Origin of the sequence: Flavobacterium ginsenosidimutans (genome assembly GCF_037478105.1) — a bacterium.
GTDB lineage: Bacteria > Bacteroidota > Bacteroidia > Flavobacteriales > Flavobacteriaceae > Flavobacterium > Flavobacterium ginsenosidimutans.
In genome coordinates this window covers 5363004-5532155 of record NZ_CP147988.1, presented here as the reverse complement: position 1 = coordinate 5532155, position 169152 = coordinate 5363004, and the positions used below count along the sequence as shown (strand labels likewise).

140 protein-coding genes and 3 tRNA genes (1 of these 143 cut by a window edge) are annotated in these 169152 nt (G+C 33.1%); 73 read left to right on the top strand and 70 right to left on the bottom strand.

Annotation, left to right across the window (positions count from 1 at the left end; translation table 11 throughout):
* Window positions 1–187: 187 nt before the first annotated feature.
* A complete protein-coding gene (locus V6624_RS23680; protein ID WP_111289216.1) occupies window positions 188–592 on the top strand; it encodes an acyl-CoA thioesterase in 405 nt (134 codons plus the stop codon).
* Between the two features lie 31 nt (window positions 593–623).
* On the opposite strand, the gene V6624_RS23675 is transcribed toward V6624_RS23680, so the two are convergent.
* From V6624_RS23675 to ribD, 3 genes are all read right to left on the bottom strand, one after another.
* On the bottom strand, window positions 624–1256 hold the full coding sequence (locus V6624_RS23675; protein WP_111289280.1) for an IMPACT family protein: 633 nt from the start codon (window positions 1254–1256) through the stop codon (window positions 624–626).
* 129 nt (window positions 1257–1385) lie between these two features.
* Window positions 1386–1988: an HAD family hydrolase gene (locus tag V6624_RS23670; protein WP_111289214.1), complete on the bottom strand. Its 603-nt coding sequence runs from the start codon at window positions 1986–1988 to the stop codon at window positions 1386–1388.
* Window positions 1981–3027, bottom strand: a complete 1047-nt coding sequence (gene ribD, locus V6624_RS23665; protein ID WP_111289212.1) for a bifunctional diaminohydroxyphosphoribosylaminopyrimidine deaminase/5-amino-6-(5-phosphoribosylamino)uracil reductase RibD — start codon at window positions 3025–3027, stop codon at window positions 1981–1983. Before ribD ends, V6624_RS23670 begins: the two co-directional genes overlap by 8 nt.
* 131 nt (window positions 3028–3158) lie before the next feature.
* On the opposite strand from ribD, the gene V6624_RS23660 reads away from it, so the two are divergent.
* Together V6624_RS23660 and prmC are read left to right on the top strand one after the other, a co-directional pair.
* Window positions 3159–3644 carry a GNAT family N-acetyltransferase gene (locus tag V6624_RS23660; RefSeq protein ID WP_111289210.1) on the top strand — a complete coding sequence of 162 codons (486 nt, stop codon included), beginning with the start codon at window positions 3159–3161 and terminating at the stop codon, window positions 3642–3644.
* An 85-nt stretch (window positions 3645–3729) separates the two neighbouring features.
* Window positions 3730–4584, top strand: coding sequence for a peptide chain release factor N(5)-glutamine methyltransferase (prmC, locus tag V6624_RS23655; protein ID WP_111289278.1), 855 nt, complete (start codon window positions 3730–3732; stop codon window positions 4582–4584).
* A 56-nt stretch (window positions 4585–4640) separates the two neighbouring features.
* Here the strand turns inward: prmC and V6624_RS23650 are convergent, their stop codons facing one another.
* The gene (locus V6624_RS23650; RefSeq protein WP_162614996.1) at window positions 4641–5885 is read right to left on the bottom strand and encodes an ABC transporter permease; all 1245 of its coding nucleotides are present in this window, start codon (window positions 5883–5885) and stop codon (window positions 4641–4643) included.
* 236 nt (window positions 5886–6121) lie between these two features.
* On the opposite strand from V6624_RS23650, the gene hisS reads away from it, so the two are divergent.
* From hisS to V6624_RS23590, 12 genes are all read left to right on the top strand, one after another.
* The gene (gene hisS / locus V6624_RS23645) at window positions 6122–7549 is read left to right on the top strand and encodes a histidine--tRNA ligase (RefSeq protein WP_111289206.1); all 1428 of its coding nucleotides are present in this window, start codon (window positions 6122–6124) and stop codon (window positions 7547–7549) included.
* Between the two features lie 241 nt (window positions 7550–7790).
* A tRNA-Trp gene (locus V6624_RS23640) sits at window positions 7791–7861 on the top strand.
* Between the two features lie 461 nt (window positions 7862–8322).
* Window positions 8323–8901: a nucleotide exchange factor GrpE gene (locus tag V6624_RS23635; RefSeq protein ID WP_338840448.1), complete on the top strand. Its 579-nt coding sequence runs from the start codon at window positions 8323–8325 to the stop codon at window positions 8899–8901.
* 69 nt (window positions 8902–8970) lie between these two features.
* Complete coding sequence (dnaJ, locus tag V6624_RS23630; RefSeq protein WP_111289203.1) at window positions 8971–10080, top strand: molecular chaperone DnaJ; 1110 nt, start codon at window positions 8971–8973, stop codon at window positions 10078–10080.
* Window positions 10081–10241: 161 nt separating this feature from the next.
* A complete protein-coding gene (locus V6624_RS23625) occupies window positions 10242–11171 on the top strand; it encodes an ABC transporter ATP-binding protein (protein WP_111289201.1) in 930 nt (309 codons plus the stop codon).
* Window positions 11172–11253: 82 nt separating this feature from the next.
* Complete coding sequence (locus tag V6624_RS23620; protein WP_338840447.1) at window positions 11254–12570, top strand: ABC transporter permease; 1317 nt, start codon at window positions 11254–11256, stop codon at window positions 12568–12570.
* A gap of 98 nt (window positions 12571–12668) precedes the next feature.
* Window positions 12669–13832: a sigma-54-dependent transcriptional regulator gene (locus V6624_RS23615; protein WP_111289197.1), complete on the top strand. Its 1164-nt coding sequence runs from the start codon at window positions 12669–12671 to the stop codon at window positions 13830–13832.
* 147 nt (window positions 13833–13979) lie between these two features.
* Window positions 13980–14642: a DEAD/DEAH box helicase gene (locus V6624_RS23610; protein WP_111289195.1), complete on the top strand. Its 663-nt coding sequence runs from the start codon at window positions 13980–13982 to the stop codon at window positions 14640–14642.
* A gap of 143 nt (window positions 14643–14785) precedes the next feature.
* The gene (locus V6624_RS23605) at window positions 14786–15598 is read left to right on the top strand and encodes an alpha/beta hydrolase (RefSeq protein ID WP_111289193.1); all 813 of its coding nucleotides are present in this window, start codon (window positions 14786–14788) and stop codon (window positions 15596–15598) included.
* Between the two features lie 124 nt (window positions 15599–15722).
* Entirely contained in the window at window positions 15723–15941 is a 219-nt protein-coding gene (locus V6624_RS23600; protein ID WP_091133675.1) for a putative signal transducing protein, read from the top strand.
* 75 nt (window positions 15942–16016) lie between these two features.
* On the top strand, window positions 16017–16820 hold the full coding sequence (locus tag V6624_RS23595; protein ID WP_338840443.1) for a Cof-type HAD-IIB family hydrolase: 804 nt from the start codon (window positions 16017–16019) through the stop codon (window positions 16818–16820).
* A 5-nt stretch (window positions 16821–16825) separates the two neighbouring features.
* Window positions 16826–17356, top strand: coding sequence for a GNAT family N-acetyltransferase (locus V6624_RS23590; RefSeq protein WP_111289189.1), 531 nt, complete (start codon window positions 16826–16828; stop codon window positions 17354–17356).
* A gap of 69 nt (window positions 17357–17425) precedes the next feature.
* On the opposite strand, the gene V6624_RS23585 is transcribed toward V6624_RS23590, so the two are convergent.
* A complete protein-coding gene (locus tag V6624_RS23585) occupies window positions 17426–17947 on the bottom strand; it encodes a hypothetical protein (RefSeq protein ID WP_111289276.1) in 522 nt (173 codons plus the stop codon).
* A gap of 487 nt (window positions 17948–18434) precedes the next feature.
* Between V6624_RS23585 and mtaB the strand changes: the two genes are divergently transcribed.
* Window positions 18435–19769: a tRNA (N(6)-L-threonylcarbamoyladenosine(37)-C(2))-methylthiotransferase MtaB gene (mtaB, locus tag V6624_RS23580; RefSeq protein WP_338840442.1), complete on the top strand. Its 1335-nt coding sequence runs from the start codon at window positions 18435–18437 to the stop codon at window positions 19767–19769.
* Window positions 19770–19941: 172 nt separating this feature from the next.
* Here mtaB and V6624_RS23575 read toward each other — a convergent pair whose 3' ends face one another.
* The 9 genes from V6624_RS23575 to V6624_RS23535 form a co-directional block, all read right to left on the bottom strand.
* Window positions 19942–20448 (bottom strand): hypothetical protein, encoded by a 507-nt coding sequence (locus V6624_RS23575; protein WP_263522048.1) that lies wholly within the window; start codon window positions 20446–20448, stop codon window positions 19942–19944.
* Between the two features lie 136 nt (window positions 20449–20584).
* Window positions 20585–21301 (bottom strand): 3-ketoacyl-ACP reductase, encoded by a 717-nt coding sequence (locus tag V6624_RS23570; protein WP_111289183.1) that lies wholly within the window; start codon window positions 21299–21301, stop codon window positions 20585–20587.
* Between the two features lie 114 nt (window positions 21302–21415).
* A complete protein-coding gene (locus V6624_RS23565) occupies window positions 21416–22003 on the bottom strand; it encodes an LURP-one-related/scramblase family protein (RefSeq protein WP_111289181.1) in 588 nt (195 codons plus the stop codon).
* A 53-nt stretch (window positions 22004–22056) separates the two neighbouring features.
* A complete protein-coding gene (locus V6624_RS23560; protein ID WP_338840440.1) occupies window positions 22057–24222 on the bottom strand; it encodes a vWA domain-containing protein in 2166 nt (721 codons plus the stop codon).
* Window positions 24223–24293: 71 nt separating this feature from the next.
* Window positions 24294–25265, bottom strand: a complete 972-nt coding sequence (locus tag V6624_RS23555; protein WP_338840439.1) for a hypothetical protein — start codon at window positions 25263–25265, stop codon at window positions 24294–24296.
* Between the two features lie 2 nt (window positions 25266–25267).
* Window positions 25268–25768, bottom strand: a complete 501-nt coding sequence (locus V6624_RS23550) for an RNA polymerase sigma factor (RefSeq protein WP_111289274.1) — start codon at window positions 25766–25768, stop codon at window positions 25268–25270.
* 291 nt (window positions 25769–26059) lie between these two features.
* Window positions 26060–26557 (bottom strand): DUF4304 domain-containing protein, encoded by a 498-nt coding sequence (locus V6624_RS23545; protein ID WP_338840437.1) that lies wholly within the window; start codon window positions 26555–26557, stop codon window positions 26060–26062.
* Between the two features lie 7 nt (window positions 26558–26564).
* The gene (locus tag V6624_RS23540; RefSeq protein ID WP_338840435.1) at window positions 26565–27401 is read right to left on the bottom strand and encodes a DUF6929 family protein; all 837 of its coding nucleotides are present in this window, start codon (window positions 27399–27401) and stop codon (window positions 26565–26567) included.
* Window positions 27402–27623: 222 nt separating this feature from the next.
* Window positions 27624–28142 (bottom strand): hypothetical protein, encoded by a 519-nt coding sequence (locus V6624_RS23535; protein WP_111289173.1) that lies wholly within the window; start codon window positions 28140–28142, stop codon window positions 27624–27626.
* Between the two features lie 190 nt (window positions 28143–28332).
* Between V6624_RS23535 and V6624_RS23530 the strand changes: the two genes are divergently transcribed.
* From V6624_RS23530 to V6624_RS23520, 3 genes are all read left to right on the top strand, one after another.
* Entirely contained in the window at window positions 28333–29718 is a 1386-nt protein-coding gene (locus V6624_RS23530; RefSeq protein ID WP_338840434.1) for an MATE family efflux transporter, read from the top strand.
* Window positions 29719–29824: 106 nt separating this feature from the next.
* Window positions 29825–30052 carry a hypothetical protein gene (locus V6624_RS23525; RefSeq protein WP_008468034.1) on the top strand — a complete coding sequence of 76 codons (228 nt, stop codon included), beginning with the start codon at window positions 29825–29827 and terminating at the stop codon, window positions 30050–30052.
* A gap of 37 nt (window positions 30053–30089) precedes the next feature.
* Entirely contained in the window at window positions 30090–32027 is a 1938-nt protein-coding gene (locus V6624_RS23520; RefSeq protein WP_338840432.1) for an LTA synthase family protein, read from the top strand.
* A 282-nt stretch (window positions 32028–32309) separates the two neighbouring features.
* Here V6624_RS23520 and meaB read toward each other — a convergent pair whose 3' ends face one another.
* The 3 genes from meaB to V6624_RS23505 all read right to left on the bottom strand — a co-directional run bounded on the left by meaB (window position 32310) and on the right by V6624_RS23505 (window position 34786).
* Window positions 32310–33431 (bottom strand): methylmalonyl Co-A mutase-associated GTPase MeaB, encoded by a 1122-nt coding sequence (gene meaB, locus V6624_RS23515; protein ID WP_338840431.1) that lies wholly within the window; start codon window positions 33429–33431, stop codon window positions 32310–32312.
* Window positions 33432–33679: 248 nt separating this feature from the next.
* On the bottom strand, window positions 33680–34321 hold the full coding sequence (locus tag V6624_RS23510; protein WP_338840430.1) for an NAD(P)-dependent oxidoreductase: 642 nt from the start codon (window positions 34319–34321) through the stop codon (window positions 33680–33682).
* 57 nt (window positions 34322–34378) lie between these two features.
* On the bottom strand, window positions 34379–34786 hold the full coding sequence (locus V6624_RS23505; RefSeq protein ID WP_111289163.1) for an RrF2 family transcriptional regulator: 408 nt from the start codon (window positions 34784–34786) through the stop codon (window positions 34379–34381).
* A gap of 310 nt (window positions 34787–35096) precedes the next feature.
* Between V6624_RS23505 and V6624_RS23500 the strand changes: the two genes are divergently transcribed.
* Window positions 35097–36008, top strand: coding sequence for an AEC family transporter (locus V6624_RS23500; protein WP_338840429.1), 912 nt, complete (start codon window positions 35097–35099; stop codon window positions 36006–36008).
* A gap of 112 nt (window positions 36009–36120) precedes the next feature.
* The gene (locus tag V6624_RS23495) at window positions 36121–36759 is read left to right on the top strand and encodes a peroxiredoxin (RefSeq protein ID WP_008468040.1); all 639 of its coding nucleotides are present in this window, start codon (window positions 36121–36123) and stop codon (window positions 36757–36759) included.
* Between the two features lie 169 nt (window positions 36760–36928).
* Here V6624_RS23495 and V6624_RS23490 read toward each other — a convergent pair whose 3' ends face one another.
* The 3 genes from V6624_RS23490 to V6624_RS23480 form a co-directional block, all read right to left on the bottom strand.
* Window positions 36929–39166 carry a cation:proton antiporter gene (locus tag V6624_RS23490; RefSeq protein ID WP_338840428.1) on the bottom strand — a complete coding sequence of 746 codons (2238 nt, stop codon included), beginning with the start codon at window positions 39164–39166 and terminating at the stop codon, window positions 36929–36931.
* Window positions 39167–39382: 216 nt separating this feature from the next.
* On the bottom strand, window positions 39383–40729 hold the full coding sequence (purB, locus tag V6624_RS23485; RefSeq protein WP_338840427.1) for an adenylosuccinate lyase: 1347 nt from the start codon (window positions 40727–40729) through the stop codon (window positions 39383–39385).
* 79 nt (window positions 40730–40808) lie between these two features.
* The gene (locus tag V6624_RS23480; RefSeq protein ID WP_338840426.1) at window positions 40809–41498 is read right to left on the bottom strand and encodes an NAD-dependent deacylase; all 690 of its coding nucleotides are present in this window, start codon (window positions 41496–41498) and stop codon (window positions 40809–40811) included.
* A gap of 167 nt (window positions 41499–41665) precedes the next feature.
* On the opposite strand from V6624_RS23480, the gene cysC reads away from it, so the two are divergent.
* From cysC to V6624_RS23460, 4 genes are read left to right on the top strand one after another with little or no spacing between them, the layout of a single operon-like run.
* Window positions 41666–42193, top strand: a complete 528-nt coding sequence (gene cysC / locus V6624_RS23475; RefSeq protein WP_338840425.1) for an adenylyl-sulfate kinase — start codon at window positions 41666–41668, stop codon at window positions 42191–42193.
* A gap of 5 nt (window positions 42194–42198) precedes the next feature.
* Window positions 42199–42888, top strand: coding sequence for an aspartyl/asparaginyl beta-hydroxylase domain-containing protein (locus V6624_RS23470; RefSeq protein WP_338840424.1), 690 nt, complete (start codon window positions 42199–42201; stop codon window positions 42886–42888).
* Window position 42889: 1 nt separating this feature from the next.
* Window positions 42890–43858, top strand: a complete 969-nt coding sequence (locus tag V6624_RS23465; protein WP_111289149.1) for a sulfotransferase family protein — start codon at window positions 42890–42892, stop codon at window positions 43856–43858.
* Window positions 43859–43918: 60 nt separating this feature from the next.
* Entirely contained in the window at window positions 43919–44581 is a 663-nt protein-coding gene (locus V6624_RS23460; RefSeq protein ID WP_338840423.1) for an RNA methyltransferase, read from the top strand.
* A 170-nt stretch (window positions 44582–44751) separates the two neighbouring features.
* Here V6624_RS23460 and secA read toward each other — a convergent pair whose 3' ends face one another.
* From secA to V6624_RS23440, 4 genes are all read right to left on the bottom strand, one after another.
* Window positions 44752–48093, bottom strand: a complete 3342-nt coding sequence (secA, locus tag V6624_RS23455) for a preprotein translocase subunit SecA (protein ID WP_338840422.1) — start codon at window positions 48091–48093, stop codon at window positions 44752–44754.
* A gap of 88 nt (window positions 48094–48181) precedes the next feature.
* Window positions 48182–48403 (bottom strand): DUF2795 domain-containing protein, encoded by a 222-nt coding sequence (locus V6624_RS23450; protein WP_007138072.1) that lies wholly within the window; start codon window positions 48401–48403, stop codon window positions 48182–48184.
* 216 nt (window positions 48404–48619) lie between these two features.
* Complete coding sequence (locus V6624_RS23445; RefSeq protein ID WP_306156180.1) at window positions 48620–49189, bottom strand: cob(I)yrinic acid a,c-diamide adenosyltransferase; 570 nt, start codon at window positions 49187–49189, stop codon at window positions 48620–48622.
* Between the two features lie 147 nt (window positions 49190–49336).
* Window positions 49337–50023: an ABC transporter ATP-binding protein gene (locus V6624_RS23440; RefSeq protein ID WP_338840421.1), complete on the bottom strand. Its 687-nt coding sequence runs from the start codon at window positions 50021–50023 to the stop codon at window positions 49337–49339.
* A gap of 298 nt (window positions 50024–50321) precedes the next feature.
* Here V6624_RS23440 and V6624_RS23435 point away from each other — a divergent pair, with 298 nt between their 5' ends.
* Window positions 50322–50981, top strand: coding sequence for a DUF6565 domain-containing protein (locus tag V6624_RS23435; protein ID WP_338840420.1), 660 nt, complete (start codon window positions 50322–50324; stop codon window positions 50979–50981).
* Between the two features lie 66 nt (window positions 50982–51047).
* On the opposite strand, the gene V6624_RS23430 is transcribed toward V6624_RS23435, so the two are convergent.
* From V6624_RS23430 to V6624_RS23375, 12 genes are all read right to left on the bottom strand, one after another.
* Window positions 51048–51449, bottom strand: a complete 402-nt coding sequence (locus V6624_RS23430; RefSeq protein WP_338840419.1) for an XRE family transcriptional regulator — start codon at window positions 51447–51449, stop codon at window positions 51048–51050.
* Window positions 51450–51543: 94 nt separating this feature from the next.
* Window positions 51544–52335: a class I SAM-dependent methyltransferase gene (locus V6624_RS23425; RefSeq protein ID WP_338840418.1), complete on the bottom strand. Its 792-nt coding sequence runs from the start codon at window positions 52333–52335 to the stop codon at window positions 51544–51546.
* A 9-nt stretch (window positions 52336–52344) separates the two neighbouring features.
* Complete coding sequence (locus V6624_RS23420; protein WP_111289135.1) at window positions 52345–52815, bottom strand: FKBP-type peptidyl-prolyl cis-trans isomerase; 471 nt, start codon at window positions 52813–52815, stop codon at window positions 52345–52347.
* A gap of 108 nt (window positions 52816–52923) precedes the next feature.
* Window positions 52924–53289 (bottom strand): four helix bundle protein, encoded by a 366-nt coding sequence (locus V6624_RS23415; RefSeq protein WP_111289133.1) that lies wholly within the window; start codon window positions 53287–53289, stop codon window positions 52924–52926.
* A gap of 94 nt (window positions 53290–53383) precedes the next feature.
* A complete protein-coding gene (locus V6624_RS23410) occupies window positions 53384–55246 on the bottom strand; it encodes an ABC-F family ATP-binding cassette domain-containing protein (RefSeq protein ID WP_111289131.1) in 1863 nt (620 codons plus the stop codon).
* Window positions 55247–55541: 295 nt separating this feature from the next.
* Complete coding sequence (locus V6624_RS23405) at window positions 55542–58355, bottom strand: M16 family metallopeptidase (protein ID WP_111289129.1); 2814 nt, start codon at window positions 58353–58355, stop codon at window positions 55542–55544.
* 11 nt (window positions 58356–58366) lie between these two features.
* Complete coding sequence (locus tag V6624_RS23400) at window positions 58367–60628, bottom strand: Gldg family protein (protein WP_338840417.1); 2262 nt, start codon at window positions 60626–60628, stop codon at window positions 58367–58369.
* Between the two features lie 14 nt (window positions 60629–60642).
* The gene (locus tag V6624_RS23395; protein WP_111289125.1) at window positions 60643–61593 is read right to left on the bottom strand and encodes an ABC transporter ATP-binding protein; all 951 of its coding nucleotides are present in this window, start codon (window positions 61591–61593) and stop codon (window positions 60643–60645) included.
* A gap of 61 nt (window positions 61594–61654) precedes the next feature.
* On the bottom strand, window positions 61655–63022 hold the full coding sequence (locus V6624_RS23390) for a RagB/SusD family nutrient uptake outer membrane protein (protein WP_338840416.1): 1368 nt from the start codon (window positions 63020–63022) through the stop codon (window positions 61655–61657).
* Window positions 63023–63034: 12 nt separating this feature from the next.
* Window positions 63035–66334: a TonB-dependent receptor gene (locus V6624_RS23385; protein ID WP_338840415.1), complete on the bottom strand. Its 3300-nt coding sequence runs from the start codon at window positions 66332–66334 to the stop codon at window positions 63035–63037.
* A 264-nt stretch (window positions 66335–66598) separates the two neighbouring features.
* On the bottom strand, window positions 66599–67639 hold the full coding sequence (locus V6624_RS23380; protein ID WP_338840414.1) for a FecR family protein: 1041 nt from the start codon (window positions 67637–67639) through the stop codon (window positions 66599–66601).
* A 220-nt stretch (window positions 67640–67859) separates the two neighbouring features.
* The gene (locus V6624_RS23375; RefSeq protein WP_111289117.1) at window positions 67860–68447 is read right to left on the bottom strand and encodes an RNA polymerase sigma factor; all 588 of its coding nucleotides are present in this window, start codon (window positions 68445–68447) and stop codon (window positions 67860–67862) included.
* A gap of 341 nt (window positions 68448–68788) precedes the next feature.
* Between V6624_RS23375 and V6624_RS23370 the strand changes: the two genes are divergently transcribed.
* Window positions 68789–70252, top strand: coding sequence for a M28 family peptidase (locus tag V6624_RS23370; protein WP_338840412.1), 1464 nt, complete (start codon window positions 68789–68791; stop codon window positions 70250–70252).
* 171 nt (window positions 70253–70423) lie between these two features.
* Here the strand turns inward: V6624_RS23370 and V6624_RS23365 are convergent, their stop codons facing one another.
* Window positions 70424–71389: a T9SS C-terminal target domain-containing protein gene (locus V6624_RS23365; protein ID WP_338840411.1), complete on the bottom strand. Its 966-nt coding sequence runs from the start codon at window positions 71387–71389 to the stop codon at window positions 70424–70426.
* Window positions 71390–71515: 126 nt separating this feature from the next.
* On the opposite strand from V6624_RS23365, the gene V6624_RS23360 reads away from it, so the two are divergent.
* On the top strand, window positions 71516–72934 hold the full coding sequence (locus V6624_RS23360) for an undecaprenyl-phosphate glucose phosphotransferase (RefSeq protein WP_338840410.1): 1419 nt from the start codon (window positions 71516–71518) through the stop codon (window positions 72932–72934).
* Window positions 72935–72937: 3 nt separating this feature from the next.
* On the opposite strand, the gene V6624_RS23355 is transcribed toward V6624_RS23360, so the two are convergent.
* Window positions 72938–73675, bottom strand: coding sequence for a tyrosine-protein phosphatase (locus V6624_RS23355; protein WP_338840409.1), 738 nt, complete (start codon window positions 73673–73675; stop codon window positions 72938–72940).
* 112 nt (window positions 73676–73787) lie between these two features.
* Here V6624_RS23355 and V6624_RS23350 point away from each other — a divergent pair, with 112 nt between their 5' ends.
* The gene (locus V6624_RS23350) at window positions 73788–74978 is read left to right on the top strand and encodes a DUF5009 domain-containing protein (RefSeq protein ID WP_338840408.1); all 1191 of its coding nucleotides are present in this window, start codon (window positions 73788–73790) and stop codon (window positions 74976–74978) included.
* A gap of 121 nt (window positions 74979–75099) precedes the next feature.
* On the opposite strand, the gene V6624_RS23345 is transcribed toward V6624_RS23350, so the two are convergent.
* Entirely contained in the window at window positions 75100–75342 is a 243-nt protein-coding gene (locus V6624_RS23345; RefSeq protein WP_162614994.1) for a hypothetical protein, read from the bottom strand.
* An 89-nt stretch (window positions 75343–75431) separates the two neighbouring features.
* On the opposite strand from V6624_RS23345, the gene V6624_RS23340 reads away from it, so the two are divergent.
* The 13 genes from V6624_RS23340 to V6624_RS23280 all read left to right on the top strand — a co-directional run bounded on the left by V6624_RS23340 (window position 75432) and on the right by V6624_RS23280 (window position 85429).
* Window positions 75432–76613 carry a BamA/TamA family outer membrane protein gene (locus V6624_RS23340; RefSeq protein WP_338840407.1) on the top strand — a complete coding sequence of 394 codons (1182 nt, stop codon included), beginning with the start codon at window positions 75432–75434 and terminating at the stop codon, window positions 76611–76613.
* A 30-nt stretch (window positions 76614–76643) separates the two neighbouring features.
* Window positions 76644–77807 (top strand): glycosyltransferase family 2 protein, encoded by a 1164-nt coding sequence (locus V6624_RS23335; protein WP_338840406.1) that lies wholly within the window; start codon window positions 76644–76646, stop codon window positions 77805–77807.
* 84 nt (window positions 77808–77891) lie between these two features.
* A complete protein-coding gene (locus tag V6624_RS23330; RefSeq protein WP_338840405.1) occupies window positions 77892–79265 on the top strand; it encodes a dihydrolipoamide acetyltransferase family protein in 1374 nt (457 codons plus the stop codon).
* A gap of 219 nt (window positions 79266–79484) precedes the next feature.
* On the top strand, window positions 79485–80255 hold the full coding sequence (locus V6624_RS23325) for a 3'-5' exonuclease (protein WP_338840404.1): 771 nt from the start codon (window positions 79485–79487) through the stop codon (window positions 80253–80255).
* Between the two features lie 90 nt (window positions 80256–80345).
* Window positions 80346–80957: a fumarylacetoacetate hydrolase family protein gene (locus V6624_RS23320; RefSeq protein ID WP_111289096.1), complete on the top strand. Its 612-nt coding sequence runs from the start codon at window positions 80346–80348 to the stop codon at window positions 80955–80957.
* Complete coding sequence (locus tag V6624_RS23315; protein ID WP_008468078.1) at window positions 80957–81301, top strand: Hpt domain-containing protein; 345 nt, start codon at window positions 80957–80959, stop codon at window positions 81299–81301. Before V6624_RS23320 ends, V6624_RS23315 begins: the two co-directional genes overlap by 1 nt.
* A gap of 179 nt (window positions 81302–81480) precedes the next feature.
* A complete protein-coding gene (locus V6624_RS23310; protein WP_338840403.1) occupies window positions 81481–82734 on the top strand; it encodes a CinA family nicotinamide mononucleotide deamidase-related protein in 1254 nt (417 codons plus the stop codon).
* Between the two features lie 71 nt (window positions 82735–82805).
* Entirely contained in the window at window positions 82806–83042 is a 237-nt protein-coding gene (rpmB, locus tag V6624_RS23305; protein WP_008468080.1) for a 50S ribosomal protein L28, read from the top strand.
* Window positions 83043–83069: 27 nt separating this feature from the next.
* Entirely contained in the window at window positions 83070–83252 is a 183-nt protein-coding gene (gene rpmG, locus V6624_RS23300; RefSeq protein WP_011963553.1) for a 50S ribosomal protein L33, read from the top strand.
* Between the two features lie 77 nt (window positions 83253–83329).
* Window positions 83330–83482: a DUF4295 domain-containing protein gene (locus V6624_RS23295; protein ID WP_070261881.1), complete on the top strand. Its 153-nt coding sequence runs from the start codon at window positions 83330–83332 to the stop codon at window positions 83480–83482.
* A 188-nt stretch (window positions 83483–83670) separates the two neighbouring features.
* Entirely contained in the window at window positions 83671–84624 is a 954-nt protein-coding gene (gene ftsY / locus V6624_RS23290; protein ID WP_338840398.1) for a signal recognition particle-docking protein FtsY, read from the top strand.
* 6 nt (window positions 84625–84630) lie between these two features.
* On the top strand, window positions 84631–84795 hold the full coding sequence (locus V6624_RS23285; RefSeq protein ID WP_204251693.1) for a hypothetical protein: 165 nt from the start codon (window positions 84631–84633) through the stop codon (window positions 84793–84795).
* A 37-nt stretch (window positions 84796–84832) separates the two neighbouring features.
* On the top strand, window positions 84833–85429 hold the full coding sequence (locus V6624_RS23280; RefSeq protein ID WP_111289090.1) for a Zn-dependent protease: 597 nt from the start codon (window positions 84833–84835) through the stop codon (window positions 85427–85429).
* Window positions 85430–85439: 10 nt separating this feature from the next.
* On the opposite strand, the gene V6624_RS23275 is transcribed toward V6624_RS23280, so the two are convergent.
* Together V6624_RS23275 and V6624_RS23270 are read right to left on the bottom strand one after the other, a co-directional pair.
* Window positions 85440–86510: a serine hydrolase domain-containing protein gene (locus V6624_RS23275; RefSeq protein ID WP_111289088.1), complete on the bottom strand. Its 1071-nt coding sequence runs from the start codon at window positions 86508–86510 to the stop codon at window positions 85440–85442.
* Window positions 86511–86594: 84 nt separating this feature from the next.
* Complete coding sequence (locus tag V6624_RS23270) at window positions 86595–87125, bottom strand: hypothetical protein (protein WP_111289086.1); 531 nt, start codon at window positions 87123–87125, stop codon at window positions 86595–86597.
* A gap of 300 nt (window positions 87126–87425) precedes the next feature.
* On the opposite strand from V6624_RS23270, the gene V6624_RS23265 reads away from it, so the two are divergent.
* The 3 genes from V6624_RS23265 to V6624_RS23255 all read left to right on the top strand — a co-directional run bounded on the left by V6624_RS23265 (window position 87426) and on the right by V6624_RS23255 (window position 89003).
* Complete coding sequence (locus tag V6624_RS23265; protein WP_111289084.1) at window positions 87426–87866, top strand: lipocalin family protein; 441 nt, start codon at window positions 87426–87428, stop codon at window positions 87864–87866.
* A complete protein-coding gene (locus V6624_RS23260; RefSeq protein ID WP_111289082.1) occupies window positions 87847–88143 on the top strand; it encodes a DUF721 domain-containing protein in 297 nt (98 codons plus the stop codon). Before V6624_RS23265 ends, V6624_RS23260 begins: the two co-directional genes overlap by 20 nt.
* 140 nt (window positions 88144–88283) lie before the next feature.
* Window positions 88284–89003, top strand: a complete 720-nt coding sequence (locus V6624_RS23255) for a hypothetical protein (RefSeq protein ID WP_111289080.1) — start codon at window positions 88284–88286, stop codon at window positions 89001–89003.
* Window positions 89004–89092: 89 nt separating this feature from the next.
* Here the strand turns inward: V6624_RS23255 and V6624_RS23250 are convergent, their stop codons facing one another.
* The 3 genes from V6624_RS23250 to bshC form a co-directional block, all read right to left on the bottom strand.
* Complete coding sequence (locus tag V6624_RS23250; protein ID WP_012026941.1) at window positions 89093–89512, bottom strand: nucleoside-diphosphate kinase; 420 nt, start codon at window positions 89510–89512, stop codon at window positions 89093–89095.
* Between the two features lie 218 nt (window positions 89513–89730).
* The gene (locus tag V6624_RS23245) at window positions 89731–91002 is read right to left on the bottom strand and encodes an acyltransferase family protein (RefSeq protein ID WP_111289078.1); all 1272 of its coding nucleotides are present in this window, start codon (window positions 91000–91002) and stop codon (window positions 89731–89733) included.
* A 126-nt stretch (window positions 91003–91128) separates the two neighbouring features.
* Window positions 91129–92718 carry a bacillithiol biosynthesis cysteine-adding enzyme BshC gene (gene bshC, locus V6624_RS23240; RefSeq protein WP_111289076.1) on the bottom strand — a complete coding sequence of 530 codons (1590 nt, stop codon included), beginning with the start codon at window positions 92716–92718 and terminating at the stop codon, window positions 91129–91131.
* Window positions 92719–92990: 272 nt separating this feature from the next.
* On the opposite strand from bshC, the gene V6624_RS23235 reads away from it, so the two are divergent.
* The 3 genes from V6624_RS23235 to V6624_RS23225 all read left to right on the top strand — a co-directional run bounded on the left by V6624_RS23235 (window position 92991) and on the right by V6624_RS23225 (window position 95288).
* On the top strand, window positions 92991–94268 hold the full coding sequence (locus V6624_RS23235; protein WP_111289074.1) for an MFS transporter: 1278 nt from the start codon (window positions 92991–92993) through the stop codon (window positions 94266–94268).
* A gap of 102 nt (window positions 94269–94370) precedes the next feature.
* On the top strand, window positions 94371–94625 hold the full coding sequence (locus tag V6624_RS23230) for an autorepressor SdpR family transcription factor (protein WP_111289072.1): 255 nt from the start codon (window positions 94371–94373) through the stop codon (window positions 94623–94625).
* A gap of 3 nt (window positions 94626–94628) precedes the next feature.
* On the top strand, window positions 94629–95288 hold the full coding sequence (locus V6624_RS23225) for an SdpI family protein (protein WP_111289070.1): 660 nt from the start codon (window positions 94629–94631) through the stop codon (window positions 95286–95288).
* 120 nt (window positions 95289–95408) lie between these two features.
* On the opposite strand, the gene V6624_RS23220 is transcribed toward V6624_RS23225, so the two are convergent.
* A complete protein-coding gene (locus tag V6624_RS23220; protein WP_338840393.1) occupies window positions 95409–102638 on the bottom strand; it encodes a T9SS type B sorting domain-containing protein in 7230 nt (2409 codons plus the stop codon).
* 190 nt (window positions 102639–102828) lie between these two features.
* On the opposite strand from V6624_RS23220, the gene V6624_RS23215 reads away from it, so the two are divergent.
* A complete protein-coding gene (locus tag V6624_RS23215) occupies window positions 102829–105012 on the top strand; it encodes a B12-binding domain-containing radical SAM protein (RefSeq protein ID WP_338840392.1) in 2184 nt (727 codons plus the stop codon).
* Here the strand turns inward: V6624_RS23215 and V6624_RS23210 are convergent.
* From V6624_RS23210 to V6624_RS23200, 3 genes are all read right to left on the bottom strand, one after another.
* Window positions 105009–105773, bottom strand: a complete 765-nt coding sequence (locus V6624_RS23210; protein WP_111289064.1) for an MBL fold metallo-hydrolase — start codon at window positions 105771–105773, stop codon at window positions 105009–105011. The two genes, V6624_RS23215 and V6624_RS23210, sit on opposite strands and share 4 nt — an antisense overlap.
* A gap of 84 nt (window positions 105774–105857) precedes the next feature.
* Window positions 105858–106544 carry a response regulator transcription factor gene (locus V6624_RS23205; protein ID WP_111289062.1) on the bottom strand — a complete coding sequence of 229 codons (687 nt, stop codon included), beginning with the start codon at window positions 106542–106544 and terminating at the stop codon, window positions 105858–105860.
* Window positions 106541–107806, bottom strand: coding sequence for a sensor histidine kinase (locus V6624_RS23200; protein ID WP_111289060.1), 1266 nt, complete (start codon window positions 107804–107806; stop codon window positions 106541–106543). The genes V6624_RS23205 and V6624_RS23200 overlap by 4 nt, the downstream gene beginning before the upstream one ends.
* A 164-nt stretch (window positions 107807–107970) precedes the next feature.
* On the opposite strand from V6624_RS23200, the gene V6624_RS23195 reads away from it, so the two are divergent.
* Together V6624_RS23195 and V6624_RS23190 are read left to right on the top strand one after the other, a co-directional pair.
* Window positions 107971–108387: a DUF1573 domain-containing protein gene (locus tag V6624_RS23195; RefSeq protein WP_111289058.1), complete on the top strand. Its 417-nt coding sequence runs from the start codon at window positions 107971–107973 to the stop codon at window positions 108385–108387.
* 167 nt (window positions 108388–108554) lie between these two features.
* Entirely contained in the window at window positions 108555–110135 is a 1581-nt protein-coding gene (locus tag V6624_RS23190; RefSeq protein ID WP_111289056.1) for a L,D-transpeptidase family protein, read from the top strand.
* A 183-nt stretch (window positions 110136–110318) separates the two neighbouring features.
* Here the strand turns inward: V6624_RS23190 and V6624_RS23185 are convergent, their stop codons facing one another.
* Window positions 110319–110828, bottom strand: a complete 510-nt coding sequence (locus V6624_RS23185) for a C40 family peptidase (RefSeq protein WP_111289054.1) — start codon at window positions 110826–110828, stop codon at window positions 110319–110321.
* Window positions 110829–111044: 216 nt separating this feature from the next.
* Here V6624_RS23185 and V6624_RS23180 point away from each other — a divergent pair, with 216 nt between their 5' ends.
* The 4 genes from V6624_RS23180 (at window position 111045) to mgrA (ending at window position 117342) form a co-directional block, all read left to right on the top strand.
* On the top strand, window positions 111045–112145 hold the full coding sequence (locus V6624_RS23180) for an SGNH/GDSL hydrolase family protein (protein WP_111289052.1): 1101 nt from the start codon (window positions 111045–111047) through the stop codon (window positions 112143–112145).
* The gene (locus tag V6624_RS23175; protein ID WP_111289050.1) at window positions 112135–113520 is read left to right on the top strand and encodes a sialate O-acetylesterase; all 1386 of its coding nucleotides are present in this window, start codon (window positions 112135–112137) and stop codon (window positions 113518–113520) included. Before V6624_RS23180 ends, V6624_RS23175 begins: the two co-directional genes overlap by 11 nt.
* 368 nt (window positions 113521–113888) lie before the next feature.
* A complete protein-coding gene (bglX, locus tag V6624_RS23170) occupies window positions 113889–116186 on the top strand; it encodes a beta-glucosidase BglX (protein WP_338840388.1) in 2298 nt (765 codons plus the stop codon).
* Window positions 116187–116385: 199 nt separating this feature from the next.
* The gene (mgrA, locus tag V6624_RS23165) at window positions 116386–117342 is read left to right on the top strand and encodes an L-glyceraldehyde 3-phosphate reductase (protein ID WP_111289046.1); all 957 of its coding nucleotides are present in this window, start codon (window positions 116386–116388) and stop codon (window positions 117340–117342) included.
* 53 nt (window positions 117343–117395) lie between these two features.
* On the opposite strand, the gene V6624_RS23160 is transcribed toward mgrA, so the two are convergent.
* The 8 genes from V6624_RS23160 to V6624_RS23125 all read right to left on the bottom strand — a co-directional run bounded on the left by V6624_RS23160 (window position 117396) and on the right by V6624_RS23125 (window position 127657).
* Window positions 117396–119375 (bottom strand): glycoside hydrolase family 97 protein, encoded by a 1980-nt coding sequence (locus V6624_RS23160; RefSeq protein WP_338840385.1) that lies wholly within the window; start codon window positions 119373–119375, stop codon window positions 117396–117398.
* Window positions 119376–119520: 145 nt separating this feature from the next.
* Entirely contained in the window at window positions 119521–120807 is a 1287-nt protein-coding gene (locus tag V6624_RS23155; protein WP_338840383.1) for a glycoside hydrolase 5 family protein, read from the bottom strand.
* A gap of 59 nt (window positions 120808–120866) precedes the next feature.
* The gene (locus V6624_RS23150; protein ID WP_338840382.1) at window positions 120867–122096 is read right to left on the bottom strand and encodes a glycosyl hydrolase; all 1230 of its coding nucleotides are present in this window, start codon (window positions 122094–122096) and stop codon (window positions 120867–120869) included.
* A 6-nt stretch (window positions 122097–122102) separates the two neighbouring features.
* The gene (locus V6624_RS23145) at window positions 122103–122651 is read right to left on the bottom strand and encodes a carbohydrate binding domain-containing protein (protein ID WP_338840381.1); all 549 of its coding nucleotides are present in this window, start codon (window positions 122649–122651) and stop codon (window positions 122103–122105) included.
* Window positions 122652–122678: 27 nt separating this feature from the next.
* Entirely contained in the window at window positions 122679–123869 is a 1191-nt protein-coding gene (locus V6624_RS23140; RefSeq protein WP_111289036.1) for an AGE family epimerase/isomerase, read from the bottom strand.
* Between the two features lie 6 nt (window positions 123870–123875).
* Window positions 123876–125066, bottom strand: a complete 1191-nt coding sequence (locus tag V6624_RS23135) for a glycosidase (protein ID WP_111289034.1) — start codon at window positions 125064–125066, stop codon at window positions 123876–123878.
* A gap of 26 nt (window positions 125067–125092) precedes the next feature.
* On the bottom strand, window positions 125093–126484 hold the full coding sequence (locus V6624_RS23130) for an MFS transporter (RefSeq protein WP_111289032.1): 1392 nt from the start codon (window positions 126482–126484) through the stop codon (window positions 125093–125095).
* Between the two features lie 36 nt (window positions 126485–126520).
* Entirely contained in the window at window positions 126521–127657 is a 1137-nt protein-coding gene (locus V6624_RS23125; RefSeq protein ID WP_111289030.1) for a glycoside hydrolase family 26 protein, read from the bottom strand.
* 307 nt (window positions 127658–127964) lie between these two features.
* On the opposite strand from V6624_RS23125, the gene V6624_RS23120 reads away from it, so the two are divergent.
* The 8 genes from V6624_RS23120 to V6624_RS23085 all read left to right on the top strand — a co-directional run bounded on the left by V6624_RS23120 (window position 127965) and on the right by V6624_RS23085 (window position 140309).
* Entirely contained in the window at window positions 127965–128843 is an 879-nt protein-coding gene (locus tag V6624_RS23120) for an AraC family transcriptional regulator (RefSeq protein ID WP_111289028.1), read from the top strand.
* A gap of 318 nt (window positions 128844–129161) precedes the next feature.
* Window positions 129162–132329: a SusC/RagA family TonB-linked outer membrane protein gene (locus V6624_RS23115; RefSeq protein ID WP_111289026.1), complete on the top strand. Its 3168-nt coding sequence runs from the start codon at window positions 129162–129164 to the stop codon at window positions 132327–132329.
* An 11-nt stretch (window positions 132330–132340) separates the two neighbouring features.
* Complete coding sequence (locus V6624_RS23110; protein WP_111289024.1) at window positions 132341–133903, top strand: RagB/SusD family nutrient uptake outer membrane protein; 1563 nt, start codon at window positions 132341–132343, stop codon at window positions 133901–133903.
* 20 nt (window positions 133904–133923) lie between these two features.
* Window positions 133924–134991, top strand: coding sequence for an IPT/TIG domain-containing protein (locus V6624_RS23105; RefSeq protein ID WP_111289022.1), 1068 nt, complete (start codon window positions 133924–133926; stop codon window positions 134989–134991).
* 63 nt (window positions 134992–135054) lie between these two features.
* Complete coding sequence (locus tag V6624_RS23100) at window positions 135055–136314, top strand: fasciclin domain-containing protein (protein ID WP_111289020.1); 1260 nt, start codon at window positions 135055–135057, stop codon at window positions 136312–136314.
* A gap of 87 nt (window positions 136315–136401) precedes the next feature.
* Entirely contained in the window at window positions 136402–137634 is a 1233-nt protein-coding gene (locus tag V6624_RS23095) for a glycoside hydrolase family 27 protein (RefSeq protein ID WP_111289018.1), read from the top strand.
* 10 nt (window positions 137635–137644) lie between these two features.
* Window positions 137645–138607, top strand: a complete 963-nt coding sequence (locus V6624_RS23090) for a glycoside hydrolase family 5 protein (protein WP_111289016.1) — start codon at window positions 137645–137647, stop codon at window positions 138605–138607.
* A gap of 610 nt (window positions 138608–139217) precedes the next feature.
* Window positions 139218–140309 (top strand): outer membrane beta-barrel protein, encoded by a 1092-nt coding sequence (locus tag V6624_RS23085; RefSeq protein ID WP_111289014.1) that lies wholly within the window; start codon window positions 139218–139220, stop codon window positions 140307–140309.
* Window positions 140310–140694: 385 nt separating this feature from the next.
* Here V6624_RS23085 and V6624_RS23080 read toward each other — a convergent pair whose 3' ends face one another.
* The 5 genes from V6624_RS23080 to V6624_RS23060 form a co-directional block, all read right to left on the bottom strand.
* Window positions 140695–141600: an N-acetylmuramoyl-L-alanine amidase gene (locus V6624_RS23080; RefSeq protein ID WP_111289012.1), complete on the bottom strand. Its 906-nt coding sequence runs from the start codon at window positions 141598–141600 to the stop codon at window positions 140695–140697.
* Window positions 141601–141627: 27 nt separating this feature from the next.
* A complete protein-coding gene (locus V6624_RS23075; protein WP_111289010.1) occupies window positions 141628–142188 on the bottom strand; it encodes a hypothetical protein in 561 nt (186 codons plus the stop codon).
* A 42-nt stretch (window positions 142189–142230) separates the two neighbouring features.
* Complete coding sequence (gene rimO / locus V6624_RS23070; RefSeq protein ID WP_111289008.1) at window positions 142231–143544, bottom strand: 30S ribosomal protein S12 methylthiotransferase RimO; 1314 nt, start codon at window positions 143542–143544, stop codon at window positions 142231–142233.
* A gap of 207 nt (window positions 143545–143751) precedes the next feature.
* Window positions 143752–145332 (bottom strand): OmpP1/FadL family transporter, encoded by a 1581-nt coding sequence (locus V6624_RS23065; RefSeq protein WP_111289006.1) that lies wholly within the window; start codon window positions 145330–145332, stop codon window positions 143752–143754.
* 42 nt (window positions 145333–145374) lie between these two features.
* A complete protein-coding gene (locus tag V6624_RS23060) occupies window positions 145375–146379 on the bottom strand; it encodes a hypothetical protein (RefSeq protein WP_111289004.1) in 1005 nt (334 codons plus the stop codon).
* Between the two features lie 102 nt (window positions 146380–146481).
* On the opposite strand from V6624_RS23060, the gene proS reads away from it, so the two are divergent.
* The 4 genes from proS to rpsT all read left to right on the top strand — a co-directional run bounded on the left by proS (window position 146482) and on the right by rpsT (window position 148633).
* Window positions 146482–147960 carry a proline--tRNA ligase gene (gene proS, locus V6624_RS23055; protein ID WP_111289002.1) on the top strand — a complete coding sequence of 493 codons (1479 nt, stop codon included), beginning with the start codon at window positions 146482–146484 and terminating at the stop codon, window positions 147958–147960.
* Between the two features lie 78 nt (window positions 147961–148038).
* Window positions 148039–148110 (top strand) — tRNA-Glu (locus V6624_RS23050).
* 45 nt (window positions 148111–148155) lie between these two features.
* A tRNA-Glu gene (locus V6624_RS23045) sits at window positions 148156–148227 on the top strand.
* Window positions 148228–148381: 154 nt separating this feature from the next.
* Entirely contained in the window at window positions 148382–148633 is a 252-nt protein-coding gene (gene rpsT, locus V6624_RS23040; protein WP_012026903.1) for a 30S ribosomal protein S20, read from the top strand.
* 185 nt (window positions 148634–148818) lie between these two features.
* On the opposite strand, the gene V6624_RS23035 is transcribed toward rpsT, so the two are convergent.
* Window positions 148819–149226: a response regulator gene (locus V6624_RS23035; protein WP_111289000.1), complete on the bottom strand. Its 408-nt coding sequence runs from the start codon at window positions 149224–149226 to the stop codon at window positions 148819–148821.
* A 5-nt stretch (window positions 149227–149231) separates the two neighbouring features.
* Entirely contained in the window at window positions 149232–150941 is a 1710-nt protein-coding gene (locus V6624_RS23030; protein WP_111288998.1) for a PAS domain-containing sensor histidine kinase, read from the bottom strand.
* Window positions 150942–151109: 168 nt separating this feature from the next.
* Between V6624_RS23030 and typA the strand changes: the two genes are divergently transcribed.
* Window positions 151110–152906: a translational GTPase TypA gene (gene typA / locus V6624_RS23025; protein WP_111288996.1), complete on the top strand. Its 1797-nt coding sequence runs from the start codon at window positions 151110–151112 to the stop codon at window positions 152904–152906.
* Window positions 152907–153036: 130 nt separating this feature from the next.
* Here the strand turns inward: typA and V6624_RS23020 are convergent, their stop codons facing one another.
* From V6624_RS23020 to V6624_RS23010, 3 genes are all read right to left on the bottom strand, one after another.
* Window positions 153037–155331, bottom strand: a complete 2295-nt coding sequence (locus tag V6624_RS23020) for a T9SS type B sorting domain-containing protein (protein WP_239455710.1) — start codon at window positions 155329–155331, stop codon at window positions 153037–153039.
* Between the two features lie 70 nt (window positions 155332–155401).
* Window positions 155402–156238, bottom strand: coding sequence for an ABC transporter permease (locus V6624_RS23015; RefSeq protein ID WP_111288992.1), 837 nt, complete (start codon window positions 156236–156238; stop codon window positions 155402–155404).
* 3 nt (window positions 156239–156241) lie between these two features.
* Complete coding sequence (locus V6624_RS23010; RefSeq protein WP_111288990.1) at window positions 156242–157153, bottom strand: ABC transporter ATP-binding protein; 912 nt, start codon at window positions 157151–157153, stop codon at window positions 156242–156244.
* A 106-nt stretch (window positions 157154–157259) separates the two neighbouring features.
* On the opposite strand from V6624_RS23010, the gene V6624_RS23005 reads away from it, so the two are divergent.
* A complete protein-coding gene (locus tag V6624_RS23005; protein ID WP_263521905.1) occupies window positions 157260–158312 on the top strand; it encodes a hypothetical protein in 1053 nt (350 codons plus the stop codon).
* 126 nt (window positions 158313–158438) lie between these two features.
* Complete coding sequence (locus tag V6624_RS23000; RefSeq protein ID WP_338840372.1) at window positions 158439–159302, top strand: hypothetical protein; 864 nt, start codon at window positions 158439–158441, stop codon at window positions 159300–159302.
* A gap of 135 nt (window positions 159303–159437) precedes the next feature.
* On the opposite strand, the gene V6624_RS22995 is transcribed toward V6624_RS23000, so the two are convergent.
* Window positions 159438–163169, bottom strand: a complete 3732-nt coding sequence (locus tag V6624_RS22995; RefSeq protein WP_338840371.1) for a metallophosphoesterase — start codon at window positions 163167–163169, stop codon at window positions 159438–159440.
* A gap of 26 nt (window positions 163170–163195) precedes the next feature.
* Here V6624_RS22995 and V6624_RS22990 point away from each other — a divergent pair, with 26 nt between their 5' ends.
* A complete protein-coding gene (locus tag V6624_RS22990; RefSeq protein ID WP_338840370.1) occupies window positions 163196–164383 on the top strand; it encodes a Pycsar system effector family protein in 1188 nt (395 codons plus the stop codon).
* 262 nt (window positions 164384–164645) lie between these two features.
* Here the strand turns inward: V6624_RS22990 and V6624_RS22985 are convergent, their stop codons facing one another.
* On the bottom strand, window positions 164646–167015 hold the full coding sequence (locus V6624_RS22985) for a GAF domain-containing protein (protein WP_338840369.1): 2370 nt from the start codon (window positions 167013–167015) through the stop codon (window positions 164646–164648).
* Window positions 167016–167243: 228 nt separating this feature from the next.
* Between V6624_RS22985 and V6624_RS22980 the strand changes: the two genes are divergently transcribed.
* Window positions 167244–167996: a glucose 1-dehydrogenase gene (locus V6624_RS22980; protein WP_338840368.1), complete on the top strand. Its 753-nt coding sequence runs from the start codon at window positions 167244–167246 to the stop codon at window positions 167994–167996.
* Between the two features lie 71 nt (window positions 167997–168067).
* Complete coding sequence (locus V6624_RS22975; RefSeq protein WP_338840367.1) at window positions 168068–168649, top strand: TetR/AcrR family transcriptional regulator; 582 nt, start codon at window positions 168068–168070, stop codon at window positions 168647–168649.
* Window positions 168650–168734: 85 nt separating this feature from the next.
* On the opposite strand, the gene V6624_RS22970 is transcribed toward V6624_RS22975, so the two are convergent.
* A protein-coding gene (locus tag V6624_RS22970; RefSeq protein WP_111288976.1) for a nucleoid-associated protein crosses the window boundary here: on the bottom strand, window positions 168735–169152 show its end. The gene runs 641 nt beyond the window's last position; 418 of the gene's 1059 nt are visible here — the last part of the coding sequence; its start codon lies off the right edge, out of view; it ends in the stop codon at window positions 168735–168737.

The window sequence follows — 169152 nt, the reverse complement described above, 5'->3', positions numbered from 1 at the left end:
AGATTCAGATAAATTTTTATTATTGTTGTAAAGATTCTCCTAATAAAAGAGGAGCAATTTTATTCCGTATTTCGGGATAACAAATATGTGAACAAATTTCTGTAAAAAAAAATATTTTGGTATCTAATTTTATAAAAAAAAGTTGTAATGCGACTTTTTAAATTCGAATTTTTTTAATATTTTATAAATGAAAAATCATCAGACTCAAGTACGAGTTCGTTACTCAGAAACCGACCAAATGGGAGTCGTTTATCACGGAAATTATGTACCTTATTTTGAAATTGGACGCGTGGAATGGCTTAGAAATAAAGGGGTTTCGTATAAAAGCATGGAAGAAAGCGGTATTGGCCTCCCGATTGTCAACATGAACATAAATTACAAAAAATCGGCGAGATATGATGAACTTTTAACAATTCATACGACTTTTAAAAGTCACTCTTCAGTTAAGATCGAATTTGACTGCGCAATCTACAATGAGGCGAATGAGTTATTAACAACTGCGACGTTTATTTTAGTATTTGTTGCGTTAAAAACGGGTCGTCCAACAGCTCCTCCAGACTATATTTTGGAAATATTTAAATCGCTTGAATAATTGTTAAAATGAGCGAGATTTTGATGTTAATTTATACTAATTTAATATCAATTTCGAACATTAAATCAAAAATGCTGAACACTGTTTCGGCATTTTTTTTTCTCGTTTTTGTCACAATTTTACCAATTGGCAATCCTGAAATTTCATCCATTTCCATTTCTTGAGAAACGATTTCTAATTTCTTTTCTTTGATAACTCGCATTACTTTATTCATGTTTTTGTAATCAAAAGAAATTAAAAATTCGACATCAATTGTCTTTTCAACGATTTCACAAACTTCCAAAGTCTGTTGTGCAGTTGTTCGATATGCAGAAATTAATCCGCCAACGCCTAATTTTACTCCGCCAAAAATACGAACGACTACAACTAAAACGTTAGTTAGCCCAAAAGATTGTATTTGTCCATAAATTGGCGCTCCAGCCGTGTTGCTTGGCTCACCGTCATCGTTGGCGCGATACGAGATTTTATTTCCAACACCAATTTGGTAAGCATAACAATAATGTACCGCGTGAGGATGTTGCTTTTTAAGGTCCTCGATAATAGGTTTTACTTCATCTTCATGATCTATCGGAAATGCATAACCAAAGAATTTACTGCCTTTTTCTTTGAACAGTATTTCTTCAGATGCAGATGCAATAGTTTGATAAGTATCGTTAATTTCCAATTGTAAAGGTTTATATTTTTTTAGCCACAGATTAAAAGAATTAAAAAGGATTTTTCTTTTGCTCACATAATAAATCTGTGAAAATCCTTTAATCTGTGGCTGAATATTTTTTAAAAGAATTAAAATGCTTTATAATAATCCTTTGTCGAATAAATCTACAACATCTTCTTTTCCAACTTGAAGATTCCAAACTTTAATTCCTAAAGCTGAAGCGCTGTCTGTGTTCTCTGTTTTATCATCAACAAATAAAGTGTTTTCAGCAACTAGATTATTTTGATCTAAAACAAATTGATAGATTTTCGGATCAGGCTTTCTCATTCCGATATCAAATGAAAAATAAACTTTTTCAAAACAGTCATAAAAATCTTTGTAGAAAGAAACACCGCTTTTTTCTTCAAATGTATTGATATGGATAGAATCGGTGTTGCTCAATAAAAACAAGCGATATTTTTTTGATAATTCCAGAAGAAACTCTAAACGATAAAAAGGGAAATCTGCTAAAACTGCATTCCAAGCTCTCAAAATATCTTCTTTAGAAGCATTTGGTAATTGTTTTTGAAAACCTCCTATAAAATCTTCTGGTGAAATAGCTCCAACTTCAAAAGAAAGATTTAGTTGGTCAAATTCAGCGTTCCATTCTTTCATTCCAAGTTTTTGCAAACCAGAAATTGTGGCAGGTTTATCTAAATTGATAAAAATATCTCCAAAGTCAAAAATTATCGCATTAATCATGATTTCTAATTTGTATCAGTTCGTCGCTTAATATGTTAGTTTTTGTGCTGTTTTTTCTTGTAATAATTGGAGCTTTTGTTCCATTTAGAAAATTCGTTTTTCCAACAAAAATTCTAGCTTCATCCCAAAGATTTTCATCAATAAAAGATTGGAGCGTTTGTCTTCCGCCTTCAATTATTATAGATTGAATTTGATTTTGATATAAAACATCCAATATCTGAGAAATGATATTTTTGCTAAAATCAATTACTTCAAATTGAGTGTTTTCGTTTGATGGTTTTGAATCTTTAGAAAAAATAAAAGTTTTCACAGAATCATCAAAAATAAAACTGTTTTCATCGATTCTATTATTTTGATCGATAACAACTCGTACGGGATTGTTACCGTTCCAATCTCGAGCATTTAATTTTGGATTATCATCAACAACAGTCTGTGTTCCAACTAAAATAGCCTGTTCTTCAGTTCGCCATTTGTGAACCAATTGTCTTGAATATTGATTCGTAATCCAAATTGGTTTTCTATCTTGATCAATTGCTTTTTCAGGAGCTAAAAATCCGTCTTGACTTTCGGCCCATTTTAAAATGATATAAGGTCTTTTTTTCTGATGAAAAGTAAAAAAACGCTTATTTAGTTCATTGCACTCCTCTTCTAAGACTCCAACTGTAACATTTGCGCCAGCTTCAATTAATTTTAAAATTCCTTTTCCAGCTACTTTTTCATTCGGATCAACCGTTCCGACAACAACATTCGGAATTTCATTTGCAATAATCAAATCGCAACAAGGAGGTGTTTTGCCAAAATGGCTGCAAGGTTCTAAACTCACATAGATAGTTGCTTTTTTCAACAGCGATTTATCTTTTACAGAACGAACAGCATTTACTTCTGCATGCGGCTCGCCAGCTTTTTTATGCCAACCTTCGCCAATAATTTGACCATCGTAAACAATTACGCTTCCGACCATTGGGTTCGGATATGTTGTTCCTAGCCCATTTTGTGCCAATTCGATACAGCGTTTTATGTATTTTTCATGTATATTCACAGTGCAAAAGTAGTTAATTTTAAGATTATCACTAACTCGAAAACATTAAGTTGTGAAACAATCCAGATAGTTATAATACTATCAAAAAAGTATATTTACTTTTGTATTTATAATGATTTAGAATAAAAAAAATGGTAAATTGGCTTATAAGAGCAATTAAAAAAGAAGATAATCAAGCAGTTGCAAGTTTGATAAGATCGGTTTTTGATGAAATGGAAATTCCAAAAGTAGGAACAGCATATGAAGATCCTTACTTGGATTTGATGTTTGAAGAATATGCCAAACCCCAATCGGCATATTTTGTTGTTGAAAGTGACGGAGAAATTGTGGGCTGTGCTGGAATTGCGCCTTTAGAAAATGGAGATCCTAAAATATGTGAATTGCAGAAAATGTATTTTCTGCCAAAAACAAGAGGTTTAGGAATTGGATCAAAAATGATGGACAAATGTTTAGAACAAGCAAGATTTTTTGGTTTTGAAAAATGTTATATCGAAACAATGCCTTTTATGCATGCCGCACAAAAGTTGTACAAAAAATCTGGTTTTGAATATTTGGACGCGCCAATGGGAAATACAGGGCATTGTTCTTGCCCTATATGGATGCTGAAAGTTTTGTAATTTTAATGTAACAAATTTAAAACAGCAAGACTTATTGAAAGATGAATGTCAGTTTTTGGCTGATATAAATGCTCAAAAAATAAAAATGAAAATTAAACAATATCGTACTCAGTTTATTAAAGAATTATCTCCTTTTTACGATGCGTACGAAGCAGAGAGCTTTTTTTATTTGATTCTTGAGGATAAACATAAACTTCGCCAGATTGATTTAGCGTTAAATCATGAATTGGTTTTTGATGAGAATGATTTTGTGATATGGGATGAGTTGTTAAAACAGCTTAAAAAAGAAGTTCCGATTCAATATTTACTTGGGAAAACTAATTTTTATGGTTTGGATTTTGAAGTAAATGAAAATGTTTTGATTCCGAGGCCTGAAACAGAAGAATTGGTCGAATGGATTATTAACGAAAATACAAGTCCTGCTAAAAACAAAAAAATAAGAATTCTAGATATTGGTACGGGAACTGGCTGTATTGCTATTTCTCTGGCAAAGAATCTTCCGAACGCAGAAGTTTTTGGAATTGATGTTTCTAAAAAAGCAATTGAAACCGCAAAAAGAAACGCTTTAAAAAATAATGTCGACGTTACTTTTATGTTTCTGAATATTTTGGAAACAGAAGAATTTACGTGTCAGTTTGATATTATAGTTTCAAATCCGCCGTACGTTCGAAATTTAGAAAAAGTAGAAATCAAAAAGAATGTTTTGGATTACGAACCGCATTTAGCGCTTTTTGTAGAAGATACTGATCCATTGATTTTTTATAGAAAAATTGCTTCTCTATCGAAAAACGGACTTCAGAAAAGTGGGAAATTATATTTTGAAATCAATCAATATCTTGGAAAGGAAATGATCGATTTATTAGAAAATATGAATTTCAAAAATGTTGAACTTCGAAAAGATATTTACGATAACGATCGTATGATAAAAGGGAATATTTAAGTTTTTAGTCTCGGTCTCAGTTTTCAGATATATTAACTGAAAACTGCGACTAAAAATTATTCATAACGCAAAGCTTCAATAGGATCTAATTTTGAGGCTTTAATTGCGGGATATAAACCAGAAACTAGCGCAACACAAAAACTTGTTCCAAAAGCGGCAAAAATAGCCATCCACGGAATCACAAAAACAAAACTCATGGCCGTTGCAATGGCAAAACCAAGGAGGATTCCTAAAAGGATTCCAACCAAACCTCCAATTTGTCCGATCAATAAAGTTTCTATAAAAAACTGAAAAGCAACAGTTGATCTTTTTGCTCCCAAAGCTTTACGAACACCAATTTCGCGAGTACGTTCTGTAACCGAAACAACCATAATATTCATTAAGGCGATTGAAGATCCTAAAATTGTGATGACAGATATAGTCCATGCTGCTATTCCTAGATATTGAGTTATGCTTAGAATTCGGTTAATCAAATCATCGCTTCGGCCAATTCCAAAATTATTATCGCGGACAGGACTTAATTTACGAACTCTTCGCATTGTGCTTGTCGCATTGTCTATGGCTTCGTCTAAAACTTCTTTCTTGGAAACCATTACGCTTATCGTATAATTAATGTTTGGTGCCGTAAATAAGGAACGCGCTACTTGAATTGGAATTAAAACGCGCAAATCCTGGCTGTTTCCAAAAGTTGATCCTTTTTCTTTTAAGACACCAATAACTTTAAATCGAGCGCCTCGAATTGAAATTATTTTATCAATAGGGTTTAGGTCTTTTAATAGGCCCTTTTCGAAATCAGAACCTACGATACAAGAATAAGTATTGTTTTCAATATCGAATTGATTGAATGAACGACCTAAAGTAGTTTCTAAACCAGAATTCGAAATAAAATGTTCGTCAACTCCAAGTACTGTAATTTCTGGATCAGTTTTGGTGTCTAAATATTTTACTTCGGCTTTTGAGGTTGCTGTAAAAGAAAGTGAAGTCTCCGTAAAAGGATATTTATATTTATTTTTAAAAGCAACCGCTTCTGGATAAGAAATAATTGGGTTTATGATTTCGCGTTCGTTTCCGCCACGATTTTTAAGGTTATTTTCGTATTGATTAATATTGAAAGTATTAGCTCCCATCGAAGCAAAATTGGTTGAAACGGTATTTTCAAGTGCTGTAACAACAGTCAAAATTCCAACCAAAGCGGTAATACCGATGGCAATAATTAAAACGGTAAGAATAGTACGCAGCAATTGTGTTTTGATAGAACCAAATGCAATTCGGATATTTTCTTTAAATAATTTTAGCATCATGACCAATTTGTCACGAAAATACGTTTTTTGTTACAAGTTTGTTTTCGAAGTGTTATTATTTATTTTAAAAAGTAAGATATTTGCAGACTTAATAAGGCGAAGGTTGGAAAGTTTTAAAGTCGAAAGTCTAAAGAACTGACAATCTAAAAAATCTAGAAATAAATTAACATCATAAGGTTTTTAGATAAAGATTGAAACAATCTAAAATCTAAAATCAACAATCTAAAATAAAAAAGATGGCTTCAAAACCAAGTATACCAAAAGGGACAAGAGATTTTTCACCAGCAGAGGTGTCAAAACGTCAATATATTATTCAGACTATAAAAGCTAATTTCGAGAAATTTGGTTTTCAGCCAATCGAAACGCCTTCGTTTGAAAATTCAGACACCTTAATGGGGAAATATGGAGAAGAAGGAGATCGTCTGATTTTTAAAATTTTAAATTCTGGAAACTTTTTCTACAATAAAAGTAAAATTGAATTGCCAGAATCAATTGAAGAATTACAATTAAATTCTGCTGAGAAAATTACTTTAGAGCAAAGAATTGAATTAAATAAATTCACAGGAAAAATTTCTGAAAAAGCTTTGCGTTACGATTTGACAGTTCCGTTTGCAAGATATGTGGTACAGCACCAAAGCGAAATTGAATTTCCTTTTAAAAGATATCAAATCCAACCAGTTTGGAGAGCTGATAATCCGCAAAAAGGGCGTTTTAGAGAATTTTTTCAATGCGATGCCGACGTTGTTGGTTCAAAATCTTTATGGCAAGAAGTAGAATTAGTTCAATTATACGATACTGTTTTTACAGCTTTAGGTTTGGAAGGCGTAACGATTAAAATTAATAACAGAAAAATTTTATCTGGAATTGCAGAAGTAATTGGCGCTTCAGATAAATTAATTGATTTTACGGTTGCTCTTGATAAATTGGATAAAATTGGAGAAGACGGCGTTAAAAATGAAATGATCGAAAAAGGAATTGCTGAAGATGCTTTAGTAAAAGTACAGCCACTTTTCAGTTTTTCAGGAACTTTTGCAGACAAAATTGCACAGCTTTCAGAATTATTGTCATCTTCTGAGGAAGGAATGAAAGGTGTTGAAGAGCTTAAATTTATATGTGATAATGTTGCTGAATTAGGACTTTCTACTGCGATTTTAGATTTAGATGTGACTTTAGCTCGCGGTTTAAATTATTATACAGGAGCAATTTTTGAAGTTGCAGCTCCAAAAACAGTTGCTATGGGTTCAATCGGAGGTGGCGGAAGATACGACGATTTGACGGGGATTTTTGGTTTAAAAAATATGAGTGGTGTCGGAATATCTTTTGGATTGGATAGAATTTATCTAGTTTTAGAAGAATTACAATTATTTCCAGAAACAGTTGCGGCGACTTCTAAAGCATTGTTTTTGAATTTTGGAGATAAAGAAGCTTTGTATGCTTCTCAGGCAATTCAGAAATTAAGAAAAGAAAATATAAAAGTAGAATTGTATCCTGACAATGTGAAAGTTGGAAAACAATTTCAATATGCAGACAAACGTTTAATTCCGTTTGCAGTATTGGTTGGAGATCAAGAAATCACGTCAAATTCTTATGCGCTTAAAAATTTAGTGACAGGAGAACAAGTTTCTGTTGATTTCGAAGGGTTGAAGAAGGCTTTACAGGCATAATTAAATTTTTATTTCACGCAGATTCTGCAGATTGGAGCAGATCTAACTTGATTAAAAAAAGTAAATCTGCTTTAATCTTTATAAATCTGCGTGAAATATTAAAAATACTTTGCCAAGCTAACTATCTGGGATAAAAGTTTTTGCTTTAGATTCCGCAGATTTAAAGGGTTTTCTTTTAAAATCTCTGCATAAAATAGTTGCTGGAGAAGAAAAAAAACTCTTAATTTGCCGACCTTAAGTTACGGGCGTAGTTCAAGGGTAGAATAGCGGTCTCCAAAACCGTTGATGGGGGTTCGAATCCCTCCGCCCGTGCAATAAAATATTTTTTATCACAAAGTGCAAAGTTCGCAAAGCTATATTTTACAAATGCTTTGCGAACTTTGTCTTTTCTATAAAAGCTTAAGAATGAAAAAAACTTTGCGTTCTTTGCGTTAATTTTTTTTTCGTTATTAAGGTTTTGTCATTAATTCTAAGATGAAGAGAGCATAAAAAAAAGCTTCGTCTCTATAGGCGAAGCTTTTTTTAATATAAGGTAAATTTGAATTAATAATTATTTTGAGGCCGAAGCCAACCCTTAAATTCAATTTTTGGTGTAATAATTTATGTTTTTACGCTATCAAAGATAAAATAAACTATAACGTAATAGTCTTAAAATTGTATTAAATTTTAATGAGTACATTTCGTTTTTTAAAAGTCTCATAATTAATAAAGTGACAATTTGACATTTTAAAAGATTTGGCAGTACTTTTGCAATCTAACAGAAAGAAATAAAAATGAAGTTTAAGAATATTTTTAAAAATAAAAGTAATATGACTACGGAAAATACAGAATTCGATCAGGAATTAGACGATGTAACGTTAGAGAACAATGCCAACGGAGAGCAGTTAATTGTTGAAGAATTAAGTGTTGAGGAGCAATTAGCTAAAGACTTGGCTCACGAAAAAGATAAGTTTTTGAGATTATTTGCTGAATTTGAAAATTACAAAAAAAGAACTTCAAAAGAGCGTCTTGAATTTTTTAAAACGGCAAACCAAGAAGTTTTATTGGCGATGCTTCCAGTTTTAGATGATTTTGACAGAGCTACAGTAGAAATCAACAAATCTGATGATGAAAATTTGAAAAAAGGTGTTGAGTTGATTCATGAAAAATTGAAAAGCACTTTAGTTTCTAAAGGTTTAGAGCAAGTTGAAATTCAAGCAGGAGATGCTTTCAATGCTGATGTTGCTGAAGCAATTACCCAAATTCCAGCTCCGTCTGATAAATTAAAAGGGAAAATTGTTGATGTTATTGAAAAAGGATACAAATTAGGAGACAAAATCATTCGTTTCCCTAAAGTTGTAGTTGGAAACTAAAAAGCAAATAAAAATTCTGGCTCCAATTTTGGATTTTGGAATTTTAGATTTTGGAATTTAAACCTAATTATGAAAAAAGATTTTTACGAAATACTAGGCATTTCAAAAAATGCTGATGCTGCCGAAATAAAAAAAGCTTACAGAAAAAGTGCGCTTAAATATCACCCTGATAAAAACCCAGGCGACAAAGAGGCAGAAGAAAACTTCAAATTGGCGGCAGAAGCTTACGAAGTTTTAAGTGATCCGCAGAAAAAAGCGAAATACGATCAATACGGTCATCAAGCATTTGATGGTTCTGGTGGATTTGGCGGTGGTCATGGCGGTATGAATATGGATGATATTTTTAGCCAGTTTGGTGATATTTTTGGTGGCGGATTTGGCGGTTTCGGAGGCGGAGGCGGAGGCCCTCGCCGTGCTAAAGGAAGCAATCTTCGAATTAAAGTTAAATTGACTTTAGAAGAAATTGCAAATGGAGTTGAGAAAAAAGTAAAAGTAAAACGTAAAGTTCAGGCAAAAGGCGTAACGTATAAAACTTGTACAACTTGTAACGGTCAAGGACAGGTAATGCGTGTAACCAATACCATTTTAGGAAGAATGCAATCTGCGTCAACTTGTCCTACTTGTGGAGGTTCTGGTCAGATTTTAGACAAAAGACCTTCTGAGGCAGATGCTCAAGGAATGGTTCAAGAAGATGAAACAGTATCAATCAAAATTCCTGCGGGAGTTGTTGACGGAATGCAGTTAAAAGTTGCTAACAAAGGTAACGACGCTCCAGGAAATAGTATTCCAGGAGATTTAATTGTAGCGATTGAAGAAGTTGAGCATGAATTCTTGAAGCGTGAAGGTGAAAATATTCATTTCGATTTATATATCAGTTTCCCTGAAGCAGTTTTGGGAGTTTCAAAAGATATTGAAGCAATCAACGGAAAAGTTCGTATTAAATTAGAAGAAGGAATTCAGTCTGGAAAAATCTTAAGATTAAAAGGAAAAGGAATTCCAAGTTTAAATGGTTACGGAAATGGAGATTTATTAGTTCACGTAAACGTTTGGACTCCAAAAACATTAAATAAAGAACAAAAACAATTCTTTGAAAATGCTTTAAATGATGAACATTTTGTTCCGAGTCCAGAGAAATCAGAGAAATCATTCTTTGAAAAAGTAAAAGATATGTTCTCATAATTTGAACTTTTTTAAAAGGCTATAAAATAATAAAAACCCATTCTAGTATAAATTAGAATGGGTTTTTTGCGTATTATGACACAATTTCGCTTCGAATTATTTACTTTTACAGTCGCTGAACCGTAATAGGCAAAGTGACGCAGTAAATCCTTAAAAATAGCATGAGTAACTTACTTGAAGTACATAAAGTCGTAAAAAAATACGGCGATTATGTAGCACTTAACGAAGTTTCATTAAATGTGCCAAAAGGCAGTATATATGGACTTTTAGGTCCGAATGGAGCCGGAAAAACTTCCCTTATCAGAATCATAAACCAAATTACATTGCCAGATAGTGGCGAAGTAATTTTGGATGGAGAAAGATTGCAACCAAAGCATGTGCAAACTATTGGATACCTTCCTGAAGAAAGAGGTTTGTACAGTTCAATGAAAGTAGGAGAGCAATGTTTGTATCTGGCTCAAATGAAAGGACTTTCTAAAGCTGAAGCCAAAAAACAACTAGACTATTGGTTTGACCGATTGGGAATTCAAGGCTGGTGGAACAAGAAAATTCAGGAACTTTCTAAAGGAATGGCACAGAAAATTCAGTTTGTGGTTTGTGTTTTGCATAAACCAAAATTGCTAATTTTAGATGAGCCTTTTTCAGGATTTGACCCTGTAAATGCTAATGTTATTAAAGATGAAATTCTGGCATTAAAAGAACAAGGCTCTACTATTATTTTTTCGACGCATCGAATGGAAAGTGTAGAAGAGCTTTGCGAAAACATTGCTTTAATTCACAAATCAAATAAATTGATCGAAGGAAAAGTTGCAGATGTGAAACGTCAGTTTAGAACCAATAGTTTTGAAGTTGGAATTTTGACCAATAATGTTGAAGGTTTGATGTATGATATCACTCAAAAGTTCACGGTTTCGCCTGCTAATTTTAAATCGCTAAATGATGATTTAAAATTAAATATTCAGATTGGAAATGCAGCGCCAAATGAATTATTACATGTTTTAACGCAACGTGGACAAGTAACACATTTCGTTGAAAAAATCCCGAGTATAAACGATATTTTTATCCAAACGGTAACGGAAAATAAAGTTTAGATTTCAGATTTTATATTTTAGAGTGAAAACTAAAATCGAAATCGGGAATCTAAAATCAACAATCTAAAATCTAAAATTATAAATGAGCATCATCTCGTTGATTATAAAAAGAGAATTTATTGCCAAAGTCCGCAATAAATCTTTTGTTGTCATGACTTTTTTGAGTCCGCTTTTATTTGTGGCGATTGCTGTTTTTATTGGCTATTTAAGTTCGATGAAAGCAGAAACGAAAAGAATTGCAATTCATGACGAAACTGGACTTTTTGCTTCTGATTTTTTAAAAGAAAATAAAAAAGGGGCCGAATTTAAATATCTGAATTTATCTGAAATTGATGTAAAAGCTTTAAAAGATAGCATTACAAAAGAAAATTTCAACGGATTAATTGTTATTCCGAAAACAAAAAATATAAAAGATTTAGAAAGTAAAATTGAATTTATTTCTAATAATAGTCCGAGCATTTCTTTTATTGAAAACACTCAGGATGTCATTGGAAATAAAATTACAAAATTAAATCTGGAAGAAGCAAAACTGGACACTTTGGCGATTCAAAAAGCACAATCAGATGTGAACATTCATTTGGTTAAAGCTTCTGGAGAAGAAAGTCTGAAAGGTCTAAACGAAATAAAAATTGCGATTGGTGGTGCGTTTGGTTACTTGATTATGATGTTTATTATCATTTACGGAAATATGGTAATGCGAAGCGTAATCGAGGAAAAAACAAATAGAATTATCGAAATCATTATTTCATCTGTAAAACCTTTTCAGTTAATGATTGGTAAAATTGTCGGAACTTCATTAGCAGGAATTTTACAATTTATGATTTGGGCAATAATTGGTTTGGGATTAATGTTTGCTGCTTCGGCATTTTTTGGCGTGAACGTTGGACCAACAGCCAGAATTTCACCAGAATTAATGCAAACTGCTCAACATGAACTTTCTGGATCGGCGCAAATGTATATTGCTGAATTATGGAATTTACCAATTACAAGCATCATAATCGGATTTGTGATTTATTTTATTGGAGGATATTTTTTATATAGCTCATTTTACGCAGCAATTGGAGCCGCAGTTGACAATCAAACCGATTCTCAGCAATTTCTGCTTCCAATTTTAATGCCTCTGATTTTGAGCGTTTATATCGGATTTTTTACAGTAGTAAACGATCCGCACGGAAGTGTTGCGGTTATCTTTTCAATGATTCCGTTAACTTCGCCAATTGTAATGTTAATGCGTATTCCGTTTGGCGTGCCGTGGTGGCAAATCGCAATTTCGGTATCATTATTGTTTGCTACATTTTTCCTTGTTGTATGGTTCGCTGCCAAAATTTACCGCGTAGGTATTTTAATGTACGGCAAAAAACCGACTTGGAAAGAATTGTATAAGTGGCTAAAATATTAACTTGAGATTCTAAGATTCTAAGTTTCTGAGATGCTAAGATTTTAGCTAAAAAAAACTCAGAATCTTAGCATCTTAGTATCTTAGTATCTTTAAAAAGAATGAGTAAAATACTAATTGTCGAAGACGAAGCAGCGATCAGAAGAGTTTTGGTGAAAATATTATCAGAAGAAAATGATTCGTATCAGGTTGATGAAGCTGAAGATGGTGTTGCTGGACTTGAAAAAATAAAAAACAACGACTATGATTTGGTTTTGTGCGATATCAAAATGCCAAAAATGGACGGTGTTGAGGTTTTAGAAGAAGTAAAAAAGATAAAACCAGAAATTCCGATGGTAATGATTTCTGGACATGGAGACATGGAAACAGCAATTCAAACCATGCGTTTAGGAGCTTTTGATTATATTTCAAAACCACCAGATTTGAACCGTTTATTGAATACGGTTCGTAATGCTTTGGACAAAAAACAATTAGTAGTTGAAAATAAAATCCTGAAGAAAAAAGTCAGTAAAAACTATGAAATGATTGGTGACAGTGAGTCGATTAATCATATCAAAGTGATGATTGATAAAGTTGCTCCAACAGAAGCAAGAGTTTTGATTACAGGGCCAAACGGAACAGGAAAAGAACTAGTGGCGCATCAATTACATGAAAAAAGCGAGCGTTCTAGTTTTCCGTTAATCGAAGTAAACTGTGCGGCTATTCCAAGCGAATTGATTGAAAGCGAATTGTTCGGACACGTAAAAGGTGCTTTTACATCGGCAGTGAAAGATCGCGCTGGAAAGTTTGAAGCTGCAGACAAAGGAACTATTTTCTTGGATGAAATTGGAGATATGAGTCTTTCGGCGCAAGCCAAAGTTCTAAGAGCGCTTCAAGAAAGTATGATTACGAGAGTCGGTGCTGATAAAGATATTAAAGTTGATGTTCGTGTAGTTGCGGCGACGAATAAAGATTTAAAAACAGAAATCGCTGAAGGCCGTTTCCGTGAAGATTTATACCATCGTTTGGCTGTTATTTTGATTAAAGTTCCGCCATTGAATGAAAGACGTGATGATATTCCTGCTTTGATTTTGCATTTTACAGAAAAAATAGCTTCAGAACAAGGAAATGCAGCTAAGTCATTTTCGGCGCAAGCCATAAAATTATTACAAGAATACGATTGGACAGGAAATATTCGTGAACTTCGAAATGTAGTCGAAAGATTGATTATTTTGGGAGGAAGCGAAATCTCTGAAAGTGATGTAAAAATGTTCGCAAGCAAATAGGTGCTTCGCGCGGTAGGCTATAAGCAGTAAGCTTTAAGCTATGATAACGAAGTTTTTTGCCTATGGCGTATTGCCTAAAGCTTAAAGCTAGAAAAATAAAATAATTTTTGCTTATAGCGTAAAGCTTAAAGCTTAAAGCTTAAAAAAATGAAACTAAAAAAAATAAACGAGAAATTACAAGACGCCCTAATTGAAAACGGTTTTACAGAAGCAAATGCTTTGCAACTGGAGACTTTTTCGACCATAAAAAGTGGTGCTGACTGTGTAATTATTTCGCCAAAAGGAAGTGGAAAAACAACGACAATTGTTATGAATGTGATTCAGCAATTGGAAGGAAAAACGGAAGAATCGCCACGAGCTTTGATTATTGTTGAAGACAAAGAGAAAATGGTTGCAATGGTCGAGCTTTTTGAGAAATTAGGGAAATATACTAATCTTGAAGTTTATGGCGTGCACGATAAAGGCGATATGGATTATGATAAAAACTACGTTTCTACCGGAATTGACATTTTAATTGGAACACCAACAAAATTAAATGATATGTTTAGTACGGCTGGTTACAATGTAAATCGTCTTAAAATGTTTATTTTGGATGATGCAGATCCGATTTTGAAATTACGTCATGATCCAAAAATTACACGTATTTCTAATAGTATTGCCAAAGTGCAACGAATTATTTTTTCTGAAACTCTGACAGAGCGTATTGAAATTTTGGCAGATAAAATCATGCTTGAGCCGTATTTGTTTGATATGGATGAAGAAGGAGAAGAGCTTGATGAGGATGAAGATGATATTGAAGAAGAAGAATAGTTTTATATAAGTTTATAGTCCCGGTTTTCAGTCGCAGTTACTGAAAAGCGGGATTTTTTCGTGAAAGAGTCCCAGTTTTTGGTCGCAGTTTACAGTTGTATTTCTGAAAAACTGCAACCGAGACTGAAAACTAAATTAAAAATATGGAGATTTTAAAAACAGTTAAATTTTTAGGAATAGTGCTTTTGTGCTTTTTTCTTATCCTATATGTTTTGATTGTTTCTTATGTGTACTTTAATCAAATTGGACTGGTTTTTCATGGTTCAAAACTGCCAAAAGATTTTAAGTTTGATTATAAGCAAAAGTTTGAAGAAGTAAATATTCCTTCTTTTGATGGAACTGTTTTGAACGGATTATTGTTTAAGGCTGAAAACTCAAAAGGTCTTGTTTTTTATCTTCATGGAAATGCTGGAACGCTTGAAACTTGGGGGAAAATTGCAAAAATATATACTTCATTAGGTTACGATATTTTCATTTTAGACTATAGGAGTTTTGGAAAAAGTGAAGGTGAAATTGAGAATGAAGAACAATTAAGTAAAGATATTTCTATTGCATATAAGAAAGTAGCTGAGAAATATTCTCAGAATAAAATTATTATTGCAGGATATTCAATAGGTTCTGGTTTTGCGACTAAATTAGCTTTAGAAAATAATCCGAAAGCTTTGATTCTTCAGGCTCCGTATTACAATTTTCTAGAATTGTCCAGTTCTAGAGTGCCATTTTTTCCTGACTTTATGAAGAAGTTTAGTTTAGAAACAAATCTCTATCTTCCAAAAATTAAAAGTCCAATTTATATTTTTCATGGAACTAAAGATCAGTTAATTCCAATTGATAATTCAATTCGATTGAAGAAGTTATTGAAATCAAATGCCTATTTTTATCCGCTGAAAAATCAAGAACATATTGGAGTAAACGAAAATGAAGATTTTCAAGAACAATTAAAAAAAATATTATAAGTCGCAGTCTTAGTTTTCAGTCTCAGTAACTGAAAAACGAGATTTTATAAGTCAAAGTTTTCTGTCGCAGTTTGCAATCTGAAAACTGTGACTGCGACTGAAAACTAATAAAAAATAAAATATCATGGGGTTAATGAAGGTGTTTTCAGGAAGTGAAGTATTAGCGATTGCTTTGCAAGAAAGATTGGAAGAAGCGGGAGTTGAAACAGTTAAAAAAGATAATATTCAATCAGCACGTTTAGGAGGCTTTGGCCAAACAGATTTGGCGGTTGAAGTATTTATACAAGAAACAGATTTTGCAAAAGCAAATCCAGTTATAGAAGAATTTAGAATGAGCCTTTAATAAGTCGCAGTTTGCAGTCTCAGTTTACAGTTAGATACTGAAAACTGAGACTGAGACTGGAAACTAAAAAAAAATATGCAATACAAAATGTTAGTGCTCGACATGGATGATACCTTGTTGACAGACGATCACCGAATTTCAGATTTAAATAAAAAAGTAATATTAGAAGCTCAGGCAAAAGGCGTTTATGTAGTTCTGGCTTCAGGAAGACCAACTTCGGCAATGACTGCTTATGCTAAAGAATTGGAATTAGATAAAAACGATTCGTATATGATTTCGTTTAATGGAGCGATAATCAGTCAAGTAAAAGATGATTTGATTTTGTTTGAACAGAAATTAACCGTTCAGCAGATTCATGCTTTATATGATTATAGCATTAAAATGAATACGCATATTATTACGTATTTGGATGATGAAATAATCAGTGAAACAGATTCTGAGTATATCGAAGTAGAAAAAGAAATTACTGGGATGGCGCATCATAAAGTTGCAAGCTTTAAAGATTATGTAGACAGACCAGCCGTTAAATGTATTTTATTGCAAGATCCGTCGTATTTGAAGCCTTTAGAAGAAGATTTAAAAGAAGCGATGCCATATTTAAGTGTTTCTATGTCTAAACCATTTTTCTTAGAAGCTGCGCAGCAAGGAATAGATAAAGCTGCTAGTTTGAAGTTTTTGGCAGATAAGTTAGGAATTCATCAAAGTGAGATTATCGCTGTTGGAAACGCAGGAAATGACTTGACAATGATAGAATATGCAGGTTTGGGCGTTTGGGTTGATAACGTGACACCTGAATTGCGTGATAAAGCCGATTTAATTGTAGCTTCAAATAATGACGATGGAGTTGCTGAGGTAGTGACACGTTATATTTTAAACTAAAAAATATGAAAAATCCAATTGAAACAGAGCGTTTGCTTTTAAGAGAATTAGAACTTTCTGATGCAGAAGGAATGTTTGAATTGGATTCAAATCCGAATGTGCATTTGTTTGTTGGCAACAGACCCGTAAAACATATTGAAGAAAGTATTGAATATATCAAGTTTGTTCAAAAACAATATAAAGATTTCGGAACAGGAAGATGGGCTGTTGTTTTAAAAGAAACCAATGAGTTTATTGGATGGTCTGGAATAAAGTATATAACAGACGAAATTAACGATCATAAAAACTTTTATGAGTTAGGATACCGTTTTATCGAAAAGCATTGGGGAAAAGGTTATGCTACAGAAGCAGGAAAAGCTTTTATAGATTATGCCTTTAATAAAATGAAAGTTGAAAAATTGTATGCTTATGCTGATGCAGGAAACGAAAATTCAAGAAAAATTCTAGAGAAATTAGGTTTTCGTTTTATAAATTCCTTCAATCATCAAGAAGAATTAGAAGTTTGGTACGAACTTAAAAATCCAAACTCAAACTAAGAAATGTATTCCAAATCTTTACATACTTAAAAGTCAGTAAAGATTTGGAAACAAATCAGAGTTATGCTATTATTTTTTAGCTACAGAAACGAAATATTTATTTCCGTCACCCATTGTTAATTTTACACGCTCATCACAAAGATCGATAGCGAAGTTTGCACTTTCGTAACAGCTGCAAGTTGTGTTTTTGTCTTTAGACATTTCTGTTTTACAGTTGTTGTTTTTAAAGCTTGCCAATTGTGGTGTGTATAAACTAACCAAGTCAGTAGAAGCAGTCACTAAAGAAATAATACTTGCGGAATTATTATTAGTAATTCTGTAAACGATTCTATCCGTATAGTTTACTTCGTTAACAGTTACTTTACGAATGTAAGTATAAGCTGTAGAACCTTCTCCTGGCTCTTTAACTTCAAACTTAAACCCAACTGCACGAATAGCAACATCAAATTGCTGCTGAGAGTTGAAGCTTGCCCAAGTCGTTAATGTACTAATAGTAGGAAATGGATTTGCTGCAGCAGGGGCATTAGTTTGCGCTTGCGAACTAAATAGGGTTAAGAACATCAAGCAGATTGTGGGTAAAAATGCTTTCATAAAGCGTGGTATTTGTATTTTAATTTTGCCTACTCTCTTTGGTTTTCGGCTTTCCCATTTCATTTTGTAACACAAAACAACAACATAACGAGTAGAATTCAAAATTGTTATGCTCGAATTATTATTAAATTAATTAAAACGTATTAAAATTCTCAAATATGAATTTATTTTTGACCTGTTTCATAACAAAAGTAAATGTAAGAAATTTTGAATTTAAAACCGAAAAAAGTGCACTTAATCGGTAAAATTTGCGCTTAATCGATTATTTTGTCATTTTATTCTTATCGAAATGTTAAAAAAATCTGTTTTAATGGTCTCGATTTTTTCAAAAAATAAAATGAAAAAATTTTAAATAAAATGTTCCTAAATTAACATTGGCGCAAATTATTGATTCGAAGTGTCTTAATTGCTTTCTTTTGAGAAATATTGTTTGTAAATTTGCAGCCTTAAATTTTTTGACAACGATTTCATTAATTTAAGACAGATTATGGAAAATAGAAAAAAAGTTGCCTTTTATACGCTGGGTTGTAAACTGAATTTTTCAGAGACTTCTACAATTGCCAGAAATTTTAATGACGAAGGTTTTGACCGTGTCGATTTTGAAGAAATAGCAGATATTTATGTCATTAATACTTGCTCTGTAACAGAAAATGCAGATAAGCAGTTTAAGCAAGTAGTAAGAAAAGCAATGAAGCTGAATGAAAAAGCTTTTGTTGCTGCTGTTGGTTGTTATGCACAATTGAAACCAGAAGAATTAGCTGCGGTTGATGGCGTTGATTTGGTTTTGGGAGCGACAGAAAAATTCAAAATCACGGACTATATTCATGATTTGAGCAAAAACGACATGGGTGAAGTTCACTCCTGCGAAATTGCTGAAGCTGATTTCTATGTTGGAAGTTATTCTATTGGAGATCGTACAAGAGCATTTTTAAAAGTTCAAGACGGCTGCGATTATAAATGTACCTACTGTACAATTCCTTTAGCAAGAGGAATTTCAAGAAGTGATGCTTTAGAAAATGTATTGAAAAACGCCAAAGAAATCTCGGCTCAAAATATCCGTGAAATTGTTTTAACAGGTGTAAATATTGGTGATTACGGAAAAGGGGAGTTTGGAAACAAAAAACACGAACATACTTTTCTGGATTTAGTTCAGGCTTTGGATAAAGTAGAAGGAATCGAACGTTTGAGAATTTCTTCTATCGAACCAAATTTATTGAAAAACGAAACAATTGAATTTGTATCGAAAAGCCGAACTTTTGTACCGCATTTTCATATTCCGTTACAATCAGGAAGCAATGATATTTTGAAATTAATGAAACGCCGTTATTTACGCGAAGTATATGTTGATCGTGTAAATAAAATTCGCGAAGTAATGCCTCATGCATGTATTGGTGTTGACGTAATTGTTGGTTTTCCTGGAGAAACAGATGAGCATTTCTTAGAAACATATCATTTCTTAAATGATTTGGATATTTCGTATTTACACGTTTTTACCTATTCAGAAAGAGATAATACAGAAGCGGTTGATATGGAAGGCGTTGTTCCTTCAAATGTTCGCGCTAAACGCAGTAAAATGCTTCGTGGATTGTCTGTTAAAAAACGTCGTGCTTTTTATGAAAGTCAGTTAGGAACAAACAGAACAGTTCTTTTTGAAGGAGAAAATAAAGAAGGTTATATTCACGGATTTACTGAAAACTACGTAAAAGTAAAAACACCTTGGAATCCTGAATTGGTAAATACTTTGCAAGAAATCAACTTGACAAAAATTGACGAAGACGGAAGTGTTCGTATTGAGTTTTTGAATAAATTGGCGGAAGTTTAAAAAAAATAAACAGACAAAGTATTGTCATTTCGACCGAAGAGAGAAATCACACTAGTTTGTCGACAAAGATTGGAGATTTTCTGTGCGTAATTGCTAGTGCGATTTCTCCCTTCGGTCGAAATGACAAAAAAATCCCTTTTCGTAAAAAAGGGATTTTTTTGTTTTATAAGAATTACTCATTATCCTGAACAACCAATTTTAAAGAGTTAATATAATCTGTATCAAATTCAATAACTCGAATTTTTTCTGGATTAAAACCTAATTCTCCGCCAAACTGACCGCGTGTATCTAAAAAATCAATGGTCAATTCTTCTTCATTCAATTTTATTAATTTTCCTAGATAAGCTGATTTAGATGATTTTTTGGCGATTTGGAAAATTCCGTATTTCTTAGAAACATAATTTATAATTGAAGCTAAATCTTTAATCGGGATAATATCATCAGAATTAATTTTCAAGCCTTTTAAGCGAATTACTTTTTCTGTAAAAGCCAAATCATGATCTCGGTTTACAACTTCAATGTTTTTATTTCTAAGAATAACGAAACCATCCAAAACAAAATCAACAGGATTATTTCGAAGCAAAATCCAATCATCAGAATAATCAATTAAAAATCCGCTGAAGATTTCTTTTTTATCCTGAAATTCAATTTCGACCAATTGTCTTAAATATTGTTCCATCATGTTTTTTTTAAATTCCAATAATTAAATTCCAATTATACTTGGGACCTACATTTTTTTAAAATTCCAATAATTAAATTCCAAATTCCAATCTCAAAGTAATTGGAATTTGGAATTTCAAAAATTTGGATTTTTTTTAAGGATTAGTAGACCAAATACTGCTGTTTTTAATAAAAACTCTTCGGTTTAATTTTAACTGCGCTATAATTAAATCTGCCATATCTTCAGACTGCATTACTTTTTCAGGGTTTCCGTCAGTTAGGTTTAAGTCTTTTGCCATGTCGGTTGCAACCGTACTTGGCGTTAAAGCCGTAACACGAATATTGTGTTTTCTCATTTCCTGCATCAGAGAATCGGTTAAACCTAAAACAGCAAATTTAGATGCGCTGTAAGCACTTGTCAAAGCATTTCCATTTAATCCGGCAGTCGATGAAATATTAATAATATCTCCAGTTTGTCTTTCGATCATATTTGGAATAATAGCACGAGTTGTGAAATATGTTCCCATTAAATTCACTTGAATAATTCTTTCCCAAGCTTCTGGTTCTAATTCTAAGAATTTTCCAAAAGAAGCAATTCCGGCGCTATTGATTAAAATATCGATGTGTTTAAATTCAGCCAAAGCTTTTTCTACAGCTTTATTAATAGAATTTATGTCAGAAACATCTGCTGTTAAAGCCAAAGCTTTCACACCTAAATTGGAAGCTTCGTCAGCTAATTGTTCTACGTCTTTTTGAGTTCTTGAAACCAAAATCAGGTTTACACCTTCTTTAGCCAAAGCAATTGCCACAGCTTTTCCAATTCCTTTTCCTGCGCCTGTAATAAAGGCATTTTTATTTTTTAAGTCGGTCATGATTGTGTTTTTAGAAATGTAGAAAGCATCATTTTAAGTCTTACAAAAATAAGCTTTTGAAAACTAAAATGATGCTTTAAAAAGTATTCTTAATCTAAGTTTAACAGCTTTCGATTATTCTTTCAGAACCATGTCAATACACATTACGGCTCCTAAGATTAACTGTCTCAACGGACTATCAGCTGCAACAGTATCTTCAATTTGAAGTACATAATTGTCTGCACTTGTAAAAAACTCTTTTCCTAAACCTGCCCATTTTTTGCTTACTTGAGCCAATTGTTTGTTTTCGTGAGAGAATTTAAAATCCCAGCCTGTCCATTTTCCTTGAAGTGTTGCAACTGGTTTTTCATTTTTGTCCAAGATGTCAAACTTTCCTCCAATCGAAAAGAATTTTTGTTTGAAAGTCCCAACCAAACGATCTTTTTCGTCCAAAACTTCAACAGTCGATCTAAAGATGGCAACACCTCTTCTTACAGTAATTAACTTTTCGCCTGAAGCAGTTGTAATTTCAACATTAAACGGAGTTGCTCTTTTGTAATCTGTAAAACGGAAAACTTTTGTGAAAAAACCAAGATTGTTTTCTCGGCAGTTCATTATGATTTGGTTGGTTTCTGGATCGTAGATGTCGTAATTGTTTGCGGCTTTGAACATTCCAACGTGTTCTTTTACTAAAAATAGATTTTGGCTTAAAATAGGATTCATACGTGTGTAAAATAAGTTTTAAAAATAAAGCCGCAAATGTAATACAATATTTATTAATTATAGTGTTTAGAAGTTTCAACCAAACGGATAAACTCAGCTTTGTAACCTTCAGCATCGTTTGAATTTCCTTGCTTCGCTAATTTTATAATTTCTTTAGAAGATTTGTCAGCGATTAATTTTGAATCTCTTAATTTCAATCCGAACCAAGCTACGGCAGAACTAAATTTCATATCATCACTCGCTTTTTCTAAACCAACCGATTTATTTTCGATTATCTGAACCATTTCGATACTTTTATCGCCATCAGTTTTTTTGTAACGGAATTTAATTGTTGCCAATTCGTTGCTATAATTATTCGAGCTAGTTTCTGTTTTGGTGTATTTTAAATCATCTGGCTGTTCGGCTAAATAATCACTTTTTACTCCCGTTGGAATAATTTCGTATAAAGCCGTAACGGTATGATTACTTCCTAATTCTCCAGCATCAATAGCATCATTTTTAAAATCTTCTGGACGCAATTTTCTGTTTTCATATCCAATCAAACGATAAGACTGAACTTGCTTCGGATTAAATTCGATTTGGATTTTTACATCTTTCGCGATAGCAAACATTGAACCTTTGAATTCTTTTCCTAAAAATCGATTTGCTTCTTGAATATTATCGATATAAGCGTAATTTCCATTTCCTTTATCGGCCAAGATTTCCATTTTGCTGTCTTTGTAATTTCCCATTCCATAACCTAAACAAGTCAAGAAAACGCCTGTTTTTCTTTTTTCTTCAATTAGTTTTTCCATATCAGAATTAGAAGTACTTCCAACGTTGAAATCTCCATCAGTAGCCAAGATTACTCTGTTGTTTCCGCTTTTAATGAAATTTTCAGCAGCAATTTTATAGGCCAGTTCAATTCCTGCTCCGCCAGCTGTACTTCCTCCGGCTTGCAAATTGTCTAATGCATTAATAATTGTTTTTTTCTCATCGCCAGAAGTTGGAGGTAAAACCATTCCTGCCGCGCCCGCATACACTACAATTGCCACTTTGTCTTTTGGTCTTAATTCATTCACTAAAATTTTTAGAGATTGTTTTAATAAAGGCAGTTTGTTCATGTCGCTCATTGAACCCGAAACATCAATCAAGAAAACAAGGTTTGAAGCTGGTAAATCGTTTGTTGGAATGTTTTTTCCCTGTAAACCAATTTTCAAAATTTTATTATTTGAATTCCAAGGCGAATCGCTCACTTCTGTATTAATAGAAAACGGATGTTCATTTTTGGGCTGCGGATAAGTATATTTAAAGAAATTAACCATTTCTTCAACACGAACGGCGTCTTTTGGAACTTGCTGTCCGTTGTTTAAAAATCGTCTGATATTGGTATAAGAAGCATTATCGACATCTATGGAAAAAGTAGAAAGCGGTGCTGTTTTTGGACTTTCAAAAGCATTTTCGACAAAAGAATCATAATCTTCCTGAGTTGGTTCAGTCGGAATTGGCATAATATTTAATTTTTTATCCAATTCTTTTTCTGAAAGGTTTTTGTAGATTTCATTTTTGGTTGAAATTACTACAACGCCATTAGATGCTTTATTGCCATAAATTGAAGTTGCAGCTTGATCTTTTAAAACCGAAACATTATCAATATCATTCGGATTAATTTTTGACATTTGATTGGCTTTCATCATAACTCCGTCAACAATATACATTGGTTCGTTTTTAGGAGAAATTGATGCAGTACCGCGAATTGCAATGGTAGGGCTTGGACTTGCAGCATATCCAATATTATTTTGAACTTGAACTCCTGCAACTTTTCCTTGAAGCGCCTGCTTAGCTTCTTTTTTTTCTTTTCTTCTTTCAGCTCGAGCATAACTTCGATCTTCATATTCAACGTCGCTTGTTCCGTACCCCACAACTACAACTTCTTGTAATTCAGCATGACTACTTTTTAGTACAACATTGATAATATTTGACGATTGTACATAAAAGGTTTGTGTATCCAAACCGACGTAGCTAAAAACAAGAGCATCTCCTTTTTGAGCGTGAATAGAATATTTTCCATCAAAATCAGTTTGGGAATACTTTTTAGTGCCTTTGATGATTACTTGAACGCCAGGAAGAGGTGTTTGAGATTCATCTGTAACCGTTCCAGTAATTGTTCTTTCTTGTGCCATGGTTACGAAACATATAAGCATAGCAATGGCTGATGAAATAAGTTTTAGACTTTTCATGATAATAAGTTTTAAGAATTAATGTTTTGATTTTGCTTTGTCAAAGCTGCAGACTTTGACAAAGCTTGAGATTATTTTTTCGGAGTAGGTTTTCCGTTTTTTGTAGTTATAATTACAACTCCTTTTTTTCCTCTTTCGCCATATTTTTCGGTGGCTTCAAGGTCTTGTAAAATAGTTATCGTTTTTATTTCTTGACGATCTAAAGGCGCGTATGGACTTGTTGGGTTTTTGCCAAATAAATCATTTTCAGAATAATAAATGCCATCAATGATGTATAAAGGCTCATCTAAAATCATTAGCGAATCAACATTCTCAGGATCTAAATTTGGTATTTCAGCCTGTATCATTTTATCTCTTTTTGCATCATCGCTATGCGCCATGGCATTTCCGTTAAGAACGATCAAAGGAGTGCTTTTCTTAGCTTTTTGAGCAGGTGCAGCAGCGTAAGCAACTTTTGCAGATTGTCTTTCTTTTGTATCAGAATAACTTTTTTCTGCTAGAGCATCTTTTTTAGAAGCAATATAATTGTCAGCTTCTTCATTTTGCTCTTCATCTTTTAAAGGTTCGTTTGCAGAAACTGCAGCTTCAGTAGCAATATTTGTAGCAGGCAGATCCAAAAGAGGTTCTGTGTTTGAAACAGTTGGCTCTTGAATAGCAACTCGTTCTTTATTTTTAGTTTGATTTTCTAAAATTTTAACAGCTTCTTCGTTAGAAACCATTTCAGAATCAGAAGGCGGAGTTATAATTTCATTTGAAGTTGGTTTTTGAGGTTTTTCTTTTACTTTTTCGTCAAAAACTACTTTTGTTGTTTCTGTTGCAATTTCTTTATCTGAATGTAAAAATTGATATCCTAGTGAAATCAGTAATAGAAGAGAAGCAGCGACCGCAATTTTTTTCCATAAGACGATTGTTTTTTTATCTTCTTTTTTGTCCAGTTTTTCTTCAACGCGCGACCAGACTTTTTCCATTGCCGGAAAGTCTTGAAACTCGGCTTTTTGCGAAGCTTCTTTTATTTTATCGAATAATTTATCTTGATTGTCCATGACTATTTTGCTTTTTGATAATACAGTTTATTAACCAGTTCTTTCAGTTTGGTTTTAGCGGCATTCAATTGTGATTTTGAGGTGCCTTCAGAAATCTTCAGCATTTCGGCTATTTCTTTATGAGAGAAACCTTCAATAACAAAAAGGTTAAAAACAGTTTTACAGCCGTCTGGAATGTGGTTTAATAAATTAAGTAAATCTTCTTCTTCCAATGTATTTAGTTCGTCTACAGAAGGCTGAGAAATCAGCTTTACATCGTCTAGATACATATTAAAGTTGGTTGCTTTTCTAATTGTCGCCAAACAATGATTTACAGTTATTCTTCTAGCCCAGGCTTCAAAAGCATAAGCTTCTTTTAACTGATCGAGTTTGGTGAAAATAGTAAAGAATGAATCGGCCAAAGCTTCTTCAATTTCCTCTTCCTTTTTTAAATATCTTTTGCAAAGGCGGTACAACTTTGGCGCCATGTATTCGTACACTTGACGCTGGGCGTCGCGGTGCATTTTTTTACAGTTTGCTATTTGAGTTTCGTTTATCACAATTGTTGTCTTTCTTGTATAGAGAGATAAAAAGGTAAAAAGGTTGGGAGAGGGGTGAAAAAAATATTAAAATATTTTTTTAGGTTCAAAGTTACAAAGTTACAAAGTTTTTATTGTAGAGACGCACTGCAGTGCGTCTAACATCACGTAAATCAATCTGTATCGACAATCTTTGTGTAGACGCACTGCGGTGCGCCTCTGCGTTATGTTTATTCTAAATATTTTTATCGGTTGAGTTTTATTTTTTAAATAGCGTTAAGATATTTTATACATTTCTATAGTTTTTTTTAGAACATCAAACCAAAATTCATACTTGCTATAAAAATCAAGACAATCTTGAATCGAATTTAATTTTTCCAATTCTGATAATATATAATTTTCAAAATCTATATTGAATTCCTCAATAAAATGATTCAAATCGTCTCCAGTTTTTAATAAATAACCACTATGATTTCTAAAAGAATGTTTCTTTCTCTGTTCAGTTAAATACGCATCTTCTCTTAGCATACCTGTCAAATCAGCATAAGTAGGTTTTTTATCCTTGCCTATTATTGCTTTAAGAACTACACCGATATTAAAGCAAAAATTGACTTTTTCTTTAGTATTCCACGAAAAATTCTGTAAGTTAATTATAGTATAAAATTCTCCTTTGTCTTTCCACCATCTTTGACCACTACTTTTGTAGCCAAAAGCCTTTAGAGTTGGTTTTAAATATGTTTTTATAAATTCCAACTGCTTCTCCTTTGCATTCATTCTAAATCTATTTTATAGGTAAACTCAATTTATAAATCTTAGTTTCTAAAACTTCTGTATCATTGTCTTCGCAAAGCAAAAACTCGATTTTATTGTTTTCTTTTTTATAAAGAGTCAAACCTTCAAATTTATTGGTTGAGGTAATTTTTTGAGTAAAATCAATTTTCATGGTTTTTACATCGATTCTGCCGATGAAACTTCCTAGAATTTCTCCATCATCGTAAGTTGATTTTGTGTCTTCTGTGGTTGAAAGAAAGTAGATTTTATCATCGACCAAAACGGCATCGGTAAAACTGGAACGAACGCCTTTTATTTTTGGTAATTTGTAATTGACAGAAATTAGAGCAAATTCTTCTCCGAGATTTTTAGCATGAATGGTAAAAATGGTGTTTTTGTTAGAAATGCCATTTCCTCGATTAAATAAATACCAGTTTTCTCCATCGAAAATAGCGCCTTCTAGATTAAAATCTTCTGGTTTTATTTCTCCGAAATTCTGCATTACAGCATACAAATCGACTAAATTATTCTTTTGTAAAACCGTTTTCGATTTAATATCGAATTCAATCATTTTATTTCGGTTTTCGGTTGAACCAGAACCAAAGACATAAAGTGTGTCGTTATGATGCGTTAGAGATTCAAAATCAGGTTTTAGATTTTTCGGAATATTTTGCGTCGGATTGTCAATTAAAGCATGTTGGTTTAATTGTTTGTTTTCAATATTATATTCGTAAAGAAATCCGCTATTGTCACCAATTACGTAAAGCGAATTATTATTGAAAAATAATCCTGATGCAGAACCGATTCCGATAATTTGAAATAATATTTCTAATGTGAATTTTTCCATGAAGTTTTTTCTTGTAGAATATTGCAATGAATAACGTTCCCGATAATTTATCGGGATTCGTAAAATTAGTATATTTAATAAGACAAAAAATGAAAAAAATATATGACAAGATTTAAAATCTTTTGCGTTCAGTTTTAAACTCGATATAAAATAAAAAACCCGACAGATTCCTGAGACTGTCGGGTTTTTACCAAAAACAAAATAATAAATTAAACCTATTTTTTATAGTTTAAAACCATAAGCAACACGTAGCGCTACTTGATTAGTTCTAAAATCATGATAATCTTCATAACGAACACTTAAGTCGATGTACTTGTTGGCATATCCAATACCTGGAGCCCATAAAAAAGTTGTTTTATCGTAACCATTTGTTACTGCGAAACCAGCACCAAGTTCTCCTAAAACATAAAATTGATCTTTTAAAACAAAAGCTTTAAAACCCGCTTTTGCTGGAATGAATCCAAGATCTTTTATGTCATTTCCAAGATCGTCTTTTCCCATAAATAAATTTGTAAATCCTGTAGTTAAGGTCAAAGATGTTTTTTTGGAAAGATCATATTGTAAACGAACATCTCCCCCAAGAGACCAGTCGTAATCATTGTCGGTTGGCAATCCCCCATTTAAGCCAAAACCTAATCTAAAACCTTGATCGTAATTTGTTGCTTCTGTTTCTTGAGCAAATGTGGTGTTGGCAAATAAAAATGTGAAAGCAGCTAGGCATAACATCTGTAATTTTTTCATGGCTTATATTTTTGAAATTTCTATAACGTAAAATTATATGGAAGGCATTTTGAGTTTGTTATACAATTTTTAAAAATCGTTACATAATATTGAGTTCGTCTTATTTTTGCCTTAAAATTGGTATATATTTTTATTAATTGGATAGAATTCGAAGCTTCTGACTATCTTTGCCGACTAAAATTGAATACAAGTGAATTTAAAGCAGTACACCAAAGAGTTTTCGTATAATTTAAGACTGGCATATCCCGTAATTTTGGGTATGGTCGGACATACTTTAATTGGTATTGTCGATAATATAATGGTTGGTAAAATTGGAAGTACAGAATTGGCGGCAGTTTCACTTGGTAACAGTATGATTTTTATTGCAATGTCTTTGGGAATTGGATTTTCTACAGCCATTACCCCAATTGTTGCTGAAGGAGATGCAGAAAAAAATGACACTAAAATTCGTTCGGCTTTTCATCACGGATTATTTCTTTGTACAATTTTAGGATTGGTGCTTTTTACCGTAATTATGTTTGCGAAACCAATTATGGAATTGTTAAAACAGCCAGAAGATGTTATCGTGCTTGCAAAACCTTATTTAGGCTGGGTTGCTTTTTCATTGATTCCGTTAGTGATGTATCAAGGATATAAACAATTTGCAGACGGAATGTCTTTGACCAAATATTCAATGTATGCGATGGTAATGGCAAACGTTCTTCACGTTGGAATAAACTATGTTTTAATTTACGGAATTTGGTTTTTTCCAAAAATGGGAATTATCGGCGCAGCTTTAGGAACGGTAATTTCAAGAATATTTTTGGTGATGTTCATGCATATCATGCTTTCACGAAGAGATGATTTAAAACGCTTTTTTAAAGGTTTCAGTTTTAATGAAATAAAAAAGGCAACCATAAAAAAGATAATCAGCATCGGATTTCCTTCTGCAATGCAAATGCTTTTTGAAGTGGTTTTGTTTACAGCTTCAATCTGGCTTTGCGGAAACATTGGAAAAACAAGTCAGGCGGCAAATCAAATTGCTTTGAGTTTGGCATCGATGACTTTTATGTTTGCAATGGGATTAAGCGTAACATCGATGGTGCGTGTAAGTAACCAAAGAGGTTTGATGGATTATAAAAAACTGATTGTTGTTGCACGTTCTATTTTCTTACTCGCTATAATTTTAGAAACGATTTTTGCAATTTTCTTTATCATTTTCCATAATTATTTGCCTCATATTTTCTTGAACATGGAAAATACAGGACAGATTTTAGATAACGAAGAGGTAATTGGCATTGCTTCAAAATTGCTTTTAATTGCAGCAGTTTTCCAGATTTCTGACGGAATTCAGGTTGTCGTTTTAGGCGCTTTACGCGGATTGCAGGATGTAAAAGTGCCAATGTACATTACCTTTGTAGCTTATTGGGTTATTGGTTTTCCTATTTCCTATTACTTAGGAGAACACACCGAATTGAAAGCACAAGGAGTTTGGATCGGACTTTTGGCAGGTTTAACCGCGGCGGCAATTTGTTTGTATATTCGTTTTCATTACCTAACAAAGAGATTGATTACCAATTCAGTTTCAAATAACTAAATTTGAATAAAAAATAAACCGAAGATTATAAAGCTAATAGTCAGGAGAAATCCTTTCAATCTTTATAATCGGCGAAAAAAATAACCATTAAAAAAAATAAATAGATATGGAATTACCTAAATTTTTACTTGGAGATAATACCGATTTTCCAGACGATATTTTTATCATTCACCTAGATTATCCAAGATTCATTATTAACCTGAAAGATGATGAGGTTGAGTTTTTAGAAGAGCCAGAAGATCTTGACGAAGCTGAATTGAACGCCGAAATGGAAAGTTTAATTGAAAAAGCAAATGAGTTTTACGACAGAGAAATCAACCGTTACGAAGAGTAATTTGTTTTTCTAATCTCACGTTCTTATACTATTTTTAATGAAAAATTTACGTTTCTTAAAACCTATTTTCAGTTTTATATTAATCGGATTATTGATCACCACTTTAAGCCGAATTTTTTTGTTTTTTCTTTTTAAAGAAAGAGTAGTGCAGACGCCAGATTTCTGGTATATTTTTCCAATCGGTCTTCGAATGGATTTAATATTGCTTTGTTATTTGTCGTTTCTTCCAGCATTGTTAATTACTTTTTTGCCAAATAAAGCGATAAAGTTTACCAATAAATTTCTGGTAATTTATAGTTTTCTATTTCTGTTTTTAATTCTTTTTGTAGAATTAGCTTCGCCAGATTTTGTAAAACAATATGATACACGTCCTAATAAGATTTTCTTAGATTATCTTATTTATCCAAAAGAAGTGGTTGGAATGCTTTTAAAAAGTTATCTGACTTCAATCATTGTTACGTTTCTTATTCTAGGAGTTGTAATTTATTTTGCTTTCAAAAAAGGGAAAAAATTATTCCATACTGCAAATACAGATTATAAATTCAAATTAATGGTATTTCCATTAGTGGCTTTTTTATTGTTTTTTGGAGCGCGTTCAAGTCTGACTTCAAAACGCCCGATAAATGCCAGTAATGCTGTTTTTTCTACAGATCAGTTAACAAATACATTGGGATTAAATTCATTTTATACGGTTGCATTTGCAGCTTATTCAATCAAAAATGAAGGAAATACCAAAATGTATGGTAAAATGGACGAAGCCGAAGCGATTGCTCGTGTAAAAAAATACATGATCGCAGGACCAAATGATTTTACCGATGCTGGAATTCCGTTCTTACACGTACAACAGCCCGATTCTGTTAGGCAAAAGCCTTACAATTTGGTTATTTTTCTACAGGAAAGTTTAGGGGCTGAATATGTTGGAATTTTAGGAGGAAAGCCATTGACTCCAGAATTTGATAAATTATCGAAAGAAGGGACTTTATTCACCAATTTATATTGCACAGGAACCAGAAGCGTTCGCGGAATTGAAGCGGTAGTAACTGGATTTTTACCTTCGCCATCAGAAAGTGTTGTAAAACTTGGAAATTCCCAGCAAGGCTTTTTTACTTTAGCGGAGGCGTTAAAGCAAAAAGGTTATGAGACAAGTTTCATTTATGGCGGAATGGCAAATTTTGACAACATGGCTTCGTTTTTCAACGGAAATGGCTTCAGTGATATTGTCGATCAAGAAGATTTTGATTCTGATGGAAATAAATATGCTTTCAAAGGAACTTGGGGTTATTCTGATGAAGATTTGGTTACCAAAGCCAATCAGTATTTCAAATCAAAAGGAGATAAGCCATTTTTCTCTTTAATGTTTTCGACTTCAAATCACGAACCTTTTGAATATCCAGCAGGAAGAATTAAACCTTACGATAAAAAACCTGCAACGGTAAACAACGCCATGAAATATGCTGATTTCTCAATTGGAAAATTCTTTGAAATGGCGAAAAAAGAAGCTTATTTCAAAAACACAATTTTTATTGTAATTGCAGATCACAATACGAGAACTTATGGTAAAAATTTAGTTCCGATTAATAAATTCCACATTCCAGCATTTATTATGGGACCTGGAGTTCCAAAAGGAGCAGTTTATGACAGACTGGCAAGTCAGATTGATATTCCGCCAACATTATTAAGTTATTTAGGACTTCCATTTGAAACTCCAATGGTAGGTCGAAATTTAAATAAACTAGATCAGAAGGTACAAGGAAGATCGATTATGCAGTTTAATGATATCAATGCGTTTAGAGTTGAAAACCAAGTTGTAATTATGCAGCCAAATTTGAAACCATTGCAATTTGAAATCAAAAACGATACGACTTTGATTCCGGTTAAATTAAATGAAGAATTAGCAAAAGATGCTTTGGCGCATGTAATTACAGCAGGGAATTTGTATAAAGAAAGTAAGTATAAGCTTAGGCCTAAAAAATAGGTTCAAAGGCAACAGTTACAAAGGTTCAAAGGTTTTTTACTTTGAACCTTTTCTTTTTTTAATGGAATTGAAATGCTTTGTTGGTTCTCGACTCTGCTTGAACTGACAAACAGAACAAAAAATCACAGATTTGTCATTTCGACGAAGGAGAAATCTCCGTTGCTATATCTACAAAGATTGATATGCTTTGTGGAGCTACTCGCGAAGATTTCTCCTTCGTCGAAATGACAAGATTGTGTATTGAGATTGTCGAGAAGTTAAAAGGAGCAAAGCGACTTTTTTCTACTTTGAACCTTTGTCACTTTGAGCCTTTGCACCTTTATTAAAATACAATTTTAATAAACTAGAAGCAGCTGCAAAGGATGAAATTTCATTGTTTTGCACTGCTTTTTTGTTTTCTTCCAATAATGAAATAATTTCAGGGCGGTTATAAAAATTCTGTTTCAATTGTTCATTGATCGTTTCCATCATCCAGAAATGGTTTTGTTCATTTCTTTTTTCTTGGAAAAACCCTGTTTCTTTGGTTAGTTCGAAATAATCAGAAATTGTATTCCAGACCTCAGGAATTCCATCTTTTGTTAGCGAACTGCAAGTGGTTACTTTAGGTTGCCAATTTGATTTTTTTGGAGGAAATAAATGTAAAGCACGATTAAACTCTAATTTCGCCTGATTCGCTTTTTTTATATTGTCGCCGTCTGCTTTGTTGATCACGATAGCATCTGCCATTTCCATAATACCACGTTTAATACCTTGAAGTTCGTCGCCTGCGCCAGAAATTTTTAAAAGTAAAAAGAAATCGACCATGCTATGAACCGCAGTTTCGCTTTGACCTACACCAACTGTTTCGATAATGATAGTATCAAAACCTGCGGCTTCACAAAGAATAATTGTTTCTCGGGTTTTTAGAGCCACGCCGCCCAAAGTTTCTCCAGAAGCACTTGGACGAATAAAAGCATTTTCATCTTTCACCAATTCTTCCATTCGGGTTTTATCACCTAGAATACTTCCGTGTGAAAGCGAACTGCTAGGATCAACCGCTAAAACAGCTACTTTTTTTCCTAATTGTGTAAGATGTTTTCCAAAAGCTTCGATAAAAGTACTTTTTCCAACACCAGGAACTCCTGTAATACCAATTCGAATCGATTTATTAGCATGAGTTAAACAACCTTGAACAACTTCGCCAGCTTTTTCAAAATGATCAGGATTTGTACTTTCTATTAAAGTAATAGCACGACTTAAAGAAGTTCTATTTCCTTCTAAAATACCATTAATTAATTCTTGAGAAGTTGGCTGTTGTCTGCGTTTGTTTTTAATTTGATTTATAGCCGAAATATTGGTGATTTCGGGAGATGAAATCCCAGCTTTTTCAGATATACTGCCGGCTTGTTTATTTAAATTTGACAAAACGCATTTTTTAGATATGTAAAAGTACTGAAAACAAAAACAGTTTCAAAAAGTTAGTTTGCCATGAATTACACGAATTTTCACTAATTTGTTATTCTCAAAATGAGTAAAAATAAGTATGCCACGAATTCACGAATTTTCTTTTTAAAATCTTTATCTACTATTATTCGAATTAATTCGAAAAAATAATCTCAGAGATTTTAAAAAGAAAATTCGTGAATTCGTGGCAAAAAAAACTTAGAATCTTTTTAGTAACCTGCAGTAAATCTAACTTGGTGATGTTTTGGAGTTTCTACTTCGTCAGCAATAACAACAGCTAAATCTTCTACAGAAAGAATACTTCTTTGTTCGTCATTGAAAACTGGATTTTCTAATCCTAAACGATATTTTCCAGTTCTTCCAGTTTTAGTTCCAGCGTGCATTTCGAAAGCAGGACTAAAGAATGCCCAGTCTAAATCTTTTTCTTCTTTAATGATATTTAAATAATGTCTTGCAGCGTTTGCACCAGGGAAAATTTCTTTTGGAAAATCTGGAGTGTCAACTGCTTGTAAATCTGGTGCAACATATAAACTTCCTGCACCACCAATAGTGATAAAACGTTTAACCCCCGATTTTTTAACTGCTTCTTGAATCGCTTTAGAACCAGCTAAAAAGTCGTCATAAATGTTTGGGTTTGTCCATCCTGGGTTATAAGCATTAACAACAGCATCATGACCTTTTAAGATTTCTGCCAAAGCATCAACATTAAAAATATCTGCAGCGGCCCAAGTTGCGTTTGCTGTGTCTTTTGGAGTTCTTGCAATAGCAGTGATTTCGTGTTTTCTGTCTGCTAATTCATTTAAAAGTGCTGAGCCAACAAATCCTGTAGCTCCAATAAGTGCAATTTTCATAATATATAAATTTATTTAGTAATAAAAAATGTTACAGTTTTGGTTAAAAAAATAGTTTTAAAATTGATTCGAAAAATCTTCCAATGAAATTCCTTCCAGCTGTAAGCTGACTTTCTGATTCATTTCGCTGTATAAATTTTCCAAATGCTGATTGATGTTTTTCCCAACAGGGCAATCAGGATTCGGTTGATTTTTAGCAAAACCTAAACCAATGGTTTCAAAGGTCATTTCGAATATTTGTTTTAAAGTCAGTTCAGCAGCGTTAACTGCCAATTTTGTACCGCCATTTTTTCCTTCTTTACTTTCTACGATATGATGAGCTTTTAAGTTGGCAATTTCTTTTCGAACCAAAACAGGATTTAAATTTATACTTCCCGCAATAAACTCCGACGACAAATAATCATTGGGGAATTTATGGAGCAAAGTAAGAATGTGAATCGTTATGGCAAATTTACCTGAAATCATACTGTAATAAAATATGTTACAAATTTACATCTTTTTGTAACACAAAATACTAATTTAACTATTTTTTAAGTGATTAGTAATTAGTGAAAAGTTCTTAGTGATTAGTCTTTAGGTTTTAATATGTCGTAATTGTTGCTTTTATATAGTAATTAGTAAAAAAAAGTATTACTTCTAGTTTGAAATGTACAACAAAAGCATTTTAAGCATTAATTTTAGATCCTAAATCATATCACTAAAAATTAAAGATTAATTACTAAGAACTAGTTACTAATCACTAAGGACTGATTACTAAAGGACTAAAAACCAATTAATGAACAACTTCCTTCTAATATTTCTCTTTCTTTCCCTCGGATTAATTTTACAGCGAGTAAAACAATTTCCTACTCATATTTATAAGACGCTCAATAAAATTGTCATTTATTTTTGCCTTCCTGCGATTACATTATATCATATTCCGAAGATAAAATGGAGCAGTGAATTATTGTTTCCAATAGGAGCGGGGTGGATTACTTATATTCTGGCTTTTATCTTTTTTCATTTTTTAGGAAGAAGAAATGGCTGGTCGAACAAATTGATTGGATGTCTGATTTTGACAGCGGGATTAAGTAACAGTTCATTTCTCGGATATCCAATTATTGAAGCTTTGTTTGGAAAGAAAGGTTTAGAAACTGCTGTTTTGGTAGATCAACCGGGAACTTTTGTTGTAGTTTCTACTTTAGGAGTTTTTACGGCAGCTTTTTATTCTAAAGGAAATCCGAATGCTTTAGGGATTTTCAAAAAGATCATTTTGTTTCCGCCATTTCTAATGTTCGTTTTGGCTTGTTTAATGAATGTTTTTGATTACAATTTAAATGAGAATTTTCAATTTGTTTTATTGAAAATTGGAAGTTTGGTTACACCTTTAGCTTTGCTGTCTGTTGGTTTACAATTGACTTTTGATAGAAAAAGCCAACATTGGAAATTTTTACGACTTGGACTTTTTTTCAAATTGCTTTTAATTCCTTTTATAATTTTCGTGCTTTACGTTTTCATTTTTAATCAGCATTCTGAAGCAATAAAAATTACCATAATGGAAACTGCTATGGCTCCTATGATTACAGGCGCAATCTTAGCTTCAACTTACGGATTAAAACCAAAATTAAGCAGTATGATGATTGGTTTCGGAATTCCAATTTCCTTCATTACACTTGCTTTCTGGTATTTTGTTTTGAATTTTATTTAGAAGTAAAATACTAATTATATCGACAAAGTAGAATTTTAACTTTTTTTTACCTTTTGAATGTTTTCTAAATACATTTTTTAATTAATTTTAGATGAACTAAAAATGATAAATTATGTCAACATTAAGATTAGGCGATATAGCTCCAGATTTTCAGGCAGAAACTACGCAAGGACCAATTAATTTTCACGAATGGTTAGGAGATTCGTGGGGTGTTTTATTCTCGCATCCAGCAGATTTTACTCCGGTTTGTACAACTGAATTAGGAACTGTAGCGAACTATGTTCCAGAATTCAAAAAAAGAAATACTAAGGTTATTGCTTTGAGTGTAGACGGCTTAGATTCTCACAAAGAGTGGATTAAAGATATCAACGAAACTCAAAATACAGAAGTAAATTTCCCAATTATTGCTGATGAGGATAAAAAAGTAGCAAATCTTTACGATATGCTTCATCCAAATGCGAGTGACAAATTTACAGTACGTTCTGTTTTTGTTATCGGACCAGATAAAAAAATAAAATTGACTTTAACATATCCAGCTTCGACAGGAAGAAATTTCGATGAATTACTTCGTGTAATTGACAGTTTGCAATTAACAGCAAATTACAGCGTTGCAACTCCTGCAAACTGGAAAGATGGAGAAGATGTAGTAATTGCACCAGCAATTCCAGACAGCGACATTCCAGCTAAATTCCCAAAAGGACATACGCCTATCAAACCTTATTTACGTTTGACACCGCAACCGAATAAATAATATTCTGAGTTTCTAAGTTTCTGAGATGCTAAGATTCTTAGTTTTTCAAAATAATTAATATAAAAAGCGCTAAGATTTCATAATAAAATCTTAGCGCTTTATTTTTTACGAAAGTTTAAAAAGAGGCAGATAAAAACTTAGAATCTTAGCATCTCAGAAACTTAGGAACTTATTTCACTGCCAACAAAGCATTCATCCTTTTTTTATCTCCTACAACCCAGAGAATATCATTTTTCTCTAATATTAAGCTAGATTCGGGATTTAAGATACGATTTCCGTTCCGCTCGATGCCAACCACCATTCCGTCGGTTTTGGCTCTAAATTGTCCGATGCTTTTTTGAATAAATTCGTCTTGAGAAACTTCCATTTGGCGTAATACAATATCAGTTTCTTCTACTTTTACAGGTGATTCTGTTTCGTTTTGAGTTAAGAATTTTGTGAATTCTGTAATTTGAGCATCGGTTCCAATTACACAAATTTCATCGCCAGGAAACAAACGTTCAGTTTTGGTCGGAATTGGAATCGTTACTTCTCCACGTTTGATGTAAGCGATATTAATTCCTAATTGCTCACGAATTCTGAGTTCCTGTAAAGTCTGACCAACTAAATTTGATTCTTTTTTAATTTCGAAAAAAGACATGTGTCCGTCCCACGGCATTAAATTGGCATATCTTCTGTCGATCTTTTTGTTTTCGCGATCGTTGAGGTTTTTTAGAAAGTGATTTTCAATTTTATGATATTGCTCGTTTAATTTTTTAGGGAAAATCTGGTAAGCTCCTATTGCAATAATAAGCGCGACGAAAGCAACTAAAGGAGAGAAGAAAATATTCAATAAGAATCCGACAAAGAATAAACCAAGACTCATTCTAATCAGGATTAGCATTAATAATGCTCCACGATATTTACGTTCTTCCCACAGTATTTCAACTTCTTCGACTTTTACACGACGTAATGAAAGCGCCCATAAAAAAGGTGCAATAACAACTAAAGTTAGTAAAGCGGCTAAAGTATTTCCAAATCTAGTGTCTGCAACTAAGGGAGCAACAAATTTAGAAGACAATAAAATAATTGCCGTGATAATTATGGTATGAAGAATAATTTGTGTGATTGAAGAGCGAAGCACAATCTGCCAAGTGCTTACCGATTTAATTGCTTGTGCGTTGACACTATAACGGTTTATATTTTTAACCCATCTTTTAGGCATTTTGGATTCTAAAAAGAAAGCAAAACGTTCTGAATATTTAATTAAAAATGGAGTTGTAAAAGTGGTAATTGCAGATACAGCAACGATAATTGGATATAAGAAATCACTGGTAACTTTTAAGGTCATCCCAAGTGTTGCAATAATAAATGAGAACTCTCCAATTTGTGCCAAACTCATTCCAGTTTGAACCGATTGTTTTAAAGGCTGACCAGAAATCAAAGCTCCAATCGAAGAACTGAATGCTTTTCCGAATATGGTCAATAGTGTAATTATAGCCACTGGAAGTGCATAATTAACCAAAGTTACTGGATTAATTAACATTCCTACTGATACGAAGAAAACAGCGCCAAAAAAATCTTTTACAGGTTGAATTAAATGTTCAATTTTTTCTGCCATTGTGGTTTCAGCAATAATAGATCCCATGATAAAGGCACCTAAAGCAGGAGAGAAACCAACATTTGCAGCAAAAATTACCATCATTAGACATAATGCTAATGAGATTATCAGCAGCATCTCGTCAGTTAATAGATGTTTTGCTTTTTTGAAAATAGTTGGAATAATAAAGATTCCGCCCAAAAACCAGATAATTAAAAAGAAAATTAGTTTTAAGACAGATTGCAGTAATTCTGTACCAGAAACTTGATCGCTTACTGCAATAGTTGACAGTAAAACAAGCATTAAAATAGCAACAATATCTTCAACAATTAAAGCACCAAAAACAATTCCAACGAACTTTTTTCCTTTAACTCCTAATTCATCAAAAGCCCTGATAATAATAGTTGTGGATGAAATTGAAAGTGTTGCTCCCAAGAAAATACTGTCCATTTTTCCCCAGCCCATCCATTGTCCAACGGCATAACCAATTACAGTCATAAACAAAATCTGGGTTATAGCGGTGACAGATGAAGTCCCTCCAACCTTCATTAATTTTTTAAAACTGAATTCGAGTCCTAAACTAAAAAGTAAAAAAATAACCCCAATTTCTGCCCAAACTTCCACACTTTTCATGTCGGTTATAGATGGGAAAAAATCAAAATGGTTTCCAGCCAAAAATCCTGCAATTAGGTAGCCTAAAACCAGAGGCTGTTTCATTTTTTTAAATATTAGAACGGCAATTCCAGCAGTCATCAGGATTAATCCTAAATCACTAATTAAAGGTTGTAAATGGTGTGTACTTTCAGCAGCGGCGCTTAATGCAATCATAGGTGGTATTTTAGTTTTCGTGGAGCTTGATCCAGCTTTTATTTAAAGTCTTTGTTCAAAATCTGGTTTTTTGTACGAAAAGACTTTTTTAAAATGTAATTCACTGAACTCCAACGAAAATAAAGTTAAGTGAAGCAATCTGGACTACTCCGGGTTAAATAAAAAAAGCTATCTCGATAAAGATAGCTTTTTTTGATAAAATATTTGGAGTTTTTCTTAAATTCCTGTGTAATTGCTAGGAGTTATAGCTAATAATTCTGCTCTAACAGAATCTGAAACTTCTAAAGTTGCAATGAAATTATGAATCGCATTTTTGTCGATTGCTTCGTTGGTTCTTGTTAAACCTTTTAAAGCTTCGTACGGATTTGGATAAGCTTCGCGACGTAAAATAGTCTGAATAGCTTCTGCCACAACTGCCCAGTTTTTCTCTAAATCTTCAGCAAATTTACTTTCGTTTAAAAGTAATTTATTCAAACCTTTAAGAGTAGCTTCAAAAGCGATAATTGTATGTCCGAAAGGAACACCTACATTACGTAAAACAGTACTGTCAGTTAAGTCACGCTGTAATCTTGAAATTGGAAGTTTAGCTGCTAAATGCTCGAAAATAGCATTTGCAATTCCTAAGTTTCCTTCAGAGTTTTCAAAATCAATTGGGTTTACTTTATGTGGCATTGCAGAAGAACCAATTTCTCCAGCTTTGATTTTTTGTTTGAAATAATCCATCGAAACATAAGTCCAAATATCACGATCTAAATCGATGATAATGGTGTTGATTCTTTTTAAAGCATCAAAAAAAGCAGCAAAATGATCATAATGCTCAATTTGAGTTGTTGGAAAAGAATGTTTTAAACCAAGATCTGTTTCAACAAATTTGTTTCCGAATTGTTTCCAGTCAATTTGCGGATACGCTACGTGATGTGCGTTAAAGTTTCCTGTTGCTCCACCAAATTTAGCAGCAAACGGAATATTGAACAACAAACGCATTTGCTCTTCTAAACGCTCCACAAATACCAAAATTTCTTTTCCTAAACGAGTAGGAGAGGCTGGCTGTCCGTGCGTACGAGCAAGCATCGGAATGTCTTTCCATTCTGTGCTTAACTCTTTTAGTTTTGCAATTACAGCAATTAAAGTTGGCATATAAACTTGCTCAAACGCTTCTTTTGTAGAAAGCGGAATTGCAGTATTATTAATATCTTGAGACGTTAATCCGAAGTGAATGAACTCTTTGTATTGAGATAAACCTAATTTTTCAAAAGCATCTTTAATAAAGTATTCAACCGCTTTTACGTCGTGATTGGTTACTTTTTCTGTTTCTTTAATCCAAAGCGCATCTTCTGTTGAGAAATTTTTGTAGATATTTCTCAAGCTTTCAAATAAACTTGAATCAATGCCTTTTAATTGTGGCAATGGAATTTGGCATAATGCAATGAAGTATTCCACTTCAACTAAAACGCGATATTTAATTAAAGCTTCTTCAGAGAAAAAAGGGGCTAAATTTTGAGTTTTATTTCTATATCTTCCGTCAATTGGCGATATAGCATTCAGTTCGTTTAGAGTAGTCATTGTTATGTTGTTTTTTCGAAAGGTGCAAATATAAACAGAATTTAGCGATTACAGCTAATTAAAAAGTGCATTTATGCATTCAAAATGAATTTAATCGCTCTCTTAAATCGGCAACTCCTTCTGATGCAAATTTGGCAATCGTTTCCACTTTGTTTCGAAGATTCGGAATTGCAATTGGCTTTGGATCAATATAAAAAACAGGAGTTGTGCTTGGTGTGTAAGCAATTAGGCCTGCTGCAGGATAAACTTGCAGCGAAGTTCCAATTACAGCAAAATAATCTGCCGTTTCAGTAATGTCAATAGCTTCTTCCAAAGCAGGAACTTCTTCGCCAAACCAAACAATATGCGGGCGCAATTGATGGCCGTTTGTGTCTAAATCTCCCGTAAACAAATCTTCTGTCCAATCTAAAATTAGATTTTTGTTTTGTGTACTTCGAACTTTTAATAATTCACCATGCAAATGCAAAACTTTTGAGCTTCCGGCGCGTTCGTGCAAATCGTCAACATTTTGAGTAATAATATGTACATCAAAATCTTTTTCCAATTCGGCCAAAATAATATGTCCAAGATTTGGTTTTACTTCTTTTAACTGCTGGCGACGTTTGTTATAAAAATCCAAAACTAATTCTTGATTTTTGAACCAGCCCTCTGGCGTTGCAACTTCCATTACATCATGACCTTCCCATAAACCATCGCTGTCGCGAAATGTTTTGATACCGCTTTCGGCACTGATTCCTGCTCCGGTTAAGACTACAAGTTTCTTTTTCATTCTTAATTTTATTAAAAGATAAAAATAGTAATTTCTTTCTTCAAATGTTTAGTAAATAGTCAGGATCAGCTGTTCTTTTTAAAGGAAAATAATGGGTATTTATACTCTTTATCTCTCGTTTTGAATTATTTAATTTTAATGTCACGTTTGATAAAAGTGTTTCTAAAATGATTTTAATTCAATTTACAGGCTTATCTGGTTCGGGAAAAACGACGCTGGCAGAAAATGTCAGGCATCTGTTGCTTCAAAATAATTATGAAGCAGAAATAGTAGATGGTGATGTTTACCGACAAACCATCTGTAAAGATTTAGGGTTTTCTAAAGAAGATCGCTGCGAAAATGTAAGACGTCTTTTTAATGTTGGTCGAAGTCTGATTGAAGAAAACAAGATTGTTCTCATGTCGGTTATAAATCCGTATGAAAATCTTAGGAATGAATTAAGAACTTTTGAATTTGTAAAAACGGTCTTTCTGGATTGCTCCATTCATAATTTGATCGAAAGAGATCCAAAAGGATTGTACAAAAGAGCATTATTGCCTGACAATAATCAAAATAAAATTAGAAATTTTACTGGGATAACAGATGTTTATGAAACTCCAAAAAAAGCAGATTTAGTATTAAAAACAGATTCTGAAACCGTTTCCGTTTCAGCCAATAAACTGTACAATTTTATAATTAGCAATTTAAAATTTTAAGACTTATGAATCCTTCTTCCTGCCAACTTCCAATTTCTTTTTCGATTGAAAAATTAAAAAATGATTTATTGACTTGCGAAACAAATTTGTGGACGCCGCATTTTAATACAAATAAATATGAAGGAAAATGGACAAGTATTTCTTTACGATCTCAATCTGGTTTAGAAACTGATATTCTTTCCTTTCCAGATAAAGAATATAAAAATACGCCTTTACTTGACAGCTGTCCTTATTTTAAAGAAATAATGGATTGGTTTGAATGCGAAAAAGAATCGGTTCGATTGTTAAGACTCGGACCTAATAGCGAGATTAAAGAGCATTTTGATAATGATACTTCTTATGAAGATGGGTTTTTCAGGATTCATATTCCAATTCTAACCAATTCTGAAGTATATTTTTATGTAGATAGGAAACGAATTCCGATGAAAATGGGCGAGTGCTGGTATGCCAATTTTCAGTTACCGCACAGCGTGCAAAACAAAAGTTCGGAACCAAGAATTCATTTAACATTAGATTGTTTAAGAAATGAATGGTCTGACGAATTGTTTTCTAAAATGGGTTTTGATGTGAATTATACACCGAAAAGGCAATATTCAGACGAAATAAAACAGCAGATTATTGAAGAACTTTCTAGAAATCCATCCGAAATTAATACCCAAATAATTGAAGAACTTCAATCGCAAATGAATTTATAAAATGGAAAATGTAAAAGATTTTATTTCAAATTGGATTCCTATTAACTTAGTTGAAAAAGAGAATGAAATCTATTTTGAATGGATTTATTTCTCAGACATACCTTTTTCAGAGCCTTTTTTTGAAGAAACAATTGTGAAATGCAGAAGCCATAGTTATAATTCGAAGCGTTTTAGATTAGTTAGTACAGCAGAAAATATTATTGAATGGTCCAAAGAATTAGATTTTGTTGAATTAAAGGGATTAGTTTTTCATGTGTCAAGATGCGGATCTACCATGTTAAGTCAGTCTCTTGCAACTTCATCTGAAAACATCATGGTTTCTGAAGCTCCTATTATCGATCAGATTTTAAGAAGTGATGCTTTTAATGAAGATACCAAAACAGTTTTGCTGAAATCGGTTTTGAGGTTCTTAGGTCAAAAAAGATTTCCAGATCAAAAGCATTTAATTATAAAATTGGATGCATGGAGTATTTTTAAGGCTTCTTATTTAAGATCGGTTTTTTCTGAAATTCCTTTTGCTTTATTATACCGAAATCCAGGAGAGGTTTTAAGATCGCATCAAAAGATGGCAGGAATGCATATGGTTCCAAATATAATTCCGTCGAGTGTTTTCGGAATTACTTCAAAAGAAATTGAGGAGTTAAGTTTTTACGAGTATCAAGCTTTGGTTTTAGAAAAATATTTTCAAAGTTTTTTGGATTTTTATGAAACAGACCAAAATGTGATAATGCTCAATTATAATGACGGAATGAAAAAGGTTATAGAACGATTTATCACTTTTATTAATGTCTGTTTTTCTGAAAAAGAAATAAATGCAATGCTAGAACGTCTTAAAAAACATTCTAAAAATGAAAGCGCTGTTTTTACGGGAGATTCATACAAAGACGATGTTTTGGCTGTGAATTTGGCTCAATTAAATGTTTTGCATGAAAAGCTTAATGCCAATTTTATTGAAGATTTGGCAGGCTGAAAAATAAGGTGAAGTCTTCTTTCTCTTTTATTTATTATTTTTGCGCCAAACATAAATAAAATGATTGATTTAGATTACCTCGCATTCTTAGAAAATATATTGACTGAAAACAGAAAAGCTAATTTTTTAAAAGTACTAGAAAATAGAACAAAGCATTTTACAGTTGCAGTAGAAGATGTTTATCAAATGCATAATACAAGTGCTGTAATGCGAAGCTGCGAAGTCTTCGGGATTCAGGAATTAAATGTAATTGAACAGCGTTTTGGAAAACGTATTGACAAAGAAATTGCTTTAGGCGCACAAAAATGGGTTGACATTAACCGATTTGATTCGGTTTCAGGATGTCTTTCTGATTTAAAAAGTAAAGGATATCAAATTATTGCAACTACTCCGCACGAAAAAGATTGCATGCTTGAAGATTTCGATATTACAAAACCAAGTGCTTTATTCTTCGGAACAGAAAAAGAAGGATTATCACAAGAAATTATGGACAACGCCGATGGTTTCTTAAAAATACCAATGGTTGGCTTTACTGAAAGTTTAAATATTTCGGTTTCAGCAGCAATCATTATTCAAAGTTTAACGAATAGACTTCGCAGATCTGATATCGATTGGAAATTGACAGAGGAAGAAATTTTAGTTAAACGTTTACTATGGGCGAAAAACTCTATTAAAGATATAAAACGAATTGAAGCGCGTTACTATCAAGATAACCCGATATAAGTCACAGTTTTCGGTCTCAGTCACAGTTTCAGGACTCAGGGAGTAAATTGGAAAATAAAAATAATTTGCTGAAAAATAAAAAACCGACAGTTTCTAACTGTCGGTTTTTTTATGGAATTTATAAGTATCAGCCTGTGAACTATGACTGCGACTGAATACTTAAAAAAATATTAGTTAATCAAAACCCAAGTTCCAGCAGCAATTAAAGCTTCAGCTTTTTTGTACTTCATTGTTTCTGTTTTACCAGTAGCAATTTCTTGAACTACAACATTATCATTTCTGTTGATTTTTGGCATATCTCTAACGATAGTTTCAGTAACTTGACGTTGTTGTGTTTCACCAGCTTCACGGTTGATGCTTTCGCTATTTGGAATTTCGTCTTTGCTTAACTGTAAGTTTTCTTTTTGACGAACTTCTCTTGCTTCGTGAATTTCTGGAGCGTTTTGAGCAGGTAAATCACCTTTAAATAAGAATGAAATAACTTCTTTGTTAACGTTGTCCAACATTCCTCTAAACAAGTTGAAAGCTTCTAATTTGTAAATAAGCAATGGATCTTTTTGCTCGTGAACAGCCAATTGAACAGATTGTTTCAATTCGTCCATTTTGCGTAGGTGTTTTTTCCAAGCTTCATCAACAATAGAAAGTGTAATGTTTTTCTCAAAATCAGCAATTAACTGAGCGCCTTCGCTTTCGTAAGCTTTTTTCAAGTCAGTTACCACATTCAAAGTTTTGATTCCGTCTGTAAAAGGAACTACAATTCTTTCGAAATGATTGTTTGGCTCTTCAAAAACTCCTTTGATAATTGGGAAAGCTTCTCTAGCGCTTCTTTCTGTTTTTTCAGTATAGAAAGCTAAAGCTTCTTTGTATACTTTTCCAGTAACTTCAATATCAGATAATTTTAAGAAATCAGCTTCAGAAATTGGAGATGTGATTCCGAAATAACGAATTAAATCAAATTCATATCCTTTGAAATCATTTGCTACTTTACTGTTGCTTACGATTAATTCGCAAGTATCATAAAGCATGTTTGCAATATCCAGTTTCAAACGCTCACCGAACAATGCGTGACGACGACGTTTGTAAACTACTTCACGTTGAGAGTTCATTACGTCATCATATTCTAATAAACGTTTACGAACACCAAAGTTGTTTTCTTCTACTTTTTTCTGAGCACGTTCGATAGATTTAGTCATCATAGAATGTTGGATAACTTCACCTTCTTTTAATCCCATTCTGTCCATTACTTTCGCAACTCTTTCAGAACCGAATAAACGCATTAAGTTATCTTCAAGAGAAACATAGAACTGAGAACTTCCTGGATCTCCTTGACGACCAGAACGACCACGTAACTGTCTGTCTACACGACGAGAATCATGACGCTCTGTACCAACGATTGCTAAACCTCCCGCAGCTTTAACTTCTGGAGATAATTTAATATCGGTACCACGACCAGCCATGTTTGTTGCAATAGTTACAACTCCAGCTTTACCAGCTTCTTCAACGATTTGCGCCTCTTGCTTGTGCATTTTAGCGTTCAATACGTTGTGTGTGATTCCTCTCATTTTAAGCATACGGCTTAATAATTCTGAAATCTCAACAGAAGTTGTTCCAATCAATACTGGTCTTCCAGCTTTTGATAATTCAGTCACGTCTTCAATAACAGCGTTGAATTTCTCACGTGTTGTTTTGTAGATATAATCTTCTTTGTCAATTCTTGCGATTCCACGGTTAGTTGGAATTTCAACAACATCCAATTTATAAATTTGCCATAACTCTCCAGCTTCTGTAACCGCTGTACCGGTCATACCACCCAATTTGTTGTACATTCTGAAATAATTCTGTAATGTAACTGTAGCAAATGTTTGAGTAGCAGCTTCGATTTTTACGTTTTCTTTTGCTTCAATCGCTTGGTGAAGACCGTCTGAGTAACGACGCCCGTCCATGATACGACCTGTTTGCTCATCGACAATCATAATTTTGTTGTCCATGATAACATACTCTACGTCTTTTTCAAATAAAGCATAAGCTTTTAAAAGCTGAGTAAGAGTATGAATACGCTCGCTTTTTACTCCAAAATCTTGAAATAATCTTTCTTTAGCTTCAGCTTCAGCGTCTTTGTCTAATTTTTGTTTTTCAATTGCAGCGATTTCTGTCCCAATGTCTGGTAAAACGAAGAAATCTGCATCAGTATCTCCAGAAAGGTATTTAATACCGTTGTCTGTCAATTCAACTTGATTGTTTTTTTCTTCAATCACAAAATATAAAGCTTCGTCAACTTTATGCATTTCACGATTGTTATCTTGCATATATTGATTTTCAGTTTTTTGAAGCAATTGTTTAATTCCTTCTTCACTCAAAAATTTAATTAATGCTTTATTTTTAGGTAAACTTCTGTAAGCTCTTAATAATAAGAATCCGCCTTCTTTAGTATTTCCTTCTTTGATTAATTTTTTAGCTTCAGCTAAGAAACCATTTGCTAACTGACGTTGTTGTGCAACTAAGTTTTCAATTTTTGGTTTCAATTCATTAAACTCATGACGATCTCCTTGCGGAACTGGTCCTGAAATAATAAGCGGTGTTCTAGCGTCATCAATTAATACAGAATCGACCTCGTCGACAATAGCATAATTGTGTTTTCTTTGAACTAAATCGCTTGGCGAGTGCGCCATGTTGTCTCTTAAGTAATCGAAACCAAACTCATTGTTAGTTCCGTAAGTGATATCAGCATCATAAGCTTTTTTTCTAGCTTCTGTACTTGGCTGGTGGTTGTCGATACAGTCAACAGATAAACCGTGGAATTCGAATAAAGGAGCTTTCCACGTGCTATCACGTTTTGCCAAGTAGTCATTCACAGTTACTAAGTGAACTCCATTTCCTGTCAAAGCGTTTAAGTAAAGAGGAAGAGTTGCAACTAAAGTTTTACCTTCTCCCGTTTGCATTTCGGCAACTTTACCTTCGTGTAATACCATACCACCAATTAACTGAACATCATAGTGAATCATGTCCCAAGTGATATCTTTTCCTGCGGCATTCCATTGGTTAGCCCAGATCGCTTTTTCACCTTCAATAGTAATATATGGTTTAGCAGCTGAGAATTCGCGGTCTTTTGGAGTTGCAGTAACTTCAATATGTGAGTTTTCTTTAAAACGACGAGCCGTTTCTTTAACTACAGAAAACGCTTCTGGAAGAATTTCCAATAAAGTTTTCTCAGAGATTTCATAAGCTTCTTTTTCAAGAGCATCTATTGCATCATAAAGGTCTTCTCTTTTATCGATGTCTTCGATGTTTTCTACTTCCGCTTTAAGCGAAGCAATTTTAGCATCTTTATCAGCTCTAGCTTCTTTTATTTTATCTTTAAAATAAAGGGTTCTAGCTCTTAATTCGTCGTTTGACAGACTCATTAAAGGAGCTTCGAATGTCTTGATTTTGTTTAAGTAAGGTTGTAAAGCTTTGACATCTTTTTGCGATTTATCGCCCACAAAGACTTTAATAATACTGTTTATGAAACTCATGATTTATCGTATTTCTTTATTATATAATATGTATTTGAACCAAAAAAAAAGTCTCCATAACGAGAGACTTTTTCCTTTGGTTTATTTTTTAATATTCATCCTCATTCCAAAGATAATCTTCGTCTGTTGGATAATCAGGCCAAATTTCTTCCATTGATTCATATATCTCGCCTTCATCTTCGATTGATTGAAGGTTTTCTACTACCTCTAATGGAGCACCTGCTCTAATAGCGTAGTCTATAAGTTCATCTTTGTTAGCAGGCCATGGCGCATCACTTAAATAAGATGCTAATTCTAATGTCCAATACATCTGTTATCTGTTTAGTTTGTGCAAAAATAAATTTTTTACTGAAAAAGACAAGTAAATTTTGATTTATTTTAATAAAATTTAAGAACGTCCTTATTAGTAGTTAGTCTTCAGGCGCAATTTGCAGTGTGAAAACTGATGTTTGCTACTAATTACTACACTTTAAAGTATTCAGTTTTTGTGCGAGTTTGCAGTCTGAAAACTGAAAATCGTAACTGTTTACTTACGTGGAATCCATTTCACTTCCTCCGCTTTTAAGTCTGAGGACAACTTTCGTGCCAAGACAAAAAGGTAGTCAGAAAGTCGGTTTAAGTATGTAATTGCTATTTCTGGAACGTGTTCATTATGACTTAAATGCACTGCTAAACGCTCCGCTCGACGGCAAATACAGCGTGCTATATGACAATGTGACACGGTTGGGTGGCCACCTGGTAAAACAAAATGAGTCATAGGAGGAAGGCTTTCATCCATTTTATCTATTTCGTTTTCGAGTAATTCAATATCTGAGTCGATTATTCCAAGATTTTCTAAGCGGAGTTTTCCGTTTTTCAAAACTTCTTTCTCTTGTGGAGTTGCCAAAATGGCACCAACCGTAAAAAGGCGATCTTGAATTTCGATTAAAATAGTTTTATAATGTGAATCGATTTCTTGATCACGAATTAACCCGATATACGAATTTAATTCATCAACAGTTCCGTAGCTGTCAATTCTTATGTGGTCTTTTGGTACTCGGGTTCCTCCAAAAAGAGCTGTTGTTCCTTTATCGCCTGTTTTGGTATATACTTTCATTTTTTTAAGATGCTAAGGTTCTGAGATGCTAAGATTTTTAAGATTTCTCTTTTTGAGTTAAATTTAAAATCTTTCAAGATATTGAGATTTTCCTTTTGCGATTAAACGATTAACCAAATAAACGGTTAAACTATTTGAAATCTAAAATTATTTAGTTGTGTCGCTTTCGATCAAACCATCTCTTAAACGAATGACCCTATGCGCATAAGCTGCAATATCTTCTTCGTGCGTTACTAGAATTACAGTATTTCCTTGAGCGTGAATATCTCCAAAAAGCTTCATGATTTCTACAGAAGTTTTACTGTCTAAGTTTCCTGTAGGTTCATCGGCCAAAATAATAGACGGTTTGTTGACCAAAGCACGGGCAACAGCAACACGCTGGCGTTGTCCTCCAGAAAGCTGATTCGGCTGGTGATCCATTCTATCGGCAAGATTAACTTGATTTAGAACTTCGGTTGCGCGGGCAATTCTTTCAGATTTTCCATAACCTGCATAAATCATAGGAAGAGCTACATTATCTAAAGCAGTTGTTCTTGGTAAAAGGTTGAAAGTCTGAAAAACGAAACCAATTTCTTTGTTTCTAATTTCGGCTAACTCGTCATCTCGCATTTGGCTGACATCTTTTCCATTTAAAACATAACGACCAGATGTAGGAGTGTCTAAACAGCCTAATAAATTCATCAAAGTAGATTTTCCAGATCCGGAAGGTCCCATTAAAGCAACATATTCGCCTTTTTTTATTTCTAAATCTATTCCTTTTAAAACATAAACGATTTCGTTACCCAGAACAAAATTTCGTCTGATGTCGGTTATTTTAATTAATGGTTCAGCCATTTCTTCTTACAATTTTGGATTTAAAAGTACAAAACACTTTTCAATAAAAATGATAAGTAGTTCAGAATCGGATTTTGTTACAACAGTTCTTTCAGAAACAAGCATTCAAATAATATATTTTTCAAAGTAAAAAATGTTACATCTTTTCGAGGTGATTTTGCATAATTGTCATTATTTATTGTTTTTTATAGTTTTAATATGTTTTTAATTTTTTAAAAGTGATAATAATGTAATTTATTGGCTTAAGTATTTGGTAAATTTGATTATCTATTAATTAAATAATTAAACAATCAAGATTATGAAAAATATAAAAATAGTTACAGGAATTACATTATTAGTATTAGGATTGACATCGTGTAAAGATGAAAAACAAGAAAAGGCTCAAAAAACAGTAGAAAACTATGTAATCTATGTTGACTCAGTTAAAAATGTGGCCGCTGCCGATTTGAAAGATAATTGGACAAGTGTGGAAGCAGAATATGACAGAAGATCTCAAGAAGCTCAAGCGGCTTTAGCGGATATTAAAGATAATGCAGCCGCAACTGAAAAAGTAAATGCAAGTAAAATTAAATACGAAGAATTTAAAAATGAAATAACCGCCCAATTTGCCCCTCCAGCTCCTAGTCCAAAACAGCAATTAAGAGATGCTTTGTTTGGTGCAGGAAAAATTGGTGATGATATGAGTTTTAATTGGGTTAACGCTCAAAATATTCATAGCGTTTATCAGCAGTTTGTTCATACTGTAGAAAATAATAAGGATAAATATTCTAGAGAAGACTGGGATGAAATTAAATTAATGTATGAAGCTCTTGACAGCCGTAAAAATACAGTCGAAAAAGAAGGTTTGTCTGCTGAGGATAACAGAAAGATTGCTGGTTTGAAAATTAAGTTTGCACCAATGTATACTGTAAATAGAATGGGAGCAAAATCTGAAGAAAATAAAGATGCAAAAAAATAAATTTTAAAATTTTGAATTAGAAATGAAAAAGACGATCAGAAATGATCGTCTTTTTTATGTTTTAAATTATTTGCTAATTAGTTTTTCAAGCCTTGCCATCATTTCCTCTTTTTCTTTCAGCATACGCTCATATAACGCAATTTTTTCTTCATGCAATTGAATAATCTTTTCAATTGGATTGTAGTTGTTGATTATTAATCCAGTTGCGTAATCATGGGCATTGAACGTACTTGCAATAATATTTACTGCTTGCTCTTCATCAAAATTTTGAAAAGCTTCGACAGGAATTTTTAAAGAATTTGAAATTTGTTTAAGCAAATTATCTTCAATTATGTCTTTCTGTTCCAGTATGGAAATTTTTTTCTGGTTCCAATCTTCTCCCAAATCATAGGCCAATGCTTCCTGTTTGATGCCAAGCATTTCTCTGAAGCGTTTTACATTTCTTCCCTGATGAATTTTTTGTTCCATAATGAATGTCATTTTCTGAAGTTCCAAAGATAGGTTTATCTGTACTAAAAATCTGAATTTCAAAGATAAAAAAACATCTTATAAAACATCATTTTTATGCTCGAATAATAAAATGCTCTTTCGGTTGTTCTCGTCTAAAGAATACAAATCCCCATTGAAAAGTATCAATCGTAACTTTTACTTGAGGATGATTTTTAATGATTTCCCAAGCTTCTTCCATGTCTTCTGACCAATGAATATCATCGAAAATCCAAACGGAATCATTATCAATTGTTGGCAACAAAAGTTCAAAATAAGCTAAAGTTGCTTTTTTTGAATGATTGCCGTCAAAATAAATTAGGTTGTAATTTGTAGCTTGAATGTTCTCAGAAATTAAAAAAGATTCAAATTCAGAAATTACATTTTCAACATTATTACAATCAAATTCTGCCAAATAATTTTGAGCAACATTTGCAGTATTTGGACAGCCTTCGATTGTAACTACTTTTGCTTTCGTCCCGAGGCTTCGGGATCCTAAAGCCAACGCAGAAGTTGCCAAACCTAGCGATGTTCCAATTTCAAGAATATTTTTTGGCTGAAAATAATTGGTAACTCGAAATAATAATTCTGCTCGTTTTGGCGAAATTCCAGCTGTTTGTGCAATTTTAGAAATCTGTCTTTTATTGGATTTGAAAACTTTAGAACCTGCTCCAAAATCGGTTACTTCAATGAAATTTTTATTCTCTAAAAGTGATTTTCTGTACTTTTTTAGAATTGCATATTCTGGCTTTGCTTTCTTATCATAAAAACATTTTGTCAATAAATTAAAAACAAACGGCGAATGAACGGCGTGTTCGTTTTTAGAATTCCAAAGAAATTTTAGATAAGATTTTATTTGAAAAAGCATCTAGAAATATTAGTTTACTTTAATCAGTTTTACGTCGAAAATAAGTACAGAACCTCCGGGTATTGTCATATAATCATAACTGCCGTAACCTAAGCGTGCAGGTATTAATAGTACTCCAGATCCGCCTTCTTTAAAATAAGGAATACCTTCTGTCCATCCTTTAATTACTTGGTTTAAACCAAATGAAATTCCAGCGTCTTTACTTTGATCAAAAATTTTTCCGCTTGTAAAATAACCTTTATAAGCAACAGTTACATTCGAAGTTGCTGTTGGTTGAGCACCTTCACCTGGTTCATTAATAATGTAATAAAGACCAGAATCGGTTCTTGTTGCAGTTAAATTGTTTTTAGTTAAATAATCTTTAATTTCTTGTTCATTTTGTTCGGTGTAATCTTTTGGCGGTTCAGAATTATCTTTTTCTACACCTGTACAAGAAGCAAATAATGCTAAAGTAAATAATACGGTTAATAATTTTTTCATGTGGTATTTAATTTTTTTAAGGGCGTAAATATATGGAAATTAGTTTTTAGTCGCAGTCGCAGTCGCAGTCACAGTTTTCAGTTTTGTTGGATCGTATATTTTTATTTTCTAATTACATCCAAATTTATTCGGATTGTTAATCATATAATTTATCAGTTTTCCAATTTCAAGACTTTTAATATTTAACTTGTCAAAAGTCTCTTTGCTAATATATTCGCATTTTAATGAAAATTCAAGCCATGTGTTTGTTTCTGAATTTTCAGCATCGCTATCAGTCAATTTGCTAATAAAGTGATTTGTATATCTTCTTTTTCGATAAGATTCTGCAATATTTGCTGCAACACTTCTCGATGATCGTCGTATTTGATCTGTTAGCGAATATCTTTCTTCTTTAGGAAAAGCTTTTGACAATTCGAAAATTTCCATCGCAAGTTCAAATGATTTCTTATATGCCAATAATTCTTTATAATCCATTATCTAATTTTTTTCAAAATTAATAAAATTAAAGAATTTTCTTTCAAAAAAAAAACAAAACTGAAAACTGCGACTGAGACTGAAAACTTAAAATCTATCCTTCAAGTTTTGCAGAAAGCTCAAACCAGCGTTCTTCTTTTGCGTCGATTTTATTGATTATATTTTGAAGTTCGTTTGCTTTTTTCTCAATATCAGCATCAGCAACTTTTCCATCTGAGAATAATTGTTCGATTTTAGCTTTTTCAGCTTCAAGATCTTTAATTTCTCTTTCGATTTTTTGATATTCTTTTTGTTCGTTAAAGCTTAAATTTCCAGTTGGATTATTTTGTTTCCACTCTTTCTTTTCAGCTTTGTTTTCTTCTTTTTGAGCAACATCAGCGCTGTCTTCGTAAGCTCTGAAATCAGAATAGTTTCCAGGGAAATTTTCGATCTCGCCTTGTCCTCTAAAAACAAATAAATAATCGACAATTTTATCCATAAAATAACGGTCGTGCGAAACTACCAATAAACATCCAGGATAATCCAATAGGAAACTTTCCAGAACGTTCAAAGTCACAATATCCAAATCGTTTGTAGGCTCATCGAGAATCAAAAAGTTTGGATTCTGAATTAAAACAGTACACAAGTATAAACGCTTTAATTCTCCACCGCTTAATTTCTCAACATAATCATATTGTTTTTTAGCATCAAAAAGAAAACGCTCCAATAATTGGGAAGCCGAAATAATTTTCCCTTTTGTCAACGGAATATATTCTCCGTACTCTTTTATGATATCAATAACACGCTGACCCGGTTTTGGATTAATTCCAGACTGTGTATAATATCCAATTTTTATAGTATCTCCTTTAACAACGCGTCCGCTGTCTGGCGGAAGTGTTCCTGTCAAAAGATTTAAGAAAGTCGATTTTCCAGTTCCGTTTTTACCGATAATTCCGATTCTTTCTCCACGTTGAAAATCAAAACTGAAATTGTCTAGAATAACACGGTCTTTAAATTTTTTAGAAAGTTTGTGAAGCTCAATGATTTTGCTTCCCATTCTTTCCATATTAATTTCAAGCTCAACTTTATTTTCTTTTCGTCGGCTTTGTGCTTTTTCTTTAATAACGTAAAAGTCGTCTTGACGAGATTTAGACTTGGTTGTTCTCGCTTTTGGCTGGCGGCGCATCCATTCTAATTCTTTTACAAACAAGTTTTTTGCTTTGTCAATACTTGCATTTTCAGAAGTGATTCTTTCTTCTTTTTTCTCTAAATAGTAAGAATAATTTCCTTTGTATTGGTATAGTTTTCCGTTGTCTAATTCGATAATTTCATTGCAAACGCGTTCCAAAAAGAAACGGTCGTGCGTTACCATAAACAGAGTGATATTTTCTTTAGCAAAATAACTTTCAAGCCATTCAATCATTTCAAGATCTAAGTGGTTTGTTGGCTCATCTAGAATCAATAAATCTGGACGATTGATTAGAATTATTGCTAACGAAAGACGTTTTTTCTGTCCCCCAGAAAGATTTTTAACTTTAAGCTTAAAATCTTCTAGTTTTAATTTGAATAAAATCTGTTTGTATTGCGTTTCAAAATCCCAGGCATTATGCTGATCCATTGCATCAAAAGCTTTTTGATAAGCTTCTTCGTCAGAAGGATTTTCTAAAGCTTTTTCATAAGCTTCAATAACTTTAAGCGTTTCATTATCAGAAGCGAAAATACTTTCCTCAATCGTAAGTTCATCTTGAAGATTATTGTCTTGCGAAAGAAACGCCATTCGGATTCCTTTTCTTAAAACAACTTGACCAGTATCTGGTTCTTCCAAACCATTAATAATGCTCATAATGGTTGTTTTTCCAGAACCATTTTTTGCAATAAAAGCGATTTTTTGATCTTTATTAATTCCAAAAGAAATGTTGTCAAAAAGGACTCTTTCGCCAAATGACTTTGATATATTCTCGACTGACAAATAATTCATTCTGTTAAATATTTTGTTTTATAAATATAAGTCTCTAATTAGGAGTCTAATATTTAATTTAATAGCTTTTTGTAAAGCTGCAAAGATATCTTTTTGTTTAAAGAATAAAGAGCGCTTTTAAATTTATCTTCTAAATGTTTTAATAACGCCTATTAGATATGCAAACAAAATCTGTAAAACAGGAGACCAATCTTAAATTTCATTCCAGTTTTTATCAAAATTTCAAATACAAAAAAGGCTGTCTGGCAAAGACAACCTTTAATGACTAATAAAATAAAAAAAATGTATTCTAAAGCTATTGTTTGCCTGATTGCTCAGGGCTCATAATAACTTCTACACTACTGGAACTATCCACAATATGTTTGCTCAACTGCTGAATAGTTTTTTGGTTAATCTTTAATAGTAGATTGCTGTATTCATCATCTGATGAAAATGGAATCTGGTTTAGGCAGTAATTGTATATTGTGGAAGCCCAGAAAGTGTTTGTTTTAAGAGATTCTTCTCTGTTTTTAAGAAGCGCCTTTTTTATATCTTCAAGATCATTTGCATTTGCAGGTTTAGATTTTAAATCATTTATTTCTTTCCAGACAATCTGCATTAATTTTTCTTGTTTATCAGGATTACAGTCAAAAGTAAGCGCAAGGCTGAAGGATGGTTTTGGAATGATTTCCAGATTTCCGCCAACGTTTACGCCGTAGCTTCCGCCTTCTTCTTCTCTAATTGTCTGAAGGAAACGTTTCGAAAGCAATTCGCCAATGATGTATATTCCCATTGCATTTTCTTTACTGTATTCTATTTTTCCTGTAAGATTTAGATAAATTGTGCTTTTTACAACTTCCATCGGACGTTTGAAATGCACAACTGTTTTTCCTTTTTTTGGACCAATATTCTGATCTGCAAAAGTTTCTTTTACGGCAGGATTAGATTTTAAATTACCGATGTATTTCTGAATCAATTCTAGAGCACCATCAGGAATATTACCAACAAAAACAAAAGTAAAATCCGAAGCATTTTTAATTCGGTCTCTGTAAATGTCTTCTGCTTTTTTCAAATCAATGGTTTCTAAAAATTTTTCATCAAAAATAAAAGTCCTCGGATTATGATTAGAATTGGCTAAGGCAATAGAATCTTTAAATGTATTTCCATTATCTTTCTTTATAGTTTCTAAACGATTTTTATACTGTTCTTTTAAGATGTTAAAAATGTTTGGATCAAAACGAGGAGCTTCAAAAGAAAGGTACATCAGTTGCAGCATGGTTTCGAAATCGGCTTTGTTAGAACTTCCTTGAAAACCTTGTGTGTTCTCGCCAATAAACGGAGCAGATTGCGCTACTTTTCCAGTCAGTTTTTCTTTTAAAGCAATATTATCAAAATTGCCTAAACCAGACGATCTTGCAATTGTTGTAGCAATTTCGGCAGAAGCCAAATCTTCGGTTTTAATTAAGGATTTACCACCTTTAGAAAATGCTGTCATCACAACTTGATCTTGCGAGTAGGTTGTTGGCAATACAATTACGTTAGCACCATTTTCTAAAGTATAGCCTTTTGCTGCTATAATTCCTGGTACTTCAAATGTCTTTTTGATTGCAGCAGATTTTAATTCTTTTGCAATTAAAGGTTCATTATTCTCTTTTTTAGTATAAGGTTCTAAAGTCTTGTTTTCGACTTTTTTCATTACCTGAACTACAGCATCTTTATTGGGAAAATTTACTTTATCTTCATCAGAACCCGTTACCAAAACGACTTGATTGGTTGGTTTTTGAATGGTTTTGATATAAGTATTAATTTCTTCTAAAGTAATGCTTTTGATGATGCCAACAATCAATTTGTAATCATCTTCTACAGAAAGAAATGGTTTAGCTTTCAGGAAATAATTCGTCAGTTTATCTGCCCAAGAGTCGTTGTCAACTTTATCTTTATTACTTAAAAAATCATCGTAAGAACTTATAAAAAGTTTTTTAGTTCTGTCCAATTCTGTTTGTGCAATTCCAAAACGTTTTAAGCGTTCGGCTTCAGTGTAAGCGTCTTCAAAGGCTTCTAGTGTTTTTCCTTTTTTGGCTACAGCCGAAATATTAAAAGAAGTATTTAATCTCGAAATCGGCTCAAAATACGTTTTTAGACCTAAAGCCGAACTCTGGTTTTTTAAAATCAATTCTTTGAAACGATTGTTTAGAATGCTGGTGTAAAATGAATTCATCACGTTTTTACGACTCAAAATACTGTCTTTTACCAAAGGCTCATCTAAAACATATTGCAATGTAATATTGGTTGATGAGGCTTCTTTATCAGAGGCAGTTCCGAAATACAATTCATCATGTTTCGGAATTTCAGAATAGGTGCGTGCGGCAGCTTTTTTGGCTAAAGGAATTCCGGAAAAAATAGCTTTTACCTTTTCTTCCATTACTTTTACATCAATGTCTCCCACAATAATTACAGCTTGCAAATCGGGTCTGTACCATTTTTTGTAATAGTTTCTCAATTCAGGATATTTGAAGTTATTGATGATGTTTAAATCACCAATAACGTCTCTTTTACTGTATTTTGAACCTTTATACAAAACCTGATCCGTCTGCATTTTTAAACGGAAACCACTTGTACGGCGAGTTCTCCATTCTTCTCTGATTACACCTCTTTCGGCATCAATTTCTTCATTGGTTAAAGAAAGAGAACCAGACCAATCGTGTAAAACCCAAAGCGTAGAATCGATTAGTTTTTCGTTTGTTACAGGAACAGTACTGATATTGTAAACCGTTTCATCTTGAGCGGTATAAGCATTAATGTCTTTTCCGAAACTTACACCATTTTTCTCTAACATTTTAATGATTCCTTTTCCTTTAAAATGCTCAGTTCCGTTAAACGCCATATGTTCCAGAAAATGCGCCAATCCGTTTTGGCTGCCATCTTCTAAAATAGCGCCGACATTTTGAACGAAATAAAAACTGGCTCTGTCTTTCGGTTCTTCGTTATGCAGAATATAATACGTTAGACCGTTTTTTAATTTTCCGGTCGTAACGTTTTTATCCAGCGGAATTGTGGTTTTAAACTGCGAAAATGCGCCTTGAAAAGACAAGGCCATAATAGCAATAATGATATTTTTTTTAGTATTCATTTTTTTGAATTTTATCTTCTATTTCTTCGAATAAGTATAAAAGCTCCGCTTAGTATGATCAACAATGGAAAGATTCCGATAAACAAGATTTTGTCGATGAAAACTTGATTTGAAGTAATCGTGATTTTTTTGTCGGTTTTTTGAGGACGAGTAGTATCAATTGGGAATTGATAATTGCTGAACCAGCTGAAGATATCAGTTACAAATTGAAAAGTTCCAGATCCGCCACGACTTAATTCGGCATTGCCCATAAAATCAGCATCTCCCGCAACAATTATTTTTTGCGTTTTACCATTAATGTTTCTGGTTAACGCAGCCACCAACGGAATTTCTTTTAAAGAAGGCTGTTTCTTTAAATCTTCTGAAATGGAAGTAATTCCTGTCTGAGATTCCCAAACCAGTTGGTTATTAGTTTTTAAAAGAGGCGTAATTTTAAATCCGGTCTCTTTTGTCGTTGTAATACCGCTGCTTCCTAAAAATGGAATTGGGTTATTGATTTTACTCAATTTGATTACAGTAGAATCAACTTTTTTTTGAAGTTCAGTTACTAAGAAATCAGGAGAATTCGTTTCACTTTCTTGAACTAAAGTTTGTTTTGTAAATCCGATTCCAAGTTTATCTGTAATCGCAGCTAAAGCCGAATTCGTTTCTGGTTCTGCCAAAAGCATTAAGTTTTTTCCCTGATCGATATATTTTGTAATACGGTCAACAGCGCCTTGACTTAGTTGCGTTTTAGGATCTGCAATGATTAGAATATCAGTTTCAGAAGGAACATTCTGTGCATTGATATCAACAGAAGCAACATCAAATCCCTGATTGATTAACGAGTTTCTGAATGTTATTTCGTTAAATCCAGTTTTATAATTTTTATCTCCATTTTTTTCAATACTGCGTTCCATATTTCCAGTTGCAAATACAATTTTTACAGGATTGGAAACTAAGCGTTTTAATGAAGCTGAGATTTCTTTTTCAAATGGTACTTTAAATAAGTCATCAAACATTCTCAAGAAAGTCTTTTTTCCGTTGTATTCAACTGTTCTGACCACTCTGTTTTGTTCAGGTCCTAAATCGATAATTTTTTTGATCTCTGTAGGAGCATATAATTTTTTAAGTTTCATATCCTGCGACTCTACCATTTTTTCGGCAAGCTGTTTGTCGTTTAATCCTGGATTTTGAGCATATAAAGCTTCATTTGTTGAAGTGTCGTAATAATAAATATACTCCATTTCTATTTGAGGCAAAAAGCGGGTATATTTTGCAAAACTCGCTATGTCAGAATTCTGAGAGTAAGGCATTGCCATATAATAATTAATATCCAATAAGTTAACATAAGTCGTTATCTTAACAGGTCCTTCTATCTTATCAACGACATCTAAACTGCTTTTGGTTAATGTATTGTCTTTATTTCGTGTCATATCGTGATAAAAAGTAAGCGGTGCTCTAGAAGTGATATAACCAAGAGATAAGACAGCAGCTATTAATAAAGTATATTTTAAAACTCTTTTCGATACGGTTTGTGCATCTCTTCCTGTCTGAAGTTTATAAATACTCAACACAATAAAAAGACTGCTTACTAAAACAAAGTAAAAGACATCTTTGCTGATAATTAATCCTTCAAGCATTTCGTTGGCACGTCCAGCGATCGAAAGGAAATAGGTAATATCTTTTACAATTTCGACATCCTGCCAAAGTTTTCCAATAAAATTTAGACCTGCCAAAACTACTAAAGTACTAATGGCTGCTACAACCTGATAAGAAGTCAGACAAGACATAAAAAGCCCGATTGCAGCGTAAGTGCAAACTAATAAATACAAACCAATTAGTCCAGATATGGCAAACTTAAGATCTAAATTTTCTATAGAAAAATATGCAATAGCAACCTGCAGGCCTAAAATTGCTATGAACAGAAGGCAGTAAGCAGCAATGGCTAAATATTTACCTAATACAATGTCTTTAATTCTAATTGGTGAAGAAAGCAAAAGCTTAATCGAACCACTGTTAATTTCACGACTCACTAATCCCATTGTTAAAAGTGGCACATATAAGTAGAGATAATTTTGCATTTCGGTATATAAACCGCTGAAGCCTGAAAAAACAATTTGCGATAAATTGTCCATGCTTTGCCCGATTTTTTGAGCTTTTTCGAAACGTTCGATAGTGCCAAAGAATTTCCAGCTTGACTGGATTGAAAATATTACTAAAACAACCCATGCAACAGGCGAGTAAAACATAGTGTTGAGCTCTGTTTTAGCAATTCTATATATTGTTTTCATTTGTTTATTTTTATTTAAGAAAGAATAGCGTTTTTAGATGGGGCTTTTTTAGATAATTGTGCGAAGATTTCATCTAATGAAACTTTTTCAAATTGAATTTCGCGCAGTTTCCAGTTGTTGTAAACGCTTAATGAGATAATTTTTTCTGCAACTTCTTGTGTTCCGCTGAAAGTAATCTGTACTTTTTTGGGAGTTAGGAAAACGGCTTCTGTGATTTCTGGAATTTCTTTAAAGGCCTCAGCAGCTGGCGGATTTTCAAAGCTTGCCGTTAGTTTATCGGCTTCGATATAGTTGTTGAAAGCTTCAAGCGTGTCAGAAAAAACCATATGTCCATTTTCAATCATTCTGATATCCTGGCAGGTTGCCTGAACTTCAGAAAGAATGTGTGACGAAAATATTACGGCTTTATCCAATGCTATTTTCTTAATTAAATTTCGAACTTCCAGAATCTGATTCGGATCCAATCCGTTTGTAGGCTCATCCAGAACTACCAATTTTGGTTCGTGAATAATAGCTTGTGCAATCCCCACACGCTGTCTGTAACCTCCTGATAAATTTTTGATTAATCGGTGGCTGAAATGTGAAATTCCGCATTTTTCTTTTGCCTTTTCTACGGCGTTTCTTAGATTTTCTTTTGGCACTAATCTTAATTGTGCACAGTGAATTAGATATTCATCTACTGTCAAATCCAAGTGAAGAGGTGGCGTCTGCGGTAAAAAGCCAATTAGTTTTTTGGCTTCGACTGGGTTTTCTTTCAGATTAATTCCGTCAATATATATGTTTCCTTTGGTTTGATTTAAAACGCCACAAAGAATATTCATTGTAGTAGATTTTCCAGCTCCGTTAGATCCTAAAAGGCCTAAAATTCTATTTTCTTTTATTTCAAAACTGATATTTTGTATTGCCCAATCCTTACTGTATTGATGCGACAAGTCCTCAACTCTTACAATTGTTGTTGTTTCCATAGTGTTTTTTAAAATCGCAGGAATGAGTTTTACACATTCATTCCTGCGTTACTTTTAATATTTAGTATCCTGAATTTTGGGTTAAGAAGGGATTAGAACGAATAGCAGTTTCTGGGATAGGAAAAAGGCTGTCTGTAGATGACCATATTTTTCCTGTTGTAGCTCCTAGAACTTGATCTATTGTACCGCTTCTTTTAAGATCGAACCATCTGTGGCCAAATTCTCCAAATAATTCGCGTTCTCTTTCTAGCGAAATTAAAGCGGCTAATTGCGTTGGATCGGTTAATGTAGTTGAAGGTAATAATGCTCTGTTGCGAATTACATTTATATCTTGCTGCGCGCCAGTTATATCATTTGATTTTAGTCTCGCTTCAGCTCTTATTAAATAAAGCTCTGCCAATCTAAGAACCGTAGAACGCTCAACTGGACTTGAAACATAAGAGTTTTTATATTTTCTTGGCGCTAAAAATGATGTGCCGTCGCTTGCGGCAACACTTATAGTCCAGTTTGTTTTTCTGGCATCTCCGGTTTCAAACAATGTATTTCCTTTTCTAAGCATGTATGTTCCAGCGGTTGTATAGACTGCTGCACCTTCATAAGTATAAGCAGTTGTAAAATAAGGAATTTGTAGAATTGCCTCATTATTATCGGCAATAAAAGGACTATTTGTAGAAGTTAGATCTGTAATGATTTTATAAGTTGCTGTCTGACCGATTACAGAAGTGGCATAAGCTGAAGCATCACTCCATTTTCCTAAATAAAGATTTACTCTTGCTAGTAATGCCTCTGCAGCCCATTTGGTAGCTCTAATTCTTTGAGAATTATAATTAGAATAATCTACAGGAAGATCAGCTGCAGCAGCAGTCAAATCAAGTACAATTTGATTATAAACTTGGGTTTGGCTTGTACGTGGTGCTAAAGCAGATTGATCAACATTTGTTGTTAGTACCAAAGGAACATCGCCCCAAATGTTTGTCAAATAGAAATAACAGTAAGCTCTTAAAAATTTTGCCTCGGCAATCCAACGTGGAGTTTTGGTTGGCGTTAATGTTTTGCTTGCGCCGATTCCTTCTATAACACTGTTTGCATTATAAATAGTTTTATAAAACTCAGTCCACATGGAGCCAGTAGTTCCATCATTTTCAGGGATCTCATTTGTAGTATAAACGTTTTCCAATTGTGTTTTAAGGATAAGCTCGTCTGAAGTTTCTCCAAAAACATAATGCAATGATCCATAAAAAGTACCGGTAACCATACTTTGGTAGATTCCGTTTACAGCTGCTTCTGCAGTAGGATCGGAAGCATAAATAGTAACAGAAGATAATTCATTGCTTGGAAGATCAACCTCAAGCATTTGGTCGCAGCTCGTTAATCCAAGTAAAAGAAAAAACGAAAATATATAGGTGTATTTTATTGAAGTATTTTTCATGTCTTTTTAGATTTAAAATGTAAACTGTGTTCCTAATGTAATTGTACGTAACGGAGGTAAATTTAAACCTTGGGTTTCTGGGTCAAATCCTTTGTATTTTGTAAAAGTGACTAAGTTTTGTCCCTGAAGAGAAAGACGTATATTTTGTATGAATTTTTGAGTCTCCTGATCTAACGGAATAGTGTATGTTGCACTTACATTTTTTAGTTTGATATAAGATGCGTCAACAATAGTTGCTGTAGATCCAGCATAATTAAAAAAACTAGACTGATAGTTTGCGCTCAATACATTTCCTTGTGCTAAATATTCATTATATTCATCAACTTGATAATTAGCAAGACCATAAGGATATCCTGGCTGTACTGCAATAGATGAAAGTAGACTTCTTCCGTCTTGTTTTACAAACTGGAACAAAAAGTCAAGGGCAAAATTTTTGTATGAAATTGAATTTGAAATTCCACCATAATATTTCGGATAAGCAGCACCGTAGTATTTTCTATCGCCAAGTCCAGTCTGAGCAAATCCAGTTGAGATTTTTCCGTCTCCATTTACATCTTCAAACTGAGCAATACCATTTTCGTTTACTCCTGTAAAATTGTACAAATATCTACCGCTTAAAGCGTTTCCAACTACATAAGTAGAGTAGTAGCTAGATGTTTCTATGCCTGGAAAAGACAATAATTTGTTTGAATTTGTTGAAATATTGAAAGACGTAGTCCAATTCAAATTTTTGTTATGAATATTGGTTGTTGCCAAAGTAAATTCCCATCCTTTATTTTCAACTTCAGCATTTAAATTAGCTTGATAAGAAGTAAATCCAGCCTGCGGACTTAAAGTTGCGCTTACTAACTGATTTCCAGAAAGATTTCTGTAATAAGCCGTAGTGAAAGAGATTCTGTCATTAAGAAAACTTAAATCTATCGCAGCCTCAAATTTCTTTGTAACTTCCCATTGAAAATTTGGATTGGCAATTCTGGTCGCTGCCATAGAAGAATTTCCAATGCCATAAGTTGAAGTCGAATACGTATTTGCGTATCCGTAATCTCCAATAGCGTCGCTACCAACTTCTCCGTAACTTGAACGAAGTTTACCAAAACTTATGATACCATTATCTTTTAGAAAGTTCTCTTCTGAGAAAACCCATGCGCCACCAATCGAACCAAAATTACCATAACGGTTATTAGCTCCAAATCGAGAAGAACCATCTCTTCTAAAGTTGGCGTTAAGAATATACTTATTTTGAATATTATAGTTTACCCTACTGAAAAGAGATGCATATTTATATTCTGATGAACCATTGTAGATTGTTGCTGTTGCTGCAGTTCCTGTAATACCTACAAGGTTGTCAGAGCTGTAACCTGAAGTATTTACATAAGAAGGCATGCGTGACTTTCTATTTTGCCATGAACCACCAACTAAAGCAGTAAGATTACCTTTCCATAAAGGAGTTGTATAATTTAATTGCGGATCAATACTGAAATTGTTAGTATTATTGATTGAAACCGTATAGCTTCTAGATGTATTCAATGAAATATTATTTGCTGTATAATACACATTATTCATTCCCGATGCAGGTAAAAATTGCTCAGAAGTCATTTGTGCTCTTCCGTATCCTAAATCAGTTTTAAAAGATAATCTTTTTGCAATTTCGTATTGAAGGCTAAAACTTGTAATTAAATTATTTCCTTTATCCTCAACTCTTCTGTCTAAAGCTGCCAGCGGATTTACATCACTAAAATAAGTTGGTGACCAGTAGTATGATCCGTCTGCATTATAAATAGTGTGGTTTGGCGCCGTGTTAACAGCATAATTGGTAATATCGTAATAAGGCAGTTTGTTATCATCTGCTGAAAAAATAACTGAAGCTCCTATTTTCAGTTTTTTGTTTAATGTAGAGTGGTTAATATTAAAGTTTGTAGAAAACTTATTATACCCAAAATCTCCTGGCAAAACAGTAGATTCTTTATGATAAGCACTACTCAATAAGAAGTTTGTATTTTCATTTCCTCCTTTTAAACTTCCAGAGAAATTTGTAAAATCGGCAGTTCCGCCAATTAATTTTTCCTGCCAGTTAGTATAGGCATTTTGATCAAAATCTGTTAAAGCAATTCCTGTACTAAAGCTGCTTGGCTGTGCATTAGCATTTGTTAGTGCTGTACGAAGCATGTTTAAATAAGTTGGAGTATCTAAAGTTTTCACCATGTGTGCTACGTCAGAAATCCCAGAGTTGGTATTAACAGTAAAGACTGTTTTTCCTGCTTCTCCTTTTTTTGTAGTAATAAGAACAACCCCATTTGCACCTCTAGATCCGTAGATTGCAGTTGCATCGGCATCTTTTAGAATTTCAATGCTTTGAATATCGTTTGGATTTATAACATTTAATGGACTTGTTGATTTTTGAGCACCTCTAATTACTCGATCAGATTGTACTTGCTCTTTAATATCATCTCCAATGTAAGGGACACCGTCAATTACATATAACGGAAGGTTATCCCCCGCAATAGAGTTTGTTCCACGAATGCTGATATTCATATTACTTCCTGCATATCCAGAAGTTTGTGTCACAAATACACCAGGAGTTCTTCCTTGTAAACTTTGCAGAATATTAGTTATCGGCTGTTTTTCAATATCTTCGGCAGTAATTTTAACCACAGAACCTGTTGAGGTTCTTCTAGTAGTTGTACCATATCCAATAATTACAACCTCGTCGAGTTTTGCTAAGTCAGGCTGCATTTTGATTGTAATTGTAGTTTGGTTTTCAACCGTAACTTCTTGAGTTTTATAACCTAAATAAGATATTCTCAAGACATGTTTTCCTTTAGGCAATTCGATAAAAAATTGTCCGTCAAAATCAGATATTCCTTGTTTGTTACCTCCTACAACAGCAACAGAAACACCAGGAAGAGGCTGTCCATTTTCATCAAGCACTTTACCATTAAGCATAAAATCGACATCTTTTTCATTTTCTGTTTTTTCTGGAGCTTTGGCAACTTCTTTTTTATAGATTACTACATTTTTGTCAACTTGTTTGTAGACCAAATTTGTACCTTGAAATACAGAATTTAAAATTTCACTAACGCTTCTTCGTCCTCGTTGAGTCGTTACTTTTGGAAAGTCTTTTATGATTTGCGGCTGATACGCAAACAATAAACCTGTTCTACTTTCGATGGTTTTAAACAGCGTTTTAATATCTTGATTATGCAGTTCAATATCAACGGATATAGACTCTATATTCTGACCGCTCATTTCTGTTGCGAAGATCATATGAGTGCCGCAGGTCAGTAAAAAAATGTGGAATAGACTGATTCGCATAATCATAATTGTTTTTTTTGACAAGTGAAAAAAAGATGATTTCTTTTCCCTGTCAAACATGGTTGTTTTACAGCGTAATTTCATAAATTTGCTTGTTTTTTAATGGTTACTGGATTAATTGTTAAAAATCTAGGCCATCTGGTGTAGGAGCTAGATGGCTTTTTTAATTTAGTTTTGGTTAATTGTTTTCTGTTTTTAAGGTTAATATTTATTTTCTAAGCTTTCTAAGTAGGAGGTTAGTCAGCTTAATCTCTTTTTTATTTTTTATTCACAGCCTTTTCCGTTCAAAATGACAGTTCCTGCTTTATTGTAATGATATTCAGTTTCAATAACACTGCTTATTACTTTCAAGACATGATCTAAATCTTCTTCGTTTAAGAAACTTGCTGTTATTCGGCAATTCTTAATTTTATCATTCGAGATCAAAATCTGCACTTTGTATTTTTGAGAAATTAATGAAACGGCTTCAGCCATATTAATATCATCCAGAATTAAGTAATTGCTTTTCCATTCGGTTACAATGGCCGCGCTTACGTTATTCTGTTCAAAGTTTAAAGTGCTTTTGTTAACTTTAATTTGCTGATTAGGAGTAATTACGCCGTATATTTTTTCGGTATCACCAACCTGAACTTTTCCGCGAGCAACCGTAACTTCAATGTTGTTAGAAGAATTTTGAGCATTAATATTAAAAGCAGTTCCTAAAACTCTAGTTTGAATTTTGCCAGTATGCACGATAAATGGTTTTTTAGGATTGTGTTTAATGTCAAAAAAAGCTTCACCAGTAAGAGTTACTTCACGAGTTTCGGAGTCAAAAGAATTCTGATCGTATTTTAAAGTACTGTTATCATTTAAAAGAACAGTACTTCCATCAGGAAGATGCACTAATTGTTTTCCGCTAAAATCAATTAAAGTATTTTGTGCCACAACAACTGGTGTCTCTAGCGTAATAGGAAGAGTTGTTTTTTGTTTAAAAAACAACGAATTACCCAAAGCAATCAATATAGTAATGCTGGCTGCCGCAAAAAGAGATTGTAAAATTACTTTTCTTCTTCTCTTCGGATTCAGTTCCACAACTTTAGATTCGCTTTGCGGTTTAGATAAAATGTAATTCAGAATATCGTCACTCTGTTTTTTATCCATTACATCTATAGCGTAATTTCCTTTCAGCATATCATGAATTTTTTCCTTAAGAAAATCATCATGCTCTCCCTGCTGAATTATTTCCATCATTTGCTGCTGTTCCGCATCAGATAGATTATTCTGCAGATAGCCTTCAAATAACTCTTCGAATTTTTTTTGCTGCATTTGTTTCGTTAATTAAATTAGTACTTGTTTGTAAATGATAGATTGGAGTTTTTTTCTTTTTTTTCAGCCCTTCTAATTTCAGGGATAAGAACACGTTTAATATGCTCCTTTTAGATAAAGACCATTTAAAAAAGGGGAGGGAGTAGTCGAAAATGAAAAAAATGTAAAAAAAATGTAAAAAAATACGAATTGAGGCTTTTTTGAAAGAAAAAACTTTAGCCTAGAATTTTAAAAATAGAAGAAGCGACATGAATATATTCATGTAAGGAGAAATTTTAAGACGAATAAATTTTAGAGCCTGAGCCATATGCTTTTTTACAGTCTCGGTAGAAATTCCTAAATCTTCACCAATTTTTTGATGGCTCAATCCGTCCCATTTAGCCATTTTATAGACTTTTTGCTGCTGAGGCGGAAGCTGATCTACAATCTGGTTCAAAATAGTAGTATACTGTTCGTCTTTTATATTGCTATCAGTATCAATAAAACCGGTATCTTTTTGATTGATTTCGGTTATAAGATTAGTTTCTCGAGCAATCTTTTTTATCGAGTTGAATAAATGATTGCGGGAGATTATATAAATGTAATTTTCAAAGCTGTCAATCTCCGACAAATTTTCTTTATTCTGCCAAATTTTCAAGAAAATATCTTGTACAGCTTCTTCAGATAAGATTTTAGACTTAGTAATTCTTAAAGCAGTAGAGTAAACAATATTTTTATATTGATTGTACATATTTGTAAAAGCAAGCTCACTTCCTTGAGATAATTCAAGAAGAAGTTTTTTTTCGTCAATATTTGAATTTTGAGCCATGTTTTTAGTAACAATCAATTTAGCAATATTATTTATTTTTTTTGAAATGAAGATTATTTATCGATAATATGCCTCGAAAAATGTTGTTTTACCATTATATCATTAAAATAATAAATTATCGTAAAAATAAGCAATGCTCTTTTGAATAAGATTCAATAGCGTTTTATTTTGATGTTTGATATATTGTAGGTTAAGTCTTGTTTTTATTGAAAATTGAGCAGAATAGAATTGAAATTTTATCTTTTTTTGAAGTATATTTATAAAAAACATAGATTTGTCTTTTTTTCAGACCCTTCTTTTTTTATCAGAAAATTATTCAATCTTTAATTTGATTTTTAATTATGAAGAAGAAGTTATTTTTATTATTCAGTTTAAGCTGTAATGTGATTTTTTCACAAACGGCAAAAAAACCTTTGGTTAGCGCTATAACTTTAAAGGATCTTAAAACAGATATGTACCAAATGGCTGGTGACCATTTTAATGGGCGCGAAGCAGGTACTTTAGATGAATTAAAAGTTTCCGTTTGGCTGGCAGAAAAAGCAAAAGAAGCCGGAATGTCGCCCGCTGGAGACGATGGAACTTTTTTTCAGTTTTTTGATTTATACAGACATCAGGTTACCAATAATTCCAAATTTAAAATCGGGCAAAAAGAGTTTAAATTATGGAATGAAGTTCTGATTGCTGAAACAACTACAAACAAAGTCGAAGCACCAATATTATTTTTAGGGAAAGTTTCTGCAGAAGAAATCAGAAAGATAGATGTGAAAGGAAAAGCTGTTGTTGTTCTGGCATCAAAAGACGGAATTTCAGATAATATCTCGCTTTTTGAACGACGTTATCCCGGATTTGTGAAACAGAAATATTACGAAGATTTAGCTTATAGAGGTGCGGCCGCTCTTATTATTGTTGCAGATGAATTTGGCGAAAAATGCTGGTCTGAAGTAGAACCGCAAATGAAACGCGGTGTATATGGTATTGAAGGATATCGAGATAAAATGCCGCTTCCGCCTAGAATGCCCGCTTTTTGGGTTCATAACGATCAATTGGAATTTCTTAAAAACACAAAAGAAAATTTATCAGCCGAAGTGATTTCTGAAACCTACAAATATCCATCGGTGAATGTTGTTGGAAAAGTAGAAGGTAAAGATGCTAAATTAAAAAATGAATATGTTCTTTTCAGTGGACATCAGGATCATGATGGCGTAAGGCAAAAATACGGACAAGATTCAATTTATAATGGGGCAGATGATAATGCAAGTACTTGTGTCGCAATGCTTGCAATTGCAAGAGCATTTAAAAAACAGCCAGGAAAAAGATCTGCTTTATTTGTATTTCATGGTTCAGAAGAACGCGGTTTATTAGGGTCTAGTTGGTATGCTGAACATCCGACCGTACCAGAAAAAGATATAATTGCAGTGTTAAACGGAGACATGATTGGCAGAAATGACATTAATCAAGCTGCTCTTTTAGGTTCAAGTGATCCGCATCAAAATTCTTTAGATTTAGTAAATGCAGCTAAAAAAGCTAATGATGAAGGACCAAAATTCGAACTTGATAAGCTTTGGGACAGACCTGAACATCCTGAATTCTTTTATTTTAGATCAGACCATCTGCCTTATGCTAGAAAGAATATACCAGCAGTATTTTTTACAAGTGTTTTGCACAGCCAATATCATACGCCAATGGATGAATCTGAGAATATCGATTTTGCAAAACTGCATAAAATGACGGAATGGATATACCGTACAGGCTGGATTTTAGCAAATGAGTTGCAAAGGCCGAAAGTTATCAATAAAAAACAATAAGCAAATAGTTTTTTTAACCACGCAGAACAGGTGCTCAATTAAAGGAGCACCTTTTTTTGTCAAATATTTAATCGGGAAATCTCAGAAAAAGTGAAATTAGTTTGTATCAATTTGACTTCTGCAAAAGAAGCTTGACTTTTATTTAATGTGCTAAAAAACATTAACTTCAAATTATTTATGGAGATACGATCCAAGTATAGAACTCAAATCAAAATAATGAATTTGCTGTGGAACATTTATTACTGGTTTTCGAACAAGAGATTCATTCGTTAAAAAATAATGTAAACCATCTTTTGTTGTAATTCCTTCGATTTGATGAAAAGGAAGTTTTAAATCGATTCGTCTTTTATTTCCAGATAAAAAATCTTGATCTTTAAAATCATAAAGCAGATATAAAAAAGGTTTTCCAACTTTGGTGTAGCCACACAAAGCAATTAGTTTTTTGTTTTCCAAATAAGTGGCACCAGTGACCAAACCTTTTGTGTCTAATGTAGATTTTAATTTCGCAATCTGAGATCCAGATTCTTTTGAAAGTCTATAAATAGTAGTTTTAGACGTTTTCCATTGTTTGGTAAACAAGTAAATGCTGTCTTTGGAAACAATAAAGGCTTCGCAATCGAAATCGGTTTTATTTGGTTTTGAAGGAGAATAATCGGTTTGATCAGAATAAGTGAATGAAATGGTTTCAATTTTCGGATTTTCCTCTAAAAAAGATTTTTTTTCGATTTTAAGAATTTTCAAATCAGTTCTGTTCCCTGAATAATTATTTCCAAAATCACCAATATAAATATGTGTGCTGTCTTGCGCGATTTCTTCCCAATCATGATTGATAACTTCAGGAAGAACAATTTTCTTTTTAATTTTTCCCAAAGAATCCAATCCGTAAATGGTTGTATCGTGATCGTCATTATGCGTCCAAAGCAAATTTTCGAAAGCAATTAATCCCGAAGTTTCCTTTATAGAATCACTTAAACGAATTGAATATTCTGGCTTTAGATGTAAATTTTTATAGTTACAATTTCCATCATTTTGTTCAGCTGCGGCATTGTAATTTTCAGCTTTCGGATCTGTACACGCCGAAATTTGCGAGTATATCGAAGAAGTAAAGGCAAAAAAGAAGACTATAATTTTTAACATACGTTAAAGGTAAAGTTTTAAATAATTAGAAGAAAATAAGTACCAAAAAATATAATTTAAATGTTATTTTGCATCGATTTTATTTTTGACATTTTTTTGTCTTTTAGGATAAAGTTGAACTCCGTCATGAAAATTTTGCAACAATTATCTCATTACCGAATTTCGCGTTACTTCAAGCTTTTGTTTGTTGTGGTAGATGTTATATTACTGAATTTAGCAACAGTACTTTCTGCATTGGCAAGATTTGGTAGTTTAGATAAATTGTTATCCAAAGAAGAAAGAACGGTTTCTTTGTTAGCCGCTTTAGTGTGGATTGCATTATTACTTCAAAGCGATTCGAATAGAAGCATTCGTATAGAACCTATAGAATCTATTTTATGGAGAACAATTAAAAAGATTTCAATTCACGCAGCTTTAATTTCTGTTTCGGTTGTTTACCTGAAATATGGCGATATATCAAGGCTTAGAATGGTATATTTTTATTTGATCTTTTTTGGTCTGCTAATGTTTACAAGGTTTTTTTCTATGAAACTTCTAAAATATATTCGAAGTAAAGGGTATAATTTTAAGACATTTATAATCGTCGGTGCCAATGAAAGTGGAGAAAGAATTCGTAAAGTACTCGGAAAAGATTTGACTTACGGATATCGATTTTTAGGTTTTTTTGATAAAAAAAATATAGAAACAATCGTTGATCCAGCTCTTATCATCGGACAATTTGATGAGGTAGAAAATTTTGTAATTGATAAGAAAATCGATGAAATGTATGTTGCATTACACATTGAAAACATCGAGATAATTAATGAACTTATTAGGATTTGCGAACAGAATATGGTTCGTATAAAATTTATTCCAGATTTCCAGCTCTACACAAAAGCAAGCAGAGTAGAAGTTACTTTTTATGAAAACACTCCTGTTTTAATGTTTCGTACAGAACCAATGGAGTTCGCTTCGAACAGGGTTATAAAAAAGATTTTTGATGTTTGTTTTTCAAGTCTGGTAATATTGCTGATTTTTCCGTGGCTGTTTCCTATAATCATGATTATTATAAAATTAGAATCGCCTGGCCCAATATTTTTTAAACAAAAACGATCTGGACGAGATAATAGAACTTTTACATGTTTGAAATTTAGAAGTATGCATGTTAATGTTTTAGCACACAATAAACAAGCTGAAAAAGGAGATGCCCGTATCACTAAATTTGGCGCTTTTATTCGTAAAACCAGTATCGACGAATTACCTCAGTTTTTTAATGTTTTTTGGGGTGATATGTCTGTTGTAGGGCCAAGACCGCACATGGTTAAACTTGCTAAAGAATATAGCGATTTGATAAGTAATTATTTAGTACGCCAATATGCGAAACCAGGAATTACAGGTTGGGCGCAGGTAAATGGTTATAGAGGCGAAACTAAGGTTTTAAGCGATATGGAAAATAGAGTAGAATACGATATCTGGTATATCGAAAACTGGAGTTTTCTGCTCGATATGAGAATTATAGCTAAAACCGTTATTAATATTTTTAAAGGAGAAGAAAACGCCTATTAGATTTTAAAATTTAAAAAACTGATTATTCGTTATAACCTCTTTTAAAGGATCTATATTTTTAATTTTTAGTTTGTTATCAAAAGCTTCAATATGCTTTTTATGATGAACATCGGTTCCACAAAAATCATACATTCCTTTCTCTAAAAGTTCATCGGCCATTTTAGTGATTTTAGAACCGTAGTATTCTACAGTAGAAAGTAAATTCAACTGAAAACGACATCCAGCATTTTTTAATTTTTCGTACTCTGAAAATTTATTATGATAGAAAACATATCTTTCAGGATGTGCCAAAACAGGAATATAACCTGCAACTTGTATTTCAAAAATTGTTTTATAAATGTTTAAAGGAGCATTTAAATAAGACATCTCCACTAAAACATAATTGTCTTTTAAGGTAAGCAGCTTTTCTTCTTTAAAGTGATTTTCAAACCAGCTGTCTATAAAATATTCTGCGGCAGCCCGTATTGGGGTTTCAATTTTATTTTCTTTTAATGCATTTTGGGTTTCCTGAAGTTTAGATTGAATAATTTCAGGAGAATTGTTCCAAACATAATGATTGATATGCGGAGTTGTAATAATTTGAGAAATACCTAATTCTTTCAGAGATTTTGCAAGCGCAACTGATTTGGTAATATTTTTAGCTCCGTCATCAATTCCTGGCAGAACGTGAGAATGAATGTCTACAAAACTACCGTCTAATAGCTCTTTTAAAATGGGTTTAGATTTGAAAAATGACAACATGGGGTAAAAAATGTGTGACTCAATTTATTAGAGTACAAAATTAATCTAGAATTTCTAATAAGACATTTTAGAATTATGTTATATTTGATTTTTAGTAAAAAAGTAAAAAATTATGAAAATAAAAGAGAATCTGTTTAATCAGCGGATCATTTCTATAGATGCTTTGCGTGGAATTACCATTTTTGTGATGATTTTTGTAAACGAACTGGCAAGTATTAGTAATGTCCCGCAATGGATGAAACATATGCCAGCTGATGCAGATGCAATGACTTTTGTTGATTTAGTTTTTCCTGCTTTTTTATTCATTGTCGGAATGTCGATTCCGTTTGCTTTTAATGCCAGATTGATAAAAGGCGATAGCCCGAAAACAATCTGGACACACACGCTAAAAAGAGCATTGGCACTTATAATAATTGGTGTTTTTATGGTTAATGCCGAATATGGTTACGATGCTTCAAAAATGATTATTGAGCCAGCATTTTGGGCATTATTGGCTTACGCAATGCCAATTCCAATTTGGAACAAATACCCAAAAGATTTTCCTGTTTGGTTGAAAAATGTATTGCAATATGGCGGAATTTTAGTTCTTATTGCGCTTTACTTTTTATATATTCAAGATACTGGAGAAAGAGGAATGACGCCAAAATGGTGGGGAATTCTAGGTTTGATTGGTTGGGCGTATTTATTTACAGTAATTTACTATTGGCTGGTTTCAGGAAATTTATGGGCAATGATCGGATTTTTAATTTTTTCTGTCGCAATGAATTCTCTTAATTTAACCGAAAACTCTTTTGTTCAAAATACGTCATGGCTTAGTTTTATTGCCGGACATCTTACACATGCTTCTTTAGCTTCAGCTGGAGTAGTAATTTCACTATTGTTTTTCGATAGAAAAATCAGTTCAAAAATTAATTGGCCGGTAATTGGGTTTATTGTTTTGTTTACGCTGACAGCAATTTTACTTCGTCCGTATTTCGGAATTTCAAAAATAAAAGGAACGCCTTCTTGGACCATGTTTTCAGCAGCAATTTGCACAGTTTTGTTCTATTTTCTGTATTGGCTGATGGAAGTTAAAAAACAAACCAAATGGAGCGAATTTTTCATGCCTGCAGCAGCAAATCCGTTATTGATTTATATTTTGCCAGGTGTTATTTATTATTTCTGTAAGCTTATAAATTTTCATATTATTCCAGGATATTTCAGAGTAGGTGTTCCGGGAATTCTGTGGTCCTTAGTATTTTCGATAATTATGCTTTTTGTAATGAAAATTCTAAATAGATATAAAATTCAGATGCAATTATAGTTTTATTGAAACTATTTTTTTAATGCAAAGAATTTTTGAGAGAATGTTTTAACGCAAAGTACGCAAAGATTTTTTCGCAAAGGGAGCAAAGTTTTTTAAGTGCGTTTTACAAAGGGTAAGTTCACAAAGCTTTGTGAGCTTTGTATTTTTTTAAAATATTTATCTCAAATTCTTTGTGCACTTTGCGAAAAAATCTTTGCGTACTTTGCGTTAAAATTATATTTACGAGATCTATTTCTTTTTTTTGATCGCTTACCGAAAAACCAAAGATTACAATCAATGGAAGAAAAATACAAAGGCGAAATATATTTAAGGTTTTCAAAATCAAACAATTTAGTGTTTCAAATATAACTTTTTGATTCATTAGAAATTCTTTTTTATTCACCCAAAATTTTGACTGTTATTCTTAATAAAATTTTAAATTTGTAAGAGACGGTTTTTAAAATATTGTGTGTGAGTGGTTTAAAAATTAAATACTTCTTAGTTTTATTTTTAATAGGATCGTTTTGTCAGGCTCAAAATGATAGCACAGACGTGGGTACGCGAGATATCTTAGATGTTATTCATCGGGTTTTTGACAAACAAGATACTATTCGTCCAGAAAGAAAAAGGAAACTGACTTTTTCTTTGTTGCCAGTTCCTGTTGGAGTTAATTCTAGCACTGGTTTGGTTGTTTCTTTTTTGACTACATTTTATTTAGGCGATCCCGAAACGACCAGAATGTCTCAGATTACTTTTTCACCTTATTTTAGTTTTAGCAAACAATTTGTATTTCCAATTCAATCTTATATTTATTCGAAGGATAATAAATGGAGTCTTATTGGAGATTATCGTTATATGATTTATCCACAACTCACTTATGGCTTGGGAGAACACGATTCTAAAGAAGAAATGTCAACACTCGATTATCAGCAATGGCGTTTTTATCAGTTTATAACGAGGCAAATTGTTGGTAATTATCGACTTGGAGTTGGTTTTCTGTTGGATAATTATAAGAACATTTCGGAAGAATCTTATATAGACGGCGAAACGGATTATTACAAATATATGAATGGAGATTATTCTAACGAAACTTCGTTTGGGTTTGCATTTCAAGGTCTTTACGATTCTAGAGAAAACATTATTAATCCTGAAAAAGGTTTATATGTCGAAGCCGATTTCCGAATTAATACCAGCGGAGTTGAGGGCGATAAATGGCAGTCTTTGTATTTTGATGCCAGAAAATATCATTCTTTTAGCAAAACCAAACATCGGGTTTGGGCCTCTAGAGCTTTTTTTTGGTCAACGTTTGGAGGAAAACCTCATTATTTAGATCTGCCAAGTATAGGCTGGGATCGCGAAGGAAAAACGGGCCGCGGATTTACTAAAAACAGATATAGAAGTAATGCGTTGGCTTATTTTGAAACTGAATATCGAACAGACATTAGCCGAAACGGTTTTTTTGGAGCAGTTTTTTTTACCAATGTTTCTTCAGTCTCAAGAATAGATACTTATCAATTTAGAAAATGGAATCCCGCTGTGGGAACTGGAATCCGCATAAAATGGAATAAAAGAAACGGAAGTAATTTAGCTTTGGATTACGGAATTAGTAAAAACGATTGGTCACTTCGTTTGGGGTTATCAGAAAATTTCTAACTTCGGCCAAAATCTACAGAATCAATATTCATGCAATTATCGGTTGTTATTCTCAATTATAATGTGCGTTACTTTCTAGAACAATGCGTTTTAAGTGTTCAGGAAGCAATTGCATCAATCGATGCTGAAATTATTGTAGTGGATAATAATTCATCAGACGAAAGTGTTTTGATGATGAAAGAAAAATTTCCAGACATAAAATTGATTGAAAACAAAGAGAATTTTGGTTTTCCAAAAGGCAATAATATTGGTGTTCGTCAAGCGAAAGGAAAGTACATCTGTATTTTAAACCCAGATACCGTTGTTGCAGAAGATACTTTTACAAAGATTCTGGCTTTCGCCGAAAGGCAAAACAATCTCGGAATCATTGGCTGTAAACTAATTGACGGAACAGGAGAATTTCTTCCAGAAAGCAAACGCGGTGTTCCAACGCCTTGGGTTTCCTTCACAAAAATTTTCGGATTGTATAAAATCTTTCCTAAAACCAGACTTTTTAATCAATATTATGCGCAGCATTTAAATGAAAATCAAACTGGAAAAGTGGATATTTTAGTTGGCGCTTTTATGTTTTTAGAAAGAAAACTATATGAAGATTTAAATGGTTTTGATGAAGATTGTTTCATGTATGCTGACGATATTGATTTGTCTTATCGCGCGTTGCTGAAAGAAAAGACAAACTATTATTTTCATGAAACAACTGTTTTGCATTATAAAGGAGAAAGCACAATAAAAGACGAAAAATATATGCTTCATTTTCAGGAAGCAATGAATTTCTTTTATCAGAAGCATTTTAAGAAACCATTGTTTTTTAGTTTTTTTATCCAAATCGGAACTTGGTTTTTCTCTTTTGTAAAAATGTTTCAAGGTAAAACTAGAATAAAACCGAATCCAGAATCGTATGTTTTTTATTCTTTAAATGAAGATTTCTCTCAAAAATTAGCTTTAACTTTAAAAAATAAAGTAAGCTTTTTAGAAATCCCGAAAGAAAAAATGGTAAATTCGTGCCTGATTTTTAAGGGAAAAAAGGTCGAAATCATTTTGGATAATCGATACATTTCGTTTAAAAAATGTATCGAAATCATAGAAACTCTTAAAGATAAGAGTATTACTTTTAAAATTTTACCCAAAAATGCCCATTTTATTATTGGAAGCGATTCCAGAAATGATAGAGGGCAAATTGTAAAAATTGAGTAAAAAATTATATTAAGTGTAATTTATGTTTAAAATATTCGTTAATTTCGCAATCTGAAAATCAAAAACATCTTTTAGATTAACAATATGGCAAGATTTGAATTAAAGCTTCCTAAAATGGGAGAAAGTGTCGCTGAAGCAACTATTACAAATTGGTTGAAAGAAGTTGGAGACAAAATTGAGGCTGATGAAGCCGTACTCGAAATTGCAACAGATAAAGTTGACAGCGAAGTGCCTAGCGAAGTATCAGGAATTTTAGTTGAGCAATTGTTTGGTAAAGATGATTTAGTGCAAGTAGGACAGACTATTGCAATTATTGAAACTGAAGGAGGAGATGCTCCAACTGCAGTAGCAAATACTGTAGAGGAAATAGCTGCGCCAGCGGAAGCTGCTGAAATTGAAAAAACAATTGAAGCGGTTAAAGAAACGGTAGCAACTTCTCAGGATTTCTCAGCATCAGATAAATTCTTTTCTCCATTAGTAAAAAATATTGCAAAAGAAGAAGGCGTTTCTTTAAACGAACTTGAAAATATTGCTGGTTCAGGAAAAGATGGACGAGTAACGAAAGAAGATATTCTAAAATATGTAGAAGATCGTAAATCAGGTTCTGTTCAAGCGCCACAAACAGTTGAAGCGGCTCCAAAAGTAGTTGTTGAAACTCCTAAAGTTGAAGCTCCAAAAGCTGAAACTCCAAAAGCTGTTGAACCTGTTGCTCAAAAAAGCCAACAAGCAGTTCCAGTTTCTGTAAACGGGGGCGATGAAATTGTGGAAATGGATAGAATGCGTAAACTGATTTCAGGTTATATGGTAGCTTCAGTTCAAACTTCGGCTCACGTACAATCTTTTATTGAGGTAGACGTAACAAATATTGTAAAATGGAGAGATAAAGTTAAAACGGCTTTCGAAAAAAGAGAAGGTGAGAAATTGACTTTTACTCCAATTATGATGGAAGCTGTTGCAAAAGCTTTGAAAGATTTCCCTGGAATGAATATTTCTGTTGACGGAGATTATATCATTAAAAAGAAAAATATCAATTTAGGAATGGCAGCGGCATTGCCAAACGGAAATTTAATTGTTCCTGTTATTAAAAATGCAGATCAATTGAATTTGGTTGGAATGGCAAAAGCGGTTAACGATTTAGGTAACCGTGCAAAAGCTGGAAAACTAAAACCAGACGATACGCAAGGCGGAACTTATACGGTAACAAATGTTGGTACTTTTGGAAGTGTTTTTGGAACGCCGATTATCAATCAGCCGCAAGTTGGAATTTTAGCACTTGGGGCAATTCGTAAAGTGCCTGCGGTTATCGAAACTCCAGAAGGAGATTTCATTGGAATTCGCCAAAAAATGTTCTTGTCTCACTCTTATGATCATAGAGTTGTTGATGGAGCGCTTGGAGGAAGTTTTGTGAAAAGAGTAGCAGAATATTTAGAAGCTTTTGATGTAGATAGAGATTTCTAAAAATCAATTATAAATAAATTCAAATCCGATAGGTTTTAAACTTGTCGGATTTTTTTTGTTTTGTAAGAAAAGAATTAAGTAGAAATGCGTAGTCTCGTGTAGGACTTATTTTTGAAAAGTTAAAATTAGGATTTGAAAGCATTTTTCGACAAAAAAAATCAGAATAAAGGAAGATATTCGGCTTTAAAAATTACATTTGTAAACTTATAAAAATTAGAAATGGAATTAAAACTTAACAAACCAATTTGCTTTTTTGATCTCGAAACAACGGGAATTGATATCGGTAAAGATAGAATCGTAGAAATTTCAATATTCAAAGTTTTTCCTAACGGAAACAAAGAAAGTAAAACCTGGCTGGTTAATCCAACAATTCCAATTCCTCCACAAACAACTGCAGTTCATGGTATAACTGATGAAAAAGTAGCCAACGAACCAACTTTTGCAGAACTTGCACCGCACATTCATAACATGATTAAAGACAGTGATTTGGGCGGATTTAATTCAGATCGTTTTGATATTCCGCTTCTAGCTGAAGAATTGCTTCGTGCGGGAGTTGATTTTGATATGAAGAACAAAGTTTCTGTAGATGTTCAAACAATTTTTCATAAAATGGAAGAGCGTACTTTAAGTGCGGCTTTGAAGTTTTATTGTGGAAAAAGCTTGGACAACGCCCATTCAGCTGAAGCGGATACAATGGCAACTTATGAAATTTTAAAAGCGCAATTAGATCGTTATCCAGAATTAGAAAATGATATGAAATCATTATCTGAATTTACAACTCGTAAAAAAATCGCCGATTTTGCAGGAATGATTGCTTTTGATCAAGATGGCGAAGAAATTTTTACTTTTGGAAAACATAAAGGTGCAAAAGTGTATAAAGTTCTAGAAACAGAACCAGGATATTTCAGCTGGATTCAAAATGCTGATTTTCCGTTGTACACCAAAAAAGTTTTGACAGCAATTAAATTGAGAAAATTAAATACCAAGTAAGTTTCTAAGATGCTAAGATTCTGAGTTTCTAAGTTTTTTTTTAGTTTCTTAGTAGCTTAGCATCTTAGTATCTTAGCAACTTAAAAAAGAATGAAGATTATCTGTGTCGGCAGGAATTATGCCAATCATATTGAGGAATTAAAAAACGAGCGTCCAAGTGAACCGGTGGTTTTTATGAAACCAGATTCTGCGGTTTTGTTGAAGCAGCATCCGTTTGTAATTCCAGAGTTTTCTGAAGATGTTCATCATGAAGTTGAAATAATCGTAAAGATTAATAAAGTCGGAAAATATATTGAGCCAAAATTTGCTCATAAATATTATGATGAAATTAGTGTCGGAATTGATTTTACGGCTCGCGATTTACAAAGTAAACTAAAAGAAAAAGGACTTCCGTGGGAAAAAGCCAAGGCATTTGACGGTTCGGCGGTTATTGGTGATTTTTTACCAAAAACTGATTTTGTTTCTATGGAAAATCTTAATTTTGAATTAAGAAGCAATTCAGAAACAGTTCAAAAAGGAAACTCAAGTATGATGCTTTGGAAAATTGATGAATTGATTTCTCATGTATCTCAGTTTTTTACATTAAAAATTGGAGATATTATTTTTACAGGAACGCCAGCAGGTGTTGCGGCTGTAAAACCAAATGATGTTTTAGAAGGCTTTTTAGAAGATAAAAAATTATTCAGAATACAAGTAAAATAATGGCTTTAAAATACAACCTTTCGAAAGTATATGCGCTTTCAGATAACGATCCTGAATTTGTAAATCAAATTTTAACTTTATTTGTTACAGAAGTTCCAGAAGATTTAAAACAAATCAAAGAGGGAATTAAGAAAAAGGATCATAAATATGCTTATTCATACGCACATAAAATAAAGCCAACTTTAGATTTAATGGGGCTAAATGTGGCTTTTGAAGAAATCTTGCAAGTTGAAGCGTGGACAAAAGCTGAAGGCAAGAAAAAAGACATTATCGAAACTTTTAAAAGTATTAAAGTACAAGTAAAAGAAGCGATTAAAGAAATTAAAAAAGACTTTGATCTTTAATATAAAATTTGACTTATTCCTTCTATTTAAATAAGGAATAAGTCAAAATCATTTTTAAATTTTGTAAGCGGCTTATAGTTTGTAAAAGCCTTTAATACCTTCCTCCAAGACAAAATTTAAATTTTCTACTTATAAATTTATAGCTTACTTAATGTAAGAAACTAAAATATTTCACTGATATGAAGGCAGCAATTATCACTATTGGAGATGAGATTTTAATTGGTCAAATCGTAGATACAAATTCGGCTTTTATTGCTAAATCATTAGATCGAATTGGGGTTGAGGTAGTAGAAATGCTATCCATCAGCGACGACAAAAAACATATTCTAGATACTTTTGCTCAATTGCAAAACAAGGTAGATGTTGTGATAGTGACAGGCGGATTAGGTCCGACAAAAGACGACGTTACAAAGAAAACATTTTGCGAATACTTTAATGATGAGTTAGTTGTAGATCAAAAAGTTTTAGCGCACGTAACAGAATTGATTGAAGGTTTTTATAAAAGACCAATTTCTCAACTGAATAAAGATCAGGCTTTAGTTCCGTCAACTTGTACAGTATTGCATAATAAAGTTGGAACTGCGCCAGGGATGTGGATGAAAAAAGAGGATACAGTTTTTATTTCGCTTCCAGGAGTTCCTTATGAAATGAAATATTTGGTCGAAGAAGAAATAATTCCAAAAATAGTGCGCGAATACAAACGCCCATATATTATTCATAAAACTATTTTGACTTATGGTCAGGGCGAAAGTTTAGTTGCAGAACGTATTGAACAATGGGAAAATAATCTTCCAGAATTTATAAAACTGGCTTATTTGCCAAATCCAGGAAGAGTTCGTCTGCGTTTGACAGCAAGAGGAACAAATAAAGAAGAATTAGAAGAAGCAATAGAATCTAATGTCCAATCTTTAGATGCTATAATTCATGATATAATTGTAGGTTACGAAGAAAACGAAACAATTGAAACGGTAATAGGAAAACTGCTTTCTAAACAAAATAAAACAATCTCGACAGCAGAAAGTTGTACAGGAGGAAGAATTGCTTCATTGCTGTCATCTGTTCCAGGTTCGTCAAATTATTTTAAAGGAAGTATTGTTTCTTATGCGACAGAAGTAAAAGTAAATGTTTTGGGAGTTTCACAAAATATAATTGATCAATTTTCTGTTGTAAGCGCTGAGGTCGCATCGGCTCTGGCTTTGAGTGTTAAAGATTTGCTTAAAACGGACTATGCGATTGCTACGACAGGCAATGCAGGTCCTTCAAAAGGTGATTCAGATGCTGAAATAGGTGCTGTTTTTATAGCTTTGGCAACACCAAACGGAGTAATTGTTGAAGAATTTAACTTCGGACAACCGCGTGAAAAAGTGATAGATAGGGCATCTGTCAAGAGTTTAGAAATTTTGCAGAAAGAAATTTTAAAAATTGTGCAATAATTTTTTGCTACAATGGTTTATTTTTCTTTTCTTTGCACCCTGATTTTGAATAACGATAAAAGATAAGTATAATGTCAAGAGTTTGTGACCTTACAGGTAAAAGAGCGATGGTAGGAAATAACGTTTCTCACGCTATGAACAAAACTAAGAGAAAGTTTTCTGTAAACTTAGTTAAAAAGCGTTTTTATCTTCCAGAAGAAGATAGATGGATTACTCTTAGAGTAGCAGCATCTACGATAAAAACAATTAATAAAAATGGAATCACTGCAGTTTTGAAAAAAGCGCAGTCAGAAGGATTTATCAAATAATCTTTTCCTAAATAAATATATAGCAAGATGGCAAAGAAAGGTAATAGAATCCAAGTAATTTTAGAATGTACTGAACACAAAGCTTCTGGTGTTGCAGGAACTTCTAGATATATTACAACTAAGAACAAAAAAAATACTCCAGACAGATTAGAGATTAAAAAATTTAATCCAGTTTTGAAAAGAGTAACTGTTCACAAAGAAATTAAGTAATAATTAGAGATTTTTATAAATCTCAAATGGTTTAGCCATTTCGAGTTTTATGAAAAACTTCAAATAACATTTGAATCATGGCAAAGAAAACCGTAGCATCGTTACAAACAGCTTCTAAGAGATTGTCAAAAGCCATCAAAATGGTAAAATCTCCTAAAACTGGTGCATATACATTCGTAGAATCTATTATGGCTCCTGAAGAAGTTGATGAATTCTTGAAAAAGAAATAATTACAATTACATTATATAGAAAAGCTACTTTCATTCGGAAGTAGCTTTTTTATTATCTATATTTGTCTAAAAATTTAAAGAATCGTAACAATTGGTCTTTTTTTGAGAAACAATTACACTTTCTTTAAAGATTTGGATTTCTTGTCTGAAAATCAAGAAATCTAGTAAATCTAAATAATCTACAAAAAATGAGTTTTTTTAAAAAATTATTCTCTACCGAAAAAAAAGAGACTTTAGACAAAGGTCTTGAAAAAACAAAAACTACTTTTTTCTCGAAGTTAAGCAAAGCTGTTGCTGGAAAATCTAAAGTTGATGATGATGTTTTAGATGATTTAGAAGAAGTTCTTGTGGCTTCGGATGTTGGTGTAAATACAACTTTGAAAATTATTTCAAGAATCGAAAAGCGTGTTTCTGAAGATAAATATTTAGGAACAGATGAATTAAATCAGATTCTTCGTGATGAAATTGGTGCTTTGTTATCTGAAACTAATACAGGTGAGGCAACAGAATTTGAAATTCCGAAAGATAAAAAACCTTATGTTTTAATGGTTGTTGGAGTAAATGGAGTAGGTAAAACAACAACGATTGGTAAATTGGCTTATCAATTTAAAAAAGCGGGGTATAATGTTGTTTTAGGTGCTGCAGATACATTCCGTGCTGCTGCGATCGATCAATTGCAAGTTTGGGCAGATCGTGTAAATGTGCCTATTGTAAGACAGCAAATGGGAAGTGATCCTGCTTCTGTAGCTTTTGATACTTTGCAATCTGCAGTTGCTCAAAATGCTGATGTTGTAATTATTGATACAGCGGGTCGTCTTCATAATAAAATCAACTTAATGAACGAATTGACAAAAGTAAAACGTGTAATGCAGAAAGTTGTTGCTGATGCTCCTCACGATGTGCTTTTAGTTTTAGATGGTTCTACAGGTCAAAATGCTTTTGAACAAGCGAAACAATTTACAGCTGCTACAGAGGTTACTTCGTTGGCTGTTACTAAATTGGACGGAACGGCAAAAGGTGGAGTTGTGATTGGAATTTCAGATCAATTTCAAATTCCAGTAAAATATATTGGTGTTGGCGAAGGAATTGAAGATTTACAAGTTTTCAATAAATATGAATTCGTTGACAGTTTCTTTAAATAATTTATAATGAAAAATATATCGGCTATTACATTCTATTTTGCCAGTGTAGTATGTTTTGTTTTTGCAAACTTATTGAAAGATAATAATCTTTCAGTGTATTATGTGTTGCTGGTAGTCGGAATTATTTTGTTCTTTTTAGGAGTTCTTAAAAGAATAAAAACCAATAGATAATCTTCAAAAATATAACAACTTTATCGAATTTGCTTTTATGAAATATGGTGTTTTGATTTTACTATTTGGCTTGTTCTCATGTGTAAATAGGAATAATGAAAATGCGATAAAAGCTCAGAAAGTTATTGTTATTCAACCTTTAGGCAATTTTCAGCAAAAACAAACTCAAAAGGTTTTTGCTGAAATTAAAGCTATTAATCCGAAAGTAGTTTTGATGGAAAATATTGACTTTCCTGAAAAATCTTTTTATAAACCTAGAAACAGGTATCGGGCTGATAGCATTATTAAAAACCTAAAAAATAATATAGGAAAGGATTCTGTAATTGTTGGATTGTCTCATTTTGATATAAGTACAACAAAAAACAGGATAAAAGATTGGGGTATAATGGGTTTGGGTTATAGACCTGGAAAAGCTTGTGTTGTTTCTGATTTTAGATTGTCTCGAAAAAATAAAAACGAACAGTTTTATAAACTGGTTTTGCACGAATTAGGGCATACCGAAGGTCTGCCACATTGTAAAATACAAACTTGTTTAATGCGTGATGCCGAGGGGCGTAATCCTTTTAATCAAGAAAAAAGCTTCTGCAAGGATTGCAAAAGCTTTTTGAAAAGTAAAGGATGGCAATTGATTTAAATTGCTAGTTTTATTGATACAAAGCATTAATTTTCTGCCATAATGTTTTGTCAAAATCTGATAAAGCAAGATTTTCATCATCTGCAGCATCTCCCATTCTTACAATAACCATTTTCTTGCTCGGAACAACATATATTTTTTGGTCATTTTTCCCTAAAGCCATAAACATATCACTCGGTCCAGTTGGAATTACACTTCCTTGAAAAGTTAATTGCGATTGTGGTAAATGATAAGAAGTTTTTCCGTTTAACCACCATAAATATCCATACCCTAAATTGATGTCTTGAGAAGTTGCAGTTGCTTCGTTAAAGAAAGATTCATTTAGAATTGTAGTATTATCCCATTTTCCTTTATTAAGCATTAGTAATCCAAAACGCGCCATACTTCTTGTTGTGCTTGTATAAACGCTATTTACACCAAGTTGAACCCAATTGCCGTCCATTCCAATTTTGTCTCTTAATTTAGTGTTGAAATAATCCTTCCAAGTTTTTCCACTTGCTTTTTCTACAACATCTTGAAGTTTTACATAAACATTATGGTAAGCCCATCTTTTTCCTGCATCGGCTTTGTATATTAAGTCTTCTGGATCGACTTCGTCTGAAGTGTCATCAATTCCAGAAGTCATAGTTAGTAAGTGTTTGCAGGTAATTTGGTTTTCTTGAGCAAGAGTTTCGCTTGTCCAGCCCGTTCCAAGATAATCAGAAACTTTATTGTTAATGTTTAAAAGACCTTCTTGCTGAGCAATTCCTGTCATTGTTGATGTTAATGTTTTTCCTGCACTAGCCCAATACCAGTTTGTTGTTGCGGTGTGTTTGTTAAAATAATTTTCTAAAACAATTCGGCCGTTTACTAAAATGATAAACGATTTTGAATTTTTGAGTTCTAAATAATCTAAAAGTGGTTGTACAGCACTTTGGTTCCATTTTAGGTCAGAAATAGATTTTGTTTCCCAAGTTGTTCCTGTTAATGGAGGAAAATACATTGTTTCTTCTGGATTTGGAACAGGATCAGGTTCAGATGAGTCTTTGCTGCAGGCTGTAAAAAATAGTGCTAACAAGATTGTGAAAATTGATTTGGTCATGTTTTTGGTTTTAGTTTGGGGTTTGACCAAAAATATGCAAAAAAGTTTAATCTGTTAAGGAACTTATTTTTAGATTTATATAGACTATAGAGTAGTTTTTTCTTCGTTTAATTCCCATTTAGTGCCGTCATTATAGACAATGTAATAAACGGTGACCTTAATGATTTTATCTGCATCTGTTGAGAAATCTTCCCAAATTTCTGATTTGGTTTCTCCAGGTTTTATTAAACGAGTTATATTTCCTTTAAAATTTCCTTCACCATAAAAATAATTGCCGCTTGCAGGGTCTTCAAATGCGTTGATGCAAAACCACTTAAGTTTTATAGCTTTAATCATTTTTTTGCTAGAATTCTTGTAAACTATTTTGATATTCTTATGATGAGAATAACTATTGTCTAATAGTGTTGCTTTAATGATCTTTATTGGGAAATCTTCTGAATTTGTGCTTTTTGAGATGTTTTTTTTTGTAGAAAGAGTATCTGTTTTACTAGGTTTGCTCTCGTTTTCTTTTGAATGTTTTTCAGATTTATTGAAAGCTTTTTTTTCTTGTTTTGGCTGATAACATTTTGAAAATAAAAATATAGTGCTAAAAACTAGTAGTAATATTTTTTTCATTTTTTAGTAGAAAAAGGTATTTTAAATTTGATTTTTAAATTAGAGTATTTGGGTGTAAAAATCCTTATCTTTTAAAATAAGCATTACCCATAGAAGTTATTATATAATCAGAATAAGGTATTTTGATGTTTTTTTCATCTTGGTAAATTTGTTTTTTTTAGAATGAAATAATTAATGTAAAGTATTTTTTTGATGATTATAAGGCTATCTTTGTAGTCCGAGAAAAATTTCTGCAAAACAGATAGCAATGCGCTAAAGTTGGCTAACGAAGTAAGTGGCTGCTAAAAAAATATATTATTTATGAGAAACACTTTTATGATTTTGGTTTTGTCGTTCTTATTTGTGAGCTGCAAACAGGAAATTAAACCTGATGATATTACTAAGTTAAATGGCTACTGGGAAATTGAAAAAGTGGTTTTTGATAAAGGTGAAGAGAAAGATTATAAGATGAACGAGACTTTTGATTTTTTTCAAATCAAGAATAATAAAGGTGTTCGAACGAAAGTTATGCCACAGTTTGATGGAACTTTTCTAACAACAGATACTTTTGAAAATGTTTCGGTTCGTTTTGCCGGAGAGCAGGTTTTCTTGGATTATAAAACAAAGTATGCAAAATGGAGTGAAGAAATTATTTCACTTTCAGATGACAAATTAGTGGTTAAGAATCCGCAAAAAATAGAATATCATTATAAAAAAGCTGGACCAGTAAATTTATTAGACGATGGCGAAAAGACTAAATAACGAAAGTACTATTAGTGCTGTATTACAGCAGATTATTCAAGTGAATAAATTGCAGCCAGGAATGGATGAGATTGATGTTCGTGATGCTTGGAAAAATCTTATGGGGAGCGGAGTGAATACTTATACTCGAAATGTTGTTTTGAAAGGAGGTACGCTTTATGTGGAATTAGGTTCTTCTGTTCTACGTGAAGAATTGACTCATGGAAAGTATAAAATAATAAAAATGATCAATGAAGAATTGGGTCGTGAGGTAGTAAAAGAAGTTGTTTTACGCTGATTTTATTAGGCTTTTTTTAATAAGATAAATTTTAAAAATAATTAACACTTCACTTGTGGAGTGTTTTTTTTTACGATACATTTGAGCGTTATTTTTTGTAAGTAACATCCTTTTAATAACCCAAACAAATTAACAAAACAATGAAAAAAATTTTACTTATTTTAACCGTATTATTTACTTTAACTGGTTATTCGCAAAAGAAAAAAGTTGCTGTTGTTTCTTTTTATACAGATAAAACAATAGATCTTTCTGAGCTTGGTTTAAATGGTCTGGCAGCAGTAACAGATTTAGGAAGTAATCCGAACTTTAATTTATTGCCAATTTTGGAGAAATATCATACGGCATTTTTCAATGATTATTCAAAAAAATTCCCATTTGATTTAATTCCAGAAACTGATGTGACTCAAAAACAAGAATATATTGATTACGTTCCTCATTTTGACAAAGAAGGAGAAGCTGGAAAATATATTATCAATTTCCCTGGATACAAATATATTTATGAAGGGATAAATGGTTCTGCAAATGAAGTAGCAACAGCTACTATGTTTAAAGATAATGCTGACGGTGTTTTATTTACTGAAATTCATTTTGCTGTTGTAAAAGGATTTGCTGTTGGTGGTACAGGAACTATCAAGATGAGAGCTTATGCAAGAATTGCTTTGTATGATAAAAACGGAAAAAAAGTATTTGCTTTCAATGAAGGAGCAAACTCTAAGAAAACTGGAACTATTGTAGGAGGAATTCCTGTTTTATCTTTTGAAAAAGTATTGCCAATGTGTGAAAGTGCATTAGACGAGCTTCTAAAAGATTTAGATGGAAGAATCGAGAAAATGGTAAAAAAGACTTCTGATAACCTTTAGTCAATTTTATACTTAAAAGAAAAACCCCGCTTCAATTGAAGCGGGGTTTTTTGTGTTTTATAATTTAAAATTTTAAGTCTAACCTAAAATTAAAATTGCTCTCTTCCTGCAAAGTGGAATGCACTTTCGATAGCAGCGTTTTCGTCGCTGTCAGATCCGTGAACTGCATTTTCTCCGATAGAAGTAGCGTATGCTTTACGAATAGTTCCTTCAGCAGCTTCAGCTGGGTTTGTAGCTCCAATTAAAGTTCTGAAATCTTCTACTGCGTTATCTTTCTCTAAAATAGCAGCAACAATTGGTCCACGAGACATGAATTCAACTAATTCTCCGTAGAAAGGTCTTTCTGCGTGAACTGCGTAAAATGCTTTTGCATCTGCAACAGTTAATTGAGTTAATTTTAATGAAACGATTTTGAAACCACCATTAGTAATCATTGCTAAGATATTCCCGATGTGTCCGTTTGCAACAGCATCTGGTTTAATCATTGTAAAAGTTCTATTTGTTGCCATTTTGTATTTTATTAAATTTTGTGCAAAAGTATACTTTTTTTATGAATTGATTTTAATAAATTCATAATTTAAACACATTAGAATGATGTTTTGACCAATAAAAGCATTTTCTTAAACCATATAGGTGATTGTAGAGATGCGCTGTAGTGCATCTAGCGCAATTTTGATAAAAACAATAAAGACGCACTGCGGTGCGTCTCTACATAATGTGGTGCTTTTTATACTTTAAAAATCAGTTTATTTCTGTAGAAAATCCACAATATAAATGTCCATATTCCAACATAAGTTAATGCACCAGCCAATGAAGCTGTCATCGGATTGCTGAAAAATGGTGCAATTCCAAAACGGTATAGATAATCTAAAAGGTTAATTTGTTCGCCAGCAAGCGATGGATGCTGAAAACGAATCATTACCAAAGCTTGAGGAATAATTTGTGAAGCAAAGAAAACAATCATTGGGTTTACTCCCCAAATAATAAATAGTTTAAAGCCTTTTTTGTATTCCTTAATGTCGATGATGTAATATAGAGCTGTTAAACAAACAGTTGCTAAACCAGTGGTGTATAAAACATAACTGCTTGTCCAAATTGATTTGTTTATTGGAAAAATTAAATCCCAGATTAATCCGAAAAATATAAGTGCAGTTCCAATTCTGCCCATTGTAAATGCTTTTTGAATTTTGCTTATATTAAGTAGTAAAATTTGCCCAATGAATAAACCGATAATTCCATTTACGATTGAAGGTAATGTGCTTAAAATACCTTCTGGATCCCAAGTATTAGTTTCGTGATACATGTGTCCTTTTAAGAAGATGCTGTCAACCCAAGCAGCTAAATTGGTGCCTCTTTCTAAATTAGCTTCTCCAAAACCAGGAACAGGAATTAAAGTCATAACGGCCCAATATCCTAAAAGCAAAATTGCCCCTGTAATAATTTGAGTTTTTCGGGATGTTTTTAGATACAAAAGCGAAACAACAAAATATACTACTGCAATGCGCTGCAAAACTCCAGGAAGACGAACGTCTTGATAATTTTCAAATCCACCGTAAGCTAAAATGAGATAAATGGCTAAAATGCTAAATGCGAAAATGTTTTTTAGACGCGTGCTGAAATTTCCCATCAAAGCATAACCAACTGCAAAAGTAATGACTAATCTTGCTATTAGAAGTGGAATTCCGTCTAATCCAAAAAGCTGAATTTTTCCAAAAAAATTAAAGAAAATCCCCAAACAGAACATTCTTAAAGAACGAATCAGGATTTTGTTGAATGTTGTTTCATCATACGTTTTCTCTGGCATTGCAAGCGGTACGGCAACTCCCATTATAAAAATAAAAAATGGAAATACTAGATCGGTTGGTGTGCAGCCGTTCCAGTGTGCGTGTAAAAGCGGAGGATAAACATTTCCCCAATCACCGGGATTGTTTACAATAGTCATCAATAGAATAGTCAGTCCGCGAAAGACATCAAGCGAAATTAGGCGTTCTCTTACCATTAGGTTAGTTAGTTAGTTAATAGGTTATAAAATATAATTCTATTTGGTTTGAGAGAGCAATAATCTAGGAAATGAGCTGGTTATTTGTTCCTAAATCAGCACTTTTAATTTCTAAAGATAATTATTTTAGATTATTATGATGTCAAAATTATGTTCTAAAGGTTTTAATTTCTGAATTAAAAGCGGAACCAATTGTTCTCCTTTTTCTAAATAAAATTCAGAAAAATTAGCTTGACGTTCTTGAAGACTGTAATTTGGAAACAATTCGCATTGCAAATCTGTAACACGTTGTAACTGATCTTGAAGTTTTCTTTTTTGAGCTTTTAATAAACGTTTTTCTAAATTTTCAAGGCCTTTCTTCTGCTTTACTTCTTGTGCTTTTACCGCACCTGAGAAAGATTTGTCTGTTTTTTCAGCCAATTCAAAAAGATAAGCAAATTGTTTTTCGAGCGCTTCTTTTTGCTCCGCTAAATCAATTGGAAAAGGAGAAAGTTTATGCGTGATTTCATTAATTAAATTCTCTGATTTATTGAATAAATCTTTCCATGATAAATTTAAATTATCAGCTTTTTTAGCCTGTTTTTCGGTTGCCAAAAGAACTGAATTTCGAACTAATAATATCGGGAAAGTAATATTTACAGCCTCAAAAAACGCTTTTAATTCTAACCAATAAGCAATTTCTCCGCCTCCGCCAATGTAGCAAAGATTTGGCAAAATAATTTCCTGATACAGCGGACGCATGATTACGTTTGGGCTGAATTTTTCAGGATTACTTTCTAAAAGTTTTAGAATTTCTTCTTTCGAAAATGAAATTTTAGTGTTGTTAACTAGATATTTATCATTTTCAAAAATAATTCTTTCGCGAAGTTTGTCTTCAATATAAAATAAATTAATCTCACGCGGATTTACTTGAACGGTATAAGCCGCAAGCTCTTCAATTGATTTTTGAACAGCTTTAAATGAAGTCTGATTTTCTAATTCTTCTTTTACGAAAGGAATAAAAGTACGTTTCAAATCCGCATTATCAGCGTCTAGAATAACCAAACCGTAATTTGCGAAAAGCGCATTGGCTAAAAAACGAGTTGCATCGGCTAGATTTTCGTGTTTTAAATAAGCGTCTTCAAAAAGTTTTTTTAGTGTATTTGCGTTTGTACTTGAACCTAATTCTTTCGAATACACTTCAAATAAATCTTCTAAACCTTCAGATGAAAGTCTTCCAACTGGCCCAGTACTTTCAGCATTCCAGCGGATTTTTTTTCCTTTGAAATTAAAATAATTAATTTCTTCAAAATCGTGATCTTCGGTCGCCATCCAATAAACTGGAACAAAATTGTACGAAGGATATTTTGATTTTAATTCCTTAGTTAAATTAATCGTAGAAATAATTTTATATAAAAAATACAATGGTCCGCTAAAAAGATTTAACTGATGTCCGGTTGTAATGGTAAAAGTATTTTCGAGTGCTAAAAGCGAAATATTTTGTTTGGTTAAATCTGAAATTTCAATATTTTGATATTGCTTTTGCAAAGTGTCAACCAATGCAGTTCGGTTGTTATGATCAAAATTAGCTGATTTTTCAGCAATTTGTTTTTCGAAATTTTCTAAGGTTGGAAAATTATTGTACAGCGGTTTTAACTCTGGCTTTTGATCTAAGTAATCTTGCATTAATTTAGAGAAATATCCAGATGATTGAAAGCTGATACAGTCGGTAGGCATAATTTTAAATTTATTTTTGACAGCTGTAAATTTAATGAAAATATACAGTTAAAAACGCTTTTAACGAATGCTTAAGATTTGATTTTTGATTTTTGTTTTAAAGCACCTAAAATCAAGTTTTTAAATTGGAGTAAAACTCGTGTTTTTAAATTGGAAAAAACAGCAAATTTGTTAAAAAACGAATGATGTTCTAAAACTAATTCTTTGAAATATGAATTATTAATGATGAAACTATATTTTTGTAATCAAAAAAAAAGTTATATCTATTTTACATGAAAACTAACGAGAATAAAAAGAACTCTCTAAAACACGTTCTTTTTGGAAGCCTTATTGGTACCACAATCGAATTTTTTGATTTTTATATTTATGCCAATGCAGCGGTGTTGGTTTTTCCGCAATTATTTTTCCCAAGTTCAGATTCTACAATGGCAACATTAGAATCTTTAGCAACTTTCTCTATTGCCTTTTTATCACGCCCTTTAGGTTCTGCTTTTTTTGGACATTATGGCGATAAAATCGGACGTAAGTTTACTCTTGTTGCGGCCTTATTAACTATGGGAATTTCTACAGTAACTATTGGATTTTTACCAAGTTATGAAAGTATTGGCGTTGCTGCGCCATTATTATTAATGCTTTGCCGATTCGGACAAGGTGTTGGGCTAGGAGGTGAGTGGGGAGGAGCTGTTTTATTGGCGATCGAAAATGCACCACCAAATAAACGTGCTTGGTACGGAATGTTTCCGCAATTAGGTGCTCCAATAGGATTATTGCTTTCTGGTGGAACTTTCTTGTTATTGACAGATTCTATGAGTAATGAAGATTTTATGAATTATGGTTGGAGAATTCCTTTTATTGCCAGTGCATTTTTAGTGATAGTCGGGTTTTATATAAGAACTAAAATTACAGAAACGCCTTCGTTTGAAAATGCTAAAAAGCAAGAAGAAGAAGTGAAAGTCCCTTTTTTAGAATTGGTGAAATCATATAAAAACCAATTGATTTTTGGAACATTCGCTGCCATAACAACATTCTTAGTTTTCTATTTAATGACCGTATTTACATTAAGCTGGGCAACTTCAGATTTAGGAATTGTAAAAAGAGACGGATTATTGATTCAATTATTCTCAGTATTGTTTTTTGCATTTTTTATTCCAGTTTCTGCTGTTGTGGCTGATAAAATTGGTCGTCGCAAAATGCTTATCGCTGCAACTGCGGCTATTGCCGTTTTCGGATTCTTCTTTTCTTACTTTTTAAGTTCTGGAAATATAGTTTTGGTTACCATTTTTGCCTGCATCGGAATGTCATTAATGGGTTTTACTTACGGTCCTTTGGGAACTTTTCTATCGGAGTTATTTCCAACAAATGTTCGCTATTCAGGAGCTTCTTTGACTTTTAATATGGCGGGAATTTTGGGCGCAGCTTTTGCGCCAATGATTGCAATTTGGTTAGCTAAGACCTATGATGTGAGTTATGTAGGTTTCTATTTAGTAACCGCGGCAATTATATCTTTAGTTTCATTCTTGGTAATTAGCAAAGACGAGCATAAGTTTTAAGATATAGATTTAAAATATTTCAAAAGCAGTAATGTAAAAAATTACTGCTTTTTTTTGTTTATTTAAAAAGTATTTAGATATTTGTCTAAATATATAAATGCAATGAACGATATTTTTAAAGCATTGAATGATGCAACTAGAAGAGAGATTCTGGATCTTTTAAAGCAGAAGGATTTATCTGCAGGAGAGATTGCAGACGCTTTTAATATTTCTAAACCGAGTATCTCGCATCATTTAGATATTTTAAAACGGGCTGATTTAATTACATCTGAAAAAAACGGGCAATTCATCATTTACTCCATCAATACCACCATAATGGAAGATGTTTTGCAATGGATACTAACCTTTAAACAATAAAAAATGAATTTAGAATTAAAAAAAGAGCTTCCTCTAATTGGAATTGTTTTGATCCCTTTTGTCTATTTGGCAACAATTTGGAATAGTCTTCCAGAAATCGTTCCTATTCATTGGAACTCTAAAGGAGAAATTGATGGATGGGGAAATAAATTTACTTTAATTGTAATGCTTTTGATGCTTCCTGTTCTGACTTATGTAATTCTGTCGACAATTACTAAGATTGATCCGAAGAAAAGAATGTCTTTAATGGGAGGAAAGTTGTATCAGCTCAAATTTGTCATGGTTCTTTTTATGTCTATTTTGGCTTTGTTTATTGTGTACAGCACCAAAAGCCAATCTGTGTCTAGTCCGAGTTTTATATTCGCATTAGCTGGTGCTTTGTTTATGATTTTAGGCAATTATTTTAAAGTGATCCGACCTAATTATTTCATCGGGATAAAAACGCCATGGACTTTAGAAAGTCAAGAAGTTTGGAAAACAACACATCTATTTGCTGGAAAACTTTGGTTTATTGCTGGCTTGATTACTATTTTAGGAAGTTTAATTTTTGAAAGCTCTATTTTCTCTAAAGTATTTTTAATAATTGTTTTTAGTATAGCAATTGCACCTATAGCTTATTCTTATATAAAATATAGAAGCTTGAAAAAGAAAGAAAATCTATAAATCAATTAATTATGATAAAAGTAATAGTTGTTCTGGTAGAATTGATAATACATTATGTTATAAAGTTTTAAAATAAAAAAGGTTCGCATATTATACGCGAACCTTTTTAAATTTTAGCTATTATCGTTTCAAAGAGAAATGACCTCTATATTCTGTTCCGTTTAATCTTGTTACAGTAAACCAATAATCGGATGAGGGTTCGTTATATCCTAGATACGTCCCGTCCCAAGATGTGTTTAGTCTTAATTCTTTAATAAATTTCCCATAACGATCAAATATTCGAATTGACGAATTTGGAGCTAAATAAGCAGAATCTATTGTCCAGGTATCATTAAAACCATCACCATTTGGAGTAAAGAATTTTGGAAATGGAAGTTCATCAACAAAATTAATACAATCTCCAATTGTCGCTTCAAGAATGTTTATTGTAACAGGAATTCTGTCACTTTCGCAACTACTAATTGTTTGTGAAGCGTAGTAAATAATTCCATTTTCTAACGGAGTTGATTCGGTTAAAGTAATAGATGAAGACGCACTGTCATACCATTTAATATTTTGTCCAATTATAGCAATATTGCTAATTTTTGCATTTTTCTGAATACAAAATTGCTGAGGAGAATCAGCACTTGGGATTTGTGTATCTTGTATTTTTACAGTTATGGCAAATCTTTCGCTTTCGCAGTTGTTTAGTGTTTGCGTGACATAATAAATACGGCTTTCCAGTAAAGTTGTTTCAGGCAGAATATTTCCATTTGTGGCTGCATCATACCATTTAAGGTCAGTTCCATTTACATTAAGATTTTCTATAGTTGCAATTTCATCAATACAGAACTGCTTATTGCTGTTTCCTGTTGGTAATGGAGTGTCATAAACGTGAACAAGAATTGGTGTTCTATCGCTTTCGCATCCAATAGTTTGAGAAGCGTAATACGTTTTATTATTTTCAAGTACAGTTGTATTTGGTAAAGCAGCTGCAGAAAAATTAGTGTCAAACCATTTTATATTTTGCCCCGTTATTTGAATGTCATTTAGAGTTTTATTTTCTTTTTTACAAAATGCCTGTTCTTGATTTGCATTTGGCACAGACGGCGTGGTAACAATTGAAACAGTAACTCCAAATCTTGGGCCTTCACAATTATTTATGGTTTGAGAAGCGTAATATGTTTTTCCGTCTACCAGAGCAGTAGTTTCGGTTAACAAAGAACCATTTGTTGATGCATCATACCATTTTATCGAAGTTCCCGTAATTTCAATATTGGCAATTGCCGCATTTTGACCTGTACAAAATTGCTGATTTGCATTTCCAGTTGGAGCTAATGTAACTTGAATATTAATTGTAACTGGAACTCTTTCGCTTTCACATCCGCTTATGGTTTGTGAAGCATAATAAGTTGCGTTGTCTTGAAGTACAGTTGTGCTTGGAACGAGTGTTCCTCCCGTTAAGTTGCTGTACCATTTTATATTTTGCCCCGTAATTTGAATGTCATTTAGTCCCGCATTTTGATTAACGCAGAAAGTCTGAGGGCTAACTAGAGCCGGCTTTGGAGTAAAATTTGTAAAAGGAGTTATGATAACTTTGGTTGCATTTGAGATACAGCCTTTATTATTTTTTATCTTAATAAAATAAGTATCGGGATCAAGATTTGATTTTGTTGCAGTTGTAACCCAGCTAGCACCATTATCAAAACTGTATTCCGATGCAGCATCGGTAATTGTAATGGTACCTTTAAGATTATTGCAATCGGGCTGGATAGGCGTAAATGCAGGATTGCTCGGATAATCTGTTGGAGGATTAATGATGGTAGATAATGGAGCAGACTCACAGCCACTACTATTTTTAACACGAACCATATAGGTTCCAGCTATTAAATTTCCTGAATTTGGATTGGCTGAATAATTTTTACCATTGTCAAAACTATATTGAGCAGCAGTACTTGTAATTAAAATTGAGCCAAATGGATTGCTGCAAGTAGTAGGCTGAGTAACATTTAGAGTTGGGATTGCTGGAGCATCTGGTGCTGCATTGATAGTCGCTTTATACGCAATAGATGGACAGCCATTTGTATATTTTATTCGGATAAAATAACTCCCAGGAGATAAACTGGCAGTATTACTGGTGCTCCAGTTAAGGCCATCATCAAAACTATACAGATTTGCAACTGTAGTAACCATAATGCTTCCGGTAGTCGAATTACAGCCCGTTGGATTTGTAACTGCAACTTGTGGTGCTTCAGGTATTACTGGTGCAGCTTGTATAGTGACAGGCGCAGCAAGAGAAATACACCCAGATTTATTAATCACCAAATTATAGGTTCCTGCAGATAAATTAGATTTTGTATTGGATGTTCCAAATGTAATTCCGTTATCAAAACTATAAAGATCTGCTGCAGTATTAATTGTAATTGATCCCGTAAAATCAGTACAAGTGGGTTGGATTGCTTTAAAAGCAGGAGCTGCAAGCGGTGATAATGGCGATATCGTGACTTGAGCAGCATCTGAAACACAGCCTGCTGAGTTTTTAATTTTTATGAAGTAAGTACCTGGAGATAGATCAGTTTTTGTATTAGAAAAAACGTAGGTTAATCCGTTATCATAACTATAAGTTGCTGCATTTGTCGTAATGGTAATAGAACCTTTTGACGAGCTACAATTTGGCTGAGTTGTAGTAAAACTTGGAGCTGCAATCGTAGTGCCAGAACTCAAGTTGACAACGGTTGTTGATGATTCGCAACTATATGAATTTGTTTTGATTTTAATAATATATGTGCCAGCTCCTACATTTACTTTTGTAGGACTTGTTGTCCAGCTGTTTCCGTCATTGAAACTATAGCTTATCGCTGATGATGTTATGGTAATGCTGCCATCAGTTGCACCACAAGAAGAAGGCTGAGTGACCTTTACAGTCGGCGCGGCAGGAATTGCGGGCGGAGTATTTATATAAGTATAACTGCCAAAAGAGATACACCCTAGAGTGTTTTTTATTAATACATTGTATGAGCCGCCAGCTAAATTTTTCTTTATAGGGTTTGTAGTCCAAGTTGTTCCTCCATCAAAACTATATTGGTCCGCAGTCGAATTTACTATTATAGTTCCGGTAGGAGTGCTACATGTGGGCTGAATAGAGGTAATATTTGGTGAGGGTAGGTAATATTTGTATATGTAAACATATTGTGAATTTGATTTACATCCTGTTGCATTTTTAATAAGTATATTATAAGATGAACTTACAGGATTTAATAAAATTGGATTTGTAGTCCAAGTGGTGCCTCCATCAAAACTATAATTGTCGGCAGGTGTTGTAACGGTAATACTTCCGTCATTTCCACATTCGGGTTGTACTACTTTTATGTTTGGATTGGGCAGATAATAAGGATTAATGTTTATTGATAAACCATTAGATTTACACCCCGCTGCGTTTTTTATCATGATATTGTAATAACCAGAAGTAAGTCCTGAAAGAACTGGGTTAGTTGTCCAAGTATAGCCATTGTCAAAGCTATAAGAAGCGGCAACTGTTGCAATAGTAATACTTCCATTGACACCACATGTGGGTTGAATTAATGTGAAATCGGGATTAGGTAAATAATATTGTTGCAGATAAGTGTATATGCCATAAAGGTTAGATGTGCACCCAGAAGCATTTTTTACTACTAAAGAATAAGAGTTTGGACTAAGATTAGTAAATACAGGATTAGTACTCCAAGTTGCGCCTCCATCGATACTGTACTGTGCTTCAGTTGAAGTAAAGGTTATACTTCCTCCAACTCCACAGGTCGGTTGTGTTGTTTTGAAGGTAGGATTTGGGAGATAAAACTCTTGAAGATATACTGAGTTCGAGTTAGAAACACAACCTTGAGCATTTTTAATCATAGGGTAATAATATCCTGCTGAAAGGTTGGAAAAAACAGGACTTGTTACCCAATTTGCCCCATCAATGCTGTAAAAGCTCGCAGTAGTATTAATTTTAACACTGCCTTTTGTTCCGCATCCTGGTTGAACGATGGTTAAATTGGGTTGTGCCAGCTTCGAGGAGTCCAAATAAATGGAAATGGTATTGGATATGCAATTAGCCTTTTTTATCATTAAATAGTAAAATCCCTGGGGTAAATTATTAAATACCTTATTTGTACTCCAAGTTGCACCATAATCGATACTGTAATAGTCTGCAGTAGTGTTAAATGTAATATTGCCAATATTTCCACAACTTGGATTGGTAACTGAATAATCTGGATCAGGAAGCCTTGCATCGTTAATTGAAACGCTAACATAGTTAGAAACACATCCTAAACTGTTTTTTATTGCAATGTTGTAATATCCATAAGAAGTAAGATTTGATAGTAAAGGAGAAGTTCCCCAAGTATAGCCTCCATCAAAACTATAGAAACTAGCAGTTGTATTTATTTTAATGCTACCCGAGGATGTACAAGTGGGTTGAACAACAGTGTAATCTGGTACATCTATATTTGGATTATTCAAATAAATAGTATTGGGGTAAGAGGTACAGCCAAGACTGTTTTTTATAATTATGCTATAAATACCAGGAGGTAATGATTTAGAATTTAGGGTTGTCCATGTTAAACCATTGTCAAAGCTATAAAAGTCGGATAACGAGTTGATGGTGATTTTTCCGTTTACACCACAAGTTGGCTGATCCGAAGTAATAATTGGCATATCCAAATAAGGCTGATATAAAGAAACATAACTAGCAGAACTGATACATCCTGCACTGTTTTTTATTTTTATTTGATAGGTTCCAAAAGGTAAAATTTTAACATTATTAGTAGTCCAGGTTACCCCATCATCAAAACTATAAGAATCTGCTACTGTAGTAATAGTAATGCTTCCATCTTTTCCGCAAACAGGTTGTTCAGTTGTATACTGAGGATAGGAATCTTTAAAATCATTTAAATAAGCATAGGAATAATAAGAAGTACAACCTAAAGCATTTTTAATTCCTAAAGAATAGCTTCCTGGATCTAAATTGCTGATCTTGTTGTTTGTAACCCATGTAGTCCCTCCATCAAAAGTATAAAAATCCGAAAGAGTATTGATGGTAATACTTCCTTTTGTAGTACAAGCAGGTAATTCGATTGTATAAGTTGGAGTTTCTAGCGTATTACTACTGATGAGTACATTGTTTGCTGATGAAATACAACCTTGTAAATCTTTGGTGCGAATTTTATAATTTGCTGGTAAAAGATTATTAGCAGTAGGATTAGTTACCCAAGTTGTACCATCATCAAAGCTATAATACGCAGCTGGAGTTGTAATGGTAATACTGCCAATATCTCCACAAAATAAAGGATTGGTATAACTGTAATTAGGATACAAAGTGGAAGCCGCTGTAATAGTTACACTTTGAGAGTAGGAAGTACAGCCATTTACGGTCTTTATTTTTACTAAATAGGTTCCAGGATACAAATTGCTCTTTGTATTGCTTGTCTCCCAAGTTGTACCATTATCAAAACTATATTGTGATGCTGGCGAAGTTACTTTTATTGTTCCTGTGGTAGAAAAACAAGAAGGCTGCGTAATCTGCAAAATAGGAGAGACGGCAGTTTGGCTTGGTTCAATAGTAACACTTGCAGTGCTGGCGCATCCATAAGAATCTTTGACCGTAACAGAATAATTTCCTAACGAAGTTACCGTAATACTTTGCGTAGTTGCTCCTGTACTCCATAAATACGAAGCTCCTGAAGAAGAAGTTAATACAGTACTTCCAGAACAAACATTTAGGATACCAGTAATATTTGCTGTGGGATTTTTTACCTCTAAATTGGCAGAAATTATTTTATAGCAAGTTGCATCCTTACTCACTCTAACAAAAATGGAAGCACTTGAACTTGGATAACTTGTAAAATTGGTGATAGCATTCAAGTTGGATTCTGCTTCATTGTAATTTTTGAAATAACTAAAATTTAAACCCGATGTAGAAGGAACTATTAAAGAATTTAATGTAGACAAATTAAAATTTTCAGTTCCGTCACGGTTTGCATCACATTGGGATATTTTCGCAGTTGTTACATTAATAGTACAACTTGATGAACAATTCAAAAAAGAAATATCCCAGCCAGGATTTGCGTCAGGATCTGTGGCAGAATCAAATGTGGTTCCTGAGCATGAGGTTCCAGAAATATCATAATCAACTTGTATACCTACATTGTAATTAGCGTTTGTAATATTTGGAAAATCACTGGTTTTTAATGTAAAACAAAATTTTTTGTTTGTAGTGTCTAAGCTTGAAGTGGTTGATGTACTATAAATGGACACATTATTGCTGTTGTAGACATTTAAAGTGATTTTTTTTACTGATGCAGAAATTCCTCCAGAATTAGGAATAGTATAATTGCCGCAAACTGAAATTGGTAAAGTCGGACAAACTTTATTCAAAGGTTCAAGCTCAATAGAACCTTGCAAGTTTTCGGCAGAATGTAAGATACAAACATCATCAATATACATATATCCGAAATGCCCGCCCAATCCACATCTTGAAGCCATAAATTCAACGGTAAATTCCTCATTATTTGGAATTGATGAAATGTCCAATATTCCTGATTGCCAATTGGTGGTATATAAAGTAACAAAATCAGAAAATTGACTCGGAACCTTGCTGAAAATGCAATTTTTTTCATCTCCTACCAAACAAAATTCACTGACAACTGTGTTATTTTTATCTAAAATTCGTGCTTTTACAAAAGCTTGATTATCAGTGTGACTATTGTCGTACACACTTTGTAATACTGCTTTGTAGTTAAATTTCAGATAATTTTCATTATTTGTTTTAAACCTTTTGCCCTGAACAATAGAGCCATAAGTTGAGGAGTTTTCATAATTAATTTTAAGGGCATATTGATCAAATGCTTTAATGTCTCCTATATAAGGGTCAATCAAATTGGAAGAAACACCAGTTGCCATAATGTCCATGTTATTAGGATTATAGCGATTGATGTACGAATCAGCAGTATTTGTGATTGATCGGCATTGCGTTGGGCCAGGAGGATCACCAATTGTACAAAGAAAATTCTTTAGATAACTGTTCCCGTTTATAGTTTCATATTGCTCAAAACCTCCATTAGTACACATTTCTACACCTTGAAGAGTAGCTGCTGTTTTGGAAGTTAAATTTCCTTCTTTTGAATTTAAAATTACTTTTTTCAAATTCAGCATTTCTGCTTTCATCTTTTCCTCCCTAATTTTCAAAAATTGTTTTTGCTGTTCCAAATTTTGAATTAGATGACCATCTTTATCTTCTAACAATAATTTTTTGGAAGAATTCGGATTAATTTCTTGTGAAAAAACACAAGTATATTTAATAAAAACAATAAATAAGAGTAAAGTTCTAAGCTTCATTTAGGGAAATTTTGTTGACAAATATAGCCAAAATACAATGCCATAAATATGAAAAGAAAATGTTTTTGTAAGTTTAATATCAATAATAAAAATTTAAAATATTTGGAGATCTTAGCCAAATAATTCTGATTTATTTCTTTTGTCGAATAATTCTAAATATACCTTATTTTTGCAAAAAAATAATTCCCTTTTGAAAACGAAACTTTTTGTAATTACGCCTCCATTTACGCAACTGAATACACCGTATCCGGCAACGGCGTATATAAAAGGTTTTCTAAATACAAAAAACATCGAATCGGTTCAGGCTGATTTGGGTATTGATGTGATTTTGGAATTGTTTTCAAAAAAAGGATTGATTGATTTGTTTCAATCCAACAACCAACCAACAAGCGACAACTGTAAAAGAATTTTTGCTCTTCAAGACGAATACATTAAAACCATTGATTCTGTAATTCAGTTTTTGCAGGGAAAAAATCCAACTTTGGCTTTGCAGATTTGTCAGGAAGATTTTCTGCCAGAAGCTTCTCGTTTTGCACAATTAGAAGAACTCGATTGGGCTTTTGGAACAATGGGAACTCAAGACAAAGCAAAACATTTGGCAACTTTATATCTGGAAGATATTTCAGATTTTATTGTAGAATGTGTTGATGAAAATTTTGGTTTTAGCCGATATGCAGAACGTCTAGGAAGAAGTGCCAATTCTTTTGATGAATTGTACGAAGCCTTACAGCAAGAACCAACTTATATCGATTCGATTTTAATTTCGCTATTAAAAGCTAAAATAGAAGCCGTAAAACCAACTTTATTTCTAATTTCTGTTCCTTTTCCAGGGAATTTATATAGTGCGTTTCGTTCCGCACAATGGGTTAAACAAAATCATCCTGAGATTAAAATTTCGATGGGTGGAGGTTTTCCTAATACTGAATTGCGTTCGCTTTCTGATAAACGTGTTTTCGAATTTTTTGATTTCATCACTTTAGATGATGGAGAAGTTCCAATTGAGGAATTAATTTTTCATTTAGAAAATCCAGATTCTGATTCTTTCAAAAGAACATTCTTATTAGAAAATGGTGAAGTCGTTTACAAAAACAATTCTTTAAAACACGATTATAAACAATCTCAAGTTGGAACGCCTGATTATTCAGATCTGCCTTTGGATAAATATATTTCGGTTATCGAAATTGTAAATCCGATGCACAGAATGTGGAGCGACGGAAGATGGAATAAACTCACAATGGCTCACGGCTGTTATTGGGGAAAATGTACTTTTTGTGATATTTCTTTAGATTATATAAAAGTATACGAACCTGTTGCAGCAAGTTTGCTTTGCGACCGAATGGAAGAATTGATCGAAAAAACAGGTCAAAACGGATTTCATTTTGTAGATGAAGCCGCACCGCCAGCTTTAATGCGCGCAGTAGCACTTGAAATTTTAAAAAGAAAACTTGCTGTAACTTGGTGGACCAATATTCGTTTTGAAAAAAGCTTTTCAAAAGATTTATGTCTCTTGCTGAAAGCTTCTGGATGTATTGCCGTTTCAGGCGGTTTAGAAGTCGCTTCAGATCGTTTATTGAAATTAATTGACAAAGGTGTTACGGTTGAACAAGTTGCAAAAGTAACGCGAAATTTTACCGAAGCCGGAATTATGGTTCATGCGTATTTAATGTATGGATATCCAACGCAAACAATCCAAGAAACGGTTGATAGTTTAGAAATGGTTCGTCAGTTATTTGAAGCAGGAGTTTTGCAATCTGGTTTTTGGCATCAATTTGCTTTGACGGCTCATAGTCCAGTTGGATTGTATCCAGAACAATTTGGTGTCACAAAAAAGACGGAAGCAATTGGAACTTTTGCCAATAATGATATTGAATATACCGATTCAACTGGAATCAATCACGATAAATTTAGTTTCGGATTAAAGAAATCGCTCTTCAATTTCATGCACGGAATCTGTTTTGATTACGAATTGCAAGATTGGTTCGATTTTAAAATTCCGAAAACAAAAATCCACCCCGATTTTATTTTTAATGCTTTAGAAGAACAAAATGATTTCAATACAAAACCAAATGCAAAAGTGGTTTGGCTTGGTGGAAAACCTTCGTCAGAAGTCTTCACAAAATCAAAAAAAGGAAGAAGCTGGGAAATGATGTCGTTAACTTTTCACGACAAAAAAGAAAGTTTCGATATACAAACTAGTAAAGAAGAAGGCGAATGGCTAGTTTCCATTTTGTCGAAAATAGCCGTTTCAGGTTCTAAAAATTATACTTTTCAAGAAGTCAAAAATGATTTTGAAACTTCCTTGGAAGATTTTGAATTGTTTTGGTATTCTAAACCAGTAAATACTTTGAGAGAATTTGGATTATTGGTTCTTTAATATTCTAAACATTCTCCATCATTTGGAATAGCGGTTCTGCTTAAAAGGCCATGATCTGAAAGTGCAGTTCTTAACTGTAATCGTGTCGTTGGACAATGGTTTAAAGCTTCCAAATGATTCGCAAGAACTTTTCCTGGAGCAAGTGTCACAAATTTTAAAATGTCATCCATTCGCATTAATAATGGCTGTCCAATATCTAATCTTGCGGTTCCGCAGGCTACAATCGAAATATCTGGTTTAAATTGCGTTAAAACCTTTTCTACATGCTCTGTAAAAATGGTGTCAGAACTTATGTAAATAGATTTTTCGTTTGCTAATTCAATATGAAATCCCATTACATTTCCCATTAATTTGGCAATGAAACCGTAACCGTGAATAGCAGGAATTCCAGTTATTTTCCCATCTAAGAATAATTGTGGTTCCCAATATTCTAGAGTCTGAATTACACTTAATCCTCTTTGAACCAAAGCTTTTTCATCTTTAGAACTACAGATTACCGGAATGCTTTTTCGTCTTAAAAAAACCTCGCCAGCTTTATCAATATGATCTGGATGTAAATGCGTAATTAAACAATGCGTTACGCGACTTAAGATGTCACGACTGTTTTTAGGCAATGCAACCAGCGGGTTTCGTTTCGGTTTATATCTGAAAATAGTAAAAGGCGGAATTGTTTTTCTTTTACCTAACATTGGGTCAACTAAAATGACATGCTTCTCTGTTTCAATTACCAAAGTGGCATTTCGCAAATGATGTAATTTCATATCCAAGAAAATTAGATATTAAAAATACAAAGTTTTTTGAAAAACTGCTTACAGATTTTTCTTTATTTTTAACAGAATTGTGATTTACCCAATAGAAAACCTAAAACCAATTCCATGCAGGTTTTCAATTGAAATTCCTTCTTCATTGGCAAGGATTTTACGAAGACGAGAAATGAAAACATCCAAACTTCTTCCCATAAAGTAGTCGTCAGTTCCCCATAAAGAAGTTAAGATTTGTTCTCTTTTCAAAACAGAATTTTTATGATCTAGAAAAAGTTTCAATAATTCGGCTTCGCGCTGTGTCAATCCGACTTTTTCATCATTATTAAAAAGAATGAAATTTTTGGTATCAAATTGATATTTGCCAACTTCATAAATCGTTTTTGCAACTGGAATGTTTTTTTGCGAACGCTTTAAGAAAATCTCCACTTTCAATAATAATTCTTCAATGCTGAAAGGTTTTACCAAATAATCATCAGCGCCCAGACGCAGGCCTTTAATTCTATCTTCTTTCAATGTTTTAGCTGAAAGAAAAATAATCGGAACTTCAACATCTATTTTTCGAACGGCTTCTGCCAACTGAAAACCATCCATTTTTGGCATCATAATATCAAAAATGCAAATATCAAATTCTTCTTCTTCAAAAAAATTAAGCGCCGATTTTCCGTCAGAACAATGAATAACTTCATAATTATTTTGCTCCAAATTATCTTTGGTTAAAAACGCAAGGGTTTCGTCGTCTTCGGCATATAGTATTTTGAAGTTTTTCATTTTTTATTAGGAATTGATAAAGTTATAGTAACACCTTTTTCTTTATTGTTTTCGGCTTTTATTTTCCAGTTTTGCAAACTGCAGATTTCTTTTACATAATACAAGCCAAGTCCAAATCCGTTAACTTCATTGCTCTTTTCATTTTGAACTCTATAAAACTTATCAAAGATAAAAGATATTTTTTTAGGAGTAATCCCAATTCCGTTATCAATAAATTCTAGTTTTAAACAATTGTTTTCTTCTGTGAATTTAATAGTTATTTCTGGTTTTTCATTACAATATTTCACGGCATTATCCAGTAAATTATAAACTAAATTACCAAAGTGAAAAATATCGGTTTCCAGCAAATATTCTTTTGAAGAAGTTTCAATTTTAATCGAAGCTTCGGGATATTTTAATTTGATGTTTTCAATTGCTTCTTCAATTATGGGCACAATTAAAATACTTTCTTTTTTAAGTTCTAAAGGAGCATAATCGGCTTTTGCAATGTTTAAAATCTTCTCGATGTGGCCGTTTAATTTATTTCCTTGATTGATAATAATATCAGTGTAAGTATAAAGTTTTTTGTCTTCTTTAATTGGTTTTTGTTCAATCAAATATTTCGAAGCGATAAGAATTGAAGCCAGTGGCGTTTTAAATTCGTGTGTCATATTATTAATGAAATCACGCTGTAGTTCTGAATATTTTTTATGCTGTAAAAGTGTAAAAATAGAATAAACGTAAATCAATAAAATCAGAATCAATGCGGTTGAAAGAATAAACCAAAATCGCATTGAACTAAACAAATAAGTAGTTTCATTTGGAAAACGAACCGCGAAATAATAAACTAGATTTTTATGTTTAGGAAAATAAACGGTTTTTTTGCATTCTGCTTTTTTCTTATAAAGTGAAATATAATCACCATAAATCATTTCGTCGCTTTGACAATTGTACATCGCGTATTCGAAATCGGTTGTGATGTTCATTTTTTTGAATTCCGTTTTCAGATAAAATTCTAAAATATCAGGTTCAAATTCGTTATCGACATTTACAATATAGTAGTCGTTTGCAATTTTCTGAACGGGATTTTGAACTGGAAGTTCATGATTAGTTCCTTCGTATAATTTTTTAGCCACTTCCAATAAAGCAATATGAGCTTTCTGGCTAAGCTTTTTTTGTTCAATCGTAAAAGCCTCTTTTGTCCATAACAATTGTGCCACCAAAATACTAATGATGGCTACCAATCCTAAGAGAATGATGCTGTTGAGTTTATTAATTTTCAAGAATAAAGAATTTTGAGAGTGTAATATTAATCAATTTTGGCCTAAAAACAGGCGGTTAACAAGTCATTAACAAACGTTTGAAACCAGTTAACAGCAACATGAATTTGTCTGAATTACCTTTGTAATATCAAAATGAACTACAAACCATTTTAAATATATCAGTTATGAAAATGATCAAAATTTCGATGTTAGCTTTGGCTTTAGGCCTAATGTCTTTTTCGGCAATCGCACCTGTGCAATCTTTAGTTTCAGAAACTTCAATTTCAGAGCCTTCGGCTTCTACAATTGTTTGGAAAGCAGAAACAATTGATGTGGGACAAATCCCGCAAGGAACTCCAAAAGCAATTGTTTACGAATTTAAAAATACAGGAAAAACAGCTGTAGTTATTACAAACGTTCAAGGATCTTGCGGATGTACAGCTACAGATTACACAAAAGAACCAGTTCAGCCAGGTAAATCTGCAAAAGTTACTGCAACTTACAACGCTGCAAACAAAGGTGCTTTTACAAAAACGGTTACTGTAACAACTAGTGCAGAAACAACACCAAAAGTACTTACTTTAAAAGGTACTGTTATTTAAGAAATTTTAATAGGTTGGTTATATGGCGAAAGCTCCAGACATATAAATTGTTTGGAGCTTTTATTTTTTATTAAACATTTAGACTTCAAAAAAATAAGGATTAAGATTTATTGCCGAGTCCTTTGTTTTAATAGAATTTTTTCTACTTTTAATGAAAAATTCTACATATGAAAATTTGGTATTCGCCTATAGTTGCAGTTGTTTTTTTGCTTGTTTTTTCGTGTAATTCGAAAGGAGATAAAAAGGAGGAAAATTCGATAAAGAAAGTCGAAAAAATTCCAGAATTAAAACTTACAATTGACAGCACGCGTATTGCGAAATTTTATGAAAGTTATCCGAAACTGGATAAATTTAAAAATGATGTAACTTCTTTATATCTAAAAAATAAATCAACCCAATTGTGGCAAGATAATAAAGGAGTTGTTGAATTTGGAAATACATTATTCAATCAATACAAAAATTTAGGTCAGGAAGGATTAAAAGCTAATTATCCTTATAAAGAAGAATTAAATTCGGTTTTCGAAAATAATCCAACCAAAAAAATATCTAAAGAAGATACCGATTTACTGCTGTCAAATTTGTATTACTACTATGCAGAAAAAGTATATGCCGGTTTTGATGAGAAAACTAGTATTTCTTTAGAATGGCTTTTACCTCGCAAAAAGTTCAATTACCAAGTGCTTTCTGATTCTATTTTTAAGAAAACAACTATTCTTGATGATAAGAAAAAAAAGATGTTCAGCCAATATTACAAACTTCGTGACGCTCTAAAAGAATATAGAGAAATTGAGAAAAATGGAGGATGGAAAACTATAGAAACGGATGAAGATTATAAAGCTCTAAAAGTTGGCGATTCATCAAATGTTGTTGCTCAGATTAGAGAAAGGCTTTTTGTAACTAAGGATCTTAAGGAAGATAGTAAAAGTGCTGTTTGCGATACAACTTTAATGAAAGCTATTAAAAACTACGAAGTTCGTCACGGCTACACTCCAAAAAATACAATTTTATTAGAACATATTAATGATTTGAATATTCCAGTTTCGGAGCGTATCAAAACGATTATTGCGAATATGGAACGTTGCCGTTGGATTGATCCCGAATTGGAGAAAGGTCAAAAATATATTGAAGTAAATATTCCTGAATTTAGACTGTACATAATTGAAGATGGAAAAATCGCTTTTACATCGGCGGTTGTTGTAGGGAAAGCGATGACAAAAACAGTAATTTTCAGCGGAATGATGAGTAATATTGTTTTTAGTCCGTATTGGAATGTGCCGCCAAGTATTATCAAATCGGAGATTAAACCTGGAATGGCAAAAGATAAAAACTATTTGCAGAAGAAAAATCTAGAATGGAATAACGGCGCAGTTCGTCAGCTTCCAGGGAAAAACAATTCTTTAGGTTTGGTGAAGTTTTTATTTCCTAATTCAAGTAATATTTACTTGCACGATACGCCTTCAAAAAGTTTGTTCGAAAGAGATAGCCGAGCTTTTAGTCATGGTTGTGTACGTGTAGCAAAACCTCGTGAATTAGCGATTGAATTACTAAAAGTTGATCCGCAATGGAATCCTGCCAGAATTGATAAAGCAATGCACGCCGGAAAAGAAAGCTGGTACACTTTAAAGAAAAAAGTTCCAGTTTACATCGGTTATTTTACTGCTTGGGTAGACCGCGAAGGAAATCTAAACTTCTATAAAGATATTTATGGAAGAGATGAAAGTTTGATTAAATTATTGACAGAAGAATAAAAGTTTAAATTCCAATTTTTTAAATTCCAAATTCTAAAAACTGAATCTATTCAACAATTGGTGTAAAAAATAAAAGCCACAGATTAAAGGATTAAAAGGATTATAAAAAATCTGTGTTAATCTTTTTAATCTGTGGCAAAAAGATAAATTCGTGAAAATTTGTGTAATTAGTGGCTAAAAAAACTATTCCGATAAAACATCAACACATTTATAAAAGCGTTTGGTATAGTGTTCTGTATCAAGCGCCGTTATAGTTACTTGTTGCGCTTTTCCTGACGAAGCGTGAATAAACTTCGACTGCATTCCGTTGGCTTCACAAATAATACCCACGTGACCCACAACATTCCTGTTTTTATATCCGTAAAAAACTAAAATATCTCCAACTTTAAATTCTTCTGGTTTTAAAGTTTTACCGATGTTTTTATATCCGCTTGAACTTCGTGGCAATGTTTTTCCAAAATTGTTGAAAACATAACTCACAAAACCTGAACAGTCAAAGCCTTTTTGCGGATTACTGCTGGCATATACATAAGGAACTCCTAAATGTTTTTTAGCAAAAACAATTAAAGAATCACGATTGATCTCAGTTTGATTTTTAGGATTTTGAATAGGAGTTTGTCTTTCATTCTTTTTTAAATTAAAAGATGAAAATAAAATAACGGCTGATAGAAAAATAAAAAAACGTAATCGCATTTTGTTTATAAAAAGTATTGAATTAATAAAGAAAGCTGCAAATTAGGCATTTTAAAAGAATACCATTTGCTTCACTTGTAAGAATTAACGCAAATAAACCCAAAACTGATGTCTTTGTGTGGTGTTTTTTTATTACTTTTTGACATTTTAGTATCTTTTTAGATATTCTCTTTCCAATATATTTGTGAATCGTATTTATATTTTAACAAATAAATTATGTTTCCCAAAAAAATAGCACTTTTAATTTCGTTTTTGCTGATTTCGATTATTTCGAACTCGCAAACGCTAAATTCAAATAAAACTTTCCTATATCAAGGTCGCATAGAAAAATTGCAGAATGATAATGTCATTTTGATTGCAACGGCTTCTTCCGTTTCTTTCAATTTTACTGGAAATGAATGTTCGATTTCACTTCAAAGTGTGGATGCTTACGAACATCATAATTATGTTTCTTTGGTTTTGGATGGAAAATATATTGGAAAAATTAGAATTGAAAAAGGTGCGGTTCAATCTTTTCCTGTAAAGGTTACTTCAAACCAAAAAGAACATCGTTTAGAAATTTATAAAAATACAGAAGCGCATACGGGCGGAGTTTTGTTCGCTGGAACAACGGCAAAGCTGACTTCAATTTTGTTTAAAAAGAAAAAGAAAATCGAGTTTATCGGAGATTCGATTACTTGCGGTGCAGCAAGCGACGGTTCTGACATTCCTTGCGATAAAGGGGAATATTACGATCATCACAATAGTTATTATGCTTACGGTCCAACACTCTCAAGAGAGATTGGTGTTGATTATTTAATGAGTTGCGTTTCTGGAATTGGAATGTACAGAAACTGGAACGACGAACATAAGGACGAAGCGATCATGCCAGATGTTTATCCGAATTTGTATTTAACGAAAGATACTTCAAAACCTAAATATGATTTCGCTTTTCAGCCGGATATTATCAGCATTGCTTTAGGAACAAATGATTTTTCTGGCGGAGATGGTAAAAAAGAACGTTTGCCTTTTAATCCTGAAAAATATATTTCGAATTACATCAATTTTATAAAAATGTTGTACGAACATAATCCGAAAGTGCAGATTGTAATTACCAATAGTCCAATGGTTGGAGGAGAAAGAGGAGTTGTTTTTGAAGATTGCCTAAATAAAGTTAAAAATGCTTTCGCAAATGATAAAACGCACAAACCAATTCAGATTTTCAAATTCAAACCAATGACTCCAAGCGGATGTTCAGGACATCCAGATGTGGCTGAACATAAGGTTTTGGCAGACGAATATGCTCCATTTTTAAAGAAGTTACTAAATGAAAAATAATATCTATAAGTTTGTTTTCTTTTTATTGATTTCCAGTACTATGATGGCAAACGTTTCGCTTCCGAATATTTTTAGTGATAATATGGTTTTACAGCGCAACTCTGAAGTGAAAATTTGGGGTTGGGCAAATCCAAAAGAAGAAATAAAACTGGTTTCTAGTTGGAACAATCAGGAATATAAAACCGTTGCCACTAATCAGGCGAAATGGGAACTGACGATTAAAACTTCAGAAGCTGGTGGACCTTTTACTATTTCGATAAAGGGCTACAATGAAGTCATTTTAAAAAATATTTTGATTGGCGAAGTCTGGCTTTGCTCTGGACAATCGAATATGGAAATGTCGGTAAGCTGGGGAATTGATGACGGAGAAGAAGAAATGAAAAATGCAACGAATCCAAACATTCGTTTTTTTACGGTTCCGAAATTAACCGCTACAAGTCCGCAGAATAATTTACTTGGAAATTGGACCGAATCGACTCCAGAAACCATGAAATATTTTAGCGCCATTGGTTACTTTTTTGCCAAACGCCTTCGCGAAGATTTGAAAAATGTCCCAATCGGATTGATCTCTTCAAATTGGGGAGGAACTCCTGCAGAAATCTGGATGCCAGAAGATGTGGTAAATAACGATCCGCTTTTGTTAGAAAATGCCAAAAAACTAAACGAACAAGAATATGGACCAAGACAGCCAGGACGTGCTTACAATGCCATGATTTACCCGATTGTAGGATTTAAAATTGCAGGAACGCTTTGGTATCAGGGAGAATCAAATGTGGGTTCTTTGGTTTATGATAAAACTCTGGGAGCGTTAATTACTTCTTGGAGAAAAGAATGGAATGATAATTTTCCGTTTTATTATGTTCAGATTGCGCCGTTTAAAACGGGTTCAAATAATTTCTCAAATGTAACGGTTAGAAATTCGCAGAGAAAATTATTGAAAGAAGTTTCAAAAACGGGAATGGTTGTGATTAGCGATATTTCGGATACAATTGATATTCATCCAAAGAATAAAAAATCGGTTGGAATTCGTTTGGCGAATTTAGCTTTGGCTGAAACTTATAAAACCAATTCTAATTTGGTAAATGGTCCATTGTTTAAAGATATTAAGATTGAAAAAAACAAGGTAATTGTTTCTTTCGATTATGCTGATGGACTTTATTTTAAAGACAAAAAATCGAATCAATTTGAAGTTGCTGGTTCCGATGGCATTTTCTATCCAGCCGAAGCTTCAATTAAAAATAACGAAGTGATTTTGACAAGTAAAAAAGTTGTAAATCCAGCAAAAGTGAGGTTTGCATGGGGAAATACAACGCAGTCGGATTTGTTTAATAAAGCGAATTTGCCGGCTTCTTGTTTTACGACTGAAGGATTTTAGATTTTAGATTTTAGAATGTAGATTTTAGATTTTTTGTCAGACTGAGCGAAGTCGAAGCCAAGCAAAGTGAAACACAAAGTTTGTCATCCTGAGGAACGAAGGATCACACTCGGGATTCGACAAAGATTGGCGAAGTTTTGTGTGGAGTTTCTAGTGTGATCCTTCGTTCCTCAGGATGACAAGATAACCGAAAACGCTCTTTTGAAAACGATTTGCGTGAGGGATAGAAGTGGAAAGCCCACAGCCTGACGAAGGAAGTGCGAGGACTTGAAACGGATAGCCCGACCCGAAGGGACACGCCAAAAAAACTTAGAATCTTAGTGTCTCAGAACCTTAGAATCTTAAAGAAAAACTAACTAAACCACACTATGAAAAATAAAAAAATAATATTTATTGGGGTATTTTCCCTGTTTACTGTTGGAAATATGAGTGCACAAAAAAAGCCGTATCTGGATAAAAATAAAACTGTTGAGCAACGCATTGATTTGCTTTTGCCATTGATGACGTTGGAAGAAAAAGTGGGACAGATGAACCAATATAATGGTTTTTGGGATGTTACGGGACCTGCGCCAAAAGGCGGAACTGCCGAATTAAAATACGAACATTTAAGAAAAGGATTAGTTGGTTCGATGCTTACGGTTCGCGGTGTAAAAGAAGTTCGTGCTGTGCAGAAAATTGCGGTTGAAGAAACGAGATTAGGAATTCCGTTAATTATTGGTTTTGACGTAATACATGGTTATAAAACGTTAAGCCCGATTCCGTTAGCAGAAGCAGCGAGTTGGGATTTAGAAGCGATTAAAAAATCGGCTGCGATTGCCGCTGATGAAGCTTCGGCATCAGGGATTAATTGGACTTTTGGACCAAATGTCGATGTGGCAAATGATGCGCGTTGGGGACGTGTGATGGAAGGTGCGGGAGAAGATCCGTATCTAGGAAGTAAAATCGCTTATGCACGTGTGAAAGGTTTTCAAGGAGAAACCATTGCAGATTTGGCCAAAGTAAATACGATTGCAGCTTGTGCGAAACATTTTGCTGCGTATGGTTATGTTGAAGCAGGATTGGAATATAATATTGTGGATATCAGTAATTCGAAATTGTACAATTCGGTTTTACCGCCTTTTGAAGCTACGGTTGAAGCAGGAGTTCGTACGTTTATGAATTCATTTAATACGTTGAATGGTGTTCCTGCAACTGGAAATGCCTTTTTGCAAAGAGATATATTAAAAGGAAAATGGAAGTTTGACGGATTTGTAATTTCTGATTATGCTTCGATTCGCGAAATGATTGCGCACGGTTATGCAAAAGATGAAGCAGATGCAACAGCAAAAGCGGTAATTGCAGGTTCTGATATGGATATGGAATCGTATTTATATGTGGCAAAATTGGTTGATTTGGTAAAATCTGGAAAAGTAAAAGAATCTTTGGTTGATGATGCTGTTCGCAGAATTCTTCGTGTGAAATTTGAATTAGGATTATTTGATGATCCGTACAGATATTGTGATGAAAAACGCGAAAAGGAAGTTGTTGGAAGTAAAGCTAATAACGAAGGTGTTTTGGATATGGCAAAAAAATCTATCGTTTTATTGAAGAATGAAAAGAATTTGCTTCCGCTAAAGAAATCTGGACAGAAAATTGCTTTGATTGGCGCTTTAGCAAATGATAAAAACAGTCCGTTAGGAAGCTGGAGAATTGCGGCTTCTGATGATACTGCAGTTTCTGTTTTAGAAGGAATGCAGCAATACAAAGACAATCAGCTAACTTTTGAAAAAGGAGCAGATTTATTAAAACAAAAAGCAACTTTCTTAACCGAAACTGTTTTCAACACAACTGACAAAAGCGGATTTGAAGCAGCAAAAAAAGCAGCAAAAAATGCCGATGTTGTCGTAATGGTGTTAGGTGAATATGGTTTCCAAAGCGGTGAGGGAAGAAGTAGAACTGATTTGAACTTGCCAGGATTACAGCAAGAATTATTAGAGGAAATTTATAACGTGAATCCGAATGTAGTTTTAGTTTTAAATAACGGACGTCCGTTGAGTATTCCGTGGGCAGCAGAGAATGTTCCTGCAATTGTGGAAGCTTGGCATTTGGGAACTCAGACTGGAAATGCAGTTGCTCAGGTTTTATACGGAGATTATAATCCGAGTGGAAAATTACCAATGTCGTTTCCAAGAAATGTTGGGCAAGTTCCGATTTATTATAACAAATACAGTACAGGAAGACCTACTGACAGTGATAAAAATGTTTTTTGGTCGCATTATATGGATGTGGAGAAAACGCCTCAATTTCCGTTTGGTTTTGGATTAAGCTATACAACTTTCGATTATAAAAATTTGAAATTGAATAAAACGTCTTTTGCAAAAGGAGAAAAAGTTGAGGTAAGCGTTGAGGTTACGAATTCAGGAAATTATGATGGAAAAGAAGTAGTTCAGTTATACATTCATGATGAATTTGCAAGTATTATTCGCCCAATAAAAGAATTGAAAGGATTTGAATTGGTTAATCTTAAAAAAGGAGAAACGAAAACGGTAAACTTTACTTTAACGGATAAAGAACTTGGTTTTTATAATAATGAAGGAACTTATTTAGTAGAACCTGGAACTTTTAAAATTATGGTTGGAGGAAGCTCTGATAAAGGTTTGCAAAGTGGTTTCGAAATTAAAGAGTAAAAGTGATTTGCCACGAAGGCACTAAGACGCTAAGTTTTTTTCGCCACGAATTCACGAATTTTTAAACAATAAATTCGTGAATTCGTGGCGATTTCATTTTTGGATAAAAATCTTTGTGTCTTAGAGTCTTTGTGGCAAAACTTAGTATTTTTTTCTACCTTTAAAATCTATTAAAAACTCCAACTTTTAAATTATAAACATGAAATATAACAGATGCGGCAGAAGCGGATTATTACTGCCTGAGATTTCTTTAGGATTATGGCATAATTTCGGTTCAGTAGATAATTTTGAAAATGCCGAAAGTATCGCTATTGAAGCTTTTGATAAAGGAATTACTCATTTTGATTTAGCGAATAATTATGGGCCTGTTCCAGGTTCTGCTGAAGAAAATTTCGGAAAAATATTATGGCATAATTTTCAAGGAAATCTGCGTGATGAAATCGTAATTTCTACAAAAGCTGGTTATACCATGTGGAAAGGTCCTTATGGAGATTGGGGTTCTAGAAAATATCTGCTTTCGAGTTTAGATCAGAGTTTGAAACGAATGAATGTCGATTATGTAGATATTTTTTATTCACACCGTCCAGATCCAGAAACTCCAATCGAAGAAACCATGATGGCTTTAGATCACGCCGTAAGAAGCGGAAAAGCTTTGTATGTTGGAATCAGTAATTATTCTGCTGAACAGACCCGAGTTGCGGTTGATGTTTTAAAACAATTGGGAACACCTTGTTTGATTCATCAAGCGAAATACTCAATGTTGGAACGCTGGGTAGAAAATGGTTTATTAGATGTTTTAGAAGAAAAAGGAGTAGGTTGTATTGCATTTTCACCTTTGGCACAAGGACTTTTAACAGATAAATATTTAAACGGAATTCCAGAAAACTCAAGAGCACATAATCCAAACGGACATTTGAAAGAAGATGAGGTGACGGAGGAAAGAATTCAGAAATTAATTCAGCTGAATGAAATTGCTCAAAATAGAAATCAATCTTTAGCTCAAATGGCTTTGGCTTGGCTGCAAAAAGACAAACGAATTACGTCTGTTTTAATTGGAGCAAGTTCTGTAAAACAATTGTGTAATAATATTGATTGTTTGCAGAATACAGAGTTTTCTCATGATGAATTAAATGCGATTGAGAGTATTTTATCATAATATCAAACCTAACAGGTTTTTAAAACCTGTTAGGTTTCTACTATCTTTCTTAATTATTTTATAATCATCGCCAATCCGCCTCCGCTAGCCAAACGATATTTTAACTTGGTTGTCGAATCAACAGTAATAATCTCTTTTTTATAATCGGTTGCTGCTTTATCTGCATTTAAACCATCTGAGAAAACTTCTGCTTGGAATTTTTTGCCTTTTTCAAGGAAAGAAAAATCAATTGTAATATCTCTGGAATCCCAGTTTGTTATTGCACCTAAATACCAAGTATTTCCTTTTCTTCTGGCGATTGAAACGTATTTTCCAACTTCACCATCAAGAGCGACAGTTTCATCAAAAACTGTTGGAACTTTAGCTATAAAATCAGTGCTTTCTTGTTCTTTCATAAAAGCTGTTGGACTGTCGGCCATCATTTGTAAAGGCGCTTCAAAAATCGTGTAAAGTGCTAATTGATGGCATCTCGTTCCTTGGCTCATCGGTGTTGAATGACTTGGTTTGAATTCGCTTTTTGTAGCATTTCGCATTGCGCCTGGCGTGTAGTCCATTGGGCCAGCCATCATTCTTATAAACGGAATTGTAGTATCATATAATGGTACATCATCATTTGGTGTCCATTTATTATTTTCTAAACCTTTTACACCTTCAAAATTCAAGATATTTGGATAAGTTCTCTGAATTCCAGTTGGTTTGTACATGCCGTGGAAATCCAAAACTAATTTGTAATTCGCCGCTTTTTGGGCAATATCATAAACCGAATTTACCATTTTAGCATCGTCACGATCTAAGAAATCGACTTTAAAACCTTTGATTCCTAAATTGGCATAATTCTTTAAAATTCCGTCTGTGTTTTTAGTCAAAGCCATCCACGAACTCCATAAAATAATCCCAACATTTCGTTCTTTTCCGTAAGCGATTAAAGCTTCTAAATCGACATTTGGATTGTGTTTCATAATGTCTTCTTCTAAACTCCAGCCTTCGTCCAAAACCACATATTCGACTTTGTTTTTAGAAGCAAAATCAATGTAATATTTATAAGTCTGTGTGTTGATTCCAGCTTTAAAATCGATATTGTAAATATTCCAATCGTTCCACCAATCCCAAGCTACTTTTCCAGGTTTTATCCACGAAATATCTTTTATTTTTGAAGCTTCAGATAATTTTTGAACCATATCATTATTTGCTAAAGCTGCATCGTTTTCAGAAATGACAATTGCTCTCCAAGGAAAAGTTCTAGTTCCTTTGGTTTTAATCAAATAATCAGCTCTTTCTGTAATTAATCGGTTGATATTGTTGAATCCGCCATTGGTTTCCTTTAATGGATATTTTGAAAAACGAGATTCAAAACCTGATTTGTCTTTGTTATTTGTTAAAAATAATCCTGGATAATCCTCTAGATTGGCTTCTAGAAAAACAGCTTTTTTATGATTTTTATAATCAATCAAAAACGGTAAAAAAGCTAAAGTATCTTTTGCAAATTCGCTGATTTTTTTGTTTTCATAATGCGCTTCAAACGAAGAAATGTAGGGATCTTTCGGATTTCTTAAATCTCTTACATACGGCATTAAAGTGTTGTAATCTTTGTCAAAATTTAAAACGACTTCTTCTGATTTTACAGTAATATCTTTTTTCTTTTTTGTGACGAATCGATATGCAGCGCCGTCGTCAAAAACGCGATATTCAATACTAAAATCATTTTTGAAGTTTAATGTCAGCTGATTGTAATGATTTTGAACCGATTTCTTTTTGTAAAGCGGTGTTTCAAACGAATTATTTACAGTTTCTTTTTTTGAATTTAAAACAACAGGATTTTTTCCTAAAATTTGATTTTCATCTAAACTCAAAGACATTTCTGAAGGTGCTAAAATCAAATCTTTTTCATGTGAAATTGACCATGAAATTTTATCATTCACAGAAATTTTAACTTCAATTTTTCCGTCGGGAGATTTCAGAATAAAGTCTTGTTTCTTTTGTGAAAAAGAGATGTTCAGAAATAAAAAACAAAAAAGAATAAATGTATTTTTCATGCTGTGCTTTTTTATCAAATTTCGATTTTGTTATTCTGTAGAGATGCACCGCAGTGCGTCTACGCCCAGTTTACGACTGTTATATTCGTTGCGAATAAGACGCACTGCAGTGCGTCTCTATAGAAAACAGGGATGAATGATTTTTTTATTTCTTCAATTCTAAATTGTATTTTTTTACAATTTCTAATGTCGATTTGTCTCCATTAAAAACAGAATTCAAACCTTGCGGTTCTTGCGGAGGATCAGTAGTAAAAGGTTCGCCAGGATTCCATTTTCCATCAGTGTGAATTGCTTTCCCTTCGCCGCCATAACCCCAGAAATTTGCAGCCTGAAGCGGACCGCCATTTTTATGGCTTTCGACAACTCTTCCAAAAATATAATTGTAAAATTGATCACGATGAATAGAAGATGCCCCAGTATTTAAATTTTCATTTTCTCTAGGAAGTCCGAATTCTTCAATGATAATTGGTCTATTTAAATTATTAGCAACCTTAATGTGATCGTCAATATATTTTCCGGCGTTTTCGATTGTTTTTGGCATTGTTGCTTCGGCATTATCGGCCTTGAACCAATTCCAGTTTTTTGGCCAGATATGCATCGTCAAATAATCAATATTCGGGTTTTGATGTGTTCTTTCGAAAATTTCCATGCTGTCGTTAGAACTATTTTTTCCTTCAGAGCCTGTAGAAACCAAATGGTTTTTGTCTAAACTATCAATTAAATCGACAATATTATTTAGCCATTTTGTGAATTTGGCTTCGTTTTCTACCGTAAAAAGTCTAGGTTCATTTCCAACTTGCCACGCCATAATCGTGTTGTCTTCGTTGTATTTCTTTTTAGAATAAGCGTTTGTTCTGCCAATAATAAACTTCACATGATTATTTAAGGCTTCCATACAAGGTTCGCAACTGTGAAACTGTTCTGTATAAGACATAAATTGTGGCCAAGTATTTGGCGGAATAGCAGGAACTGGAACTGGACCTTTGCCATTCCATTCTAAATATTGAGACATTCCACCAGACCATTCCCAGTTATTAGTCAGATATAAAACCGCATACATATTGCGTTTGCTCATTTCGTTAATTAAGAAATCCAGACCGTCTAATAAATCTTCATCGTATTTTCCTTGTTCATATTGTAATGCAGGACGAACCGTAAAATCGTATTTTCCACCATCGGCACCAACCAAAACACGTAAATTATCGATTCCGTTTTTTTTCATTACATCTAATTCACGCAAAAGTCTTTTACGATCGCCTATTTTTTTAGAAGCCAGCATACTTCCATACCAGTAATTGGTTCCGATATAAGAATAAGGTTTGTCGCCTTTATAAAATTGGTTACCTTTTACGGTAATTCTTTCCTGCGCCTGACAAGCAATTGCTGAAAGAAATAAGGCTAAAGAAAGTGTTTTTAAAAATCTGTTTTTCATAATTTATATTTTAAGCTAAACCCGACAGGTTTTTAAAACCTGTCGGGGTTTGAGCTGTTTTATTTTGGCATTTCATACATTTTCGGCAACGAATTCACTAAAGCTGATTTCGTTTTCAAACTATAAGTTTTAAAATCATTTGCATTTGATACAGAACTATTTGGAACATAATATCCATCAGTATTATTATTCCAAAACATGACATAACTTATCTGAATATCATTTTTGGTCAAAGCGCTATACAATAAAGTCGAAAACCAATCTGTAATGGCGGGAGTTGTGCTTGTAACGCGATAACCTGTTTCGGTTAAAGCTGCGATTTTCACTTTCGCTTTAGCATAATCAGAAAGAATTTTTAGCTTGGAATTTGCTCGATCAGATCCCGTTTGGCCTTGATTGCTAAAATCTCCATAATTATCCATTCCAATAATATCGACGTATTTATCACCTGGATAACGGTTTAAATAACTGGTTTCAGTTGTATAAGAATTATCAGGAGAAAAGGAATATAAAATGTTGTGAACACCTTTTGTGTTTTTTAAATAATCAACCGTAAATTGATACGCTTTTTTATATTCATCAGCAGTACAGAAATCGGCTCCCCACCAAAACCAGCTTCCATCAAATTCATGAAAAGGTCTGAAAATTATCGGAATCAATTCGCCGTTTGAACCTTTTAAATTAGAAACTACACTGGCAACTTTATCTAATTTTTTCTTGTACCATTCGTTGTTTGCTCCGCCTGGAAGAATACTTTTAAAAGCAGTAGATTTCTGTTCGGAAGTCATATCGGCCGTGTAGAAAGAATCTTCATTATAAGGTTCTCTCAAATGCCAACTGAAAGTGTTGATTATTCCTTTCGCGTAAGCGGCTTTAGTATCGGCAATAATTTTTTGTTCTTGCTGATAAAACCAGTTATCTGATTGTTCGTTGTTGCTTTTATCGGTAATAAACATGAAGTCTGAACCTAAAACTGCTGGATCAAAACCTGTATTTTTCTTGATGTCAGAATCTCCGCCAGCATCCTGATAAAAACTATTAAAAGCATCTTGCTGACCAATTGCGGTTTTTGTCTGAGACAATCTTTTTAAATTATAAAACAAAGCAACAGTTTCTTTTGTCGCACTGGCATCAACCATGTAAGAAGCAGCGTTTGAAGTCGTTAAAGGATCGTCTTGTGTTGGAGGATCTACAATAACTTCGTCTGTAGAATCTTGATCTGAAGAACAGCCTGCCAAAAGAAAAACAGTCAAACTCAGATAGATTATTTTAGAAAGATATTTTTTCATTTTAGATTATTTGTTTTGAGAATCTACTTTTGCATATTCTTCTTCTCCAAGCGCTTTTAGATTTACATCGTCAAAAAACACGGTTCCGTTTGTTTGTGCCAAAGCCAGCATGATTCTTATTTTTTTTGCATCAGAAGGAATTTTAACCGCTTTTTTATAATTAGTCCAACTAGTTGTTCCTTTTACTTGCGCAATGGTTTCTGTACTAATTTGTTTTTCATTATCATTTGTAAATTCTAAAATAACGGCAGCAGCTTTGTATTCTTCTTTTTGGCTTTCTACTTGATCTGTTTTGATCCAAACGCTGCATTCAACTGCATAAGTCAATTTCGGAATTAAAACAATTTGATCTAGTGCTCGCCATTCTGCTCCCGTAAACTGATTGATCATGACGCTGTTCTTTCCAGATTTTTTTTCATAAGGTGAAAGCGCAGCAATTTCTTCGCCTCTCCAATTAACCATATCTCTCTCAAAAGCACCATTTTTTACAAGATTCATTTGTGCATTTGTTATCGCAGAAAGCAATAAAAGACTAAAAAGGAAAAGCTGTTTCATGATAATTAGAATTTAAAACATTAAATATTAATCTTGAATTCGGGCAATAAGTTCTAGACAGGCTCGGCCGTTATGATAAGGGCATTTCCAGAATCCGGCTTTGTCTTTTTTCATTATAGAATAATCATCGTAAACGCCCCAAAACCATTCTCCGTTTTGATGATCAATCATGTGTTTTTTTGTGAATTTCCAGATTTTGTAAACAACGTCCAGATATTCGTCTTTTCCAGTTAATTGATAAGCATTGTAAAAACCAATTAAAGCTTCTGCCTGTGGCCACCAGTGTTTTTCGGGAATTAATTCTTTTTTCTTGGGATCATATTCATACCATAATCCTCCATCAGAATCAAGACCCTCAATTGTTACTTCTGCAATCTGTACAGCGTGTTTTTTATAATTGGCAATCAAAGTTTCGTTTCCTGAAATTTCGGCGCATTGCTGCAAAAGCCAAGCTGCTTCGATATCATGTCCGTACGAGATCACATCTGGTTTTTCTTTCCAGTTTTCATCAAAAAACAAGCGCAAATGTCCCGTTTCCGTATTGATGAAATATTTTTCGATCGTTTCTAATAATTCAACAATATCTTGATGCAGCTTTTCGTCTTTCCAGACTTTATATAAATTTACATAACCTTCGATAATATGAAGATGCGTATTCATTGTTTTCTTTTCGTTGGCATCTTTTGCGCTTAAACGCAAATCTTCAATTGGTTGCCAATCTCTGGTAAAAGCTTCAAAATAACCTTTATTTAGCTTGTCATAGCTATGTTCTTGGATTTTTGCATATAAGTTTTTAGCAATTTCTAAAGCTCTTTCTTCTTTTGAAATTGCATAATATTCAGACAATCCATAAATCGCAAAAGCTAAAGCGTAAATCTGGTTTTTGGTGTCTTTTGGAGTTTTATCCTCATTTATACTCCAAAAAAGACCTCCAAACTGTGTGTCATAAAAATAAGCGGCAAGAAATTCGAATGCTCTTTTTGCCAGTTTTTTGTGGTTTTCGTTTTTAGTGGTTTGATAACTGGCAGAGAACGTCCAAAGAATTCGGGCATTAAGAACCGAACCTTTTTCTGCATTGGCAATCAGATGATCGTTAAAATCGATTTGACCAACAAAACCACCATTTTGATCGTCAATAGTACGCTCCGACCAATAGTTTAGAATAGAATCAAGTTCTGCGGTTAATTCCGATTTTAAAAGCTTTCTTTGTAATGACACGATATTTTAAATTGCGTTATTTTTTTCGATTTGATTAATGATTGTTTGCACTGAACCTGCCGAAATAAAAGTATCTGCTGGAGTATTTATTACATAATCGACAAGTTTATCTACAGATGAAACCGCCACGTGCATTCTAGTATCTGAAGAAGCGTAATATACGTAAACCGTTCCGTCTTCGTCTTGGATCCATCCGTTAGAAAATAAAACATTCGAAACGTCTCCAACTCTTTCAATTCCTTCAGGTCCCATAAAATGTCCTGCCGGAACGTGTGTTACTTTTGCAATATCATGTAAATCGGTCATAAACATGTACAAAGTATAGCGTAATCCCGCAGCAGTATTACGAACTCCGTGTGCCAAATGTAACCAGCCTTTTGAAGTTTTAATTGGAGCAGGACCCAAGCCATTTTTCAATTCATAAATGGTATGATATTGTTTCCCAAAAATGATTTTTTCGTCTTTTACAACTGGATTTGTCATGTCGTCAACATAACCTAAACCAATTCCGCCACCTGATCCAACATCAATGAAACCATCTTGCGGACGTGTGTATAATGCGTATTTTCCGTTTACAAATTCTGGGTGTAAAACTACATTTCGCTGTTGTCCTGTATTCGAAATTAAATCAGGAAGTCTTTCCCAGTTTACTAAATCTTTAGAACGAACGATTCCAGCATTGGCTACAGCCGAACTTGTATCACCTTTTGGAGCTTTTGGATCTTTTCTTTCGGTACAGAATATTCCATAAACATAACCGTCTTCGTGATGAATTAAACGCATATCGTACACGTTGGTATCTGGTTCTTCAGTTTGTGGAATCACGCAAGGTTTATCCCAAAATTTGAAGTTATCAATTCCGTTTGGACTTTCGGCGATAGCAAAAAAAGATTTTCTGTCGATTCCTTCCACACGAACAGCCAATAAATATTTTCCATTCCATTTCATTGCTCCAGCGTTGAAAGCTGCATTCACGCCAATTCTTTCTTGTAAAAATGGATTTGCTTTTTCGTTAAAATCAAAACGCCAGTTTAACGGAATGTGCGCTGCAGTTACAACAGGATTTTTGTAACGGTCATAAATTCCGTTTCCAATAATTTCCTGAGGCGTGTTTTTTTGCTCAAGCAGTGTTTTATGTTGTTTTTCTAATGCCGATTTTCTTTCTAGAAAAGTGGCTGAAGATGTTATCGTTGTCATATCAATTGATTTCTGTATCTGTTTTTTTAATGATTTTGGTCTCTCTTTTCGTTTAAATCCTGTTCTATAATTTGTAATTTATCTTCTGATAATGGGTAAAATGCTATAAAAGCTACTGATATTGCCGCGGCAATTGCCGGAAGAATACTCAGCATTAATTGAATTCCGTTTTGAGCTGTTGCAGTCTGTTCAACGTTGGCTTGAAAACCGTAATATCCTAAAAGCCATCCAGCTCCAGCACCACCAATTGTCCATCCGAATTTTTGTGACATCGAAGAAGCAGAGAAAACTAATCCTGTTGCTCTTCGCCCTTGTTTCCATTCTGAATAATCTGCGCTATCTGCGTACATTGACCAGATTAATGGGAAAATGCACCCTGCGCAAATACTGATTAAAACTTGGAAACTCAGGATTAAGAAAATATCTTCTTTTCCGAATAAATAGAAAACCAGACTTAAAATTGCAGCTAATGCCATTGCTCCGAAGAAAGTTTTCTTTTTACCAATTTTATTCGCAATTGGTGTTGCGGCAATAACTCCAATGATGTTTGCTGCTTGTCCCAAAACCAAATAAATTGAAGTTGGTGTCATGTGGAAATCGGTTCCGAAAAGCGAAAAATCGAAGTTTATAGTACTGCTTACATAATATTTGAAATAGTAAACTGCTGCACCGTCACGAATAGAATTAAAAACTAATGCTCCAATTCCTGCTCCAAGTAAAATCCACCAAGGCTTATTTTTTAGAAGATCTTTTAAATCTTCTTTTAGATTATTTTGTTCGTCTGCAATTGGTTTGATTCTTTCTTTTGTGAATAAAAAACAAGCCCAGAAAAAGATGGTTGTAATTAATCCGAAAACGGCAATTGTGGCAAGCCAACCTGTTTTTGAATTTAAATTTCCACCGAAATAATTTACCAAAGGCTCAATTAACCAAAGCGCTAAAAGACTTCCTCCAAAAGCAAAAACCATACGGTAAGAAGAAAGTGTATTTCTTTCTTTTCGATCAGAAGACATAACTCCCAAAAGCGATGCGTAAGGAACGTTGATTAAAGAATAAATCATCATCATCAGTGAATATGTAACATAAGCATAGATGATTTTTCCTTTTTCGTCAAAATCTGGAGTGTAAAAAGTTAAAACTCCAATCACGGCAAAAGGTATCGCTACCCAAAGTAAATAGGGTCTAAATTTCCCCCATTTGCTTTTTGTTCTATCAGCTAGAATTCCAACGATCGGGTCGAAGCAAGAATCCCAGATTCTAGTAATTAAAAACATGGTTCCAACTACAGCAGGCGCCAATCCGAAAACGTCGGTGTAGAAAAATAGCAGATACATGCTGAAAATTTTCCAAAACATAGATGAAGCAGCGTCTCCAAGTCCGTAACCGATTTTTTCTTTTAAACTAATTTTGTCGTGCATTGGTTATTTTTTAAGGTTGTAATTTATTTGGGGCAATTATTTTAATTTTTTCTGAATGTCTTTCTCAAAGATTGTTTGGTCAAGATTGTAAAAATCGATAAAATCTTTTTCGCTTACCTGACCTGAAAATGGAGCATAGTAATGCATTTTTTGTTCTTTTTCTTGCCAGCCGTGATTTCTCCATAAAAGCACATAAGAAATTTTGTAATCTCCAATTGCTTTTAATAAAGTTCCTGTCCACCATTTTGAGTCTGGAACTGCTTCATAACCAGCTTCTGCCAAAGCCATCAATTTATGTTTTTTTAGACTGATTTCATTTAATATTTTAAATTGATTTTGGACTTCGCTAATAAATTTTTGACCATCCGGATCATTACTATTTTGGTAACTGTCAAAACTTAAAATATCAGCGTAATCGTCACCTGGATAGTTGGCTAAAAAATCAGCTTCACTGCCAAAACCACCTGTATTGTAAACATAAATTAAGTTGTGAACACCTTTTTTCTGAAGGTAATCAAAAGTGAATTTCCAAGCTGTTTTAAATTCCTCTGGAGTACAGTTTCCTTTTCCCCACCAGAACCATCCGCCTGTAAGCTCATGAAATGGTCTAAAAAGAATTGGAATATTATTGCCGTTTTTATCCTTTAAAGACAAAAAGAAAGCAGCTGCTTTATCTAACCAAGAAGTGAATTTTTTATGATTTTCTGCTCCAGGCAAAATCGTTTTTAAAGAATTTTTGGTATTATCCCAAGCATTTTTTCCAGTTGCAGGATTATCAAAGTGCCAGCTGATAGTTGAAATTCCGCCTCTTGCATCTGCATCAATAATATATTGTTTCATTTTGGCAAAAGGAACGCCGTCAATATTATTTGGACTGTCATTTTCTAAACCAGCAATATCCCATCCATAAACGGCAGGATAATCTCCAGCAACATCTTTTACATCACTTCGGCCATCTTCATATTTCCATTTTACGCCGTAAGCCAAATCATCCTGATGCCCGAATAAAAATCCTTTTTGAGTTAAAATATTAAGTTCTTTATATAAAGATTTTGTTTCTGTTGTTGCTTTTTTATCTGAAAGTGACAAATTAGTATTACTTGCACTTTTTTGAGATATACAAGAACTGCTTATTATAGTTGCGGTCAAAAGCGTTAAAAAATGTTTTTTCATTGAGAAATTATTAGTTTGTTGTTTAGCTAAAAGCACAATAAACAATGGTTTACAGTTTTAAAAATAAGATTACTATCAGTCCGAAAAATCCTTATGATATTCTTGTTAAAATTATTAAAACTATAAAAAGATCTTTAATTAAAAATGATTAATGTTTATTATTAATCTTCTTTTTAAAGAAATGATAATTAATTTTTTCAAAGATAAACGGATGATTATAGTGTAATTAATATTATTTTATCAATTATATATCATATTATTGCAGTCAAAAAACAAACGTATTGTTTTCCTGAAAATAGTTTTTAAGATGGGTACTGCAAAAAATTTTTATAGAGAAATTGCTCCGCTTGCTGCGGGCGACAGCTTTTTGGTTTTCGATAGAGTAAAAGACAGTTTTGATTTTCCAGTTCATTATCATCCGGAATTTGAGATCAATTTTATTCAAAATGGAAAAGGAGTGAAGAGGGTTGTGGGAGATAATATTGAAGAAATTGATAATGTCGAATTGGTTTTGATTGGCCCGAATTTATATCACGGCTGGGAATTAAATAAATGTACGAGTAAAAAGATACACGAAATAACAATTCAGTTTCATAATGATTTATTTCATGAATCTTTATTGTCAAGACGTATTATGAATCCGATTCGAGATATGTTTAACAGATCTATTCACGGAATTTTATTCTCAAAAAAAACTGCTGAAGAATTGATGCCAAGACTTGTTAGGCTTTCAAAACTAGACGGCATGGATTATTTTTTGGAAATCACTTCTTTATTATATGATTTAGCAAATTCTAGAAATCAGCGCTTACTTTCTACTTATACGGTAGATTATGATACGTTTGATGATTATGATAAAATGAAATTGGTTTATGAATATGTGCAAAAACATTTTGCTGAAAAAATTACATTAGAAGATGTTGCAAATGTGGCGAGTATGTCGATTATTTCTTTTAACCGATTTATTAAAAAACGTACAGGAAAGACTTTTGTCAATTATATAAATGATATTCGAATTGGTTATGCGGCACGCTGGCTGGTTGAAAAAGACATGAGTGTTTCTGAAGTTGCTTTTAAATCTGGTTTTAATAACATAGCAAACTTCAATCGTAGTTTTAAAGCGACAAAAAACTGCACACCGAGCCAATATCGCGAAGAATTTTCTGGTTTGAAGCGCATTTTATAGTGATACTTTTTTATCACTGATAAATATTATTTTTAACGAAAACGTTTGCTTTTTGAGATTTCATTGTTTTTTATTCATTGTTTAGGTTCTTTTTGAGTATTGTCTTTGCGAATAATTTAATTTTTATATGATTTTATTTTCATATATGTTTTTTTAAGCGCTTAAAGTAAAAATATTATCATTAAATGATATAATATTATCGATTTGATAATCCTCTCTGTTATAGATTTGTTAAATAATTTGAAAGTAAAAATTACCCCTGACAATTTACTTTTGGATTATGCAATAAAACAAATTTAAACTAACCAAACATTTATTATGAAAAAACTAATGACTAGCTTCATTCATTGGAAGGCTAACCACAGAGCCGTTCCTTTGATATTATTTTTGTTGCTGAGCAGTAATTTTATTATGGCTCAGGTGAAGGTTTCGGGGACAGTTTCTGATGAGAAAGGACTGTCTATACCAGGAGCAAACATAGTGGTTGCAGGTTCAAAAAAGACTGCTTCTACAGATTTTGATGGAAAATATTCCATTGAAGCACCCGCAAATTCTACTATTTCGGTTTCATTTATTGGCTATGTTGCCCAAACAATCAATGTTAAAAACGGAGGAACAATCAACGTTGTTCTGAAATTGAGTGCTGAAGATTTACGTGAGGTACTAGTTAACGTTGGATATAGAAGTGTGAAGAAAAAAGATTTGATGGGAGCTGTTTCTACAGTTGGCGCCAAAGATATTGCAGATTCTCCACAAGTATCTGTCGATCAATTACTGCAAGGACGTGCCGCGGGGGTTTCGGTTACGAATAACTCTGGTCAGCCTGGAGGTAGTGTCTCTGTAAAAATACGTGGAACGACTTCTATATCTGGAACTAATGAGCCGTTGTATATTGTAGATGGTATTCCAATTTCTGGAGATGCTTCTAATACTAATACAGGAGGTTCTATTGTAACAGGTTATTTAGGCGCAAATACAGGAAACGTAGCATCTAGTCCAATAGCGTTTTTAAATCCAAATGATATCGAAACAATGGATATTTTGAAAGATGCTTCTGCAACTGCAATCTATGGTTCTAGAGCCTCGAATGGAGTTGTAATTATTACTACAAAAAGAGGAAAAAAAGGTACAGGGAAAATTTCTTTTGATTCGTTTTTATCTGTTCAGAATGTAACTCGTTTACTGGATACAATGACTTTGAGCCAATATGCAACACAGCAAAATGCGTTAGCGGCTGTTTATGGTGTAGCGCCGAGAGATGAGTTTGCGGTTCCGTCTGTTTTGGGTAAAGGGACAAACTGGCAAGATGAGATTTATAAGACAGCTGTAATGACGAATCATCAGATTTCATTTTCAGGTGGGAAAGAAGGTATCAATTACTACATTTCTGGTGGTTATGTAAATCAAGAGGGTATTGTTATTGGTTCAGGTTTTAAGAGATATAATTTTAAGACTAATGTAGATGCCAAAATAAAAGATTGGCTAACTGTTGGAGTTTCTATTGGAACAGGGATCACAAATGAAGATATTACAATTAATGGAGCAAGTAATGGTATTATTAGTACTTCTATTTTATCTACTCCAGATGTTGCAGTAAAAGATACAAGTGGAAATTATGCTGGTCCACCAGAGGACGGATCAATCGGAGTTTGGATTAATCCAGTTGCTTCGGCTTTGATGAATACTAACAAATTGATTAAAAAGAATTTCTTAGGAAATTTTTATGCCAGTTTTAGATTAGCAAAAGGTCTTGATTATCGATTTGATTTTGGAGGTTCTACGAATATTGATAGTTTTGAAGCGTTTCAGCCTACATACAAATGGGGTGCGGCGGTTAGAGAAACTAATATGCTGACAGAGAGAGCTAACAATTGGTATGGTCTGAATATTAAAAACGTTTTAACTTATAAAACGGATTTTGGTGATCATCATTTTAATGTCTTGGTTGGTCAAGAAGCTAATGATAGTCATTGGAATGGAAATTCACAATCAGTTTCTGGTTTGTTAAGTAATGATATTCATTCTATTAGTTTAGGAGATCCTGATACTCTTGTAGCTTCAGAATATAAAGGAAGCTCTGCTTTATACTCTTTCTTTGGAACTTTCAATTACGATTACAATAATCGATATGGTTTGCAGGTGACAATGAGAGCTGATGGAAGTTCTAATTTTGGGCCTGGCGAAAAATGGGGTTACTTCCCATCATTTTCAGGTTATTGGAAACTTTCAAACGAAAAGTTTATGGAAGGGACTAAACAGTATATCGATAATATCAAATTTAGAGGAGGTTATGGTGAAACTGGAAACCAAAATGTTGGAGGTGCAGGTTATATGAGTACAGTTCGCGCAATAAAATCGGCACTAGGGAATTTCTTTACTGTTAATAACATTGCAAATCCTGGCTTAACTTGGGAAACTTCTAAGCAAACTAACTTCGGTTTAGATTTTACACTTTTCAATTCAAAACTTCAAGCAACATTTGACGTGTACAGAAAAGAGTCAGAAGGGTTCTTATTTGTTCTGCCATTACCTTATTATGTTACAGGTACAGATGCTTACCAAGGAGGTTTAGGAGCGCCTAATGTAAATTTAGGAAGCTTAAGAAACCAAGGTTTTGAGATGACTTTAGATTACAATAATAAATTTGGAAAAGATTTTACTTGGAATTCAAAAGTGATTTTCTCTACAAATAAAAATAAACTGTTGAGCTTACAAGATAATTTTGATTTGACAAAAGATGTAATGCTTAATGACTACACTACTAAAGCGGTAACTAAAACTGTTGTAGGTCAGCCTGTAGGTCAATTTTACGGATATCAGGCAGTTGGAATTATCAGAACTAATGAACAATTAGCAAATGCACCTATTCCTTACACAGGAAATAAAGCTGTGAAAAGTCAATTAGGAGATGTTGAGTATGTGGATCAAAATAAAGATGGTTTAATTGATGACAAGGATTTAACTTATATAGGTAATCCTGCGCCGAAGTTTACTTATGGTTTCAATAATACTTTTAAATACAAAAATGTTGACTTGGGAGTCTTTTTACAAGGGTCATATGGTAATAAAGTAATGAACTTAACGAGACGTGCTGGTACTAAAAACCAACGTTTGTATGAAAATCAATTGGCAGAAGCTGCAGATTTTTGGACGCCAGATAATGTTGATGCAAAATATCCAAGACCTGACGGTGCAGACGGACATCCAAATATCGCAATCTCTGACCGCTATGTAGAGGACGGATCTTACTTAAGAATTCAACAAGTAACTTTAGGGTATAACTTGCCTTCTGATGTTATTTCAAAAGCGAACATTAGTAAATTAAGATTTTACTTAGGTATCCAAAATCTTTACACATTTACTAAATATACTGGTTATGATCCAGAGGTTGGGTCATATAACCAAGATGCATTATTATCAGGAATTGATTCTGGCCGTTACCCAACCAATCGTAGTTTCACTTTTGGATTGAATTTAGAATTTTAATTACTACTCTTATGAAAAAATATATCAATATAAAGACCTTAGTTTTATTCTTAACACTAGGTTTGGCAACTACTTCTTGCAGCGAAGATTTCTTGGATCGCCCATCTGAAGATAGTTACAGCAGTGACCAGTTTTATAATAGTGACGAACAAGTAGCTAGAACTACCTATGGTATGTATGGCGCGATGTGGGCTCCTTATTATACTAAAAATTTCTATGCTTTGTCTGAGTTATCATCAGGAAACTGTTTAGCATATGCAGATGGACCGGAATTGATTCAGTTTAAATTGACTTCTGATAGTCCGATTTTGCTTGATCCGTGGAGAGCTTGTTTTGCTATTGTAGCACAATCGAATAATTTAATTAATAATATTGAAAGTAATGCTACTGCTAATGTGAGCAGTGCTGTAATTAAAAATACTATTGCAGAGGCACATTTCTTTAGAGCGATCGCTTATTTCTATCTAGTTCGTTTATATGGGCCTGTGCCTATTATTGAGGATAATTTAGCTTTAGCAAAAGATCCTTTAGTGAATACAAATAGAATTGAAGACGTTTATACATTTATTGAAAACGATTTAAAATTCGCGGCAGCAAATTTAAAATCAAAAATTAGATCTAGATCTGCTAGTGGTGATAATATTTTTGTAACTCAAGGTTCTGCTGAAGCATTTTTAGCTAAAGTTTATCTGTATGAGAAAAAATATTCAGATTCTAAGACAATGGCTGAAAAAGTGATTAATTCTGGTGAGTTTGGATTGTTGCCAAATTTTGCAGATTTATTTTTGACAAGCAAAAACAATAACGAAGAATCTATTTATTCTTGGCAATGGTCTGGTGCTATTAATACGTATGGAGGAGGAAATTTCTCGAATATTCAATATGGTTTGGATATTTTAAATGATAATGCTTCATACGGTGCTACTTATGTGCCAAGTAATGATGTTCAGGATGCTTTTGAAATTGGAGACTTAAGAAGAAAAGAGTCTTTTATGATTTACGGAGATTCTTATCCTAATATGAAAGCTGACGGAGAAGTGGGGTTTGTTATGGATAAAGCCAAATACGGAGATGTATTGGCTAATACTGGCGCAGCGGTTAAGAAATATGTTGTGGGTCAAGCGACTAGTGAAACTGGACCAGCTGATTCATGGGGTGGTATGAATAATTGTAACTACATTATGCGTTATGCAGATCTTTTGTTGATTCACGCAGAAGCAATTATGGCAGGAGCTGATGAAACTACAAATGCTGCAGCAAAAGAATCTTATAATAAAGTTAGACTTAGAGCAGGTCTTGGAGCTTTAGGAACAAATGTGCCTTTAACAAAAGCGGCTTTATTTCATGAGCGTAGAGTTGAATTTGCTTTTGAAGGAGAATTTTGGTTTGATTTAGGAAGACTTCCGCGTCAAGAGGCAATCAATATCATTTCTCAGCAAGATAGAGGTTTTGATTCTCAGGGAGTAATGCATTATACACCAACTCCAACTGATTTTACTTACCCAAAACCAGATATCGAAGTTAGAAAAAATCCAAAGTTGAAAGAGGCACCGGTTCCTTACAATTTTAACTAATTTTTTAAAAGTAAATCACTATGAAAAATATAAAAAATAGAATGTTATTGAAGTTGTATTTTTTAGCTTCGATTTCAATTTTGCTGTTCGCTTCTTGTTCAGATGACTCGGGAGATTCTGCTGGCAAGCTTGCGGTAACAGGAATTAGTAGATCTGTTATTGACGATCCTTTGGTTGAAGGAGATAGACAAGTTGATGTTGCTACAGATATTATTAACGCAGGAAATTATTATATCATTAGAGGATCTGGTTTTGCTACGTTAAAATCAATTTCGTTTAATGGAATGGAATCTTATTTTAATCCAACAATGGTAACAGATAATGCAATCGTTGTGTTAGTGGATCAAAAAACGCCATATTACAACGAAATGGACGAAATGAAAATCGTTACTAATATTGGAACTTTGAACTATAAAGTGGCTATCAGACCTCCAAGTCCTAATATTACAGGATTTCCAATTAACCCAAATCCTGGAGACATAATTACGATTACTGGAGAATACTTTTTACATCCTGTGGTAAATTTTGGTGAAACTGCTGTTGAACCGATATCGTCTACATTGACAGAGATTAAAGTGCAGGTGCCGAATAATATTCAATATAAAAGCTTATCGATAACTAACGTATCGGGTACAACTGTTGCAGGTCAGTCTTTAGGTTCTGCGATTTACGACGATGCTTACACTAGTTTAATGAGTTACAATGGACTTTGGAGACCAGCAACTAATCATTATGATATTGCTTATGATAAAGACTCATCGCAAGGTACAAAATGTATCAACTGGACTTCTGGACCAGATTGGGATGGTTTATACATTGGTATTGATAAATCTAAAGTAGATCTTTCTAAATATAAAGCGATCCGCATCAATATTAAAGGGCAGAAAGCAGGTTCGATATCAGCAATTATCAATGGTAATTATGGAGCTACTTATGCACTTAAATTCGGAACAAGCTGGACTTATTTAGAGATTCCGATTTCAAGTGTTGGAAGTCCGACTGAGTTAACAGAAGTGACTTTTCAGGAAACTGGAGGTTTTGGAGGAAACAATTTATTTATCGATGATATTGGATTGGTGTTAAAATAATTGTGACGGATAAGAAAGGTTTATCCCTAATGAGATCCATAATTAAAAACTAAAAGAGAATTTATGAAAAATATATATAATAAAGTAAAACATATTGCTGTATGTGTCTTTTTGGTTGTCGCGGCTTCTTCTTGCGATAATGATATTCCAGATATAGGAGGAGCACAGCAAAATTATAACACAGCATACGGATTGCTTCTGGCAAATAGTAATTTAACTACGTTTGTAAAAGCAATAGAATTAGCTGGCTTAGAATCGACATTAAATACAGCTGACGATTATACCTATTTTGTTCCTAATGATGCGACTTTTTCTACTTACTTGGTAGATAATGGTTATGTAAATGATTTAGGATATCCAGATATTAATTTGGTTCCTGTAGATGATTTAAAGCAACTTGTTTTAAGTCATGTTGTTAAAGGTGTTAAGAAAAGAGTAGGTCAACTTGAAGGCGTTGAAGCTGATTATTTAACAACAGGCGATTATGCTACAATGGCAAATGCAGTAAATCCCGATTTATACTTATTAAGCATCAATGTAACTAATGGTGTTTTAAAAGTAAACGGATCTGATAAAGAAGCGCCAGGACTAGACTATTACGCAACAAATGGTTTTGTAAATGTTTTAAGCAATGTAATTGAGTTAACTCCGCCAGCTCCAGTAATCACGAGCTTATCGCAAGTATTGGCTTCTGCAGGAGATGTTATTACAATTACAGGTCAGAATTTTGTGAAAGTTAAAAGTGTAAAATTCGGATCTACTGAAGCTACATTTACAGCAGTATCTAAAACAGAAATAAAAGCAACTGTTCCAGCTGATTTTGATTCGTATGCTCTTATTGTAGTAGAGACTGAATTTGGAGTATCTGCAGCAAGCAGTATAGGTCTTAAATATTTACTATACGAAGACTCATTGAAAGGATGGGGCTGGGGCTGGGGAGGCGATATCACCTGGGAAAGCACAGAAAATGTAAGCAGAGGAACTCATGCAATTAAAAAAGTTGCTGAGTCTTGGAGTGGACTTTTCATGCATTCTGATTTAGCTCTGAATACTGCCGATTATCAATTTGTTAAAATGTCTATTTTCCCTACTGAGAGTACTAAAATTATGGTGACTATAAATAGTGATACAGGTGATTCTAGTAAAGGTACTACGGTAACTTTAATACCAGGACAGTGGAATAATATTTCAATTCCTATCTCAGATTTGCATCCAGATCTTATACCTGGAGGAAACTTTGACAGTGTATTTATTCAAGAATTTTCTGGAGGCACAATTACTCCATCTAGTATTATTTATATCGATGACCTAGGATTTTTATAAAAAAATAATTTGTTTGAGTTAGTCTGAAAATGTTCCCTTATTGAAAGATTAGGGAACATTTTTTTAAAGTATATTAAATTAAAAAAGATGAAAAAAATAGCTTTATTATTCGCCTTAAGTCTTACTGCTTTTTGTTTTGGTCAAGGAAATACGCATAAACAGCAAGCCGGAAAATTTGAAGGACTTGCAATGACACCACCAATGGGTTGGAATTCATGGAATACTTTCGCAACTAATATTGATGAGAAATTAGTAAAAGAAACGGCAGATATTATGGTTTCTTCTGGTTTGGCAGCTGCAGGTTACAATTATATTGTTTTAGACGATGGCTGGATGACACACGAACGCGATGCAAATGGTGATTTAGTGCCAGATCCTGAAAAATTTCCAAGCGGAATGAAAGCAGTTATCGATTATGTGCACAGTAAAGGCCTAAAATTCGGATTATACAATTGTGCAGGAACAAAAACCTGTGCAGGTTATCCAGGAACACGCGGTTACGAATATCAGGATGCAAGATTTTATGCAAAACTCGGAATAGATTTCTTAAAATATGACTGGTGTAATACAGAAGGAATCACAGCAAAAGAGGCTTATACTACAATGAGTAATGCATTAAAAACAGCAGGAAGACCAATCGTTTTTAGTCTTTGCGAATGGGGAGATAATCAGCCTTGGGAATGGGGAAAACCTGTTGGGAATCTTTGGAGAATTTCGGGAGATATTTATCCTTGTTTTGACTGTGAATTTAAACATCCAGAAAATTGGTCATCTTGGGGATTTATGAAAATTGCTGATATGAGAAAGGATATTCGTAAATATTCAGGACCAGATCATTGGAATGATTTTGACATGATGGAAGTTGGAAACGAGATGAATGATACCGAAGATAAATCGCATTTTGCAATGTGGTGTATGTTGTCATCGCCTTTGTTTACTGGAAATGATTACAGAAAAATGTCTAAAGAGACTCTGGCTATTTTAACTAATAAAGAATTATTGGCTGTAAATCAAGATAAGCTTGGAATTCAAGGCTTTAAATATGCTATCTTAGACGGAGTAGAAGTATGGGTAAAACCACTTTCTGATGGAGCTTGGGCAGTTAGTTTTATAAATAGAACCGAAACTTCGAAAAAGGTCAATTTAGATTGGAAGAAAAACAATATAAAAGATGCTGATTTTGGATATGAAGCAGATTTTAGCAAAACAATCTTTAAAATAAAGGACCTTTGGAAGAATAAAGAAGTTGGAAACACTAAAAAAGCTTTTAGCTCAGAAATCGCTTCTCATGACGTTGTTACCTTAAAATTAATCCCTTAATAAATATGTTATGAAATCAAAGTTTTGGTATGCTACTTTTTTTCTTTTAATGATTGTGAACGTTTCAAAGGCGCAATTTGTAAAACAACATGGTCAGTTAAGTGTTCTAGGAACGCAGCTTGTGGATAAAAATAATAATCCCATCGTGCTCCGCGGACTAAGTTTTGGATGGCATAGCATGTGGCCGAGATTTTATAATGAAAAGGCAGTAAGTTGGTTGAAAAAAGACTTTAATTGTAATGTAGTTCGTGCCGCAATGGGAATCGAACTTGGAGATTACTCCTATATAAATGATCCGCAGTTTTCTAAAGAAAAAATTGAGGCTGTAATCAAAGGGGCTATAAAGTCAGATATTTATGTAATTATAGATTGGCACAGCCATAATATAAATTTAAAAGAAGCTAAAGCCTTTTTTGAGGAGATGTCTAAAAAGTACGCCAAGTATCCCAATATTATATATGAAGTATTAAATGAGCCAGATCACGAAACTTGGTGGGAAGTAAAAAACTACGCAGAAGAAGTTATTAGAGTAATAAGAGAAAACGATCCGAATAATATTATTTTGGTAGGATGTCCGCACTGGGACCAAGATATTGATCTTGCAGCAGAAGATCCTATAAGAGATTATACTAATATAATGTATACCATGCATTTTTATGCGGCGACTCATGGCAAAGAGTTAAGAGATAGAACAGATTTGGCAATCAAAAGTGGATTGCCAGTATTTATTTCAGAATCGGCAGGAATGGAAGCATCAGGTGATGGTCCTCTTAATATAAAAGCCTGGCAAGAATATATAGATTGGATGGAGTCTAAAAAGTTAAGCTGGATTACATGGTCAGTGTCCGATAAAGACGAAACGTGTTCTATTTTAAAAAAATCAGCTAGCTCAGAAGGCAAATGGAAAGATGAAGATTTAAAAGAATCAGGAATTAAGGTTCGTGAATATTTAAGAAAGTATAATAAAGAATAATAGGTGTAGTTAGATCATTTTCTGGAAAGCCCGTTCAAATTAAATGAACGGGCTTTTTTTTGTTTTTATCATGTTTTTGTGTTTAAAAAAATAGTAGGATTTAATGTAAAATTGCTTTTTCTGTAGAGTATTTTTTGTAGGAATTTTTTATTGCGAATGTAGTACTAAGCTTTTGGTTTTTTCATCTTGTTTGTTTTGTGTTTTATTTTTATTTTTTAGTCATACCCCTATTTTTTATAGGGGTTGTATTTTTAAAAAGTGTTTTTTGGTTATTTTGACTGGAATTTTTGTAGTAATTTTTACTTTTACCTTGTTTTATTTTGTGTAAATAGCTAAAAATACGTTGTTGAATTTTCAAAAACAAATATCGATAAATATGAAATAATGATTATTGTTGATTTAATTTTTGTAATCCATAATTCTTCGCCTAAAACGTCAAAAAAGCAGTTTTGAATTATTCTGATGATACAAAAGTTAATAAATTCGCTAATGAAAATGATGATGATTTGAAGGGCGCATGAAAGGTTTTAGAAATGACTTATACTATTAAATAGATATATAAACGATTAACTAACCAGAATCAATTAATAACTAAAAACCAATTTAAAACATGAAAAAAGCATTTCACATTTTAGCCGCGATGTTAACAAGTTCTTTTGCCTTTGCCCAAGAAGATGAAGCTGCCGCTTCTCCAGCAACCACATGGGGAGGCTCTGCAGATGCGTACTATAAATATGATTTTTCAAAACAGATGAATGGATTAACGAGCTTTACCAACTCACAAAATTCATTCGAGTTAGGAATGGCTTCGATAGAAGCAAGTCATACTTTCGGGAAAGCTTCTGTATTTGTAGACTTAGGTTTCGGAAAAAGAGCAGCAGAATTTTCATATAACGAAACACCAGACAAAGATGCAAGTGCAAAATTTTTAATTAAACAATTATACTTTACATACAATCTAACAGATGAATTTAAAGTAGTAGCAGGTAGCTTCGGAACTCATATCGGTTATGAAGTTTTGGATGCCGTAGATAATAAAAACTACAGTATGTCTTATGCTTTCTCTTATGGGCCATTTTTTAACACAGGGGTTAAAGCACAATATACATCTGGTAAATTTACAGCTATGTTAGGATTAACAAATCCAACTGATTTTAAATCAGCTATGGATGCGGGATCTTATCAAAAAACGTTCATTGGACAAGTAGGATATATTGGTGATACAGGAAGTGCTTATTTGAATTTTACAACAGGAAGTACTAACCCGATACCAGGAAGTGTAATTCCAGTTTCAGACGAGAATAAAACGCAATTTGATTTGACTGCGTCTAAAACACTTAGTGATAGTTTTGCACTTGGATTAAATGCAACTTATGCTAAAACAACTAATGATTTTGACAGTACTCTAGATGGAGAATGGTTTTCATTAGTAGGATATGCTAATTATTCTTTTAGCCCATCATTGCTTTTAGCTTACAGACTGGAATATTTTGATGCTAAAGATGCAGCTCCAAGTTTAGGAACTTTGTCAGGATCTAGTGTGTTTGCTAATACAGTTTCTTTAAACTACAAAGTTGGAAAGTTAACGATCATTCCTGAGCTAAGATACGATGCAGCTTCTGAAGATATATTTTTAGATAAAGATGCGTTACCAACAGGAGGAAGCTTCTTTGCTTTAATTGCTACAACATACTCTTTCTAAGAGATAAAGATTGATATTTTTTTTTTTTTTTGGAGCTGTCGAAACATATTAATGTTTTGGCAGCTTTTTTATTTAGTTGAGGTTTAAAGTTTCAAGTTTCAAGTTTCAAGTTTCATGTTTCAAGTTGAAAACGTAATAAACGCGACAGGCTTTTAAAACCTGTCGGGTCTATTGTTTAAAAGAGATCTTCGTTCCTTAGGAATGTTTTATTAATACAATAGAATTCGATAGGATTTACATATTATGTACAGATGTTTAACCAACGAGATAAATGTATTTTCCTAAAAAGAAATAAATAGTTCTTAGGAATATTAATATTGTCGGAGAAATAAAAAAAGCGTTTCTATTAATTTTAGAAACGCTTTTTAGTTTAATTTGATGAGGTTTATTGAACCTGTTTTTTATAAATCGAATAAATAGTGTCGATTGTTTTTCTATCTAAAACTGAGGTGATATCAGTTTGAATATAATGCAGTTTAAAAGCTTGAATTGCTGCGGTTAAATTTTTGGTATTATAACCAATAATTCTAAGTGCCGGCTCAATTTTAAAATCAAAAGGAGCTGGTTCTAAAACTTCGTCAGGCCAGATTCCAAATCCTTTTTCGGCTAAAGTTTTCCAAGGAAACAATGCACTTGGATCTTGTTTTCTTCCCGGAGCAATATCGGCATGACCTATAAAGTTTTGAGTTGGAATGTTATAATCCTTTTTCAATTTAGTTAATAGAGCAACTAAACTGCTAATTTGTGCTTCAGTAAAAGGTTTAAAACCATTGTTGTCTAACTCAATTCCGATAGAGCAGGAGTTTAAATCTGTTGTTTTTCCCCAAGTAGAATTTCCAGCATGCCATGCTCTAAGATAGTCATTAAGCATCTGCACTACTTTTCCATTTTCAGAAATAACGTAGTGTGCACTAACTTGAGTTTTAGTTTTTGTGAAAGTATTTATCGTCTGCTGAATTGAATCTTGAGCAGTATGATGAATAATAACGAAACTAGGTTTTCTTAAATTAAAATTAACCGTGCCAATCCATTCAGTATTGATTCCGTTTACTAAATAAGTAGAACCTGTTTTTGATAAAGTGTCTTTTATAATTCCCAGCTGTTGTGCGTAAGAAGTGTCAATAACAACAGGTGAAACCGCTGGAATTGCTTTTGCTTCTTTACTTGTAATCTGGTTTTCTAAATTTTTTAACTGTTGATCGTATGCCTTTTCCGTGTTTTTATACGGATTTGTAGAACAAGCACTGATTACAACAGCTATGAGCAGATAACAAAAAAGTTTTTTTGCCATAATTCGTTGTTTTATAGGTTAAAACGATTATTCTGAAATTTTCGTATCTGGTGTTTCGGTATCTTTTTCTTTTTTAGACTCTTTAGATTCTTTATCTTTTTTCTTTTTAGATTTATTCATTTTACCATCTTTTAATTTCTCCATAAAAGTTTTGTATTTTTCAACTTGATCTGGATTTAAAAAAGCGGTAACTTTTTTATCAGTACTTTCTCTTAAGGCTTTTATTTGTTCAATTTTTTGATCTTGGCTGCTGCTTTCATTTTTCAATAAAATTCCTTGCTCTCTAATGCTGTCTGCTAAAACATTTGTAATTGCAATTGCCTGAAGCTCGTCAAGATTTACTTGCGGTTTCATTTGTTCAACAATAATTCCAGCAGTTTCTTCTGGAGGTGTTTCTTTAGGCTTGCTTTGAGAACCTTGCTGTCCCTGTCCAGCCATCATGCTTCTATCCATTCCCATTCCGCTGCCTCCTCTTCCGTAGCCGTTACCATAACCATTGTTATAGTATCCGTTACCATATTGTGCTGAAACAGTGTTGAAACAGAATAAAGTAAAAACAAAAAGAATTAAGTTTTGAATAGGTTTCATAAAAGTATGTTTGTCTAATGTTAGCAATAGTTTAGTGTAAATTTAAGCAGGTTCTCCGTATAAATCAAATTCTGTTGCTTCAATTATTTTTATATTAACAAATTCGCCAGTTTTTACATAATGTTTAGAAGCATCAATTAAGACTTCATTGTCAACATCTGGGCTGTCAAACTCTGTACGTCCTACAAAATGAGCACCTTCTTTTCTGTCAATAATACATCTGAAAACTTTGCCAACTTTTTCTTGATTCAAATCCCAAGAAATTTGAGATTGCAATTCCATAATTTCGTTTGCTCTTGCTTGTTTTACATCGTCTGGAACATCATCTTCTAATAAATAAGCATGAGTATTTTCTTCATGAGAATAAGCAAAACATCCCATTCTGTCAAATTTCATTTCTTGAACAAAATCTTTCAAGATTTCAAAATCTTCCTGAGTTTCACCAGGGTAACCAACAATTAAAGTAGTTCTAATTGCCATTCCAGGAACTGCAGCACGGAAATCTTTTAATAATTGAGTTGTTTTTGCTTGAGTTGTACCACGACGCATTGATTTCAAGATAGAATCTGAAATGTGCTGTAATGGAATATCAATATAATTGCAAATTTTAGGCTCGCGTTTCATTAATTCTAAAACATCCATCGGGAATCCGGTAGGATAAGCATAATGTAAACGAATCCATTCGATTCCTTCAACAGCTGCTAAAGCTTCTAATAATTCTGCTAAATTTCGTTTTTTGTAAAGATCAAGTCCGTAATAAGTTAAATCTTGAGCGATTAAGATCAATTCTTTAACTCCATTTTTAGCAAGACCTTGAGCTTCTTTAACTAATTTTTCAATTGGTTGAGAAACGTGAGAACCTCTCATTAAAGGAATTGCGCAAAAACTGCAAGGTCTGTCGCATCCTTCTGCAATTTTCAAATAAGCATAATTTTTAGGAGTAGTAGTTAAACGCTCTCCAAGTAATTCATGTTTATAGTCTGCTCCAAGAGCTTTTAGTAATTGAGGTAATTCTGTAGTTCCAAAATATTGGTCAACATTAGGGATTTCTTTTTCTAAATCTGGTCTATAACGTTCAGATAAACAGCCTGTAACAAAAACCTTATCAACAAGTCCTCTGTCTTTTTTATCTGCATATTCCAAAATCATATTTACTGATTCTGCTTTTGCATTATCAATAAATCCACACGTATTAATTACAATAATGTTTCCTTCTTTTTCTGCAGGAGCTTCGTGTTCAACTTCTTTTCCATTCGCACGCAGCTGTCCCATTAGGACTTCACTGTCATAAACATTTTTTGAACACCCAAGAGTGATTACGTTAATTTTGTTCTTTTTTAAAGACTTGGTTCTCATACTTTTATAAATTGGAGTGCAAAATTACACTTTTTTTATTCAAACAACACTAGTTTTCAAGTTGTTTTAGCTGTTTTTTATGAAGCTGACTCTGCTTTTAGTTATTATTTAAGTCTAATTTTTAGAAAAAGGTTTTAAAAGAGTAAAAAAAATCCGTCAAGTATAAAAACCTGACGGAAATTCTCAATCATCTATTTTGATTTTTAGTTACAATTCAAATAATAAGGTCATAGTAACATTGTTTAGTTTCGAAGTAATATTAGCTCCACTTGTGAAACCTGGTGATGCTAAGAATGCTTCGTTAGATTTTCTTTCTAAATAAGAATAAGCCAAATCTAATTTAGTCGTTCCAAAATTATAGCCTAAACCAGCAGAATAACTGTTTAAATCTCCAATTGTAGTGCCGTTTTTATAAGGACTTCCTTCAAAGCGGTAACCGCCTCTCAAGCTTAATTGTTTGATTTTGTATTCTCCACCAATACGAAGTTCGCCAGTGCTAGTAAGACTATTGTCAATCTCACTGTTGATGCCTCCAAAACCAGCGTTGGTTGGTTTGAATTTAGTGTTTCCATAATTTTTTAAAGCATAATCGATGCTTAATAAACCTGATTTTCCAAAAACATACGCAGCACTAAAGGTCCATTTATCTGGTGTTTGTAAAGTGTAAGAATCGTATACGTTTATAACATCAGGGTTTACATTAGCATTTATTGGTTGTCCACCTGCAGCTTGTCTTGTTGTGTATAAGCTTTGATAAAGCTCTTCATATAATTCGTACCAAGTATTAGATTCGTAAGCTACACCAAGTCTAAAGTTTTTAGTTACTTTTCCAATTGCTCCAAGTTGGAAAGAAAAACCATTTCCGTAAGTGTGCAAATCATTATTGAATCTTAAATCTGATATCGTAGCACCTGACTGCAAAGCGCCATTGTTAGCTTCATAGAAACTTGTAGATCTTCTATAGTCAGTTATATGAACATTTAAATTGGCTCCAAAATATAGTTTGTCTTTGTACGATGTTGCAATATTAAAGCTTAATTTGCTATTATAACCTCTTGAGTAAATTTCATTCGTCTGGTAGTAATCCGTGTCTTTTGGTACATTTGTTGAATATGCACTATTGGGATTACTTGGGTCGTCGATATTTATGACCTGTCCCATTTTTCCTAGTAATGCTTGTTGTGCTGAAAAACCAGATAGGTTAGGGTATTGGCCATTAGGCAAGTTTGATCCTAGAAATTGATATAAATCTGTTAATGTTTCGCCGGGCTGTAAATTAACAAATTCCTGAGGAACAGGTGCTCCGCCATTTCCGTAATTTGCATAATCTAAGAAGTAACCATCAACGGAATTGAAGGGATTCGTTCCCGCTGAGAAAACTTCGTTGTTGAAATTATTTGTGTTTTCGTATGTTACACCAATTGCAATTTTACTCCATCCATTATTAGGATTATGATCTTTAAAAACAAATACGCCTCCCGCTTGGTTTAAGATAAATGAGTTTTCTTTGTCTGAAGTTTCTGTGCCAAAATAATTAGAATTGTTTTTGAGATTCTGATTGCTAAAAGATACTCCAACTTGGTTACTGTTGAAAATTGCAGATCCAGCTGGGTTGACGCTTAAAGAAGATAGATCTCCTCCAACAGCTCCAAATGCACCACTCATTGCTCTAAAACGCGCAGTTCCTGTTAAGTTGTCTTGTGAATAACGCAATGCGTCTGTAACTTCTTGTGAATATGACGCGCTGACAGTTAGTCCTGTTATAAATAGGAAAAGTATTTTTTTCATTTTGATAAGGTTTAGTTCGAAATTTACTCTGCTGAGGAAGGATTATCTTCTTCCTCCGCCACCGCCACCAGATCTCATTCCACCGCCGCCACCGCCGCCGCTATATGATCTCATGCTTCCTCCGCTGCCACTGCTGTTCATTGATCGTGATGAGCTACTTGGTGCGTAACTTCTCGTTGATCCGCTGTTGTTGCTAGGAGTGTAAGTTCTATTTGTTGTAGTGTTTCCGCTATTGTTGTAAGATCTTCTATTGCTGTAAGTGCTATAGTCTGAACCATTAGTATAGCTTCTTCTATTAGTAAATGTTGGACTTGATGTTCTGCTATTTATGTTAGATCTTCTAAAGTCGGTATAACTGTTAGATCTATTTGTAGTGTAATTTCTATTTGTTGTATAGCTTCCTCTGTTGGTGGTATAGTTTCTATTTGTTGCATATCCTCTACCAGTATTGTAGCTTCTGTTATATGCATAATTTCTGTTTCCATAATATGCTGCAGAACCTCTTCTTCCGTAATTGTAAGAGTAATTTCCATAATAACCATAATATGGATAGCCCCATCCTGGATAACCCCATCCATAGTATGGATAACCCCATCCGTAATAAGGGTAGCCCCATCCGTAATAAGGGTAGCCCCATCCATAATATCCGTAACCATAATAAGGATAACCCCAGCCCATTCCAAATCCGAATGACCATGTTGGGTCAGAGTAAACATTTACCGAAACATCAGAACTGCTACTTCCCCATGCAGGATAACCCACTGAGGCAGTTTGAGTACTGTCGCTTTCAGAATAATTAGTGTAGTTGTCAACATCGGTAAATATTTCAGTTGGCTGATTATCATCTTGCAATGATCTGAAATAATCTTTGTATTGGTTGTTTGTGCTGTTAGCCTGCACATGATTGTTTGATGAATTACCGTAAACGCCATCATTATCGTAATAAGATGAATTTTGGTAAGAACCACACGACGCTAGCAATAAACTCAATAATCCAATTATGTAAAAATGATTAGAGTTTCGGCGGAGAGAAATGTAAGTTTTCATATCTGTGGTGTTTTTTATTGTTGCACATTACAAAATTAGTTAGTTTTGTCAAACTATTTAGTTAAAATTGAATAAAACAAAATTTGTGCCAAAAAATATAATATGAGTAAGAACCTTACTACAAGATCAGAAGATTATTCGAAATGGTATAACGAACTGGTTGTTAAAGCAGATCTAGCTGAAAATTCAGGAGTTAGAGGCTGTATGGTAATAAAACCATACGGGTATGCTATTTGGGAAAAAATGCAGGCTGAGTTAGATCGTATGTTCAAAGAAACTGGACATCAAAATGCTTATTTCCCTTTATTCGTGCCGAAGAGCATGTTTGAAGCAGAAGAAACAAATGCAGAAGGATTTGCAAAAGAATGTGCTGTTGTGACACATTATAGATTAAAGGGGGATGAGGAAAGACCAGGAAAACTTATCGTTGATCCAAACGCTAAATTAGAAGAAGAACTTATTGTTCGACCTACGAGTGAGGCAATTATTTGGTCTACATATAAAGGATGGGTGCAATCTTATAGAGATTTACCTTTATTAATTAATCAATGGGCAAATGTGGTTCGTTGGGAAATGCGTACGCGTTTATTTTTGAGAACTGCTGAGTTTTTATGGCAAGAAGGGCATACTGCTCATGCTACAAAGGCAGAAGCTATTGAAGAGTCTGAAAAAATGATGAATGTTTATGCTGATTTTGCAGAGAATTTCATGGCGATTCCAGTTGTAAAAGGATTTAAAACTGAAACTGAACGTTTTGCAGGTGCAGATGAAACATATTGTATCGAAGCGTTGATGCAGGATGGAAAAGCATTGCAAGCGGGAACTTCTCACTTTTTAGGTCAAAATTTCGCAAAAGCTTTTGATGTTAAGTTTGCTAATGCGGAAGGGAAACAAGAATATGTTTGGGGAACATCATGGGGAGTTTCTACTCGTTTAATGGGAGCTTTGGTTATGACGCATTCAGATGATCAAGGATTAGTTCTTCCTCCAAATTTAGCTCCAATTCAAGTTGTAATTGTTCCTATTTATAAAACAGACGAACAACTGGAACAAATTACAGAAGCAGTTAATGAATTAACAGCTAAATTGAGAAAATTGAGAATCACGGTTAAGTTTGATGATAGAACAACACAAAAACCAGGATTTAAATTTGCTGAATGGGAATTAAAAGGTGTTCCTGTTCGAATTGCTGTTGGACCAAAAGATTTAGAAAATGGAACTTTTGAGGTGGCAAGACGCGATAATTTGACAAAAGAAGTTGTTCAAGGAGATAAAATCGTTGATTATGTAAATGATTTGCTAGAACAGATTCAAAACGATTTATTTAAAAGAGCATTTGAGTATCGTGATAGTCATATTACGCAAGTGAATAATTTTGAGGAATTTAAAGAAGTTTTAGAAGGTAAGGGAGGCTTTTTGTCTGCTCATTGGGATGGTACTGCTGAAACAGAAGAGAAGATAAAAGAATTGACAAAAGCAACGATTCGTTGTATACCTTTAGACGCTGTTGAAGAGGCGGGAACCTGCGTGTTTACTGGTAAACCATCTTCTAAAAGAGTGCTTTTTGCTAAGGCTTATTAAAAAAAAATATATTTTTTTGCATTAGGTGTTGCGCAAATAAAAAATAGATGTATCTTTGCATCCGCAATACAGAAGCACGGTCCGTTCGTCTATCGGTTAGGACGCCAGGTTTTCATCCTGGTAAGGGGGGTTCGATTCCCCCACGGACTACAAGTTATATTACATATTGAAAAGTTTCCAACTTAGGAGAATATTGGTCCGTTCGTCTAGGGGTTAGGACGCCAGGTTTTCATCCTGGTAACAGGGGTTCGATTCCCCTACGGACTACAAAATTAGTTGTAAATAAGTTTTGTAAAACAAAAATTGGTGTCTCGGTTTTTGTTTTATTAGTTAAAACCAAAGTGATTGATTTTACAATTGTGGGAGGTTTTTCTTTTTTAACTAGTATTTATAATAATTATTACATCTAAAATTAAAAGAAATGGCAAATCATAAGTCAGCATTAAAAAGAATCAGAAGTAACGAAAAAAGAAGAGTTCTTAACAGATACCAACATAAAACTACTCGTAATGCTATTAAAGCATTAAGATTAGCTACGGATAAATCTGATGCTGCTGCAAAATTATCAACTGTAATCTCTATGATTGATAAATTAGCTAAAAAGAACATCATTCACGATAATAAAGCTTCTAACTTGAAGTCTAAATTAACGAAACACGTTGCTAAATTGTAATTAAACAATTTGTAAGATATAGAAAGTCCTCTTTTAGAGGACTTTTTTTTTTGTTTCCGAAATAAAATTCCAATAAAAAATAAATTCCAAACTCCAATATATATAAAATTGGAATTTGGAATTTTGTTATTTAAAAGATTATGATTTTAAATCTTAATTTAATCCTGTGTTTGGAATTTGAACTTTTAAGGTTCTATTTTCTTTTTAAGATATTCTAACATTGGCTGCGTAATGGGTTTAGAAAGAAAATCTATTATTATTGGGTATTTTTTTGCTTTGGCTAAATCTTCTGGATCAATTGTAGAAGATAAAACAATTACAGGAACAGAATTGAATTCATTGTAATCTGAAGAGGTAAAATGATCTAAAAATTCCCATCCTCCCATAATTGGCATATTTAAATCTAAAAAGATTAACTCGGGTTTTCTTTTGGTCTTGTCGTTTGTGTATTTCAAGATGTTGAAGTAATGAAGAGCTTCTTCACCGTTTTGAGCCGTAATAACTTCATGGGAAAATGAAGATTTTGAAATTACTTTTTTGCAAAGCATCAATGTGATTGGATCATCGTCAATGCATAAAATCTGCTCAAGCATAATAATTAATTTTTAAATGTTATTGTAAATGTAGTTCCTTTGTTGACTTCGCTGTCGATAGAAATTGTTCCTCCCATTGTTTCTACCTGCGATTTTACAAGATACAAGCCTAATCCTTTACTGTCTGGGTAATTGTGGAATCTTTGATAAAGTCCAAACACTTTGTCGCGATTTCTTTCAAGATCAATTCCAATTCCGTTGTCTTTAAAGGTTAAGATTGTTCTGTTTTCTATTTGTTCTGCAGTTATAGATATTTTAAGTTTTCTATTCTCAGATTTGTATTTTATGGAATTGGTGAGCAAATTTAGTAAAATGCTTTCGATGTAAGCTTTATTTGTGATAAGCTCAGGAACTTTGTCAAATTTAAGTTTGATAATAGGTTTGTGCAGTTCTATTTGAAATGATAACTGGCTAAATACATTTTCAAAAACTTCTTTTAAAGATACTTCTTCTTTTTGCATTGAAGGATTATCTTTAATGATGATAACTTTTACCAAGTCATTAATGGTTTCGTTTAGTAAATGGGTTGATTTGGTGAAACCAGCCAAAATCTCTTGAAGTTCTTCGTTTTCTATTGGAGTGTCTTCTATTAAATTTAAGAGGCCAATTAAATTAGAAAGCGGTGCTCTAAGATTGTGTGAAGTGATGTATGAGAATTGTTTTAGATCCTTATTGTTTTGAGTTAATTCTCGAATTAGATGTTCTTTTTCTGTTTCGAGTTTTTTCTCGTCCGTAATGTCTCTTTGTATTGAAATCCAATGCGAAATTACTCCTTCGTTGTTAAAAATAGGAATCATGGAAAAACGTACCCAATATTCTTGCTTACTTTTGGTGTAAGTAATTGTTTCAATAAGGCATTCTTCCTCATTTTTTATGGCTCGCAATAATTTTTTTAATTCATCCGAATCGGAGTTTGGGCCTTTAAAAATATTAGCAGATTTTCCGATTATTTCGTTTGACTGATATCCAGACATCTGAGAAAATGCTGGGTTAACATAAACTATTTTAGGAATTTTTCCTTCTGGCGAATTGGCTTCAGTGATTAAAATAGAGTCTTTAGATTGGGTAATTACAGTTTCTAAAAGTTTTAATCGTTGTTCTTCTTCTTTTTGTTTTGTAATATCTTGAATGGCACCAATCATTCTGATGGCTCTTCCATTTTCATCTTTTAAGAGAAATCCTCGGTCCAAAACATATTTATATGTTCCGTCAGCACATCTAAAACGGTATTGATCTTGCCACTTTTCAGTTTTTTGTTCAATGAAAGAGTAGAGTTTTATTGACATTCGGATACTATCTTCCGGGTGAATTTTGTCAAACCACCATTTAGAAGTTTTACCCACTTCTTCAGGATCGTAACCAAAAACACCTTCAATTCCTTTATTCCAATTAATACTATCCTCTTGAATTTTCCAATCCCAAATAGTATCGCTAGTCGCTTTCGCTACAATGTCATATTTCTCATTGGATTCTTTTATTTCTTCGTTGGTTTTGTTTAACTTTTCAAAAATTGTTATGCTCCTTTTTTCGTTTTTTGCAAGTATAAATCTGAAGATCAGTCCTGTAATTAATATGAATACAATGTCTTTTAAAAGAGAGAGATATAGATATTCTGAGGAAGAAAAGCAGGCGATGAGTAATTTATGACATATGACCGCCATAATTATCGAGATGATTGTATAAATAAGAGTAATTTGGAGAGTTTTACTTTTCATCACTTCAAATATAGTTAATTTAACAATAAGTAAACGTATGTTAATATTATTTTGAGGCCTATATTTTAACGTTTTCTATTAACTAATTGATTGGATATACGCAAACTATGATAGAAACGTTTTTTTTTAGAAAATAAAGTGTACCTTTGCGCCCATTAAAAATCACAGATGGAATCTATTAGAAACATTGCAATTATTGCCCACGTCGATCACGGTAAAACAACTTTGGTTGATAAAATTATGTATCACTGTCAGTTATTTCGTGAAAACGAAAACACAGGTGATTTAATCTTAGATAATAATGATTTAGAGCGTGAGAGAGGTATTACAATTACTTCTAAAAACGTATCTGTTCAATATAAAGGAACAAAAATCAATATTATCGATACTCCAGGTCACGCCGATTTTGGAGGTGAAGTAGAACGTGTATTGAACATGGCCGATGGTGTATGTTTGCTAGTTGATGCTTTCGAAGGACCAATGCCTCAAACTCGTTTCGTTTTGCAAAAAGCGATTGATTTAGGATTGAAACCTTGCGTAGTTATCAATAAAGTAGATAAAGAAAACTGTACTCCAGAAGAAGTTCACGAGAAAGTTTTCGATCTAATGTTCGAATTAGGAGCTACTGAAGAACAATTAGATTTCCCAGCTGTTTACGGTTCTGCTAAAAACAACTGGATGTCTGATGATTGGAAAAACCAAACAGAAAACATTGAACCATTATTAGATATGGTTATTGCTAATGTTCCAGCTCCGAAAGTTTCAGAAGGTACTCCACAAATGTTGATTACTTCTTTAGATTTCTCTTCATTCACAGGTCGTATCGCTATTGGTCGTCTTGAAAGAGGTGTTTTAAAAGAAGGTATGCCAATTTCTTTAGTAAAAAGAGATGGTAAAATCATCAAATCAAGAATTAAAGAATTACACACTTTCGAAGGTTTAGGCCGTAGAAAAGTTGAGCAAGTTGTTGCTGGTGATATTTGTGCTGTAGTTGGTATTGAAGGTTTTGAAATTGGTGATACTATTGCAGATTTCGAAAATCCAGAAGCTTTACAAACTATTGCTATTGATGAGCCAACAATGAGTATGTTGTTTACAATTAACGATTCTCCTTTCTTTGGTAAAGAAGGTAAATTTGTTACTTCTAGACATATTCGTGAAAGATTAACAAAAGAGTTAGAGAAAAACTTAGCGATGAAAGTTGGAGAAACTGATTCAGCTGATAAATTCATGGTATTTGGTCGTGGTGTATTACACTTGTCAGTTCTTATTGAAACAATGAGAAGAGAAGGGTATGAGCTTCAAATTGGTCAGCCACAAGTTATCATCAAAGAAGTTGATGGTGTGAAATGTGAGCCAATTGAGGAATTAACTATCGATTTACCAGAAAATCTTTCAGGTAGAGCAGTTGAATTCGTTACTATCCGTAAAGGAGAAATGCTTTCTATGGAAGGTAAAGGAGAGCGTATGATCATTAAATTCAACATTCCATCTCGTGGAATCATCGGTTTAAGAAATCAATTACTTACTGCTACTGCTGGTGAGGCTATTATGGCACACCGTTTCATTGGGTATGAGCCATACAAAGGAGAAATTCCTGGACGTAACAACGGTTCATTAATCTCTATGGAAAACGGAAAAGCAATTCCTTACTCTATCGATAAATTACAAGATCGTGGTAAATTCTTCGTTGATCCTAACGAAGATATCTATGAAGGTCAAGTTATTGGAGAAAACACTCGTAGCGACGATATGACTGTTAACGTTACTAAAACGAAAAAACTTTCTAACGTACGTTCTTCTGGAGCTGATGATAAAGCTAGAATTATTCCTGCTATCAAATTCTCATTAGAGGAAGCTTTAGAGTACATCCAAAAAGATGAGTATGTTGAAGTTACTCCAAAATCTTTACGTTTAAGAAAAATTTACTTAAGCGAAACAGATAGAAAAAGATATAAAATCTAATTTCATTTTAATAAAAAAAAATCCCAAATTCCAGTTAAGGAGTTTGGGATTCTTTTTTTATTAAAATGAAATTATTTTCAGAGATTGGAATTTCAGAGATTGCAATTTGAAAATTGTTTTTTTTTGAAGTTTATCTTTTCAAACTAAAATGACCTTTTACATTTTTTCCGTTAACAAATAAAAGAGTAAACCAATAATCGTCTGATGGCATTTCCTGTCCGTTGAAAATTCCATTCCAGCCAGTACTATTTTGAGTCATTTGTTTCAAGAGTTTTCCATAACGGTCAAAAATTGAAATAGTGTAATCTGGCATTTGATCAATGTTTTTTATTGCCCACAAATCGTTGTAACCGTCACCATTAGGAGTAAAAAAACGAGGGTAATCTAAAACATATATTAATAAAGAATTTGATAAACCACATCCGTTTTTATCTCTTGCTATTGCATTGTAAGCTCCTGGCGTTACTTGAGTAAAAGTTGGATCGTCTTGAAAAATAGTTCCATCAAGAGAAAATTCGTAATCTCCGACACCAGTATATTGAATTTTCACAGTATTATCATTTCCAGAAAAATCTTTTACCTCTGCAGTAATTAAAGCAGGTTCTGATAAAATTACCTTGAAATTTTTTGTTTTCTGACAATCATTAGCATTGGTGACTATAACAGAATAATCGCCAGCTGTATTGATTAATGTTGAGTTTGTCGTAGCTCCATTTGACCAATTGTAACTTTTAAAACCAGTGGCTACTGATAATGTTAACTGGTCACCTTTGCATAAATATAGTGTTTCATCTTCAAAATTTGGAGGATCGAAAGTATGAACCACCAATTCTACAGGTGTTATATCATAGCAATCAGATCCATTTACTGCACGAGCATAAATAGTCTGACTATTCGGAATCGTGTTTCTGAATATATTTGGCAACGGATTTGTCTCCCTTAACGCATCATTTGCTGTCAAAAAGTAATTTATTACTAATCCAGAAGGAAGACCTGTCATGATTTGAGGAGTTACTTCTGCTTGTAAATCAAATTGATATAAACCATCCAACGTTTGGTCATAATCGCATGTTTCAATTGGCGACTGATCGGGAATAACAGAAGTCGAAACATTTAAAGCAATTTCGGGCGTTGTGAAACAGCCATAAATGTTTTCAATTCTTGCAAAAACAGTTTGATTAGGAATTCTGTTAGTGTAGCTCTCTGGGTTTAAAATAGGGCTTGTTTTTGCTCGCGCATTTGCTAATGTCTCATAATAACCCTGATTAATAATTTCAGAATTATTATTTTTTATAATATTAGCGACTTTAGTCAAATCAAAAATTGTAATTCCGTCAGTATCATCATCACATTGCAATAATGAAGTATTTCTTGTTATGATTTCTGGTGCAAATTCAACTTTAATATCTCCTATTGAAGCACAAGTTGTTCCATTTAAAGTCGCTTCAACTTTGTATGCCCCGGGAGTGATTACGGTATAAGTAGAAGTTCTCGCGCCAGATAATTGTACATAAGTATTGGTTGGAACATCTTTAATGAACCATTTAAAAGTATAATCAGCAGTGCTTAGTTTTGTGTCTAAAACAAAATTTTCGCCATAACAAACAGGATTGTTATTGCTGATTGTTCTATCCTCACCAAAGTTTATTTTCGTTAAAAAACTTCCCGCTTCCAGAAAAATGGCAGATTCTAAATATTTGAAATCATCATCAGCAATTACTAGTTTAACATGATATTTTTTTCCGGCAACTACTGTAGTTTGGGCTGTCATTACTTCGGTTTGCCCTGCGTAATTTATTGGACTTGTATTATTGTTTAAACCATTAAAATAACTTTCATTTGAAGCTGGACAACCTGTATAAGAAATTCCGCCAGGCCTTGTCCCGGGTTTAATTTCTGGGCGAATATCTACAGAGGAAACTGGTGTAGTTGTATTGGGAATAATAGCTAAATTTTTATACGGTCCAGTTGATCCAACTTCTTTTATTAAAAAAGCAAATCCGTCTGAATATTGACAGGGATAATCGTATTGGTATTCATTGGAAGCAAAAATATAATTAAAGCTTAATGAATTTGCAGAAGCAATAAAGTCAAATTCTAATAATGTTGAGTTTATAGAATTAATTCCTAAAACCTGATCAAGATCACTATCGCCAAGCCATTGGTCACTATCATTGCTCGTAAGATTACTAACGAAAGGACCAATAGCAGTTTCAGCAGTCGATGTGGCTAACACAATTCCTTCTTCAAAAGGGAAATTGCTTCCGTTTCTATTGAAATAAGCGAAGCTTTGTTTTCCAGATCTAAAAGTATCACCTTTTCCAGTTGAATTTGAAGCCGATGCACAAGAACTATTTACTAAAACATTTTCTATAAGCTCTTGTGGAGTTCTTTGATCATCTATAGTTATAACTTGTGCATTCATCTTTAAAGATGAAAAACATACTAATAGAATAATTAAAAAACTGCTTATACGACTCATAGTAACAAATATACTATAAATCTCGATTTTTCAATAATTTGTAAGAAAAATAAACGAATAAAAAAGTCCAGATTAAAACGATTAAAATAGCAGAATAATCTACAGCGTAACTGCTATCTGTTTCGATTCCCATTTGCGTACCAATATTTTTAACAACAGATAATCTAGGACCTGGATTTACAATTAAATTTGACATTGATTCTAAAGGAAAAAACTGTGTGATTTTTTCATCAGTATCGCTGTTTGGGAAAATTTTAAATGCTAAAGTACCTCTAGCAATTCCTTCAAGTATACTCCAAACCAATAGAAAACCTAATGCAAAGGCGGAACGTTTTACAAGGATTCCTAAGAACAAACAGAAAGAGAAAAATCCAGTTAGTTTTACAAAGAAGGCTAAAAGAAAATCTAGGTCGCTAAAAACAATACTCAATTCTGTATAAGAAGAAAAAAAGTAACCCAAAATTAAGCTCATTATAAAAACAAAAACCGTTGATATAAAGGCAAATACAACTACAGTTAAGAATTTGGATAAAATAAATTCTTTCTTGCTTAAACCGTCAATTAAGTTTTGTTTTAAAGTACCGTAACTGTATTCGTTTGCCATCATAGAAACTATTACAATTGCTAAAAAGAATTTTAGCCAAGCGGCAACATAAGTATTAAAATGCCAGATAAAAGGAAAATTAAAGATTCCCATTTCTGCCAAATGAAATTTAAAAGGTCCAATATCAAATTTTATAGCAGCGATTAGCGCTATAAAAGAAAGTAATATGAAATAAGTTAAAGTTAAAATACGGCTGGCTTTGTTCATCCAGATTTTTTGCAATTCTATAGAAAGAAGTCTTTTCATGGTTTAGTTTTTTTGGGCGATAGCATTTTTGGTTAATTCTAAAAATTGAGCTTCTAAACTGTTTTTACGTTTTACTAAATGACTTAAAACAATGTTTTTAGAAAATAAAAACTGATTTAAATCTGAAGCTGATAAATCAGATTTTAGATAAACCAAAACTTTTTCGTCTTCTTCAGAAACTCTGTCAATAGCTGGATGTTCTTGCAAGATAGTTTTCAAAGCTAAATTGTCATTGGATTGTAATTCGAAGAAACCTTCGTTTGAAGACATTCCGTCAACAGGACCAGAATATAAAACTTCGCCTTTTCTTAAAACAATTACTTGAGAACAAACTTTTTCAACTTCATCTAATAAATGAGAAGCCAATAAAATTGTAGTTCCTTGAGAAGCGATTTTTTTAATAATATCTCGAATTTGATGAATTCCCTGCGGATCTAATCCATTTGTAGGCTCATCTAAAATTAAAATTTCAGGATCGTTTAAAAGTGCCGAAGCAATTGCCAAACGCTGTTTCATCCCTAGAGAAAAAGTACTGAATTTGCTATCTTTTCTTTCGCTCAAACCCACTAAATCTAGTTTTTCATTTACTTTAGAATAGTTGATGTTTTTAATTTTGCAAACCAATTGAAGGTTTTGCTCAGCGGTCATGTACGGATAAAAATTTGGTCTTTCTATAATAGCGCCAACTTTTTTTAAGGCTTCGTGTGTTTCAATATTGCCGTCAAACCAGCGATAATTACCAGACGATCTATTGACAACGTTTAATACAATTCCTAAAGTAGTCGATTTTCCGCTGCCGTTTGGGCCAAGAATGCCATAAACGCGACCTTTTTGTATTTGAAAAGATACATTTTTTAAAGCCTGAATTCGGCCGTATCTTTTACTTAAATTCTCGATGGTTAATATGGTTTCCAAATTTTTCTGGTTTTAGTTTTTAGTATGACGAGGCAAGTTGATTTTTGTTACTTTAAAGTCTAACTTTAAATCGTATTGATGTAAATTTGTAATAAAGATATTCAAAATGAGCGAGCCTTTAATGGTTTTAAAAAAACCTTCTTATCCTTTAACACAGCCACTTTTAAGTTATTTAGAAAGATACGAACGTATTTCTAAGGTTTCTGTGTTTTATGATGATTTGCTTCGTTTTTCGGGCTCAATCAATGTGTATGATAAAAATGATAACGATACGCTTTGGATTCGAGTATATTACGGTGAATTTGAACGCAATGAAATTGATTTAAATCTAAAAAAAATATACTCGCTTCTGCATTCTGATGGTAACAGTGAAATTATTCAGTATCTAAATGTCGATGCGATTGATTATTGTACTTTCGGGAATTCGAAACCTTTTAGAGTAAAAGTGAGAAATATTCTCAACGATAACTACGTTCATTTTTACATTAAAAAAGCTGATGCTTCGCGTATTTACGGATTAGAATTGGAAGATATTCTTTCGCCAGATAAAATCAACTTTTTAGTTTATAAAGATACTTTGATCGAAGAACATATTATAGGAATTCCGGGGGATGTTTTTATGGATACACTGCTTGATAAATGCAGTGAAATGGAAAAAGCGCAGATTGCAAAAGAGTTCGTTAAGTTTAACGAACGATGTATGATTCGTCTTTTAGGAGATATGCGTGCTTATAATTATGTAATTGTCCCAATTCACGATTTTGATCAAGTAGTTTATAAAATTCGTCCAATCGATTTTGATCAGCAATGTTACGAGGGGAATTTTAAAGTTTATCGTCCACAGTTTTTCAAGGAAAATTTCCCAATGATTCAACTGATTAAAGAAAAATTAGAAGAACGTTCGATCATTCAATATAAAGATGAAGAAAGAGCAATTTTGGCAAAACGTATTCATTCTGCCGAAACTAGAATTAAAAAATTATTGAATATAATGTGCCACGATACCATTTCAACGCCAGAACATTTATTGCAATTAAAAATGGAATTGTACCGTTATACCAACGATATGAAATTCAAAAACGCAAAATCGATGGGACACGTTATGCACGCAGCATTTGAGTTCATTATCCGTAATTTTAAAAACACCAATTTAGTTTAGAACTATTGTCATCCTGAGGAACGAAGGATCACACAAGTAACTCTACAAAGATTGGAGAATTACTTTACGCAATCTCTAGTGCGATCCTTCGTTCCTCAGGATGACAAAAAAATAAAAAATAATATCATGAAAAAAACTTTCCTAGTTATCTGTTCAATTGTCTTATTAGCTTGCCAGAAACAATCTGGTTCTGAATTAAAGGAACTTTATTCGCTTCCAAAAAAATTAAAAGAAGTATCGGGAATTGCCTATTTTCCTGAAACGAAAATTCTTTACACTTTGGAAGACAGCGGAAATAAAAACGCTATTTACGCAATTGATTCTAAAGGGAAATTAGCTAAAACAATCACCATTTCAAATGCTGCAAATGTCGATTGGGAAGATATTACAAAAGATAAATCTGGAAATATCTACATTGGAGATTTCGGAAACAATGATAACGAAAGAAGAGATTTGTGTATTTATAAAGTCACAAAAAATCAATTGAATAATGATTTAGCTAAAGCCGAATATAAAATCTCATTTTCATATCCAGAACAAACAGAATTTCCTCCAAAGAAAAAAGAAATGTTTTATGATGTTGAAGGTTTCTTTGAACAAAATGGTTATTTCTATCTTTTCACTAAAAACAGAAGCAAAGGTTTTGATGGAACTGCTTTTATTTATAAAATAAAAAATGCTGCAGGAACTCAGAAAGCAATAAGAATTGGTGAATTTAAAACTTGTAACAATTACAACCATTGTGTGCTGACAAGTGCAACAATTAGCCCAGACGGAAAAAAAGTTGCCTTATTAAGTCATGATAAAGTTTTGTTGTTTAAAGATTTTAAAGGAGATTTATTTCATAAAGGAAAACAAACAGAACTAAATCTAAATCACTTTTCTCAAAAAGAAGCCATCGTTTTTAAAGATAACAACACCTTACTTATAGCAGACGAAAAAACAAATAAAATAGGAGGAAAGGTATATGAGTTTCTTCTAAGTCACTAAGGTACTGAGGTGCTAAGAAAAGATTAGCCCCGAATTCACGAATTTTAATTAAATTATTCGTGAATTCGGGGCTGTTTTTTTAACTCAGAGTAGAAAACCTTAGAACCTTAACATCTAAGTACCTTAGCACCTTTTTTAAAAACTATAAGCTGCTCCAAAAATCAGCCTTCCAATTTCATCAGGAGATTTGAAATAAGAAATTCTAGCCGTAATAACATTTATGGCATTCAGCCAAAGTCCGCCGCCGTAATCTTGATGCCATTTTCTTGATTCTTCACCATCAAGCCAAACTCTTCCGTAGTCGAAACCACCTAAAATTCCGTATGTAAAAGGCACAATCGTTTTGCGGATTTTTCCAATACTCAAACGTAAATCAGAGCTTTGAGAAAAATAGGAATTTCCTAAGAAACGCTCATTTCTAAAACCACGTAAATCGGTATCGCCTCCAAGAGAAGCACCTTGATAAAACTCGTAGTTATTATTTAAAATCGCTTTACCTTTAACATAAGTTGCTAAAATCAATTTACCATTATGATCGATTTTATGTGTAAAACCTAAAGCACTTTCCAAAGTTGGGAAGTTCTGTTTTGTCTGATCGAGATTTGTTGTCCAAGTTCCAGCAATCATAAAGAACATTCCTAAAGTTGGTTTTGCTTGAAAATCTGAATTTTTGAAAGTATATTTAACTTTCAAACCGCCATAATTTTGACTATCAAAAACAACTGGATTTACAATTCCAGGAATATTTATATATCTGTTTTCTGTTTCTTCAACTGTCATTCTCTGGAAAATTGGCTGAATGCTGAATTCACTTCCAAATCTTCCTACGTGACGAATAGCGGCCGAAGCATTAAATTTTCTGATACGAACACGATTATAATCCATTCCTAAATCTTCATCGTATTGTGATTCATTTCCGTATCCAAAATAGTTCATAGCAAAATTTGGAGTGGTATATAAAGATTCCACATCAATAACCCATTTGCCTAACAAACCTGGAAAATGCGCAGCATAATTAAACTCTAAACCGCCTGTCGCAAAATAGTAGAATGCATTAAAAATATGTCTTTGTGTGTACGGATTCTGTTTGAAATTATTGACCGTATAATTTAAATTAACTCCCATTTTTACGCCATCATCTGGATTATATCCAATCGTTGGAAGCCCTGCAATTACATTGTATTTTGGCCTTTCATAATTATATAAATTAACATCGTAATCGTCTGTTAACTGTGTTTGGGTTTTAGAATCTAAATTGTATGTGTTTTCTTTTGATTTAAAATCGTAAACAATAACTTTTCTTCCGTTTTCAATGTTATAAGTATCATTATTCTGACCACCGATTAAACGAATTTTTATGCTAGATTTTTGATCTCCTTTTACCTCAAATGTGTCATTATCATCTAGTCCGTAAATCCAAAGATTTTTGGTTTTATTATCCGTTACGTTTTTGGTGAAAACCAATTCATCGCCTTCTTTTTTAACTCTGAAAACCTGAATTTCAATTCCTTTTTTTACATTATGATTTATAACAAACTTATCTTTTTTGTCTGTTCCAGCAATCATAACTGTTTTGTTTAAAACATCAGAATATCTGCGAGCATACTTTTGAAGATCTTTTTTTCTACTTTTTAGTTTTGCTTTTATTTCATCAACTGTTTCGTCCTGAACTTCTTTAGGCATATTTTTGAAAGCCTCATCGATATCTGCATCGGTTAGATTTTCTTGAATGTATTTAGCTTGCTCAACCCAATCTTTTTCTTGAGCAGTTCTTAGAAATGCCAAATCCATTGGATAAGGTTCTCTTCCAAGCCATTTCACATTGATTCTGTCGCCTTTAAAAGTTCGCATATGACGAAGCGGAGGCATATTCATGATAAGCGAAAGCAAAGCTCCATCATATTTAACAAAAGCCTGATCACGATCTCTAGGAATTGGTCTGTAAATTACTTTTCCATTTTCTTTATATTCAGCCCAGCGCCATTGATCGCTGTGTCTGTCCCAATCTCCTAAAAGAATATCAAACAAACGCGCTTTTATATATTCTTTTTCATCAACAACATATTTTTCATCTTTATGAAGATTTAGCATCATTTCATCAGTTCCAATAATATTGTCTGGTTTTCCGAAATTTTTCCCATCCAAATGATTGTCTGCAGGTCTCTCTTCAACCATGTACAATTGATCTCCAAAGCTTGCATTAAATTCGCCTAAACCATTTTGCTTTGGAACATAATATAAAATCGGATTGGTATGTCTTAGCCCAATTTTATCAGACATTCCGCCAATTGCAAAAGAAGAATAAGGGTGAGAAGTAGTGTAAAAATCAAATAAGAAATCTTCTGCGTATGTTTTTTCAAATTCATTTACTACATATTGATCTTTAAAAGCAACTGACTGTAAAAATACTGTCGCACTTTTTTTCATGGCGCGCATAATGTATTCACGTCCTTGAGGATCAGACATTCTTAAGGAAACAGATTGATGTCCGCCGCCTTCGCGAATTGGTTTCAATCCACCTTTTAAAGTATCAACGGTTGCAGCTGTAGCTTCAATAGGAAGACTGTAATATTTTCTATAATGCTGACCAAATAAGAATCTGTGAAATGCTCCTTTTTGAGTCATTTTTGGAGAATAAATCGAAGTGGTCACTGTTGCAGGAAACTTATTTGGAATATCTGAAGCCCAGTTAATTTCTTTGGCTTTTATAATTTCGCGTTCAAAAAGCAGTTTTTCTTTATTATTTTCATTTCCATAAAAAGAAACTTTTGCATCGCCGCTTTTGAACATAGTCAATGTTGCGTATCCATTTCCGCCATACGAAAAATCATAAGGATTTATTGCTCTCGCAGCTTCCGATTTTGATCCTGCACCGCTGATAATCTGCTGAATATTTTCTTTGCTGATAAATTGCAAGTTATGATCGTGTCCAGAGACTACAATTACATTTTTCTGCTTCTGTAAAAGCGTTTTAATTCTTTTTGTGTAAATCGTGTATTGTTTATTTTGTATATCTTGCGGACTAACTCCAGATGTTTTTCGCAATAAATTGATGAAAGACCCAATTATCGGAAGCGGAATTTTTTGCTCTAAAGGGAATAATTGTTTTTCTAATGAAAATTGTCCGCCATGAGTTCCGTTACTGAATAAAGGATGATGAATTGCCAAAACAACTGTTTTTTCTTGGTTTTTATTTAAAAGACCTTCTAATTCTTCAAAGAAAGCTTCTCTTGTTTTAATTTCGCAATTGTCATTTATAGTCGGATGATCGTTCCAATCTTCCAGAAACCATTCACTATCAACAGCTATCAAAGTTGTGGTGCTGTCAATTTTTACATCTTCAATCGGGCAGGTTTTTCTTGGAAGAAAACTCTTTTTATCGTTTAAATATTTCGTTACAAAATCTGCTTGACGCTCCAGACCTTTGATGCCGCTGTACCAATCATGATTTCCAGGAATTACGATTGTTTTTCCTTTAAAATCTTTGGTTAATTTTAATTGATTTGTCAGTTTAGTTTCTGCCAAAGCCTTGTCTTCTGGATGTTTGTCACTCGGAAAACCTTTTGGATAAATATTATCACCCAAGAAAATAAGGGTCGATTTTTTACTTGCTTTTTTTAGCTTTTGATGCAAAAGTTCCAGAGTTTGCTGTGCTTGTTCTTCGTCAGCATTTCCAGCATCGCCAACAAGAAAAAATGTATGAGCAATTTTTATAGTATCTGTTGCGTTTTCTGTTTCGTTGGCACTAACATTTTTTCCGTACTGCGGTTTGCGCGTTGCACAGGAATAAACAATGAATAGTGACATTATTGCTAATGATGAGTTTTTAATCTTGGCAATAAAATGATTATCCAAAAACAATTTCATAATTTAGTGGTATAAAAATATTCTTTATGAATCTAATAGAACAATCCGAGGATTTTGTCGGTAATTTACTCAAAGATAAACTTTCTAATTTATATTCTTACCATAATTTTAATCATACTTTTACAGTGGTTAATGCGGTAAAAGAGCTTTGTAAAAAAGAAGATGTGGAAGGAGATGATAAAGTGGCACTTTTGGTCGCAGCTTGGTTTCACGACACCGGATATATTGAAGGTTATGAAAACCATGAAAAGACAAGTACAAAAATCGCTGCCGACTTCTTGCGCGAAAAAGGAAAATCGGAAGAATTTATTGCACTGGTTTCAAGTTTAATTTTGGCGACAGTTAAAGAATATGAGCCTAGAACGCATTTAGAAAAAATTATCAGAGATGCAGATTACGCGCATTTAATGGGAGCGGAATATGCTACAACTTGCGAATTGCTGCGTCTGGAATTAAAAAATGCAGGCATAGTTAGTTTTTCAAATGCTGAATGGACTAGAGAAAATTTAAATTTCTTATTGAATAAGCACAGATTTTATACAGATTACGCCTTAAGAAAATGGCAACCTTTAAAGGAAAAAAATCTATTATTAATTCAGAAAAAAATCAATAAACAGGAATTGAAAGCCGCTGCCGCACTCGAAGAAGAAAATAAAAAAAAGGAAAAAGCTGAGAAAGCCGAAAAACCAGATCGCGGAATTGATACTTTATTTCGTGTTACGCTTGGAAATCATACTCGCTTAAGTGGCATTGCAGATAGTAAAGCCAATATTTTATTGTCGGTAAATGCGATTATTATTTCGATTGCATTATCGTCTATTATTCCAAAATTAGACAGTCCGAAAAATGCACATTTAGTTGTTCCAACTTTTATTATGCTGATTTCGAGTGTGATCACGATTATTTTTGCGATTCTTTCTACTCGTCCAAAAGTAACTTCTGGATTTTTCACAAGAGATGACGTAGAAGCTAAAAAAGTGAATTTAATGTTTTTTGGAAATTTCTATAAAATGCCTCTTGAAGATTACGATTGGGCAATGAATGAAATGATGAAAGACAGAGATTATTTGTATTCGACAATGATTAAAGATTTGTATTATCTGGGATTGGTTTTACAGCGAAAATATAATTTACTCCGAATTGCATATAACTTTTTTATGGTCGGAATTATCATAACCGTAATCGCGTTTGTGATTGCTTTTAAATCGATTTAATTACTGAGTTCGATCTATTTTAAACACATAGAAACATAGTTTTTTATATTTCAGAAAAGAATAGAGAAAGAAACTAGTTTCTCACACATAGATCAAAATGCTGAGAGCCTTGTCAAAGTTTGAAACTTTGACAAAGTTTTGCGCATAAATTAGTAGAAGTACAGCTATGTTTTTTCAAAAATGAAATGCCTTTTATAGGTTTTCAAAATCTATGTTTCTATGTGTTTAAATAATTTAAAACTGCAAAAAAAAGCTCAACTATCTAGTTGAGCTCATCTAATAAATCCTGATAGGTTATTTTTTTAATTTTCGAGTTTGAAATGTTGTTAATTACTTTCACACGAATTGCTCTCAAGCCCGAAACTCCCTGAAGATCTTCAACTTCAAATTGCTCAATCGAAGGTTCAAGAATTTTCTTGTGCTGTAAGTATTTAATATATTTTAAATATTCTGCTTCTTCGCTGTTTTGAGAATACACAATTGTAATTTTCTCTTTTTCAGTAATTCTTTCGTTGCTTCCTTTAATGTTCGATTTATCGATTCGTTTTTTAACGACTTCATATCTTGCATTATAAGTTCCATCAACATCAAAACGTTTTTCATCCATTCTAAAACGAATAGAAAGCGGAGAACTGAAAACCAAAATTAAAGAAGTAACATCCAATTCATAAGGAAGCGATTCTTTAAGTTCGTGATGTTCCAATTCCATTTCACATAAAGTCTGCAATTGCCATAAACGGAGATTATGCAAATACATAATATCGAATGGTTTTGTTGGCGAAATCGAAGCTCCAATATACAAATTATGTTCAACACCATCCGTTTTGAAACGTTCGTAATAATGCGGATAAATCTGTTGAGCTTCAACTTGTTTTCTATCTAAAACCGTTGCTAATCTCTTATTGATAATCGACATTGCGTTGTCGAACTTCTTTCTTTCGTGATAAAACATTCCTGTTTTTTCATCCAGTTTTTCAAAATACAATTCTGCCAATTTCTCATCTTTAGCATTGCCTTTTGTATTTTTCAAAATCGGATGAATTTCTTCTTCAATATATCTTTGAATATGCTGTTCTGTATCTGCTTTTAAAGGAAAATCCAATTCGCTTCGAAGCGATTCCAATTCAAATTTTCTTTGTTCCAAAAGAACTAGATTCGAATTTGGTTTCTGATTATCGAAGATTTCCAAAAGTGCCGTCAACTGACTTTTCAAATCAATTTTCACGGTTTCATTTCGATGCTCAGAAGAACCTTTTATATCGATTTGACCATATAGCGGATATACATTTTTAAAGACAATTTCTTTAAAAATATAATCTTTAGTATGATTCATATTCTGAAAATAATTCTGCGATTCCCTTTTAAATTTCCAATAAACGCTTGGGTGAATTGTAGTATATTCTCGCTGAATAATCGCTTCAATCTGATGTTGCATATCCGTATTGTAACGATCAATTGTGTCAGTCAAATAAGGAAGAACCAAATCTAGTTTTGTAGCATTTACGCTGTTTAGATCTCTTGGATTTTGAGAAACCAATTCGACAACACCTAATAAATGTCCGCTTTTGATAACTGGAGCAAAAATACAGCTCTGTATTCCTTGTTTTAGTAAATGTTCGCCAAGTCTTTTATTTGTTGATTCTTCTGTGAATTTGCTAACATTAGAAATAACGAAAGGTTCTCTGTTGTCCAATAAATTTTCGAAAGAACATCCAAAAAAAGCATTTTTACAATCTACTTCCTGATCGGCAGAAAGTAAAAAGCTCTTCATCTGTTTATCATATTTTGCTGGTCTGATGAATTTCTCTTCTTCAGGATTGTAAATAATAAATCCGACTTTTAAATTCGGAAGATTAAAAATTGACTGAAAAATATTAGAAACTTCCTCATCTGTTTCAACTGTTTTTGGTCCAGGTTTCAACAAATTACTTTTCAAAATAGAAATAGCACTTTCTGTTGTGGCATCAAACAATGAAACAATTCCGAAACCTCTTAAAATCCAGCTTCCTTTAGGGAATTTAGATTTCCATAAATCAATATCATTGTAATTGTCAATCAATTGATCGATATCTTCTTGAGTTAATAGGACAGAGTTTTCAGTTGGAATAATTTCCATGAAATCAGCATTGTATAAAATTCTATAATGCTTTTCTACACCATTTTCATCTGGAATGTCATAGAAAAATGGCTGATTAAAATCAATACGTTGATTGTAATAATAGCTTAAAATCAAACAGCAGTTATTAATATAGAATTGATGTTCGCTAAAATCACGAATTTCCATGTAAAATTCGTCTCCCGCATTTTTGAGAATTTTCTTGAAACGCTCTGTATAGTTAAAGGAGATATTTTGAAATGGAATCGTTACCGCTTTTATCTCGTTGTGCGTCAATGCAGTTGGAAATAAATCGGCTAAAATATTTTTAATTAAAGCTTCATTGTCTTTAATGATTGAATAATCCTGGATTCCAGTCCTAAGTTCCGGAATTAAGTCAATTTGTTCTAAAATCGCTTTGGCGTAGTTTGATCTATAATCAACGTCTGATAAAGCAATTTCTTCAAAAGATTCAATTAGCTTGTGAAAGGAAATTATAGTGTTAAAAGGACTTTCTTTAAAAAATTGAATATCCATCTGAGTTATTTTTTAATACAAAATTAAGGATAAATTAAGAATGTACGACATTTTATAATCTCTTTCCTCTATAGTTAAATAGTTGTTTCCCTTATAATTAAAGGCTTTCGGGAAGTTCTTTTTTATTTTAACTAAAAATTAACATTAATAATAACGGAACGATTGTTCCGTTATTATATCTTTGTACCATAATAATTGAATAATCAATAACTTAAAAAACAAATAACAATGAAAAATTTAGAAAATAAAGTTGCAATAGTAACTGGAGGAAACAGTGGAATAGGATACGCAGCTGCGGCTGATTTAGTTGCAAAAGGAGCAAAAGTAATTGTAACAGGAAGAAACAAAGAAGCTTTAGCGAAAGCGGAATCTGAATTAAATGTTACTGGAATTGTTGCAGATCAATCTGATTTAAAATCAATCGATAATTTGGTAGCAGAAGTAAAATCAAAATTCGGAAAAGTTGATATTCTATTCTTGAATGCAGGAATTGCAGCTTTTGCTCCAGTTGATTCAGCTTCAGAAGATCATTATGACAGTATTATGAATGTGAATGTAAAAGGAGTTTATTTTACAGTTCAAAAAGTGCTTCCAATTTTAAATGATGGAGGTTCTATTATTTTCAATACTTCAGTAAATGCACAATTAGGAATGCCAGGTTCAAGTGTTTATGGAGCAAGTAAAGCAGCGGTTTTATCACTAAACAAAATTTTTGCTGCAGAATTGGCTTCAAGAAAAATCAGAATAAATGCGGTTTCTCCTGGTCCAATTGAAACACCTTTATATGGTAAAGTTGGTTTAGAAAAAGAAGAAGTTGAAGGTTTGGGAGCAGCTTTAGGGCAAAAGATTTTATTGAAACGTTTTGGACAAGCTACGGAAGTGGCAAAAACAGTAAGTTTTCTTGCATCTGACGATTCTTCATTCATAACAGGAACTGAAATTGTGGTTGATGGTGGACTTACTGTGAATACAGTATTATAATTTTTTTGACTAATTCAGGAACGATTGTTCCATATTTTTATATCTTTGTAAATGAATTTAATTTGAATGTCATGGCTAGAACGAAAGAGTTTAATGAAGATCAAGCTTTAGATAAAGCAATCGAGATTTTTTGGCACAAAGGTTACAACGGAACTTCTGCACAGGATTTGGTAAATCATTTAGGATTAAGTCGTTCTAGTTTGTATGATACTTTTGGCGATAAGCAAAAGCTATTTGTAAAGTCATTACAACGATATCAACAGCAAAATCAAGACATTCTTAAAGAGCTTCTAGAAAATGCTGAAAACATCAAAATAGCTTTAACGGAAATATTTAAACAGGCTGTTGTAGAAAGTCTTCAAGATCGAATTACAAAAGGCTGTTTTATGGTAAATTCGTCAGTTGAATTGGCGATGCACGATCCTGAAATTGCAAAAATTGTTCACAATAATCAGAAAACGGTCGAAGATATTTTTTGCCAAGCTATAAAAAAAGGGCAGGAGTTAGGCCAGATTTCTGATAAGCAAGAAGCCAGATCTTTAGCTCGTTTTATCTTTAATAATTATTCTGGAATTCGAGTTTTAGCTCGTGCAGGAGAAAGAGACAAACAAGTTTATGATGATATTCTGAAAGCCATTTTTTCTTTATTTTAAAGAGAATTGAAGCAAATAAAAAAAGGCAATTACAAATGTAACTGCCTTTTTTTGTATTAAGTAAGTAATAGAAAATGAAAACTTCTTAGCTTTTTTCTTCTTTGTTGAAGTAAACTAAGTAGTAATACATTTGTTTTTCTTCATCCCAGCCTTTTTCAACAAATTTTTCTGCACTTTCAGGATTAATAAAATCCATTTTAATCTGAATGTGAGTATCCAAATTAATTACATTTTTAATCGATTTTCTAGCGTCAGAAACTGCTGCGTTGGCAATAGGGAATGAGGTAACATCTTCGATGCTGTATTTTTCTCCTTTATCAACTTTATAGTTTTTAAATTCAGGAATCAAATCAGGATTGTCTAATACTTCATTCAAGAAATTCTGTTCTTCAAACTGATCATTTTTAGCGAAATAATTCACAGATCGGTTCATAAACATTACTTCCTCTTTCTTGTCTTCTGCTGGCAAAACAACATCTTTTGCGAAGTTTTGACAGAATTTT

Coding starts and splice junctions, on each gene's coding strand:
- V6624_RS23680 (WP_111289216.1), top strand. CDS start 188: ATGAAAAATCATCAGACTCAAGTACGAGTTCGTTACTCAGAAACCGAC.
- V6624_RS23670 (WP_111289214.1), bottom strand. CDS start 1,988: ATGATTAATGCGATAATTTTTGACTTTGGAGATATTTTTATCAATTTA.
- V6624_RS23660 (WP_111289210.1), top strand. CDS start 3,159: ATGGTAAATTGGCTTATAAGAGCAATTAAAAAAGAAGATAATCAAGCA.
- prmC (WP_111289278.1), top strand. CDS start 3,730: ATGAAAATTAAACAATATCGTACTCAGTTTATTAAAGAATTATCTCCT.
- V6624_RS23650 (WP_162614996.1), bottom strand. CDS start 5,885: ATGATGCTAAAATTATTTAAAGAAAATATCCGAATTGCATTTGGTTCT.
- hisS (WP_111289206.1), top strand. CDS start 6,122: ATGGCTTCAAAACCAAGTATACCAAAAGGGACAAGAGATTTTTCACCA.
- V6624_RS23635 (WP_338840448.1), top strand. CDS start 8,323: ATGAAGTTTAAGAATATTTTTAAAAATAAAAGTAATATGACTACGGAA.
- dnaJ (WP_111289203.1), top strand. CDS start 8,971: ATGAAAAAAGATTTTTACGAAATACTAGGCATTTCAAAAAATGCTGAT.
- V6624_RS23625 (WP_111289201.1), top strand. CDS start 10,242: ATGAGTAACTTACTTGAAGTACATAAAGTCGTAAAAAAATACGGCGAT.
- V6624_RS23620 (WP_338840447.1), top strand. CDS start 11,254: ATGAGCATCATCTCGTTGATTATAAAAAGAGAATTTATTGCCAAAGTC.
- V6624_RS23615 (WP_111289197.1), top strand. CDS start 12,669: ATGAGTAAAATACTAATTGTCGAAGACGAAGCAGCGATCAGAAGAGTT.
- V6624_RS23610 (WP_111289195.1), top strand. CDS start 13,980: ATGAAACTAAAAAAAATAAACGAGAAATTACAAGACGCCCTAATTGAA.
- V6624_RS23605 (WP_111289193.1), top strand. CDS start 14,786: ATGGAGATTTTAAAAACAGTTAAATTTTTAGGAATAGTGCTTTTGTGC.
- V6624_RS23600 (WP_091133675.1), top strand. CDS start 15,723: ATGGGGTTAATGAAGGTGTTTTCAGGAAGTGAAGTATTAGCGATTGCT.
- V6624_RS23595 (WP_338840443.1), top strand. CDS start 16,017: ATGCAATACAAAATGTTAGTGCTCGACATGGATGATACCTTGTTGACA.
- V6624_RS23590 (WP_111289189.1), top strand. CDS start 16,826: ATGAAAAATCCAATTGAAACAGAGCGTTTGCTTTTAAGAGAATTAGAA.
- V6624_RS23585 (WP_111289276.1), bottom strand. CDS start 17,947: ATGAAAGCATTTTTACCCACAATCTGCTTGATGTTCTTAACCCTATTT.
- mtaB (WP_338840442.1), top strand. CDS start 18,435: ATGGAAAATAGAAAAAAAGTTGCCTTTTATACGCTGGGTTGTAAACTG.
- V6624_RS23575 (WP_263522048.1), bottom strand. CDS start 20,448: ATGGAACAATATTTAAGACAATTGGTCGAAATTGAATTTCAGGATAAA.
- V6624_RS23570 (WP_111289183.1), bottom strand. CDS start 21,301: ATGACCGACTTAAAAAATAAAAATGCCTTTATTACAGGCGCAGGAAAA.
- V6624_RS23565 (WP_111289181.1), bottom strand. CDS start 22,003: ATGAATCCTATTTTAAGCCAAAATCTATTTTTAGTAAAAGAACACGTT.
- V6624_RS23560 (WP_338840440.1), bottom strand. CDS start 24,222: ATGAAAAGTCTAAAACTTATTTCATCAGCCATTGCTATGCTTATATGT.
- V6624_RS23555 (WP_338840439.1), bottom strand. CDS start 25,265: ATGGACAATCAAGATAAATTATTCGATAAAATAAAAGAAGCTTCGCAA.
- V6624_RS23550 (WP_111289274.1), bottom strand. CDS start 25,768: ATGCACCGCGACGCCCAGCGTCAAGTGTACGAATACATGGCGCCAAAG.
- V6624_RS23545 (WP_338840437.1), bottom strand. CDS start 26,557: ATGAATGCAAAGGAGAAGCAGTTGGAATTTATAAAAACATATTTAAAA.
- V6624_RS23540 (WP_338840435.1), bottom strand. CDS start 27,401: ATGGAAAAATTCACATTAGAAATATTATTTCAAATTATCGGAATCGGT.
- V6624_RS23535 (WP_111289173.1), bottom strand. CDS start 28,142: ATGAAAAAATTACAGATGTTATGCCTAGCTGCTTTCACATTTTTATTT.
- V6624_RS23525 (WP_008468034.1), top strand. CDS start 29,825: ATGGAATTACCTAAATTTTTACTTGGAGATAATACCGATTTTCCAGAC.
- V6624_RS23520 (WP_338840432.1), top strand. CDS start 30,090: ATGAAAAATTTACGTTTCTTAAAACCTATTTTCAGTTTTATATTAATC.
- V6624_RS23510 (WP_338840430.1), bottom strand. CDS start 34,321: ATGAAAATTGCACTTATTGGAGCTACAGGATTTGTTGGCTCAGCACTT.
- V6624_RS23505 (WP_111289163.1), bottom strand. CDS start 34,786: ATGATTTCAGGTAAATTTGCCATAACGATTCACATTCTTACTTTGCTC.
- V6624_RS23500 (WP_338840429.1), top strand. CDS start 35,097: ATGAACAACTTCCTTCTAATATTTCTCTTTCTTTCCCTCGGATTAATT.
- V6624_RS23495 (WP_008468040.1), top strand. CDS start 36,121: ATGTCAACATTAAGATTAGGCGATATAGCTCCAGATTTTCAGGCAGAA.
- V6624_RS23490 (WP_338840428.1), bottom strand. CDS start 39,166: ATGATTGCATTAAGCGCCGCTGCTGAAAGTACACACCATTTACAACCT.
- purB (WP_338840427.1), bottom strand. CDS start 40,729: ATGACTACTCTAAACGAACTGAATGCTATATCGCCAATTGACGGAAGA.
- V6624_RS23480 (WP_338840426.1), bottom strand. CDS start 41,498: ATGAAAAAGAAACTTGTAGTCTTAACCGGAGCAGGAATCAGTGCCGAA.
- cysC (WP_338840425.1), top strand. CDS start 41,666: ATGATTTTAATTCAATTTACAGGCTTATCTGGTTCGGGAAAAACGACG.
- V6624_RS23470 (WP_338840424.1), top strand. CDS start 42,199: ATGAATCCTTCTTCCTGCCAACTTCCAATTTCTTTTTCGATTGAAAAA.
- V6624_RS23465 (WP_111289149.1), top strand. CDS start 42,890: ATGGAAAATGTAAAAGATTTTATTTCAAATTGGATTCCTATTAACTTA.
- V6624_RS23460 (WP_338840423.1), top strand. CDS start 43,919: ATGATTGATTTAGATTACCTCGCATTCTTAGAAAATATATTGACTGAA.
- secA (WP_338840422.1), bottom strand. CDS start 48,093: ATGAGTTTCATAAACAGTATTATTAAAGTCTTTGTGGGCGATAAATCG.
- V6624_RS23450 (WP_007138072.1), bottom strand. CDS start 48,403: ATGTATTGGACATTAGAATTAGCATCTTATTTAAGTGATGCGCCATGG.
- V6624_RS23445 (WP_306156180.1), bottom strand. CDS start 49,189: ATGAAAGTATATACCAAAACAGGCGATAAAGGAACAACAGCTCTTTTT.
- V6624_RS23440 (WP_338840421.1), bottom strand. CDS start 50,023: ATGGCTGAACCATTAATTAAAATAACCGACATCAGACGAAATTTTGTT.
- V6624_RS23435 (WP_338840420.1), top strand. CDS start 50,322: ATGAAAAATATAAAAATAGTTACAGGAATTACATTATTAGTATTAGGA.
- V6624_RS23430 (WP_338840419.1), bottom strand. CDS start 51,449: ATGGAACAAAAAATTCATCAGGGAAGAAATGTAAAACGCTTCAGAGAA.
- V6624_RS23425 (WP_338840418.1), bottom strand. CDS start 52,335: ATGCTTTTTCAAATAAAATCTTATCTAAAATTTCTTTGGAATTCTAAA.
- V6624_RS23420 (WP_111289135.1), bottom strand. CDS start 52,815: ATGAAAAAATTATTAACCGTATTATTTACTTTAGCATTATTTGCTTCT.
- V6624_RS23415 (WP_111289133.1), bottom strand. CDS start 53,289: ATGGATTATAAAGAATTATTGGCATATAAGAAATCATTTGAACTTGCG.
- V6624_RS23410 (WP_111289131.1), bottom strand. CDS start 55,246: ATGAATTATTTGTCAGTCGAGAATATATCAAAGTCATTTGGCGAAAGA.
- V6624_RS23405 (WP_111289129.1), bottom strand. CDS start 58,355: ATGAATACTAAAAAAAATATCATTATTGCTATTATGGCCTTGTCTTTT.
- V6624_RS23400 (WP_338840417.1), bottom strand. CDS start 60,628: ATGAAAACAATATATAGAATTGCTAAAACAGAGCTCAACACTATGTTT.
- V6624_RS23395 (WP_111289125.1), bottom strand. CDS start 61,593: ATGGAAACAACAACAATTGTAAGAGTTGAGGACTTGTCGCATCAATAC.
- V6624_RS23390 (WP_338840416.1), bottom strand. CDS start 63,022: ATGAAAAATACTTCAATAAAATACACCTATATATTTTCGTTTTTTCTT.
- V6624_RS23385 (WP_338840415.1), bottom strand. CDS start 66,334: ATGCGAATCAGTCTATTCCACATTTTTTTACTGACCTGCGGCACTCAT.
- V6624_RS23380 (WP_338840414.1), bottom strand. CDS start 67,639: ATGCAGCAAAAAAAATTCGAAGAGTTATTTGAAGGCTATCTGCAGAAT.
- V6624_RS23375 (WP_111289117.1), bottom strand. CDS start 68,447: ATGGCTCAAAATTCAAATATTGACGAAAAAAAACTTCTTCTTGAATTA.
- V6624_RS23370 (WP_338840412.1), top strand. CDS start 68,789: ATGAAGAAGAAGTTATTTTTATTATTCAGTTTAAGCTGTAATGTGATT.
- V6624_RS23365 (WP_338840411.1), bottom strand. CDS start 71,389: ATGTTAAAAATTATAGTCTTCTTTTTTGCCTTTACTTCTTCGATATAC.
- V6624_RS23360 (WP_338840410.1), top strand. CDS start 71,516: ATGAAAATTTTGCAACAATTATCTCATTACCGAATTTCGCGTTACTTC.
- V6624_RS23355 (WP_338840409.1), bottom strand. CDS start 73,675: ATGTTGTCATTTTTCAAATCTAAACCCATTTTAAAAGAGCTATTAGAC.
- V6624_RS23350 (WP_338840408.1), top strand. CDS start 73,788: ATGAAAATAAAAGAGAATCTGTTTAATCAGCGGATCATTTCTATAGAT.
- V6624_RS23345 (WP_162614994.1), bottom strand. CDS start 75,342: ATGAATCAAAAAGTTATATTTGAAACACTAAATTGTTTGATTTTGAAA.
- V6624_RS23335 (WP_338840406.1), top strand. CDS start 76,644: ATGCAATTATCGGTTGTTATTCTCAATTATAATGTGCGTTACTTTCTA.
- V6624_RS23330 (WP_338840405.1), top strand. CDS start 77,892: ATGGCAAGATTTGAATTAAAGCTTCCTAAAATGGGAGAAAGTGTCGCT.
- V6624_RS23325 (WP_338840404.1), top strand. CDS start 79,485: ATGGAATTAAAACTTAACAAACCAATTTGCTTTTTTGATCTCGAAACA.
- V6624_RS23320 (WP_111289096.1), top strand. CDS start 80,346: ATGAAGATTATCTGTGTCGGCAGGAATTATGCCAATCATATTGAGGAA.
- V6624_RS23315 (WP_008468078.1), top strand. CDS start 80,957: ATGGCTTTAAAATACAACCTTTCGAAAGTATATGCGCTTTCAGATAAC.
- V6624_RS23310 (WP_338840403.1), top strand. CDS start 81,481: ATGAAGGCAGCAATTATCACTATTGGAGATGAGATTTTAATTGGTCAA.
- rpmB (WP_008468080.1), top strand. CDS start 82,806: ATGTCAAGAGTTTGTGACCTTACAGGTAAAAGAGCGATGGTAGGAAAT.
- rpmG (WP_011963553.1), top strand. CDS start 83,070: ATGGCAAAGAAAGGTAATAGAATCCAAGTAATTTTAGAATGTACTGAA.
- V6624_RS23295 (WP_070261881.1), top strand. CDS start 83,330: ATGGCAAAGAAAACCGTAGCATCGTTACAAACAGCTTCTAAGAGATTG.
- ftsY (WP_338840398.1), top strand. CDS start 83,671: ATGAGTTTTTTTAAAAAATTATTCTCTACCGAAAAAAAAGAGACTTTA.
- V6624_RS23285 (WP_204251693.1), top strand. CDS start 84,631: ATGAAAAATATATCGGCTATTACATTCTATTTTGCCAGTGTAGTATGT.
- V6624_RS23280 (WP_111289090.1), top strand. CDS start 84,833: ATGAAATATGGTGTTTTGATTTTACTATTTGGCTTGTTCTCATGTGTA.
- V6624_RS23275 (WP_111289088.1), bottom strand. CDS start 86,510: ATGACCAAATCAATTTTCACAATCTTGTTAGCACTATTTTTTACAGCC.
- V6624_RS23270 (WP_111289086.1), bottom strand. CDS start 87,125: ATGAAAAAAATATTACTACTAGTTTTTAGCACTATATTTTTATTTTCA.
- V6624_RS23265 (WP_111289084.1), top strand. CDS start 87,426: ATGAGAAACACTTTTATGATTTTGGTTTTGTCGTTCTTATTTGTGAGC.
- V6624_RS23260 (WP_111289082.1), top strand. CDS start 87,847: ATGGCGAAAAGACTAAATAACGAAAGTACTATTAGTGCTGTATTACAG.
- V6624_RS23255 (WP_111289080.1), top strand. CDS start 88,284: ATGAAAAAAATTTTACTTATTTTAACCGTATTATTTACTTTAACTGGT.
- V6624_RS23250 (WP_012026941.1), bottom strand. CDS start 89,512: ATGGCAACAAATAGAACTTTTACAATGATTAAACCAGATGCTGTTGCA.
- V6624_RS23245 (WP_111289078.1), bottom strand. CDS start 91,002: ATGGTAAGAGAACGCCTAATTTCGCTTGATGTCTTTCGCGGACTGACT.
- bshC (WP_111289076.1), bottom strand. CDS start 92,718: ATGCCTACCGACTGTATCAGCTTTCAATCATCTGGATATTTCTCTAAA.
- V6624_RS23235 (WP_111289074.1), top strand. CDS start 92,991: ATGAAAACTAACGAGAATAAAAAGAACTCTCTAAAACACGTTCTTTTT.
- V6624_RS23230 (WP_111289072.1), top strand. CDS start 94,371: ATGAACGATATTTTTAAAGCATTGAATGATGCAACTAGAAGAGAGATT.
- V6624_RS23225 (WP_111289070.1), top strand. CDS start 94,629: ATGAATTTAGAATTAAAAAAAGAGCTTCCTCTAATTGGAATTGTTTTG.
- V6624_RS23220 (WP_338840393.1), bottom strand. CDS start 102,638: ATGAAGCTTAGAACTTTACTCTTATTTATTGTTTTTATTAAATATACT.
- V6624_RS23210 (WP_111289064.1), bottom strand. CDS start 105,773: ATGAAATTACATCATTTGCGAAATGCCACTTTGGTAATTGAAACAGAG.
- V6624_RS23205 (WP_111289062.1), bottom strand. CDS start 106,544: ATGAAAAACTTCAAAATACTATATGCCGAAGACGACGAAACCCTTGCG.
- V6624_RS23195 (WP_111289058.1), top strand. CDS start 107,971: ATGAAAATGATCAAAATTTCGATGTTAGCTTTGGCTTTAGGCCTAATG.
- V6624_RS23190 (WP_111289056.1), top strand. CDS start 108,555: ATGAAAATTTGGTATTCGCCTATAGTTGCAGTTGTTTTTTTGCTTGTT.
- V6624_RS23185 (WP_111289054.1), bottom strand. CDS start 110,828: ATGCGATTACGTTTTTTTATTTTTCTATCAGCCGTTATTTTATTTTCA.
- V6624_RS23180 (WP_111289052.1), top strand. CDS start 111,045: ATGTTTCCCAAAAAAATAGCACTTTTAATTTCGTTTTTGCTGATTTCG.
- V6624_RS23175 (WP_111289050.1), top strand. CDS start 112,135: ATGAAAAATAATATCTATAAGTTTGTTTTCTTTTTATTGATTTCCAGT.
- bglX (WP_338840388.1), top strand. CDS start 113,889: ATGAAAAATAAAAAAATAATATTTATTGGGGTATTTTCCCTGTTTACT.
- mgrA (WP_111289046.1), top strand. CDS start 116,386: ATGAAATATAACAGATGCGGCAGAAGCGGATTATTACTGCCTGAGATT.
- V6624_RS23160 (WP_338840385.1), bottom strand. CDS start 119,375: ATGAAAAATACATTTATTCTTTTTTGTTTTTTATTTCTGAACATCTCT.
- V6624_RS23155 (WP_338840383.1), bottom strand. CDS start 120,807: ATGAAAAACAGATTTTTAAAAACACTTTCTTTAGCCTTATTTCTTTCA.
- V6624_RS23150 (WP_338840382.1), bottom strand. CDS start 122,096: ATGAAAAAATATCTTTCTAAAATAATCTATCTGAGTTTGACTGTTTTT.
- V6624_RS23145 (WP_338840381.1), bottom strand. CDS start 122,651: ATGAAACAGCTTTTCCTTTTTAGTCTTTTATTGCTTTCTGCGATAACA.
- V6624_RS23135 (WP_111289034.1), bottom strand. CDS start 125,066: ATGACAACGATAACATCTTCAGCCACTTTTCTAGAAAGAAAATCGGCA.
- V6624_RS23130 (WP_111289032.1), bottom strand. CDS start 126,484: ATGCACGACAAAATTAGTTTAAAAGAAAAAATCGGTTACGGACTTGGA.
- V6624_RS23125 (WP_111289030.1), bottom strand. CDS start 127,657: ATGAAAAAACATTTTTTAACGCTTTTGACCGCAACTATAATAAGCAGT.
- V6624_RS23120 (WP_111289028.1), top strand. CDS start 127,965: ATGGGTACTGCAAAAAATTTTTATAGAGAAATTGCTCCGCTTGCTGCG.
- V6624_RS23115 (WP_111289026.1), top strand. CDS start 129,162: ATGAAAAAACTAATGACTAGCTTCATTCATTGGAAGGCTAACCACAGA.
- V6624_RS23110 (WP_111289024.1), top strand. CDS start 132,341: ATGAAAAAATATATCAATATAAAGACCTTAGTTTTATTCTTAACACTA.
- V6624_RS23105 (WP_111289022.1), top strand. CDS start 133,924: ATGAAAAATATAAAAAATAGAATGTTATTGAAGTTGTATTTTTTAGCT.
- V6624_RS23100 (WP_111289020.1), top strand. CDS start 135,055: ATGAAAAATATATATAATAAAGTAAAACATATTGCTGTATGTGTCTTT.
- V6624_RS23095 (WP_111289018.1), top strand. CDS start 136,402: ATGAAAAAAATAGCTTTATTATTCGCCTTAAGTCTTACTGCTTTTTGT.
- V6624_RS23090 (WP_111289016.1), top strand. CDS start 137,645: ATGAAATCAAAGTTTTGGTATGCTACTTTTTTTCTTTTAATGATTGTG.
- V6624_RS23085 (WP_111289014.1), top strand. CDS start 139,218: ATGAAAAAAGCATTTCACATTTTAGCCGCGATGTTAACAAGTTCTTTT.
- V6624_RS23080 (WP_111289012.1), bottom strand. CDS start 141,600: ATGGCAAAAAAACTTTTTTGTTATCTGCTCATAGCTGTTGTAATCAGT.
- V6624_RS23075 (WP_111289010.1), bottom strand. CDS start 142,188: ATGAAACCTATTCAAAACTTAATTCTTTTTGTTTTTACTTTATTCTGT.
- rimO (WP_111289008.1), bottom strand. CDS start 143,544: ATGAGAACCAAGTCTTTAAAAAAGAACAAAATTAACGTAATCACTCTT.
- V6624_RS23065 (WP_111289006.1), bottom strand. CDS start 145,332: ATGAAAAAAATACTTTTCCTATTTATAACAGGACTAACTGTCAGCGCG.
- V6624_RS23060 (WP_111289004.1), bottom strand. CDS start 146,379: ATGAAAACTTACATTTCTCTCCGCCGAAACTCTAATCATTTTTACATA.
- proS (WP_111289002.1), top strand. CDS start 146,482: ATGAGTAAGAACCTTACTACAAGATCAGAAGATTATTCGAAATGGTAT.
- rpsT (WP_012026903.1), top strand. CDS start 148,382: ATGGCAAATCATAAGTCAGCATTAAAAAGAATCAGAAGTAACGAAAAA.
- V6624_RS23035 (WP_111289000.1), bottom strand. CDS start 149,226: ATGCTTGAGCAGATTTTATGCATTGACGATGATCCAATCACATTGATG.
- V6624_RS23030 (WP_111288998.1), bottom strand. CDS start 150,941: ATGAAAAGTAAAACTCTCCAAATTACTCTTATTTATACAATCATCTCG.
- typA (WP_111288996.1), top strand. CDS start 151,110: ATGGAATCTATTAGAAACATTGCAATTATTGCCCACGTCGATCACGGT.
- V6624_RS23020 (WP_239455710.1), bottom strand. CDS start 155,331: ATGAATGCACAAGTTATAACTATAGATGATCAAAGAACTCCACAAGAG.
- V6624_RS23015 (WP_111288992.1), bottom strand. CDS start 156,238: ATGAAAAGACTTCTTTCTATAGAATTGCAAAAAATCTGGATGAACAAA.
- V6624_RS23005 (WP_263521905.1), top strand. CDS start 157,260: ATGAGCGAGCCTTTAATGGTTTTAAAAAAACCTTCTTATCCTTTAACA.
- V6624_RS23000 (WP_338840372.1), top strand. CDS start 158,439: ATGAAAAAAACTTTCCTAGTTATCTGTTCAATTGTCTTATTAGCTTGC.
- V6624_RS22995 (WP_338840371.1), bottom strand. CDS start 163,169: ATGAAATTGTTTTTGGATAATCATTTTATTGCCAAGATTAAAAACTCA.
- V6624_RS22990 (WP_338840370.1), top strand. CDS start 163,196: ATGAATCTAATAGAACAATCCGAGGATTTTGTCGGTAATTTACTCAAA.
- V6624_RS22985 (WP_338840369.1), bottom strand. CDS start 167,015: ATGGATATTCAATTTTTTAAAGAAAGTCCTTTTAACACTATAATTTCC.
- V6624_RS22980 (WP_338840368.1), top strand. CDS start 167,244: ATGAAAAATTTAGAAAATAAAGTTGCAATAGTAACTGGAGGAAACAGT.
- V6624_RS22975 (WP_338840367.1), top strand. CDS start 168,068: ATGGCTAGAACGAAAGAGTTTAATGAAGATCAAGCTTTAGATAAAGCA.